The organism is Azospirillum sp. A29 (assembly GCF_042604625.1).
GTDB lineage: Bacteria > Pseudomonadota > Alphaproteobacteria > Azospirillales > Azospirillaceae > Azospirillum > Azospirillum palustre.
Genome location: NZ_CP170460.1, coordinates 1,225,910 through 1,413,403, shown reverse-complemented (window position 1 = coordinate 1,413,403; position 187,494 = coordinate 1,225,910). Strand labels below are relative to the sequence as shown.

Sequence of the window (187,494 nt, the reverse complement as noted above, 5' to 3'; positions counted from 1 at the left end):
TCGGCCTCGCGGCGACTTTTTGAGGAGCGCTGAAATCCGCAAGGCTTTACCGCCCAGCGGCACCGCAGTCTCGCCGGATGGCCACGATCACGGCTCAGCGTCGAATGATCGCCTTGAGCCAGGGCGAAATTGCAAAAACGTCGGTGAAATAGCCCTGCTGGATCACGGCACGCCCAGCCTTGTGAATGTTGGCGGGCAGCTTCCCCAGCTCTCCCTTGCGGGTCACCACATGGATGGAGCGGCGGAAGCCGGACGTCGGCAGCGGCAGCACGCGCATATGATTGAGATGCTGGCGGCTTTTCACCAGGGCCGTCGGCGGAAGCAGGCTCCATCCCATCTCCTCCGCCACCATGGCCATCACGGTGTCGGTCGCATCGAAGGCGAAGCTCCGCGGCACTTCCATACCCAGCCGGCGCAAATGCTGGTCCACCAGCCGGCCGAGCGCGCTGTCCGTCGTGCTGCGGATCAGCGGCAAGGTTTGGGACAGCGTCCGCAGGGCGGCTTCATCGACCACCTCGGGACAGCTGCGCGGCAGCAGCAGCACGAAGGGCTCGGTGAGCAGACACAGGCTGTCCACCTGATCCATGTCGTCGAAGCTGTCGTTGGTGAACAGGACATCCAGCCGGCGGGCGAGGAACTGCTCGCGCAATTGCCCACACAGGCCCGACGCGATGCTGAAGGACGGCACATGGTCGCGCAGCCGTTGCAGCAGCCGCGGAATGAACGGTGCCGCCAGTGTGTCGATGCAGCCGATGCGCAGTTCCGGCATGAATGCGCTGTCCGTTCCGCCGATTGCCGCCGGCAATTGCCGCGCGTCGGTCAGGATGCGGTTGCTCCAATGCCAGAGCCGCTGTCCTGCCGCCGTCAGCGCCATCGGCCTGATGCTGCGGTCGAGCAGCTGGGTGGCGAAAGCAGTTTCCAGTTGACGCACGACATGGGAGACAGCCGATTGGGTCAGCCCAAGCCGGCCGGCGGCGCGGGTCATGCTGCCCAGTTCGGCGACGGCAACGAACACTTCCAGGGATCCCAGGTCAAAATCTCGGTGATGCATGGGGCTCCGATCTGCGGCGGTTCGGGACAACTGCAAACTGCATACTAGCTTATGTCGACGCTGGTCATGAATGCAGCTCATCCCGACCATGAAAGAATTTTCTCCAACTGACCGGAGCCGCGGTTTCCGCGGCAGCCTCATCGCCTGCCTGCAATCACGCCGAGGTTCCTGCCATGACGCCTCTCTTCGACGAACCCACCCCGTCGACGGCCGCAGCCCGGCGGATCGGCGATTGGGTGGCCGGGTTGCGACGACGCGATGTTCCTGACGCGGTCGCCGCGGTCGCACTGGACTGCATCGTCGACACGCTCGGGGTCGCGCTCGCCGGCACCGGCGAAGAGTCCGCCCGGTTGGCGACCGACGAGGCATTCGCGAGCTATGCCGCCGGGCCATCGCAAGTGCTCACCGGGGGTCGTCTGTGCGCGGAGGGCGCCACCTTCGCCAATGTCGCAGCCGCCCATGCGCTGGATTTCGACGACAACAGCTATGCCGGCTTCGTCCACGGCTCCGCCGTCGTGGTGCCGACGGCGCTGGCGATGGTCGAGGAGGCCGGAGGTACGGGACGCGATCTGCTCACCGCCGTTATCGCCGGCGCGGAAGCGCAATATGCGCTGGCGGAGGCGGTCGGCAACGGCGTGTACCATGACGGCTGGTGGACCACGGCCCTGTTCGGCACCGTCGGCGCGGCAGCCGCCGGCGCCAAGGCGCTTGGACTGGACGGCCGGACGGCAACGGACGCCATCGCCTTCGCGCTCTGCGGAACCGGTGGCCTGCGTGCGTGCTTCGGCACCGGGGCCAAGCCACTGCTGGCGGCGCAGGCCGCAGCGAACGGGGTGCGCGCCGCCCGGCTGGCCGTGCGGGGCCTGACCGTGCCCCATGGGGTGGTGGAGGACCCACGCGGTTTCGCAACGCTGATGGCGGCGGGCCGCTTCGACCCGGCCGCCCTGGATAGTCTCGGCCGGCGCTGGCGCCTGCTCGATCCCGGCATCGACACCAAGCTCTATCCGGTCTGCCTGTCCGCCCATGCCGCCATCGACGCGGTGCGCGACCTGATGGCGGAGCATGGCTTGAAGCCGCAGGACATCCGAACCGTTCATTGCCGCGTCCCGCCGGTGGTGGCGGCCAACCTGACCTATCGGTATCCGGCGACGGCGGGAGAAGCCCGCTTCAGCCTGCCCTTCGCCGTCGCCTGCGCGATGCTGTACGGAACGCTCGGGCTGGAGCAGTTGGACGATGCAACGCTCACCGACCCGGACCTGCGCCACGCCATCGGATGCGTCTCCATGGAGGCCGATCCGGACTGGAGCGCCGATCCCGACCGCGCCCGCGCCGCCCCCGAGGGCACGGAGGTGAACGTCGAGACACAGGCGGGAGAGCGCCATACACGCTTCTGCGCCTCGGCACGCGGCACGGTCGCCTATCCGCTGTCAGCGACGGAGCGCGCGGCCAAATTCCGCGACTGCGCCGCCCGCGCCGTCGGGGTCGAAACGGCGGAGCGCCTCCATCGAAAATTGTACCGGCTCGAGGCCGAAGGCAGCCTGTCGCGCCTGTTCGACCCGGCACACCATGGCGGCTGCTCATGATGTCGATGAATATCGATCATGCTGCATAGCGGCTCCGCTGGGAGCGGCCCGTATTTTGACCATGTTGCCTCTGCCAACCATCCTGGGAAAAACATAAGGAAACCAGGGATCTCTCCGGGAGTGCACTGCACAATTTTTGCCCGCTTCAGCCCTTTGCCCAAATCTTAATCCGTTTGCTGCCCGGTTCGTCGTCCCGCCGGCGTGCTTTCCTCCGGCCGCGGCCTTGTGAGACCGTTTCGGTCAAGCAGGAACCAAGGTCCGCCGCAAGGGCCGGCAAACAGAGGGGCTTTCATGATGATGCGACGTTTGGTGGCACGCGCCGTGCTCTCGGCGATCCTCCTGTCCGGGACGGCAATGTCGGTCCAGGCCGCAGGCACGCTCAAGGTTTCGGTGGATTCAAACCTGAACACGCTGGATCCGGCCAAGATGAAGGGCGGCCAGGAGTATGTTGCCGCCTACCTGATCTTCAACGGCCTGACGATCATCGGCCATGACATGACGGTGAAGCCCGATCTGGCCGAACGCTGGGAGCGCAGCGACGACCTGAAGACCTGGACCTTCCATCTGCGCAAGGGCGTGAAATTCCACAACGGCCGCGAGCTGGAGGCCGAGGACGTCGTCGCCACCATCTCCCGCATCCAGGACAAGGCGACCGGCTCCACCGCCCGCGTCAATTTCGAGATCGTGGAATCGATGAAGGCGCTGGACCCGCTGACCGTCCAGTTCCAGCTGAAAAGCCCCTATGCCGGTTTCGCCGAGCTGTTCGGCGAACGTCAGGCCCGCATCGTTCCGCGCGACGCCGTCGACACGCTGGCCTCCAAGCCGGTCGGCACCGGCCCGTTCGAGTTCGTGTCCTTCGCCCCCGGCGACCGCATCGTCCTGAAGCGCAACGCGGCCTATTTCGAGCCCGGCCTGCCGAAGCTGGACGAGGTGATCGTGCGCATCCTGCCGGAATCGGCGGCCCAAGTGGCGGCGCTGACCACCGGCGAGCTGGATCTGGTGTGGAACCTGCCGTTGGAGGCCATCGACAAGGTCAAGGGCGACCCGAAGCTGAAGATCGATTCCGTCCCGACCTCGACCTGGGACGGCGTCATCATGAACAACACCGTGAAGCCCTTCGACGATCCGCGCGTACGCAAGGCGGTGGCGATGGCGCTCGACAAGCAGGCCATCACCCAGATTGCGCTGTTCGGCAACGGCACGCCGACCCACTCGCCGATCCCGCCGAGCCATCCCTACTACAACAAGGATCTGAAGATCGCCAAGGGCGACCCGGCCGGCGCCAAGAAGCTGCTGGCCGAGGCCGGCTATCCCAACGGCTTCGAGGTCACGCTGCACACGCCGGCCGGCCGCGCCACCCGCGAACGTCTGGGTCTCGCCGTGCGCGAGCTGCTGAAGCCGGCCGGCATCACCGTCAACGTTCAGCGCGTGCCCTTCGACGTCTTCCTGAAGGACATCGAGGGCAAGGCCGGCTTCTACATCGACGGCTTCTTCAGCCGCCCGACCATCGATACCTCGGTCTATCCCTGGTACCACTCGCGCGGGTCGTGGAACACCGCGCTGTGGAGCTATTCCAACCCGAAGATGGACACGCTGCTGGACGGCGCCCGCCAGGCCAAGAGCGAGGATGAGGCGAAGGCGCTCTACACCCAGGTCCAGGCGCTGGCGGTGGAGGATTCGCCGGGCGTCATCCCCTACGTCATCAACCACATCAACGGTCTGAGCGCCAAGGTCCACGGGTTCCACTCGCACCCGATGATGTTCCTCGACCTGCGCGACGTATCGGTCGACTGAGGTCGTTCGGGGACCGGCCGCCCGACGCCGGTCCCCTCATCTTCCCGCAGGGGATGCTGCCATGTTCGCCTACACACTGACCCGTCTCGTCTATCTGGCGCTGGTCCTTGCCGTGATGTCGGTCCTGATCTTCCTGGTGACGCAGGCGATGCCGGGCGATGTCGCCTCGATGATCGCCGGACAGTTCGCCTCCAAGGAGGTGGTGGACGCCATCGCGGTCAAGCTCGGCCTCGACCAGCCGCTGATCGTCCAGTACGGGCATTGGGCAGCCGGCATCCTGCGGGGCGACCTCGGCCGCTCGCTGGTGCTGGAACAGCCCATCGGCCCGATCCTGATGGAGGCGCTGGCCCGCTCGCTGGTGCTGGCCGTGGTGGCGCTGTTCGTGGTCGCGGTGGTCGGCATCGGGCTCGGCGTCCTGGCGGCGGTGCGGCGCGGCAAGCTGACCGATCAGCTGGTTTCCGGCGTCTCCTACCTCGGCATCGCGGTGCCGGACTTCTTCTGGGCCATCGTGCTGGTGCTGGTCTTCGGCAGCTACATGAAGCTGCTGCCCACCGGCGGCTATGCGCCGATCACCGACGGTTTCCTGCCCTGGGCCTCGCATCTGGTGCTGCCGGTGGTGACGCTGGTGCTGATGCTGCTGGCCCGCATCGCCCGGCTGACCCGCTCCAGCATGATCGACGTGCTGCAGACCAACTACGTCAAGTTCGCCCGCGCCAAGGGCATGCCTGAATCGGTGGTGATCCTGCGCCACGCGCTGAAGAACGCGCTGCTGCCGACCATCACCGTGCTGGCCATCGATTTCGGCCTGATCCTGGGCGGCGTCGTGGTGATCGAGACGATCTTCTCCTATCCGGGCATGGGCCGGCTGCTGCTGTTCGCCATTCAGCGCCACGACCTGCCGCTGATCCAGGCGACGATCCTGATCGTGTCGGCCGCCTACTGCCTCGCCAACCTGACCGCCGACCTGCTCTACGCCTTCGTGAACCCGAAGATCCGCCACGGCATGAGGGCCTCCTGAGATGACCGACGCGACCCCCGCCCGGCAGGCCCCGAACACCCTTCTGGCACGCCTGCCGTCCCTGCCCGTCTCGTTCCTCGTCGGCATCGTCCTGCTGGCCCCGCTGGTGGTGGCCGCCGTCGCCGGCTCCTGGATCGCCCCCTACCCTTATGATGAGATGAACATCATGAGCCGGTTGCAGCCGCCGGGGGCCGAGTTCTGGTTCGGCACCGACGAGTTCGGCCGCGACGTGTTCAGCCGCACCCTGGTCGGCACCGGCAGCTCGCTGGTGATGGGCGTCGCCGCCACGGCGCTGAGCCTGCTGGCCGGCGTGCCGCTGGGGCTGATCGCCGGCTACAAGGGCGGGCGCGTCGGCGAGGCGATCATGCGGGCCATGGACGTGCTGATGTCCTTCCCGCCGATCCTGCTGGGCATCCTGGTGCTGGCCGTCACCCCGCCGGCGCAGTGGAAGGCCATCGTCGCCATCGGCATCGTCTATGTACCGCAGGTGGTCCGCCTGACCCGCGCCATCACGCTGGAGCTGATGCAGGAGGAGTTCATCACCGCCGCCCGCCTGCGCGGGGAGAGCGCCGCCTACATCCTGTTCCACGAGATCCTGCCGAACATCTGGCCGCCTCTGGTGGTGGAGGCCAGCCTGCGCGTGGTCTTCGCCATCCTGCTCGGCGCCTCGCTCAGCTTCATCGGCATGGGGGCGCAGCCGCCCTCCTCCGACTGGGGCCTGATGATCAGCGAGGCGCGCCCCTTCGTGGAACAGGCGCCGTGGATCGCGCTCTGCCCCGGCTTCGCGCTGGCGACCGCGGTGATCGGCATCAACCTGCTGGGCGACGGGCTGCGTGCCCTGCTCGACCCCCGCAACACGGGAGCGCACTGAGATGATGACCGCTCCGCAAGCCCGTCCGGCGGTTCCGCCGGTGGTCAGCCCGGCGATCGCGCCCGAACCGGCGCCGCTGCTGGATGTCCGCGGCCTGACCATCAGCTACGGCAATGCCCGCGGCACGCTGCGCGCCGCCAGCGACGTCAGCTTCGCCATCCGTCCCGGCGAGGTGATGGGTCTGGTCGGCGAGTCCGGATCGGGCAAGAGCACCGTCGCCATGGCGATCCTCGACCTGCTGGGCGGCGGCGGCCGGGTGGACTCCGGCGAGATCCTGTTCGACGGCGTCGATTTGCGCCGCCTGCCGCCGTCCGAACGCCAGGCGCTGCGCGGCGACCGCATCGCCGCCGTCTTCCAGGACCCCTTCACCTCGCTGAACCCGGCGCTGACCGTAGGCCACCAGATCGCCGAGCCGCTGATCCAGCACAAGGGCCTCTCCCCCCGGCAGGCCGCCGCACGGGTGCAGGATCTGCTGGCCGAGGTCGGCATCCGCGATCCCCGCCGGGTCGCCGCCGCCTACCCGCACGAGCTGTCGGGCGGCATGCAGCAGCGGGCGCTGATCGCCACCGCGCTCGGCTGCGAACCGAAGCTGCTGATCCTCGACGAGCCGACCACGGCGCTGGACGTGACGGTCGAGGCCCGCATCATCGAACTGCTGGCGAAGCTGTGCGAAAGCCACCGGCTGAGCGCGCTGTTCGTCTCCCACAATCTCGGCATCGTCAACCGTATCTGTCAGACCGTCACCGTCCTCTATGGCGGCGTGGTGGTGGAGACGGGGGCGACCGGCCGCGTGCTGTCCCGCCCGGCCCATCCCTATGCCAAGGGTCTGGTCGCCGCCCTGCCGCGCATCACCGCGGAGCGCCGCCACCGCCTGCCGTCGATCCCCGGCACCGTCGCCAAGCTGGCTGGGCCGCCCGCCGCCTGTGTCTTCGCCCCGCGCTGCCCCTTCGCCGAGGAGACCTGCCGCAGCCAGCCCCAGGCGATGCTGACGGATGGAGACGGGGCCGGAGACGGGGATGGCGTGCGCTGCTGGAAGGCCGACGCGCTGGCCGGCACGCCCTGGCCGGACGAGGATTACGCCACCAAGCGCCGCCCCAGGGCAACGCAGCCTCGCTCCGCCCCGCTGGTGGAGGTCGACCATCTGCGCAAGATCTACGGCGCCAGCCGGTCCATCCTGCCCTGGCTGCGCCGGGCCGGCACCGTGGCGGTGGAGGACGTGTCCTTCACCGTCGGCCGGGGCGAAGTTGTCGGCGTGGTCGGCGAAAGCGGCAGCGGCAAGAGCACCATCGGCCGCGCCCTGCTGGCGCTGACAGAACCCAGCGCCGGCACGGTGACGTTCGACGGCGCCGACCTGACCGAGGCGGTGAGGCGCGGCGACCAGACCCTGCGCCGCCGCGCCCAGCTGGTCTTCCAGAACTCCGCCGCGTCGCTGAACCCGCGCAAGACGGTGGGGGCGGCGATGGACCGGCCGCTGGTTCTGGCCGGCCGGGCGGATGCGGAGGAGCGGCGCAAAACCGTCGCCAGCCTGCTGACCCGCGTCGGGCTGCCGGCCGCCTACGCCGACCGCTATCCGCACGAGCTGAGCGGCGGCGAGCGCCAGCGCGTCAACATCGCCCGCGCTCTCGCCACCGACCCGGATTTCGTCGTCTGCGACGAGGCGGTGTCGGCGCTCGACGTCTCGGTCCAGGCCAACATCCTGAACCTGCTGGCCGAACTGCGCGACGAGATGGGCCTGTCCTATCTCTTCATCACCCACGACATCGCCGTGGTGTCGCACATCGCCGACCGCGTGCTGGTCGTCTATGGCGGCACCATCTGCGAGGAAGGGCCCATCGGCCGCGTGCTCCGCCCGCCCTACCACCCCTACACCGAGGCGCTGCTGTCCGCCGTGCCGCGGCTGGCGGAGGACGGGCAGGAGGCGCCGCGCATCCTGCTGGAGGATGCGGCCCCCGCCCCCGGCGGGCGAGGCTGTGTCTTCGCCGGACGCTGTCCGCGCAAGCTGGGTTCGGTCTGCGACGAGCAGGCTCCCCCCGTCCACGAGACGGCCGACGGCCACCGCATCGCCTGCCACATCCCGCTGGCGACGCTTGCCGAACGCGCCTCGGTCTTTCCCGAACTGGCCGACGGCGACACCCGGCACTGACCGGGCATGTCCCCAACACCTTTTCAACGGCGCTTTCGAAGCGAGGCGCCGGACGCCGCCCCCTTGCCCTTTGATCACCCACCCTCAACCGAGCCGGGACTTTCCGCCATGACCGTCCACACCCGCATCCGTCAGTTCAACACCAAGAAGACCTATCCCGAGCAATCGATCGACAACGACCTGTGCCAGACCGTCGTCGCCCGCGGCACCATGGTCTTCGTCCGCGGCCAGATCGGCCAGAATCTCGACACCAGCGAGAGCGTCGCCATCGGCGATGCCGCCGGCCAGACCGAACAGGCGATGGCCAACATCAAGATGCTGCTGGAAGAGGCCGGCTCGCAGCTGGAGCACATCTGCAAGATCACCGTCTACATCACCGACCCGCGCTACCGCGAGCCGGTCTACCGCACCATCGGCAAGTGGCTGAAGGGCGTCCACCCGGTGTCGACCGGCCTCGTGATCAGCGCGCTCGCCCGCCCGGAATGGGTGGTCGAGGTCGATGCGATCGCGGTGATCCCGGACGCCTGAGGCTCCGCACCCGCCGCCAACCGTCAAGCCAACCGACAAGAAGAACCGCCACCATGAGCACCAGCCTGACCAACCCGCCGCGCCGCGAGCTGCAAAGCTTCCTGGACTTCCCGATCTGCACCGACCTCGACCAGCTCGACGGCCATATCGGCATTCTCGGCATCCCCTACGGCGATCCCTACTCCATCGACGAGGTGACCAACGACCAGACCAACGCCCCGACCTGGGTGCGCCGCTACACCGAGCGGGCGCTGCGCAAGCTGGAGCGGTGGGACTTCGACATCGGCGGCCCGCTGCTGGGCGGCAAGGACATCAAGGTGGTGGATTGCGGCGACGTGAAGGCCGATCCCCGCAACCTCGACCTGCATTACGCCAACGCCGAGGCGGTGGTGCGCCGGATGCTCGCCAAGGGCATGCTGCCCATCGTCATCGGCGGCGACCATGGCATCCCGATCCCGGTGCTGCGCGCCTACGACGACCAGGGGCCGATCACGCTCGTCCACATCGACGCCCATCTCGACTGGCGCGACGACGTGAACGGCGCCCGCAACGGCTATTCCAGCCCGATCCGCCGCGCCGCCGAGATGGACCACATCGGCCAGATCTTCCAGATCGGCCTGCGCTCCGCCGGCAGTGCCCGGCCGGAAGAGGTCGAGGCGGCGATTGCCTACGGCGCAGTGCTCGTGCCGGACGTGGAGTTGCAGGACATCGGGATGAAGGCGGTGCTCGACCGCATTCCCGACGGCGGCCGCTACTACCTGACCATCGACGCCGACGGCATGGACCCGACCATCATGCCGGCGGTCAACGGCCCGGCGCCGGGCGGCGTCACCTACCCGCAGATCCGCACTCTGATCCACGGGCTGGTGGCCAAGGGCCGCGTCGTCGGCATGGACATCGTCGAGATCACGCCGAAGAAGGACCTCAACGGCATCACCGCGATCACTGCCGGCCGCATCATCTGCAACCTGATCGGCAAGACCATCCAGGCCGGCTACTTCGACGCCAAGTGAAAACAATCGAGTGACGGGGATGGGGAGCATGGAGCGATGACCGCCGCCCGCCGGCTCGACCGGCTTTTCTGCGACCGGGCGCTGCTGGCCGGCGGCTGGGCGTCGGGGGTGCTGCTGCGCTTCGACGCGCAGGGGCTGATCGCCGCCATCGAAACCGGGGTGGACACGCCGCCCGTCGGGGTGGAGCGGGCAGCCGGGCCGGTCATCCCCGGCATGCCCAACCTGCACAGCCACGCCTTCCAGCGGGCGATGGCCGGGCTGACCGAGCGGGCCGGCCCGGCCGAGGACAGCTTCTGGACTTGGCGGGAGGTGATGTACGGCTTCGTCCGCCGCATCGATCCCGACAGTCTCCAGGCGGTGGCGGCGATGGCCTATGCCGAGATGCTGGAGCGCGGTTACACGTCGGTGGCGGAGTTCCACTATCTCCACCACGATGCCGACGGCCGGCCCTATGCCGATCCCGCCGAGATGTCGATGCGCATCCTGGCGGCGGCTGACTCCACCGGGATCGGGCTGACCCATCTGCCGGTGCTCTATGCCCAGGGCGGTTTCGGCGGACAGCCGGCGGGCGAAGGCCAGCGGCGCTTCCTCAACGATCCGGACCGCCTGCTCGCCATCGTCGAGGCCTGCCGTGCCGCGCCCGGCGGACATCGCGTCGGTTTGGCCCTGCATTCCCTGCGCGCGGTGTCGCCCGAGGCGATGGCGGCGGCGCTGGATGGCATGGCGGCGCTCGATCCCACGGCGGCGATCCACATCCATGTCGCCGAGCAGACGGCGGAGGTGGAGTCCTGTCTCGCCTGGTCGGGACGGCGGCCGGTGGAATGGCTGCTCGACCGCGGCTGGCCGGGGCCGTCCTGGTGCCTTGTCCATGCGACCCATGTCACCGCCGGCGAGGTGGCGGGCATCGCAGCCTCGAAGGCGGTGGCAGGGCTTTGCCCGACGACCGAGGCCGATCTCGGCGACGGGCTGTTCCCAGCGCGCGATTTCCTGGCGCAGGGTGGCCGGTTCGGCATCGGGTCCGACAGCCAGATCGTCATCGATGCCGCGGAGGAGCTGCGCCTGCTGGAATTCGGACAGCGGCTGGCCGCAAGGCGGCGCAACCTGCTGGCGCCGCAGCCGGACAGTTCGACCGGTGCGGCCCTCTACCGGGCGGCGGTGGCCGGCGGCGCACAGGCGCTCGGCCAGCCGGAGCCGGCAGGCGGCCTCAAAGCCGGACAGCGCGCCGATCTGGTCGTGCTCGATCCGGACGATCCGCGTCTTTACGGCCGCAGCGACGACACGCTGCTCGACTCCTATGTCTTTGCCAGCGCGCGCAATCCCGTGCGCGATGTGGTGGCGGCCGGGCGGCTGGTGGTAAGGGGCGGCCGGCATGTCGATGCCGATGCGATCCGCACCGGCTGGCGCCGTGCCGTCGACCGGCTGCACACCGCCTGAAGCAATGCCCCGAACGAAGCCCAAAAGGAACAGGGACATCCCGATGACGGCGACTATCGACATTCTGGAACGGCTGGTGGCCTTCAACACCGTCAGCCGCGAAAGCAACCTCGATCTGATCCGCTGGGTGCAGGAGAGGCTGGAAGCCGCCGGCGTCGCGACCTGGCTGGCGCCGAGCGACGACGGCCGCAAGGCCAACCTGTTCGCGACGCTGGGGCCGGCCGACCGTCCGGGCGTCCTGCTGTCCGGTCACAGCGACGTGGTTCCGGTCGAAGGTCAGGCATGGACCAGCGACCCGTTCCGGCTGACCCGCAGGGACGGCAAGCTGTTCGGCCGCGGCACCGCCGACATGAAGGGGTTCATCGCCGCCGCGCTTGCCCTGTTCGACCGCGCCGCCAGCCAGCAGGCCGCCGGCAAACCCCTGTCGCAGCCGCTGCATCTGGCCTTGTCCTATGACGAGGAGGTCGGCTGCCTCGGCGTCCGCCGGCTGATCGAGAGGATGGCGGCATTGCCCGTCCGCCCGCGCTTCTGCATCGTCGGCGAGCCGACCGGCATGCAGGTGGTCACCGCCCACAAGGGCAAGACCGCCCTGCGTGCCGAATGCCACGGCGTCGAATGCCATTCCAGTTTGGCGCCGCAGGGCTTGAACGCCATCCACATGGCGAGCGACCTGCTGACCGGGCTGCGCCGCATCCAGAACCGGCTGAGAGAGAACGGGGCGCAGGACGATGCCTATGACGTGCCCTGGACCACCATCCATGCCGGTGTCATCCAGGGCGGGGAGGCGCTGAACATCGTGCCGAACCGCTGCCGCCTCGATTTCGAAATCCGCCACCTGCCGCAGGATCCGGTCGGGCCGCTGCTGGACAGCATCCAGGCGGAGGCCGATGCCATCGTCCGGCGCCTGCGTCCCGATTTCCCGGCGGCCGGGCTGACCGTCGCCGAGCTGTCGAGCTATCCGGCGCTCGACACCGACAGCACCTCCGAGGTAGTGGCCTTCGTCAAGGCGCTGACCGGCGGCAACAGCACTGGCAAGATCTCCTTCGGCACGGAGGGCGGGCTGTTCCAGCAGCGGCTGTCGATGCCCACGGTGGTGTGCGGTCCCGGCAGCATCGGCGAAGCCCACAAGCCCGACGAGTTCATCGCCGAGGACCAGCTTGCGGCCTGCGACCGCATGCTGGATGCCCTGCTCGCCCGCCTGGCCTGACAGCCTTCCGCCGGTGGAGGTGGGACCGCCCGATCAGACGGCAACCATCTCCATCAGCCGGGCACGGTCGGCGGGCGAGGCCGCTTCGCCGTGCAGCGTGATGCGGCCCCGCTCCACCGCATAGAAGCGGTCGGCGACGTCGAGCGCGCGGTGGATGTTCTGTTCCACCAGCAGGATGGTCAGGCCGGCCCGCTTCAGCTCCGTGATAATCGCAAAGATCTCGTCGACGATCATCGGTGCCAGCCCTTCCGTCGGCTCGTCGATCAGCAGCAGTTTGGCGGTGCCCACCATCACGCGGGCCATCGCCAGCATCTGCTGCTCGCCGCCGGACAGGGTGGTGCCGAGCTGCCGCCGCCGCTCGGCCAGCCGGGGGAAGCGGGCGAAGGCCTGTCCGATTGCCTGCTCGTTCTCCCTGCGCGCCCGGCCGGGGCATTGGCGCAGGCCCAGCCGCAGATTCTCCTCGACGCTGAGGCCAGGGAAGATGCGGCGGTCCTCCGGCACCAGACCGAGCCCGAGGCGGGCGATGGCGTCGGGCGTCTGGCCGGCCAGATCGACGCCGCCGAAACGGATTGCGCCGGAACTGGCCGGCACCCAGCCGGCGATGGATTTCAGGATGGTGGTCTTGCCGACGCCGTTGCGGCCGAACAGCCCGACCACCTCGCCCGGACCGGCCTGCAGGGACACACCCTGCAAGACATGGCTGAGGCCGTAATGCGCGTGCAGGTTCTCGATGGAAAGCATGGCTGTCACCCGTGTCCGAAATAGGCGGCCTGCACCGCGGGATCGGCGCGCACCGCCGCGGGCGCCCCCTCGGCGATCTTGCGGCCCTGGGCCATCACGACGACATGGTCGGACAGGCTCATCACCAGCCCGATGTCATGTTCGATCAGCAGCACGGTCAGCTCACCAGCCAGCGAGCGGATCAGCGCGCCGGTGTCGGCGGTGTCGCCATGGCTCATGCCCTGGGTCGGCTCGTCCAGCAGGAGCACACGCGGTTCGGCGGCCAGCGCGACCGCGATCTCCAGCCGCCGTTGTTCGCCGTGCGACAGGTTGCCGGCAAGCTCGCGCGCCTTGCCCGATAGGCCGAAGCGGTCCAGCAGCGCCTCGGCCTTGGCGAGCGCCCGGCGGCTGTGGCCGACCGGACGCAGCGCGTGCCAGGGCCGCTCCAGCACCTGTGCGGCGATCCGCAGGTTCTCCAGGACCGGCAGTTCGAAGAACAGGTTGGTGATCTGGAAGGACCGGGCCAGCCCGGCGGCGAGCAGCCGGTCGGGCGAGCGTCCGGTGACGTCGGCACCGTCCAGGGTCACCCGTCCACCGGTCGGGCGGATGGCGCCGCTGATCAGGTTGAACAGCGTGCTTTTGCCAGCCCCGTTGGGACCGATGACCGAGGTGATCCGCCCGGCGGCTGCCTCGAAGCCGACGCCCGCGACCGCCTGGAGCCCGCCGAAATTCACCGACAGGTCGCGGACACCGAGCGCACAGGCACCGCCCGCCACCGTCTTGAGGGGAGATGCCATCATGGCGCCGTCCTCCCTTGTCCAGTGCGGCGGCCCAGCCGCGCCAGCAGGGCGCCGACCAGCCCCTTGCGCAGGAAGATGACGGACAGCATGAAGATGACCCCCACGACGATCAGGTGATGCTCGGTCCAGGACCCGACGACCGAGCGCAGGGCTGTCAGCAGCAGGCTCCCCACCACCGGCCCGACCAGCGTGCCGACGCCGCCGACGATGACGGTGATGACGGCGTTGCCAGAGGTCTCGAAGAACATCAGCTCGGGCGAGACGAAGCCGCGCAGCATCGGGTAGAGCGCCCCCGCCAGCGCCGCGACGCAGGCGGCCAGGACGTAGGCCGCCAGCTTGTAGCGCCAGGCGTTGAAACCGAGGAACGGCACCCGCTTCTCGTTGGCGCGGATGGCGGCCAGCGTCCGGCCGAACGGTGCATCCATCAGATAGGCCAGCCCGGCATAGGCGACCACGGTCAGGCCGAGCACCAACAGGAAGAAGGACAGCGGATCGGCGGTGTCGAGGCTGAACGGCCCGAAGCCGATGCTGATCTGCGGGATGCCGATCAACCCGTCCGAGGCACCGAGCGCACGGGTGTTGTAGACGGACTTGGCGGCGACCTGGGCCAGCCCGAAGGTGATCAGCGCGAAATAGACGCCCTTCACCCGGTTGGCGATGACGCCGCCGATCAGGCCCGCCACGCCGCCGGCCAGCAGGGCCGCCGCCATCGCCAGCCAGAAGCTGGGTGCCACGTCGCGCAGGACGAGCGCCGAGACATAGGCGCCCAGCCCGAAATACAGCGCCTGCCCGAGCGACAGGAGGCCGGTGTAGCCGAGCAGCAGGTCGACGCTCATCGCCAGCCCGGCGAAGATCAGCGCCTCGGTCGCCAGACGCAGGTAGAAGCCGTTGCCGGTCGCCCAGGCGACGGCGGCGAATCCTAGCGCCGCCGCCAGGAAGGCCAGCGCCAGCCAATGGACCGGGGCCAGACGGGAAAGCCGGGATGCCGGGCCGGTGCGGCCGGGGTCGGAGAGGGTGCGCAGCGTTGCTTCAGGCATGTCCCAGCCTCCCGAACAGGCCCTGCGGCCGGACCATCAGCACCAGCACCATGATCCCGAACACCAGCGGGTCGGACCAGACCGGCGAGATGTAGAGGCTGGAGAGCGCCTGCACCTGGGTCAGCAGCAGGCCGGCGATCACCGCGCCCTGGATCGACCCCATGCCGCCGACGATCACCACGGTGAAGGCCATCAGGATGAAGTCGCGCCCCATGGTCGGGAACACCGAATAGATCGGCGCCAGCAGCACGCCGGACAGGCCGGCCAGCGCCACCCCGAAGGCGAAGGTGCCGGCATAGACCCGGCGCACCGGCACCCCCAGCGACGAGGCCATGTCCTTGTCGAAGGCCGCCGCCCGCACCATGGCGCCGAGCCCGGTGCGGAAGACCACAACCCAGACCGCGGCGATCAGCGCGAGGCCGAAGCCGATCAGGAACAGCCGGTAGTTGGGCAGGAACATGCCGAGGATCTCGCTGCCGCCCTCGATGGGGTTCTCGGGCCGCTGGGTGTTGGGGCCGTAGACCAGCTTCAGCAGGTCTTCCATGATCATGCCCAGCCCGAAGGTCAGCAGCAGGGTCAGGATGTGGCGGTCGCGGCTGTGGAAGACCCGCGCGATCAGCCAGCGCTCGGCCAGCCAGCCGATGGGCAGCATCAGCAGCGGCACGAGAACCAGCAGCGCCCAGAAGCCGACCCCCAGCCCGGCCAGGGTAAGGGCCAGGAAGGCGCCCATGGCGTAGAACTCGCCATGGGCCATGTTGATGACGTCCAGCAGCCCGAAGATGATGGTCAGGCCCAGCGCCATCAGGACGACGGCGACCCCGAGCGACAGACCGTTCAGCGCCTGCGGCGCCAGGACGAATTGCAGATAATCGATGAGATCGGCCATGGGCGTCGGCTCCCTGGAAGCGGTCCTCAGAAGCGGGTGCACTGGTCGGGGCCGATGGCGGCGTCGCCCGGCACGGTGCCAACCACGTCGAAGCGGTTGCTGCCACCGTCCGCCGCGATGCGCACGGCATACATGTCCTGGATCGCCTGATGGTCGCCGGCCCGCATGGTCTTGGTGCCCTGCGGGGTCGACCAGCTCAGCCCTTCCATCGCCTTGCGCAGCGTGTCGGTGTCGGTGTTTCCAGCCTTCTCGACAGCGGCCTTGAAAAATCCGATCAGGCCGTAGCTGTCGGCGCCGTAAAGGTCGGGCGCGGTGTCGTAGGCCTTGCGGAAGGCGGCGACGAACGCCTTGTTCTCCGGCGTGGCGAGTTCGGCGGAATAGCCGACACCGGTGACGAAGCCGTCGGCCGCCTTGCCGATGGCGCCGATGTTCTGGGCGGTGACGGTGCCCGACGCGCCGACGATGGTCAGGTTGCGCAGCAGCCCGTATTCGCTCATCTGCGTCAGCAGGCGGACGGTGTCGTTGCCGGCGGTGGAGGTGTAGAGCACGCTGGGCCGCGCGGCACGGAGCTGGCCGAAATACTGCGAGTAGTCCTTGCTGCCGAGCGGTGCGAACACCTCGCCGGTCGATTGCGCCCCGGTCTTCTCCGCCGCTTCCTTGAAGGCCGCGACGGTGGAGCGGCCCATCTCGTAATCGGGCCCCAGATAATAGACCTTGGCCTTCGGCTTGTCCTTGGCCAGCCATTCGGCCAGCGCCGCCGACTGCTGCCCCGCCCGCGCATTCACCCGGAAAACGTTGGGCGAGCATTTGTCGGTGGTGATGGCGTCGGAGAAGGAGACGGTGGTGGCGATCAGCCGGCCGTTGCGCTCGGCGAGCTGCCCGACCGCCAGGGTGGAGCCGGAATTGACGGTGCCGGTCAGGAAATCGACCTTGTTGACCTGGAACAGCTTCTCCGCCTTCTGGGTGGCGACGGCGGGATTGGCCTCCTCGTCCTCGAACAGCAGTTCGACCTGACGGCCGAGGATGCCGCCGGCGGCGTTGACCTCCTTCGTCGCCAGTTCCAGGCCCCAGCGGACCTGCTGTCCGATCGGCGCGTAGGTGCCCGACAGCGGGGTCACCACCCCGATGCGGATCGGATCGGCGGCGGACGCGACCCCGCCGAGCCCGAGCAGGACGAGCGCGGCGGTGCCGAGAAGCGTGGTCTTGGTCATGATTTTTGGTTCCTCCCTGTTTTGCCCATGCTTGGAGGCGTCGGTCAGACGCCCGTGAAGACCGGCTTGCGCTTTTCATGGAAGGAAGCGACGCCTTCCTTGAAATCCTCGGAGCCGCGCAGGCGGCCGTAGGCCTGCCCCTCGATCTCGATGGCGCCGTTGACCGAGACGTTGTTGCCGCTGTTCAGCACGCCCTTGATGGTGCGCTGGGCGAGAGGCGAGAAGCCGCGCAGTTCGTCCACCAGAGCGGCGACAGTGGCTTCCAGTTCGGCGTCGGCGACGCACTCGGTGACGAAGCCCCAGTCGGCGGCCTGCCGGCCGGAAATGCGCCTGGCCCGCATCACCATGTCCTTGGTCCGGCAGATGCCGATCATGTGCAGCAGGCGGGCGGAACCGCCGGAACCGGGGATCATGCCGATGCGCATCTCCGGCAGGGCGAATTGCGCGGTCTCCGACGCGATGCGGAAATCGCAGGCGAGCGACAGCTCGAAACCGACGCCGAAGCAATAGCCGCGGACCTGGGCGATCACCGGCTTGCGGCAGCGCTCCGGGGCGGCGATGTTGACCGCCAGTTCCGACACATGTTCGGCCGACTTTTCCATGAAGCCGGCGATGTTGCCGCCGGACGAGAAGTTCTCGCCCTCGGCGCGCAGCACGATCACCCGCACCATGGGATCGCGGTCCAGCACCTTGAACACGGCGGCGAACTGGTCGCGCTGGAGCATGCTGACGATGTTGAAGGGCGGGCGGTGCAGCACGATGTCGGCGCGCTCCTTGGCCTCGTCGAGTTCCACGCGGAAGCCGTCGAGGTCGGCGAGCAGGCGGTCGGTGCTGTCGAAACGGTAGGGGGTCACGGTCGAAACTCCATGAATGAGGCTGAATTCAGGACAGGGTCGGGCTGCGTTCGGCAGGGCCGTTCTCAAGGGCGAACTCGCCGGCCTGCAGCTTGCGGCGCAGGATCTTGCCGACCGGCGATTTCGGAATTTCGTCGAGAAAGACGTACTCGCGCGGGCGCTTGAAGTTGGCGAGGCCGGAGGTGCGGCAATGGTCGTCGAGATCCTTCGCCTCGACGCCGCGGGTGCGCTTGACGAAGGCGACGACCCGCTGGCCCCAGCGTTCGTCGGGCAGGCCGGCGACCGCCACCTCCAGAACGCCGTCATGCAGCGACAGCACGCTTTCGATCTCGACCGGCGAGACGTTCTCGCCGCCGGTGATGATCATGTCGTCGACCCGGCCGGTGACGAAGAGGTCGCCGTCGCCGTCGAGGAAGCCGATGTCGCCGGTGAAGTACCAGCCGGCATGCAGCGCCTTGGCGTCGGCGTCCGGCCGCTTCCAGTAGCCTTCGAAGGACTCGTCGCCCGACAGGTCGGCGGCGATCTGGCCCTCCTCCCCGGCGGCGGCACGCTCGCCGGGATCGAAGCTGCCGAGGCGGACGATGCGGATGCGCTGGTTCAGCGCCGCCTTGCCGGCCGATCCCGGCTTGGCCGGGGCGTTCTGGTCGATGGTGAAGGTGTAGATCTCGGACGAGCCGTAATGGTTGACGAACAGCTCGGGCCGGAAGGCGGCGTCCAGCCGCTTCAGCAGGCCATCCGTCATCGACGCCCCGGCGAAGCCCAGCTTGCGCACCGACGACACGTCGGTGTGCGCGAATTTCGGGTCGGCCAGCAGGTCGTGATAGAGCGTCGGCACCAGATAGAGGCAGCTCAGCCGCTCCGCCGCGATCAGGTCGAGCGCCCGAGCCGTGTCGAAGCGGGGCAGGCAGACGAAGCAGCCGTCCACCAGCGCCATCGCCAGCAGCGAGCGCACCCCCATCGTGTGGTAGAGCGGCATGACGCCCAGCGTCCGTTCGCCCCGGCGGTAGCAGTTCTGGGCGACATGGGCGACGGCGGCGGCACGCTCCGTCCGGTGGCGGCGCGGCACGCCCTTGGGCTTGCCGGTGGTGCCGGAGGTGTAGAGGAACAGCGAGACATGCTCAGTCGTGGCGCGCGGCTGCATCGAAACCGGATCGCTTTCCAGCAGATCGGCGAAGCGGCGGTCGCCGGGATCGACCGGATCGCCGACCGCGATGCGGGGCAGCGCCCGTGCCGCAGCCGAGGTCCGGACGGCGTCGGCCGACACGTCCTGATAGAACAGGGCGAGCACCTCGGCATCGGGCAGGCAGTAATCCAGCTCGTCGGGCTTCACCCGCCAGTTCAGCGGCACCACGGCGATGCCGGCCAGCTGGCAGGCCCAATGGATGGTCGCCATCTCCCAGTTGTTCTGCAAGGCGGTGGCGATGCGGTCGCCGGGGCGCAGGGCCAGCCGGTCGAAGGCGCCGACCAGCCGGCGGATGCGCTCCAGCCACTGCGCGTAGGTCAGCCGCAGGTCGCCGTCGACGATGGCGAGCGCGTCCGGGCTGCGCTCCGCGCTGGCCAGGATGCTGCGGCCGAGGTCAAACATGGGCGACCTCCCTCACCGTCCGGCCGGTGACGTCCATCACGGCGCGGACGATGCCGGCATAGCCGGTGCAGCGGCAAAGATGGCCGCTCAGCATGTCGCGTAGCTCCTCTTCGGTTGGCTTGGGATTGCGGTCCAGGTAATCGGTCAGCGACATCAGGATGCCGGCGGTGCAGAAGCCGCATTGCAGGGCGTGATGCCGCCGGAACGCCTCCTGGAGCGCGGTCATGCGCCCCTCGTTGGCCTGGGACAGACCTTCGACGGTGTCGATGCGCCGGCCATCGGCCTGCACCGCCAGGGTCAGGCAGGCGCGGACCGCCACGCCGTCGATGCGGACGGTGCAGGCGCCGCAGACGCCGTGCTCGCAGCCGACGCGGGTGCCGTGGGCGCCCAGCTCGTGGCGCAAAAAATCGCTCAGCAACAGGCGCGGATGGGCATGGCCGGTGCGCGGCGTGCCGTTCAGGACGATGGAGACGGCGTGGCGCGCCTCCGCCGTCAGCGCGGATGTGGATTTCAGCGGCGGCATGACAGGGCCTCTTCAAGGACGGTGCGGCCGATCCGGCGGACGAGGTCGCGGCGGTAGCGGGCGGTGGCGTGCTGGTCGTCATCGCCGCCGAGATCCCAGGCGAAGGCGTTCAGCGCATCGTCGAGGTCCGGCGGCAACCCGCCGTCGATGAGCGGCCAGGAGCGCATCGTCGGCCGGTCCGCCACTCCGCCGACGGCGAGGCTGGCGCGGTCGCCGTCCACCGTTGCGGCACAGGCGGCGATGGCGAAATCGCCGTGCCGCATCGACTGCTCGCGGAAAGCATGGCCGCTGCCGGGGCGGGCGAGCGGAAAGCGGATGCATTCGACGATCTCGTCCGCCGCCTTCATCGTGGTCAGCGGCCCCAGGAAGAAGTCGGCCGCGGCGACGGTGCGGCGGCGGCGCAGGTTTCGCAGCACCACCTCGCCGCCGGTGGCAATCAGACAGAGCGGCGTCTCGGCGCTGGGATCGGCATGGGCGACCGATCCGCAGAGCGTGCCACGGTTGCGGGTCTGGAAATGGCCGACCCACGGCAGGGCGGCGGCCAGCAGCGGCACCTCCTGTGCCAGCGTCGGGCGGGCCAGCACCTCGGCCTGGGTGACGGCGGCGCCGACGGTCAGCCAGCCATCCCCGGTCCGCAACGTGCGCAGCTCCTCCAGCCGGCCGAGGTCGATCAGCAGGCGCGGCTGGACCAGCCGCATGTTCAGCATCGGCATCAGCGACTGGCCGCCGGCAATCACGCGGGCGTCGTCGCCCCCGTCCGCCAGCGCCGCCAGTGCCTCGGCCACCGTCGCCGGCCGCAGATAGTCGAAGGGTGCGGGCTTCATCGGTCGAGTCCCAGAAGACGCAGCAGGCGCGTCAGAAGCGATGGAGTTCCGGCGGGCACCTCGGCGCCACCGGCGCGGGCGACCAGCTTTTCGAAGAACTGGCCGATCAGCAGGCGCGACGCGCTGTCGAGCATCCGGCCGCCGACCGCGGCGACCTTGCCACCGACCGACGCGCTGTAGCGGTAGGTAACGCGCGTGCCGGTGGCGGTGCGCTCCAGCGTCACATGCCCGGTGCCGCTGCCCGAACCGAGCGCGCTGGTGCCGCTGCCGGTCAGGGTCAGTGCCTTGGGCGGATCGAGGTCGGACAGCGCCACCTGCGCGGTGTAGCGTCCCCTCACCGGTCCGATTCCGACCACCACCTCCGCCCGGTAGGCGTTGGGTCCAGCAAGGTCCAGCGCCTCGCAGCCGGGCAGCAGCGCCGCCAGCTCCCTGGGGTCGAGCAGGATGGCCCAGACCTGTTCCGGCGTCGCCGGCACCTCGCGGCTGCCCTCCCCGGTCAGGCCGCGCCCACCCTTGACGGCGGCTTTGTCGGCGGCCGGCGGCGGAGTCTCCCCGGCACCGTCGGCGGAGGCCGGGCGCGGCGGCTCCGGCGGATGGATCAGCGCCGCCAGCTTGGCCGGGGTGATCGGCAGGGAGGGGGGCTCTGCCACGGACAATCCGGACAGCGCATCCGCCACCGCGTTGGCGAGGCAGACCGGGGTGCTCATGCAGTTCCCCTCCCCCACCCCCTTGGCGCCGAGCGGCGTCACCGGCGACGGGCTTTCGCGATGGAGGATGACGGGAACCGGAACCTCGCAGGCGGTCGGCACCAGATAGTCGGCGAAGGTGCCGGACAGGAAGCGGCCATCGTCGCCATAGGCATATTCCTCGTACAGCGCGGTACCGACGGCATGGGCGAAGCCGCCGAGGATCTGGCCTTCCACCAGCAGCGGGTTCAGCAGCCGGCCGGCGTCGTGCATGGTGACGTAGCGGTCGATCCGCAGCGCCCCCGTCGTCCGGTCGATCTCGACCCCGCAGAAGTCGAAGATGAAGCCGTAGCAGGCGGAACTGTTGATGTGGTCGGCATCGGTCGGCGCCTTCAGCGGCTCCGGCGTCCAGAAGGCGGTCTCGCGCAGCGCGGCCTCCTGCCCGTCGGGCAGCGTACCGGGCGACCAATGGCCGGCGGCGGCGACGCGGGAGAAGGACAGGCCGTTGTCCGGGTTGGCGTCGGAAAAGACCCGGCCGCCGGCGAAGCGCACATCCTCCGCCCGGCAATTCAGTTGTCCGGCGACCAGCACCGCCATCCGGTCGCGCAGCCGGGTCGCCGCCACCTGGGCCGCGCCCGCCACCGCCCCGGCGAAGCGGCTGGAATAGTTGCCCGACGCGATCGACCAGGCATCCTTGCCGGTGTCGAGGTCGGTGTTGACCCGGATGTCCTCGAAACGCAGGCCAAAGGCGTCGGCCACCACCTGGGCCAGCACGGTGCGGTGCCCCTGCCCCTGGGGAGCCGAAGCCACCGTGACGGAGACGCCGCCGGTGGGATCGACGGCGACGCTGGCGGTCGCCTGCGCGCCGTTCTTCGGCCCGGCCTTGCGCCGTTCCTCGGCGGTCAGGACGGTGGTGATGTAGCCCATGTTGGAGATCGACGGCTCGACCACCGCGGCATAGCCGATGCCGTAGAGCCGCCCCTCCGCCCTTAGAGCCTCGCGCCGGGCCTTCAGCGCGTCGAGCGCCCCCTCGCGCACCGCCTGCTCCAGCGTCGCGCGGTAGTCGCCGCTGTCGAGCGTCCCGCCCGACGCGGTGCGGTAGGGCATTGCCTCGGCCGCCACCAGATTGCGGCGGATGACGTCGAGCGGATCGAGCCCAAGCTCCGCCGCCACCCGGTTCATCAGCCGCTCCAGCCCGTAATAGAGCTGCCCGCCGCCGAAGCCGCGGTTGAGGCCGGTCGGCGTCTTGTTGGTGACGACGATGCGGTTGGTCACCGCCAGGTTCGGGATGTCGTAGGCGCCGGTCAGGTTGCCGTGGTTGCGGTAGAGCGAGGCCGGTTCCGGCGCCCGCAGATAGGCGCCGCAATCCTCCGTCTGCTCCATCCGCAGCGCCAGCACCCGGCCGTCCGGCTCCACCGCCGCGTCAAGGCGCATGCGGCGCGCGGTGGCCGAGGTGGCGGCCATCAGATGCTCCAGCCGGTCCTCCACCCACTTCACCGGCCGGCCGGCGACGCGGGCGCACAACCCCATCAGCACGACATAGGGGAACACCGCCTGCTTGTTGCCGAAGCTGCCGCCGGAATGGGGCGGCGTCTTCAGCCGCAGCCGCGATCCCGGCACGTTCAGCGCGCGCGCCATCACCGGATGGACGGCGAAGGGGCCGGAGAAGTTCGACAGCACTTCGTACGCGTCTTCGGCCGCGTCGTAGTCGGCGAGGACGACGAAGCACTCCATCGGGGTGCAGGAGTTGCGGGGATACTCGACCTCGACCGACACGCTGCGGGCGGCGCCGGCGAAGGCCGCCTCGGGGTCGCCGTAGCGGAAGCTGCGGCTGTTGACGAGGTTGGACCCCACCGCCGGATGCAGCAGTTCCGACTCTTTCTCCAGCGCCTGGGCAATCGAGGTGACCGGCGGCAGCGGGCGATAGCGCACCTCGATGCGGTCGAGCGCGTCCTCCGCGACATAGCGGCTGTCGGCCAGCACCACCGCCACCGGTTCGCCGACATGGCGCACGCGGTCGATGGCGAGGCACCAATGCTCCATCGGTGCGCGGATGCCGACCAGGAAGGCGCTGGCGTGGCGCTTGGCATCGGCCCCGGTCACCACGGCGGCGACGCCGGGAACCGCCAGCGCGGCGGCAAAGTCGATGTCCAGCAGGTCGGCGTGGGCGTGCGGCGAGCGCAGGATCGCGGCGTGCAGGGTGCCGGGCTTCACCGGCAGGTCGTCGGCATAGCGGGCGACGCCGGTCAGCAGTGCTGCGTCCTCCACCCGCGGCATCGCGCGGCCGACGAACGGCGCCACGGCCGGCTGCGGCTGCGGCGAAACGCCTTCGATGTCAATGGTCTGGGCGGCGGTCTGCGTGGCCGTCATCGTCATCCTCCCGTTACCGGAGGAGACTAGACCGTTTGCCAAGCAAAGCTTTTACCGTGGAGTGTCGCGATTTACCCTAGCGTCTCATTTTTATGGGCGTCTCATTTTTCTGCGCGTCTCATTGTCATGCATGCCCGGCTTCCGGCCGCCCTCCGCCGGGCCGGTCCACCAGATTGACGACCCGGCGGTATTCGGTGGGCGTCACGCCCTGGTGGTTGCGGAAGAAGCGGCTGAAATGGCTGGGGGCGGAAAAACCGAGCCGGCCGGACACCTCGGTGGCGCTCTCCAGCCCGGCGGCCATGGCGTCGATGGCCGCCTCCATCCGCAGCACGTTGAAGTAAAGCGCCGGGGTGATCGCCATCGTCTGCTGGAACAGCCGGAACATGTGGGCGCGCGACAGGCCGGCGGCGGCGGCGACACGGGCGGCGTCGAACTCCTCGCCCAGCGTTCCCCGCATGAACAGGATGGCCTGACGAATGCGGAAATCGCCGGCTGCCGGGGCGGCGTAGCGTGTCCCGCCGAGCGTCCGCCATTCGGAAAAGCGGTCGATGATGGCGATCATCAGGTCGAACAGCGCCTCTTCCATCCGCTCGCCCGACGGGTCGTCATAGAGCAGTTCCGCCGCCATGCGGTCGGCCAGCCGGCGGATGTATGGCGTCAGCTCGCCACAGGACTGCGCGAAGAAGCCGGGGTTGCCGCTGGCGTTGAGTTCCCGCTGCATCGCACCGAGCCAGCGCGGCTCGATGTACAGAGCCAGGATCACGGTGCGCGGAGCGCCCGGCTGATGGGCATAGGAATGGGCCTCCCAGCTGTTGACCAGCACCGCGGTGTCGTCGCGCAGCGGATAGAGCTGCTCCCCGACGGCAAAGCGCGTGTCGGCGCCGGATGCCTTGAACAGAACATGGCAATGGGGATGCGCGTGATGGATCAGCGCATTATCCATGTCCAGCAGGGCGACGCGGCCGAAGCTTCCCTGATGGATGCGCATCGCTTTCGACATGGCTTTAGATCCCTTCCTGCCCGACGGCGGCAAATGGCCGCCGGAATGCTCGTCGATGATTTGCTTTACAAGCTAATCGTCGGGGGGCCCCTTTACCAGACCCATGCGGACAGAAGTCGGCGTCCGTCGCCGGAGCGGACGGTCACCGCGGCATGCGGCTTTGCGGGGTCTGGTAAACCTCGCTGAAATGCGTGCGGAACAGGCGCATGGCCGGCGTCAGCTCGACCCCCTGACGCCAGGCGAGGCCGACGTCCATCGCCGGAACCCGCTCGCGCATGATGATCGTTTCGATGCGACGCCCCTCCAGCGACCATGGCCGGTAGACCATGTCGGACAGGATCGTCACCCCCTGGCCGTTGGCCACGGTGGAGCGCACCGCCTCGATCGACGAGGTCCGCAGCCGGACATTGGGACGGAAGGGCGAGGCGCTCCAGTAGCGCGTCGTCCAATGGGCGGCCTCGTCCACGGTCAGCATGATGTAGGGGTGCTCAGCGACATCCTGCAACCCGACGGAATCGAGGTCGAGCAGCCGGTGCCCGGCCGGCACCCAAAGGCGCCGCTGGCTTCCGATCAGCGTTTCGGTCGTCAGTTCCGGATTGCTGATGTTGGAGGTCAGGACCACCGCCATGTCGAGCCGGCCGGTGATCAGATTGTCCTCGATCATCTCGCGCGTCAGCTCGTGGATGTGGATGCGCAGGTTGGGGTAGCGCCGCTCCAGCCGCTCCAGATGCTGCGGCAGGAAATATCCCAGCACCGTATAGCTGGCGCCGATGGTCAGGCTGCCGGCCACCTCCTCCGCCGTGTCGGCGGGGTGCAGCGCCTCCTCCACGCTCGCCATTATGCGGTGGCTGGCGGCCAGGAAGCGGCGGCCGGTGTCGGTCAGTTCCATGCCCTGCGCGGTGCGGACGAACAGCCGCCCACCGATCTCGGCCTCCAGTTCCTTGATGGCGGAGGTGATCGCCGATTGGGAAATGGACAGCTCGCGCGCCGCCCGCGACACCTGCCCAAGATTGGCGGTGGCGACGAAATATTTCACATGGCGGAAATTCAACATGCCGAACCCCGGAATTTGACGAGAATGGATATCGAGAAATCAGAACATGCCTAAATCCTGCACAGGCTCCGCCAGTCCGAATTTGGCGGAAGCTTGCCGTAATGCCTGATTTACGGGCGGACTTTGTCATCTAAAAAACAGATAAAGCAATCTCAAAAATTAGAAATTGCAAATGGTCGGATACAACATACGCTCATATGGCAAGGCAGCCATTCCGCGGACTCATCCCTGGGGCTCGACGTCCCCGGTACCGCGAAGCAAGGGAGTAAGGCGTTGGCTCGTACAATGGTCGATCTCAACTGTGACCTCGGCGAGGGGTACGGCCAGTGGACGCTCGGCGAGGCCTCCGACGATGCGCTGATGGACCTCATCAGCTCGGCCAATGTCGCCACCGGCTTCCATGCCGGCGATCCCAACCTGATGGACCGTGTGGTCCGGCTGGGCGTCGAGCGTGGCGTGGCGCTGGGCGCCCATCCCGGCTACCGCGATCTCCAGGGCTTCGGCCGCCGCGTCATCCAGGCCAAGCCCGAGGAGTTGGTGAACGACATCCTCTATCAGGTCGGCGCGCTGCGCGAATTCGCCCGCCGGCACGGCACCCGTCTGCAACACGTCAAGCCGCACGGCGCCCTTTATATGGAAGCGGCGAAGGACGAGACGCTGTCGCGCCTGATGGTCGAGGCGCTGCTGAAGTCGAGCCCCGACACGCTGCTGTTCTGCATGGACGTGTCGAAGACCTGTGCCGTCGCCGAGGCGGCCGGCCTGCCGGTCATCCGCGAATTCTACGCCGACCGGGATTATGACCGCAGCGGCTCCATCGTCTTCGCCCGGCGCATGCGGCCGCTCGATCCGGCGGAGGTCGCCGACAAATGCGTCCGCGCCTGCCGCGACGGCAAGGTCCGGACGGTGGAGGGCGACGACATCGACATCGCCTTCGACTCCATCTGCTTCCACTCCGACACGCCGGGCGCGCTCGCCATCGGAACCGCGGTGCGCGACGCCCTGCTGAAGGACGGGTTGCGCATCGTCGCCGCCGCCGACCTGCACCCCCAAACCCGCTGATCCACTCCCCCCGCTTACCACCGCTCGCTGACATCTCCTGATTTCTCCCCTCCCGCCCCAGGCGGCCCGTTGAAGAAGGATTGATTCGATGCCCGAGATCCGTTCCCCCCTGCCCGGCTCCTTCTACCGGCGCCCCGCCCCCGGCCAGCCGCCCTTCAAGGAAATCGGCGACCGGGTGGAACCGGGCGACGTCATCGGTCTCGTCGAGGTCATGAAGAGCTTCAACGAGATCCGGGCCGACGTCGGCGGAACCATCCTGAGCTTCGCGGTGGAGGACGAGGAACCGGTGATGGCCGGCGCCGTCCTCGTCGAGCTGGAAGGCTGATCCCGATGACGATCCGCCGCCTGTTCGTCGCCAACCGCGGCGAGATCGCGGTGCGGATCATCCGCGCCGCCAAGAGCCTGGGGATCGAGACGGTCCAGGCCTATTCCGAGGCCGACCGCGAGATGCTGGCGGTCAAGCTCGCCGACCAAGCGGTTTGCGTCGGCCGTCCTGCGGCCCGACACTCGTACCTCGATGCGGCAGGGCTGGTGGCCGCGGCGCGGACCGCAGGCTGCGACGCCGTCCATCCCGGTTACGGTTTCCTGGCCGAGAATGCCGAGTTCGCCGACATGGTGGAAAGCTTCGGCATGGTCTTCGTCGGGCCGAAGGGTGAAACCATCCGCCGCATGGGCGACAAGGCCGCCGCCCGCGAGGCCGCCATCGCCGCTGGGGTGCCGGTGGTGCCGGGGTCGCAGGGCCGCGTCGCCGACATCGACGCCGCACTCGCCGCCGCCGGGACCATCGGCTATCCGGTGATGATCAAGGCGGCGGCGGGTGGTGGCGGGCGCGGCATCCGCATCGCCGAGACACCGGACGAGCTTCGCCGCCTCGCACCGCAGGCGCAGTCGGAGGCCCAGGCCGCCTTCGGCGACGGCGGTCTCTATCTGGAGCGGGTCATCGAGAACGCCCGCCACATCGAGGTGCAGATCCTCGGCGACGGCGACCGGGCGATCCATTGCTTCGAGCGCGAATGCTCGCTTCAGCGTCGCCGCCAGAAGGTGTGGGAGGAGGCGCCGGCCACCTGCCTCGACGAGGCCACCCGCGCACAGCTCTGCGCGTCGGCGGTGGCGCTGGCCGAAAGCGTCGGCTACCGCGGCGCCGGCACGCTGGAATATCTCTACGACGAGCCGTCGGGCGCCTTCTACTTCATCGAGATGAACACCCGCATCCAGGTCGAGCATCCGGTGACCGAGATGATCACCGGCATCGATCTGGTGGCGGCAATGATCCGGATCGCCGGGGGCGAGCCGCTGCCGGTGACCCAGGATCGGGTGACGCGGACCGGCCACGCCATCGAGGTGCGCATCAATGCCGAGGATCCGGCCGCCGGTTTCCTGCCCTGCCCCGGCACCGTCGAACGGCTGTCCGTGCCGACCGACCCGGCCGTCCGCTTCGATGGGATGATCTACGAGGGCTACACGGTCCCGCCCTTCTACGACTCCCTGCTCGGCAAGCTGATCGTGCACGGCGCCACCAGGGACGAGGCCATCGACCGCCTCGCCGCGGCTCTGGACGGCTTCACCGTCACCGGGCTGAAGACCACCGTCCCGCTGCACAAGGCGCTGGCCGCCGATCCGGATGTCCGGGCGGGCAAGGCGCACACCCGGTTCCTGGAAGGCTGGCTGGCCGGGAACCCCGCTTTCAATTCCCAGAAGGCCGCGCAATAGGAGCACCGGATGCAGACCCGCTATTCCTACGGTGGCGACGAGCACATCTTCGTCGAGATGGACGAGGAGATGTCGCTCGAAGCTTTCTTCAAGAGCATGTCGATCACCAACGCGCTCCGCTCCGCCTATATCGAGGGCGTCACGGAGATCTGCCCTGCCAACGGCAGCTTCCAGGTCAAGTTCGATCCCGACCGCATCGCTCCCGATGACCTGATGGGCCGGCTGCGGACACTGGAGCAGGCGGCGGACCGGGCGGAGAAGCGGCTGGAGACCCGGATCGTCGAGGTGCCGGTCTACTACCGCGATCCCTGGACCACCGAAACGCTGATGCGCTTCCGCGAGCGGCACCAGGATCCGCAGAGCACCGATCTGGACTATGCGGCACGCGTGAACGGCTACGACACGGTGGAACAGTTCATCCACGCCCACCACGCCTCGCCCTGGTTCGTGTCGATGGTGGGATTCGTCGCCGGCCTGCCCTTCCTCTACCAGCTGGTCGAGCGGTCGCGGCAAATCCAGGTGCCGAAATACCTGCGCCCGCGCACCGACACGCCGAAGCACACCATCGGCCATGGCGGCTGCTTCGGCTGCGTCTATTCGGTTCGCGGCGCCGGCGGCTACCAGATGTTCGGCATCACGCCGATGCCGATCTACGACCCGACCCAGAAGGTCTCCTACCTGCGCGACTTCATGGTGTTCTTCCGCCCCGGCGACATCGTGAAATGGAAGCCGATCGACCGCGAGGAATACGACGCCATCACCGCCGACGTCGCGGCCAACCGCTATGAGCCGCGCATCCGCAAGGTCACCTTCGACCTCGACGGCTTCAACGCGGACATCGACGGCACCAACCAGCGGCTGATGGAGACCCTCCATGGCGTTTAAGGTTCTCAACCCCGGCCTGCTGACCACCGTCCAGGATCTCGGCCGGCCCGGCTATTTCCATCTCGGCATCCCGATGTCGGGCGCCATGGACCGCTACGCCCTGCGCGCCGCCAACCTGCTGGTCGGCAACCCGGAAGGAGCCGCCGCCCTGGAAGCGGTCTTCATGGGGCCGCAGCTGGAGTTCGAGGTGGACGCCACCGTCGCCGTCACCGGCGCCGACCTGCCCGCCCGCGTCGATGGCGAGCCGCATCCGGCCTGGACCGCCTTCCCGGTGCGCGCCGGACAGGTGCTGTCCTTCGACTATCTGAGGGGCGGCGCCCGCGCCTACATCGCGATCTCCGGCGGCATCGACACGCCGCCGGCGCTGGGCAGCCGCTCCACCTACATCATCGGCGCGCTCGGCGGCTATCACGGCCGGGCGCTCGCGACGGGCGACATGGTTCCGCTGGGCAAGCCGGGGGCGTTCCGCCACGGCACCGAGGTTCCCGAAGCGCTACGCCGCACGGTGGGCAAGAGCGCCGAACTGCGCGTTCTGCCCGGCCTCTACTGGCGTCTCATCACCGAGGAGGCCGGGCGCAACTTCTTCGAGGACAGCTGGAAGGTGGCGCCGGAGGCCGACCGCATGGGCTACCGGTTCCGCGGCGGCCGCCCCTTCACCTTCGAACCGCGCGAACAGCCCTTCGGCGCCGGCTCCAACCCGTCGAACATCGTCGATGCCTGCTACCCCTACGGCTCGATCCAGGTGCCGGGCGGCACGGAGCCCATCGTCCTGCACCGCGACGCCGTGTCGGGCGGCGGCTATTTCACGCTGGGCGCGGTGATCTCCGCCGACATGGACCTGATCGGCCAGATGCAGCCCCACACCGGCGTGCGCTTCGTCAAAATCGACATGGAACAGGCGCTGGCCGCCCGCGCCGACGAGGCCCGGCGGCTGGACCTGCTACGCGAAGCCCTCGCGTGACCGGCCGGGAGGCGGCAGCGGCCCGCCGCCTCCCCCCAACTCTTTTATAGCTCTTTTAAAAACATCCCCCGTCCGTCCCATCCCATGCCGTGGAGACCCCTCGCATGAACGCCCTCGCTCGCGCTCTTGTCGCCGCCACAGTCCTTGGAAGCAGCTTTGCCGCCCTGCCGGCATCAGCCGCCGAGTGGTTCCCCTATCCGGCGGTGGAGGTGACGCCCGCCTTCTCCGCCGACGGCCGGCCGAAGGACATCTCCTACAGCCCGTTGCCGAAGGCCGCGAAGAAGTGGGACATCTGCGTGTCCTTCCCACACATGAAAGACGCCTATTGGCTGGGCGTCGATTATGGCGTGGTCGAGGAGGCCAAGCGGCTGGGGGTGAAGGTCAATGTGGTGGAGGCCGGCGGCTACACCGAGCTGAACAAGCAGATCAGCCAGATCGAGGACTGTGTCGCCCGCGGCGCCAACGCCGTGGTGATCGGCGCCATCAGCTTCGACGGGCTGAACAATCTGGTCGCGGAGCTGGCGAAGAAGAACATCCCGGTCATCGACGTCATCAACGGCATCTCGTCCCCGGCGCTCACCGCCAAGTCGCTGGTCTCCTTCCACACCATGGGGGCCGAGGCCGGCCGCTATCTTGCGGCCAAGCATCCGGCGGGCAGCCCGCCGGTGAAGGTCGGCTGGTTCCCCGGCCCGGCCGGCGCCGGCTGGGTCGAGGCCGCCAACAAGGGCTTCATGGAGGCGGTGGCCGGCTCCGCCGTGCAGGTGCTGGAACCACGCTATGGCGACACCGGCAAGGAGGCGCAGCTGCGGCTGGTGGAGGACGTGCTGCAGGCGACGCCGGACATCAAATATGTCGCCGGCACCGCGGTGACCGCCGAGGCGGCGCAGGGGCTGCTGCGCGAACGCGGCCTGAGCGACAAGGTCGGGCTGATCGCCTTCTACATGACGCCCGGCGTCTATCAGGGCATCAAGCGCGGCTTCATCCAGGCGGCACCGGCCGATTCCATGGTCATCCAGGGCCGGATCGCCATCGATCAGGCGGTGCGCGCGCTGGAGAAGACCGATCTGGTCCGCCATGTCGGCCCAAAGATCTTCGTCGTCGACAAGAGCAATGTCGGCACGGTGTCCCGCGACACCATCCTGCCGCCGGACAATTTTGCCCCCGTTTTCAGCGTGAAGTGACCTCCCAGCCCCCATGCGGACGGGCCCGACGGTCCGCATGGGCGGCATTCCACCCGGAGCACGCGCATGTCCCCTCCCGTCCTGATCCGGACCGTTGCCCTGACCAAGCGCTATCCAGGCGTCACCGCGCTGGATCGCGTCGATTTCGATCTGCGCGCCGGCGAGGTGCATGTGCTGTTCGGGGAGAACGGCGCCGGCAAATCGACCCTCATCTCGCTGCTGGCCGGCGTATCCGCCCCCAGCGAGGGCGAGATTCTGGTGCGCGGCCATCATGCCCGCTTCACCGGCGTCGCCGACGCCCGAGCCGCCGGCATCTCCGCCGTCTTTCAGGAATTCTCGCTGGTCCCGACCCTGACGGTGGCGGAAAACCTGTTCCTGGGCGACGAGCCACGCAAAGGCCCGTTTCTCGACCGCCGGGCGATGCGGCGCAAGGCCACCGCCCTGTTCGCCGACCTCGATTTCGCCATCGACCCCAGGCGGCTGGTCGCCACGCTGAGCCGCGCCGAGCAGCAGATGGTCGAGATCGCCAAGGCGCTGCACGGCGAGGTCGGCATCCTGATTCTGGACGAGCCGACGGCCTCGCTGACCGACCGCGAGGTCGATCACCTCTTCGCGGTGATCGCCCGCATGAAGGCCCGCGGCGTCGGCATCGTCTACATCTCGCACCGAATGCAGGAATTCGCCCGCATCGCCGACCGTGTCACCGTGCTGCGCGACGGCCGGCGGATCGGCACCGTGGCGATGGCCGACACCAGCGAAGCGGCCCTGCTGGAGATGATGGCCGGCCGCGCCATCGCCGAGATCTACCCGTCCATCGCCCACAATCCCGGCGAGGTCCTGCTGCGGACGCAGGGGTTGCACGCCTGGGGTGTCCATGGCGTCGATCTGGAGGTCCGCGCCGGCGAAGTGCTGGGGGTGGCCGGCCTCGTCGGTTCCGGCAAATCGCGCAGCTTCCGGGCATTGATGGGCCTGCTGCCGGTCCAGGCCGGCCGGGTGACGGTGCGGGGACGCGACGTCACCGGTGCCTCGACCCGCGACCTGATGCGGGCCGGCCTCTGCTATGTACCGCCTGACCGCAAGACCGAGGGGTTGCAGTTGGCCTTCAGCACGCGGGACAATCTGGCGCAAGGGGAGCTGGCCGGTACGCCGAGCCGCTTCGGCCTGCTGCCCTGGCAGCGCATCCGCAGGCGGTGCGAGGCGACCGCCGAACGGGTCGAGCTTCCGGTCGCCTATCGCGGCCGGGCGGCCGGCCAGCTGTCCGGCGGCAATCAGCAGAAGGCGTTGTTCGGCCGCGCGCTCGGCCGCGACTACGACCTCTACATCTTCGACGAGCCGACCGTCGGCGTCGACATGGGCGCCCGCGCCGCCATCTACCGCCTGATCCGCGAACTGGCGGAGGCCGGCAAGGCGGTGGTGGTGATCTCCTCCGACCTGCCGGAGGCGATGAACCTCGCCCACCGCCTGCTGGTCTTCGCCCATGGCCGCATCGCCGCCGAACTGGAGGGCGACGCCATCGGCGAGGCGGCCATCCTCTCCCATTTCTTCGACCCCCTTCCATCGGCTTCCGCCCCATCGGTTTCCGTCCTCGATCAAGAAGCGAGACTGCCCGCATGAGCGCCACCTCTGCCGCCTCCCCGCCGTCCGGCGCTGCTCCGGTCCCCGCTCCAGCCACCGTCCGGTTGCGCTTGGCCGGACGGGCGCTGTTCATCCGGCTGGGCGTGCTGCCCTTCTTCCTGGCTGCCGCGCTGATCGTCTTCGCGCTGGCATCCGACCGCTTTCTGACCACGGACAACCTCGTCAACGTGATGCGCCAGTCGGTCTATCTGGTCCTGGTGTCGCTGGGGCAGATGATGGTGCTGATCACCGGAGGCTTCGATCTGGCGGTCGGGGCGACGGTCGCCCTCACCTCCGTCGTGTCGGCGCTGGCGATGGCGGCGCTCGGCCAGATGTTCCCGGATGCCCCTATTCTGGTGATCGCGCTCGGCGCGCTGGCCGGATTCGCGGTGGCGGCGCTGGTCGGTCTGGCGAACGGGGCCGGCGTCGCCCTGTTCGGCGTCTCGCCTTTCATCATGACGCTGGGCGTCAGTTCGGTGGCGGCCGGCGGGTCGCTGTTCCTGACCGGCGGCGTCCCGGTGTCGGGACTGCCGGCCGAGTTCGCCGACCTGTTCGGCTTCGGCCGCTGGCTGGGCATCCCGGTGCCGGTGCTGGTCGCCGCCGTGGCCGTCGCCATCGCCTGGGTGGTCATGACGCGCACCCGGACCGGCGCCCACCTCTATGCCGTGGGCGGCAATATCAAGGCGGCGAAGCTGTCGGCCATCCACACGGGCCGGACGCTGGTCGTGGCCTATGTCCTGTGCGCCCTGATCGCGGCGCTGACCGGCCTGCTGCTGACCGCAAGGGTGGAATCGGGCGAGGCCAATCTCGGCGGGACGCTGGCGCTGGAGTCCATCGCCGCCTGCGTGATCGCCGGCGTGTCGCTGCGCGGCGGCATCGGCCGGGTCGAGACCGTGGTGCTGGGCGCCTTCTTCATCGTGCTGGTGCAGAACGGCATGAACCTCGCCCAGATCGGATCCTACCTGCAGATGGTGCTTCTCGGCGGGCTGCTGATCCTGGCGGTGATCTTCGACCAGATCCGCTATCGCATGATGATGACCGCCTGAGCCACGTTGCCCGGCACGTCGCCTGCCGATTCCGTAGAAAAACCACTTCAGCATCCAAACTGTTACCGGGGCGTTTAGATTTTCTTCAGTGAATCGCTGTGTTATTGCAGTTGCCACAAGCAAATGCAGCGCCGGCGAAAGGTCCCAGATGCCTGACACCCTGAAGGCCGACGCCCCGTCCGCCCCGCTCCTGACCATTCCCGACGCACTCGCTTCGGAAGCCGCGGCGGTGATGCTGAGCGGCGACCCGGGCGCGTTGAAGGCCGTTCAGGGGAAAATGGCGGCGGCCCTGGCCGGACAGGGCCTGCCGGAGTCGTCGGCGGGCACGCTGGTCGATGGCTGGATGCATGACTTCACCGCCGGGCTCGGCGCGCAGGCGACGCCGGATGCCGCCATTGCCCAGGCGAACCGGATCGCCGCCGGTGCCGCCGCGCGGATGGCGCAGGCGACGCAGGAAGCGGCCTCGCTGACCGGCGAGCAGCGCATCGCCAGCGCCTTGGCGCAAGGCCAGGGACACGGAACGGAAGCACTGACCGCAAAGGGCACGGCATCCGACCTGTCCGCTGCCCTGTTCAACGGGGTGATGGACCCGCTCGCCCGGCCGGCGGGTGCGGCGGACCCGATTGCCGCCCTGTCGCAGGCCCTCAATTCGCCGCCGTCCCCTACGGTCACACCAGTGGCGGCACCGCTTTCCCCGGCCGAGCAGCTGACCGCCGCCCTGGCCTCGGGCTCCGGCGTTCAGGAGGCGGTGAAGGCGGTGGGGGCCGGGCAGAACGGCCACTTCGCCGACACGCTGGAACGCGCGCTGTCCAGCGGCGCCGACTCCACCGCCGCCGTGACCGCAGCGAAGGAAACGAGTGCCAACAGCGAGGCCCTGACCCATTCCACCACGGTCGGACAGTCCGAAGGCGCCCGCATGCTCGCCGCCCTGTCCTCCGGCGGTGCGGAGCCCCACGCCGCCGCGAACGGTGCCGCCTTCGCCAGCGTCCTCAATGACGCCCTGACGCAGGGGGGATCGCCGGATGCCGCCCTCGCCGCGTCGGTCAGGGCGCAGACGGAGATGACCGCCAGCCAGAACGCCGCCGCCGTGCCGCCCAAGCCGACCGACGCGCTGGTGGCGTCGCTCGCCTCCGGCCGCAATGTCGGTGAAACCGTCAAGTCCTTCGCCTCGGCCGCCGGCATCGACCCGACCGCAGCCGGCGGATTCGGGCAGGCCCTGGGCAGCGCCCTGTCCAGCGGGCACGAGCCGTCCGGCGCCCTGGGCACGGCACGCCAGGACGTCGCCGCGGCATCGTCCCTGTCGGCCGAGACGGCGAAGGGGGTGAAGGCCGATCCGCTCGTCACGGCTCTCGCCAGCGGGCAGAATGTCCAGCAGGCCGTTCAGGCCCTCGGCGGCTCCGGCGCCGCCTTCAGCGCGGCGCTCGGGCAGGCCCTGGCGGAGGGACGGCCCGCCGGGCAGGCGCTGGCGGCAGCCCGTCAGGCCGCCGACACCGTCCAGCAGAACACCCAGGCCAGCGAAGTCCCGGTGTCGGCGCAGGACAAGGCGATTGCCGACCTCGCCAACCCCGACAAGGCGGCAGCCCCCAAGGAGGCCGGCGAAGCCAAACAAGCTGCCAAGGATGCTGCCAAGGACGGGGCCCAGCACAGCGACAGCGCCGACGGTAAGGCCGCCGAACAGGTGGCCGATGCGCAGGCGAAGGACGACGGCGGAAAGGAAAAGGACGGGAAGGACGCCAAGGCGGACGATAAGGCGGGCGACAAGGGCGATGCGAAGGCCGACGCCAAGGAAAGCACCGGCGACAAGCCAGCGCCCGATGCATCCGCCGATGGAAAGCCGGCGGCACCGGACGCCTCCCCGCAGGCGGCAAAGCAGGCGGCGTTGAGCGATGCCGCGCCCAAGGCCATCAGCTTCGATCTGCCCGGCACGACGGACAAGGGCACCGCCACGAGCGACGCCGCCGCCCACTCCGCCACATCGACGGACGCACGGCCGGCCGTCTCCGCCCCCTCGGTGACGAAGGCGCTGAGCACCAGCGATGCCTTCGCCGTCGCGGCGCAGAGCCAGCAGCGGGCGGTGCAGTCGGTGGTCCGTGCCGTCGAAAACGCGTCGTCCGACACCTCGGGCACCACCACGCCGACCGTAACGCCGACGCTGCCCGCCACCCCCACCGTCCCGGCCGAGCACCACGCCGCGGCACCGACCCTGTCGGCATCCTTCGACGCGGCGGCCCTGGCGAAGGCTCTGGCAATCGCCGAGGGAAGCGCCGCTCCGGCCGGCTTCACCGTCTTCCACCTGATCGAAGCGATGTTCCGGCCCGGCGAGACCGGCAGCAGCGTGGTCGGCGTCGCGGTGGTGGCGAACCAGGGGTCGCAACTCGGCATCTGGCAGTACAGCGTCGACGGCACCAGCTGGAGCGCGGTCGGATCGGTTGCCGAAACGGCGGCACTGGTGCTGCCGGGCAATGCCCTGCTGCGCTTCCTGCCAGCGGCCGGGGCCTCGGGACAGGCGCCCGCCCTTGAACTGCGGGCCGTCGGGAACGAGTGGACCGGCGGCTTCAGCGGCGCCGAGCACCGGCTGTTCACGCTCGACGGAACCGGAGGCACCACGCCCCTGTCCTCCGATGTGGCAAAGCTGTCCATCGACGTCACCTCCGTCAACGGCGCCCCGGTGGCGACCGGCGTGCAGGCCGTCCTGGACGCCGTGGCGGAGGACAGCGGCAACCCGGCCGGCGCCTCCGTCTCGACCGTGTTCGGCAAGCTGTTCTCGGACCCGAGCGATGCGGTGTTCAGCGCCACCGGCGACGGTTTCGCCGGCATCGCCGTGGTCGCCAATCCCGGCAACTCCGCCCAGGGCGAATGGCAGTACTGGAACGGAAGCAGTTGGGTCGCGGTCGGCGCGGCGTCGGACGGCAATGCCCTGCTGCTGTCCGCCGAGACCATGCTGCGCTTCCTTCCCGTCGCGAACTGGAACGGGCAGCCCCCCAGCCTGACGGTGCGACTGGTCGACGATTCGGCAGGCGCCCTCGTCAGCGGCGACCGCGTCGACCTGAAGAGCCTCGGCGTCGGCGGCATCACCCCCTACAGCGTGTCGGCCATCCAGCTCGACACCCGCGTGACCGCCGTCAACGACGCCCCGATCGCCACCGGAACGACGGCGACGCTGGCGCACATCGCGGAGGACGCCGCCAACCCCACCGGGGCGACCGTTTCCACCCTGTTCGGCAGCCTGTTCTCCGACCCCACCGATGCCGTCGCCGGCGGATCGACGGCGAATGCCTTCGCCGGGGTGCTGGTGGTCGGCAACGCCGCCACGGCGACGCAGGGGTTGTGGCAGTACTGGACCGGAAGCAGCTGGGCCGACATCGGCGCGGCAAGCGCCGGCAACGGCCTGCTGCTGGCCGCCGGCACCGCCCTGCGCTTCCTGCCCGCCGCCGACTGGAACGGCACCACCCCGGCCCTGACCGTGCGGCTGGTGGACAATTCGCTGGGAGCGATCACCAGCGGCGAGCATGTCACCGCGACCGCGGGCGGCGGAACCAGCCGCTTCAGCGCCGGCACCATCACGCTGAGCGGCAGCGTCGATGCCGTCAACGACGCACCGGTCGCCACCGGCACCGCGGCAACCCTGCCGGCCATCGCCGAGGACACCGCCGATCCGGCCGGGGCCACCGTCACCAGCCTGTTCGGCAGCCTGTTCTCCGACGCGGCCGACGCAGTGGTTGGAGGATCGTCGGCCAACGGCTTTGCCGGGATCGCCATCGTCGGCAATGCGGCGACCGCGACGGAAGGCGTCTGGCAATATTGGACCGGCACCGCCTGGGCGGCCGTGGGCACGGTGTCGGAAGGGTCGGCCCTGGTGGTCGCCGCCGCAGACCTGCTGCGCTTCGTACCTGCGGCCGACTGGAACGGCACCACCCCGGCCCTGACCGTCCGGCTGATCGAACAGGGCGCCGGCACCACCGCCACCGGCGGCCATGTCGACCTGACGCACGGCGTCGGCGGCAGCACGGTCTACAGTGCCGAGACCATCGCGCTGACCGGCAGCGTCACGCCGGTCAACGATGCCCCGCAGGTCACCGCCGACACCACGGCGCTGTCGACGGTGAAGGGCGTGGCGGTCGCGGTCACCGGCCTGTCGGTGTCGGACATCGACGCCGGTTCGACTCCGCTGCTGGTGACCCTCTCCGCCGGACACGGGACGCTGACGCTCGCCGATGGCGGGACGGACGCCGTCATCACCGGAAACGGCACGGACACCGTTACCATCCGGGCGACGCTCGCCACCATCAACAGCCTGCTGGGCGCCACCAACGGGCTTCTCTATACCGCGACTTCCTACACCGGCGCCGACAGCATCCATGTCCTGGTCGACGACCAGGGCGGTGGCGGCGCCGGCGGACCGCTGACCGCCAGCACGTCCGTCGCCGTGACGGTGGCGCCGCCGAACGCCTCCCCGGTCCTGGCCGACACCGACCTCTCCCTTTCCGTTGCAGGCGAGGCCCTCGCCGCGCCCACGGCGGGAACCGCGGGCATCGCCGTGTCGACGCTGGTCGGCCTGAACGGCAGCGGCCCGGCGAACGTCACCGACGGCGACACCGGTGCGGTCACCGGCATCGCCCTGGTCGGGACCAACGAAGCCTACGGGCATTGGTGGTTCTCGACCGACGGCGGTTCGAGCTGGAGCCTCGTCGGCGCCGTCAACGACAGTGATTCCGCCCTGCTGCTGCGCTCGACCGACCGGCTCTATTTCCAGCCCAACGCCTCGGTTCCCGGCACCATCAGCGGTGCCCTGACCATCCATGCCTGGGACCAGACCAGCGGGACCGCCGGCACCAAGGTGACGATGGACACCGGCGCCGGCAGCGCCTTCTCCACCGCGACCGACAGCGTGACCCTGCACCCCGGCGTGCTGGTTCCGAACGGCTCCTTCGACAACGGGCTGACCGGCTGGACCTACACCGGCGGCGCAACAGTCGGTTCGACCGGCGACGGCCATGAGGCAACGCTCACCTCGGCGAGCGGCCAGACGCCGACCCAGCTGGAGGATTTCCTCGGCCTCAGCCATGGTTCCATCGCCAGCGCGACCGGGACGGTGCCGTCCGCCGGCCATGCGATGAAGCTCGGCACGACCGTGACGGTGACGCAGGACACGACGCTGACCTTCGACTGGTCCTTCACCTTCTCCGACAACGCCTCGTACCACGACTTCGCCTTCGTCAGCGTCAATGGCGTGGTGACGCTGCTGGCCAAGGAGGCGAGCGCCAGCGGCAGCTTCAGCGTGGTCGTTTCGGCCAACAGCACCCTGTCGCTCGGCTTCGGCACATCCGACACCGGCGACAACAGCGTCAACCCGATCCTGCGCGTCGACAACATCAAGCTGACGACGGTCGCCAGCGATCCCATCGTGCTGGATATGACCGGCCACGGGCTGGCCCTGCGGCCGCTGTCCGACGGCGTCCATTTCGATGTGACCGGCGACGGCGTCGCCGACAGCACCGGCTGGATCGGGGCCGGCAATGCCCTCCTCGTGCAGGACAGCAACGGGAACGGGCGGATCGACGATGCGCACGAACTGGTCTCGGAACAGTTCGGCAGCGGCTTCAACAGCAGCCTGGAGGCGCTCGCCTCCCTCGACCGCAACCATGACGGCCGCCTGGATGCGACCGACGAGACCTTCGCCACCCTGAAGGTCTGGCAGGATGCGAACGGCGACGGCGTGAGTCAGGCGACCGAGTTGCGCGGACTTGCGGAGGCCGGCATCCGCTCCATCGCCACCACCGCGAGCCCGAGCGACGCCAGCCTGGCCGGCAGCCGCATCCTCGGCACCACCAGCATGACGATGGCTGACGGCAGCAGCCATGCGGTGGCCGGCGTGGCCTTCGATGTGAAGGCCGCCTCCGCCGCTCAGGTTCAGGTCCAGCCGCAGGCGATAGCATCGGGTACCAATTTCACGGCTCTGCTGACATCAGGCCTGGGCCTGCCTGCGGAAGGTACGGTTGTACCGCAAGATTCTTTCTCTCATTTGTCGGATTCGACTGCGGCATCTCACGTCTTCGATCAGCACCATTCACAAAACGCCGATACACAAAGCGTGCATCATATCACAACACCCTAATGCTACTGACAGATTTAGAGGATTTATTAGGAATTTGAACACTGTTTTGTCTTAAAGCCCTATAAGGGTTGTCGGCTATGTTCGCCATTGTCGCAAGCCCGTAAGCTTTGGTCGATGGCGAGCCCCAGGACCCCCATGCGTAAATCCTTCATTTCTATTGCGGTCTTGCTTCCGCTGATCGCCTGGGGGGCGCAGCCTGTGCTTGCGTCTCCGCGCGAGGACGTGATCTCCCTGATCGGCAAGGCGACGGAAACCCATGACCGGCTGAGGGGGGCGGAGGCTGCAGCCGAGTCCGCCCGCAACGCTCTGCGGATCAGCCATGGCGGCTGGTACCCGACGCTCAGCCTGTCGGCCAATGGCGGGCGGGAGACCACCAACAAGCCGGCCGGCCTTCCCAATACCGACCTGAACGCCAAGCAGCTTTCTGTGCGCGCGACCCAGCTGATCTGGGATTTCGACGCGACCAACGCCGACATCCGGCGGGCGCAAGTCTCCGTGGTCCGCGCCGACATCGCCGTGGAGCGCACCCGCCAGGAATTGCTGGTGGAGGGATTGAGCGCCTACGCCACTCTTGTCCGCGCCCACCGGCTGCTCGTCTTCTCCCGCCAGTCGGAAGACAACATCCGCCGGCAGACCGGCCTGGAAGAGGTCCGCCTTCAGGAAGGCTATGGCTTCTCCACCGACGTTCTCCAGGCCAAGAGCCAGCTTGCCGGCGCCCAGGCCCGCCGTGTCGCGGCGGAAGAGGCGATGCAGACCGCCCTCAGCCGCTTCCAGGCCTATTTCGGCCATGTGCCCTTCCAGTTGGACGGCGCCGAAGTGCTGGCGATGACCAAGGCCGCGCTGCCGCTGTCGATGGACGCGGCGGTCGATGAGGCGCGCCGCCACAACCCGCGCCTCCAGGAACTGGCGCTGACCACGGCCGCCGCCCAGGAGGCGGTGGCTTCGGTGCGCGGCCGCACCCTCTATCCGCGGGTGGAAGGCTATGTCGAGCGAAACATCAAGAGCGACGTCGCCGGCCAGCCGGGGCGGCAGGACGAGCTGCTGTTCAAGCTGCAGGTCACCTTCTCGCTGAACACCGGCCTGACCGCGATCAACAGTGTCCGCCTCGCCGAAGCCGACCTGCGCGCCGCCGACGCCAACTGGGCCGACCAGGAACGCACGGTGCTGGAAACCGTCCGCAACAGCTGGAACCGGCTGGAGAGCGCGAGGTCGCAGGTGAAGCTGCTGAACGATCAGGCCAGCCTCGCCGCCGGCTTCCTCGACGTGGCGCGGGCGGAACGCGAATTGGGTTCGCGGTCGCTCATCGACATCCTGTCGGGCGAGACGACGCTGATCAATGCGCGCAGCGATGCCGCCGCGGCGGAGACGGAACTCGTTCTCGCCGGATACCGTCTGCTGGCCGCCATGGGACGTCTGACTGCCGCCGACATCCAGACCAAGCCGATGCCGAAGCTGGCGGCGATGGGGCGCGGCCTGTTCGACGGCTCCGGCAAGACCGAGCCGTCACCTCCTGCCAACCGAGACACCAAGCGCAAGCGCGGGAAGGGAGACCAGCAATGACCGGCGGCGCCATCGGACTGCTGCTCCTGCGGCTGCGCTCCAACCTGCAGCTGACGACCCGCGTCTTCGCGGCCTCGCTCGCGGCCAACCTGCTCGGCCTCGCCTCGTCCTTCTACACCATGCTGGTGCTGAACCGGTACGTGACGCACGGCGTCGATTCGACACTGGCGGCGCTGACCGTCGGGGTCGTGCTGTCCATCGCCTTCGAACATCTGTTCCGCCACGTCCGCCTCGGCATCGCCGGCCGCATCGGCCGCGCCGAGCATGACCGTCTGGCGATCGGCGCCTTCGGCATCCTGCTGACCGCGCGCAGCGGCGCCGGCTCGGCGGAGGGCGACGCCGCCCGGCGCGAGGCGATGCGGGCGCCTGAGCAGATCGACGCGGCGCTCGGCTCCGCCAATCTGGCGACGCTGTTCGACCTGCCGTTCGCGCTGGGCTTCATCCTCGTGGTGGCGCTGGTCTCCTGGCCGCTGGCGGCGATCTGCGTGCTGTTCACCCTGCTGTCGATTGCCGCCGGCCTGCTGGCCCAGGCCGACATGCGGGCGGTCGGCCGCGATCTGGCCCAGGCCGGTGCCGATGCGCAGGGTCTCGTCACCTCCGCCATCGTCGGCCGCGATGCTGTGGCGCTGTTCGGCGGCGCCAAGCCGCTGCTCGGCGACTGGCAGCGCGCGGCGAAAACTCTCCGGGCCCTGCGCGAACGCATGTCGATGCGCCAGGGCCGTGCCCAGTCGATGGCGCAGAGCCTCCAGGCGCTCCAGGGCGTGGCGGTCATCGCGACCGGGGCCGTACTGGTGGTGCGTGGCGAGCTGGATGTCGGTTCGCTGATCGGCGTCAACCTGCTGGTCGGCCGGGCGCTGGCCCCCTTCACCCGGCTGGCGCAGATCGGGGAATCGCTGGCGATGGCCCGGCAGGCGCAGAGCCGGCTGGAGCAGTTCGCCCGCACGGCGGTGGAGCCGCCGACCGGCACCAGCCTGCCCCGCTATGGCGGCACGCTGGAGCTGCGCGACCTGACCTACACCCCGGCCGGTGCGGTCACCCCGCTGCTGCGCCGCCTGTCGCTGTCGGTTCCCGCCGGCAACATCCTGGTGCTGAAGGGGCGGAACGGCTCGGGCAAATCGACGCTGATCCGCCTGATCGCCGGGCTTGCCGATCCGCAGGAGGGCGCCGTCCTGGCCGACGGCGTCGACATCCGCAAATTCGCCCCCCTCTGGTGGCGCCAGCAGACCGGCTATCTGCCGCAGGAGCCCGTCTTTCTCAACCGGACCATCCGGGAGAACCTGCTGCTCGCCAATCCGCGTCTGTCGGAGACGGACTTGCAGGCCGTCCTGCACCGCGCCGGCGCCGAACGTGCGGTGGCCGACTGCGCCCAGGGGCTCGACACGCCGCTGCGCAATTTCGGCCAGGAGCTGCCGGTCGGGCACCGGCGCCGGCTGGCGCTCGCCCGTGCGCTGGCGGTCGGCGGTCGGCTGATCCTGCTGGACGAGCCGACCGACGGTCTGGACGCCGAAGGCACCGCCGTCGTCTACCGCACGCTGATCGAGTTGGCGCGCGCCGGCCACACGGTGGTCATCGCCTCGCACGATCCGCGCATCCTCCAGGGCGCCTCCCTGGTGCTCGACCTCGATCAGTCGCAGGATTTGGCCATGAGCCGTGACCCGGCCGGACTGGTGGCATCATGAAGCCGCTTCCCCTGCTGACCCGCAAGCGGGCCGCCAGCCCCACCCTGCCCCCCGGTCTTTCCCCCAGCCTTAACCTGGGCGCAGCAGCAGCGGCACCGGCACTGCCCTTCGCCACCGCCACGGCGCCGGAGAGCGAAAGCCGTTTCGGCGACGGTCTGTTCGCCGTCAGCATCGCCGCCTTCCTCGCCGCGCTGGGCTGGGCCTCCATCGCCGAACTGAACGTCTCCAGCAGCGCGCCCGGCGACGTGGTGCCGCTGGCCTACAACCAGTCGGTCCAGCATTTCGAAGGCGGCATCATCCGCGACATCCTGGTGCAGGAAGGCGATTCGGTGAAGGCCGGTCAGGTGCTGGTCGAACTGGACCAGACCAAGACCCGCGCCGACCTGGAAGAACTGCGCCTGCGCCTCGGCTCGCTCTCCGCCGACATCGCCCGGCTGGAGGCCGAGGTCACGCGGCGCGACAGCATCGACTTTCCCGAGACGCTGACCCGCGAGCGGCCGGATCTGGTGGCGCAGACCCGCGACCTGTTCCGCGCCCGGCGCGACCGGCTGGCCTCCGACCTCGACATCCAGCGCCAGGACATCGTCCAGCGCGAGCAACAGGCGGCTGCGGTCCGGGCGCGCATCGCGAGCTCCCAGGTGGCGCAGGGCCTGATCCGCGAACAGCTGTCGATCAGCGAAAGCCTGCTGAAGCGGGAAATCACCAACCGCATGAAGCATCTGGAGCTTCTGCGCGACGACGCCCGCATCACCGGCTCCATCGCCGAGGACCGCGCCACCCTGGCCCAGGCCGAAGCGGCCCTGGCGGAGGCGCGCAGCAAGCTGGTGTGGATCGGCCGCAAGTATGAGGAAGAGGGCCGCAACGCGCTGGACGAGGCGCGGCGCAACCACAACGAGTTGTCGCAGCGTCTGACCCGCTACCAGGACAGCCTGGACCGCTCCAGCATGCGGGCGCCGATGGACGGCATCGTCAAGACGCTGGCCGTCTCGACCAAGGGCGCCGTCGTCAAAGCCGGCGAGACGGTGGTGGAGCTGGTGCCGCGCGACGGCAATCTGGTGGTGGACGCCCGCCTGCCGGTGCAGGACATCGGCTATGTCCGCGCCGACCAGCCGGTGGTGGTGACGCTGGCCGGCAGCGACGCCTCGCGCTTCGGCCATATCGAGGGGCGGGTGCGGACGATCAGCCCCGACACGCTGCTCGATGCCAACAAGCAGTCCTACTACAAGGTCCGCGTCGAACTGCCGGTGACGCGCTTCGACTATGGCGGCAAGACCTACGAGCTGTTCCCCGGCGTGCGGGTGACCTGCAGCATCCTGACCGGGCGCCGCACGATCCTCGACTACGTCTTCTCGCCGGTCCTCAACGGCCTCCAGCACGCGATGCAGGAGCGGTGAGGATGGCTGCGATCACGAGACTTATCCCTCCCCCGAGGATCCCCCGATGCTGAGTTCGCTCCAGCCCCGTTCCCGGCAGCCGCTGCGCTGGTCACACATGACCAAGAAGGCGCGCTTCGCCCTGATCCTGGCGGCGGCGATGCTGGTCACCGTTCTGGTGTCGCTGGTGGTGCGCGCCGGCTTCCTCGGCGAGCGCGCCGGGGAGCCGCTGGCGCTCGCCGTGGTGGGACCGCTGAGCGGACCGGACGCGGCGCTCGGGCTGGCGCTGCGCAAGGGTGCCGCCCTGCGGGCCGACACCATCAACGCGGCCGGCGGCATCGGCGGACGCCCGGTGGAGGTCAGGCCCTTCGACGACGAGGGCGACAAGGGCAAGTCGCTGGAGATCGCCCGGCGCATCGCCAACGACCCGGCAATCGTCGCGGTGGTCGGTCATACGCCGGACGCCACCGACAGCGCCGCCGCCATCTATGCGCAGAAGAAAATCCCACTGATCGCGCCACGCCCGCTGGTCCGCCCGGCGGACGGCACGCCCAGCCCGTGGCTGTTCAGCATCGGCTTCGACCGCACCCACGAAATCCGCTTCCTCGCCAACTATGTCCGCAACGTTGTGGGCGAACCGACGGTCGCCATCATCCGCGAGGACAGTGAGCAGGCGGCGTCGCTTGCCGGCCAGTTCGACACCATCCTCCAGCGCTTCGGCACCAAGCTGGTCAACCAGTGGACCTACGCCCCCGGACGCGGCGGGGCCGGCGCCCTGCCGGCGCTCGCCCAGGCGGTGAAGGAACGGATGCCGACCGGCGCTATCGTCGTCATCGGCTCGGCGGTGGACAGCGCGCGCGTGGTGGTCGCCTTGCGCGACGTCGGCGTGCGCAACCTGATCGCCGGCAGTTCGGAGATGGCGACCGCCGCCTTCCGCACCGAGATCGTCGCCCAGACCCAGGCGAACCCCAAGGCATTGACGCCAGAGGCCTACGGCCATGGCCTGCTGGTCGCCTCGCCTGTGCTGTTCGACACGGCGAACGAGCGGGCGCAGCGTTTCTATGGCCAATATGTCAAGCGCTTCAACGCCGTGCCCGACTGGGCGGCGGCGCTGGGCGCCGACGGCGTCGATCTGATCGCCGGCGCCATCGCCGCAGCGCCCGCCAGCACCGGCAAGCCCGACGGCGACGCGGTCCGTCTCGCCATCGCCAGCCATGACCGTGCCGAGACCGCGGTCCAGTCGAATGCCGGAACCTGGACCTTCGACGCCCGCGGGCAGGCGACCCTGCCGGTGATGATGGCGACCTACAACGGCTTGAACCCGGTGGCGGCGCTGACCCAGCTGCAGCCGATCCGCGAGGCCGGCGTCTCCAACTTCCTGGAGGAGGTGCAGCGCGGTCGGGCGCTCTACGTCAACGACCGCTTCATGTACAAGACGGACGTCATCTACACCGGCGTCCAGCTGCACGAGATCCGCGACCTCAACCCGGACGCCAACGAAGCAACGCTGAATCTGACCATCTGGTTCCGCTACCGCGGCGCCTTCAACCCGGCCGACGTCGCCTTCACCAACGCGGTCAAGCCGGTGGAACTCGGCAAGCCCTACCGCGAGGAGCGCGGCGAGGTCACCACCTACGTCGCCTACCGGATCGAGGGGCGCTTCTCGCTGAACTTCTCCGACCAGCGGCCGCCCTACGGCAGCCATTCCGTCGGCGTCAGCTTCCGCCACCGCACACAGAACCGCAACACGGTGATGTTCGTCACCGACGTGCTCGGCATGTCGCTGGTGAACACCAACGACTTCGTGGAGAAGCTGAAGGCGATGGCCGCGGCGGAAACCGCGTCGGCCGCCGACCTCAGCCTCGCCGACCGCTTCCGCCGGGCGCTGGAAGGCGAAAGCGAAAGCTCCACCCTGCTCGACCAGCTGCGCGCCAAGCGGGTGCTGGCCCCGTCGCCGGGCTGGCGGCTGTCGCGCGCCTGGATTTCCCAGGACGTCACCAGCGTCAGCAGCGAAGGCGATCCCAACTATGTCGGCTTCGGCCGGCCGCAGCCGGACTTCTCCCGCGTCGATTTCGGCGTGGTGGCGACGCCGGATGCGCCCGCGGCGCGCGATTTCATCCACCGCGACTTCTTCGTCTACATCGCCATCTTCAGCGCGGTGCTGGCGGTCTTCGCCGCCTTCATGGACCGGCGCGACCGCGGCCAGTTCTGGAAGATCCAGACGCTGTTCATGCGCATCCTGTCCTGGCCGCTCCTGCTGATGTCGGCCGGCAACATCGTGCTGGACCAGGCGGTGGCGACGCTGCCGGCGAGCGGCATCGCCATGGTGGTGAACGGCATCAACGTGCTGTGGTGGATCGTGCCGGCCATCCTGGTCGACCGCACGATGGAACGCTTCGTCTGGACCCCGCTGGAGATCCGCACCCAGCGCCGCATCCCGGCCATCGTCCGCCGCTTCTCCACCCTGATCGTCTTCGGCTTCGCCGGCTGCGGCATCATGGCCTTTGTGCTGAAGCAGCCGATCACCAGCCTGCTGGCGGCCTCCGGCCTCGTCGGCATGGTCATCGGCCTCGCCATCCAGGCCAACATCGCCAACGTCTTCTCCGGCATCATCCTCAACATCGAACGGCCGTTCCAGATCGGCGACAGCATCCAGATCACCGACGTCGTCCGCGGCGTCGTGGTCGACATGACATGGCGGACGGTGCGGGTGCGCAACGTCGCCGGCTTCATCGTCGCGATGCCGAACGCCAAGGTGTCGGAAGCGACCGTGGTCAATTTCAGCTCGGTCGAGCGCGTTTCGATGAAGCTGGAATATTTCGCCGACGCCAGCATCGACCCCGGCCACATGGGCGGGCTGCTGACCACGGCATTGCGCGCCACCGACCGGGTGATGCCGAGCGACACCGGCGGGCTGCCCTTCGTCCGCTATGACGGCTTCCGCGCCGTCAACGGCCAGTGGCTGTGCAAGTACAACCTGTTCTTCTGCGTCAAGGACCACGAGGCCAGCTTCGCCGTGCCCGAACTGGTCTGGCGCTCGGTCTACCGGACGCTGGCCGACGCCGGCATCGACCCGACCCCGCCTGACCTGTTGGAGGCGGGCGCCGCCGCCGCGGTCGTCACCGCAGCCATCCCGCACGCGACCGTTCCGGCATGAGCAGGAGCATCCCGATGACACGCCCCCTCCGCCGCTGCCTCGCCGCGGCGACGCTGCTGCCGGTCCTGCTCGCCGGGTCGGCCTGCGCCCCCTTCGGCAGCGAAAAGTCCGCCGCGATCCTGGAGCGGGTGGGCGACGGCGATTACGACGTCGGCATCCGCTACCCGTCCAAGCGTACCCGCTATGTGATGATCGTCGAGGAGGACGAGGAGTCCTTCGCCCTCGCCAACCGCCCCGTGACGGGCCGGGCTGCCGACGGCACCGCGCCGGCTCCGGCAGCGGAACCGGCCGCCCCGCAGCAGAACGACCGGGTGCTGACCCCCTGCACCGGGGCGGCAGGCAACTGGTACCGCCACACGCCGGCCGGCTATGTCTGCGCCGGTGGGGCGGGCGGCTGACCATGAAGCGCACGGCTCTGACAATCGCCCTGCTGCTCGCCGGCTGCGCCGCCGACGGGTCGATGCGGCGCGTCACGGATGGCGGGACGGATCCGGCCCCGATGCTCCGCATCGTCGCAGATGCCGAGGCCAACGGCCGGCGTCCGGTGGCCGTCGACGTGGTCCGGGTGGCCGACGGCGCCCTGGCGCGCCGGGTCGGCTCGCTCGACGCCGCAGGCTGGTTCCGCGAGCGGGCGGCCCTGAACGGCGAGGCTGCCGGGCGGATCGCCATCGCGTCCTGGGAGCTGGTTCCCGGCCAGAGCGTGATCCTGCACAGCCTTCCCCCCTTTGCCGCCGTACCCACCGCAACCATCGTCTTCGCGCGCTACGGCATGCCGGGGGTCCACCGCCAGTCGCTGGACGGCATGAGCGCGCTCGACATCCGGCTGGGACGCGACGGCTTCACCGTGGCTCCGCTGCCGAAGGACACCGCACCGTGACCGTACGGCCCGCCCCCTCGCCCTCCGCACCTCCGGCCGCGCCCGCCGCTGCCACCGTCGTTGCTGCCGCCGACGCGGCGCGCGCCGCCGGTCCGGGTGTCCTGGCGCTTTTCCGCGCCTTCCATGCCGACCTGCTGGCCGCCTGCGCGCAGGACCAAGCCCCGGCCGGGTCGGTGGCCGAGCGGCTGGTCGCAATGCTCCACGGCATGAGCGCCTCGGCGACCGCCCAGGGTCCCGCCGCCCATGGCACCGTGGTGAAGGCGGCCTTCGCGATGGCGATGCTGGCGGACCGGGCGCTTGCCCAGGTGAAGCCGGCCGACGCAGTCGTCGCCGGCCGCCTGTTCGGTGCGAACGCCACCCTGCAGACCCTGTTTGTCCAGGCCGACGACCTGATCCGCCAGGGCGCCAAGGCCGACCGCGGGCTTGCCGCGGTTTATCTCGCGGCCCTGGCCCTCGGTTTCCCCGACGATGCCCAGGCGGCGGTGCGGCGGTCCCCGCTGCACCGGATCGTCACCGGCAGGGAGGGCGGAACCGAGCAGCCGCAGGCCGGCCTCGCCAGCCGGCGCGCCTACGATCCGCCGATGGGTGCGGTGGTCGGCGGCTTCCGCCCGTCGGCGCGGCGCTGGTGGGTGGCGGTCGGCGGCGTGGCGGCGCTGTTCCTGCTGGTGTCCCATCTGCTGTGGTCCACCGCCGTCAACGATCTCCAGCGTGACCTGCGCGGCGCCCGGTCCGCGGTCGAGGATATGGGGCAGTCATGGTCCTACTGATCCTGACGATTGAACTTGTGATCTCCAGCATCGGTTCGGCCATCGGCTGGATCCTGTCCTTCGTCTTCGCCTATCTGCCCTTCCTGCTGGCGGCCCTGCCGCTCTATATCCTCTATCGGGTGGCCCGGTCGGTCTGGCCGACGCTGCGCGCCCGGCTCCGCCGCCGGCGCAAGCCCGCCAAGGCCGCGGCCCGTGCCAAGGCGCCGGCGCGCAAGCCCATGCCGTCCTCGGCGCTCCATGTTCGGGCGGAGGCGCCGCCACCGTCGAAGGCAGCCCCCGGCAAGCCGCCGCTGGCCCGCACCTACAATGAAGGGCTGGAAATCCTGGCCCGGCAGATGCGCGGTCCCCTGCGGCGCGGCGACATTCCCTGGTTCCTCGCCTTCGGCGTCGGCGGCCCGGCGCTGCTCGCCACCGACCCGACCCATGTGCGCTGGCCGGAAGACGGCAACACCGAGAACGGCTGCTGGTGGTTCTGCGAAGGGGCGGCGATCCTGCATGCCGGCGCCGATTCCGCCGATGGCACGAAACTGGACGCCTCCTGGCCGTCGCTGGTCGCGGCGATCCGCAAACGGCCGATGCGCCGACCGCTGGACGGCATTCTGCTGTTGGTCGGCGCCGACGAGCTGCGCGCCGCGGCGGAGCGCGAGGCACCGCGCCGGGCATTGGCCAAGCGGGCGGAGTCCCTGCGCGCACGGCTGCGCTCGATCCGCGACGAGCTGGGCATGGTCTGCCCGGTGCATGTGGCGGTGGTGCGTGCGGAGTCCCTCGACGGCTTCGGAGACCTCTGCGCGACGATTCCCGCGGCCATGCTGGACAGCGTTCTGGGATGGACCAGCCCGCATGACTGGCTGGCGCCTTTCGAGCCCGCCCGTGTGGCGGAAGCCTTCGACGCCATCCAATCCGACCTCGCCCTGCTGGAGGCCGACGCGCTCGCCGGTGTGACCGCCGCCGGGACCGCCTGCGTGCGCCTGCCGCTTCTCCCGGCATCGCTGGAGACGCTGCGCCATCCGCTGGCACTGTTCCTGGATGGTGCGCTGGGCGGAGACGAGGCTTCCGAGCCCTTCCCGCTACGCGGCATCGCCCTGACCGGCGCCTGTGCGACCGCGACGGGGGGACGCCGCCCGGCCTTCGCCCGCGACCTGCTGCCCGGCCGTGCCTTCGCCGAGCCCGGCTATGGACGCCCGTCGGAAGCCGCCTTTCTACAAGGCCGCCGGCATCGCCGGATCGCGCAGGCCGCGCTGGCCGCCTCCGTGGCGGTCCTGTCGGTCGCCGCCTGGCAGGGCTTCGCCGGCGTATCGGCCGGAAGCGCTGCGGTGGCTGCACCGGTTGCCGACCTGCGGCGGGCGCTGCTGTCACGCGACGCCCTGGTAGATGGTCCGATGATCGGCCCCATGGTCGGCCGCGTGATCGCCGCCACTGCCGTGATGGAACGCGACCGGCTGGCAACGCCGCTGCTGCCGACCTCGCTGTTCAGCGGAGTCGACGAGGACAAGCGGCGGCTCGCCTCGGTCACCCTGCGCCGGGCGGTGCTGCGGCCGATCCGCGACGCCCTGCTGCCCAGCTCCGCCCTGACCGACCTGCCGCCGGTCACCAATCCCCGGCGCGTCGAAGATCTGCCGGCCTTCCGCCGGCTGGCCGCCCAGCTGGACCGCATCGGCGGCCGGCGCGGTGCGCTGGAGCGCTATGACCGCTTCCGCCGCAACAGCGGGTTCGACGAGTTGCTGGCGCTGGCTGAAAGCGTCTATGACGCCGTGCCGCGCCCGCCCATCGTGGCGACCGACGGCTTCATCACGCGCATTGCCGCCGGGGCCGACCTTCCCAACCTGGATGCCAGGACCATCGCGGTCGCCCTGCGGGCTGAGTCGGTGCAACTCGCCGCTCCGCTGGCCGAGGAACTCTACACCCGCAATCCCCTGCGTCTGCGGGCACAGGCCTTGGCCGACAGGCTGCGCGACCTGCCGCAATCGCCGAATGAAGAGGATGTCGCGGACCTCGGCCGACTGGTCGATGCCGTCACCGAAGCCGCCGGCTGGCCGATTGCCGCCGCCTTGCAGGATCCCGCGCGCGGCTTGCCCGATGCCGTCAAGTTGGCGCTTCAGAAGGCGGCGATGGCCGACCTTCCCGGCCGCGATACCACCGACCGCGTCACCGAGGCGCTGTCCACCGCGGCCACCGCGGCCCGTGCCGCCGTCCTGGCGCTCGACACCCCGTCGGCCGGACGCCTGCTGACCAGCGGCGAAGGCGGCGCACTGTCCCTGAACCCTGCGGTCGCCGCCCTGCCGTCGCAACTGGTCGCTGCCGTGGCGGTAAAGCCCAAGGACGAACCGCCGCCGGCCAAAGCCGCCGCTTCCGAAAGCAAGCCCGCGGCCCCCGCTCCGGCGGCACCGGCCGTCGAGCAGCGCCCCACGCCGCCTGCCCCTGCCCCTGTGCCTGCTGCCGTGCTGGCTCCCGAGCCCGTTCCCGCGCCGCCCAAACAGGTGGCGATCGCCAGCCCGCCGCCTGCGCCCTACGAGGCTCCCCCGCCAGCCCGGCTGCCCCCGCTGCCGCCATTGCCGGCCCTTCCAATCCTTCCCGCGGAGCCTGCGGCGCCTGCGCTGCCTGCGCCCGACGCGGCGGCGGCAAAGCTCGATGCAGTGTTCTCCCAATCGCTGGCCGGACGTTTCCCCTTCGTCCGCCCGGATCTCGCCCGCGGTGCGCCGGATGCCGATCCCAAGGACGTGCGCCGCTTCTACGAGCAGCTCGACGAGAACCGGGCCGCCGTCATGAAGACGGCGACGCCTGAAATCGCGGCCTTCCTCGAAAAAATGGAGGCGGTGCGTCCCCTGTTCGACGCGATCTCCCGTTCGGCACCGGTCAGTGTCCGTTTCGGCTACGGCACCAACCGGGCGCAGGAACTGGGGGCGGAGCACATCATCGACTGGTCGGTGCGGTCGGGGACCAGCGCGGTCGGCGCCTCCGCCGGTTCCGACGCGCTGGTCTGGAAGGCGGGGCAACCGCTGCTCCTCAGCTTCCGCTGGGCCGCCGGTTCTCCCTATCGCCCGAAGAACGCCATGGCGAGCGAAGCGGAGGCGGCGGCCGGCGATACGCTGACGCTGGTCGAGCGCGGCCCCTGGGCATTGCTGCGGCTGTTGAAAGGACGGTCGTCCTCCACAAGCGGCGACGGCGCCCTGCTGCGGATCGTCCTGCCGACCCAGACCATCGGCGGCGAGCCGGTGCGCGATACGGTTCTGTTCATGACGGCGTCCATCGCCGCCGGATCGCGATCCGCCCTGCCGGCGAAGGCCTTGGACCTGCCGTCCCGTTTCCCTTCAAGGTAGAGCGAGTTGCTAATCGCAAGAAAAGCTAATGTTGGCTTTGGTTACATTTCGCGACAAGCCGATCCATGTCCCTGCAAAAATTCCTAGCAACCCTGATAGTGACTTAACATGTTTTTAATCAATAAAATTGTATCAATAGACTACATTATATAGGTGAGCAGGTGGGCATTTCCTGCCAAGCTTTCCGTTTAATTATCATTAACCAATTTCTTCGCTGCCTTGTGCAGCCAACGCCTTTCGTTTGTCAATTGCTGTGACTGCAATTGACGATTGGCTGACGCCTTCCACTGGAAGGCTCGGCCCAGCGGCGCCGACCAAGCGGAAACGTGCGGTTTGCGTCGAAGCATCCACCGCAGATCAACTCTTCCCGACCCGAGAAAGGTTTCGGATCATGGTAGACCGTAAGAAGCGCGCCCAGGACCTGATCAAGTATCACAGCTACGCCTCGGGTGCCTTCGGGCTGATCCCCGTTCCGGGCGCCGACGTCGCCGCCGTCAGCGCGGCGCAGCTGAACCTCGTCCACAAGCTCGCCAAGCTTTATGGAGTCGAGTTCGCGCAGGAGCGGACCCGTGCCATCGTCGGCGCCCTGCTGGGCGGCGTCATGCCGGGGGCTCTCAGCTCCAGCGTCCTGGGCTCCGCCGTCAAGGCCGTCCCCTTCATCGGCACCGCCCTCGGCGTGGCGGTGATGCCGGCGCTGTCGCTGGCGGCGACCCGGGCTCTGGGGCAGGTGTTCGCCCAGCATTTCGAGACCGGCGGCACGCTGCTGGATTTCGACATCGATGCGATGCGCGACTATTTCCGCAAGGAGTTCGAGGCCGCCAAGGGTGAGACCACCGATGCTCCGGCCGCCGCACCGCAGATGGACGAGCAGCCGGTCCAGAAGGCCGTCTGACGCCTGAACGCCGGGCAAAGAAGGAAGCATCGCCGTGTTCGAGCTGATCTATATCGGTCTCTGCCTGCTGGTCGGGTTTCTGGGGATCGGCCGCCGCGGCGGCTTCCTGCTTTACGCCTTCCTGGCGGTGGTTCTGACGCCGCCCGGCGCCCTCCTCGTCATGATCCTGCTCACCGGCCGCCGCAAGAAGCTGGCCAAGGCGTGACCGCAGCCATGACCATGCTCCCTCCCAACGCGCCTCGGCGACTGCCGGCACTGCTGCTGGCCCTGCTGGCGCTGCTCGTGCTGTGCACTCCGGCCCGCGCCGAATATTGGACCGTCGCGTCGGAGGACCATTTCCCGCCCTACAACTATTCCTTCAACGGCAACCGCACCGGCATCGACACAGAGATCGTCAACGCGCTGCTGAAGGAACTCAACGTCACCCCGGTCCATCGCCCGCTGTCCTGGACCGAGGTGGTCCAGTCGATGGACGAGAACACCGCAGACATCGGCTTCCAGTTCATCGCGTCGCCGACCCGCTTCGCGCAGTACAACATGATCGGCCCGTTCCGCACCGGAACGACCGTGTTCATGGTGCGCAAGGACTCCAACATCACCTTCGACCGGCTGGAGGATCTGACCTCCTACCGCATCGGCGTGGTCGACGGCTTCTCCTACGCCGCCGACTTCGATGCGGCCACATATCTGGAGAAGGTTGCGTCGAGCAGCAACGTGGTCAATTTCCGCCGCCTGATCCTCGGCCGGGTGGACGTGATCGTCGGCGACCTGCATGTGCTGAACTACATGGCCAAGCAGGACGGCCGGCTGAAGGACGTGCGCGTGCTGCCCAAGCCGGTCGGGCTGATCCCCCGCTACATCGCCCTGCCCAAGACGCGCAAGGAGAAGGCGGAACGGCTGCAGGCCGCCTTCGTCAAGCTGCGCGACAACGGGACCATCGCCCGCATTGTCGACGGCTGGCTGGCGGAGTGACCGGACGATGGCCAAGCACATGCCCCCTCCCAGCCGACCGCCGTCCTCGCTGCTGCCGTTGATCGGCCTTGCCGACCGCAGCATCCTGACCCGGCTGGTCATCACCGGCTGCGTCGCCGCCACCGCCAACCTCATCAGCCTGATGAGCCTCAGCGCGGAGCTGAGCGGCTGGATGCGCGGCGAGGTGCTGGACACCCCCTTCCTGATCTTCTGTCTGTCGCTGCTGGTCTCCTACGCGTTTGCCAAGCGTTTCGTCTCCCTGACGCTGACGACCGCCTTCAGCGCGCTGGCCGGGGTGCGGCGGCGCTTCCTCCGCCACGTCACGCTGGGCGGCCACGCCGACATCCTGGATTTGCAGGCCAAGCGGTCCTTCGATCTCGGCAATCACCATCTGGAGCGCATCGCAGCATTGCTGCCCAACCTGTCCATCGCCGCCAACATGATGCTGGTGGCGGCGGTCGCCTACCTCTACCTGTGGACCCTGTCCACCGTCGGCGCCACGCTGCTGCTGGTGGCGGCGCTGCTGGTCGGCGGCTGGTACGTGCGCGAGGCGCAGCGGACCCGCTCGCTGCTCGGCGATGCCAAGGAGTCCGAGCTTCGGATGCTCCAGGGCTTCTCCGAGCTGGTCGGCGGCAATGCCGAGGTCAAGCTGGGCAAGGCGCGCCGCGACGAGCTGTCCCAGGCGGTGGAGGCCGATGTCGCCCGCTGGGAAGAGCTGAAGCGCCGCCACGGCCGCAATCTGGGCGAGCTGTTCTCCTGGATCGCGACGATCATCATCGGCTTCTCGGCGGTCTTCGTCTTCATCTTCCCGCGCATGGGCGCGATGTCGGTGTCCGAACTTCCGCTGGTCACCTCGGTCATCCTGTTCCTGGCCCGTCCGCTGTCGAAGTTCCTCAACGCCGTTCCCGACTATGTCGCGGCGGAGGATGCGGCGGCACAGCTGACGGCCCTGCTCGGCACCATGCCGGCGCTGGAATACGAGCCGTCGCGCACCGCCCGCGCCCCGCGCCGCTTCTCCAGTATCGAGCTGCGCGGCGTCAGCTTCGCCTACCGCGCCGGGCTGCGGCCGGAACCCTTCGTGATCGGTCCCATCGACCTGACCATCCCGGCGGGCAGCGTGGTCGGCATCGTCGGTTCCAACGGGTCGGGCAAGTCCACCCTGCTGCGCGTCATTCCGCTGCTTTTCCATCCCGACGAGGGGCAGGTGCTGCTCGACGGGCAGCCGGTGGAGACCGACCGGCTGGAGGCCTACCGCGACCTGTTCTGCGCCGTGTTCCAGGACCATCACCTGTTCACCCGGCTGCCGCAGGGGCCCGGCTTCGACGCCGAGCTGTTCCGCGAGATGCTGGCCTATCTGAAGATCGACCATCTGGTTCCCGACACCGGCAACGGACTGCTGAACCGCGACCTGTCGAAGGGGCAGCGCCGGCGCGTCGCCCTGGCGGTGGCGGTGGCGGAAGGCCGGCCGGTCGTCATCCTCGACGAATGGACATCCGACCAGGATGCCGAATTCCGCACCCGCTTCACCAACGAGATCATCGGCAAGCTGCGGGCCATCGGCCGCACCGTGATCTTCGTGTCGCACGACGGCGACGTGTCGTCGGTCTGCGACGTCACCATCCGAATGACCAACGGGCGCATGGACATGCCGGCCGCGACGGCCACGTCCCGACCCGACATGGGTTCCGCTTCGGACCCCGCCATGGCTTGCTTGCAGGAGACCGCGTGATATGGCTGACCAGGCCTTCACCATCGACGACGCCGATGCGCTGCCGAAGCCGAAGTCGCGCCTGCGTGCGCTGCTGGCCCACTGGTACGACGAACACCGCCGCTCCCTGCTGTGCACGCTGCTGGTCGGCATCCTGATCTTCCTCTATTTCGCACCGTCCATCGTCGTCTTCATCCCGGCGGGCCATGGCGGTGTGCTGTGGAAGCGGTTCCACGAGGGCACCCAGATGGGGCCGGCGCTCGCCGAAGGCGTGCATGTCATCTTCCCCTGGGACAAGATCGAGGTCTACGACCTGCGCCTGCAGGAGGACACCCGCTCCTATTCGGCCATCGCCAACGACGGCCTGAACGTCAGCATCGAGATCACGGTGCGCTACCGCCCCTATGCGGAGATGCTGGCCGCCCTGCACAAGAATGTCGGCCCGCGGTATCTGGAAGTCCTGCTGGTGCCGGAGGTCGGGTCCGTGTCGCGAGAGATCGTGTCGCGCTTCAAGGCGGACGAACTCTACGCCCACCGCCGCCTGCGGGTGCAGACGGAGACCTACGAGCAGGTCGCCGACCGCGTGATGTACGCCCAGCTGATCGGCGCCGAGAATGTGCCGAAGCCCGACGGGCGGACCAAGACCGGCTATCTGCTGATCCAGGACATCCTGATCCGCAACGTCGCCCTGCCCGAAGCGATCATGGCGTCGATCGAACGCAAGATTCAGCAGGACCAGGCGGCGCAGGAATACCAGTTCCGCCTCCAGCGCGAGCTGTTCGAAAGCCAGCGTAAGCAGCTGGAAGGCCAGGGCATCCGCGCCTTCCAGGAAACCGTGCAAGCCAACCTGACCGAGAACTACCTGCGTTGGCGCGGCATCGAGGCGACGCTGGAGCTGGCCCATTCGCCCAACGCCAAGATCGTCGTCATCGGCAACGCCGCCAGCGGCGGGCTTCCGCTGATCCTCGACGCCGCCTCCAACCAGAACCCCCTGCCGGCCCCGGGGGCCACCGCCGCCGCGCCGGGCGCACCGCCGGCTTCGCCGAACGCCAAGCTGACCTCGGTGCCCACCAGTGCCGCCGTGCCGCCGGTCTCGCAGCTGCCGTCGTTGAGCGGAGAGGGAACGCCGGGCCAGACCCCCATCGGTCAGATGCCGAGCCTGAACACCGGCGGCGGCGAATCGGCCCCCGCGGCCGGACATCCGGCGGCCCCTGCCCCGACTCCGGCCGCCAAGCCGGAACCCGCGAAGGACGGCTCCAAGACCGCGGCCTCGGCGCCGATCCTGTCGAAGGTGTCGCCGTCCAAGCTCCTCGACATGATCCAGTCCAAGTGAGGCGGCGATGGATCTCTGGCGCATTCTAAGACGCGAGGCACTGCGCAACATGCAGCCGCTGCTGCTGCTGGCAGTGCTGGCCGCGGCGCTCAACCTCGCCCTGCTGACCTCGCTGAACGACGCCCTGCTGGTGCTCGACGATCCCGAGGGCCTGCAACGTCTGCTGATCGTCTTCCTGCTGTCGGCCTTCCTGTGGCGGATCGCCCAGGGCTGGATGATGAACGCGGCGTCCAAGCGCATGCAGGCCGCGCTCGCCATCCTGCGCGTCGACCTGCTGCGCCGGGCCGTGGCCGCCGACCTGCCGGACGCGATGGCGGTCGGCTCCTCCCGCCTCGCCCAGGTGGCGGGAGGGGAGTTGCAGATGCTGGCCCAGGCGGTTCCGACCCTGGTCATCAGCTTCCAGTCGGTCGCCGCCATCCTGCTGTGCCTGCTGTATCTCTCCACCCTGTCGGGTGCGGCGGTGCTGATCGTGCTCTGCTTCCTGGTGGTCGGCGGCATTCTGATCGGACGCTCCGTCATCCGGCTGGAACTGATGTCGGAGACGATCCACGAGGCCGAAGGCGCCCTGTCGGAACGGTCCGAGCACATCCTGCAGACCTTGCGCGAATGCAAGCTGAACCGCCGCCGCGCCGCCAACGCGCTGGCCGACGCGACGTCCTGCGCCGAAGCCCTGCGCAAGGAACGCCACCGCTTCGGTGCGGAGTACAGCCATTACTTCACCATCAGCGAGCTAACCTATTACGCCGCACTGGCCGGGATCATCTTCCTGCTGCCGGCGGTCACCAACACCGACATCGCCACGGTCATCCTGGCCGGTCATGCCGCCGCCTTCATCGCCTATCCGGTCATCACCATCGTCGCCTCCTACCCCTCCTACATCAGCGCCGAGACCGCCGCCCGCTCCTATCTGGCGGTGGAAGCGGAGCTGAAGGCGGGGCCGCAGGCAGTCACTCCGGGCCGCAGCAACGGCATGGACGATCCCTTCTCCACCATCGCCCTGGAAGGAGCCACCTTCCGCCATATGGGGCGTGACGGCACGGGGTCCTTCACCGTCGGCCCGGTGGACATGACGGTCGAGCGCGGCAGCGTCGTCTTCATCACCGGCCACAACGGTGCCGGCAAGAGCACGCTGGTCCACATGCTGCTGGGTCTCTATCCGATCCAGCGCGGCAGCCTCTCGGTCGACGGCGTGACGGTCGGGCCGGACGGCCTCGCCGCCCACCGCGACCGCTTCGCGGTGGTCTTCTCCGACAGCCATGTGACCCGCCAGCTCTATGGTGCGGCGACGCTCGACGACGGCTTCGCCGAAGAGCTTCTCGACCTGCTGGAGATGTCCGACAAGGTCGCCATCGACGGCCGTGCCTTCACCACCGTCGATCTGTCGCAGGGCCAGAAGAAGCGCCTTACCCTGATCGCCGCTCTGCTGGAGCGCAAGCCGGTGCTGGTGCTGGACGAGTGGGCGGCCGACCAGTCGCCCTATTTCCGGCGCAAGTTCTACCGCGAAATCATTCCCTGGATGAAGGCGCGCGGCATCACCGTGATCGCGGTGACCCACGACGACGCCTATTTCGACGCGGCCGACGTGCAGTTGCAGGTCGACCGCGGCGGCATCCGCCAGCTCATCGCCACGGTTCCCGCGGGCGGCATTCCTGCCCCCGACCTTCTTCCCGTCTCTTCCTGAGACGGGTCCACCCCTCCCCTGCCCCCATCACCCAGACGCGAGACAGAGGCACACCATGATCCTTCTCACCGGCGGCACAGGCTTTCTCGGCGGTTCCTTCTACCTCGACGCCGTCAAGAACGGGACCGCAGCCGACTATCTGCTGCTGATCCGCGGCGCCGACGAGGCCGCATGCCGCGCCCGTCTCGCCACCAACCTGAACCGCCACAGCGACCGCGCCACGGCAGAGGCCGCCGCCCGCCTGTGCCAGATCCTCCCGGGCGATCTCCAGTCGGTGGCGACCAGCACCGATCCGCGGCTGGATCAGGTGACCAAGATCGTCCACATCGCCGCCGACACCTCCTTCGACAGCCGCCAGTCGGTGTGGGAGATCAACGTCGACGGCACGCTGGCACTGGCCGGCCGCGCGCGCAAGATGCGCCACCTCCAGCGCTTCCTGCACATCGGTACCGCCTTCTGCTGCGGCGAGACCCCGCATATGGAAGTGGTGAAGGAGGCTCCTGCCGCCAGCCACACCGCCCCCCATATCGCTGAATACACCCGCAGCAAGGCAGCGGCGGAGCACGCGCTGGCCGCCGGCTTTCAGGACCTGCCGATCGTCGTCGTCCGTCCGTCCATCGTGGTCGGCCACACCACGCTCGGCGTCCGGCCCAGCGCCAGCATCTTCTGGTACTACCGCCTGATCGACCGGACCGGCCTGCTGCCCTGCAAGCCGGACGGCTTCATCGACATCATTCCGGTGGACTGGGCAACGGCCCGCCTGCACGACCTGCTGAACAAGCCCGACCTGAAGCACAAACTCTACCACGTCTCCGCCGGCGAGGGTTCGCGCACGATGTGGACCGACTTCGAGGAGGGCTTCGCTGCCCATGGGCATCAGGGCGGCCCGCGCCCCTACGCCCGCTTCGACCACAAGGGGCCGGAGGGTTGGAAGCCGTTTGACGCGGCCTTCAAGGCGGCGTTCCCGCAGCGCGACCTCCTGAACCGGACGATGGCCGTCGGTGCCCGCAAATACCATCGCTTCATTGCGCAGGACATTGCTTTCGACAACAGCCGCCTGCTGGCCGAAGGCTTCGCCCCGCCGCCGCGCTTCAAGGATTATCTGGGCGTGTGCCTGTCCAGCAGCGACGCCACCATCGGCGAGCAGTTCGTGGACGACGCCAGCAGCTTCGAGTTCGATGAGGCGCTGATGGCCACGTCGGTCGCCGCCTGACGCGGGTCGTCTTTTGAAGGGACTGAAGCCATGCCGCTCCTCATCCCCACCCGCCTCGCATCCAGCCCGATCCACGGGCTGGGTCTCTTCGCCGAGGAGCCGGTCGCGGCCGGCGTGCCGGTGTGGCGGTTCGATGCCCGCATCGACCGCCTCTTCGCCCCCGACGACGCGCTGCTGGACGAGTTCTCCCAGCTTTCCCGGCTGGTGGATTTCCATGGCTGCGTGATCGACGGGGTCGGCGTCCTGCTGCCCGGCGACGACGCCCGCTTCCTCAACCATGACGACGAGCCGTCCATCGGCCGGGCCGACCCCGGCGACTGGCGGCTCTTCGTCACCCGCCGCGCCATCGCAGCCGGCGAGGAGATCACCTGCAACTACGAGGACATTTGCGCCGATGTCCGCGAAGCGGGTGCGGCCAGCTATCTGTCCGCCAGTGATCTGCACGGAACGCCGGCATGACGCCGCGCGCGTCGCATCACCCCCTGCGGACCAGCATCGTCGAACCCGCCGCCCTGACGCCCGAGCGGCGGGCGATGATGTTCGCCCTGCTCAGCGTCTGGTTCGAGGGGTACGGCGAGGAGTATTTCAACGAGGAGCTGGGCGACCTCGACCACTGCGTCCTGCAGGAGGATCCGGAGACCGGCGAGTTGGTCGGCTTCGCCACGATCTACCGCCAGGAGGCGGAGATCGCCGGCACCGCCGTCGGCGCCTTCCACACCGCCCACTGCATTCTGGAACGGCGCTTCTGGGGGTCGAACGGGCTGGTGCGCGCCATGGTCGCCGAAATGGTCGGGCGGGCGCGCGCCGACCGGTCGGGGCGGCTGTGGTACTGGAGCTACAGCGCCGTCGGCTACCGCTCCTACCGCTACATGCCGATGCTGTTCACCCGCCACACGCCCAGCGCGGACCGGACGCTCGACGACCTCGACCGGGCCTTGCGCGACCATATCGGCCGCGAGTGCTTCGCGCACTACTACGACCCGGACACCGGCACCGTGGACTGGAAATGGCAAGGCTACGGCCTGACGGAGGAGGCCCGCGCCATCAGCGAGGCCAAGCTCGACAGCCCGGCGGTTGCCCAGTTCCGCCACCTCAACCCGCGCTGGGCCGACAGCGTCGAAATCCTCTGCCTTGCCCGCCTGACCGACGACAACCTCACCCCGTTCGGCCGCCGCTGGTTCCCCGTCGCCCAGACGGCCTGACGCCCGCCGCCCTTTCCCGGAATGACCATCCCGATGCGCCCGATGTCCTCTCTCTCCATTCTCCGCACCGCAGCCCTGGCCGGCACCGCCGCCGGCGCCATTGTCGTCGCGCTTCAGGCCGCCCCGGCCCTTGCAGAGGCCGAGTTCAGCCTGACCATCGGCGGCGACGCCTATTTCCAGGGCGCCTATGTCAGCCAGAAGCAGGACAGCGGGCTGCGCTCGACTGAGTTCTCCAACCGCCTGCGCCTGACCGTCACCCCGTCGGCCACCACCGACAACGGGCTGACCTACGGCGCCCGGCTGCGTCTGGTCTCCGGCAACGGCGACCCCTCGGTGTCGAGCCGGACGGTGGAGAACGACCGCGCCTTCCTCTTCGCCAACGGGTCCTTCGGCACCATCCAGGCCGGCGTCATCAACGGGCTGTCCGACGAATACGGCATGATCGGCCCCAACACGGAGGGCATCGCCGGCAGCCCGGACAGCAACGGCATTCTGTTCCTCCACGGCTCGTCCACCTACGCCGCCCTGCCGCTGGCGGCGACCAGCCTCCGCACGCTGGTGTCCTACGACACCGGGACCAAGTTCATCTACATCAGCCCCAGCTTCGGCGGTTTGCAGGCCGCGGTGTCCTACACCCCGCGCACCGGCGATTCGAACACGTCGATCAACCGCCGCAAGGTGGATGCGCTCGGCGATGCGCTCGCCTTCCGCGACGTGGTCGAAGCGGGTGCCGCCTTCCAGAACAGCTTCGGCGACGTGACGGTGGAGGCCAGCGCCTTCTACCAGACCGGCAAGGCGGTGCGGCAGAGCGACGGCATCGCCAGCCAGTCCTTCGAAGATCTGAACTCGTTCCATGTCGGCGCCAATGTCGGCTACGGGCCGGCGAAGGTCGGCGTCAGCTACGCCTACAGCGGCGACAGCGGCTATGCCAAGGGGACCGCGCAGTCACGCGACCAGCAGAACCTGATCGTCGGCGCCCAATACACCAGCGGCCCGCTGCTGTTCGCCGCCAACTATATGCGCGCGCTGGGCAACGACATGGCGACCATGACGACGCCGGCCAAGGCCGATGTCTGGCAGGGCGGCGTGACCTGGACCGTCGCCCCCGGCCTGACCACCGGGCTGGAGTATGATTATGTCCGCTCGACCCTGTCGGGCGCTGCTGCCAGCGGCGGCGACCTGACCGACCGCGCGCACATCCTGATGCTGGACACCCGTCTGGCATTCTAAGGGTCCGGACAAGCGCACCCTGACGGGCCGGCCCGAATGCCGGCCCGCCGGAACCCCGGAGCTTTTACGGCACTGCACGCCACGCACCGAATTCCGTTCCGCTCATACGTTCGCGACCCGTTTTCGCGGCACTATATCTGTGGTAGAATCCAACCGCTGTTTATAAGAAAAAAATAATCAGGGGTTGGTGTGGATATGACCTGTCTGGAGCCGGCAATGCCATCAGTGGTGTCGCCGACGGCAAGCTTCGATCCGTCACAGCTCCTGGAATTGACTCAAAAGGCGCGGGCATCGCTTTACATCTTGCGGAACCGGGACGGCCGGCTGGGAGCTTCGAGCCTTCCCCCGGATCTTGCCGGCGGCGAGCTTATCCCTGTCGCCACCCTGCCACCGCTTTATCCGGAGTGGCTGGGCGACCGCGCCTTTCAGGAAACCCATGGTTGCCGCTTCGCCTATGTGGCCGGCGAGATGGCACGCGGCATCGCCACGCCGGCCATGGCGGTGGCCGCCGCCCGTGCCGGCCTGCTGGGATTCTACGGCAGCGCCGGCCTGTCGCCACAGCGCGTGCAGGAGGGTATTGCCGAAATCCACGCGGCGCTGGGCACCCAGGTGCCGAACTGGGGCGCCAACCTGATCCACAGCCCCAACGACCCGGAGCTGGAAACCGCCGTCTGCCGCCTGTTCCAACAACAGGGTGTGCGCCGCGTCTCGGCCTCCGCCTTCATGGCACTGACCCCGTCGGTGGTCGAGCTGGCCGCCAGGGGGTTGAGCCGCGATCCGGCCACCGGTGCGGTCCGGCGCCTGACCCACATCTTCGCCAAGGTCTCGCGCGCCGAGGTCGCCCGCCAGTTCATGGCTCCGGCCCCGCGGCGCATGCTGGCCGATCTGGTCGCCCAAGGCCTCGTCACCGCCGAGGAGGCCGAACTGGCCTCCACCGTCCCGGTTGCCGAGGACATCACGGTGGAGGCCGATTCCGGCGGTCACACCGACAACCGCCCGCTCTCAGTCCTTTTCCCGATCGTCCAGCGCCTGCGGGACGAGCTGGTGGCCGCCCACAATTATGACCGCAACATCCGCGTCGGCGCCGCCGGCGGTCTCGGCACCCCCGCCGCCGTCGCCGCCGCCTTCGCCATGGGGGCCGCCTATGTCGTCGTCGGCTCGGTGAACCAGTCGGCCACGGAGTCCGGGCAACCGCTGTCGGTTCGCCGCATGCTGGCCGACCTGTCCAGCACCGACGTGACGATGGCGCCGGCCGCCGACATGTTCGAAATGGGGGTGAAGGTGCAGGTGATGAAGCGGGGCACCCTGTTCCCCTTCCGCGCCCAGCGCCTGTACGAGCTGTATTGTCGCCATTCCGGCCTGGAGGATCTGCCGGCGGCCGAGCGCGCGACCCTGGAACGCGACATCTTCCAGGCCCCGCTGGAGGAGATCTGGCGCCAGACCCGCGAGCATTTCGCCGTCCGCGACCCGGCGGAACTGGCCCGGGCCGAGGCCGATCCCCGCCACCGCATGGCGCTGGTTTTCCGCTGGTACCTGTTCAACGCCGCCCGCTGGCCGATGCTGGACGATGCCGCCCGGCGCCACGACTTCCAGATCTGGTGCGGCCCGGCCATGGGCGCCTTCAACGACTGGGTGAAGGGCAGCTTCCTGGAAGCCGCGGAGAACCGCAGCGTCGAACAGATCGCCCGCAACCTGCTGGAGGGCGCCGCCGTGGTGACCCGCGCCCAGCAGATGCGCACGGCGGGCCTGCCGGTCCCGGCCGCCGCCTTCACCTGGGTGCCGCGCCGGCTCGCCTGACCCGCCGACGCGCCGGTTTCGCCCCCCTGATCCTCCTTCCAAACCTCCGAGACGGCCTTGAAGAACCGCCATCCCATCGCAATCGTCGGCATCGGCGCCATGTTCCCCGGTTCCGGCACCACGCACGGTTTCTGGCGCGACATTCTCGCCGGACGGGATTGCATCGGCGACGTACCGGCCACCCATTGGCTGGTGGAGGATTATTACGACCCCGATCCGACGGCGCGGGACAAGACCTATTGCCGGCGCGGTGCCTTCCTGCCGCCCGCCACGCTGGACCCGCTGGAGTTCGGCATCCCGCCCCAGGCGCTGGCCGCCACCGACACCGCACAGCTTCTGGCGCTGATTGTCGCCAAGGAGGTGCTGGACGAGGCCTGCCGCTCCCAATTCCGCGACATCGACCGCAGCCGGACCAGCATCGTGCTGGGCGTGGCTTCCGCCACCGAACTGGTCGGCACCATGGGGGCACGGCTGCAACGGCCGGTCTGGGTCAAGGCCCTGCGCGAAGCCGGCCTGCCGGAAGCCGAGGTGACCGCCGTCTGCGACCGCATCGCCTCGCACTATGTGGAATGGCAGGAAAGCACCTTCCCCGGCGTGCTCGGCAATGTGGTGGCGGGGCGCATCGCCAACCGCCTCGACCTTGGCGGCACCAACTGCGTGGTGGACGCCGCCTGCGCCAGTTCGCTGTCGGCCCTGCTGATGGCGATGAACGAGCTGGAGCTGGGCCATTCCGACATGGTCATCAGCGGCGGCGTCGACGCGCTGAACGACATCTTCATGTACATGTGTTTCAGCAAGACGCCGGCCCTGTCCAAGAGCGGCGATTGCCGGCCATTCTCCGACGCTTCCGACGGCACCATCGTCGGCGAGGGGCTGGGAATGCTTGCCCTGCGGCGGCTTGAGGATGCCGAGCGCGACGGGAACCGCATCTATGCCGTCATCCGCGGCATCGGCTCGTCGTCGGACGGGCGCGCCACCAGCGTCTATGCTCCTCGCCCCGAAGGTCAGGCGGTCGCCCTGCGCCGCGCCTATGCCGACGCCGGCTATGGTCCGCGTAGCATCGAGCTGGTGGAGGCCCACGGCACCGGAACCCGTGCCGGCGATCTGGCGGAGTTCACCGCCCTGACCCAGGTTTTCCGCGAAGCGGATGCGGAAACGGAGTCCTGGTGCGCCATCGGCTCGATCAAATCGCAGATCGGCCACACCAAGGCCGCCGCCGGCTCCGCCGGTCTGCTGAAGGCGGCGCTGTCGCTGCACCAGAAGGTTCTGCCGCCCACCATCAAGGTCGAGCGGCCCGACAGCCGCCTCAATCTGGAAACCAGCCCCTTCTACCTCAACACCCGCGCGCGTCCCTGGGTGAAGGGTGGAGGCCCCCGCCGCGCCTCCGTCAGCTCCTTCGGCTTCGGCGGCAGCAACTATCACGTGGCGCTGGAGGAATATACCGGGCCCCACACCGCCTCCCGCCTGTGGTCGGGCGGTGCGTTGGTGCTGGCCGGCGCTGCCGACGCACGATCCCTTGCCGACGCGGCCCGTACCCTCGGCGAGCGCGTGAAATCGGAAGGGCTGGAAGCGGTCGCCCACGACAGCCGGATCGCCTTCGATCCTGCCGCACGCCATCGCCTCGCCATCGTCGCCGCCGATGCCGCGCAGTTCGAGGCGCGCTTGGCGACGGCGTTGAACCAGTCCGGCCCCTTCTCCGCCCCCGGCATTTATCTTGCTGTGGGCGAAGCCACCGGCGGCAAGGTCGCCTTCCTGTTTCCCGGCCAGGGCAGCCAGTATGTCGGCATGGGTGCCGATCTGGCCGTCGCCTTCGACGAGGCGCGGGCCGTCTGGGACGCCGAGGCAGCGCTGCCCGGCGCCCCCGGCCAGCCGCCCTTGCACCGCGTGGTCTTCCCGCCGCCCGCCTTCACCCGCGAGGAGGCCGACGCCCAGGATGCCCTCCTGACCCGGATGCTGCACGCACAGCCCGCCATCGGGACGGCGAGCCTCGCCCTGCTGGCGGTGCTGGAACGCGCCGGCCTCAGCGCCGATGCCGTCGCTGGCCATTCCTTCGGCGAGATCACCGCACTCTGCGCCGCCGGAGCCATCGACCGGCACACCGCCCTGACCCTGGCCGGCGAGCGTGCCCGCTGCATGGAAGCCGCGGCGGCCGGCAGCGACGGCACCATGATCGCGGTGGCCGCCGGACGGGAGCGTGTCGCCCCTCTTCTGCACGGGCTGGACGTGGTTCTGGCCAACGACAACGGCCCTGAACAGGTGGTCCTGTCCGGTGCCCGCGCGGCGGTCGAGAGCGCCATCGCCCGGCTGGAGGCCGAGGGGCTGCGGGTCGTCCGCCTGAAGGTCGCCAGCGCCTTCCATTCTCCGGTGGTGGCGGAGGCGTCCAAGAGTTTCCGCACCGTCCTCGAGAACACACGGTTCGGCACCGCCGCCATCCCGGTCTATGCCAATCTCACCGCCGCCCCCTACGGCGACAGCGAAACCCGCGACCTGCTGGCCGGGCAGATCGCCGGGACGGTCCGCTTCCGCGAAACCATCGAGGCGCTGTATGGCGACGGCGTCCGCACCTTCGTGGAGGTCGGCCCCGGTGCCGTCCTGACCGGTCTGGTGGCGAAATGCCTGGACGGCCGCCCGCATCTGACGGTGCCGCTGGACCGGCGTGGAGCCAACGGCGTCCTCAGCCTGCTGGACGGGTTGGGCGCACTGGCGGTGCATGGGGTGCGCCTGGATTTCGAGGCGCTGTGGGCCGGCTTCGCCGAGGAGCGCAAACCCAAAAAGCCGTCGCCGGCCGCAGTCCAGATCTCCGGCGCCAATTTCGGCAAGATTTATCCGCCCCAGGGCGGCGCTTCCGCATTGCCCAAGCCCAACCCGCCGCGGCCCGTCCCCCCGGCACCGGCCCAATCCGCCGCCTTCCAGTCCCAGCCCATCGAAGAAGCCCCGATCATGGTCACGAACTCCCCCGCTCCGCAGCCGGCGCCCACCCCCGTCGCCACGGCGTCGGTGGAGACGATCTATCACCATGTCGCCGATGCCCACGCCGCCTTCCAGCGCGCCATCGCCGAGAGCCATCAGGCCTTCCTCGCCGTCGCCGGTCAGGCGATCCAGAGCCTCAGCGGCGTTCCGGCGCAGCAGCTTGCTTTCACCGCCCCGCCTGCGCCGGTCATGCCGGGCGCGCCGGCCATCGCCGCTCCGCCGCCGATGCCGGTCCCCGCTCCCGCCCCCGTGGCGGCACCCACTCCGCCGGTACACCGGCCGGCGCCGGCTCCGCAGCCCATCGCCGCGCCCAGGCCGCAACCGGCGGCAGTCCCTCCCGCTCCCCGGCCGATCCTTGCTGCCGTCCCGCCCGCGGCCGCCACCCGCGACGTCGTTCTGGCGGTGATCGCCGAAAAGACAGGTTACCCGGTCGAGATGCTGAGCGCGGAGATGGAGCTTGAGGCCGGGCTCGGCATCGATTCCATCAAGCAGGTGGAGATTTTCTCGACTTTGCAGGAGCGCATCCCGGCACTGGGCACTGCCGACATGCGCGAGTTGAACGCGCTGAAGACCATCGGCCAGATCCTCGCCATGGCCGACAGCCGCGGCGGCGCTCCGGCCCCGGCGCCCGTCACGGCAGCGCCCGCAGCCGTGCCGCCAGTGACCGAACCGGCCGCGCCCTCCGTCGATGTCGGCGCGCTGTTCATGGGCCTGGTCGCCGAAAAGACCGGCTACCCCGTCGAGATGCTCAGCCCGGAGATGGAGCTGGAAGCCGGCCTCGGCATCGATTCCATCAAGCAGGTGGAAATCTTCTCGGCTCTGGTCGAACGGCTGCCGGACCTCGCCTCGGTCGAAATGCGCGAGCTGACCGCGCTGAAGACCGTCGGCGCCGTGATCGCGCGCATCAGGGGCGACGCTCCCGCCGCCCCGCAGACGCCGCAGTCGCAGGCCCTGCCCGCGTTATCGGCCGGCACCCTCCGCACCTGTTCGGTGCTGGAGGACCGGCAAGCCCCCGGAGCCGACATGCTGCGCGGCCTGACAAGCATCGCCGTCATTCCGGATTCAGCGGGCGTCGCTGCCGAGCTGGTGACGCTGCTGTCGGCCAGGGGGATCGCCGCCCGCCTCACCGAAGAGCCGGGCGCGCAGGACGACGGCGTGCTGTTCCTGGGCGGTCTCGACGGCGCCGATGCCGCATCGAGCGCCGACCTGCACTGGCGCGCCCTTGCCGCCGCCAAGGCTGCCGCCCCCCGCCTGGGCGAGGCCGGCGGCGCCTTCATCACCGTCCAGAACGGCTGGGATGCCTGGCTCGGGCTCGGTGGGCTCGTCCTGACCGCCGCGCATGAATGGCCGGCGGCGCGGGTCAAGGCCATCGATCTGGAGGCCGGAAACCGCTCCACCGCCGAGCTGGCGCAAATCCTGGCGGCCGAACTCACCACCGGCGGCGGCGACGCCGAGGTGCGGCTGACCGCCGACGGCCGACGCCTCGTCCGCACTCTTCGTCAGGAGGACGCGGCCGACGGCCCGCTGCCGCTTCCCGAGGGTGCCGTGATCGTCGTCTCCGGCGGCGCCCGCGGCGTGACCGCGGTGGCGCTGGAACAGCTGTCCCGCCACATCCGCCCGACCCTGGTCATCCTCGGCCGCAGCGACCCCGGCGCCGCCCCGCTCCTGCCCGGCCTCGCCGAAAATGCCGCAAAGGATACAGACGAGACGGCCGTGCGCCGGGCGGTGATCGCCGGCCCCGGCGCCGGCAAGCCGCCGCGCGAGATCGAGGCGATGGTCAAAGCCATCCTCGCCGCCAACGAGGCCCGCGCCACGCTCCGCCGGCTGGAGGCGGCCGGCGCCCGCGTCCGCTACTGCCGCGCCGACGTGCGCGACGCCGCCTCCGTCGCCCGGGCGCTGGCGACGGTCCGGGCGGAGGCCGGCCCGATCTCCGGCATCGTCCATGGCGCCGGGGTGCTGGCCGACAAGCGCATCGGCGACAAGACCCGCGAGCAGTTCGACGCCGTCTTCGGCACCAAGGTCGACGGGATCGCCAACCTGCTGGAAGCCACCCGCCAGGACCCCGTGCGCGTCATCTGCCTGTTCTCCTCCATCGCGTCGCTGCACGGCAATGCCGGCCAGTGCGACTACGCCATGGCCAACGCCGTCCTGAACGCCGTGGCGCGTGCGGAGGCGGCGCGCCGCCCCGATTGCACGGTCAAGGCCATCGCCTGGGGGCCGTGGGACGGCGGCATGGTCGGACCGGCGCTGAAGCAGCATTTCCACCGTATGTCCGTCGGCCTGATCGCCCCGGACGACGGCGCCGCCTTCATGCTGCGCGAACTGGCCCAGCCCCCCGCCAGAAACCCGGTCGTTTCCTGCATCGGCCACTCGGCATGAGCCGCGTCCCGCCCATCGCCATCGTCGGTCACGGCTGCGTGCTGCCGGGCGCCCTCAGCCCGGCGGAGCTGTGGCGGGCCGTGGTCGAGGGGCGGGATTTGCTGCGCCCTGTGCCGCCCGGCGTCTGGCGTGTCGACACCGCACAGGCCCTGTCGCCGCAGGCGCTGGAACGCTCGGCCACCGACCGCGGCGGCTATGTCCAGGGCTTCGATGCCGTCTTCGATCCCAGCGGCTTCGCCTGCCCGGCCGGGGATCTGGCCGGCCTCGACCCGCTGGTGCTCTGGCTGGTCCATTGCGGGCGCGAGGCGTTGCGCGAGGCCGGGCTGACCGTCGCGCCGCAGGGACGGTGCGGCCTGATCGCCGGCAACCTGTCCTACCCCACCGCCAGCCTCAGCGCCTATGCCGAGGCGGTGTGGCTCGACCGTGAGCGGCCCAACCCGGCGAACCGCTTCTCTTCCGGCCTGCCGGCGCAGCTGGCGGCCCGCGCGCTCGGCCTCGACGGCCCGGCCGTCTGCCTGGACGCCGCCTGCGCCTCCTCGCTCTACGCCGTCAAGCTCGCCTGCGACCAACTGCGCGACGGCCATGCCGACCTGATGATCGCGGCGGGCGTCAACCGCGGCGACGACCTGTTCCTTCATATGGGCTTCACCGCCCTCAATGCCCTCAGCCCGACCGGACGCAGCCGCCCTTTCCACCGCGAGGCCGACGGGCTGATCCCCGCCGAGGGAGCGGCCTGCGTGGTGCTGAAGCGGCTGGACGACGCGGTGTGCGACGGCAACCGCATCCTCGGCATCATCCGCGGCATCGGCCTGTCCAACGACGGGCGCAGCCGCGGCTTCCTGGTCCCCGATGCCGGCGGGCAGGAACGCGCCATGGCCGCTGCCTATGCCCAGGCCGGACTCAGTCCGGAGGCGGTGTCGCTGGTCGAATGCCACGCCACCGGAACTGCGCTGGGCGACGCCACCGAGATCGCCAGCATGGGCAGGATCTTCCATGGGTTGGACGGTGTCCCCATCGGCTCGCTGAAATCCAACCTGGGCCACCTGATCGCCGCCGCCGGTCTGGCCGGCATGGTCAAGGTGATCCAGGCGATGGCGGCAGGCGTCCGCCCACCCACCCTGCATGCGAACTCCGCCCCGCTGGACGGCATCGCCGCCTCGCCCTTCCGCCTGCTGAACCAGGCGGAGCCATGGGAGGTGGACGGTCCCCGCCGCGCCGCCGTCAGCGCCTTCGGCTTCGGCGGCAACAACGCGCATCTGATCCTAGAGGAATGGCAGCCCGCCACCCCGTCCGTGCAAGTGGCCGCCGTCCCGCCGCCCCTGCGCGTTGCCGTCGTCGGGCTCGCCGTCGTCACCGCCACGGACGATTTCGCCGCCGCCCTGGCGGCAGCCCCACCGGCCGGGGAGGGCCAGCGCACCCTGGACAGCATCACGCTGGACCTCGCCACCGCCCGCGTCCCTCCCGCCGACCTGCACCATGCCCTGCCCCAGCAGTTGCTGGCGATGAAGGCAGTGGCGCAGGCGGTTGTCGACGCTCCCCCACTGGCGGCGGCAACCACCGGCGTGCTGATGGGCATGGGCTGCGATGCCGAGGTGGCGCGGCGCGGACTGGGCGTGCGGCTTGCCAGCCTCTGCGGCCAGGAGGCCAGCGTCGAGCTCGGCCCGCCGCTGAACGCGGCCGGCGTCATCGGCACCATGCCGAACATCGTTGCCAACCGATTCAACGCACAGTTCGACTGGCGCGGTCCAAGCTACTCGGTGTCGGCGGAGGAACTCTCGGGGCTGGCCGGGCTGCGCATCGCCGCCCGCGCCCTGGTTACGGGAGAACTGGACGCCGCGGTTGTCGGCGCGGTCGACCTGTCCTGCGAACCGGTCCATCGCAGCGCGCTCGCCGCGCTGCGCCCTGACCTTGCGACGGCCGGCGACGCCGCCGTCACCCTGGTGCTGCGCCGGGTGAAGTGCGCCGAGGCGGCAGGGGAGCCGATCCACGCCATCCTCGACCTGTCTGAGGGCGGTGGCGCCGATGGCGCCGAATTCATCCTCGCAGGCCCGCAGGGCGCCAGCCCGGTCACCCGCCGCTTCGGCCATGCCCATGCCGCGTCCGGCCTGCTGCATGTCGCCGCCGCCATCGTCGCCGTCCGCGGGCGGATACAGCCCGCGGACGGCCCCGCCCGCCCCTGGCCGGGCGCCGGACTGTTGCGCACCCGCGTCACCGTCGAGGCGCTGGGCGGAGCCGCCGACAACCTGCTGATCGAAAGCGGCGGCATCGTCCGGCCGGCCCTACCTCCGCCCGCCGTCCGCCTGCGCTGGTTTGCCGCCGGCAGCCGGGCCGAGCTGTGCGGGCGCATCCGGCGCGGCGCAGATGGCGGACAAGGCCCCGTCCGCCTGTCCTTCGCCTGCCCATCCGGCCGGGAAGCCGACACCCTGTCCCGCGCGCTCGCTCTGGCCGAAGGCCGCGCGGCGGTCGCCGACGGCATCCATTTCGGGGAACAGCCGCTGGGCGGCACGCTCGCCTTCGCCTTCACCGGTGCCGCCGCGGCCTACGAGGGCATGGGCCGCGATCTGTTCCTGTCGATGCCCGACGTCGGCCGGGCCGTCACCGCGCGTTTCCCCGTCCTGGCCCACGCGGCGGAGCGGCTCTATGGTTCCGCCGCCCCGCTCGACGCCATGGCGCAGTTGCAGAGCTGTGCGCTGCTCTGCCAGACCCATGCGGAGGTCAGCCGCAGCATCCTCGGCCTGCGGCCCCAGGCGATGCTCGGGCTGTCCTCCGGCGAGACCAACGCGCTGTTCGCCACCGGTGTCTGGACCGACATGGACGCCATGTTCGCGGAGATCGACGCGTCGGGCCTCTATGGCCGCCATCTGACCGGCGACTGCCTCGCCGCCTCCCAAAGCTGGGGACGGACGGGCGCCGTGGACTGGCGCAACTGGCGCCTGCTCGCCCCCGTCGAGGAGGTCGAAGCGGCACTGGCAGGCCTGCCCCGCGTCTCGATCACCATCATCAACGCGCCACAGGATTGCGTGATCGGCGGCGATGCCGAATCCTGCCGGCAGGCCATCGCCCGCCTCGGCGCCCACCGTGCGCTGCCGCTCGGCCAGGACATGGTGGTGCATTGCGCCGAGTTGGAGCCCTGCGCCCCGGTCTGGCGCCGCATCCACCGGCGCGCAACCACCCCGCCCGAGGGCGTCGCCCTCTACGCGAACGCTTTCGCCCAATCCTATCCGCCGTCCATCGACTTCTGCGCCGAGGCCCTAACCCGTCAGGCGGTGGAGCGGGTCGACTTCCCCCGCACCGTCCGCCGAGCCCATGACGACGGTGTGCGCATCTTCGTCGAGCATGGCCCGCGCAACGCCCTGACCCGCTCCATCGCCGCGATCCTGTCCGGCCGCGACCATCTGGCGGTCAGCCTCGACCATCCCGGCCGCGCGCCGCTGGAGCAGTTGGCCCATGTCGCGGCCGAACTGTTCGCCGCCGGACTTGCCCCCGCCATGGCCGAGGTCGCCCGCCGCCTGGAGCGCCCGGTTGCCGCACCGCCGGCCCAGCCCCTGACCTTCCCCGCCCATGCCGTCCCCGTGGTGGTGACGCTCGGACAACCGATGCCCCCCGCACCGACCCTGCCGCCGGTCGCCGGCCTTCCGCCCCCCGATCTGGCCGCCCGCCGCCCCCTGGACGAGGTGCCGGAGCCGGTCGCGTCCACAACGGTGCCCGCGCAGCTCCCGTCGGCCGACAGCCCGATTGCGCGCATCCTCGCCCGCACGGCGGAGCTTCACACCGGTTACCTGACCATTGCGTCGGACCTGCACCGGACCTACCTGCACGGCTTCGGCGTGCCGACGCCGCAGTCAACCACCAGTGCCCTCTCCCGCCCCGGGAGAGGGAGGGGACCCACCGAAGGTGGGGAGGGTGAGGGGCAGGGCGAGAATCAAGGACCGCATGGTTCCTTGGATCACCCCTCACCCTTCCCACCGCTGCGCGGCGGGCCCCTTCCCTCTCCCGGGACGGGAGAGGGAGTGCTTCCTCCCCTCTGGAACCGCGCCCAATTGGAAATCCTCGCCTCCGGCAAGGTCTCCGACATCTTCGGCCCGCTGTTCGCACAGCAGGACGGCTACGCGCGTCAGGTCCGCATGCCGGAACCGCCGCTGCTGCTGGTCGACCGCGTCGTCTCCATCGCCGGCGAGCCGGGCAGCATGGGCCAGGGCTCCATCGTCACCGAGACGGACGTCACGCCCGACGCCTGGTATCTGCACAACGGCCGCATGCCAGTGGGCATCGCCATCGAATCCGGGCAGGCGGACCTGTTGCTGGTCTCCTGGCTGGGCGCCGATTTCCGCAACAGGGGCGAGCGCGTCTACCGCCTGCTCGGCTGCGAGATGACCTACCATGAGGGCGGCCTGCCCAGGGTCGGCGACACCCTGCGCTACGACATCCACATCGACGGCCATGCCCGTATGGCCGAGGTCGGGCTGTTCTTCTTCCATTACGACTGCCGCATCGGCGACCGGCTCGTGCTGTCGGTCCGCAACGGTCAGGCCGGCTTCTTCACCGACCGGGAACTCGCCAACTCCGGCGGCGTGCTGTGGAGCGCCGAGGAGGATCGGCCGAGGGACGGCGCCCGCCTCGACCCGCTGCCCTGTCCGTCGCGTCACCGCGCCTTCACGGCCGAACAGCTCGATTTCTGGACCGCCGGCCGCGCCTTCGCCTGCTTCGGCGCGGGGTTCGAGCTGGCCGGCAGCCACCAGCGCACACCGGCCATCCCGCAAGGCCGCATGCGCCTGATCGACCGCGTGACCGTTTTCGAGCCGCAGGGCGGTCCCTGGAGCCGCGGCTATCTGCGCGCCGAAAGCCATGTGCCGGCCGATGCGTGGTTCTATGCCGGCCATTTCAAGAACGACCCCTGCATGCCCGGCACCCTGATGGCCGAGGGCGCGGTGCAGGCGGTGGCGACCTTCATGGCGGCGGGCGGCTTCACCATCGGCCGTGATTCCTGGCGGTTCGAGCCGGTGCCGGACGAGCCCGCCCGCTTCGTCTGCCGCGGGCAAGTGATCCCCGACGCCGGCCATCGTCTGGTCTACGAGGTCTTCGTCGAGGAGATCGAGGATGGTCCGACCCCCATCGTCCGCGCCGCCCTGCTGTGCAGCGCCGACGGCTTCAAGGTCTTCCATTGCCGCGCCTTCGCGGTGCGGCTGGTGCCCGACTGGCCGCTGGGCCAGGGCCGCCACGCCCTGCCGGCACGGCTGGAGGCGCCGCGCATCGTCGGCACCCGCGGCGATGTGCGCGGCGATCACGAGGCGCTGCTGGCCTGCGCCTGGGGGGCGCCGTCCGCCGCCTTTGGCAGCATGTATGCCCGCTTCGACGCCGGCCGCGTGCCGCGCCTGCCGGGTCCGCCCTATCACTTCATGACCAGCGTGGTGTCGGTGAACTGCCCGGCCGGGGAGCCGACAGTCGGCGGCACCATCCTCGTCGATTATGCGGTGGAGCCGGACGCCTGGTACTTCGCCGAGAATGCCGCCCCGGTGATGCCTTTTTGCGTGCTGATGGAGGTGCTGCTCCAGCCTTGCGGCTGGCTGGCATCCTACATGGGCTTCGCGCTCGCCTCCACCGAGGATCTGGCGATCCGCAACCTCGACGGCGACGCCGCCCGCCTGTTCGCCGAGGTGACGCCCGCCGACGCCTGCGTCCGGACCGAAGCGACGCTGACCCGCTTCTCCCGTGCCGGCGGCATCACCCTGATCGCCTTCAAAGTCCGCGCCTGGGTGGACGACCGGCCGCTGATGGAGCTGGAAACCGCCTTCGGCTTCTTCGCCGCTGCGGCCCTGGCGAAGCAGAACGGCCTGCCGCCCCTGCCCGACGACACCGCCCGCGGCATTCCGCCCACGACGCCGCCCACCGAACCCCGCCGCACCAGACTGGCGGAGGGCAGGCTGCGCATGGTGGACGAGGTCACCGGCTGGTGGCCGCAAGGCGGAGCCGCCGGCCTGGGGCTCGTCCGCGGCCGGCAGGCGGTCGATCCGGAATCCTGGTACTTCAAGGCCCACTTCTTCCAGGACCCGGTGCAGCCCGGATCGCTGGGTGTCGAGGCGCTGCTGCAATTGCTGGAACGCGCCATGCTGCTGGCCGGGCTCGACAGCGAAATGCCCTCGCCCCGTTTCGAGGGTGCTGCACTGGACGAACCGCTCCGCTGGAAATACCGCGGTCAGGTCGTGCCGACCAACCGCACCGTCTCCACGGAAATCGAGATTGTGCGGATCGAGCGTGACGAGCGCAGCATCCTCGCCGTTGCCCGCGGCAGCCTGTGGGCGGACGATCTGCGCATCTACGAGGTGGACGGCCTCGCCGCCCGCCTCGTGCCCGGCGGCGATGGGCCCCGCAACGGCGATGGGCCCAGCGACGACGAGCCGGCCGACCTCCGCCTGGATCTGGACAGCGCCCCCTGGCTCGGCGACCACCGCCCCACCCACACCGTTCCGGCGGTCCCGCTGACCTGCCTTGCCGATGCCATGGCTGCCGCCGTGCCGGGCGGGCGGATCGTGGCCCTTGAGGATGTGCGGGTCCAGCGCTGGGTGACGGTGCCGGTGACGCTGCGCCCCGACGTGGAGCCCGATGGCCGCGTCACCCTGCGGGACGGCGGCGCGGCCGTGGCGACCGGGCGGGTGATCCGGGCGGCGGACTGGCCGGTTCCGCCGCAACCCTTCGCCCCGCTGGACGACGCCCGCCCCTCCCCCTGCCCCTACAGCGCCGGCGAGCTGTTCCACGCACCCGCCTTCCAGATCGTGAGCGACCTGCGCACCGGCCCGAGCGGCGCGTCCGCCACGCTCGATGCGGCCAAGGCAGCGCGGGTGCCGGGACCGATTGGCCCGGCGCTGCTCGATGCCGGACTGCATGCCATGCCCCGCCATGCGCCCGAACTCTGGTGGGGCGACAGGGCGGCCGGGATGCTGGCCTATCCCAGCGCCATCGAACGGCTGAGCCTGTTCGGCCCGACGCCGCGCGACGGCCTGATCCGCATCGAGGTGCGCGCGCTGCCGCTCGACGGGCAGGGCCGCGCCCGCTCCCGCCTGCAATGGCTGGCCGACGGCCGGGTTTGGGCCGAGATGGAACTGGCCGACGTGCTGTTCCCCAAGGGCGCGCTCGGCAAGGCTCCCGCCCTGGCTCGCCAGACCTTCCTGCGTGACCGCCAAGCCGCCCCCGGTGTGCAGCTGTCGCGGTCGGAGGACGGCGTCACCCGCCTGAACGCCCGTGAGGTGGCGGCCAGCAACTGGCTGCCGGGGACGCTGGAAGCCATTTACGGCGTGTCCGGCAGCGCCGTCGAGATGGCCCGCGCCATTGCCGCCAAGGAGCATGCCGCCGCCCATCTCGGCGTCCACCCCGGCACCGTGACGGTCGAGGACGGCATCGCCCGCTGCCCTGCCGCGCCGCTCACCCCGGTCCCGCTGTCGATCACGCAGGAGGGTGCCGACTGGCTCGTGACCGGCACGGCCTCCGCCGCTCCCGACCTCGCCCCGCTGCAACGGTTCTGGCGCTCGCATCTGGGAACCAGCGACTGGCCGGTGGAGGATCTGTTCCTGGCGCTGGCGGGCGAGTTCGTCGGACAGGTCCGCTTGGCGGATGCCGACCAGCTCGCGCGCATCGGCGAGCGCGGCGCGCTGTTCCTCGGCAACCATCAGGTGGCGGTGGAGTCCCTCACCTTCGCGCTGGTCGGCGCAGCCCTTACCGGCCGGCCGATCCTGACCGTCGCCAAGGCAGAACACCGCGACACCTGGCTCGGCCGCCTGCTGGAGCTGAGCGGCAGCGCTCCGGAGCTTCGCCTGCCGGCCATGATGATGCTGTTCGACCGCGAGGATCCCGCCGCCATGCTGGGGCTGATGGAACAGGCGCGCACCGCAGTGACGCGGGACGGGCTGTCCATCATGGTCCATGCCGAGGGCACGCGCTCGCTCTCCTGCCGCACGCCGGTCAGCCGCCTGTCGGGGGTCTTCCTCGATCTGGCGGCGCGGCTGGAGATCCCCATCGTTCCCGTCCGCTTCGTCGGCGCCCTGCCGGTCGAACCGGCAGCCGAACGGCTGGACTTCCCCGTCGGCTTCGCCCGCCAGGACATCCACATCGGCCGGCCGCTGTGGCCGGAGGACCTGGCGAGCCTACCGCTGGCGGAGCGCAAGAGGACGGTGCTCGACGCCATCAACAGGGCCGGCCCCGCCTTGGCCGACGAGATGCCCAACCAGCCGCGCCCGGAATTCGAAGCAAGGGCGAAGGCGCTTGCCGCGGCCTATGGGCTGACCCCGCCCCTGGGGGCGGCAATGCAGGCCGTGTTGAACGCAATCCCGGCCGACCGACCTCTGGGCCGCCTCGCCCGCCGGATCGCGGCGGGCGAGGCCGGCGACGAAAACGACCCGTGGCTGTCGGCGCTCTCCCGCTGGTTCCGGGCCGGATGATTTGGCCTCAGAAAACCGGAATGCCGACGATCATCAGGCCGAAAACGCCCAGGAGGGCGTGGGACACGCTGCTGCCGACCAGCGATCCCTGGCGCGCGAAGATCCAGCCCCAATAGAGGCCGAAGGGAAACACCGCCAGCGCCAACAGGATCGACACATGCAGATGGGTGGCGCTGAACAGCATGTTGGACAGGAGGATGGCCTCCAGCGTCTTGTATTTGCTGGTCAGGAACAGCTGGAACGACGCCTGGGTGCCGCGGGCGATGGTTTCCTGGATCGGCGTGAAGGCGCAATAGGCGCTGCCATAGAGCAGAACCTCTCCCACCGACAGGCCGGTGGAGCGGGCGAAGTCGAACACCGCCTGCCCCTGAAGGGCCGGGATGAAGGTCACGCCGATCCATTTCAGCAGCACGATCAGCACCGCGACGGGAATGGACAGCACGATGCCTTCCAGCGCGTTGCCCCGCCAGTTTTTCAGCGTGAAGCCATATGTGCTGGGCGGCCATGGGCTGGTCTTGACCGTGCGGTAGACGCCGAAGGCGAAGCCGGTCAGGATCGGCAGGCTGATCAGGGAGGTGTCGGGAACCACCTTGCTCAACGCCGTGGTGACGCCCAGCGCGAACATGTAGAAACACAGCCCGACCAGCAGGCGGAAGATGAACTTGCTCATCTCCACCCGGCTTTCCGCCTCGCTCAACCGGCTGCGCAGGGTCTCCACCGTCACTTCGTTGGTGCGGCGCAGGCGGGCGGCCAATTCATAGGCCATGTTGATCTTCAGACGACTGTCGACGTCGAGCGGCGAATCGGGCTGCTCGCGCAGGCGGGCGATGGAAACCGCCATGACCTCGCTGTCCTCGACCGCACGCACCGCACCGGAGCGCGGACCGCTGTCCAGCAGCGACACCTCGCCGATGGACTGCCCCGCCGTCAGCAGGGCAAGCCGGTGGAGGGCGGCGCCGCCGGCATCCCGCTTCAGAACCTCGAAACTGCCGGACAGGATGAAATAGAGGGCATCGCCGGGTGCGCCTTCCTCAAACAGAGTTTTGCCCTGCGGGACGCTGATGGGTCCGTCCATGATGGAGGCCAGTTGCCGGATGTTCTCATCCGAGAAGCCCGTCAACAGAGGCACCTTGTTCAAGCGCTCGTCTATCGTCAGATGCCGCGCAACCGCTGGCGCGCCACCAAGCTCCACCATTTCATGCCCCTTCAGGAATACAGACGGAGGCACTATAGGGCGACTCACCCTCCGACAAAAGCCGTGCACCACGAATGATGGCAACGGCCATTCGATCGGTTGCATGGATGCGCGGCGCAACGGCGCCTCATCCGAACGAAGCGTTCGCCCGCAGGGTGTCGGAGGGCTTTTCCCCGAACATCTCGCTGTAATAGGCAGAAAAGCGTCCGAGATGCCAGAATCCGTGGTCCATCGCGATTTCGGCGACAGTCGCCGTCCGCGGATCGGCAATGCGCAGGGCCCGGCGCGCCGCGTTCAGCCGCACCATCTTCAGGTAATCCTTGGGCGAGACGCCCATGACGTCGGCGAAGCTGTATTCCAGCATCCGCGTCGTCACCCCGATGGCCTGGGCCACCTGCGCCACCGACAGCCGGTCGTCCGGATGGGCCTCCACATGGTCGCGAAACTGGCGGACAAACTTCTGGCGCTGCGAATGACCGACGGTGGGGGGACGGACCGCCTGCATGATGCCGGCCTCCACCACCGACACGCACTGGTCCAGCAGGGGAAGAAGGACTTCGCTCTGCTCCAGCAGGGCGGGCGACGCGGCGAGCACGCATTGCAGCACCGCCCGCAGTTCGCCGGCACGCGCGTATGAAAAGGAACTGGCCGGCACCTCGGCGGCATCCGGCACCGTCACCCGCAGCTGCTCCGCCCGCCGGCGGTCGATGGCGAGCGCCAGCACCGACATCGGGCCGTTGCACAGGAACTCCGACAGGGTGCCGCCGCGCAGGAGCAGAACCTCGTTCTCGCCGACCGGCCGGCCGTCCAGCCGGGCCGGGGCCGAACCCGGCAGCGGGACGGCGACCACCAGCGTGTCGGGCGGCGGGGCCGTGTGCTGATGCAGGCGAAGGTTGGTGTCCTCCCGGAAAACGCTGATGCCCGGAGCCACGACCTCCTTCAGCCGGCCGAGGAAACGGCCGGGCTGCAGTTGGCGGTAATGCTGGGTCCAGCCGACGAGAGCCTTTTCCTGCTCCCACACATCTTCCGCGACGTCGGTGTCCAGCCGGAGGGTCTTGGGTTCTACCATCCGCTGTTGCTCCAGGCACGGCATGATTGGGCCGGTTCGTGTGGCTATTGCGGCAATGTCCAGGCAGCGGTTTTGCCTGAACGCCCATGATCAGCGCTTTCAAGAATATGTCAAACACAGAGAAGAATGATCTCTTCCATTTCGCAAAACGGATAGGACTATTTTTTGAACAGTTCGCTGCCTTGTGAAAATATATCCTGCCAAAGCCATGGGCAGAATGGCGAATACATGCATCCTTGCTGACTAACGATTGATCGTCACAAAAATGTCGGCGGAGTTAAAAATTTTTAAGGCTTCCGCCCATTTTGCCGACCCTGCAAACGCATGTGCGATTTTCAAACGGCCAAGAGCGGTTTCAGGAGAGAGTTATTGCCGGACTTTTAAAACAATACGGTAAGCAAACAAATCATCGCCATGGCCCATAGTCTTCATAAGAACATCGAAAAAACATAGAACAACAGAAATAAAATATTGAACCCACTTGCATCGAGAAATCTGCGGACGAGATAATCATCGGTTCTTTCAATATATCAGCGAAGATTGCCCTCAGGATATTGCCCAGAAATTATCATTTTCACTGAGGTTATTCAGAAAAATCCGTCGAGCGTCCGAAGATTTTCGCAAAGCGGATAGATCACCCCCCGGTCGCCATTGCACGATCCCGGTCGACCACGGCACTGCCGAAACAGACGGCAGGCCGGGGCGACCCCATGGGACATTGGAAGCGGCAGGGAGGGCACGGCATGACGGATGTGCTGATCCTCGGCGGCGGGCCGGCGGGAGCGGTGCTCGCCCGTCGCCTGACGGGCCTGGGGCATGGCGTGACTCTGGTGACCTGCGCCCGGCGCCCGGCGGTGGAAGGACTGTCCCTGCGGGCCGTCGAAGGGCTGCGGCGCGCCGGCTGCCTGGAAGCGGTCGCGGCGGCCGGCATGCCGGCGGCGCGCCGGGTCGATTGGAACGGGCTGCACACCGCTTTGAACGGCGAACATCTGGTCGACCGCAGCCGCCTCGACGCCGCCCTGCTGCGCGATGCCAGTGCCGGAGCCGTTGCCCTGTCCCATGGTACGGCGGCAGCGGTCAGGCGTGGAAAGGACGGCTGGCTGGCGGTCGATGCGGCGGGCACAATGCTGGGTTCCGGCCGATTTCTGGTGGAGGCCCGCGGCCGCAGGGCGCCAAACGCCCCGGCGCGGGAGTCCGGCCCCCGCACGCTGGCGGTCGGCCGGCTCTACCTCGGCCCCACCGGAAATATGGGCGGAGAAATGGGCAGCGCCGCCTTCTCCTTCGCCGACGGCTGGGCATGGCTGGCTGCCCTGCCCGATGGACGGCGGATCGTGCAGCTCGTCATCGACGGCGCCGAAAGCCCGGCCCGCGCCGACCTGACCGCCTGGCACGCGGCGACGGTCGCATCGCTGCCGCAGGCGGCCGGATGGATCGCCGGCTGCGCCCCGATGGGCGAGGCGGAGGTGCGCGACGCCACAGCGATCCGGCGGTCGCCCGGCGTGGAAGCCGACCGGCTGCGGATCGGCGATGCCGCCTTCGCTGTCGATCCGCTGTCCGGCCACGGCGTCTATGCCGCGGTGGCCTGGGCTTTCGCCGCCGCTGCCGCCGTCAACACGCTGGCCGCCGATCCCACGGCCCTGCCGGCGGTCGAACGCTTCGTCGAGGATCGCTGTGCCGGGCTGTTCGCCCATGCCGCCGACGCCGGCAAGCAGTTTTACCGCACCGAGGAACGCTGGTCCGGCCGCCCTTTCTGGCGACGCCGCGCCGCCTGGCCGCCGGCCCCGCTGCCCACCGCCGACCGCGGCATCCGCCGCCGCGCCGTGGTGGTGAACGACCGGATCGAGGAACGCCCGGTCCTGGTCACGCCCGCCCTGCCGCGCGGCGTACTGGCGATCGACGGGGTCGAGTTGGGCCCGCTGCTGGACAGCGTGGCGAGCGACCGACGCCTCGACGGCGATCTGGCCCAGCGCTGCGGCCGGCAGCTCGGCCAACCGCCGGGACGGGTGGCGGTCGCCCTCGCCTGGCTGGCGAACAACGGGTTCCTGCCGGGCGGGGCAAAGCCGCCTTCGGCAATGACGACAACGACGAAGAACGTCAACTCGTAGGAACGGGGAGTACCGATGGGACAGAAACCGAGAGGGCCCGGCCGCTGGCCCGGTCTTTTGCTGGGTGCGGTTGCTGGCGGCGTGGTTTTCGGCGGTGCGCTGACGGCTGCCCAGGATGCGCTGGCCGACGATGGCCGCATGCAGGGCCGCGCGCTGATCGAGGAACGCTGCTCCGCCTGTCATCAGAAGGAGGCCGACGGGTCGTTGCACCGCATCGATCATGTGCGCAAGACGCCCGAAGGCTGGACGATGACGCTGTTCCGCATGCGCCAGTTCCACGGCGTCGCCCTGTCGGACGAGGAACAGCGCACGCTGGTGCGCTATTTCGCCGACCGCCAGGGTCTGGCGCCAGAGGAGGCCGCCCCCTACCGCTATGTCCTCGAACGCCGTCCGTCGGTGGTGGAGGAGCCGGTGACCGACGGCGACCTGTCGGTGATGTGCGCCCGCTGCCACAGCGTCGCCCGCGTCGGGCTTCAGCGCCGCGATGAGGACGAATGGCGCCGTCTGGTCAACTTCCATCTCGGCCAGTGGCCGACCATCGAATATTCCGCCCAGGGCCGCGACCGCAAATGGTGGGAGATCGCCTCCACCGAAATCCCGCAGACGCTGGGCGGCAAGTTCCCCTTCAGGACCGACGCCTGGACCAGCTGGCAGGCGGCACCAAAGCCCGATTTGTCCGGCCGCTGGGCGGTCGCCGGGCACCGGGCCGGCATCGGTTCCTATGGCGGCACCGCGACCGTCACCAAAGATGGGGACGGCTATCGCATCGCCTACGACCTGACCGATTCCGCCGGCAAGCCGCTGACCGGCGACGGCAGATCGACGGTGTTCACCGGCTATGAATGGCGCGGCACCGGCACGCTGGACGGCAAGCCGGTGCGCGAGGTGTTCGCCGCGTCGCGCGACGGCAGCCGCCTCGACGGCCGCTGGTTCCTCACCCAACAGGACGAGGTCGGCGGCAGCCTGCATGCGGTGCGGGCCGGCGGTGCCGACAGCACGATCCTCGGCACCAGCCAGAGCTTCCTGAAGACGGGGAGCACCGCCCGCATCACCCTGTGGGGCAGCGGGCTCGACCGCGGCGAGGTCGGCTTCGGCCCCGGCGTGTCGACGAAGCTCCTGTCGCGCAGCCCGACCTCCGTAACGGTTGAGGCGACGGCCGCCGCGGACGCCGCCCCCGGTGCGCGCAGCCTGACGGTGGGCAGTGCCAAGGCCGGCGGCTTCGCGGTCTATGCCACGCTCGACAGCATCCGGGTGGAGCCGGACTTCACCATCGCCCGCGTCGGCGGCAATGGCGGGCCGGTGCCGCCGATGACCGCGCAGTTCGAGGCGGTCGGCTATCTGAACGGCCCGGACGGCAAGCCCGGCACCGACGACGACGTGCGCGTCGGTCCGATGCCGGCACGCTGGAGCGTCGAGCCCTTCAACGACGCCGCGGCGCAGATGGAGGACGTGAAGTTCGCCGGCGCCATGGCCGCCAACGGCCTGTTCACCCCCGCCGGCGCCGGCCCCAACCCGCAGCGCCAGTTCGGCACCAACAACATCGGCGACCTGAAGGTGGTCGGCACGGTGATCGACGGTTCCGCGACGCTGACCGGCACCGGCCGCCTGATCAGCACGGTCCAGCGCTGGAACGACCCGCCCATCCATTGAGGAGCAGAGCCATGGCAACCCTTCATCTGGTTCGCGACGACCTGCGCGACGTGACGGTCGGCGACCGGCGTGTCCTGTTCCACGTCCCCACCAGCGGCCTGTTCGAGCTGGACCGGGTCGGCGGCGCCCTGATCGACCTGTTCACCGAGCTGGGCGAGGTCAGCGAGGAGGATGTCCGCCGCCGCTTCAACGGCGTCGCCGATCCGGCCGAGGTGATCGACAGCCTGCGCGAGCTGATCACGCTGCGCGTCGTCGAAAGCGGCCCGGCCGTCAAGCGGACGAAGCCGCCGGTGACCATCAGCGAATTCCCGCTCAGCACCGTCGTGCTGAACGTCAACACCGGCTGCAACCTCAGCTGCACCTACTGCTACAAGGAGGATCTGACCACCCCCGCCAAGGGCGAGCGGATGGAGTTCGACACCGCCGCGCGCAGCGTCGATCTGCTGTTGCAGGAGGCCAGGGGCCGCGACAGCGTCAATGTCGTCTTCTTCGGCGGGGAGCCGCTGACCAACCTGCCGCTGATCCGGCAGGTGGTCGATTACGCCGAGAAGCGCGGGCGCGAGGCCGGGGTCCGCATGGACTTCTCGCTGACCACCAACGGCGTGCTGCTGACCGAGGAGACCGTCGACTGGCTCGACACCCACCGCTTCGGCATCACCATCAGCATGGACGGGCCGAAGCCGCTGCACGACCGCAACCGCCGCACCGTCGGCGGCAAGGGCTCCTACGACGTCGTGGCGGCGAAAGCGCGGATGCTGTTGTCGCGCTACCGCTCCCGCCCGGTGGGGGCGCGGGTGACGCTGACCGCCGGGGTCACCGACGTGGTGGCGATCCACGACCATCTGAAGACCGATCTGGGCTTCTTCGAGGTGGGGTTCTCCCCCGTCACCTCCGGTGCGATGTCGGCCTTCAACCTGACCGGCGACGAGCTGGCGACCGTCTTCGACAACATGAAGACGCTCGGGCTGGCCTATGTCGAGGCGGCGAAGCGCGGCGTCAACACCGGCTTTTCCAACATGCACCAGCTGATGACCGATCTGACGGAGGGAACGACCAAGTCGCTGCCCTGCGGTGCCGGGCTCGGCATGCTGGCGGTGGACAAGGAAGGCGACCTGCATCTCTGCCACCGCTTCACCGGATCGTCGCAGCCGACCTACGGCAATGTCGACGGCGGCATCGCCAAGGACAGCCTGGGCAGCTTCTTGGAAGGGATGGCGAACCGGACCGGCACCGATTGCGAGACCTGCTGGATCCGCAAGCTGTGCGCCGGCGGCTGCTATCACGAATCCTACGCCCGCTACGCCGATCCGGCGCACCCGACCTATCACTACTGCAACCTGATGCGCGACTGGATCGACTTCGGCATCCGCGCCTATGCCGAGATCATGGTCGCCAACCCGCAGTTCATCGAACGCCACGTCGCGCCGCGCAGGGGGATGAAATGAAACATCTGACGCCCATCAACAAGAAGGCCCGTCTGGTCGATCAGGCCGTCGAGAACGGCCATCTGGACGAGGTGGTGGCGATGCAGGTGGTGGTCGGCTGCGCCTCCACCATGGACCCCGGCTGGGAGGTCGATCCGTTCGGCAGCGTCGCCGCGCTGTGCGCACCGATGGAGGCCGACCTCTACGGCTGCTCCGACCCCTGCTGGTGGCCGGCGCAGGTGCCCGACACCATCAACAGCTACCCGGACTGGAACGCCAAGGCGGCCTCGGCCCAGAACGACTGGCGCGCCCTCCAGTCGGTGTTCCCGAAGGACTGACCGCCATGAAGACCCATGCAAACGGAGTCCGTCCAATGAGAAGCCGCCGCACCCAATACCGCCTGAGCGGCTTGCTCGCCGCCCTGCTGCTCTCCGCCTCTCCCGCCGCGGCGAAGGATTATCTGCTGACCGGCGCCAAGCCCGACAAGCTGGTGCTGGTCGATGCCGCCGCCCGCAAGGTGGAGCGGGTGCTGACCATCCCCGGCGGCGGGGTGGCGCCCGGCACCATCGTGCCCTCGCCGGACGGCCGCATCGCCTATGTCGTCAGCAACCACATGGGCAGCGTGTCCGGCATCGAGCTGGACAGCGGCAAGCAGGTCTTCCGCGCCGATTTCTCTACGACAGGTGAACCGGGCGGCGACCTGCGCGTCCGCAGCCTGTTCGGCATGGACGTCAGCCCCGACGGCAAGGAGCTGTACGTCTTCCAGGCGCCGGTGCGCATGCTGCCCGGCGAGTACCGGGTGGAGGACACCCGCATCGCCGTCTACCGCACCGCCGACGGCGTTGGCGCCAAGCCGGTGCGCCTGCTGCCGGCGCCGCGCCGGGTCGCCGTGCTCGCCTTTTCCAAGGATGGCGGCACGCTGTGGGCGCTCGGTTGGGATCTCTACGGCCTCGATCCGAAGACGGGGGCGGTGAAGGAGACGCACAAGGTGCTGAACTGGACCCGCGCCAACCACAGCCCGCCCGACGTGCTCGACATCTGGCCGCAGTTCGAACAGGCGGCGACGCTTTCCACCCCCTACTTCACCACCCGCACCGATCTGGCGGCGACCGATCCCGGCGCCTTCCGCACCGGCCTGATGACGCTCGACCTCGCCACCGGCCGGATGGACATGCGGGATTTCGAGGACACCAGCGCCGTCATCTTCTCGTCCGTCGTCAGCCCGGTGAAACGGACAGAAGCCTATTCCGTCTACACCCAGCTGACCAAGATCGATACCGACGGCGGCAAGCTGGTGAAGCGGGTGGACCTGCCGCACACCTATTACTCGATCAACGTCTCCAGCGACGGCAAGGAGGTCTATGTCGGCGGCACCGCCTGCGACATCGGCGTCTACAGCACCGATACGCTCGACCGCGTCGGACAGGTGGAGATCGCAGGCTGCCCCGACCAAGGCATCGCCTCCCTGCGGGTGATCCGGCGCTGAGTAAGCGCCCTCTCCCGCCCCGGGAGAGGGCGCCTTATCCCCTCCCCAACAGGCTCTCCCATGCCCCATTCCCTGCGCTGGGCCGGCGGCTTCGTCCGGCCGCACCGGAGCCGTCTGGCGGTCTGCGTCGCCCTGTCGCTGGCAGGCACCGGCATCGGGCTGGCGCAGCCATGGCTGACCAAGCGCATCGTCGATGACGGGCTGACCGGCGGCGACGCCCGGCTGCTGGTTCTGCTGACGCTGGGCATGCTGGCGGCGGGGCTGGTCTCCACCCTGCTGTCGGGGGCGAACCGGCTGGTCTACACCCGTGCATCGGCCAGCGTGCTGTTCGCGATGCGGGAGCATGTCTACGGCCATCTCCAGACGCTGCCGCCGCGCTTTTACGCCCGCTGGTCGGCCGGCGACGTGCTGGGCCGGCTCGACGGCGATCTGGCGGAGGTGCAGCGCTTCGCCGTCGATGCGCCGCTGTCGGCGCTGAACGCGTTGCTGACGCTGGCCGGGGCGGTGGCGCTGCTGCTGCTGATCGACCCGGCGCTGACCGTGATCGCCTTCCTGCTGCTGCCGGCGCAGGCGCTGTTCCTGCGCGGCACCCGGCCCTGGGTGGAGCGCAGCGCCCGCGCACTCCGCGACTCCATGGCGGCGCTGACCGGCTTCTTCGTGCAGCGCCTGTCCGCCATGAAGCTGATCCAGTCGCTGGGCGCCGAGGGCCAGGAGGCCGACCGCCTCGCCGCCCTCGACCGCGATTGCCTGGGCCAGCTTCTGCGCCAGCAGATGGTCGGCATCGTCACCGGCGGCGTGCCGGGCCTGCTGGGATCCGCCGGAACGGCGGCGGTGTTCCTGTGGGGCGGCCTGCGGGTGATCGACGGCGAGCTGTCGCTGGGCGCGCTGATCGCCTTCTCCGCCTATCTCGGCCGCGCCACCGGTCCGGTCCAGGGGCTTCTCGGCCTGATGGTCGGGGCGCAGCGCGCCCGCGTGTCGCTGGACCGGTTGAGCGAACTGCTGTCCGAAGCCCCTGCCGTAAGCCGCCCGGCCCGGACGGTCATCCCGGCCGACCGGGGCGGTGCGCTGTCGGTCGAAGGCGTTGTCTTCGGCCATGGCCCCGGCCGGCCGGTGCTCGACGGGCTGTCCCTCGCCATTCCGGCGGGGTCCAAGGTCGGGCTGCTCGGCCCCTCCGGCGCAGGCAAATCGACGCTGACCGACCTGTTGCACCGCCATTACGACCCGGAGTGGGGCCGCATCGCGCTCGACGGTATCGACCTGCGCGACCTCGACCCTGCCCTGCTGCGCCGCCGCGTGGCGGTGCTGGGCCAGGACGCGCCGCTGCTGCCGGGCAGCATCGCCGACAATCTGCGCTTCGGCCTGCCCGCAGCGGAGAGCGCGGCGCTCGACCGGGACACGCTGGCCGAGGCGGTGGCCGCTGCCCAGCTCAGCGGCTGGATCGCCAGCCTGCCACGCGGGCTGGATACGCCGGTCGGCGCCTGGGCCTCCGCCCTCTCCGGCGGGCAGCGGCAACGGATCGCGCTGGCCCGCTGCCTGCTGCGCAAGCCGGACCTGCTGATCCTCGACGAGCCGGTCTCATCCCTCGACCCGACCGCCGCCGAGCGGCTGATCGCCGACGTGGACCGCCTGTTTGCCGGCCGCACCCGTCTGGTCATCAGCCACCGCGGCGAGGCGCTGGCCGGCTGCGACGCGGTGTATCGCCTGGAGCATGGCCGCCTGGAGCCGGTTACCCAAACCCTGGAGGCCGCATGCGCATCGCAGTGATCGACAGCGGCATCTCGTTGCCCAACGCACAGGCGACCGAGCGCGCGGCCTTCCGACTGCGTGAAGACACTCTCGGCATCGAACAAATCCCGGCCCACCCTGACCGCATCGGCCATGGCAGCGCCGTCGCCGCAGCGATCCTGGTGCAGGCCCCCGCAGCGACGCTGATCGACGCCCAGATCTTCCATGACCGCATCACCGCCTCGCCTGCGGCGGTGGCGGCGGCTCTGCGCTGGGCCGTCGGCTGCGGCGCCCGGCTGGCGACCCTCAGCCTCGGCCTGTCCGCCGACCGCCCGGTGCTGCGCGCCGCGGTGGAAGAGGCGCTGTCGCACGGCCTGCTGCTGGTCGCCGCCAGCCCGGCGCGCGGCGGTCCGGTGTGGCCCGCCGCCTATCCCGGCGTCATCGCCGCCACCGGCGACGCCCGTTGCGCCCCCGGCGAGGTGTCCATCCTGCCCGCCGCCTTCGGCACTTGCCCGCGCCGGCTGGATGGCGCCCCGCATGTGGGCGGCGCCAGCCTCGCCGTCGGTCATCTCGCCGGCCTGCTGGCCGCCGTCGCCCCGCCGTCGCGCGAGGCCGCTCTCGCCCGTCTGCACAGCGCCGCCCGCTGGCACGGGCCGGAGCGGCGTCTGGTCTGACGCCCCGGCAGCCGCGGCGGCAGGGAAAAGCATCCGCTCTATAATCAGTTCGCAAGGCGGATAGATTGAGCACCCCGCGACGGCGATACTTCCGCCGCTTCCCACCGGGCATCGTCTGCCCCTCCACAATTCCGGAACACCCCGATGTCTGATTACAAACTGCTGATCGGCGGCCGACTGGTCGCCGGCGACACCACCATGCCCGTCGTCAACCCGGCGACGGAGGCGGTGATCGCCGACTGTCCGCGCGGGTCGGCGGCGCAGATGGACGAGGCGGTCGCCGCCGCCAAGGCCGCCTTCCCCGGCTGGGCCGCACTGCCCATCGCGGACCGCCGCGCGGCGATCCTGCGGCTTGCCGACGCGCTGAACCGCCGCGCCGAAGAATTCGCCCGGCTGCTGACCCGTGAACAGGGCAAGCCCCTGTCGGAATCCACCGCCGAGCTTGCCTATACCGAGGCCTTCCTGCGCAGCCTCGCCACGCTCGACCTGCCGGTTCGGGTGGTGGAGGACGGCGAGCGGCGTCGGGTCGAGCTGCACCGCCGGCCGCTGGGCGTGGTCGCGGCGATCATTCCCTGGAACTTCCCGCTGCTGATCGTCGCCTTCAAGCTGCCGCTGGCGCTGCTGGCCGGCAACAGCATGGTCATCAAGCCGGCGCCGACCACGCCGCTGACCACCCTGCGCTTCGGCGAGCTGTGCGCCGAGACCCTGCCGCCCGGCGTCGTCAACATCGTGACCGATGCCAACGACCTGGGTGCCCGCCTTTCCAGCCACCCCGACGTGCGCAAGGTGACCTTCACCGGCTCGACCGAGACCGGGCGGCGGGTGATGTCCTCGGCCGCGGCGACGATCAAGCGGATCACGCTGGAACTGGGCGGCAACGACGCCGCCATCGTGCTGGACGACGCCGACCCCAAGGCCGTGGCGCCGAAGCTGTTCGCCGGCGCCTTCATGAATGCCGGGCAGGTCTGTCTGGCGATCAAGCGGCTCTATGTGCATGAGCGCATTTACGACGCCCTCTGCGCCGAGCTGGCCGCCCTGGCTGAGGCGGCGGTGGTCGGCGACGGGCTGCTGCCGGACGTGCGGATCGGCCCGCTCCAGAACCGTGCGCAGTACGACAAGGTTCTCGGTTTCCTGGAGGATGCCGGCCGCGACGGCCGGATCATCGCTGGCGGTGCTGTCACCGGCGGACCCGGCTGGTTCATCCGCCCGACCATCGTCCGCGACATCGCCGACGGCGCCCGGCTGGTGGACGAGGAGCAGTTCGGCCCGATCCTGCCGGTGATCAGGGTCACCGGCATCGACGATGCGGTGCGGCGCGCCAACGCCTCTCCCTACGGGCTCGGCGCGTCGGTCTGGTCGTCCAACCCCGACCGGGCCTATGGGGTGGCATGCCGGCTGGAGGCGGGGACGGTCTGGATCAACACCCATCTCGATTTCGGCCCCACCATCCCCTTCGGCGGCGCCAAGCAATCCGGCCTGGGCGTCGAGTTCGCCGAGGAGGGGCTGGCCGAATTCACCCAGCTGACGGTCATCAACCGGGCCATCAACCGGGCCAACTAGCCGAACGGGGGATCGACAGGCCGTCTCCGCGCGGGTTCAGTAGGGGAACCGCACCGCTCCCACCGGGGGGCGGTGCCCATAAAGGACCGCCGGTCCATAAATTATCCGGGGAAGGAAAGCAGCCTTGAGTACCGACACCACGTCGCTGACCCAGAGCTATGTTCACGGAGCGGGCAACACCCCGTTGCTGGGCGAGACCATCGGCGCCCATCTCGACCGCATGGCGGCGCTGTCCCCCGACCGGCCTGCCCTGATCGTCCGTCACCAGAGCGTCCGCTGGACCTACGCGGAGTTCAAGCGCACCGTCGACCGGGTGGCGGCGGGTCTGGTGGCGCTGGGGCTGAAGCCGGGCGAGCGCATCGGCATCTGGTCGCAGAACAACGCCGAATGGGTGGTGACCCAGTTCGCCACCGCCAAGGCCGGCCTGATCCTGGTCAACATCAACCCGGCCTACCGCCTGCACGAGCTGGAATACGCCATCAACAAGGTCGGCTGCGCCGCCCTGATCCTGTCGCCGTCCTTCAAGTCCAGCGACTATCTCGGCATGATGGCCAAGCTGGCGCCGGAGCTGGCGCAGGCAGCCGCCGACAAGCCCCTGTCGCTGCAACGGCTGCCCAGCCTGCGCCACCTGATCCGCCTCGGGTCGGAGAAGACGCCGGGCATGCTGAATTTCGACGGGCTGCCGGCACTGGCCCGCCCGGCCGACGTGGCGGAGCTGGGACGGCTGGCCGGCACCCTGCAATTCGACGATCCCGTGAACATCCAGTTCACCAGCGGCACCACCGGCAGCCCAAAGGGTGCCACGCTGACCCATCACAACATCCTGAACAACGGCTTTTCCGTCGGCGAGGCGATGCGCCTGACCGAACAGGACCGGCTGTGCATCCCGGTCCCCTTCTATCATTGCTTCGGCATGGTGCTGGGCAACCTCGCCTGCGTCACCCACCGCGCCTGCATGGTGATCCCGGGCGAGGGTTTCGACTCCGTCGCCGTGCTGACCGCGGTGCAGGAGGAGCGCTGCACCGGGCTGCACGGCGTGCCGACCATGTTCATCGCCCTGCTCGACCATCCCGACTTCGCAACCTTCGACCTGTCGAGCCTGCGCACCGGCATCATGGCCGGCTCGCCCTGCCCGATCGAGGTGATGAAGCGCGTGGTCTCCGAGATGAACCAGCGCGAGATCACCATCGCCTACGGCATGACCGAAACCAGTCCGGTCAGCTTCCAAAGCTCCACCGACGACCCGCTCGAACGGCGCGTCTCCACCGTCGGGCGCATCCAGCCGCATCTGGAGGTGAAGATCGTCGACGCGGAAGGCCGCATCGTCCCGCCGGGCACGCCAGGGGAACTGCTGACCCGCGGCTATTCGGTGATGCGCGGCTATTGGGGCGACGCCGAGCAGACCGCCAAGGCCATCGACGAAGCCGGCTGGATGCACACCGGCGATCTAGCCACCATCGACAGGGAGGGCTACTGCAACATCGTCGGACGGCTGAAGGATCTGGTGATCCGCGGCGGCGAGAACATCTATCCCCGCGAGGTGGAGGAATTCCTCTACACCCACCCCGACATCGCCGACGTGCAGGTGTTCGGCGTTCCCGACCAGCAGTATGGCGAACAGCTCTGCGCCTGGATCCGGCCGAAGCCGGGGACGGCGCTCACCGAACAGCAGGTGACCGCCTTCTGCCAGGGCGCCATCGCCCATTACAAGATCCCGAAATACATCCGCTTCGTCGAAGACTTCCCGATGACCGTCACCGGCAAGATCCAGAAATTCGTCATGCGCCAGACGATGATCGAAGAGCTGAACCTGTCCCAGGACCGCACCGCCTGACGCACCCTGTCCCCGGCCGGCGGACTGCCGGCCGGGGGAGTCCCGGCTTCATGCGTCTGCCGGCAATGCCGGGACGACAGGGGTCAGGACGCCCGCCCACCCCATGGGAGCCAGGCGCCGATCCAGCCATACACGGCCCCGGTGGTTGTCGAGAACCATCCCTTCGCCTCCTCCGCCAGCGGCGGGGCCTTGTCCTTCCACTGCTTGATCCACTCGACGGCCGGCTGCATGTCCTCCTCGACCGACTTCAGCCGGTCGCTGACTTTGCCGAATTCCTCACGCTGCTCGTTCAGCCGGGTCGATGCCTGTTCCTGCAACGCGGACAGGGTCTCCATCATTCCCTTCGCCATCTCGATGGTGGCGTTCACCGTTTCCATCCGTGACGCATCCCCGGCACCGCGATCCGCGAGGGCCTGGAGGTCGGGCATCGCCGCCAGCTTCCGCTCGATCTCGTCCAGCCGGGCCTGGAGTTTGTCCAGCCGCTCCAGCAGGACCGGATCAGCGGGCACCGGCGCGGGAGTGGACGCCGCGGCAGCGGCAACCGGCGTGGAGACCGGAACCGGTGCGTTTGCCGGGCCGGAGGCGCCGCCGGTTGCCGGAGCAGCCGCGCGCAGCAGGTCGGCCGACACGAAACCGGTCCGGCCGCTCTGCGTCACCACGCTGTACCAGGGGGCGTCGGGCACCTTGCCGGTCACCCGCAGGCGGCTTCCGCCATCGACCAGCTCGATGCGCGCCGCCCGCGCCGAGGGCTGCTCGCGCACATTGATCCGCGCGGTCGCCACGAAGTCTCCGTCCAGCGGCGTGACCTGCGCCGGCGGCGCGTCGCGCGCGCTCTGCGCCCCGGCCGTCAGCGGCGAGGCCAGGAGGAACAGGGTCAAGGCGGCCAGGGCCAAGGCGTCCTGGGGAAGCGGACGAAGGGCCGGACGGGTCGAATTCATGGTTTCGCGCTTTCCTCGTTCACAAAGTCACTGGCCCTGATCAGCCGGTCGATTTCCGCTTCTTCGCGGGCGAGCTGGGCCTCCAGCTCCGGACTGACCTTCCGGCTGCTCCAGAATGCGTCCTGATAAAAGGTGTCGTACCAGTTCTGGAGCGTGTTCATGCCCACGTCCATGGCGATGCCGCCGAGCAGCGACGCGGTGACGACCAGGACGGTCAGAGAGGTCAGCTCCATGATGCTGTCTCCTCGTGGGTCAGAAGGTCTCGCTGGCGAGGTCGCCCTCGGCCACCACGCGCAACCGCTCCAGCGCGTCCTGGCCGAAGCACTGGAACAGCACCGGGGTGGCGGCGGGCACCGGCGCCAGCTTGCAGACCATCGTCATCGCGGAGTCGGTCGAGGTGGTAGCCGACATCACGGCGACCCGGCAATTCGACATCGAAGCGAAGAACATCCGCCTGCCGGACTATGATGCCACCCGCACGGCCTACCTGAAGCAGCGGCGGGAACGCTGCGCCCAGCCGATCGAGACACCGCCCGCCAAGGGGCCGGTTTCCGCTCCCCCGTCGCTCGACCGGACGCCGCCGGGCCGGGGGCGCTCTTCGCCCGAGATGGCCTTCCCGGAAGACGACCGCCCAGGCCCGCGCAAGGGACTTTCCGTACAGCGGGCGTACACGGTCGCAACCCGATAACCGGCTGCGCGCATCGAAGAGCAACCGCCCCACCGCTCTTTCGCTTCCCTCCCGACGAGTTGCTCCGGTTATCAAGGCCGCAAGGTCGATCAAGTCCTGAAAGACCTTTTCACAAGCCCTGGTAATTTTACTCAAATCCTTACATAATTATATTGGGCGACCACTGCCGTCGTCGCCCAATATCCACAACTCTATTTGAAAAACTGGCAGTTCTTCACTTTATTAAATTTTCAATTCTGAAATTGAGTTTTATTGATAGATCAAACTTAATATTGGAAGTCCGATAGGGGTTATCCGAATTGACCCAGGCTCTCTTATATAAAAAATCTCTCCAGCAGTCGTTTAAACACTTAATCTATCTTCACGCAGACAAACGAGTAATCCGCAGGATCTTCATTTCTATTGAAGATCATCTCTTTCAGCTCGCAATTTGCTATCGGCGGTCTCACGCAAAGATTTTTCGCACGCCTACACAATCCTGGCCGCCGGGGATCTGCTGCGGGCCGGCGCCTTCATGGCAACGGGCCGCTACGATCAGGCGATCACGGCGCTCGACGATGCCGAATATTGGGATCCGACCAGCGCCCTGGTGCCGTCGCTGCGTGCCGAAATGTGCACGGAGCGGGGGGACGTGGTGTGCGCCCAGCGCAACCAGACGAAGGCCCGCGCGAACCTCGACAATTTCGAAACCTACCCGGAGGTCGCGAGCTTTACTACCGCATCTCCTGGCGCAAGGGTGAACCGCTGAAGCCCAACGATCTGCGCCAGGATCTGGCCAAGCCTTCGGCAGCACAGCCGACACCGGTCAAGGTCTCGAACACGACCGCCGCCAAATAGGGGCACGGGGTGCGCTGATTATGCAAGGCGGGAGCCTCGGTTCGCCGAGGCTCCCGTTGCTTTGAGAGAGCGGCGGTGATGCGCAAGTCCTCCATTGTTTTTCCAGTGAAGTGGGAGAATCATAGGTAAAACGAAGCCGCACCGGCAAAAGAGGGAACGCCGCCATGACCGGAACCGACGCCGACCCACCCGACATGTCCGCCGATCTGCCGGACACACCGGACCGCGAGCGGCGGTACTCCGCCCCGGCGCTGGAAAAGGGGTTGGACATCTTGGAATTCCTGTCCGAGTGCCGCGATCCCCAGTCGTTGCAGCAGATCGGCGACGGCGTGGGACGGACCAAGGGCGAAATCTTCCGCATGGTCTCGGTGCTGGCGCAGCGCGGCTATATCGAGCGGCTGGAGGGCGACGACCGCTTCCGCGTCACCGACCGGCTGTTCCGCCTGGGAATGAACCGGCCGGTCAACCGCTCGCTGATCGAGATCGCCCTGCCCTTCATGAACGCCTTCGCCGAGAAGACCGGCTATTCCTGCCATCTCGCCGTGATGTCGGGCACGCAGATCGCAGTGGTGGCGCGGGTGGAAAGCACCAGCCACATCGGCTTCACCGTCCGCATCGGCTACCGCCAGCCCCTGGTGCTGACCGGGTCCGGCCATTGCCTGATGGCCTTCATCGGTGCCCGCCGCCGCCACGGCCTGTATGAGGAGCTGCGGCGGGAGGATCCGTGGATCGACCTGGATGCGCTGGACCGCAACCTGGATGCTGTCCGCGCCGCCGGCCATGTCGCCCGCCCCAGCGGCATCACCGAAGCGGTGGTCGATCTCTCCTGTCCCGTGATCGACCGGCGGGAGGGCGGCGCCGTCGCCGCCCTGACCTGCCCCTATCTGCGCACCCGGCAGGTTCCGAAGGAACCGGCGGAGATCCTGGCCGCCCTGGACGAAGCCAGTCGGCGTATATCGGAAATCTTTTCGTTGGACTGACGGATCGATTTACAGGCGCAATGACGATGTGTATATAAAACATGCGATCCGCGCTGCGGATTGTGGCAACAGCGATGCGACCCGGCGGCTCTGCAACCGCACCCGACATCGCGCCTTAGGGAATAGCGCCTGGGGAGAACACACCGCCATGACCGCCAGATTGCAGGGCAAGACCGCCATCGTCACCGCCGCGGCACAGGGAATGGGCCGCGCCGCCGCACTCGCCTTCGCGGAGGAAGGCGCCAGCGTGATCGCGACGGACATCAATGACGGGCTGCTGGCGGAGCTGTCGGGCATTCCCGGCATCGTCACCCGCCGCCTGGACGTCTGCGATCCGGCGGCAATCCGCGCCTTCGCCGCAGAGGTGCCGGCTCCGTCGGTTCTGTTCAACTGCGCCGGCTTCGTTCATGCCGGCACGGTGCTGGAGTGCGACGAAGACGCCTTCGATTTCGCCGTCACGCTGAATGTCCGGTCGATGTACCGGATGATCCGCGCCTTCCTGCCGGGAATGCTGGAGGCCGGCGGCGGATCGATCGTCAACATGTCGTCCGTCGCCTCGTCGATCATCGGGGCGCCCAACCGCTTCATCTACGGCACCACCAAGGCCGCGGTGATCGGCCTGACCAAGTCGGTCGCCGCCGACTACGTCACCCGCGGAATCCGCGTCAACGCCATCTGCCCCGGCACGGTGGACAGCCCGTCGCTGCACGACCGCATGCGGGCGCTCGGCGATTACGACACCGCGCGCGCCGCCTTCATCGCGCGCCAACCGATGGGCCGTCTGGGCACGGCGGAGGAGGTGGCGAAGCTCGCCGTCTACCTCGCCTCCGACGAATCCTCCTTCATGACCGGACAGGCCATCGCCATCGACGGCGGCTGGACAAATACCTGACCGCCGGGAATCCGACCGGCAGCCACCAGACCAGCGGCCGGCCAGCGAAAACGACAAGAAACTCCTGAACGAGAAATCTGGGGAAACGCTCGATGAAGCTTCTGCGCCATGGCCCGCGGGGGGCCGAGAAGCCGGGATTGCTGGATGCCCAGGGGCGTATCCGCGACCTGTCCGCCCATGTCGGCGACATCGCCGGCCGCTGGCTGCTGCCCGAGGGGCTGGCGGAGATCGCGGCATTGCCGGTGGACAGCCTGCCGCTGGTCGATGCCTCGACCCGGCTGGGTCCTTGCGTGGCCGGCACCGGCAAGTTCGTCTGCATCGGCCTCAACTATTCCGACCACGCGGCGGAAACCGGGGCGACCGTCCCGTCGGAGCCGGTGATCTTCATGAAGGCGACCTCCACCATCCAGGGTCCGGACGACCCGGTCGAGATCCCGCGCGGTTCGACCAAGACCGACTGGGAGGTCGAACTCGGCGTCGTCATCGGCAAGACGGCCAAGTATGTGTCGGAGGCCGAGGCTCTGGACCATGTCGCCGGCTATTGCGTCGTCAACGACCTGTCGGAACGCGAATTCCAGATCGAACGCCAGGGCCAGTGGACCAAGGGCAAGAGCTGCGACACCTTCGGCCCCATCGGCCCCTGGCTGGTGACCAAGGACGAGGTTCCCGACCCGCAGGCGCTCGACATGTGGCTGGAGGTCAACGGCCACCGCTACCAGAACGGCTCGACCCGGACGATGGTCTATGGCGTCGCCCACATCGTCTCCTACCTGTCGCAGTTCATGAGCCTGCATCCGGGCGACGTCATCTCCACCGGCACCCCACCGGGCGTCGGGCTGGGGCTGAAGCCGCCGACCTATCTGAAGCCCGGCGACCGGATCGAGCTTGAGATCCAGGGTCTCGGCCGCCAGCGCCAGCAGGTGTACGCGGCGGAGTGACGCCAGACCGGCCGCATCCGAACGGGTGGTGCGGCCAGCGGCATAAGCGGTTTGCTCGACAAAGCAGCCAGACGGCGCGGTCCAAACGACCGGACACGCCGGATGGGGAGGTGCCATGCAGCAAGCGTCGCTCGACACGGCCCCCGGCCGGTTCCCCGCAGCAATGGCGGGGACCGAGCTGCTGCGGCTGGACAGCATCACCAAGCGGTTTCCCGGCGTGCTGGCGCTGGACGGCGTCGGCTTCGACCTGCGGCGCGGCGAGGTCCATGCGCTGTGCGGCGAGAACGGGGCCGGCAAATCGACGCTGATGAAGATCATCAGCGGCCAGTACCAGCCCGACGAGGGCAGCATCGCCTACAAAGGCGAGGTGCGGCGCTTCGCTTCCTCGCTCGATGCCGAGCGGGCCGGCATCGCCATCATTCACCAGGAACTGAACCTCGTCCCGCATCTGAGCGTGGCCGAGAACATCTTCCTGGCGCGGGAGCCGAAACGCGGCTGGTTCATCGACCGCGCGGCGCTGCGCCGGCAGGCCCAGGCCTGCCTCGACCGGCTCGGCGTCGACATCCACCCCGACTCCCCGGTGAAGTCGCTGTCGGTCGCCCAGTGCCAGATGGTGGAGATCGCCAAGGCGCTGTCGCTGAACGCCGAGATCGTCATCATGGACGAGCCGACCTCGTCCCTCACCGAATCCGAAACCGCCCTGCTGTTCCAGGTGATCCGGGAGCTGAAGGAGCAGGGAGTCGGGATCGTCTACATCTCTCACCGGCTGGACGAGATGGCGCTGATCGTCGACCGGGTGACGGTGCTGCGCGACGGCCGCTTCGTCGACACCCGCGCCTTCGCCGACACCTGCGTCGATGAGATCGTCGCACTGATGGTCGGCCGCTCGCTGGACGACAAATTTCCGGAGCGCACCTCGGTTCCCACCGAAGCGGTATTGATGGAGGTGCGCGGCCTGACCCGCCGCGGCGTCTTCCACGATGTCGGCTTCGACCTCAGGCGCGGCGAGATTCTCGGCTTCGCCGGTTTGATGGGTGCGGGCCGCACCGAGGTGGCGCGGGCGATCTTCGGCGCCGACCCGCTGGATGCCGGAACCATCCGGCTCGGTGATGGCGAGATCGCGGTGAAGACCCCGCGCGACGCCATCGCCCACGGCATCGCCTATCTGTCGGAGGACCGCAAGAGCCACGGGCTGGCGGTCAAGATGTCGGTCACCCAGAACCTGACGCTCGCCAACATGGCGGCGGTGTCCAACGCGCTGGGCTTCATCGACCGCAAGGCGGAAGAGCAGGCGGCCTGGCGCTACATCCAGATGCTGTCGATCCGCACGCCGTCGCCGCATCAGGTGGCGCGCCTGCTGTCGGGCGGCAACCAGCAGAAGATCGTCATCGCTAAGTGGCTGTTCCGCCAGTCGCGCATCCTGTTCTTCGATGAACCGACGCGCGGCATCGATGTCGGCGCCAAGTTCGCCATCTACCAGCTTCTCGACCGGCTGGCCGCCGAGGGGATCGGCGTGGTGCTGATCAGCTCCGAACTGCCGGAGATCCTCGGCCTGACCGACCGCGTCGCCGTCTTTCACGAAGGCCGGATCACCGCCGTTCTGAACACGCGCGCGACCAGCCAGGAAGAGATCATGCATTTCGCCTCGGGCCATGGCTGTCCGGCGGCGCCGGGAGCCGAAACGCCATGAGCAATCCCACCACCAAGACCCTCGACGCCGCGCCGTCCGCTGCCGCCATACCGCGCCAGCCGGTGAGCGACGCTCCCCAAACCACAGGCAGCCGGGTGATGAATGACCGGCGCAAAGACCTGATCCAGAAATTCGCGGCGCTGGCCGGACTGCTGGTGCTGGTCGCCGTCTTCTCCGCGACCAGCGACGCCTTCCTCAGCGTCGGCAACGGCATGACCATCGCCTTGCAGGTGACCTCCATCGCCTATCTCGGCATCGCCGCGACCTGCGTCATCATCACCGGCGGCATTGATCTGTCGGTCGGCTCCGTCCTGGCGCTGTCTGGCGTGGTGGCGGCGCTGGCGGTCAAGGCGGGCGCGCCGGTGCCGCTCGGCATGGGGCTGGGCATTCTGGTCGGCGCCTTCTGCGGACTGCTGAACGGGCTGTGCGTCACCCGGCTGAAGCTGCCGCCCTTCATCGCCACGCTGGGCATGATGATGGTGGCGCGCGGCGTCGCCCTGCAGATCACCGGTGCGCGTGCCGTGTCGGGCCTCGGCGACTCCTTCGGCGAGCTTGGCAACGGCGCCATGTTCCGCATCGTCCGCATCGGCGAGGACGGCTTTCCCGACGTGGTCTTCCCCGGCATCCCCTATCCGGTGGTGCTGATGGTGGTGATCGCCATCGCGGTGGCGATCATGCTGAGCCGTACCACGCTGGGCCGCCACATCTACGCCGTGGGCTCGAACGCGGAGGCCGCACGGCTGTCCGGCGTCAATGTCGCCGGCGTCACCCTGTTCACCTATGTGCTGTCCGGCACGCTGGCCGGGCTGACCGGCTGCGTCCTGATGTCCCGCCTCGTCACCGCCCAGCCCAACGAAGGCGTGATGTACGAGCTGGACGCCATCGCCAGTGCCGTCATCGGCGGCACCTCGCTGATCGGCGGGGTGGGGACGATCTCCGGCACCGCCATCGGCGCCTTCGTGATCGGCATCCTGCGCAACGGGCTGAACATGAACGGCGTGTCGGCCTTCACCCAGCAGATCATCATCGGTCTGGTCATCCTGCTGACCGTCTGGATCGACCAGATCCGCAACCGGCGCTGACCGGCGTTCTCGACGACTACATGCCTGCCCAAAACAAACCAACAGGGAGTGAAACCATGAAGCGCTTTGTTTCGGCCTGTCTGGCGTCCGCCATCGCTCTCGCCGCCGGCAGTGCCCTTGCCGCCGACAAGGAGATCGCCGTGGTGGTGAAGACGGTGAACTCCACCTTCTGGCAGAATGTGCAGAAGGGTGCCGCCACCGCCCAGAAGGAGGCGGACGGCTACACCATGACCTTCCAGGGTCCGGCGGCGGAATCGGCCATCGCCGATCAGGTCAACATGGTGGAGAACGCGGTGAACCGGAAGGTCGCCGGCATCGTGCTCGCCCCCTCCGACCCCGACGCGCTGGTCCCGGTGCTGAAGAAGGCATGGGAAGCCAAGATCCCGGTGGTGCTGATCGACTCCCCCGTGTCGGACGCCGGCAAACAGTATTATCAGGCCATGCTATCGACCGACAACGTCAAGGCGGGCGAGCTGTGCGCCAAGGCGTTGATCGACAAGGTCGGCACCAGCGGCAAGATCGCCGTCATGTCTTATGTCGCCGGTGCGGGATCGGAGATCGGCCGGGTCGGCGGCTTCACCAAATACATCAAGGACCATTCCAAGCTGGAGATCGTCGGTCCCTTCTATTCCCAGTCGCAGATGGCGACCGCGCTGAACCAGACCACCGACGTGCTGGCCGCCAACCCCGACCTGAAGGGAATCTTCGGCGCCAACGAGCCGACCGCCATCGGCATGGGCCGCGCGCTGGCCCAGAGCGGCAAGGCCGGCCACATCGCCGCGGTCGGATTCGACGGCAACCAGGATCTCCAGGGCTTCGTCAAGGACGGCACGCTGGAGGCCATCGCCGTCCAGGGCTCCTACCAGATGGGCTATCTGGGGGTGCAGACGGCGGTCAAGCTGACCAAGCGCGAGAAGGTCGAAAAGGCACTCGACACCGGCGTGGTGCTGGTGACCAAGGCCAATCTGGCGACGCCGGAAGCGCAGAACGTTCTCTACTGAGCGGTTGCATAGCATCTTCTCCTGGGCCGCTTCTCCTGGCCTTGGGCGTGCGCGGCGCCCGGTCCCTCGCCGCGCACGCCATTTTCTTCGCCATCACGTTTCCGCAGTTGGTTTCCGCAGTCGAGGCGTCCCGCATGAACCTGACCGACCGCCACACCCTGCCACGCTCCGGCCTGTCGCTCCCGGTGATCGGTCTGGGCTGCGCGCAGCTCGGCGGGCTCTACCGCCCGACCGATCCGGCCGAGGCCGACAGTCTGGTCGCCGCGGCCTGGGAGGCCGGCATCCGCTATTTCGACACCGCCCCCTATTACGGCTATGGCCGGTCGGAGCGGCGGCTGGGCGCCGCCCTGTGCGACAGGCCGCGCGACGGGTTCGTGCTGTCGACCAAGGTCGGCCGGCTGATCCGCCCGAATGCCGGCGGCGCGCGGACATCGGGCGTCGATGCCAATGGCTGGGCCGAACCCCTGCCCTTCCACCCGGTCTACGATTACTCCCGCGACGGCATCCTGCGCTCGGTGGAGGATTCGCTCCAGCGTCTCGGCCTTGCCCGCATCGACATCCTCTATGTCCACGACATCGGCCGGGTCACCCATGGCGACGCCCATGCCCATCACTGGGACGCGCTGACCCGCGGCGGCGGTTTCCGCGCGTTGGAGGAGTTGCGGCGCGATGGCGCGGTGTCGGCCATCGGCCTCGGCGTCAATGAATGGGAGGTGGCGCTGGACGCGATGGACGAGGTCGATCTCGACTGCACCATGCTGGCTGGCCGCTACACCCTGCTGGAACAGACCAGCCTGTCGCCCTTCCTAGAGCGCTGCCTCGCCACCGGCATGCGGGTCGTCGCCGCCGGGGTGTTCAATTCAGGCATCCTCGCCGGCAACGGCAAGTTCAACTATGCCGACGCCCCGCCGGAAACCGTCGCGCGGGTGGAGGCGCTCGCCACCGCCTGCCGCGAGTTCGCTGTCGAGCTTCCCGCCGCAGCCTTGCAATTCCCGCTGGCCCATCCGGCGGTGGCCTCCTGCGTCACCGGGGTGCGCAACGCCGGCCAACTGGCGACCAACCTCGCCTGGGCGCAGGCGTCGATCCCCGCCGCCCTCTGGCAGGCCTTGAAGTCACGCGGCCTGCTGGACGAGGCGGCACCAATCCCGGCCGCAATCGTGGCGGAGGCCTGACCCCATGCGCATCGACGCCCACCAGCATTTCTGGCTCATGGCCGCTCGCCAGGGCGAATGGCCGACACCGGAGCTTGGCCCGATTTACCGCGATTTCCTGCCGCCCGACCTGCTGCCGCTGCTGCTGGAGAACGGCATCGACGGCACCGTCCTGGTGCAGACCCTGTCCAGCGACGCGGACACCGCCTTCATGCTCGACCTCGCCGCAAGGCACAGCTTCATCCGCGGCGTGGTCGGCTGGACCGACCTGAAGGCGCCGGACGCCCCGCAGCGGGTTCAGGCGCTGGCATCCCATCCCAAGCTGAAGGGGCTGCGTCCGATGGTACAGGCCGAAGCCACCGACTGGCTGGACGATCCGGCCATCGATCCGGCCGCCGCCGCGATGGCCGAATGGGGCCTGAGCTTCGACGCCCTGGTCCTGCCGCCTCACCTGCCGTCGCTGCTGCGCTTCGCCCGTCGGCATCCGTCGCTGCCCATCGTCATCGATCACGCCGCCAAGCCGGACATCGCCGGCGGCGGCACTCCCGGCTGGGCGGAGGACATGGCCGCCCTCGCCGCCTTGCCGAATGTCCGGTGCAAGCTCTCCGGCCTGCTGACCGAAGCGGGCGAGCGCACTGGGATCGACGACATCCGCCCCTATGTGGAGCGCCTGATCGCCCTGTTCGACACCGAACGGCTGATCTGGGGCAGCGACTGGCCGGTCCTGCGGCTGGCCGGCGACTATCCCGGCTGGCTGGAGATGTGCCGCCAGCTGGTCCCCGCAGCGGCGCATGACGCGGTGTTCGGCGGCAATGCCGCAACCTTCTACCGGCTGGGCTGACCACGTCCGCCTTTCCATTCTTTCGCAAGGACCAGACCGATGCCGTCTTCCGTTCCCGAACTTCTCCTGCTGAACCCATCGGACAGCGTCGCGGTCGCCACCCGTGAGATCCCGGCGGGAAGCGCCGTCTCCGTCGGCGGCTTCGCCGGCACCGCCGCCGCCACCATCCCCAGCGGCCACAAGATCGCCATCCGCGCCGTAGCGGCGGGCGAGCCGGTGGTCAAGTACGGGCAGGTGATCGGCACCGCCACCCAGCCGATCGAACCCGGCCAGCATGTCCACGTCCACAATCTCGGCATGGGTGAAGCCCGTCTCGACCACGGCTCCACCCGCATTGTCGAGGCCGAGCGCGGCGCGGAGGAAGCGACCTTCCTCGGCATCCGCCGTCCGTCCGGGCAGGTCGCAACCCGCAACTATATCGGCGTCATCGCCAGCGTGAACTGCTCCGCCACCGTCTGCAAACGCATCGCCGACGCTTTCAATGGCGCTGCGCTGGCCGATTATCCGAACGTCGACGGGGTGGTCGCCATCGTCCATGGCAGCGGATGCGGCATGAACGGCACCGGCGAGGGCATGGCGATCCTGCGCCGCACTTTGCGCGGCTATGCCGACCACGCCAACTTCGCCGGGCTTCTGCTGATCGGGCTGGGCTGCGAGATGAACCAGATCGCACCCTTGGCCCAGATGCTGGCGCCCCGTCCGGACGGGCTGATCGCCACCCTGACCATTCAGGAGGAAGGCGGCACGCGCGAGACCATCGAGCGCGGCGTCGCCCTGGTCCGCGCCATGCTGCCCATCGCCAACGACGTCCGGCGCGAGCCGGTGCCGGCGAGCCACCTGACGGTCGGGCTGCAATGCGGCGGCTCCGACGGCTATTCCGGCATTACCGCCAACCCGGTGCTGGGCGCCGCGGTCGATCTGCTGGTCGCCCATGGCGGCACCGCCATCCTGTCCGAGACGCCGGAGATCTATGGCGCCGAGCATCTGCTCACCGCCCGTGCCGCCTCCCCCGCCGTCGCCGACAGGCTGATGGACCGCATCCGCTGGTGGGAGGATTACACCCGCATGCACAAGGGCGACATGAACAACAACCCGTCGCCCGGCAACAAGGCCGGCGGCATCACCACCATCCTGGAGAAATCGCTGGGCGCGGTCGCCAAGGGCGGCGGCACCCGCCTGAACGCGGTGGTCGATTATGCCGAGCCGGTCACCGACCACGGCCTCGTCTTCATGGACACGCCCGGCTACGACCCGGTGTCGGCGACCGGGCAGGTGGCGGGCGGCGCCAACCTGATCGCCTTCACCACCGGCCGCGGATCGACCTACGGCTGCAAGCCGACGCCGTCGCTGAAGATCGCCACCAACAGCGCGCTCTATGCCCGCATGGGCGACGACATGGACTTCAACGGCGGCGCGGTGCTGGACGGCGGCACCAGCGTGGCGGAGGCCGGTGCCGCCCTGTTCCGCCTGATGCTGGACACCGCGTCAGGCCACCGCACCCGCAGCGAGGAGAACGGCATCGGCGACAACGAGTTCGTGCCCTGGCAGATCGGCGCCGTCATGTGACGGGTCGCGATCCGCAAAATCCCCTCTCCTCCCTGGGAGAGGGGAAAGCGCTCCTCACCCCCTCAGCGCCCCCCGCCGGACCAGAGAGCGCATCAGCTCGGCGATGCCGACGCTCCAGGGCTCGCAGGCGTCGCTCGGCCGCATGCGGTTGACCAGCGCGCCCAGCTTGGGCGCCGCGATGGTGACGATGTCGCCCTCCTTGTGGGTGAAGCCGCCGCCGGGGTTGTCACGATCCTGAGTCGGCGCGAACATGGTGCCGAGGAACAGGGCGAAGCCGTCGGGATACTGGTGAACCGGGCCGACCGTCTGGGCGACGAGATCCTCCGGATCGCGGCTGATCCGCGAGATGGAGGACAGGCCGGCCAGCTGGAAGCCCTCCGGCCCCTCGACTGTCAGGGCGACGTCGGTCGTCCGCACATCGTCCAACGTAAAGGTCTTGTCGAAGAAGCGGATGAAGGGACCGATGGCGCAGGATGCATTGTTGTCCTTCGCCTTCGACAGCAGAAGGGCCGACCGGCCTTCGAAATCGCGCAGATTGACGTCGTTGCCCAGCGTCGCCCCGGTGATGCGGCCATCGGGGGCGACGATCAGCACCACCTCCGGCTCCGGGTTGTTCCAGGTCGATTTCGGGTGCAGACCGGCGTCCATCAGCGTGCCGACCGACGACAGGACGGGCGCCTTGGTGAAGACCTCCGCGTCCGGGCCGATGCCGACCTCCAGATACTGGCTCCAGGCGCCCTGGGCGATCAGCACCTCCTTCAGGCTCATCGCTGCCTCGGAGCCGGGCTTCAGCGCCGCCAGATCGTCGCCGACCAGCCGCTGCACCTCGGCGCGGATCGCCTCGGCGGCGTCGGGATTGCCGCGGGCGCGTTCCTCGATCACCCGCTCCAGCATCGACACGGCGAAGGTGACGCCGGCCGCCTTCAGCACCTGAAGGTCGGTCGGCGCCAGCAGCCAGGGGGCGTTCGTGTTACGGCTTTCCGGCGGCGTGTTGGCGAGGATGTCGGCCAATGCGCCGATGCGCTCCCCCGCCGCAGCGGCAAGGTCCGCCGCCGGATCGGGCCGGGCGGCCAGTTCGCTCATCGTTGGGAAGGTCGCGGTCACGTCGTACACGCCATCGGCGCGCACGGCCACCACCGACGGGCCGATGCCGGGCCGCCAGACGCGCCCGGCCAGGGTGCCGGCATAGCCGTCGTTGGGAAGGGTGCGGGTCGCATCCACGGGGAACTGGGTCATGTCGGAGTCCGAATCTTGAAATTGGGTCGGGTTACGGCTCGTCGCCGGCGATGACGCCCTTGCGCAGCAGGAAACAGCCATAGGGCCGCGGATCGCCGACCTGCACGACGGCGAAGGCGCGGCGGGCGGCGTCGTAGAAGGCGAAACGCTCGATCCCCTGCAAGGGCAACGGTCGGCCCTCGGCGCGGTCGATCTCCGCCTGCACCTCGCCCTGGACGGTGGGAAGTGCTGCGGGGTCGCCCACCACCTCCATCCGGCGCACCGGGTCGGGCACGAAGCCGTCGAGCGGGAAGACGCCGAGGATGCCCCGGGCGGCGCGCGCCATCGTCACCCCCGGCAGCACGATCAGACGGCCGGAAGTGGTGGCGCGGGCGATGGTCTCCGCCGGATGATTGGCATCGACCAACGCCAGATCGTCGCCATGACCCATGGCGGCCAGCACCCACAGCAGGTCGGGAGACAGAAGCGGGTCCAGTCCTTTCAGCATGACATTCTATCCCTGTTCGTTCAGGCCGGCACCGGCACGTCCGCCGCCAGCAGCCCTTCGCCTTTCAGATCGGACCACAGCGCGCCCGGCACCGTTGCCGCCATGGCGGCGAGGTTGCGGTTCACCTCCCCGGCCGTCACCGCCCCCAGCACCACCGACGACACCGCCGGATGGCCGAGCGCGAAGCGCAGCGCCGCGGTGGCGAGCGGCACGCCATGGGCCCGGCAGACCGCCTCGATCCGCCCCACCCGCTCCAGGATGTGGGCCGGGGCCGGAGCGTAATTATACTTGGCGCCGGGAACGGCACCGCTGGCGAGGATGCCGGAATTGAAGACGCCGCCCAGCATCACGCCGATGCCCTTGGCCTGGGCCAGCGGCAGGAATTCCTCCAGCGCCGGCTGTTCCAGCAGCGAATAGCGCCCGGCCAGCAGCATGGCGTCGAAGTCGCCAGCCTTGGCGAAGCGGACGCACATCTCCGCCTCGTTGACGCCGACACCGATGGCCTTGACCGTGCCGTCGGCGCGCAGCCGGTCGAGCGCGCGATAGGCGCCGTCCATCGCCTCCGCGAAGCGGGCTTCGATGCGGTCGGCACCATGGGTCCAGACATCGACGTCATGGATCAGCAGCACGTCGATGCGGTCGGTGCCCAGCCGCAGCAGCGACTGCTCCACCGACCGCATCGTCCCCTCATAGGAATAGTCGATCACCGCCCGGTGCGGGAAACCGCCGGCATAGCCCGACCCGTCTCCCCGTCCCTGCGTCGGGTCCATCCAGCGCCCGACCTTGGTGCACAGCACGACGCCGTCGCGCCCGGCCTGACGCAAAGCGACACCGCAGCGCGCCTCCGCCAGCCCATGGCCGTAGAGCGGCGAGGTGTCGAGCAGCGTGACGCCCGCCGACAGGGCAGCGACCGCGGCACCGACCGCGGCGGCCTCGTCGAGATGGCCGTACAGGTCGCCCAGCGGCGCGGCACCGAAGCCGATCTCCGAGACGGCGATGCCGGTGCGGCCCAAGCTTCTCGTCGGCAGCGTCATCACAGACGCAGCCCGGTGTCGGGGTTGAACAGATGGGCCAGCGCCGGGTCTGGAGCGATCCGCACCACCTCGCCGGGCTTGGCGCCGGTCCGCTCGCGCAGCACCCAGGTCAGCTCGCGCTTGCGATCCTCGCGGCCTGCTTTGCTGCCGAGCGGACGCAGCACCATCTGGGTTTCCGACCCGGTCGGCTCGACCACCACCACCTCGGCGGCCATCCCTTCGTCGGCGAGGCGGAAATGCTCCGGCCGCACGCCATAGACGGCCGGGCGCCCGTCGGACGCCGCCGGCACGCGCCCACCCAGCGGCAGGCGGGATCCGTCCTCGGTGGTGAAGCCGTCGCCGCCGATGCTGCCGGGGATGAAGTTCATCGCCGGCGAGCCGATGAAGCCGGCAACGAACATGTTCGCCGGATTGTCGTAGAGGTCGAGCGGTGCGCCGATCTGCTCGATGATGCCGTCATGCATCACCACGATCTTGTCGGCCATGGTCATGGCTTCGATCTGGTCGTGGGTGACATAGACGGTGGTGGTCTTCAGCCGCTGGTGCATCTCCTTGATCTCGGTGCGCATCTGCACCCGCAGCTTGGCGTCGAGGTTGGACAGCGGCTCGTCGAACAGGAAGACCTTGGGGTCGCGGACGATTGCGCGGCCCATCGCCACGCGCTGGCGCTGGCCGCCGGACAGCTGGCGCGGGAAGCGGCCCAGCAGCGGCCCGAGCCCGAGAATGCCGGCCGCCCGCTCCACCTTGGCCGTGATCTCGCTCTTGGCCGTATTCTTCAGCCGCAGCGCGAAGCTCATGTTGTCGGCGATGGTCATGTGCGGGTAGAGCGCGTAGTTCTGGAACACCATCGCGATGTCGCGGTCCTTCGGCGGCACGTCGTTGACGACGCGGTCGTCGATGGCGACGGTGCCGCCGCTGATTTCCTCCAGCCCGGCGATCATGCGCAGCAGGGTGGATTTGCCGCAGCCCGACGGGCCGACCAGAATGACGAACTCGCCGTCCTGGATGTCGATGGACACGCCCTTGATGATCTCGACCGTGCCGTAGGATTTGCGGACGTTCCGAATGCTGACGGAGGCCATGGGGTCGTCTCTTTCTTGGGATGGATCAGCCGCCCTTGACGGCGCCGGCGGTCAGGCCCGCCACGATCTGGCGCTGGGCGGCCACGGTGAGGATCAGCACCGGCAGCGTCACCACCAATGCGGCGGCGGCCAGCGGCCCCCAGCTCACCTGCTCGAAGGACAGCATGTTGTAGACGGCGACCGGCAGGGTCCGCGTCTCGCGGCTGGCCAGCACGATGCCGAAGACGAAGTTGTTCCAAGAGAAGATCACCGACAGGATGAAGGCGACGACGATGCCGGGCTTGGCGATCGGCAGCGCCACCTTGGCGAAGATCTGCCAGCGCGTCGCGCCGTCGACCATCGCCGCCTCCTCAAGCTCCATCGGCGTCGTCTCGAAATAGCCGATCATGATCCAGATCACGATGGGCACGGTGACGACCAGATGGATGATGATCTGCGGCCACAGCGTGCCGAGCAGCCCCAGCCACTGGAACAGCAGGAACAGCGGGATCAGGAAGGACAGGCCCGGCGTCATGCGGGCGATCATGATGACCACCGCCGACTTGTGCGCCCGCATCCGGGCGATGCCGTAGCCGGCCGGCACGCCCACCACCAGCGCGAACAGGGTGGCCGCCCCGGTGACGATCAGGCTGTTCCAGAAATAGAGCAGGAAGCTGTTGCCCTCGAAGATCGTCGTGTAGTTCTTCCAGGCGAAGCGGTCCGGGATCAGGATCGGCGGATAGGCGCCGTTGTCGATCTCGAACTTCAGCGACAGCGACAGCATCCAGATGAAGAACAACAACGCCGGCGACACCAGCAGCAGGACGCAGACGGCCATGCCAGCCTTGTCCAGAAGCTTCCTCAGCGGCCGGCTCATTGCCCGTCTCCCGTATTCCAGGCGCTGCGCTGGCGCAGGTACAGCAGGATCAGCGATAGCAGGATGATCAGCACGAAGAACACCACCGCGATGGCCGAGCCGTAGCCGATGTCGTAATAGGTGAAGGCGACGCTGTAGAGATACAGGTTGATCGTCTCCGACGCCGTGCCCGGCCCGCCCTGGGTGATGGTGTAGAGGATGTCGAAGCTCTTCAGCGCGTCGATGCTGCGGATGATCACCGCCACCATCAGGAAGGGCTTGATCATCGGCAGCGTCAGGTAGCGGAAGCGCTGCCAGGCGGTGGCGCCGTCGATCTGCGCGCTCTCGTACGGCTCGGTCGGCAGCGCCGCCAGACCGCCCAGCACGATCAGCATCACCAGCGGCGTCCACTGCCAGGTCTCCACCAGCACCAGCGACAGGATCACCGTGCTGGGGTGATAGACCCATTGCAGCGGCCCGATGCCGATCTGCGACAGCAGGTAGTTCAGCACGCCAAGCTGCGGGTGGAACATCATCGTCCACACCAGCGCGATGGCGACCGGGGTCGCCATCATCGGCATGACGAAGATGCCGCGCAGCAGGCCTCTCGCCGGCAGCTTGGTGTTGAAGGCCAGCGCCGCCGCGGTGCCGAGCACCAGCGGGGCCAAGACCGACAGCGCGGTGTAGACCAGCGTGTGGACCATCGCTTCCAGGAAGCGCACGTCGGTGAACAGCCGGGCATAGTTCTGCAAACCGACGAAACGCTGTTCCTCGCCGATGCGCCATTCCATGGCGCTCATCCACAGGGTGAAGACCCAGGGAAAGACGATGACCCCGATGACGACGATCAGCGCCGGCACCACGAAGGGCCAGTAGGAGGGCCGGAGCCGCTTCGTCCTGCCGACGGAAGCGGCGCCGACCACGCGGTCAGACGAGGTCAGGATGCTCACGTCTTCTCGCTGCGCTCGAGGATCGGCTTGAAGTCGGCGGTGGCGCGCTTCAGCTCGGCCGCCGGATCGCTGCCGGAGATCATGTTGGTCAGCGCTCCGCCCAGCACGTCGCGGAACTCGGTAACCGGGATGATGACCGGCAGGGTGAGGCGGCTGATCTTCGCCGATTCGACCACCGCATCGACCCAGGCCGCCGGCATCTTGACGCCCTTGCGCACTTCGGCGTCCGCCAGGACCGAGTTGCGGAACGGCACGCCGGCCCCGGCCTGCAACAGGCGGGCGCCCATCAGCTTGCCGGTCGCCCACTGGCAGTAGAGATAGGCGGCCTCCTTGTTCTTCGACGCCGCAGTGACGCCGACGCCGTCGCCGGTGGTGGCCGCGGCATGCGCCTTCGGGCCCTTCGGCATCAGGCCGTAGCCGACCTTGCCGACGACGCGCGACTTCTCCGGATCCTCCAGCGGCGGGGCGAAGCCGACGCCGTCGAACCACATGCCGACGCGGCCCTGGAGGAAGGCCGACTGGCATTCCGCCCAGTTGAAGCCGGTGACGCCCGGCGGCGCCGACTTGGTCATCAGCGTCTGGTAGAGCTTCGCCGCCTCGATAGCCTCGGGCGTGTCGGTCAGCAGGTTGCGGTTGGCGTCGACGCTGTACTGGTCGTAACCGAGCAGCAGGCTGGTCCACACTGGCGTGTTGGCGTTCTTCATGCCGCGGGCGACGAAGCCGTAGGTCTGGCTCGACGGGTCGGTCAACGCGGCGGCGGCCGCCACCATCTCGTCGAAGGTCTTGGGGAAGGACAGGTTCTTCTTCGCGAACAGGTCCTTGTTCCAATAGACGATCCAGTAATCGACCGAGAAGGGCAAGGCGCCGATCCCGCCCTCGGGATTGCGGGCGAAGGTCACGCCGGCTTCGGAGAAATCGTCGAGGAAGCCGGCGTCGGTCAGCGCCGGGTCCTTGATGAAGGGCGTCAGGTCGGCCAGCCACTTGCCCTTCTCGAACTGGCGCTTCTGGACGTGATAGCTGATGTGCACGACATCGAAGCTCGGCCGGCCGGAGGTCAGCTCGATCACCGCCTTCTGGCGCTGCTGCTGCTCCGGGGTCTGTTCCGACACCACGGTGATGCCGGTCAGCTCCTCGAATTCCTTCTGATACTTGGTCAGCGTGTCGCCACGCGGGCTCTTGATCAGGTTCACCTCGATCTTGGTGCCGGCATATTTGCGCCAGTTGACCCCACTGGTCTGGGCGAAGGCGGGCAGGCCGATACCGCTCAGGCCCAGCGCACCGGCCGCGGCGCCCGACGCCAGAAGCCGGCGGCGCGACAAAGACATTCCGTTCGACATCGACATGCACTCCTCCCCGTTATCGCCTGGGCCTTTGATGCCCGGCCTTGTCCTGACCGGCGAACACTGTGAGCGACACGGATCCGCGCCGCCACCGATTTGATTGCTTGGTCAACGTATAAATCCAGCGCAGCCCCCTTGCAAACGAAAAACATCCTAGTAACATGTTAGTCGTAACGCGGTGGCCGTTCGGCCGGCCGTCCAGCCGCCCCTGGGAGAAATGCAAAGTGAATCAATCCACTGGCCGCTTCGGCCTGTCCTGCGCGCTGACCACGCCCTACCATGAGGACGGCAGCGTGGATCTGGCCCGCCTGACCCGGCATGTCGCTTGGTGCCTCGCCAGCGGCTGCGACTCGGTCACCCTGTTCGGCACCACGGGAGAGGGTCCGCTGCTCGGCCATGTGGCGCGCGAGCAGATGATCGGCGCGCTGAAGGGCGCCGGCATCGATTTCCGCAGCCATGTGGTCGGCGGCGTCATCGCCGCGTCGCTGCACGACGCGCTGGCGCAGGCCAACCAGCTGCTCGATGCGGACGCGCGGGCGCTGCTGGTCGCCCCGCCCTTCTACTTCAAGGGCGTGTCGGACGACGGGCTGTTCGCGTGGTTCTCCAGCTTCATCGCCAAGCTGGGCGACCGGGCGCGCGACATCATCCTGTACCACATCCCGTCGGTCACCGCGGTTCCGCTGTCGATTGAGCTGATCGGCCGGCTGAAGGCCGCCTTCCCGCAGGCGATCACCGGAGTCAAGGATTCGGCCGGCGACTGGGGCTACAGCCAGCAGCTTCTCGCCGCCCACCGCGACGATCTCGCCGTGCTGATCGGCGACGAGCGGGTGCTGGCCCAGGCGGTGCGCGACGGGGGCCAGGGCGCCATTTCCGGCATGGCCAATCTGGTGCCGGGCCGGCTGCGGACGGTGGTCCATCAGGGCTGCGACGACGCCGCATTGGTTGAGCTGGTGGACGCCGTGCTGCGCTACCCGGTCACCCCGGCGGTGAAGGCGCTGGTGTCGCACGCCACCGGCGACAGCGCATGGTTGACGGTGAGGGCGCCTTTGCTGCCTATGTCGGTGGCGGACACCGCGACGCTGGGCCATCTCTTCGACCGGGTGTTCGCGGATGGGGCCGCCTGATGGGGCCCTCCTGACGGGACAGCACACGGATGACGACCTCCGCCAAACGCGACCCGGCCAAGCGAGACCGGGACACGGTCAACCTGCGCAGCCGGGCTTACGAGAGCTTCACGCAGCGGCTGCTGGCGGACGAGATCCGCCCCGGACAGTTCATCTCGCAGCGCGAGCTGGTCGAGCTGACCGAACTGCCGCTGGGGGCGATCCGCGAACTGATCCCCCGGCTGGAGGCCGAAGGGCTGGTGAAGACCGTGCCGCAGCGGGGGATGCAGGTCGCGCATGTCGATCTCAACCTCATCCGTGACGCCTTCCAGTTCCGCCTGTTCCTGGAACGGGAAGCGGTGGCGGTCTTCGCCCGGGAGGCGCCGGAGGCGACGGTCCGCGCGCTGCTGGACGATCACGAGCGCATCGTCGCCGCCTGCGCCGAAGCGGAAGCCGACACCGGCACGGGCGGCGGCATCCAGCCCGCCCTGTTGCAGGAGGCGCAGGACATCGACTGGGCGCTGCACCTGACGATCATCGACGCGCTCGGCAACGCCATCATTTCCGACGCCTACCGGGTCAACCAGATCAAGATCCGGCTGATCAAGCAGTCGAAGACAAAACTGAATACTGCCGTGCTGGTGCCGACGATGCGCGAGCATCTCGCCATCATCCACGCCATCCAGGCCCGCGACCCGGAGCGGGCCAAGGATGCCATCGGCACCCACATCCTCAGCGCCCGCGACCGTGCCATCGGCCTGCGCTGAAGCCATACCTGTTACGGCACGCCGCCGGCCGGCTGCGTCAGGCCGCGCAGCGCCTCCACCGCCGCCGCGGGTGTGGTCAGCACCGGGACGGACAGCAGAGGCTGAAGCCTCGGCTGCGCCCGCGCCATCGAGAACTGGCCGAGAATGACGACATCGCAGCCGCGCAGCTGCTCCGCGGTCCCTGCGACGCGCTCGTCATGCCCCTCGCCGTCACCGCTCTTGAGCGCCGCCAGCGCGCCGTCGGCAACCGCGACGGTGACCTCGATCCGGCGGCCGGCAGCGGCAGCCATCGCCAGCAGCTCGGTGCGCAGGGACAAGGCGGACGGGCCGAAGCTGACGACGATGCCGATCCGGTCGCCGACCGCCATCGCCGCCTCGAAGGCGGATTCGTTCGGCCGCAGCACCGGGATCGGCAGGTGCTGCTTGACCGCGTCGATGGCTGGGGCGAAGGCGGAACAGGTGAACAGGATGCCCGCCGTGCGCCCGCCCGCGCCCACCGTGCCGGCGGCATAATCGGCCAGCGTCCGGAACCGCCCCATCATCGCCTCGTCGAGCCCGCCGGCTTCCGCCAGATCGACGGCCAGCGAGGTGTCGAGCAGGTCGTAAATCCGCGCTTCCGGCCAATGCGCCCGGAAAGCGGCCCGGGCCGGCGCCACCGACTCCTCCAGCGCATGAATGAGCGCGATGCGCGGCCCCGGCTTGGCGACACCCGTTTCGGCGGTCATGCGCCTTCTCCCTTCTTTGCAGTCTGTCGGGCGGCCAAGGCCAGCATCAGCCCGCGGTCGCGTTCGGTCTCCAGCGCGGCGATGGAGCGGCCGGCGGCTTCCTCTGCGATTCCATCGACCAGCAGTTTGCGAACCTCCGGCGTCAGGCTGGGGCTGCCCAGCGTCGCCCAGCGCCGTTCCTGGCTCGGGCCGAGATGGTCGAGGTAATGAGCGATGCCGCCGGGGCCGCCGCCCAGATGATAGGCCATGTGGGCGCCGATCACCGACCAGCGCAGTCCCGGACCGTGCACCAGCGCCGCATCGACGTCGGCGACATCGGCAATGCCCTCCGCCACGATGTTGACCGCCTCGCGCCACAAGGCGGACGCCAGCCGGTTGGCGATGTGGCCGACCGCATCCTTCTTCAGCGCCACCGTCTCGCGGCCGAGACCGCGGTAGAAGGTCTCGGCCCGCGCCAGTGTCTGCGCATCGGCGGCGAACAGCTCGACCAGCGGCATCAGGTGCGGCGGATTGAAGGGGTGGGCGGTGATGAGTCGTTCGCGCCGCACCACGCCCGCCGCCAGATCGCTCCAGGTCAGCGAGGAGGTGCTGCTGGCGATCACCGCATCTGGCCTTGCCGCCGCCTCCACCTCGGCATAGAGGCTGTGCTTGACCGCGGTCTTTTCCGGCGCGTTCTCCTGAATCCAGCCGGCATCGCTGACGGCCGCCGCAACCGACCGCGCGATGGACAGGCGGCCGGTTTGGGCGGCGACGGTCCCGAGCGCCTGCAACTGGCCGAGCAACCGCTCCACGCGCTGCGGCAAGGCGGCCAGCACGGCGCCGTCGGGGTCCCAGGCAACCACGTCCAGCCCGTGGGCGAGGAACAGGGCCGACCAGCTTTCGCCGATCAACCCGCAGCCAAGCACAGCAACGGGCGCGGTGGACGGCGGAGGTGGCGGCATTGTGGAAGCACTCCTGCACAGAGGGGTCGAAAAGAGGACCGGGCACGGAGGTGCGCGGCAGGGACAGCTTGACCTTCATCGGCGACCGGGTCAATATGATGCATCATACAGCAATGCAAGATGGCCGGGTGACGGGCAGACAATGAGCGGGTTCGACCTCAGCCTTCTTGAACACGACAATCTCGGCAGCACGATTTACCAGAAATTGTGCGAGGCGCTGATGCGGGGCGTGTTCAAGCCGAATGACCGGCTCAAGATTCGCGATCTGGCCGAACGGCTGGGGACCAGCGTCACCCCGGTGCGCGACGCCATCCTGCGTCTGGTGCAGGATCAGGCGCTGGTGCTGCGCTCGCCGCGCGATATCCGCGTCCCGATGCTGACCCGCGCCGCCTATCTGGAAATCCGGGACATCCGCGTCAATCTGGAGGGCCTGGCCGCCGCCCGCGCCGCCGAACGAGCCACACCCGCCCAGATCGACCAGTTGGAAGCCCTGCTGACGCACAACGAGGAGGCGATGGCCGCCGGCAACACCGCGCTGGCGACCGAACTCAACCAGATCTTCCACTTCAGGCTGGCCGAAATCGCGGACATGCCGGTGCTCGGCGACATTCTGCGGCGGCTCTGGCTCCAGATGGGGCCGTTGATCGCCGACGTCTATGGCGGAGCCGGCCGCACGATGATCGACCATCACTACCCGCTGATGGATGCCATCCGCTGCCATGACGGCCCGGCCGCCGCCCGCGCCATCCAGGATGACATCCAGCTGGCCAGCGGCCCGATCCTGGAGCGGATCGACGCCGAGTGCATCGAAGCACAACTGCAAACCCAACCGGAAACCCTGGTTTCCTGACCTCTTTCGCCGGTGCCCGAAGCCGGACTGTGCATGACGATGATGCATCAAACATTAAAGTTTCGAATGACGAGGAGAGTGCGGCCATGACACAGCGTGATGTACTGACCACCGTCGCGCCGCCGATCTCCGGGGACGAGGCCGGCGCCATGATGCTGCGGCATTTCGGGCTGACCGGCGGCGTCCGTGAACTGAGCAGCGAGCGCGACCGCAACTTCCACATCACCACGCCCAATGGGCAGGGCTATGTGCTGAAGTTCACCAACCCGGCCGAACCGCAGCCGGTCACCGCCTTCCAGACCGGAGCCATGCAGCATGTGGCATCCCGCGACCCGGCCCTGCCGGTGCCGCGCGTCGTGCCGACCCGGGAAGGCGAGGCGCAGACGACGGTCCTGATCGACGGCCATCCGATGATCCTGCGGCTGCTGACCTATCTCGACGGCACGCCGCTCCATGCGGCACCGGCATCAAAAGGACTGATGCGGGCGCTGGGAACGACGCTGGCCCGGCTCGACCTCGCGCTGGCCGACTACGAGCATCCGGGCTCGCAGCGCGACCTGCTGTGGGACATCACGCGCACCGCCAGCGTCGCCGACAAGCTGCATTATCTGACCGACGGTCCGCGCCGCCGGATGGTGGAGCGCTTCATCGCCCGTTTCGCCGACCGGGTCGCCCCGCGCCTGCCCGCCCTGCGCCATCAGGTGATCCACAACGACCTCAACCCGCACAATGCGGTGGTCGATCCGGCCGGGCATCAGGCGGTCACCGGCATCATCGATTTCGGTGACGCGCTGAAGGCGCCGCTGATCAACGATCTGGCGACGGCGCTCGCCTACCACGTCACCAGCGGCGAGACGCCCTTCGGCTCCATCGTCGAAATGACCCGCGCCTACAACGCCGTGCTGCCGCTGACGGCGGATGAGACGGATTTGCTGCCCGACCTGATCGCGGCCCGCCTTGCCCTGACCATCTCGATCACCGGCTGGCGGGCGGCCGAATATCCCGAGAACGCCGCCTACATCCTGCGGAATGCCGAACGCGCCTTCGCCGGGCTGGAAAAGCTGACCGGCGACGAGGCCGCCACCGCACGCACTCTGCTCCACCTCGCCTGCCAGGAAGTGTGACCCGCCATGACCATGATCAACGCCTACGCCCCCGACGCCGCCGGTTCCCTGCCGGAGCGCGAGCGCGCCCTGATCGCCCGCCGCGAAAAGCTGCTCGGCCCGGCCTACCGACTGTTCTACGCCGATCCGATCCATGTCGTCCGCGGCGAGGGCTCATCCCTCTATGACGCCGACGGCAACCGCTATCTCGACGCCTACAACAACGTCGCCTCGGTCGGCCACTCGCGGCCCGAGGTGGTGGAGGCGATGGCGAAGCAGGCGGCGGTGCTGAACACCCACACGCGCTATCTGACCGACGGCATCCTCGATTTCGCCGAAGCCTTCCTTGCGGAATTCCCGAAGGAACTGTCGCACCTGATGCTGACCTGCACCGGCAGCGAGGCGAACGATCTGGCGCTGCGCGTCGCCCGCGTCCACACCGGCGGCACCGGCGTCGTCATCGCCCACAACGCCTATCACGGCGTCACCTCGGCGCTGGCGGAGATGTCGCCCTCGCTGGGCGCCGCGGTGAAGCTGGGCGACCATGTCCGCGTCGTGCCGTCGCCCGACAGCTACCGCATTCCGGACGCAGAGGTCGGTGCCGCCTTCGCCCGGTCCGTCGATGAGGCCATCGCCGACCTGCGCGAGAAGGCCATCGCTCCGGCGGCGCTGCTGGTCGACACCATCTTCTCCAGCAGCGGCGTCTTCACCGATCCGGCCGGCTTCCTGGCCCCGGCGGTCGAGGTCATGCGCAAGGCCGGCGGCATCTTCATCGCCGACGAGGTACAGCCCGGCTTCGGCCGGCTCGGCACCCACATGTGGGGCTTCGCGCGCCACGGGCTGGTGCCCGACATCGTGACGGTCGGCAAGCCGATGGGCAACGGCCATCCGGTGGCCGGCGCCATCTTCCGCCCGGAGGTGATCGAGGCGTTCGGCCGCAGCCAGCGCTATTTCAACACCTTCGGCGGCAACCCGGTGTCCTGCGCCGTGGCGCACGCCGTGCTGCGCGTCATCAAGACGGAGCGCCTGCAGGAGAACGCCCTGACCGTCGGCACGCAGATGATCGACGGCATCCGCGCGCTCGCCGCCAAGCATGACCTGATCGGCGACGTGCGCGGCAGCGGCCTGTTCATCGGCGTCGAGATGGTGCGCGACCGCAAGGCGAAGACCCCGGCGCCGGAGGAAACCGCCCGCGTGGTCAACGACATGCGCCGCCGCCGGGTGCTGATCAGCGCCACCGGCCAGGAAGGGCACATCCTGAAGATCCGCCCGCCGCTGGTTTTCTCGGCCGCTGACGCCACCCTGTTCCTGGGCACCCTCGACGAGGTGCTGGCGGCGCTGTGACGGATGCGGCCGGAACGTTGTCGTTCCGGCCGCATCCCATCCGTCAGGCGCGGCGGGAGAGCTTCACCCCGGGAAAGTCGACCGGCACATCGAGGGCGACGTTCACGTAGTTCGTAAACAGGTTCAGGGCGACATGCGCCAGGATTTCGACGATGGCCTCATCGTCGAATCCGGCTTCGCGCAGGGCGGCGACATCGGCGGCATCGACCGCCGCGCGGTTCTCCACCAGCTTCACCGCGAAGGCGAGCACCGCCGCCGTCCGGGGATCGGCCGAGCGGCCATGCTGCGCCTCAGCCATCTCTGCTCCGCTCGCCCCGGCCTTCTGGCCGAGCAGGGTGTGGGCGGCTAGGCAATAGTTGCAGTCGTTGCGGTCAGCGACCGCCACCGCGATCTGCTCGCCCAGCTTGGCCCCGAGCTTGCCCTGGCCGAGCGCCCCGAACGATCCCCACATGCTGGCGAGTGCCGCCGGTGAATTCGCAACGGCCTTGAACATGTTGGGGACGACGCCGAAGGCGCCCTTGATCCGGTCGAGCGTCGGCTTGACCGTCGCGGCAGACGAGGCTGGATCGACAAGATTGACGTGTGCCATGATGTTTTATCCTTCTCTGATGCTTGGAGGGGGGTATTCGGGCGGTCCGGCGATGGCAGTCGCCGGGCCGCCTTCACTTTTGCACGCTAATTAGCCAGCGTTACTTGGCCGGAACGACCTTGCCCGGCAGCGACAGGGCGCCGGAGGCGACCTTGTGGATGTTGGTGACGCACAGCAGTGGCGCATGCAGGTTGGCATTGACCCGCAGCCCGGCGGTCACTCCGTCGAAGGACGCGGTGGCGATCGCTCCGATCTTCTCGAGCGGGATGTGGACCTCGACCAGATCGGCCTTGAGATCGGTTCGGTAGTCCGGGCTGTCGATCAGGATCGGCGCGCCGGGCCAAGTTTCCGGCAGCCTGGGCTTCGTGCCCTCTGGAATGTCCTTGACCTTCAGTCCGCCGGGACAGGCCTTGTCCTCGTTGAGGACGACCCAGTGGGAATGCCAGCGGTCGCGGTTCTTCCCGCCATAGGCGGCATCGTCGAAATCGGGGTGGAAGGTCACCGCGAGCGCGACGATGCCCTGATCCTTCTCGAAGCCGACATCGGCGGAGTTGAGGGAGGTCGGCCAGACATAGGCGTAGACCTCCGAGCCTTCGAATTTGCCGGTGGCGGACGGCGTCGCCTTGCCGGCATCGGCGCGGACGCGGGTGCTGAAGACGGCATGGCCGTGATCGGTGACGATGCGCGTCTCGACGATGTCGAACGAGGCCATCACCGCCTGATCGGGGGCGGTCTCGATCCCATGCGCGGCGGCCACCGAGAGCCCGGACACAAGGCCGGATGTGAGGCAACAGAGCGCCGTTGCCACGAGGCCGATGCCCCGTGGAGTTCTGAAAGTCATGATGATTTTTCCCTTTCTGAAGGCTTGCTTGGAGGGGTGGCTATCCTTCGGCGAAGGCCGTCCAGGTGGCAGCCTGGACGGCAGGATCAGCCTCTTCGTGTTCGCCGCAATCGAGCCGGAGATCCCGGTCGCCGATGGCGGCGTTCACAAAAGCGCAGTGATGGGGGGCGGCCTCGCCCGGATGGGCGTTCGGCCGGAAATGGCGGCAACTGACGCACAGGCGCTGGACCGGAATGGCCCCTGCCTGTTGCAGCGACCGGATGATCTTGATCTGCGCCCGCAGCAGCCCGGCCTGCTCGGCGGCGGTCAGCTGCGCAAGCGCCGCCGCGATCTGGGAGGCGGAGGAGGCAAGGCTGCGGCCCAACTCCAGCCCCTCGTCCGTCAGGCGGGCGATCTGCGCCCGCGCATCGCTGGGATCGGGCGTGCGCCGCAGCAGCGACTTGCGCTCCAGCGCCGCCAGCGTGTCGGCCATGCTGGCGGCGGAAACCGCGAGATGCGCGGCGATCTCCTTGGGACGAAGGCCGGCGGGCCGGGCCGCCAGCAGGGCCAGCACCTGCGCCTGGGTGGGGTTGAGCCCTGCCGTGCCGGCAGCCGACCAGAGATCGGCGCGCAGCACCAGCGCGATGCGCTCGAAGCCTTCCCGAAGGCGGTGCGGAACAGGGTCGGGGTGCGATGCGTGGTCCATGGATTTAACTTAGGAGTCCTATTTAAATCTGTCAAGCGATTGATCTCCGACCGCGCCATGGGCGTTCTCCTTCGTCCCAAGGAGACTGGAGGCCTTCATGAGAATTCAGTCAATTAGACTTCACGAGCGAAGAGAGTCCCCACATTCGGACTATCGGACGGAGGGGGACATGTCCAAATTTGCAGTACTTCTGCAAAGGAAGATGTGAGCGAGCCTGATCAACCCCTGTGCATTTGCTGATATTTTCCGTGATGGTTCTTTAATACCTAGGGATAGCTTTGAAAGACGCTTAATTCCTGTACTCAATGCAGGCATCGGCGTTCCGCGGCGCCAGGCGGCCGGATCCGGGCCGGCCGACCGCCAACGCAACTGACAGCCAACACACTGACAGGGGACATCACGATGCCATCCGAAGAAGTCCTGGCGCCGGGCGCCACCCGCCGCAGCCTGCTCGTCGGCGCGGCCGCTGCCGGTGCTGCGGTCGCCGGCGCAACCGTGATCGGGGCCGCCGAAGCCACCGCGGCCGAACGTCGCCATGCCGGAGACGCTGCGGCCCACAAGAGCGAAGGGAAACGGACGATGACCAACGGCAAGACCGAAGACGGGTTCGTCACCGCCAAGGACGGCGCCTCGATCTACTACAAGGATTGGGGACCGCGCGATGCCCAGACCGTCATGTTCCACCATGGCTGGCCGCTCAGCGCCGACGACTGGGACGCCCAGATGCTGTTCTTCCTGAACCACGGCTACCGCGTCGTCGCCCATGACCGGCGCGGCCATGGCCGCTCGACCCAGACGGCGACCGGCAACGAGATGAACACCTACGCCGACGACGTGCTGGCCGTGGTTACCGGGCTGGGGCTGAAGAACGTCTTCCATGTCGGCCACTCGACCGGCGGCGGCGAGGTCGCGCGCTATCTGGGCCGTCACGGCACCTCGCGCGCCGGCAAGGCGGCTCTGCTGGGAGCCGTTCCCCCGATCATGGTCAAGACGGAGGCCAATCCCGGCGGCCTGCCGCTGGAGGTGTTCGACGGCTTCCGCGCAGCGCTCGCCGCCAACCGCGCCCAGTTCTTCCGCGACATCCCCTCCGGCCCCTTCTACGGCTTCAACCGGGACGGCGCCAAGGTCTCGCAGGGCGTCATCGACAACTGGTGGCGACAGGGCATGATGGGCGGGACCAAGGCCCACTACGACTGCATCAAGGCGTTCTCCGAGACCGACTTCACCGAGGATCTGAAGAAGATCGACATTCCGGTCCTGGTGATGCACGGCGACGACGACCAGATCGTGCCGATCGCCGATTCCGCGCTGCTGTCGTCCAAGCTGCTGCCGAAGGGCACCCTGAAGGTCTACAAGGGCTTCCCGCACGGCATGGCGACCACCCATGCGGAAACGATCAACGCCGACCTGCTGGCCTTCTTCAAAGCCTGACCCCGCGCTTACCCCCCGCAGGGCCGGGACGGCGCTGCGGGGGCAACCTCGTGCGCAGCTATGAAGGCGCATCCTGCTCCGATGCCGGCCGAGCCGTCGTTCGGGTCAATGACCGACCGGCAGCGCGATGGCGTCGGCCGGTCCCCACTCCACCCCATAGCGGCCGCCCGGACGGACATGTTGGTGGTCGGCGTTGTTGGGAATTTTCACGACCAGCCCGGCGGCCGGACCGTCCGCCAGATGCACGCGGATGTGATCGCCCAGATAGATCAGCTCGGAGACATGGCCGAACAGGCCCCGCCCCTCCCCCTCCCCGGCCCCGGCCCCGCCGGCCACCTCCGCCGGCACCAGCCGGACCTGCTCGGGCCGCAGGGACACGGTGACCGCCGCCCCCGCCTCCAGCCCGGCGGCGACACGGGTCCGCACCACCGGGCCGCCCTCCAGCCGGACGGTGCCACTGTCGCCCTGCCGGTCCGCCAGCACGCCGGACAGCCGGTTGTTCTCGCCGATGAATCCGGCGACGAAGACGGTTGCCGGCTGCTCGTACAGTTCAGCCGGCGTCGCCAGCTGTTCCACCCGGCCGCGGTTGAAGACGGCGATGCGGTCGGACATGGTCAGCGCCTCCGCCTGATCGTGGGTGACATAGACCATGGTCACGCCGAGGCGCTCATGCAGATGCTTGATCTCGAACTGCATGTGTTCCCGCAGATTCTTGTCCAGCGCCCCCAGCGGTTCGTCCATCAGGACCAGATCCGGTTCGAACACCAGCGCCCGCGCCAGCGCCGCCCGCTGCTGCTGTCCGCCCGAAAGCTGGGAGGGGCGGCGCTGCGCCAGCGCGCCCATCTGCACCATGTCGAGCGCGCGGGCCACCCGCCCCTCCGTCTCCGCCCGCCCCATCCGGCGCACCTTCAGCGGATAGGCCAGATTTTCGGCAATGGTCATGTGGGGGAACAGCGCGTAGTTCTGGAACACCATGCCGATGTTGCGGCGGTGCGGCGGCACATTTTGGATTGGCTTGCCAGCCACGCGGATTTCGCCGCGCGACGGCGCTTCGAACCCGGCCAGCATCATCAGGCTGGTGGTCTTGCCGGAACCGGACGGCCCCAGCATCGTCAGGAACTCCCCCTTCGGGATCGACAGGTCCAGCCCCTCGATCACCAGAGTGCGCCCGTCATAGCTTTTCTGGACGCCGGAAAACTCCACAAAGCCCTGTTGTTCCATGATCTTAACCCTCCGGGATCAGGCGGCGTGGACGGGCGGGCGGCGATGCCGCCACGGACGGGCGGCCTCCAGCTGGCCGGCGAGACGGAACAGCGTCGCCTCGTCCCCCACGCGCCCGGTGAACTGCGAGCCGACCGGCAGCCCTTCGGCCGTCCAGGACAGCGGAACGCTCATCGCCGGCAGGCCGGCCATGTTGGCAAAGGTGGTGAAGGCCAGGAACTGCATGAAGCGGTCCATCACCGCCTCGCCGCCATGCAGCCCGGCATCGAAATGGCCGAGCTTCGGAGGCGGCGAGCCCAGCGTCGGCGTCAGCCAGACGTCGTAGCGCTCCAAAAAGCGCCCGAGGATGCGGGAGAAGCCGTGGAACCAGCCGAGATCCGTCACGTAATCCGCCGCCAGGATGCGGCTGCCGCGTTCGAACAGATGGCGGTTGAAGGGCTCGACCTCGCCGGCCAGCTCCGCGGGGGAACAGTTGGTCGCGCGGCCGATGCTCCACAGGCTGCGCGTCGCCGTCATCGACCAGAAACGGCGATAGGCCGACTGGTACTGTTCCGCATCGAACACCGGCTCCGCGACTTCGACCTCATGCCCCAGCTCGGCGCAGAGACGCGCGGTGTCCCGCACCGCCGCCACGCATTCCGGATCGACATCGGTGCCCAGCAGCGACCGGTCGGTGACCGCGATGCGCAGCCGGCCCGGCTCACGCCCGACCTGCGACAGGAAGCTCTCCGCAGGCGGCGCTGCGCTGTAGGGATCGCCGGCCATCGGCCCATGGGTGGCGTCGAGCAGGGCCGCGCTGTCGCGCACGGTCATCGTCACCACATGCTCGTTGACGATGCCGCCCAGGCTGTCGCCGAGGTCCGGGCCCATGGTGATGCGTCCCCGCGTCGGCTTCAGCCCGAACAGGCCGCAGCAGGAGGCCGGGATGCGGATGGAGCCGGCGCCGTCGCCGCCATGGGCCGCCGGCACCATGCCGCCTGCCACCGCCGCCGCGGCGCCGCCGCTCGACCCGCCGCTGGAGCGGGTGATGTCCCACGGGTTGCGGGTCGGGCCGAACAGTGCCGGCTCTGTCGTGCCGAGCGTGCCGAATTCGCACAGGTTGGTCTTGCCGACCGTCAGCAGTCCGGCCCGGCGGTAGCGCACCATCAGCTCGCTGTCATGGTCGACAACGGCCCCGGCCATCAGGCGGGAGGCGCCGGTGGTCGGCGTGCCGCTGACATGGCAGTAGAGATCCTTGATCAGGAACGGCACGCCGGCGAAGGGTCCGGACGATGCCTCCCCCGCCTCCAGGGCGGCGCGCGCCCGGTCGTAAAGCGGCAGGATCACCGCGTTCAGCACCGGGTTCACCGCCTCGATGCGGGCGATGGTGGCGTCGAGCAGGTCGGCGGCGGAGATTTCGCCGTCGCGGATCAGGCGGGCCTGATCGAGAAGATCAAGATAGGTCATGACGCGTCCCTCCTCAGGCGGCGAGGCTGTCGCGGGACAGCGCGTCGGCGACATCGTCCAGCGCGGCGCGCAGCCGCTCCACCAGCGCGTCGATCTGGTCCGGTTCGATGACGTAGGGCGGGCAAAGCGCGATGTTGTCACCCATGTTGCGGATGATCGCGCCATGGGCGAGACAGCGCCGCTCCACCTGCGCTCCCACCCGCAGGGCGGGGTCGAAGTCGCGGCCGGTGGCCGGATCGGCGGTCAGGCCGATGCCGGCGAGCAGGCCGACGCTGCGGATTTCGCCGACCAGCGGATGCCCGGCCAGCGCCTCGTCCAGCGCGGCGCGCAGGTGGGCGCCCAGCCGGCGGGCGCGGCCGACCACGTCGATCTCGTGATAGATGCGGATCGCCTCCGCCGCGACCGCCGCCGACACCGGGTGGCCGGAATAGGTGAAGCCATGGCCGAAGACGCCGACCTCCGCGCTCTGGTCGGCGACAGCCTGATAGATGCGGTCGCTCAGCGCCACCGCGGCGATGGGGATGGCTCCCGACGACAGCCCCTTCGCCATCGACATCATGTCCGGCATGAAGCCGAAGGTCTGGCTGCCGAACCAGTTGCCGGTGCGGCCGAACCCGCAGATCACCTCGTCGGCCAGCAGCAGGATGTCGTGGCGCGCCAGCACTGCCTGGATTTTGGGGAAATAGGTTTCCGGCGGCAGGATCACCCCGCCCGCTCCCATCACCGGTTCGGCGATCATCGCCGCGATGCGGTCGGCGCCCTCCGCCTGGATCAGGGCCTCCAACTCGGCGGAGAGCCGCGTCGCATAGTCCTCCTGGCTTTCGCCCGGCCCCGCATGGCGGGCATGGTTGGGGCAGGCGGTGAAGACCACGCCCTGGTCCGGCAGGTTGAAGGCGCGGTGCATGTGCGGCAGGCCGCTGAGCGCCGCCCCCATCACCGTGCTGCCATGGAAGGCGCCGGTGCGGCTGATGATCTTGCGCTTCTCGGGACGGCCGCGCGCGGCGTTGTAGTACCAGGCCAGCTTCACCATGGTGTCGTTGGCCTCCGACCCGGAATTGGCGAAGAAGATCCTGCCGCCTCTGATCGGCGAGATGGCCGAAATCGCTTCCGCCAGCGCCACGCAGGCGTCGTTCGTGCGGTGGTTGAAGGTGTGGTAGGTCGCCAGCGTCCGCATCTGGCGGGCGGCGGCATCAGCCAGCCGCGCCTCGTCGAAGCCGAGCGACGCGCACCACAGCCCGGCCATCCCCTCGATGTAGCGGCGGCCGGAGTCGTCCACAACATGGACGCCTTCGCCCCGCACCAGGGCGAGCGGCCCGCGCTCCTCATGGGCGCGGGCGTTGGTTTGCGAATGCAGATGCAGGTCGATGTCCAAGGCACGAAGGGCGTTGGTCATGGGATCGGCTCTTCCTGATTGCGGGAATTGGATGGGCGCGCCGACGGCGCTGCGGCCGCGGACCCGGCTGGAGACCGGGTCGGAAGGAGCGGCAACGTCGCGCTTGCCATTCCCGTCTTGTATCTTATAAGTTATAAGTTGTCGAGGGCAATTCGGCGCGCCTTCGCACCCTGCCGCTCACGTTCCAGTGCCGATCCGCTGACAGGAAGACCATGCCAACGACCGCCACCGCCGCACCGGCGCCCGATCCCATGGGCGCCGACCGGACCCTCACACCTGAAATCTTGGGGCCTGCCCCTCTGACACCCGAAACCATCGCCCATCTGGAGGAGCGTGCCCGCCATGTCCGGCTGGAGACGATCCGGCTGATCGCCATCGCCAAAGTCGGCCACTATTCCTCGACCTTCTCCTGCGCGGAGCTGTTCGCGACGCTCTATTACGACGCCATGCGCCTGCGGCACGGCGAGCCGCGCTGGCCCGACCGCGACCGCTTCCTGATGGGCAAGGGCCATGCCGCGGTCGGGCTCTATCCGCTGCTGGCCGACTGGGGCTTCTTCCCGAAGGAGCTGCTGGACGGCTACACCCGGCTCGGCAACCCGCTGGGCGACCATCCGGACATGACCAAGGTGCCGGGGGTGGATTTCAGTTCCGGCTCCATCGGGCATGCCCTGTCCGCCGGGCTCGGCATGGTGATGGGCGGCCGGGTGACGGGCCGGCGCTTCGACGTCTATGTCATGCTCGGCGACGGCGAGATGCAGGAGGGGCAGGTGTGGGAAGCGGCGATGGCCGCCGCCCACCAGAAGGCCGGCAACCTGATCGCCATCGTCGACCGCAACGGCTACCAGCTCGACGGCCAGGTGGACGAGGTGATGGGGATCGAGCCGCTGGCCGGCAAATGGCGCGCCTTCGGCTGGGAGGTGCATGAGGTGGACGGCCACGACGTCGCCGCCCTCGCCACCCTGTTCCGCCGGCTGAAGCAGGACAGCGCGCGCGACAAGCCCGTCTGCATCATCGCCAAGACATTGAAGGGCAAGGGCGTCGGCTACATGGAGCGGGAGGCCGGCTGGCACCTCGGATATCTGGCGCCGGAGGACGAGGCCGCCGCCATCGCCGAGATCATGGGCCAGCCCGCCAGCCCCCGCGAAGCCGCCGCCCAGGGAGACGCCCGATGACCGCCCCGATGACCGACGCCATGACCACAGCCGACATCCTCACCGGACCGGTGGATCCCGGCAGCTGGCAGTATCGGCAGCTCAACTCCCGCGCCCCCGGACTGTCCTACCTGTCGGACGCGCTTTCGGCGCTGGTGGCGGAAGGCCATCCGGTGATGGCCGGGACCGCCGACCTGCAATATTCCAACGGCCTCGCCCGCTTCGCCGCCCGCCATCCCGACCGCTTCGTCCAGTTCGGCATTTCGGAACAGAACATGGTGTCGGCGGCGGCCGGCATCGCCACCACCGGGGTGATGCCCTTCGTGGCGACCTTCGCCTCCTTCCTCGGGCTGTTGTGCTGCGAGCAGATCCGCATGGACATCGCATATTCCGCCCTGCCGGTGCGGCTGATCGGCCATCACGCCGGCATCGCGCTCGGCTTCTACGGCACCTCGCACCATGCGACCGAGGATCTGGCGATCATGCGCTCCATCGCCGGACTGACCGTGGTCAATCCGGCCGACGGGCCGCAGCTGGCCGCCGCGATCAGGGCATCGGCCGACCACCCGGAGCCGATCTATTTCCGCATCGGCCGCGGCCAGGAACCGAACGTTTATGACGACCTCCCGGACTTCCGCTTCGGAAAGGCCATCGAGCACGAAACGGGCAGCGACCTGACCGTCATCGCCTGCGGCACCATGGTTCATCCCTGTCTTGAAGCGGTCCGCGCCCTGCGGGCTTCCGGCCTGTCGGTCGGGCTGATCGACATGCACACGATCAAGCCGCTCGACCGCGACGCCGTGCTGGCGGCGGCCGAACGCTCCCGCATCATCCTGACGGTGGAGGAGCACAACATCCTCGGCGGCCTCGGCGGCGCCGTGGCGGAGGTGATGGCGGAGGCCGGCACGAAGGCGCTGCTGATCCGCCACGGCATCCGCGACGAGTACAGCCTGATCGCCCCGCCGACCCATCTCTACCGCCACTACCAGCTCGACGCCGCCGGCATCGAGACGGTCGTCCGCGACATCCTGACCTGACACCGCCGGCCGGGACGGGCGATTCCGGCTTCGTCCCGGCGGTACCACAAGGACCGACCATGCCCAACAAGACCGACAACGCCGCGCTCACCGCGCGGGCGCGGGCCGTCATGCCCGGCGGGCTGCTCAGCCCCAGCCGCCAGCTGGCCCACCCCTATGTCTTCGTCCGCGCCGCCGGGCCGTACCTGTACGATGCCGACGGCAACGAGCATGTCGACTATCACTGCGGCTTCGGCGCCAACATGCTGGGCCACTGCGCCGCCGCCGTGCGCGACCGCGTGACCGCGGTGTCCGAGCGCATCGACCTGATCGGCGCCGCGGCGCTGGACCTGGAGATCGAGGCGGCGGAAACACTGGTCCGCCTGATCCCCTGCGCCGACCGGGTGGCCTTCTGCAGCAGCGGGTCGGAGGCGACCTACCATGCCCTGCGGCTGGCCCGCGCCGCCACCAGGCGGCGCACCGTCATCAAGTTCCAGGGCGGCTATCACGGCTGGCACGATTACGTCGCCATGAACGTGCAATCGCCGGCCGACCGCATCGGTCGATACGACCCGGTGTGCGACGGCATCCTGCTCGACGCCGCGCGGCACACCATGGTCCTGCCCTACAACGACGCCCAGGCGTTCGAGGATTACCTGACCGCCCATCCGGGCGAGGTCGCCGCGGTGATCGTCGAGCCTATCGCCCACAACATGGGATCGGTGATCGCCCATGACGCCTTCCTGCGCGACCTGCGCCGGCTGACCGCCGACCATGGCACCGTGCTGATCTTCGACGAGGTCATCACCGGCTTCCGCCACGCGCTGGGCGGCTACCAGTCCATCGCCGGGGTGACGCCCGACCTCGCCACCTTCGGCAAGGCGGTGGCCTCCGGCCATCCGGTCGGAATCCTGGCCGGCCGCGCCGATCTGATGGAGCGGCTGGCACGGACCGGCGAAGGGGCGGTCTTCATGGGCGGCACCTTCAACGGCACGCCGCCGTCGCTGGCGGCCCTGCTGGCGACCATCGGCGAATTGGAGCGGCCGGGCACCTACGAGCGGCTGTTCGCGCTCGGCGACCGCATGCGGAACGGCCTGTCCGCCATCGTGGAACGGCTGGGGATCCCGGCGCAGCCGGCCGGCTACGGTTCGGTCTGGCTGCTCTATTTCTTCCAGGGCGTCTTCCAGCGCTACGAGGATCTGCTGCGCAACGACAATGCCGCCGACCTTGCCTTCCGCCGGAGTCTGGTGAAGCAGCGCTTCATCTTCCAGCCCCTGCCGCTGAAGCGCCTCTACCTGTCGACCGCCCATGACGAGGCGTTGATCGACCGCACGCTGGACGCCATCGCCGAAACGCTGCAAGCGCTGCATCCGGCGATGCGGGTCGGCGCCTGACTTTCTGTGTTATAGCTTATAGGACGGCAGGAGGCGACGCCGCGGCGCAGCCCCTGCCGTTCGTCCGTGTGTGAGGAGATGACGTCGTGCGAATGCAGCCGATCGAACCGGGAAACCTGTCGGCGCGGTCCTATGTGGCGGTGCGCGAAGCACTGATCGCGGGAAGTTTCAAGCCGGGCCAGCGGCTGGTCATGCAGGATCTGGCGGACGAGTTGGGCACCAGCATCACGCCGGTGCGCGAAGCCTGTCTGCGGCTGGTCAGCGAACAGGGGCTGGAACTGCGGTCGGGGCGCTTCGTCTGCGTGCCGGGGCTCAGCCTGTCGCGCTATCTGGAAATCCGCACCATCCGCATCGCGCTGGAAGGTCTCGCGGCGGAGATCGGCGCCGCCCATGCGACGGCGGCGGACATCGCCCGGCTGACCGAGGCGCATGCGCGATTCGACGCGGCGGAGCGCGCCCGCGATGTCGCGGCGGCGCTACAGTACAACCGCGACTTCCATTTCACCGTCTACCGGCTGTCGGGAATGGAGATGCTGGTCGGCCAGATCGAAAGCCTGTGGGTGTCGATGGGACCGATCCTGAACGTGTTCTACAACGAGGTCGAACACGACGATTACGCCGGTGCCGACGAGCATCTGGCCCTGATCGCCGCCCTCCGCGCCCATGACGGCCCCGCGGCGCGTGCCGCTATCGGACGCGACATCGTCCGCGGCGGCGAGAGCCTGATCCCGTATCTGGAAAAGGTCGGCCAATCCCTGACGCCGGCCTGACCCTGACGCCGGCCCGACCGGCGCCAGGGAGCCGTTTCTTCAGTCTTCGTCCAGACCGCGCGGCGTGCGCATGCCGGCGGTCTCGCCGCCGTCGATGGTGAGCACGGTGCCGTTGACGTAGCTCGACCGCTCCGACAGCAGCCAGGCGACCGCGTCGGCGACCTCCTCCGGGGCACCGAAGCGGCCGGCGGGAATGCGCTGCTCCAGGCGGCGGCGCTTGACCTCCTGAGTCTTGATGCCCTGCATCATGCGGGTGTCGATCTGGCCGGGGCAGACGGCGTTGAAACGGACCTCGTCGCCGAACTCCAGCGCCAGCGCCTGGGTCATGCCGATCACCGCCGCCTTCGATGCGCAGTAGATCGCCAGCCCCTCCTCCCCGATCTTGCCGGCGACCGAGGCGACATTGACCACCGCCCCGCCCGCCGCCCGCAGCCCCGGCAGGGCGAGGCGGGTGAACAGGAAGGCGCTGCGGGCGTTCACCGCCATCACCCGGTCCCAATCCTCCACCTGCGCCTCGGCGAAGGCGACGCGGCGCGACATGCCGGCATTATTGACCAGCCCGTCGATGCGGCCGCCGCCAAGCTCCATCGCGCGCCCGACCGCCAGCGCGCAGTCGTCGGGCGAGGCGACGTCGCCCGGCTGGAAGACCGCCCCCGGGCAACGGCCGGCGAGGTCGGCGCCGGCCGCCTCGTCCCGGCCGGTGAAGAGGACGGTTTGCCCCTCGCCAGTCAGGCGCTCCACACAGGCACGGCCGATGCCGTGCGTGCCGCCGGTAACGATGATCATGCGTTGCTCCCAGGCTTTGAACCGGTCCCCCGCCCCAGCCGGGTGAGGAGAACCATGAAGACGACGGTGACGCCGACCAGCAGGGTCGACATCGCCAGGATGGACGGGTCGATGGTGTCGCGGATGCCGTCGAACATCTGGCGCGGCAGGGTCCGCTGCTCCGGCCCGCCGATGAACAGCGCCACCACCACCTCGTCAAAGGAAAAGATGAAGGCGAACAGGCCGCCGGACAGCACGCCCGGCAGGATCAGCGGCAGCGTTACCGTGAAGAAGGCGCGCACCGGCGAGGCGCCCAGGCTGTAGGCCGCCCGCACCAGGGTGGTGTCGAAGTTGCGCAGGGTCGCCGTCACCGTGATGACGACGAAGGGCGCGCCCAGCACCGCATGCGCCAGGATCAGCCCGGCATAGGAAGCGGTCAGGCCGATCCGCGCGAACAGGAAATACATGGCGACGCCGCTGATCACCACCGGCACCACCATCGGCGCGATCAGCAGGCCGAGCAGGAAGGAGCGTCCCGGCAGGTCGTTGCGCGACAGCCCCAGCGCCGCCAGCGTGCCCAGAACCGTGGCGAGCGCCATGGCGCCGGTGCCGACGATCAGGCTGTTGCGCAACGCCGGCAGCCAGGGGCCGGAGGCCGCCAGCACCTTGTTGTACCATTGCAGCGACAGGCCGGGGATCGGATAGGACAGGAAGCCGGCCGAGCTGAAGGAAATCGGGATGACGGCCAGGATCGGCCCCACCAGGAAGACCATCATCGCGCAGCAGAAGGCATAGTGGAGGACACGGGTCGGACTGGGCATCGGACTGGATATTGGGCTGGACATGGGGGTTCGGCCTCTCGGAAGCGGGGACCTCATTGGATGCCGGCGATGCGGCCGACGCCGATCAGGCGTCCGACCGTCGCGTAGAGCAGCATGATGCAGAGGAGCAGGATCGCTCCCAGCGCCGACGACAGGCCCCAGTTGATGGTGGTGTTCGCGTAGTAGGCGATGAAATAGCTGGTCATCTGGTCGCGGGCGCCGCCGACCAGGCTGGGCGTGATGTAATAGCCGACACCGATGATGAAGGTCATCAGGCAGCCCGCCCCGACGCCCGGCAGCGTCATCGGCAGATAAACCTTGAGGAAGCCGACCGCTGGACGGGCGCCCAGCGAGGCCGAGGCCCGCATGTAGGAGGGAGAAATGCCCTTCATCACGCTGAGGATCGGCAGGATCATGAAGGGCAGCAGGATGTGCACCATCGCGACATAGAGGCCGAAGCGGTTGAACACCAGCTCCAGCGGCGCATCGGCGATGCCGAGCCGGGCGAGCAGTCCGTTCAGCACGCCCTCCTTCTGCAACACCACGATCCAGGCGCTGGTCCGCACCAGCAGCGAGGTCCAGAAGGGCAGCAGCACGCAGACCATCAGGACCGATGCGAAGCCGCGCGGCAGGCTGACCAGCGCATGGGCGAGCGGGAAGCCCAGCACAAGGCACAGGAGCGTGGTCACGAAGCCGATCCACAGGGTGCGGCCCAGCGTGTCGATGTAGATGCGCTCCTCCGCCGGAGCCCGCACAATGGCCCCGCCGTCGTCCATCCGCAGGTCGAGCGCCGTCAGCAGGTAATAGGGCGTCAGCGGCGGGCTGGCCCGGCGCAACGCCGCCCAGGTGGCAGCTTCGCCCCAGCGCGCGTCGATGCCGGTCAGTTCCGCGGTCCAGTCCGCCTGCGGCCGGTCGACGGCCCGGACGGCGCGCGCGGTCTTGGCCAGCAGCGCGCGGTAGCCGGCGCGCTCGTAATTCAGGCGCCGGCTCGCCTCGCCCAGGCGGGGCTCGCCATAGGCGGCCTTCAGGTCGCGGGCCAGCGCGGCATAGGCGCTCTCGGGCGGCAGGCCCTCGCCGGTCCAGCCGCGCATTTCCGCGGCGACGCCGGGCAGCGCCTCGCCCACTTCGCCATTCTCCACCGCGTGGACCAGCATGCCGCCCAGCGGCAGCACGAAGACCAGGGTTAGGAACAGGACCAGCGGTGCGATCAGCAGCGCCGAGACCATCCGGGCCTTCGCGCGCGACGACAGGGACGGCGGCGCCAGCGCCGAAGTCCCATCCAGAGTTTCCGTGGTGCTTGCCATGCGCGTCATCGCTCCGTCCCGCCGGTCATCGGGATCGCCAGTTGGCGAAGCGCGCTTCCAGCGCCTCGCCATGGTCGGCCCAGAAGGCGGTGTCGAGCGGGACCGCCAGCTGGAAATTCGCAGGGTTCGTCGGCAGGTCGGCGGCCAGCGCCGGGTCGATGCCGAGGTTGGCCTTGCGGTTGGTCACGCCATAGGCGATGTGGCTGGGAAAGCGCGCCTGCACCTCCGGCCGGCTGGCGAAGGCGATGAAGCGTTCCGCCGTGGCGCGGTTCTTCGCCCCCTTCGGGATCGCCCAGTAATCGACGCCCAGCACCTGCCCGCTCCAGGCAAGCGCGAAGGTCCGTCCGCTCCGGTTGGCGGCCGTCACCCGCCCGTTGAAGGCGGCGGACATCGCCACGTCGCCCGAAGCCAGCCGCTCGATCGGTTCGGCACCGGAGGTCCACCAGAGGATGTCCGGCTTGAGCCTGTCGAGCGATGCGAAGGCGCGGTCGACCCCGGCCGGCGTCGCCAGCAGCTTATACACCTCGCCGCGCGGCACGCCATCGGCCAGCAGAGCGATCTCCAGCGTCATCTTGGCAGTCTGGCGCAGGCCGCGTTTGCCCGGCCAGCGCTGCACGTTCCAGAAATCGGCCCAGCTTTTCGGGCCGTCGGCAATGCGGGAGCGGTCGTAGGTCATCACCATCGACCAGACGAAGGCGCCGACACCGCACTCGCTGTAGGCCTCGTCGATGAAGTCCCGGCGGTCGCCGACCGCGGTCCAGTCGATCTTCTCGAACAGACCCTCCTCGCACCCGCTCAGCAGGCTGTTCTGTTCGACCTGCAACACGTCCCAGCTGACGCTGCCGGTGTCGACCATGGCGCGGACCTTCGCCATCTGGCCGGAATAGGAATCCTCGGTCAGCTGCACCTTGGCGGCATCGGCGAAGGGGCGGAAGAACACCGCGCGTTGGGCGTCCTGCAACACGCCGCCGGCGCCGACGATGGTCAATTGTCCGGTTTGTGCGGGAGATTGCGCCAGGGCCGGCGCGGACCAAAGTCCGGCCGCCAGCGCGCATCCGACGATGCGCGTTGCGTAAAGTGTCATGACTCTCACCTGTTCAGGAAATCGTTTGCGGCGGGCTCTGTACCCGGTCCGCCCTGCACCCGGTCCGGTGAACCCGGATCTATTGGGCGACCCAGCGCTCGAAGCGCTGCTGCAATTCGTCTTCGTTGTTCACCCAGAAAGGCGTGTCGATCATCAGCGCGCCGGCCATGTTCTGCGGAGCGGTCGGCAGGTCGGGCTGGATTTTCGCGTCGATCAGGGCGGAGGCGCGGGCGTTGGTAACGCCGTAGGGGATCGTTTCGGCGAAGCGCTTCTGCGCGTCCGGGCTGGTCATGTAGGCGACCAGTTCCCTGGCCGCCGCCAGCTTGTCGGTGCCCTTGGGGATCGTCCAGTAATCGGCCGAGTAGAGCTGCTGGGACCACAGCATGGTGAAGGCCCGCCCGTCCTTGTTGGCGGCGGCGACCCGCCCGTTGTAGGCGGAGGTCATGACGACATTGCCGGCAGCCAGCCATTCCACCGGCTGCGCGCCGCTGACCCACCAGCGGATGTGCGGCTTGATCAGGTCCAGCTTGGCGAAGGCACGGTCCACCCCAGCCTTGGTGCCCAGCGTCTCATACAGCTTGTCGGGAGCGACGCCGTCGGCCAGCAGGGCGATCTCCAGCGTCATCCGCGCCTGCTTGCGCAAGCCACGCTCGCCCGGCCAGCGCTTGAGGTCCCAGAAATCGGCCCAGGATGTCACGCCGGGGGTCTTGGCCGGATCGAAGGCCAGCACCTTCGACCAGACGAAGGCGCCGACGCCGCAAGGCGCCTTGACCTGGGGCAGGATGTCGGCGGCACCGGGCTGGCTTTTCCAGTCGAAGGGTTCGAGAAGCCCCTCGTCGCAGGCCAGCGTCATCTCGTTCTCGTCCATTTGCAGGACATCCCAGCTGACCGTCCGCGACTGGTTCATCGCCTTCAGCTTGGCAATGCCGCCGGTATAGGATTCCTCGATCAGCGGCGCGCCCGATCGTTTGGCAAAGGGCTCGAAATAGGCGGTGCGCATCGCGTCCTGCAACGATCCGCCGAAGCCTACGACGGTCAGGTCGCGCGCTTGCGACGACCCGGACGCAATCAGCATGGCGAACAGAATGGGCGCGCAAAGGCGCCCTGCCCGTCTCGTCGTCATCCGACCCTCCTTACTTGGATCCCGGAAATTGTATGGAACCCGGAAGGCCGGCGGCATCGCGCCGCAACGGACCATCCGATGCGGAAATCTTATAAGTTATAAATTACCTGTCAAGGCGGGCAATTCGGTCAGTGCGTCGTTTGGTGAAATGCGGCGCCGACCGCCAGCAGGCCGGCGATCAGCAGGAACTCCACTCCCTTGACCGACCCGACCATCTCCGCCGGCAGTTGCAGGATCAGGCCATAGGCGGCGACCGGCATGAGGACCGCCAGCGCCACGGCACTCCCAAACCTGCGCAGCGCCACCAGCACCGCACAGGCGAAGGCGGCCAGAAGGGAACCGGCGGCCATCGGATGAGCCGGGATCAGGTCCGGCGCGCTGTTGCCGAGCTGCCCGGCAATCGACAGCAGATGATTGCCCAGCCAGCCGAGAAGGCGCTGGTTGCCCGAAGGCATCATCAGCAGGTCCAGCACCCCGCGGACGACGGAGCAGCCGGCGCTGTGCAGCTTGCAGGACAGGGTCGACAGGGTGTCGCCGGCGGTGGTGCAGAGGGAAGTGGACTGGCTCATGACCCGCGTCCTTGGATCCATGTGAGAGATCGGGATCAGGCCGGACGCGAACGGAATGCCGTGCCGGTCAATGCAAGGACGCTAACCGTTCTGCTGAACGCGATAAATAAACGAAACAGAAGAAGACTGTTGCACGTGTCGGAACGACGGCAAGGGCCACTCGCTCTTCCACCGCCATCTAATGGCCGGCACCGTCCCCGAGATCGATGCGTGTCGCCAGGAAATCCAAGAAGGACCGCACCTTCGGCGGCTGAATCCGCCCACCGGGAAAAACCGCGTGCAGATCGACATCCGACCCCTTCCAGCCGTCGAGCACCCGCTGCACCTGCCCGGCCGACCGGTAGGATCGCATGGCGAAGTCGGTGGCGAGAACCAGCCCGCCGCCGGCCAGCAGCGTCGAGACCAGCATCTCCGGATCGTCGGCCGACATCACCGGGTCGATGACCGCATCCACCCCATCGCCGGGCTGGCCTCCATTGGTGCGGAACAGCCGCCAGCCGAAGCCCGAAGGACGGCGGGCGGTCATGTTCGCCAGCGTCAGATGACGGATCAGCTCGTCGGGATGGACCGGCAGCCCATGGGCGGCACAATAGGACGGTGCGGCATAGACGTGGCGGTGCAGGACGCCCAGCTTGCGGGCGGCCATGCTGGAGTCCTGCAACGCCCCCATCCGGATCGCCAGATCGATGTCCCGCGCCACCAGATCGAGGTTCTCGTGGCTCAGCACCAGATCGATGCGGACATCGGGATAGCGGCTGCGGAAGTCGGGCAGCAGCGGTGCGATGACCTTCATTCCGAAGGATGGCGGGGTGGTGATCCGCAGCCAGCCGCGCGGCGCATCGCGAAGCTGGGCAACGGCGCTTTCCGCCTGCTCCAGCTCTTCGGCGATCCGGCGGCAGCGCTCGAAATACACCGTCCCCGCCTCCGTCAGCCCGATGCGGCGGGTGGTCCGGTGCAGAAGCTGGATGCCGAGCCGCTGTTCGAGATCGCGCACCTTGCGGCTCAGCGTCGTCTTGGGCAGCCGCAGCCGCCGGGCGGCCTTCGTGAAGCTGCCCTCCTCCACGACCTTGACGAAGGCGATGGTGTCGTTCAGGTCCTGCATCGGCAACCCGGCGATTGGATCGGTTTCCGGCACAATGTTGCCCGGGTTGGACGGGTAATCAAGCCCGCCGCCCGGTGCTAACTGGTGGGCATGCGCGGCAGCGGAAGCGACCGCCGCCGCGGCACCCGATATCCGGACCGATCCTAAGGACAGGCAGAATGAAACCGCACACGCTCCTGCTGGCCGCCGGCCTGCTGTTCGCAGCCATCCCGACCGGCCATGCCGCTGATCATAAGGCCACCGGCCCCGATACCGCACAGTCCAGCCCCCAACCGGCGGCCCAACGGTCGGAAGCCGGACTCTACCGCTTCACCGTCGGCGACCTCCGCATCATGGCGCTCAGCGACGGCACCTTGCCGCTCGGCATCAAGCCGCTGGTCAAGGGACTGCCGCCGGACCGGATCGACGCGCTGCTGGCCGAGCGGTTCGAGCGCGATCCGCTGGAGACCTCCATCAACGCCTTCCTGATCGACACCGGGTCACGCGTGCTGCTGGTCGATACCGGCGCCGGCCAGCTGTTCGGACCCTATGGCGGCAAGCTTCCGTTCAGCCTCGCCGCCGCCGGCTATCGGCCCGATCAGGTGACCGACATCCTTCTCACCCACATCCACACCGATCATTCCGGCGGGCTGGCGCTGGACGGACGGATGGTGTTTGCAAACGCCACCGTCCATGTCGGTCAGCCCGACATCGACTTCTTCCTCAACCGCGACAACATCGCCAGGGGATTGCAGCCCCGGCTCCATGACGAGGCGGTCGCCACGGTCGGCCCCTACCTCAAGGCCGGCAAGGTGAAGCCCTTCACCGAAAAGTCGGAAATCCTGCCGGGAGTCACGGCGATCCCCACCCCCGGCCACACCCCCGGACATGCCTTCTACCGGGTGACGAGCCGGGGCGAGACCATCGAGTTCTGGGGCGACATCATCCATGTCGGGCCGGTGCAGTTCCCGCATCCGGAAGCCACCGTCGCCTTCGACATCGACCAGGATGCCGCCCGCGCCCAGCGCCGGGAGCGCTTCGCCGAGGAGGCCGACAGCGGTCAGTTGACCGCCGCCGCCCATCTCAGCTTCCCGGGGCTCGGCCGGCTGCGGCGCGACGGCGACGGCTACCGCTGGGTGCCGGTGGAATACCGCAACCGGCAGTAACCACAAACACTCCAGCCCCGGCGAAGCAAACGTTCAAGCCTCCAGCGTCAGCCCGGCACCCTCGACCGTGCCGGGCCGCGGCTGCGGCCCGCCCACGCTGCGCAGGCGCAGGCTGCGCCATGCCGGCTGGTAGCCGCCGGTCGCCTTGGCGGAGACCACAACGGCCTCTCCCTCGCGCACCGCGGTAAGGCGGGTCACCAGCCCGGCACCATCGCGCCAGCCGGTGGTGTCGCCGTTGTCGTCATAGAGCAGGGCCGTGGCGCCCTCCACATCGCCATAAGCGACCAGTTCGCGCTCCGTGTCCGTCGCCGGATCGACGCGCAGTCCGGCGGCCCCCAGCGGCAGCAGGGCACCCGCCCGCACGAACAGCGGCACCTGGCCGAGCGGGGCCGCCACCGTCGCAACGGCTCCGCCCGGATGGTGCGTGCCGTCGTGGAAGACATACCAGCCGCCGGGATTCTCCGGCAGCCGGACCGACCGGCTGTCCGCCCCCGGCTCCAGCACCGGCGCCACCAGCAGGTCGGGGCCGAGCATGAAGGCGTCCTCGGTCGCCGCTGCGCCGGGATCTTCGGGGAAATCGTAGAACAGCGGACGCACCACCGGCTCGTCCGCCTCCGCCGCCCGCCACATCCGCGTGTAGAGATAGGGCATCAGGCGATAGCGCAGGCGGATCGCCTCGCGGATCGGGTCGATGACCTCCGGATGCATCCAGGGCAGCGTCGTGATGCCGTCACTGTTCCAGCTGTTCATCATGAAGCGCGGCCAGAAGGAACAGAACTCGACGAAGCGGCAGAGCAATTCCGGCCCAGGGCTCGGCCCATGGAAGCCGCCGGTGTCATGCCCGATGTCGAACATGCCGGACAGGCTCATGTTGAGCCCCTGGGTCAGGTTGAAACGCAGCGTCTTCCAGGCGGTGGCGTTGTCGCCCGACCAGGTCTGGCCGTAACGCCACAGGCCGGCCGGGCCGCCGCGGGTGATGGTGTAGGGCCGCTTGTCCGGCGCCCAGGCGGCCTGCGTGTCGTAGGCCAGCTTGGTCATCAGCAGCGCCTGCGCCGGCCGCGCCAGCGTCTGAGGGAAAGGACGGCCGTCGCCGGCCGCCACGGCATCCTCGTCCCAGATCTCGTACTCGTTGTTGTCGTTCCACACCGACACCATGCCGGGGGTCAGCAGCGCCGTCTCGATCCCGTTGCGCCACCAGTCGCGGGCCTTCGCATTGGTGAAGTCGAGATGGTAGCCGAGCCCGTCCCAGAACTGCGCCACCGCCGGCTTGCCGGTCTCGCCGTCGGTCACCAGCCCGCCGACCCCGGTCACCTCCGACAGGCGGGGATGGTCGTCGAGCAGGCAGGGCTTCAGATTGGCGACCGGATGCAGCCCGGCGGCGTTCAGCTTGCCCAGCGTCGCCGCCGGATCGGGGAATTTGTCGTGGTTCCAGTGGAAGGCATAGCGCCGGCCGCCGATCATGGTGTAGCCGGAGCCGAAATGGAAACTGTCGCAGGGAATGGCGTGCTCGGCGCAGCGGTCGACGAAATCGGCGATGCGGGCGTCGGCATCGGCGGCGTCGGCGATGGCCATCGAGGTGGTGGCGAAGCCCAGCGTCCATTTCGGCCCGAAGGCATGGCCGCCGGTCAGGCGCGCGAAGGCGCGCACCACATCCGGAACGCCGGGACCGGCGAAGACATAGGCGTCGAGGTCGCCGTCGTCGGCACGGTAGGAGCGGAACAGCCCGTGGTAATTGTCGATGGTGGCGCCGACGTCGATCTCGGCGGTGGCGAGGTTGTCGTAATAGACCCCGTGCGCCCCCGTCGGCCCGGCGACCAGCAGGAACGGAATCATCTTGTAGAGCGGGTCGCTCAGCTCGGCATCGAAGCCGCAGGGATCGACCGCATCGACGCGGAAGCGGCGGCCGGTGCGGTCCAGCGGGCCGGCCTTGTCGCCCAGCCCGTAATGCCGCTCGTCCCCGCCGCGCTCGACGTAATGCGAGAAGGCATGGGTCCTGCGCGAGACGAAATAGGCCTGGGTGCGGCGGTCCTGCAGGAAGGGCACCTCCTCCCCCGCCCGGTACCAGGCGACGCCGAAGGGCTCCAGCGTCACGACGGCGCGCAGCGTCGCCCCCCGCAACGTGACCGTGCCCTCGCCCTCCTCGATGTCGGCTGCCGGACAGGCGAAGCCGCTCAGATCGTCGCGGTCCCGCCCGGCATAGGACGGATCGGACCCGCCGGGCGCCACCGACCAGCCGCGGTCGAGGCGGTAGCTCCCGTCGCGCCGCATCAGGATGCGGCCGACATCTTCCTCGACGAAACCGATGCGCAGATCGACGCCATGGTCGAGTTCGAACACGGCATAGATGCCGTCGCGCCCAATGAAACGGGCTCGGGTCAGGGCCTTCATGAAGGACTCCGGGCGAGAAGAGGTTCGGAACGGCAGGCAAGGCCCGCAGCGTCGAAGCGGTGGAGATGGTCGCGGCTGAACCGCACCGGCAGCAGGTCGCCGCGGGCAAGGCGGCTCTGGCCGTCGCAGCGGATGGTCAGCGGAATGTCGTTGGGACCGGTGGCGTACAGGAAGGTCTCGCCGCCGAGCTGTTCGACGAGGTCGACGCGGACGGTCAGGTCGGCGTCGGCCTCGGCGCAGGGCTCGACATGTTCGGGCCGGATACCGAGCGTCGTCGCCGGCCCGGCCACTTCCCCCCGCACCAGCTCCGTCGGCAGCAGGTTCATCCGCGGCGAGCCGATGAAGCCGGCGACGAAGAGGTTGGCCGGGCGGTTGTAAAGCTCTAGCGGCGTGCCGATCTGCTCGATCCGCCCGCCGTTCAGCACGACGATGCGGTCGGCCAGCGTCATCGCCTCGACCTGATCGTGGGTGACATAGATCATCGTCCCACCGATCTCGGCATGGAGCGCGGCCAGTTCCTTGCGCGTCGCCACCCGCAGTTCGGCGTCGAGATTGGACAGCGGCTCGTCGAACAGAAAGATCTTGGGATCGCGCACGATGGCCCGGCCGATGGCGACGCGCTGGCGCTGGCCGCCCGACAGGGCGGCGGGCCGGCGCTGGAGATAGTCGGTCAGGCGCAGCATGCGTGCGGCGCGGTCGACCCGTGCTGCGATCTCCGCCTTGGCGATCCCCATATTCTCCAGCGCGAAGCTCATGTTCTGGTGGACGGTCATGTGCGGGTAGAGCGCGTAGGACTGGAACACCATCGCCAGCCCGCGGTCCGATGCCGCGGTCCGCGTCACCTCCGCCCCGTCGATGCGGATGTCGCCCGCCGTGACCGTCTCCAGCCCGGCGATGACGCGCAGCAAGGTCGATTTCCCACAGCCCGACGGGCCGACGAAGACCACGAACTCGCCGTCGGCGATGCTGAGGTCGATGCCCTTCAGGACGGCGGTGCTGCCATAGTCCTTGCGGATGCCGCGAAGCTCCAGTCCGGCCATTTAATTCATCCCCCTCATTTCATGCCGGTATTCGCGATGCCGCTGGTGATGAAGCGCTGCAGGAAGGCGAAGACGAGCGCCACCGGCAGCAGGGTCACCACGGTCATGGCGAGCAGATAATGCCACTGCGTCTGCAACTCGCCCTGGAAGGCGTTCAGCGCGATGGGCAGCGTGTGGACCTCGGTCTTGGTCAGGACGGCCAGCGGCCACAGGAACTCGTTCCAGCGCCACATGACCGAGAAGATCGCCAGGACCGCCAGCGCCGGCATCGACAGCGGCATGACGATGCGGGCGTAGATGCGCCATTCCGACGCCTTGTCCATCCGCGCCGCCTCGATCAGGTCGCGCGGGATGGTCAGCATGTACTGGCGCAGCAGGAAGACGCCGGTCGGGGTGGCGGCACCGGGTAGGATCACCGCCCACAGCGAGTCGACGAAACCCAGCTTGGTGACCACCAGATAGACCGGCGCAAGGATGATGGTGATGGGGATCATCAGCGTGCCGATCACCCCCAGCATCGCCACCGACTTGCCGCGGAACTCGTAGACGGAGAGCGCGTAGGCGGCCATCGAGTTGATGATCAGCGTGATGATGGTCGCCACCACCGTCACCACCAGCGAGTTGCGCAGGAAGCGCAGGAAATCGAACTGGGTCAGCGGGTCGGTGTAGTTCTCGACCGCCAGCGCCATGTGGCGCACCGGCGTCCGGCGGTCGGCCGGAACCCGGATGGTCTGGCCGGGCGCTGCCGGATCGACCATCTGGGCGACGATGCCGACGCGGCGGACCTGCGCCAGCTCGCGGACCGAACCGTCCTCCATCGTCGCCTGGAACAGCGGCAGCGGCTGCGGATAGCCCGGAACCGACACCTCGCTCTGCGCCATCGGCAGCAGCGACGGCGGGAATTCCAGCAGGGCCGCCGGCGTCTTGAAGGACGACAGCGCCAGCCAGAGCACCGGGCCGAACATCAGCAGCACGCCCAGCGCCAGATAGGCATAGCTGGCGACATCGGTCCAATGCCAGGAGGCGCCGCCACGCCGCGCCAGCAGCAGGCGACGGAGTTTTCCGGTCATGATGCCCTCCGCCGGGTCAGGAAAAGCTGGATCAGGGTCAGGACGAACAGCACGGCCCCCAGCAGCACCGACGCCGCGCCGGCCAGACCGAAATTCTGCACCTGGTTGGCGAAGGCGGTGGTGTAGATGTACTGGACGACCATCATCGTCGCCGTGCCGGGACCGCCGCCGGTCAGCACGAACACCTCGTCGAACACCTGCACCGAGCGGATCAGCACCAGCACCAGCACGACCAGAAGGTTGGGCCAGAGCAGCGGCAGCGTGATGCGGTGGAAGACGCGCCAGGGGCGGGTGCCGTCCATCTCGGCGGCCTCATAGACATCGCGCGGGATGGCCTGGAGGCCGGCCAGCAGGATCAGCGTGTAGAAGCCCATATGGGCCCACACCGAGACGAAGACCGACCAGAACATCGCCCAGCCGGGATCGACGAAGAACAGGATCTTCTCGCCGCCCGCCGTGGTCAGCACCGCGTTCAGCAGGCCGTCACGCTGCAAGATCCATTTCCAGATCAGGGCGACGACAACCGGCGACAGCAGGACGGGGAAGAAATAGACCGCCCGGAAAAAGCCGCGGCCGCGGATCGGACGGTTCAGCACCAGCGCGGTGACCAGCGAGAACAGCACCATCGCCACCATCTGGAAGACGGTGAAGGTCAGCGTGTTCCCCACACCGCGCCAGAACAGATCCTCCCGGCAGCTCCCGGCTTCCAGATAGGATCCGCAGTCGAGCAGGCGGGCGTAATGCTCCGCCCCGACATAGGGCCGCTCCGACGGGAACAGCCCCGTCCCGCCCGTCACCGAGAAGACGATGTTGATCCCGATGGGCAGAAAGACGAACAACCCGAAGAAGAGAAGGTTCGGCAGCAGGAAGACATAGGGCATGCGCGCCGCGCCGACCAGGCGCTGCACCGCCCGCATCGGCGGGTCGGTCAGCCGCATCAGGGCGTTGGCGCTGCCCGTGGTGACGGCAGCCGCGGCGGCGGACGGACCGCGCGCGGGGGCGCCGTGCGATCTCATGGTATCGGTCATGTTCCACCGCCCAAGGTTGGGGGCCCGGATCGGAAGCCAAGGGTTGGGAAAGGAAGGCCGGGCGTTACTGCTTCTTCTTGCGCTCGGCGATCTGCTGGGCGACGTCGGCGGAGATCCGCTGATAGGCGTCGTCCAGGCTGGTTTCGCCGACCACCACCTGTCCCAGGCGGCTGATGGCGGCGTTGAAGACGATGCGGCTGCTGGGGTCGCCCTGGATGCGGTAGGCCACCGGATCGAGCTTGCCGACCGCATCGCCGAACACCTTCAGCGCGGCCGCGGCCTGCGGCGAGGCCGACTTGTAGGCGATGCCCTTCTTGGCGAGGCCGATATGGCCCGGCACGAACAGCGTGCGCGCATAGAACTCGCCGGCGACCTCCTCGCTGGCGAGATAGTCGAGCAGGCGCCCGACCTCGGCCGGATGGCTGCTGGTCTTCAGCGCGACCAGCGCGGCACCGCCGGGCATGCCGGAGCAGTTGGCCGGGCCGCAGGGCGTCGGCACCGCGATCCAGTCGAAGGCGTCGCCGATGGTCTTGTCGAACTGCGCGGTCTGCCAGGATCCCGATTCATAGAAGACGACCTGGGCGTTCTTGAATTCCTCGTTGGCGCCGCGATAGGCGGTGCCGGATACCGCCCCCCACAGCTCCTTCGACATCACGCCGGCCTTGTGCCAGTCGACGACCAGCTTGGCGGCGCGCTTGAACCCGTCATCGACCGGCTTCAGCTCGCCGCCGGTCTCGGCCATCTGCGCCCCTTGCGAGACGGCAAGGCCGAAGAAGCGGTGGCCGGAGCGGTCGAAGGCGACCGGGAACGGCGCCTGCACCTTGTCGGCGACCGCCTTGGCGGCCTTGGCCCAGTCTTCCCAGGTCGCGTTGGCGCCCGGCATGGCGACGCCCGCCTGTTCGAACAGCGTCTTGTTGACGAAGGGGCCGGTCACCGTCAGCTGCGTCATGTAGCCGGGGATCGCGGTGGTGTTGCCGGGCACCCGCATCCACTGCAGGAACGGCCCGTAATTCTGTTCCCAATAGGCGACGTCCTTCACATGGGCGCGGACGTCCAGCAGGTAGGGGGCCAGCCCGCCCATGTCGGTGATGCGGGCCAGATCCGGACCCTGGCCGGAGGCCAGCTGCACCGGCAGCGTCTCGTTGATCGCCTTGAAGGGCACTTGGTCGAGGACGACCTTGACGTCCTTGTTCTTCTCCTCGAACCGGCGGAGCAGGTCGTTCATGACCTCGCCCTCGTTGCCGTCCGAGTACCACATGATGCGGAGCGTGGTCTCGGCCTGGGCGCCAGCGGCCCCGAGGATCGACAACGCCAGCGCACAGCCGGCCATCCATGCTGCCTTCTTCATTGCGTTTCCTCCTGTGGGGTCGCTTGCGGACCCTCGGTCGGTCCCTGTCCGGACCTGTTTCCTGCCGAAACCGGCAGCTCGGCGCAGGCCGGAATTCACCGGCTCCGCTCTTCTTCCTTGAACATGGCAAACGTTTGCCTAAACTGTCAACGGCAATGTTCGATGCACAAATGGAGGGGGCCATGAACGATCGGCGACGAGAACCGGGGCAGGCCTCCGGGCAGATGTCCGGACAGACGTCCCTGGCCGACATCGCGGCCGAGGCAGGGGTGTCCGTCTCCACCGTTTCGCGCATCGCCAACGGCGATCTGGGGCGGGCATCGGCGGCGACGGTGGCGAAGGTGCAGCGTCTGATCGCGGAGCGTGGCTATCGCCCGAACCCCGTCGGCCGCAGTCTGCGCGGGGGCGACAGCCGTCTGGTCGCCATGCTGGCGCCCAATCTCGACAACCCGGCCATGGCCGCCATCGCCGCGTCGACGGAGGCGGCGCTCCGCGCTGCCGGCTATGTGATGATCCTGTGCGACACCCACGACCGTCCCGACCTGCAGGACGAATATCTGCGCGCGATGCGGTCACGCTTCGCCGAAGGGTTCATCGTGGTGAGCGCGGTCGCCAGCCCCGAACTGGAGGCATCGCTGGACCGGCGCGAGCCGATCGTCTTCGTGAACCGGCGCAATCCCTATGGCGGCGGTCCCTTCATCGGGATCGACAACAGGCAGGCGGGCGCTGACGCCGCCGACCATCTGCTGGCCTGCGGCGTGCGCGCCCCGGCGGTCATCCACCCGGCGGATTTGTCCTCGACCATCCGGGAACGGGTGGAAGGATTTCTCGACCGGCTGGAGGAGCGGCGGCCCGGCTTGGCGGTCCGCCGCTGCGACGGGCCGGGCGGCAACCATCTCGATTGCGGCTATGCCGCCGCGAAGCGGCTGACCGCCGACGGCGGCTGGCCCGACGGCATCCTCTGCCCCAGCGACCTGATGGCCTACGGCCTGTTCCGCGCCGCCGGCGAGCAGGGCGTGCGCATCCCGGACGACTGCCGCCCGGTCGGCATCGACGACAACGATCTCAACGACTGGATCGCCCCCTGGCTCAGCTCGGTCAAGATCCCCTACCAGCGCTTCGGCGACGCCGTCGTTGCCAGCCTGCGCGATCTGCGGGCGGGAAACAGCGTCGGGGAGGTGCTGCTTCCCCACCGGCTGGTCCGCCGCCAGAGCGGACCGGCGATGGCCGGAGACCCGGCATAACCGGCCCGCCCAGCGCCGTCACTGGGTGTAGTCCGGCTTCCCCACCGCGGTCGGGTCCAGCCGCTGGCTGACCAGCGCGGTGAACTGTGACAGTTCGCAGGTGCCGGGTCCGAGCCTGTCGGTGCAGCCGGGAAGCTCCAGCGCCGCCACCCTCGGCCCGGCATCGCCGGTCAGCGGCGTCAGGCCGCGGACCTGATCGGCGGTGGGGGCGGCGAAGGACAGCCGGACATAACGCTTGCCGCTGGCCCCATCCTTCAGGCGCTCGAACAGCATCGCTCCGGTCGGCGAGGAGTCGTTGGGCTGCGATCCCTCCAGCGCCCAGCCCACCTGCATGACCGCGCGCATATGGCCGATGTTGGTGTCATGCCCCACCAGCAGGGTCAGCTTGGCCGGCGGGGGGCCGGCGCTCTCCGCTCCAGAGCTTTGCGAACCGGCGCCTTCGTTCATCGCCGCGACGATCTGCTGCAACAGGAAGGAGGCGCCGCGGCGGGCGATGTAGGGCACATGTTCGATCACGTCGTATTTCGCCATGCGCAAGGCCATCAGGTCGCGAACCTCGTCCGCCCCGACCCTGCCCCAGCCGACCTGATCGGCGGCCATGCCCTCCATATATTCCAGCCGGAAGGTCTCGGCGATGGTGGAGGCGAGATCGAGCGGGCCGTCCAGCCCGATGTTGCGCCCCTTGTCCTTCCCCTGGTCGATGGCCCAGGGCAGGTCGATCAGGTGACAGCCCTCGGACAGCCCCGCCTTCCGGCAGGTTTCCGGACGCGGCCCCGGCAGCACGGGGTCGAGCCTCGCGAACAGCGGCGCCAGCTTTGCCTTGTAGGCGTCGACGCTGCCGCCCATCGCCTCCAGCACGCCGGCCCTGGCGCTGGCGGGGTCGAGCGGCGACAGTCCCTGCGCAATCGGCGCGAACAGCACATCGCGTCCGCCCTGCGGCGGCTTCGACGCCGCCTTCAGGCCGCAGCCGGGAAACAGCCCCTCCAGAATGCCGTTGCCGGTCTCGCGGGTGCGCTGGTCGGTGTTGGCCCAGGCGAAGACGTCGCCGGCAGCCGGACAGCCGCCGGCCGGCAGCAGCCCGTTTCCGACGAAGCGCGACCGGTAGAACTGGCCCATCAGCACCGCTCCCTCGCGGCCATGCGGCGTCAGATGCCCGTCCGGCACCGGCCAGGACGGCCAGTCCCTGGTGGAGAGCGGAACGATCTTGTGGGTTTCGGTCGGAGGCCGAACGCCGTGACGGCTGAAGATCAACGCCTTCTCGACGGTCTCGCGGGTTTCCGCAGCCCTTGCCGGCGCCGGTGCCGACAGCAGTCCACCCACGACGAGAGCGGCACCCAGCAGGGCGGATGTCCGGACCCTGGCTCGCTTCATTGTTTCCTCCACCCGTTTTTTCGATGTTCGAAGTCCCGCAACGCGTCAGGCGACGCCCCGCAGCGGTCCCAGCGCCTGCAACCGTCCGGTCAATTCGGCCGTGCAGGCGACGACGACGTTGCCCAGCCGCAGCCCGTCGCCGGCAAGGAAGTCGTTGGTCCAGCCGCCCGCCTCGCGCACCAGCAGCAGGCCGGCCAGAGCGTCCCAGGCATTGATGTGCAGCTCGACATAGCCGTCGCTGATGCCGGCCGCGACATTGGCGAGGCCCATCGCGCCCGATCCGCAGCGGCGGAATTCGATGTCGTCGGCGATCATCTGGGTGATCAGGTCGAGGCTGAGCGCCAGCGGGCGCCGCGCCGACCAGCCGACTTCGACCACCGCCCCGCCTCCATGGCGCAGGCCGCTGGTGCGCAGCGGGCGGCCGTTCAGGGTCGCTCCCTGGCCGCGGCGGGCGACGAACAGCTGATCGAGGTCGGGGGCATAGATCACGCCGATCTCGACGGCACCCCGATGGACCAGGGCCAGCGAGATGCACCAGTTGGCCGTGCCGTGGATGTAGTTGGTCGTGCCGTCGATGGGGTCGACCACCCAGACCAGTTCGGCCGGGTCGCCGCCGGCCTCCTCGCCGATTACCGGGTCGCCGAAAGCCTCGTCGAGGCGCCGGCGCACCAGCGCTTCCACCGCAAGATCGGCCGCGGTGCAGAAATCGATGCTGCTCTTGGTCTCAACCGCGCCCAGCCCTTGGCGCATGGACCGCGCCAGGGCTCCCGCCTCGGTGGCGAGGTCGATGGCGAAACGCAGGCGGTCGTCGAAATCGGTCATGACAGGAAAGCTCCGCCGGCAGCCGGCAGCGCCGGCCCGGGATGTCGTGGGGAAAAGGGATCGGGGCGGAAAGATCAGGGCGGAACGATGGTGACGCCCCGCGGCACGAAGCCGACGCTGACGGCATCGCCGACGGACAGCGGCGCATCGACATCCGGGGTGCGTGCGAACAGCATGACCTCGCGTCCGCCCAGCGCCACGGCCACCTCATATTCCATGTGGTCGCCGAGATAGGCCGCGAAATGCACACGGCCCGGCAGGCCGCCCGCTGCATCGCCGGCCGCCGCCTCGGCGTCCGCATCCTGGCCCGGCGTGAGGCGGATCGCGTTGGGGCGCACCGCCAGTTCGACCGGCCCGTCGGCCAGATCGCGGTGCGGCAATGTCAGTGTCGCCATCCCCACTCTCACCCGGCCCTGCGCACCGTCTCGCCCCTCCAGCAGGGCCGGAACGATGTTGGCGTCGCCGATGAAATCGGCGATGAACCGGCTGGCCGGCCGCTGGTAGAGGTCGCGCGGCGTGCCGTCCTGGGCGATCTTCCCGCCGGCCATCACGATGATGCGGTCGGACACCGCCAGCGCCTCCTCCTGGTCGTGCGTGACATAGACCACGGTCAGCTTCAGCGTCTGCTGGAGTTGCCGGATGTCCTCCCGCACCTGCCGGCGCATCTTGGCGTCCAGGTTCGACAGCGGCTCGTCGAAGAGCAGGACCCGCGGCTCCAGCACAATGGCGCGGGCCACGGCAACGCGCTGCTGCTGCCCGCCCGACAATTCGCTGGGCAGGCGGCCCTCCAGCCCGGCGAGACCGACCAGGGCCAGCTTGTCGCGTGCCGCCTCCAGCGCCGCGCGCTTGGCCATGCCGCCGACCGTCAGCCCATAGGCCACATTGTCGAGGATGGTCATGTGCGGAAACAGGGCGTAGCTCTGGAACACCATGCTGACGTCGCGTTCCGCCGCGGAGCGGGCGGTGACGTTCTCGCCGCCGATCAGGATGGAGCCGGACGACGCCTGCTCCAACCCGGCGATCATGCGCAGGGTGGTGGTCTTGCCGCAGCCAGAGGGCCCGAGCAGCGTGACCAGGGTCCCGGCTTCGATGGAGAAATTCAGTTCGTGCACGGCGGTGAAGGCGCCATAGCGCTTGACGACGGAGCGGAATTCCACCGCCGGCCGGGCTCTGACAGCGGCCGGGGCAACGGCCAGCGCCGGCTCAAGGGTCGTCGTCCCGGAGGACGGGGTCCGGATATGGGTCATGCGTTGACCTTCGAGGCTGAAGTGCTGACGGGCAAGGCGGCGGTGCGGCGGCCCAGGCGGCGTTCGCCGACCAGCAGCTGGATCGCCAGCAGCGCCACCACCATGATCGCGATGAGGACGGAGGAGTAGGCAATGGCGAGGCCGTATTCGCCGACCTCGGCCCGGCCGACGATGTAGGCGGTGGCGAGGTTGTATTTGGCCGTCACCAGGAAGATGACCGCGCTGACGCTGGTGATGGCGCGGACGAAGCTGTAGACCATGGCGGTGACGATGGCCGGGCGCAGCAGCGGCAGGATGACCCGGCGCAGCGTGGTGAAGGACCGCGCCCCCAGCGTCAGCGACGCCTCGTCCAGGCTCTTGTCGATCTGGCTCAGCGTGGCGATGCCGGCGCGGATGCCGACGGGCATGTTGCGGAAGACGAAGGCGATGATCAGGATCAGCCCGGTCCCCGTCAGTTCCAGCGGCGGCGTGTTGAAGGCGAGGATGTAGCTGACGCCGATCACCGTGCCGGGGATGGCGAAGCTCAGCATCGTCAGGAATTCGAACGCCCCGCGGCCGAGGAAGGACTGGCGCACCAGCAGATAGGCGGTCAGCAGCCCGAGCGCCGCCGTCAGCGGCATGGCGACCAGCGACACGCCCAGCGTCGTGAACAGCGAATCCCAGGCCGACCCGCTGAACCACCAGCCGTTTGGCCCGGTTTCGATGCCGAAGGCGGTCTGGTAATGGATCAGCGTCAGCGTGTTGTCGCGCCCCAGGCTCTTCAGGAAGCCACCGACCAGGATGGTGCCGTAGACCAGCACGGTCAGCGCCGTCCACAGTGCCGCAACGGCCGATGCGGCGATCCGCACCCCCGACGGCAGCGGGCTGGGCAGGCCGGCATCGCCCTTGCCGGACACGGTGGCGTAGGACCGGCGGCCGAGCCACAGGCGCTGCGCCAGGAAGGCCGACAAGGTGAAGGACAGCAGGATGATCGCCAGCACGGCGGCCCGTCCCTGGTCATGGGCGGCACCGACCACCGCATAGAAGATCTTGGTCGACAGCACGTCGAAATTGCCGCCGAGCACCAGCGGGTTGCCGAAGTCCGCCAGGCTTTCGATGAAGGAGATCAGGAAGGCGTTGGCAAGGCCGGGACGGATCAGCGGCAGCGTCACCGTGCGGAAGGTGATCCAGGGGGTGGCACGCAGGGTCTGCGATGCCTCCTCCAGCGTCGGGCTCACCCCTTGCAGAACGCCGACCAGCACCAGGAAGGAAATCGGCGTGAAGGCAAGGACCTGTGCCATCGCCACCCCCGGCATGCCGTAAATCCAGCGCGAGCGGGGAATGTCGAACAGGGTGGACAGCAGATCGGTCACCACACCGGCACGGCCGAACAGCAGGATGATGGCAAGCCCGATGACGAAGGGCGGCGTGATCACCGGCAGGATCGAGGCCAGCCGCAAGGCCGACTTGAAGCGGAAGCCGGTGCGCACCGCGATCAGCGCGAAGGCCAGCCCCGTGCCGGTGGTCAGCACCCCGACCACGCCCGCCAGGGCCAGCGTGTTCCACGCCACCCCGCATGTGCTGCCGGTGCCCAGCACGCAGCCGAGGCCCCAGATGCCGCTGTCGGTCAGCTTGTCGAACAGGCCCACGACCGTCAGCCGGCCATCGTTGTCCTGGACCGCCGACAGCAGGATGGTGACGACCGGGAAACCGACGAAGACCAGGATCGAGCCCAGCACCAACCCGATGGAGGCGACGATGAAGACATCGCCTTTGCACCAGCCGCGCAGCGCCAGCCCATGGGCGCCCAGCACGAGGCAGACCACCGCATAGGCGGCGGCGCCCAGCCCCAGGCCCGGCTGGGTGACGGCGATGCTTTCCACCAGCAGCCAGCCGAGCCCGCCGGCACCGGCGGCGGTCAGCCACGCCGACCGCGCCCGTCCGTCCGCCCCGCGGGTCACCCCGCTGGTCGCCCGCAAGCCGGCCAGCGCCGCCAGCAGCGGCAGCACCGACGCCAGCAGCCACGGCCGTCCCAGCAGCAGCCCCTGGATCAGCGCCGGCATGCCGTCACCGGCGGAGGGGCCGTTCTGCGGACCGGCCGGCCAAAAGACCGGCCAGACGCCGCCGATGTGCCAGGGCAGGACAAGCACCGCCGCCCAGCCGACGGCCAGCCAGAAACCGAGATGTCGTTTCATGATCGCGGGACCTATCTGGACAGGGACTTGACCTCGTGATCCCACTTGGCGAGCAGGCGGGTGCGTTCCGCGCTCGAGCCGTAGCGCGCGAAGTCGTAGGAAATCAGCTTCATCTTGTCGACGCGCGGCGATTCCGGTGGGATCTGGGCGCCGCTGTTGCTGGGAATCTGGAAATTCCTGGCCTTGGCGCCCAGCGCCTGCACCTCGGGCGTCAGCGCCCAATCGTAGAAGATCTTGGCGGTGTCGGGGTTGCGCGCCCCCTTGACGAGGCTCATCGAGCCGATCTCGTAGCCTGTGCCCTCGCAGGGGGCGACGATGGCGACCGGGGCGCCGGCAATCGCCTCCACCAGCAGGTCGTGCTGGAACGCGATGCCCAGCATGGTTTCGCCCTGCGCCGCCGACTTCGCCGGAGCCGCGCCGGATTTGGTGTACTGGTTGACGTTGCGGTGCAGCTTCTTCAGGTAATCGAAGGCAGCATCCTCGCCCATCAACTGCACCATCGTCGCCAGCATGGTGTATGCGGTGCCGGACGAATTGGGATCGGCGATCTGGATTTCGTCCCGGAAATCGGGCTTGACCAAGTCGGACCAGCAGGCGGGGGCCGCGATCTTGCGCTTGGCCAGCAGGTCCTTGTTATAGCCGAAGCCGAGCGCGCCCATGTAAATGCCGACCGTCCGGTAACCGGAGATTTCCGCCTGGCGGATCGCCCAGCCATACAGCCCGTCGAGTTCCGGTGACTTGTACGGTTCCGTCAGCCCCTCTTCCGCCGCCTGCAGGTGGGGATCGCCCGAGCCGCCGAACCAGATGTCGGCCTTCGGATTGGATTTCTCGGCCCGAAGCTGTGCATAGACCTCGCCCGCGCTCTTGCGGGTCATCAGCGCCTTGATGCCGGTCTTGCGCTCGAAGGAGGTCACCACCTCGCGGCACCAGTCCTCGTTGACCGAGCAATAGACGACCACCTCCGCCGCGGCGGCCGGCGACGGCCCGGCCAGGACGGCCAGCCCCGCCGCCGCGGTCACCGCCAGCAACATCGAGCGCAGGCGTTTCCGGCCGGCGGCCGTGGCCGGGCGTCGTGTTTTGCAATGCATGGAGTTCCTCCCTTCAAGGAAACGGACGGCTTCTTTCGGCGATGTCGGCATGGCCCGCCGCATTGAATTGCTTATGCACGCGCGTTCATTCGTAGGTCACGCTATTTGAGATGCGAACAACTGTCAATCCCCAGACAGGCGCACCCCTCCGGAATCATGCCGAAGATTGGAGATATGCACATCAGCCCGGAAACGGCAAAAAATGGCGATCATGGCGCCCTCCACACAGCGGGGCCGATCAAACCGCGCCCGCCAAAAGGTCAAAACCCCACCCCAGTCGCCATCGTCGCGGAGGTTTCTAGCTCTGCACGCGCGTGCATTATAGTGCCGCATTCAGTGAAATTTCCGGGCGACGCATAGCGCTTGCGATCCTCCGGGTTCGCCCTCAGTATCCCTTGGCAACGATCCGGATGCGGACAAGGGACAGGACCCCAGTGTCGTCAATGAAGTCGCGGGTGACCGCCCAGCAGGTGGCCGACATGGCGGGCGTTTCACGCTCGGCGGTTTCACGCTGTTTCGGCGATGGGCTGGTGTCGGAGGAGACGCGCAAGCGCATCATGGCGGCCTCGGAAGCGCTGGGATACCGCCCCAACGTCATCGCCCGCTCGCTGACCGGCCAGAACACCGGCCTCGTCGCCCTGCTGCTGGCCGAACTGGAGAATCCGCACACCGATCTGGTGCTGAAGAAACTGCTGGTGGCCATCGCGGAGGCCGACAGGCGCGCCCTGGTCATCCCGGAGACGCGGCAGCACGATCTGACCAGCTCGACCATGCATGCGCTCGATTATCAGGTGGATGCCATCGTGGTGATGGGCGGAACCGTGTCGGACCATGTCGTCGACCGGCTCCGTGCGCTCGACACCCCGGTCTTCCAGTTCGGCCGGCAGATCGAGGGGCTTGGCGGGGTGGCCTGCGACAACCGGCTCGGCGGGCTGATGGGTGGGCGTTTCCTGGTACAGTCCGGCCGGCGCCGCATCGCCTACGTCACCAAGACGGCACAGACCGACGCCAACCGGCGGCGACGGGCCGGGCTTTCCGCCGCGCTGGAGGATGCCGGCCTGCCCTTCATGGAGGAGGAGTCCGAGGACAACAGTTTCGAAGGCGGCTACAACGCGGCAACGCGGCTGTTCGCCCGCTCGGACCGCCCCGACGCGCTGTTCTGCTTCAACGACATCATCGCGCTGGGCGCCCTCCAGGCTGCCGCCACCTTCCGTCTGCGGGTGCCGGAGGATGTGGCGATCCTCGGTTTCGACGACATCCCCATGGCCTCCTGGCCGGCCTTCGGCCTGAGCAGCCTGCGCCCGAACCTCGACAGCCAGGTCGGCCGGCTGATGGCGATGATCGAGCGCGTCGGCAAGGGGAGCTCGCCGAACCGCGAGGTCGATCTCGTCCTGCCCGAACTCGTGGTCCGCCGAACCGCGGTTTGACGGCGGCGGGCGCCGACCCGCTCGGCGGGTCTCTGATGCACAAAACCCAGACACTCGACGCCCCGGCTCTTTCGAACCGGGGCGTCGAGTATCGGTGGTTGCGGGGGCGGGATTTGGCCTCTCCCGAACCTGCGCTCCGCGCTGTAAAGTTGATAAGCGATCAACCGGCGACCGGCGTCACAGTCCTCACCGGATCTGAAACCCCTGAGCCAACGGATCCCGATCATCCACGAATATCGTGTTGTGCCCAGTGATCCGCGCCCAGCCGCCGATGCTCGGCAGAATGCCGTCATAGGGACCGACCTTGCAGGACGCCTCGATCCGCCCGTCGAAGACCGTGCCGATCAGGCTTCCATTGCGGTAGCGGTCGCCGACGTCAAGCCGCCCTTTCCCAAAAAGCTGGGCCAGTCTGGCCGAGGTTCCCGTCCCGCCGGGCGAGCGGTCGATGGCCTTGTCGCCATAGAAGACGGCACCGCAGCCGTCGGCATCCCCGCTCTCGGACCGGTCGCACCAGATCACATGATGCACGCCCGAGATCGACGGATCCTCCGGGTGAACCGGGTTGCTGACGGTGGAAAGCGCCGCGCGCAGCCGCTGGCTCAGAGCGACGATCTCCCCGGCGCCCATGTCGTGCAGGCCGGCCCAGTTCTCCTGCGGCTCGACGACGGCATAATAATTACCGCCATAGGAGATATCGACGGTCAGCCGCCCGACGCCGGGAACATCGACCTCCACATCGGCGCTGTGCAGATAGCTGGGAACATTGAACAGGCGGACGCTGTCCACAAGGCCGTCCTTCCGCTCATAGTCGACGACGACCCTGCCGGCCGGCGTCTCCAGCGACAGCTTCCCCGGAACCTGGGGCGTGACCAGCCCTTCCTCCAGCAGGACCGTGCACAGGCCGATGGTTCCGGCACCGCACATGGGAAGACAGCCGCTGACCTCGATGAACAGCACCGCGGCGTCGCAATCCTGCCGGTATGGCGGATAGATGATCGCGCCGGACATGATGTCGTGACCGCGCGGCTCGAACATCAGCGCCTTGCGGATCCAGTCATGGTCCCGCAGGAAAATCTCCCGGCGCTCGGAAATCGGCAGATGCGGAAGAATCGGCCCGCCACCGGCGACGACGCGGACCGGATTCCCGCATGCATGGGAATCGATGCAGAAGAACGTGTGTTTCATGCCTGTGCTCCAGGGAAAGAATTCGCCCGACCGCAACCGGCCGTCGGCAATGCCTGGACCATGCCCCGATCCCTCACCGAAGCGAGGATGGCGGAATGCCGAAAACGGTGCGGAACTGCCGGGACAGATGGGCGCAGTCGGAAAAGCCCGCCTCCAGCGCGATCTGGGTGATGGACTCGTCGCTGTGCGTCAGCATCCATCGCGCATAGTTCAGCCGCAGCTGGCGGTAATAGCTGAGCGGCGAGGCGCCGGTGTGCATGCGGAACAGGCGGATGAACTGACGCGTGCTCACCTGCACCCGTTGGGCAAGCTCATCGAGCGACAGCGGAACGCTGAGATTCTGCTCCATCAGCAGCGTCGCGCGCCGGATGCGCTCATCGGCGACCGCCGAAGGATCCGCCGCCGCGGGGCCGAGCGGCTGAGGTTGGGGCTGTGCCTGGTCGGGCGGCCGGGCCCTGTCGTTCTGGAGGATATGCAGCGCCTTGCGCGCCGCGGCGGCACCGATGTGCCGCTCGATCAGATAGGCGGCGACATCGGCAGCCGCCGTTCCGCCGGCGCAGGTGATGCGGTCGCGCCCGACAACGAACAGTTCGTCGGCGGTGAAGGGATGATTGGGAAACTTCGCCGCGAAATCACGGTGATGGTACCAGCTGACACAGCAGCGGCGTCCCTCCATCAGGCCGGCCTCGACCAGCGCGAACACGCCGGTGCAGACGCCGATCAGCCTGACGTCCTTCCGGACGGCTTCGCGCAGATAGGCCTGCGTCGTCGGGTCCAACTGCGGACCGTCGTCGAGAAGCCCGCCGACGACGACCAGATAGTCGAACTCCCGCACGTCGCGCAAATCGTCCCATGGCGCAATGTCCAGCCCGCAGCTCGACCGGACAGGCTCGCGGCCGAGCCCCATGACGGTCCAGCGGCAATGCCGCTGCCGGCTGCTGTCGCCGTCGTCCGCGGCCAGCCGCAGCATGTCTATGAAGCTCGACAGCGCCGTCAGGGTGAAATTGCGGGTCAGCAGGAAGCCGACCGACAGGCGGGGACGCGGCGCCTTCCATGTGCGGTCGCACTGCCGGCGGACGACGAACTGGCCGCTGGACACCGGCCGATGCAGCGTTTCGGCAGTCATGGTTCGGCATCCTTGCGTGAGATGGGCCCGCTCAGCCGGCCTTCGCCGTGCGATGCCGCAGGATGGCGCCGCGCGACAGCCGGTCGAGCACGATGGCGACGGCGACGATGGCCAGACCGGCCCGCAAGCCGACCCCCATCTCCATCCGCGTCAACCCCCGCGTCACCTCCGCACCCAGGCCGCCGGAACCGACCAGCCCGGCGAGCACCACCATCGCCAGCGACAGCAGGATGCATTGGTTGAGCCCGACCAGAAGCGTCGGCATGGCGGCCGGCAGCTCGATCTTGAACAGGATGGCCTGCCGCGTCGCACCGATGGCCTGCCCAAGCTCCAGCAGATCCTTCGGGACCTGCTTGAAGGCCAGGGTGGTCAGCCGCAGCATCGGCGGAACGCCGTAGATGACCGTCGCGATGATCGCCGGCACGCTGCCCAGGCTGAAGACGATGACGGCGGGGATCAGATAGACCCAGGGCGGCACCGTCTGCATCACGTCCAGCAGCGGGCGCAATCCCGCCTCCACCATCCTGACCCGCGAGGCGACGACACCCAGGGGAAAGGCGATGGCGACCGAGATGACGACGGAGATGGTGACCAGCGTCACCGTCTGGACGGTCGCCTGCCACAGCCCGGCGACGTAGCAGAAGCCCATGGCGGCGGCGACCAGCACCGCGATCCTGCGGTTGGCGAGCAGCAGCGCGAAGACCACCGACAGGGCGACCAGCGCATAGGGCGGCAGGGACAGCAGCAGCGCGTTGATGCCGCCCAGCGTGGATTCGATGACAAGGCCGATGAAGGCGAAGAGCGGCCGGAAATTCATGTTCAGCCAGTCGACCGCCGGTGCCAGCCAAGCGCCCGGTGAAATGATGACGTTGCCGTTCATTTTCCGCCTCCATATCCCGGCTGGGACACCAACCGGGCCGCACCTTGGGTCAGTCGATCCAGAACGATGGTCAGGATGACGATGGCGATGGCGCCATCGATCGACTTGGCGATGTCGAGCGTGCGGACCGCCTTGTAGATGGTCTCGCCCAGTCCGCCCGACCCGACGATGCCGGCGATCACCACCATGCCGAAGGCCATCATCAGGCTCTGGTTGATGCCGGCCATGATGCTGGGCACCGCGAAGGGCAGGCGGATCTTGGCGAACATCTGCCAGTTCGTCATGCCGGTCGACTGGCCGAGTTCGAGGAACTCGCTCGGCGTCAGGCGGATCCCAAGCGTCGTCAGCCGGAAGGCCGGCGGAACCGCGACGACGAAGGTCGCCGCCAGCGCTGTGGCCGGGCCGTAGCCGAGCAGCGCGATCCCCGGCAGCAGATAGATGTAGGGCGGCAGCGTCTGCACCAGATCGAGCACCGGCTCCAGCGAGCGGTCGACCTTCGGCGCGAAGCCGGTCAGCACCCCCGCCGGAATGGCGACAAGCAGGGCGAGGATGGTCGACGAAATGACCAGCGCCAGCGTGCTCATCGTCTCCGGCCACAGCCCCATCAGGGCGCAGCCGACCAGCGCCGCCCCCGCCAGCACGCCGAAGCGCAGGCCGACGACGCGCCAGCCGATCAGCGCAAAGGCGACCGCGATCACATAGAAAGGCGGGATGCTCAAAACCCAGAACACCGCGCCGTAGAACCCTTCGAGCACCGCCCGCACGAAATCGAACAGCGCACCCGCATTGTCGCCGAGCCAGCCGGGTCCGGAATCGACGATGTTGTCGAATGCCCCGGCGAACGCTCCGGCGAAACCAAGCCCCTCCATCGCAGGAACTCCCCTACCAGATGGTTGAGATCACGCCGCCTCAGGCCGGAGCCAGCTCGGCCGTGTGGCCGTCCGACACGCTGCGCAGCAGGCCGCGTGTCGTCACGATGCCGACGATGGCGTCGTCGTCGACCACGGCCACGGCATCGCGGTCCGACATCATGGTGAGCGTGATCAGCTCGTCGATGTCCGCTTCCGGATTGGTGCGCAGAAGCGAGAGGATGTCGATGTTCGGGCTGATCCGCTGGAACTCCGCGACCGGGATCATCACCGAATGGGCCTTGACCAGATGCAGGCGCGAGATGCCGGCGACGAACTGCGCGACATAGGGATCGGCCGGCTTGAGGATAATCTCCTCCGCCGTGCCGACCTGGATGATCAGCCCGTCCTTCATGATGGCGATCCGGTCGCCGATGCGGATGGCCTCGTCGAGGTCATGGGTGATGAACACCGCCGACTTGCCAAGATCCTTGGTCAGCTGGCGGAACTCGTCCTGCAACTGCCTGCGGATCAGCGGATCGAGCGCGCTGAACGGCTCGTCCATCAGAATGATCTCGGGGTCGGAGGCGATGGCGCGGGCCAGACCGACGCGCTGCTGCATGCCGCCGGACAGCTCGCCGGGATAGCGCTTCAGCCAGTCGGACAGGCCGACCTTGGCCAGCGCCTTCTCCGCCGTGCGGTTCCGCTCCGCCGCCGGGATGCCCTGCACCTCCAGCCCGAAGGCCGCATTCTCCAGCACCGTGCGGTGCGGCAGCAGGGCGACGCTCTGGAACACCATGCCGATGTGGCGGGCGCGCATCTGGCGGAGCTCCGCCGCGTTCAGGGTCGCGATGTCGCGGCCCTTGACGATCACCTTGCCCAGGCTCGGCATGATCAGCCGGTTGAGAAGGCGGATCAGGGTCGACTTGCCGCTTCCCGAAAGGCCCATGATGCAGAAGATTTCGCCGCGCCTGACCTGGAGGCTGGCCTCGGAAACACCGACGACGCAATTGAATTCCTGAAGAACCGCCGTCTTGGTCAGGCCGCGTTCGGAAATCGCCTTGATGGCGGCGGGAGCATTGTCGCCGAAAACCTTCCAGACAGACTGACAGTCGATCAGGACCTCGCCGCTGCTGACGGTCGTCATCTCGCCCTACCCTCCTCAACAGATGCCGCGCTGACGCCCGCATCCGGCATAACGTTCAGGCCCGCGGCACCCGCCGGCCGAACCGGCGGGCGCCGCGGATTTCGAAGATCAGTACTTCTTGATGTTCCCCCAGCGTTTGATCAGGTCGCCATGGCTGTCGGTCCACTCCTTGACGGCCTGGTCCATCGTCTTGCCGTCCTTCACGGCGCCGTTGATGGCGGTGATGTCGGCGAGCGGGACATAGACGCTGGCCATCACTTCACGGGCCTGCGGGTTCTGTTCGGAGAAACCCTTGCGGCCGATCCAGTAATAGCCCTGCGGCGGCGGGAACACAGCCTTCGGGTCGGCGAGATACTTCATGTCGAACTTCTGGGCCATCCAGGACGGCTCCCAGATCGTCACGGCGATCGGCTCCTTGCGGTCGAACGCCGACTTCAGCGCGGCGGTCATCGCCGAGGTGCTGCCTTCGACCAGCTGCAGCTTGAGACCGTAGGCCTTCACCGCATTGGAGGCGTCGCGCATCAGGCCCGAACCGGGTTCGATGCCGATGATCTTGTTGCCGAACTTGTCGGCGTTGGCGTTCAGCTGGTCCAGGCTGTCGACGGCGACATATTTGGGAACGGCGATGCCCTGATAGAGACCGTGCGAGACGGGCGAGATCTTCTCCAGGCGGTTCTTGTTCTTGTCCCAGTAATCCTGGGCGACATAGTCGGTCTGCGAAGCCAGCACCTCGATGTCGCCCTTGGTCAGCGCGGCATAGGCGATGCCCCATTCCGAGAATTCGGTCACCTTCACGCTGAAGCCGGCATCCTCCAGCACCTTCTTGGTGATGCCGGTGATCGGGGTCAGATCCTCCCGCCGAGGGTCCCCATCTTGATCGCCTTGTCGGCCGCCTGGGCCGGCATGATCGATATGCCGACCATCGCCGCAGCGCACAGGGTTTTCCAGATCGCTTTCATGATGACCTCCTGTTCGAGTTTTGATTTTGCTTCGGATTGGACTTTTGGAGCGCGGGGGAGCGGTCCCGTCGCCGTCACAAGCTTTTCTTCACGCTTCCCGCCCGGCGCGCATTTCCTGCCACCGGATGACGGAGTTGATCCCGATCCACGACAAGGGTTCGGGCGGTATCAGGCTCGGTTTCGGGTGGTTCCGATACGTCGCCAGGGTGTCGCTGCCGGTGCCGGTCGCCAGTTCGGCAACCATCATTCCCGCCAGCGTGCTCTTGACGGTGCCGAGACCGTTTTCGCAGCAGGCGGAATAGAGGCCGGGCTCGATCTCGCCGAAGGCCGGCGCGTGGTTGCGGCTGAGGCACAGCGCGCCGGCCCAACTGTACTCCATCGGCACGCCGGAGAGTTCGGGGAAGCGGGCGTCGAACGACCGCCGCTGTTGCGCGGCGATGCCGGCGACCCGCGCCTCGGACACCGTCAGGCCGGGGTCGTAGGTGAAGCGGGTGCGGATGACGACGCGCGACAGGCCATGGGCGCTGATCTTGCGCACCGTCGCCCCCATCGGATCGGCCGGAAGCAGCGCCCAGCGCTCCGCCCCGCTCATCTGGCGGCTGTATTCGTTCTGCGAGAAGGCCGCCGTCATCGACGCATAGGTGAAGATGTGCATCAGGCGGCCGCTGAAATGGCCGAAGCTCTGGATATGTCCATTGACCGCCAGGATCGCCCGCGGCGCCGTCACCGTCCCGCGGTTGGAGGTGGCGACCCAGTCGCCGCCCCGCCGCTTCAGTTCGCGCACCGGCGAGTTCTCGTAGATCTCCGTGGTCGGCCGCAGCCCGGTGGCCAGCGCCCGGATATACTCCGCCGGTTGGATCAGCACCGCACCGGGGGTGTAGACGCCACCCAGATAGTAGCGGGACCCGGTGATGTCCCGCATCTGGTCGGCGTCCAGCTCCTCGTACCGCTCGCTGATGCGCCGGAGCGAATCCCGGAAGTTTCGGTTGGCCTTCAGCCCGCGTTCGCTGGCGGCGGCGTTGATCTTGCCGCAGGGGTCGAAGGTTGTCGGCTCCATGCCGTATTCGGCGGCCGCCTCAGCGGCGAAAGCGATGGCAAGGCGGTTCTGCCCGATCTCCAGGGTCGTGGAGGCCGCGTCGCCGACCGAATAGTCGCCGGAGGACAGGTTGTGCGGCACGTCGATCATGAAGCCGGAATTGCGCCCGGCCGCACCTTTCGCCACCTCCTGCGCATCGAGGACAATCACCCGCTCTCCCGGCCGAAGCTGGGCCAGCCGGCGCGCCGCCGACAGTCCGGCGAAGCCGGCGCCGACGATCAGCCAGTCGGCGCGGAGATCGCCGTCGAGTTCCCGCACCGGAAAGCCGCGGCTGCTGATCGCCTCCCATCCCGAAACGCCGGTTTCGGCGGGCAGGCGCCGGACGATGTGTCCAGCCGTTGCAGGCCCGCTCATTGCTGGATCGTGTCCGGAGACCGGTCGGTCAGATCGATCCAGATGGTCTTCAGTTCGGTATACTGGTCGTGCGCCCACATCGACTTGTCGCGCCCGCCGAAACCGGACTCCTTGTAGCCGCCGAACGGGGGGGAGGCGTCGCCCTCGCCGAAGCAGTTCACCGTGACCACCCCCGCCCGGATTTCGCGTGCCAGCAGGAAGGCATGGCGCAGGTTGCCGGTGTAGACCGACGCCGCCAGCCCATAGGGCGTGTCGTTGGCCAGCGAGATCGCCTCGGACAGCGTGTTGAAGCCGGTCACCGACAGCACCGGCCCGAAGATCTCCTCCTGGAACAGGCGGCTTTCGGCGGAGACGTTGTCGACCACGGTCGGCTCGACGAAGACGCCATCCTGCGTCGTCCCGCCGACCAGGACGGCCTCGCGGCCGGCGCCGACCTGATCGATGTAGGATTTGACCTTCTTGAAATGCTCCGGGCTGACCAGCGCGCCGACGCGGTTGGCCGGGTCGAGCGGATCGCCCATCCGCCATTCGCCGATGCAGGAGGCGATCCGCTTCAGCAACGCGTCCTTGACCGACGCATGGACGATCAGGCGCGAGGTTGCCGAGCAGTTCTCGCCCATGTTCCAGAAGGCGCCGTTGACCACCTGTTCGGCCACCGTGTCGAGATTTTCGACGTCGCCGAGCACGACGGCCGGGTTCTTGCCGCCGCATTCCAGCACGATGCGCTTCAGGTTGGAGTCGGCGGCATAGCGCAGGAAGCGCCGGCCGGTGGCGGTCGAGCCGGTGAAGCTGACCATCGCCACGTCCATGTGCATGCCGATGGGCTCGCCGACCTCCTTGCCGGTGCCGGTGACGACGTTCAGCACGCCGGCCGGGATCCCGGCTTCATGCGCCAGTTCGGCGACCCGCAGCGCCGTCAGCGAGGTCTGCTCGGCCGGCTTGACCACCAGCGAGCAGCCGGCGGCCAGCGCCGGGCCGATCTTCCAAGCCAGCATCAGCAGCGGGAAGTTCCACGGCAGCACCAGACCGACGACGCCGATCGGTTCGCGGACGACCAGCGCCACCGCGTTCGATGTGACCGGTGCGGTGTTGTCGTAAATCTTGTCGATCAGCTCGGCATGCCAGCGGATCGTGTGGATGGTGTCCGGGACATCGACGGTGTGGCATTCGCTGACCGGCTTGCCGCTGTCGAGGCTTTCCATCACCGCCAGCTCGGCGCTGTTGCGCTCCAGCAGCTTGGCGAATTTCAGCAGGATGGCCTTGCGCTCGCCGGGCGACAGCTGGCGCCAGCGCCCGTCGTCGAAGGCCTCCTTGGCCTTGGCGACGGCATAATCCACGTCCGCCGCATCGCAGGCAGCCACTTCGGTCAGCAGCTTGCCGGTGGCGGGATTGAAGGTCTTGAAGGTCTTACCGGAGGCCGCCGAACGGAAACGGCCATCGACGAAGGCGTTCTGCGGAAAGGACAGGGTTTCGGCAATCGCCGCGTAATCGGCCGCAGACAGCAGATCAGACATACTCGGCCTCCAGGGCAACTTGCGCGATGCTGCGTTTCAGGGTGTTGACGACCGTGCGCAGCCCGCGCTTGTCTTCGGCGTTCAGCGGACGCAGCGGGGACCTGACCGAGCCGACCTCGAACCCGTTGAGTTCGCAGCCATATTTGATCGACTGGACGAACTTGCCGCCGTCGAGGAAATTCATCAGCGGCATCATCGCCGACATGATCCGGCGGCCCTTGTCGAAATTCTTCTCGACGACGCACGCCTCATAGAGCGCCACATGTTCGCGGGGGAGGAAGTTCGATCCGGCGCACACCCAGCTCCGCGCGCCCCAGGCGAAGAATTCGAGCGCCTGATCGTCCCAGCCGCAGGACAGCTGGATCTGGGGGAACTGCCGCGTCAGCAGATGGACACGCCCCATCTCGCCGGAGCTTTCCTTGATCGCCACGACGTTCTTCAGCCGCGAGACACGGGCGAGATACTCCTCGCCCATCGAAACGCCCATGCGGCCGGGATAATTGTACAGCATGATCGGCAGCCCGGCGGCACGGTCGATGGCGATTGCGTGCAGCGCGTTTTCCTGCTCGGTCGGCAAGGCGTAAGGGGGCGTCGTCACCAGAATGGCGTCGGCGGCGATGGCCTTGGCGGCTTTGGCGTATTCGATGGCGTCTTCGGTCCGCGTCGCCCCGGTGCCGACGATCAGCGGCAACCGCCCGCCGATCACCTGCTTGGCATAAGCCGCCAGATCGAAACGCTCCTGCGGCGTGTGCGCGTAATACTCACCGGTCGATCCGCCGATGATGATGCCGTGAACGCCGGATTCGATCAGGTATTCCAGGATGGCGGCGAAGGCCTCCTTGTCGATCTGGCCATCGGGGGCCAGAGGCGTCACGGCAGGTGTGTAAATACCTTCGAATCTCACAGCTATTTTTCCATTGCGAGCGCAGAAGTATTTTCAAAAGGCGTGTCCGCTTTCATTCCTTCCGGCGCAATAAACATTTCCATGGTCTCACGGGACAATTCCCAATGCTCGAAGACCAAATTGACAACACCAATCTCATTGCGGGCAGAAATTTCTTGAATGAACCTGTCGTGCTGATTTACGGCCAGATCGATCTTGCTCTTCATATCGTCGTTCCGCGGATTGAAGAATGTCTGGCCAATCCGGGCGTGATCTATCAGAAGTCTGTTCAGGCTGGGCTGGAGATAAACATTCCCCGACATCTCGCCCATGATCTCGTGGAACCTGTTGTTTTCGATCACCATCGACATCGTGTCGCCCTGCTGGCTGGCGGTCCGGAAACGCTCCTGCGTCGCTTCCAAATCCGACAGTTGCCTGGACTTGTGGTTCTGGACCGCCAGCCGGCCGATGGCGGCATAGATCATCGGCGCGGCCAGAAAGAAATTCCTCAAGGTCGAGTAGTTCATCGGGGCGACCCGCGCCCCTCTGTTTTCCCGGATGTCGATGTATCCCTCGCCGGCAAGCCGGCGGAAAATCTCCCGGATCGGTGTCCGGGAAAGCCCATAGCTTTCACTCAGGACCACTTCATCCAAATCCTCGTCCGGCTCCAATTCCATTGTCAGGATTTGGCGCTTCAGATCGTCATAGAGGCTGGTTTTCGCGTTCTTCAACTGCCACTCCTGGTTTGCTTGATAAGCCGGAGCCGGACTTTAAAAAGTTGATGAACGGAATGTTAGCCCTTTGACCGATCCACAGCAAGCGATTTTGTATTTTCTGTGTACACATTTTGAATTCCGCTGAGATACAAAACCGGAAAGGTCAGCGCACTCAACCGCCCCGCCATGGGCGTCGAAAGAAATTTTCCGTTTCATGACAAAGACTTGCTCCCTCGCATCCAGACCGCACCCCGACCCGGACCGGCTGGCCAAGCCGGCCGTCATCCCGTCGCCGGTCTCCCACACCGCTTTTCCGGGCGTGTCATGGCCCGTGCTCCAGGGCGCGCCATCTCGACACGCACGCTGGGCACGGCCCGGCCGTCGAAGATGTCCGGCTTCCGGACGCCGACCGCCACCCGCTGCACGCGGAAATCGGCAAAGCACAATTCCGCGATCTCAAGCGCCAGCGTTTCGAGAAGACAGATGTGGCGCCCGCGGGTGGCCTCCCCGATGCGGTCCAGAAGGCCGTCGTAGGACACCACCTCGGTCAGGCGGTCTCCCGTCACCGTCAAATCCTGATGGACCGTCATCTCCAGATCGATCTGCACGCGCTGCTGCCGGTTCCTTTCATGCTTATAGGCACCGATGCTCAGGACGAGGGAAAACCCGTCCAGCCGGATGCGGTAACCGGGCATGGCCGGTTCGTCATGGTCATCGCCGGCCACCAGAAACTGCATACCGTGCGACATCGGCGATCACCCCTCGACGCTGACACGAAGTCCCGATGGGCGGGCTTTCCCATCGACCGGCAGGATCGTCGATCGATGCCCGGCGCAGTTTTTTAGTAGGCACCCCGGATCATCGTCTTGAACGGTCCGGCCACGCGATTTGCAGGAATCCGCCATGGTCTGGTTTTAGCGGTGCCCGGTTTGAACCGTGGCCGGCCCTGTGCGATAGTCGAGGCCGCCGGGCGTCCCGTATCATCGTTACTCCGCAGGGTTGGGAACGGCTTCAGATGACGTCACGATTCTACCGGTTGCCCTCCCTGACGGCGCTTGCGACCTTCGAAGCGGCAGCCCGCCACCGCAGCATCAAGCGTGCGGCGGAGGAGCTGAACGTCACCCCCGGCGCGGTCAGCCGCCAGATCAAGGGGCTGGAGGAGGAACTCGGCATCCCGCTGTTCGGCCGCAACCAATCCGGCCTGGCGCTCACCGGCGAAGGCGAGACGCTCTACGCCACCCTCGCGGACTCATTCCGGCGGACGGCCGACACCCTCGACGCGATCCGTGCCGGGCGACCGCAGCGGCCGGTGACGCTCGCCTGCACCGATGCGTTCGCCAAATGCTGGCTGATGCCGCGGATGAGCGATTTCTGGCAGCGCTTTCCCGACATCTGCGTCAACCACCTCGTCACCGACGACGCCCACGGCTTCCGCCGGGCGGAGGTCGATCTGCGGATCCGGTACGGCCAGGGCGCCTGGCCGGACGAAATCTCGGTCCAGCTCTTCGAAGAGACCATCTATCCGGTGGCATCTCCGACATTTGCCGAGCGTCATCGGGACATCGCCCCCGCCGACCTGCCGTCGCTGCCCCTCCTTCATGTCGACTGGGTCGATCCCGACTGGACCGGGTGGGACGAGGTCCTGCGGCGCGGCAACATCCCCCATGCCCCGCTGCCGGGACGGCGCTTCAGCAGCTTCGCCGTCGCCCTCCAGGCCTGTCAGGCCGGACAGGGGATCGCCATCGGCTGGCACCGGCTGGTCCGCGACCATGTAGCGGCCGGCACGCTCGTCCCACTGACCGGCCTGACGCTGCACGCACCCGGCGCCTATCACCTCACCTGGAACCGCAACCTCGCCATGGGCGACGCCGTCTGCACGCTGCGGGACTGGATCGTCGGACAAGCCGCCACCGAAGCCATCGACACAACCCCGGCGGCTTGAGTTTTTCTCGAAGGGCCGGCGATTTTTTTTCAGTCAGTCCGGTCCGCGATCATCCGTTAAGCTGCACGCGAATGACGGAACGGCCGGTTCCGTCACCGCCCCCACTCCCGCAAGGCCGCAAACCGCCCTTCGATGCCCGGCATCGACGCCGGCAAAGGCCGTGCTCGGCCAAAATCAACCGGCCCGAAATCACCCGATCCAAAATCACCTGACAGGCCCCGTCCCTCCCGGAGCATCGACCATGTTGCATGATGCGGACATCCTCGCCCTCCTGACCGCCCGCCGCCCCGGCTATTCCCTCCCGCGGGACCTCTACACCGACCCCGCCGCCTTCCGGATGGATGTGGACCGCATCTGGTACAGGCGCTGGCTCTTCGCCATCCCGGCCTGCGAGATCCCGAAGGCCGGAAACCATGTCGTCCACACCGTCGTCGATCACACGGTCATCATCGTGCGCGGCGACGATGGCGCGATCCGCGCCTTCCACAACAGCTGCCGCCACCGCGGCTCGGTGCTGTGCAAGGGCGAGAAGGGCTCCCGGCCGAAGATCGTCTGCCCGTACCACCAATGGACCTACGGCCTCGACGGCTCGCTCGTCTGGGCGCGCGACATGGGGCTGGAGTTCGACCGCAGGCAGCATGGGCTGAAGCCGGTCCACTGCCGCGAGGTCGCCGGGCTGGTCTACATCTGCCTCGCCGAAACCGCCCCGCCCTTCGAGGAGTTCGCGGTCGAGGCCGCCCGCTATCTGGCGCCGCACGACCTCGTGAACTCCAAGGTCGCCCACCAGAGCACCATCGTCGAGAAGGGCAACTGGAAGCTGGTCTGGGAGAACAACCGCGAGTGCTACCACTGTGCCGGCAACCACCCCGCCCTGTGCCGGACCTTCCCGGAGGACGCGCGCCTGATCGGCAACGGCGGCAACGGCCTCGCCAGCGAGCTCGACGCCCATCGCGAGCGCTGCGAGGCGGTCGGTGCCCCCTCCGAATTCCGCATGGCGCCGGACGGCTTCTGGCGCTTCGTCCGCATGCCGCTGCTCGGCTTTGCCGAGAGCTACACCATGGACGGCAAGGCTGCGGTCGCCAGGCCCAATTCCAGCTTCCCGTTCAGGAATGCCGGGGCTCTGCTGAAATTCCTCTACCCGTCCAGCTGGAACCATTTCCTCGGCGACCACGCGATTGTCTTCCGGGTCACGCCGCTCGGCCCGACCGAGACGGAGGTGACGACCAAATGGCTCGTCCACAAGGACGCGGTCGAAGGGCGGGACTACGACCTTACCCGCCTGACCGAGGTGTGGATCGCCACCAATGCCGAGGACAGGACGGTGGTCGAGGACAACCAGCGCGGCATCCTGTCCCCCAGCTACGAGCCCGGTCCGCTGTCGAACGACCATGAGGCCGGCATCGTCCAGTTCCAGGACTGGTATGCCGCCACCCTGACCGGCGTGCCCACCCTGCGCGAAGCCGTCGCCGCGGAGTAAGCCCCCATGACCCTGCTTTCAGACATCCGCATGGCGGCAGATGCCGGGCTGTGGACGGACGACGAACCGCTCGAATGCTGTTCGGTCGTGCCGGAGGCGCCGGACACCGCGACCATCAGCTTCGTGGCGCCCAGCGGTGCCCGGTTCGGCTATCGGCCCGGCCAGTTCCTGACGCTGGAGCTGCCGGTCCCCGGCGGCCCGGTGTGGCGGACCTACACCATCTCGTCCTCGCCGTCGCGTCCCATGGGGGTTTCGCTGACGGTGAAGGCGCAGGCCGGCAGCGTCGGCACCCGCTGGATGCTCGATACCCTGCGGCCCGGCATGCGGCTCCGCGCCAAGGGGCCGGCCGGCAGCTTCACGCTGCTGCCCGACGCGCAAGAGAAATACCTGTTCATCTCGGCAGGCTCCGGCGTCACCCCGTCGGTGTCGATGACCACCTATCTGTTCGACCGCGGCACCGGGATCGACGTCGTCCTCGTCACCTGCGCGAAACGCCCAGCCGAGCTGGTCTGCCGCCGGACGCTGGAGCTGATGGCCTCCCGCGTGCCGTCGATCAAGCTGCACTTCATCGTCGAACAGGACGACCCGTTCGATGTCTGGACCGGCTATCGCGGCCGGCTGAACCAGGTCATGCTCGGCGCCATCGCCCCGGACTATCTCGACCGGCACGTCTACTGCTGCGGGCCGGAACCCTTCATGAAGGGCATGCGCGACATGCTGATCGCGCTCGGCTTCGACATGTCCCGCTATTTCCAGGAAAGCTTCAGCGCGCCGGTCCTCGACACCGACGAAGCCCCGGCGACCGGCGACTTCGTTCCTGACCCCTCGCATGCGGCGGAGGTGGTGTTCAGCGCCTCCGGCGTGACGGCCGGCTGCGACGAAACCGACACCATCCTGCATGTCGCCAAAAATGCCGGCCTGAACATCCCGTCCGGCTGCACCTTCGGCGTCTGCGGCACCTGCAAGGTGCGGAAGCTGTCCGGCGAGGTCCACATGGTCCACAGCGGCGGCATTTCCGACGAGGACATCGCCGAAGGCTACATCCTCGCCTGCTGCTCCCGCCCGATCGGAAACGTCAGCCTCGACATCTGACGGATTGCATTCCTATTGGCATTCTTGGCGATCGATGAAGCGACAGCGCCGACGAAGAGCGGCAGCGGACGCGGCACCGGGCCGTCGTTCAGGACAACGGGTCGATTCGCTTCATCGTCTTGCGGCAATGGATCAGCGCGTCGCGAATCATAAAGTTGACCAGCGTCGGCGACACACCGAGGGTGGCCGCGATGTCCTTCTGGCTGTGGCCGTGAATCCGGTGCATCTCGAAGGCATAGCGGGTCCGCTCCGGCAGATCGGCCAAGGCGGAGTCAAGCGTCTGCAGAAGCTGACGGTTCACGTTTACGCTTTCCGGCGACGCCGCCTCCGGCGTGCTTACCGCCTGCCCTTCCTCCTCTGCCACGAGCAAGCGTGACTCCATGCCCTTCCGGCGGTAATGATCGATTGCCAGGTTACGGACGACCATCATCAGGTAGCCCGCCTTGGCCCGGATGGAACTGGTCGATTCCGCACCCAGAAGCTTCAGAAAGGCATCCTGGACAACATCTTCGGCATGGTGGCGACAGCCGGTGATCCGCTCGGCTACCCCGATCAACGAGCGCCGGTGCGTGGTGAAGACGTCGCACAGGGTCTGGCTTTCGACGGATCCGACCTGTCGCATGGAGAGTTCCTTGTGCAGAGTGAAGCCACGGTGGGGTTGCAATCCCTCTGGCTTGACAAGCTGCCGCAGGCTAATGCAACTGACAATCATTTGCAAACAGGGAAACCGCAGAATTTCTCCGTGCGGTTTCCAGCGTGCGTTGTAGGGGCTTTGGATGACCGATCGTCTCGCGGGGCTCCGCCCAACCGCCCGAAGCCGAGGTGCCGGCCACCGGCCTCCTGCGCTCGGCTGGCTGGCGGCCTGCCGGGTCGCGGCCGGTTGGACGACGGTCTGGACGGCGGTCTGGACGGCGTCGCTGGGCTTGCCCGCCCCTGCCCTTTCGACCTCCATCGACCCGGCTCCCGCTCCGTCCGACATCGGACAGCCGGCAGTAAAGAAGATGCTGCTGGAGATCCCTGCCCTGCCCCTTCGGGAGGCACTGACCAGATTGGGCCGCCAGACCGGCTTGCAGATTCTCTACAACCCCGACCTTTTGGCCGAACGCCGTTCGCGTGCGCTGTCGGGGCGGATGGCCCCGGCGGACGCCCTTTCCATCCTGCTGAGCGGAACCGACCTCGCCTTCGAGATGCGGGAGCGGATGGTGACGATCGGCCGGCTTCAGGAGAATCCCGGATTCCTTCCGGCCCTGACGGTGGAAGGCCGCCAGCCGTCCGCAGGGCTGGCAGTGCGGCTCCCCAGCCATGGCGGCAGTGCCGGCAAGACCGCAACGCCCATCGAGGAATCGCCGCAAGGACTTTCCATCGTCACGCGGGAAGATCTGGACCGGCGCGACGTCCAGGACATCAATGCCGCCCTCTCCTACAGCGCCGGGGTCCGCCCCATCGACTACCCCGGCGGCCAGGGTGCCATCGACGTCTTCGTTCGCGGTTTCCGCCAGAGTTCGGAATCCGTCATGATCGACGGGCTGCGCAGCGGCTACAACCCTTACGGGCTGGAGTACGAGCCTTTCGGCGTGGAACGGGTGGAGGTGCTGAAAGGCCCGGCTTCCACACTCTATGGAGCCATGCCACCCGGCGGAGCCATCGCCCTGACCAGCAAGCGCCCGACCGGCACCCCGCTCCATCGGCTCCAGCTGCAGGGCGGAAGCCATGACCGGAGGCAGGTCACGGCCGACCTCAGCGACCGGATCGACGCCGAGGGGACGCTTCGCTATCGCCTGACCATGCTGTCACGACGAAGCGGCACACAAATCGAACGCACCCCGGACGACCGCCTCTATGTCGCGCCCGCCCTGTCCTGGTCCGCTGGCGAGAAAACCGACATCACGCTGCTCGCAAGCTATCTCGATTTCCGAAAGATGGGGGCGGAGCAGAGCTTCCCGGCAGCGGGGACGGTGCTGGACAATCCCTACGGCCGCCTGGACTCGAGCCTGTTCCTCGGCTATCCGGGGCTGAGCTCCTACCGTTCGCGCAGCCTGTCGGCCGGCTACGACATCCGGCATGCCCTGACCGGGGACTGGATGCTGAACCAGACCCTGCGCTACAGCCGCAGCCGCGTCGGCTATCTGTCGAGCTGGGCGTCGTCGGGCCTGCTGGAGGCGGACCGCTACTACCGCTTCGGGTTGCAGGACCGGCCCAAGACCAGTTCGACGCTGCTGGTGGATACCAATCTGCAGGGCAACGCCGCCACCGGCCCGCTGCGCCACAGCCTGCTGGCGGGAATCGACCATGGCCGCTACCGGGCACACGAGACGCGGCGGAACGGCACGGTGGCCGATGCGCTCGACGTCTTCGATCCGGTCTATGGCGGCTCCTATGGCTGGGACGCGACGCTTGCCCGCAACCTGACCGACCGCATCCGCCAGACCGGCCTCTATGCCCAGGACGAAATCGCCGCCGGCAACTGGCGGCTGACACTCGGTGGCCGGCTGGACTGGAGCCGTACCGGGACTGTCGGCCGCCTGTCCGATGGTCCACTGGTGGAGACGACGCAGGTCGACCGGGCCTTCACCAAACGTATCGGGCTGGCCTACCGGTTTGAAAGCGGCCTGACGCCCTATGCCGGCCACTCGACCTCCTTCCAGCCGAACAGCGACAGCGACGTGCAGGGCCGCCCCTTCTCGCCGAGCCGGGGAACACAGCTGGAAGCCGGGCTGCGCTACCGGCCGAAGGGCTTCGACGGTCTCTTCACCCTGTCCCTGTTCCGTGCCGTTCAGCGCAACCTCACTGCCGCCGATCCAGACAATCCCGGCTATTCCATCCAAACCGGAGAGGTGCGATCGCGCGGCGTCGAACTGGAGGCGAAGGCGGCTCTCGATGCCACGACCGACCTGACGGCGGCCTACGGCTACACCGACGCGCGGGTCACCCGCGACACGCCCTACCCTGGCGGAACCGACAGGACGGGAAAGCGGGTGGCCTCGGTACCGCGTCATGCCGCCGCGGTCTGGCTGCGGCGGCATATCGACGATGGAGCGGCCGGCGGTCTGACCGCCGGCATCGGGATGCGCTATGTCGGTGCGACCTACAATGCCGCGAACAGCATGCGCGTCCCCTCCTACATGCTGGCCGATGTCAGCCTCGGCTACGATCTGGGACGGCTCCGCCCGGCACTCGACGGCGCCGGTCTCACCGTGACCGCGACCAACCTGTTCGACCGACGCTATTTCTCGCCGGGATTCTACGAGAACTCCGTTTTCTACGGCAACCGCCGGGCAGTTCTGGCCACCCTGTCCTACAGCTGGTGACGACCGTCAGCCAGCCTCGGCCAAATGCCGGCGCAGCACATCGGCGATCAGATCCTGCGCCTCCTCCGCCTCGTCCACCAGGGCCCCCATCCGCAGGAAATCGTGGGTCATCCCGGCATAGATCCGCACATCGACAGGAGCGCCGGCCGCCGCCAGCTTGTGCCCGTAGGCGATCCCTTCATCGACCAGCGGATCGCATTCGGCCAGCACGAGCAGAGCCGGCGCCAGCGAGGCCGCGACATCGGGTGAAAGCTCCGCCAACAGCGGCGAGAAGCGGCCGTCCCGCCTGTCGGCCTCCTCACCGGCATAATGACGATAGAACCACTCCAACGTCGCCCGCTCCAGCAGATGCCCTTCCCCGTACCGGCATAGGGAATCGGTTTCGGCCGTGGCATCGGCTACCGGATAGATCAGCACCTGCAGACGCGGGCGCGGCAGGCCGGGATCCGCGGCGGCCCGCAGGCTGATCGCCGTTGCGAGACTGCCGCCGACGCTGTCGCCTCCCACCGCCAGACGGCCGCCGTCGAGCCCCAGTGCCGCGCCAGCCCTGCCGAGCCAGTCCAGCGCGTCCAGCGCATCGTCGAAAGCCGTGGGAAAGCGATACTCCGGAGCCAGCCGATAACCCACCGACAGAACCGCAATCCCGCTCTTCGACGCAATCGCCCGGCACAGCCCGTCATGGGAATCGAGGCTGCCGACGACATAGCCCCCGCCGTGGAAGAAGAGCAGCACCGGAGCCGGCATCGCCGTCCGGTCGGCGGAATAGAGACGGGCCGCCAGCACGGCACCGTCGCGGGCCGGGATGGACAACTCCTCCACCCGCTCCACCGGCTCGCCGCCGGGGTCCATCATGCGGGAGGTGTGCTCGAAGGCGAGCCGGGCCTCCGCCGGCGACAGGGCGTGCATCGGCTTCATCCTGCCGTCCTCGCGTCCACCCGCTGCGAGCGCGAGGAAGGCGGCAATATCGGGGTTCACAGGCATCGGTCATTACTCCCGGTCGGGATGGGCGCGCTCACTCCGCAGCATCCGCTAGGTCGGCGGCAGGGGCGTCGATAGGGGCGTCGGGCCGTTCCGCCGCCGGCCCGGCCAGATGTTCGGCGATGTCCGCCAGGAAGCCTTCGTCGCGCGGCACTTCGAAATGACCGCAGCCGAGTGTGCGCCAGGACTGCGGGCGCCCGCCGAGCTGCGTCTCCAGGCGCAGCCGGTCGGTGTCGCGGCCGGTGACCCACCAGCCCTGCACAGCGGCATCGACCGACAGGCAGGCAGGCAGGGCTACGGACAGCCGCTTCAGATGGCGGGCGGTCAGGAAGGCCTGGGTCAGTTCCTCCGCCCCCATCGCGGTCCCCAGCCCTTCGGCCCCGCCGGTCCGGGGAGCATCGAGCGCCTGGGAGATGACGCTTCTGATCGCGTCGGCGTCTTCGGATTCGGCCGCAGGAGGGCCTACAACCACCCCCAGCAACATCACCGCAAGGAAGCCGGCGAGATCGTCGCGCCAGTCATCCAGCCCAAGCTCGCCGCCAAACTCGCCAATCTCCGGCAATGGCACGAAGGGGTCGAGCAGGGCAAGGCGGCGCACACGCTGCCCCCGGCGCTCCAGCTCGGCCGCCATCAGCGCGGCAATCGTTCCTCCCAGCGACCAGCCGAGCAGCTCGTAGGGTCCCTGCGGCTGCCGCGCCCGCAGCAGGTCGACATAGTCTCGCGCCATCTCCTCCAGCGAACGGTCCCGCCATGCCGGATCGAGCAGCATGCGCGACTGGATCGCCAGCACGCTCCGCCGCCCGTCGAGGCGACGGGCCAGCGGTTCATAATCGAAGACCGTGCCGAAGCCGGCATGGATGCAGACCAGCGGCGGCTGTCCGGCAAGCTGCCGGTTCAGGGCCATGATCGGCGACGGTCCGCCCTTCGCCGCCCCCTTCGCCGCCGTTGTCTCCGCGGCCGTACCGAGCAGTTCGGCGATGGTCGGCTTGCGGATCAGGTCACGAAGCTTGAAGGACACCCCAAGCGGCTTCAGCGCCCGTGCACGGGTCACCAGCTGGATGGAGAGGATGGAGTCTCCGCCCAGCTCGAAGAAGTTGTCGGTGACGCCGACGCTCTCCAGCCGCAGCAGCTCGCACCACAGCGCCGCCAGGGCCCGTTCGGCCGCGCTGCGCGGCGGCACCCGGGCCGACGACGACGCCAGCTCCGGCTCGGGCAGGGCCTTGCGGTCCAGCTTGCCGTTGGGCGTCAGCGGCAACCGCTCCAGCACCACGAGGTGAGCCGGAATCATGTAGTCCGGCAGCGCCGCCTTCAGCCCGCCGCGCAGCCGCTCGACGAAATCGTCCGCCTCCGCACCGACCGGCACGACGTAGCCGACCAGACGCTTGCCGGAGTTGCCGTCGCGGGCGACCACCGCCGCCTCGCGCACGCCCTCCTGCGCCCGCAGCCGTGCCTCCACCTCGCCAAGCTCGATGCGGAAGCCGCGGATCTTCACCTGATGGTCGATCCGCCCGACATACTCGATCACCCCGTCCCCGCGCTGGCGCACGAGGTCGCCCGTCCGGTAGAGCCGCCCGCCGCCGCTGGAGAACGGGTCGGCGACGAAGCGCTCCGCCGTCAGGCCGGGACGGTTCAGGTAGCCCCGCGCCAACCCCGCGCCGCCAAGATAAAGCTCCCCGACCACGCCAAGCGGTACCGGGTTCAGGTCGCCGTCCAGCACATGGGTGGTGCGGTCGCCCACCCGCAGGCCGATCGGTGCATAGGCGGCACCGCAGCGGTCCTGCCGGCCCGCCTTCCAGATCAGCGGTGTCACCACCGTCTCGGTCGGGCCGTAGCCGTTGATGATGTGCTCCGGTTGCAGCGCCTCCCTGGCAAGCTCGAAGGCCGCCTCCCCCACCGCGTCGCCGCCGAAGCAGTAGACCCGCACCGGCGGCGGAGCGGTCCCCCGCTCCGTCCGCTCGCGCCCGGCATGCTCGGCCAGCTGCTGCAGATAGACCGGCGGGAACGCCGCCACCGTCACGCCATGGCGCTGCATCGCCGCGTAGGTCTGCTCCGGCGTCCACAGGCTGTCGTCGCGGACCAGCAGGCGGCTGCCGTGGGTCAGCGCGGTCAGCCAGCGTTCATGCGCGCCGTCGAAGGCGAAGGACATGAAATGCAGCTCGCAGTCCTGCGGGGTCATGGCATAGAGCGCGCCGATGGCCCGGCAATGCATGGCGAGCGGGCCGTGCGCCACCGCGACCCCCTTGGGCAGGCCGGTGGAGCCGGAGGTGTAGATGACATAGGCGAGGCTGCCGGGCAGCACCGCCACCGCCGGCGCGGCCTCGGCCTCCTCGGCCGGCAGGCCGTCGAGCAGCAGGCTCGGCAGGCCGTCCGGCAGCGGCAGCCGGTCTGCCAGGCTGCCATCGGTCAGCAGCAGGGCGATGCCGGCATCGCCGATCAGGTAGGCGAGACGCTCGCGCGGATAGGCGGCATCCAGCGGGACATAGGCGCCGCCGGCCTTGAGCACCGCCAGCAGGGCGACGATCATGCCGGGTCCGCGCGGCAGGGCGACGCCGACGCGGACCTCCGGCCCGACGCCGGCCGCCGCCAGCCGGCAGGCCAGGGCGTTGGCCCGGCGGTCGAGCGCGGCGAAGCTGAGAGTGCTGCCCGCGGGGCCGCTATTAAGACCGCCGTCCACCACCGCCGGCCGGTCGCCGAGAGCGGCGGCCATGGCGGCGATGCGGACATGCACCGGCTCGAAGGCCTCGGCGGCGACCGGTGCGTTCCAGGCGGCGAAGCGGGCCCGCTCCTGCCCGGTCAGCAGCGGCACCTCTCCGACACGACGCCCGGCATCCGCCACAAGACCACACAGCAGCGTCTCGAAATGGCCTTGGATACGGTTGCACAGGTCGCCGTCGATCAGATCGCGGCGGTGTATGAACTTGACCTCCAGCTCTTCACCGACCGACACCTCCAAATCCATGGCGAATCCGGTCACGTCGACCCGGTCCGTCGCTCCGAATCCGATGGTATGGTCGTTGTGGTTTTTGATGGCCTCGTCGACGGGATAGTTCTCGAAGACGAGGATGCTGTCGAACAGCGCCCGCGCGCCGCCGCTGGTGCCGAGGCTGGAGCCGGCCCAGCGCTGCACCTCGTGCAGCGGCGTGTGCTCGTGCTCGCGCATCTCCAGGTTCCGCCGCTGCAATCCGCGCAGCCACTCCCCCACCCGCTCGCCAGACGGCGGACGCTCCACCACCGGCAGCGTGTTGATGAACAGCCCCAGCGTCTCCTCGACGCCGGCAAGCTCCGCCGGACGGCCCGACACCGTCGCGCCGAACGCCACCGTCTCCTGACCGCTGTAGCGTTGCAGAAGAAGCGCCCATGCCCCCTGCACCAGCGTGTTCAGCGTCACCCGCTGCGCCTGCGCGAACGCCTGCAACCGCCGCGTCGCACCGCCATCCAGCCGCAGCCGCACCACGCCGTGCCCCGCCTGCGGAGCCCGGCAGGGCAGGCTGGCCGCCAGCAGCGTCGGTGCCTCCAGCCCCGACAGACGCCCGCGCCAGAAGCGCTCCGACGCCGCCCCATCCTGCCGCCCCAACCACGCGATGTAGTCGCGGTAACGGCCCGCCGCGCCGCCCACCTCCGCTCCCCGGTAGCGGCCCAGCACCTCCGCCACCAGACGCGCGCTGCTCCAGCCGTCCAGCAGCAGGTGATGGCTGGTCCAGATCAGGCGATGGCGCCCCCGGCCCTGTCGCCCCGGCCCCAGCCGCACCAGAACCACCCGCTGCAACGGCGGACGGCCAAGCTCGAAGCCGCGGGCACGCTCCGCCCGCGCCAAGGCCCCCAACGCCTCCTCCAGCCCGGTGCCGGCAAGGCCGCGGTCGCGCCAGTCCAGCACCGACACCGCATCGGCCACCCGCTCCCACACCGCCTGCAACGGGGCGGCAAGCGCGCCGCCCCACAGGAAACCGGTGCGCAGCACGGCATGGCGCGCCGTCACCCAGGCCCAGGCGGCGGCGAAGCGCTCCTCCTCCAGCCCCTCCACCTCGACGGCGAGCTGCGTCACATAAGGGCTTTCGCCCTCCGCGGCCCCTTCCAGCGCATGGAACAGCATGCCCTGCTGCATCGGGCTCAGCGGGTAGAGATCCTCCAGTTCGCGCGCCGGCAGCGACAGCGCGTCCAGCTGCCCCTGCGTCAGGCCGGCCAGCGGAACGTCCGACGGCGTCAGCCCGCCGGCCGAGGTCTCGCAATGCGCGACCAGCGCCCGCAGCTCCTCCCCATAGGCCGAGGCCAACCCCTCCACAACCGGCGGCGCCAGCACCGCCCGGCTGTAGCTCCAGTCGAACACCAGCTCCCCGTCATAGACCTGACCGTTCAGCGTCAGCCAGTTGCCCAGAGGCGCATCGGCATCCTGGCTGCTGCCCGCCGGCTCGTCGGCCGGCACGAAGCGGGCGGTGTCGTCGAAGCTGCCGTCGAACTGGCCCAGATAGTTGAAGGTCACCCGCGCCTCGGGCAGCGCCCGCAGCGTTGCCTGCGCCTCACCATCGCCCAGATGGCGCAGCACGCCAAAGCCCAGCCCGTTCGACGGAACCGCCCGCAGCTGCTCCTTCACCGCCCTGATCGACGCGCCGACCTCCCCGCCGGCTCCCCCGCCGGGGCGCAGATGCACCGGATAGACGGTGGTGAACCAGCCGACGCTGCGGCTGAGGTCCAGGCCGCCCACCAGCTCCTCGCGGCCATGCCCCTCCAGCTGCACCAGTGCCGAGGCTGCGCCGCTCCACCGGCACAGCACCCGCGACAGCGCCGTCAGCAGCAGGTCGTTCACCCGCGTCCGGTAGGCCGCAGGCGCCGACGACAGCAGGCGCTTGGTCCAGCCGGCATCCAGCCGCGTCCGCGCCACGGCGGATGTCGCCACCCTCAGCGCCGCGGGGGAGACCGGCTCCGCCACCCCCGGCAGCCCGGCCGGAGCATCCCTCAGGCTGTCGCGCCACCAGGACAGTTCATCCTTCAGCGCCCCGCTCGCGGCGTGGCGGCGCAGCGCCTCGCCCCAGGACTGGAAGGACGCGGTCTTGGCCGGCAGCACCACCGCTTCGCCCCGCTCCAGCTGCGTGCAGGCCAGTTGCAGATCCTCCAGCAGCACGCGCCAGGACACGCCGTCCACCACCAGATGGTGGATCGCCAGCAGCAGGCGCTGCTCACCGCCCCGATCTCCGTCCTCATCGCCACGCTCGACCAGCAGGGCGCGCAGCAGCGGGCCATGCGCGAGGTCGAGGCTGCGCTGGGCCTCCTCGCACAGCCGCTCCTGCGCCCCGGCATCGGCGGCAACGCGGTGCCACAGCACCGGCGGCACCGCCTCGGGCGGCAGGTGCTCGGCACGCCCGTCTCCAGCGAAGACCAGCCGCAGGGCGTCGTGATGGGCCAGCAGGGCCGAGAGCGCCCGTTCCAGCAGCGCCGGATCGACCGGCCGGCGCAGCCGCAGCAGCACCGACTGGTTCCAGTGGCTGCGGCTGGGGATCGGCTCCTCGAAGAACCAGCGCTGGATCGGCGTCAGCGACAGCGCCCCGTTGACAGCACCCTGCTCGGCAGCAGGAGCGTCGGCGTCGCTGCGGGCGGCGCGGGCGAGCGCCTCCAGGGTCTGGTGCTCGAAGACGTCGCGCGGGGTGAAGGCGAGGCCGTGGCGGCGGGCGCGGCTGACCAGCTGGATGGAGAGGATGGAGTCTCCGCCCAGCTCGAAGAAGTTGTCGGTGACGCCGACGCTCTCCAGCCGTAGCAGCTCGCACCACAACGCCGCCAGGGCCCGTTCGGCCGCGCTGCGCGGCGGTACCCGGGCCGACGACGACGCCAGCTCCGGCTCGGGCAGGGCCTTGCGGTCGAGCTTGCCGTTGGGCGTCAGCGGCAACCGCTCCAGCACCACGAGATGGGATGGAACCATGTAGTCCGGCAGAGCGCGGCCAAGCTGATCCCTCAGCCGCCGCGGCAGCTCCGCGTCCGCATCGGCGGCGACATAGCCGACCAGACGCTTGCCGCCCGCGCCGTCGCGGGCGACCACCACCGCATCCCGCACCGCCGGATGGCCGCGCAGCACGGCCTCGATCTCGCCAAGCTCGATCCGCAGGCCGCGGATCTTCACCTGATGGTCGATCCGCCCGACATACTCGATCACCCCGTCCCCGCGCCGGCGCGCCAGGTCGCCCGTCCGGTACATCCGGCCGCCGTCGGGGCAGAACGGGTCGGCGACGAACCGCTCCGCCGTCAGCCCGGCCCGCCGGTGATAGCCGCGCGCCAGACCCGCACCGGCGATGTAAAGCTCGCCGACCGCGCCGGCCGGAAGCGGGTTCAGGCACTCGTCCAGCACATGCAGCCGCAGATTGTCGATGGCCACGCCGATCGGCACACCGCCGCCCGCACCGCCCTCCCCGGCCCGGCAGGTCCAATGGCTGACGTCGATCGCCGCCTCCGTCGGGCCGTAAAGGTTGTACAGGCCGACCTGCGGCAGACGGGCGAACAGCCGGTCCTGCAACGCCTCCGGCAGGGCCTCGCCGCTGCACACCACCCGGCGCAGGCTGGTGCAATGCTCCACCCCCGGCTCCTCCAGGAAGGCCTGCAACATGGAGGGCACGAAGTGCAGCGTGTCGATGCCCTCCCCGCGGATCAGCGCCACCAGCCGGGCCGCGTCGCGGTGCTCGCCGGGCGCCGCCACCACCAGATGCGCCCCCACCATCAGCGGCCAGAAAAACTCCCAGACCGAGACGTCGAAGCCGAAGGGCGTCTTCTGCAACACCCGCTCGCCCGGAGACAGCCGGTAGGCCTTCTGCATCCAGGCCAAGCGGTTCAGCAGGGCGCCATGGCTGTTGCCGGCCCCCTTGGGCGTGCCGGTGGAGCCGGAGGTATAGATCAGGTAGGCGAGGTTCTCCGGCCGCAACCCGGCCGCGGGCGGCGTGTCCGGCAGTCCCGCGGTGTTCTCGGCGTCGGTGTTCTCGGCGTCGGTGTCCGCGGCGTCGAGCAGCAGCAGGCGGACAGCCTCGGGCAACGCCTCGCCGCCCAGCCTGCCGGCAAGATGGGACTGGGTGAGCAGCAGGGCGATGCCGCCGTCCGCGGCCAGGGCGGCAAGGCGGGCGGGTGGCAGCTCCGGGTCGAGGGGCAGATAGGCGCCGCCCGCCTTCATCACCGCCAGCAGGCCGACGACCAGCTCCAGCGAGCGTTCGGCAGCGACGCCGACCGTCACCTCCGGACCGACGCCCAGCGCCCGCAGCCGGTGGGCCAGACGGTTCGCCTGCGCCTCCAGCTCGGCATAGCTCAGCGTCCGGCCGCCGAAGCTCACCGCAGGACACCCGCCATGCAGACCGGCCTGCTCCGAGATAAGCTCCGGCACCAGGGGACCGGCGGTCAGCGTCCCGTCGCGGGTCGCGTTCCAGCCGTCAAAGCTCCGCCATCCCTCCTCGTCGAGCAACCCGATCTCACCCAACCGGCGCCCGGCATCCTCGGCCAGGGCCAGCAGAAGCCGTCGGGTCTGTGCGGCCAAACGGCGGACCTCCTCGTCGCCGATACGATCGCGCCAATGGCTGAAGGTCAACGTCAGTTGCTTTCCGGCACCCATCAGCAGGGTCAACGGGACGGAGGTAAGCTCATGATTCTGCGGAACACCGAAGCGCAGGCCGCCGGTTTCTCCGCGGCCAAGCGCGTCGGACAGCGGATAGTTCTCGAACACCAGCAGACTGTCGAACAGCATCTCGCCGCCATGGCCGGACCAGCGCTGGATGTCGGCCAGCGGCGTGTGTTCGTGCTCCCGCATTTCGAGATTGCTGGCCTGGAGATCGGTCAGCCACTCCGACACGGTCCGGGCCGGATGCGGCGTGCCGACCAGCGGCAGCGTGTTGATGAACAGGCCGATCTGCTTTTCGATGCCCGGCAGTTCGGCCGGCCGGCCGGAGACCGTCACGCCGGCCGCCACCGCCTTCTGTCCGGTCCGCCGGTGCAGAAGCAGCAGCCAGGCGGCCTGAACCAACGTGTTGAGCGTCACGTGGCTCTGACGGGCGAAGCGGACGAGAAGCGCGGTTTCCCGTTCGTCGAAGGCAAGTTCGAGGGCTCCATGCCCTTGGCCGATATCCGGTTGCCCGCCGGCCGTCGCGATCCTGGTCGGCTGTTCGAGTTCGGCGGTGCGATTGCGCCAGAAGGCCTCGGACGCCGCCCTGTCGCGCCCTTGCAGCCAGGCGACATGGTCGCGGAAGCGGCCGCCGTCCGCCGCCGGCACGACGCCGGCATAGCGTTGCAGCACCTCTCCCAGAAGCTGCGAGCTGCTCCAGCCGTCCAGCAGGATGTGGTGGCTGGTCAGGATCACATGATGGCGCTCCCCACCCGTGCGTACCACCGCCAGCCGCAGCAGAGGCGGTGCCGCAAGGTCGAAGCCGGCCTGCCGCTCCGCCGCCGCAAGCTCCTCCAGCCGCACCATCGGGTCCGCATCGCCGCACCAGTCCTCCAGCCGCAGCGGCACCGCAACCTTGCGCCGGATCGCCTGCAACGGCTGCTCCAGGCCGTCCCACAGGAAGCCCGCCCGCAGGCTGTCATGCGCATCGACCGCCCCCTGCCATGCCGCGTGGAAGCGCGCCACGTCCAGCCCGTCCACATCCACCCGCATCTGGTTGATGTAGGCGTCGCCACCCGGCTCGTAGAGCGCATGGAACAGCATGCCCTGCTGCATCGGCGTCAGCGGGTAGAGATCCTCCAGTTCGCGCGCCGGCAGCGGCAGCGCGTCCAGCTGGCCCTGCGTCAGGCCGGCCAACGGAACGTCCGACGGCGTCAGACCGCCGGCCGAGGTCTCGCAATGCGCGACCAGCGCCCGAAGCTCCTCCCCATAGGCCAAGGCCAACCCCTCCACAACCGATGGCGCCAGCACCGCCCGGCTGTAGCTCCAGTCGAACACCAGCTCCCCGTCATAGACCTGACCGTTCAGCGTCAGCCAGTTGCCCAGAGGCGCATCGGCATCCTGGCTGCTGCCCGCCGGCTCGTCGGCCGGCACGAAGCGGGCGGTGTCGTCGAAGCTGCCGTCGAACTGGCCCAGATAGTTGAAGGTCACCCGCGCCTCGGGCAGCGCCCGCAGCGTTGCCTGCGCCTCCCCATCGCCCAGATGGCACAGCACGCCAAAGCCCAGCCCATTCGACGGAACCGCCCGCAGCTGCTCCTTCACCGCCCTGATCGATGCGCCCGCCTCTCCCCCGCCAGGGCGCAGATGCACCGGATAGGCGGTGGTGAACCAGCCGACGCTGCGGCTGAGGTCCAGGCCGCCCACCAGCTCCTCGCGGCCATGTCCCTCCAGCTGCACCAGTGCCGAGGCTGCGCCGCTCCACCGGCACAGCACCCGCGACAGCGCCGTCAGCAGAAGGTCGTTCACCCGCGTCCGGTAGGCCGCGGGCGCCGACGACAGCAGGCGCTTGGTCCAGCCGGCATCCAGTCGCGTCCGCGCCACGGCGGATGTCGCCACCCTCAGCGCCGCGGGGGAGACCGGCTCCGCCACCCCCGGCAGCCCGGCCGGAGCATCCCTCAGGCTGTCGCGCCACCAGGACAGTTCATCCTTCAGCGCCCCGCTCGCGGCGTGGCGGCGCAGCGCCTCGCCCCAGGACTGGAAGGACGCGGTCTTGGCCGGCAACACCACCGCTTCGCCCCGCTCCAGCTGCGTGCAGGCCAGTTGCAGATCCTCCAGCAGCACGCGCCAGGACACGCCGTCCACCACCAGATGGTGGATCGCCAGCAGCAGGCGCTGCTCCCCGTTATCTCCCCGCTCGACCAGCAGGGCGCGCAGCAGCGGGCCGTGCCCGAGGTCGAGGCTGCGCTGGGCCTCCTCGCACAGCCGCTCCTGCGCTTCGGCATCGGCGGCGGCGCGGTGCCACAGCACCGGCGGCACCGCCTCGGGCGGCAGGTGCCGGGCGCTGCCATCCATCGCGAAGACCAGCCGCAGGGCGTCGTGATGGGCCAGCAGAGCCGAGAGCGCCCGTTCCAGCAGCGCCGGATCGACCGGCCGGCGCAGCCGCAGCAGCACCGACTGGTTCCAGTGGCTGCGGCTGGGGATCGGCTCCTCGAAGAACCAGCGCTGGATCGGCGTCAGCGACAGTGCCCCGCCGACAGCACCCTGCCCGGCGGCCGAAGCGGCCGGAGCGCCGGCGTCGCTGCGGGCGGCGCGGGCGAGCGCCTCCAGGGTCTGATGCTCGAAGACGTCGCGCGGGGTGAAGGCGAGGCCGTGGCGGCGGGCGCGGCTGACCAGCTGGATGGAGAGGATGGAGTCTCCGCCCAGCTCGAAGAAGTTGTCGGTGACGCCGACGCTCTCCAGCCGCAGCAGTTCGCACCACAACGCCGCCAGGGCCCGTTCGGCTGCGCTGCGCGGCGGAACCTGGGCCGACGACGACGCCAGCTCCGGCTCGGGCAGGGCCTTACGGTCCAGCTTGCCGTTGGGCGTCAGCGGCAGCCGCTCCAGCACCACGAGGTGGGACGGAACCATGTAGTCCGGCAGCGCCGCCTTCAGCCCGGAGCGCAGCCGCTCGACGAAATCGTCCGCCTCCGCACCGACCGGCACGACGTAGCCGACCAGACGCTTGCCGGAGTTGCCGTCGCGGGCGACCACCGCCGCCTCGCGCACGCCCTCCTGCGCCCGCAGCCGTGCCTCCACCTCGCCAAGCTCGATGCGGAAGCCGCGGATCTTCACCTGATGGTCGATCCGCCCGACATACTCGATCACCCCGTCCCCGCGCTGGCGCACGAGGTCGCCCGTCCGGTAGAGCCGCCCGCCGCCGCTGGAGAACGGGTCGGCGACGAAGCGCTCCGCCGTCAGCCCGGGACGGTTCAGGTAGCCGCGCGCCAACCCCGCGCCGCCAAGATAAAGCTCCCCGACCACGCCAAGCGGTACCGGATTCAGATCCCCGTCCAGAACATAGCCACAGGTCCCATCGATGGGACGGCCGATGTTGGCGCGACCCCCCGCCTCGCGACGGGTCACGGTCGAATAGGTCGTGTCCTCCGACGGGCCGTAGAGGTCGTAGACGTCGGCGATACCGGCGGCATAGAGGTCATCCACCAGCGATTGAACCAACGGCTCGCCCGCCAGATTGACGGTCCGCACACCGGCCGGAATACCGCCGGAGCGCAGGAGGCCGGCAATAGCCGACGGCACCGTGTTGATCAGGCACACGCGGTCGCGGGCCGGCAGATCGGGCAAGGCCAGGGCGTTGTCGGCCATCACCACATGGCCGCCGGCACTCAGCGTGACGAAGAATTCCCAGACCGAAAGGTCGAAACAGACGGAGGTCGAGGCCAGGACCCCCTGCAACTGCTCCGGCCGGTAAAGCCGAAATGCCCAGTCGATGAGGGCCGAGGCGTTGCGATGCTCGATCACCACACCCTTCGGCCGTCCGGTCGAACCGGAGGTGTAGATGACATAGGCGGCATCCTCCGCCCTGTTGACCGGCAGCGGATCGTCCGCCGGGCCGTTCTCCAGACCGAGCGCCGG

General features: G+C 68.7%; 140 protein-coding genes (1 of these 140 running past the window's edge). 76 read left to right on the top strand and 64 right to left on the bottom strand.

Annotated elements, in window-relative coordinates:
* Positions 1 to 94: 94 nt before the first annotated feature.
* Positions 95 to 1,141 (bottom strand): LysR family transcriptional regulator, encoded by a 1,047-nt coding sequence (locus ABNQ38_RS05985; protein ID WP_377806205.1) that lies wholly within the window; start codon positions 1,139 to 1,141, stop codon positions 95 to 97.
* A gap of 83 nt (positions 1,142 to 1,224) precedes the next feature.
* Between ABNQ38_RS05985 and ABNQ38_RS05980 the strand changes: the two genes are divergently transcribed.
* The 9 genes from ABNQ38_RS05980 to argE all read left to right on the top strand — a co-directional run bounded on the left by ABNQ38_RS05980 (position 1,225) and on the right by argE (position 12,642).
* On the top strand, positions 1,225 to 2,634 hold the full coding sequence (locus ABNQ38_RS05980; RefSeq protein ID WP_377806204.1) for an MmgE/PrpD family protein: 1,410 nt from the start codon (positions 1,225 to 1,227) through the stop codon (positions 2,632 to 2,634).
* Positions 2,635 to 2,925: 291 nt separating this feature from the next.
* The gene (locus tag ABNQ38_RS05975) at positions 2,926 to 4,428 is read left to right on the top strand and encodes an ABC transporter substrate-binding protein (RefSeq protein WP_377806203.1); all 1,503 of its coding nucleotides are present in this window, start codon (positions 2,926 to 2,928) and stop codon (positions 4,426 to 4,428) included.
* 61 nt (positions 4,429 to 4,489) lie between these two features.
* The gene (locus tag ABNQ38_RS05970; RefSeq protein ID WP_109049872.1) at positions 4,490 to 5,446 is read left to right on the top strand and encodes an ABC transporter permease; all 957 of its coding nucleotides are present in this window, start codon (positions 4,490 to 4,492) and stop codon (positions 5,444 to 5,446) included.
* A gap of 1 nt (position 5,447) precedes the next feature.
* The gene (locus tag ABNQ38_RS05965) at positions 5,448 to 6,317 is read left to right on the top strand and encodes an ABC transporter permease (RefSeq protein WP_377806202.1); all 870 of its coding nucleotides are present in this window, start codon (positions 5,448 to 5,450) and stop codon (positions 6,315 to 6,317) included.
* Between the two features lies 1 nt (position 6,318).
* Positions 6,319 to 8,460, top strand: a complete 2,142-nt coding sequence (locus tag ABNQ38_RS05960) for a dipeptide ABC transporter ATP-binding protein (RefSeq protein ID WP_377806200.1) — start codon at positions 6,319 to 6,321, stop codon at positions 8,458 to 8,460.
* A gap of 108 nt (positions 8,461 to 8,568) precedes the next feature.
* Positions 8,569 to 8,988, top strand: a complete 420-nt coding sequence (locus tag ABNQ38_RS05955; protein ID WP_174473849.1) for a RidA family protein — start codon at positions 8,569 to 8,571, stop codon at positions 8,986 to 8,988.
* 53 nt (positions 8,989 to 9,041) lie between these two features.
* The gene (locus ABNQ38_RS05950; protein WP_098738319.1) at positions 9,042 to 10,001 is read left to right on the top strand and encodes an agmatinase; all 960 of its coding nucleotides are present in this window, start codon (positions 9,042 to 9,044) and stop codon (positions 9,999 to 10,001) included.
* Positions 10,002 to 10,037: 36 nt separating this feature from the next.
* Positions 10,038 to 11,435 (top strand): formimidoylglutamate deiminase, encoded by a 1,398-nt coding sequence (locus ABNQ38_RS05945; protein WP_377806198.1) that lies wholly within the window; start codon positions 10,038 to 10,040, stop codon positions 11,433 to 11,435.
* 43 nt (positions 11,436 to 11,478) lie between these two features.
* Positions 11,479 to 12,642: an acetylornithine deacetylase gene (argE, locus tag ABNQ38_RS05940; RefSeq protein WP_377806196.1), complete on the top strand. Its 1,164-nt coding sequence runs from the start codon at positions 11,479 to 11,481 to the stop codon at positions 12,640 to 12,642.
* Positions 12,643 to 12,675: 33 nt separating this feature from the next.
* On the opposite strand, the gene ABNQ38_RS05935 is transcribed toward argE, so the two are convergent.
* The 12 genes from ABNQ38_RS05935 to ABNQ38_RS05880 all read right to left on the bottom strand — a co-directional run bounded on the left by ABNQ38_RS05935 (position 12,676) and on the right by ABNQ38_RS05880 (position 26,192).
* Entirely contained in the window at positions 12,676 to 13,383 is a 708-nt protein-coding gene (locus ABNQ38_RS05935; RefSeq protein ID WP_377806194.1) for an ABC transporter ATP-binding protein, read from the bottom strand.
* A 5-nt stretch (positions 13,384 to 13,388) separates the two neighbouring features.
* Complete coding sequence (locus ABNQ38_RS05930; RefSeq protein WP_377806192.1) at positions 13,389 to 14,162, bottom strand: ABC transporter ATP-binding protein; 774 nt, start codon at positions 14,160 to 14,162, stop codon at positions 13,389 to 13,391.
* Positions 14,159 to 15,199: a branched-chain amino acid ABC transporter permease gene (locus ABNQ38_RS05925; protein WP_377806190.1), complete on the bottom strand. Its 1,041-nt coding sequence runs from the start codon at positions 15,197 to 15,199 to the stop codon at positions 14,159 to 14,161. Before ABNQ38_RS05925 ends, ABNQ38_RS05930 begins: the two co-directional genes overlap by 4 nt.
* A complete protein-coding gene (locus ABNQ38_RS05920; protein ID WP_377806188.1) occupies positions 15,192 to 16,085 on the bottom strand; it encodes a branched-chain amino acid ABC transporter permease in 894 nt (297 codons plus the stop codon). The genes ABNQ38_RS05925 and ABNQ38_RS05920 overlap by 8 nt, the downstream gene beginning before the upstream one ends.
* Positions 16,086 to 16,111: 26 nt before the next feature.
* Positions 16,112 to 17,296 (bottom strand): ABC transporter substrate-binding protein, encoded by a 1,185-nt coding sequence (locus tag ABNQ38_RS05915; RefSeq protein ID WP_377806186.1) that lies wholly within the window; start codon positions 17,294 to 17,296, stop codon positions 16,112 to 16,114.
* Positions 17,297 to 17,340: 44 nt separating this feature from the next.
* Entirely contained in the window at positions 17,341 to 18,150 is an 810-nt protein-coding gene (locus ABNQ38_RS05910) for an enoyl-CoA hydratase/isomerase family protein (RefSeq protein WP_377806184.1), read from the bottom strand.
* Between the two features lie 28 nt (positions 18,151 to 18,178).
* Positions 18,179 to 19,735, bottom strand: a complete 1,557-nt coding sequence (locus tag ABNQ38_RS05905; protein ID WP_377806183.1) for an AMP-binding protein — start codon at positions 19,733 to 19,735, stop codon at positions 18,179 to 18,181.
* A complete protein-coding gene (locus ABNQ38_RS05900; protein ID WP_377806181.1) occupies positions 19,728 to 20,258 on the bottom strand; it encodes a (2Fe-2S)-binding protein in 531 nt (176 codons plus the stop codon). Before ABNQ38_RS05900 ends, ABNQ38_RS05905 begins: the two co-directional genes overlap by 8 nt.
* A complete protein-coding gene (locus ABNQ38_RS05895) occupies positions 20,246 to 21,082 on the bottom strand; it encodes an FAD binding domain-containing protein (RefSeq protein ID WP_377806180.1) in 837 nt (278 codons plus the stop codon). The genes ABNQ38_RS05900 and ABNQ38_RS05895 overlap by 13 nt, the downstream gene beginning before the upstream one ends.
* Positions 21,079 to 24,138, bottom strand: a complete 3,060-nt coding sequence (locus ABNQ38_RS05890) for a molybdopterin cofactor-binding domain-containing protein (protein WP_377806178.1) — start codon at positions 24,136 to 24,138, stop codon at positions 21,079 to 21,081. The genes ABNQ38_RS05895 and ABNQ38_RS05890 overlap by 4 nt, the downstream gene beginning before the upstream one ends.
* 124 nt (positions 24,139 to 24,262) lie before the next feature.
* Positions 24,263 to 25,138 carry an AraC family transcriptional regulator gene (locus tag ABNQ38_RS05885; RefSeq protein ID WP_377806177.1) on the bottom strand — a complete coding sequence of 292 codons (876 nt, stop codon included), beginning with the start codon at positions 25,136 to 25,138 and terminating at the stop codon, positions 24,263 to 24,265.
* 142 nt (positions 25,139 to 25,280) lie between these two features.
* Positions 25,281 to 26,192 carry a LysR family transcriptional regulator gene (locus tag ABNQ38_RS05880; RefSeq protein ID WP_377806176.1) on the bottom strand — a complete coding sequence of 304 codons (912 nt, stop codon included), beginning with the start codon at positions 26,190 to 26,192 and terminating at the stop codon, positions 25,281 to 25,283.
* Between the two features lie 273 nt (positions 26,193 to 26,465).
* Between ABNQ38_RS05880 and ABNQ38_RS05875 the strand changes: the two genes are divergently transcribed.
* From ABNQ38_RS05875 to ABNQ38_RS05730, 30 genes are all read left to right on the top strand, one after another.
* Positions 26,466 to 27,251 (top strand): 5-oxoprolinase subunit PxpA, encoded by a 786-nt coding sequence (locus ABNQ38_RS05875; RefSeq protein ID WP_377806175.1) that lies wholly within the window; start codon positions 26,466 to 26,468, stop codon positions 27,249 to 27,251.
* 88 nt (positions 27,252 to 27,339) lie between these two features.
* Complete coding sequence (locus ABNQ38_RS05870) at positions 27,340 to 27,576, top strand: acetyl-CoA carboxylase (protein ID WP_098738303.1); 237 nt, start codon at positions 27,340 to 27,342, stop codon at positions 27,574 to 27,576.
* 5 nt (positions 27,577 to 27,581) lie between these two features.
* Positions 27,582 to 28,961, top strand: coding sequence for an acetyl-CoA carboxylase biotin carboxylase subunit (locus tag ABNQ38_RS05865; protein ID WP_377806174.1), 1,380 nt, complete (start codon positions 27,582 to 27,584; stop codon positions 28,959 to 28,961).
* A gap of 9 nt (positions 28,962 to 28,970) precedes the next feature.
* The gene (locus ABNQ38_RS05860; RefSeq protein ID WP_377806173.1) at positions 28,971 to 29,846 is read left to right on the top strand and encodes an allophanate hydrolase subunit 1; all 876 of its coding nucleotides are present in this window, start codon (positions 28,971 to 28,973) and stop codon (positions 29,844 to 29,846) included.
* On the top strand, positions 29,836 to 30,807 hold the full coding sequence (locus ABNQ38_RS05855) for a biotin-dependent carboxyltransferase family protein (protein ID WP_377806171.1): 972 nt from the start codon (positions 29,836 to 29,838) through the stop codon (positions 30,805 to 30,807). The genes ABNQ38_RS05860 and ABNQ38_RS05855 overlap by 11 nt, the downstream gene beginning before the upstream one ends.
* Before the next feature lie 104 nt (positions 30,808 to 30,911).
* On the top strand, positions 30,912 to 31,988 hold the full coding sequence (gene torT / locus ABNQ38_RS05850; RefSeq protein ID WP_377806170.1) for a TMAO reductase system periplasmic protein TorT: 1,077 nt from the start codon (positions 30,912 to 30,914) through the stop codon (positions 31,986 to 31,988).
* 66 nt (positions 31,989 to 32,054) lie between these two features.
* Positions 32,055 to 33,602 carry a sugar ABC transporter ATP-binding protein gene (locus ABNQ38_RS05845; protein WP_377806169.1) on the top strand — a complete coding sequence of 516 codons (1,548 nt, stop codon included), beginning with the start codon at positions 32,055 to 32,057 and terminating at the stop codon, positions 33,600 to 33,602.
* Entirely contained in the window at positions 33,599 to 34,648 is a 1,050-nt protein-coding gene (locus tag ABNQ38_RS05840; RefSeq protein WP_377806168.1) for an ABC transporter permease, read from the top strand. The genes ABNQ38_RS05845 and ABNQ38_RS05840 overlap by 4 nt, the downstream gene beginning before the upstream one ends.
* A 148-nt stretch (positions 34,649 to 34,796) precedes the next feature.
* Positions 34,797 to 40,763, top strand: a complete 5,967-nt coding sequence (locus ABNQ38_RS05835) for a hypothetical protein (protein ID WP_377806167.1) — start codon at positions 34,797 to 34,799, stop codon at positions 40,761 to 40,763.
* A 198-nt stretch (positions 40,764 to 40,961) separates the two neighbouring features.
* Positions 40,962 to 42,323 carry a TolC family protein gene (locus ABNQ38_RS05830; protein WP_377806166.1) on the top strand — a complete coding sequence of 454 codons (1,362 nt, stop codon included), beginning with the start codon at positions 40,962 to 40,964 and terminating at the stop codon, positions 42,321 to 42,323.
* Entirely contained in the window at positions 42,320 to 44,002 is a 1,683-nt protein-coding gene (locus tag ABNQ38_RS05825) for an ATP-binding cassette domain-containing protein (protein ID WP_377806164.1), read from the top strand. The genes ABNQ38_RS05830 and ABNQ38_RS05825 overlap by 4 nt, the downstream gene beginning before the upstream one ends.
* Positions 43,999 to 45,396: an HlyD family type I secretion periplasmic adaptor subunit gene (locus tag ABNQ38_RS05820; RefSeq protein ID WP_377806163.1), complete on the top strand. Its 1,398-nt coding sequence runs from the start codon at positions 43,999 to 44,001 to the stop codon at positions 45,394 to 45,396. The genes ABNQ38_RS05825 and ABNQ38_RS05820 overlap by 4 nt, the downstream gene beginning before the upstream one ends.
* A gap of 46 nt (positions 45,397 to 45,442) precedes the next feature.
* Positions 45,443 to 48,532, top strand: coding sequence for an ABC transporter substrate-binding protein (locus ABNQ38_RS05815; RefSeq protein ID WP_377806162.1), 3,090 nt, complete (start codon positions 45,443 to 45,445; stop codon positions 48,530 to 48,532).
* Positions 48,533 to 48,546: 14 nt separating this feature from the next.
* Positions 48,547 to 48,930 (top strand): hypothetical protein, encoded by a 384-nt coding sequence (locus ABNQ38_RS05810; RefSeq protein WP_377806160.1) that lies wholly within the window; start codon positions 48,547 to 48,549, stop codon positions 48,928 to 48,930.
* 2 nt (positions 48,931 to 48,932) lie between these two features.
* Entirely contained in the window at positions 48,933 to 49,409 is a 477-nt protein-coding gene (locus ABNQ38_RS05805) for a hypothetical protein (protein WP_377806159.1), read from the top strand.
* On the top strand, positions 49,406 to 50,176 hold the full coding sequence (locus ABNQ38_RS05800) for a hypothetical protein (RefSeq protein ID WP_377806158.1): 771 nt from the start codon (positions 49,406 to 49,408) through the stop codon (positions 50,174 to 50,176). The genes ABNQ38_RS05805 and ABNQ38_RS05800 overlap by 4 nt, the downstream gene beginning before the upstream one ends.
* The gene (locus tag ABNQ38_RS05795) at positions 50,164 to 53,493 is read left to right on the top strand and encodes a type VI secretion protein IcmF/TssM N-terminal domain-containing protein (protein ID WP_377806157.1); all 3,330 of its coding nucleotides are present in this window, start codon (positions 50,164 to 50,166) and stop codon (positions 53,491 to 53,493) included. The genes ABNQ38_RS05800 and ABNQ38_RS05795 overlap by 13 nt, the downstream gene beginning before the upstream one ends.
* A 391-nt stretch (positions 53,494 to 53,884) precedes the next feature.
* Positions 53,885 to 54,385, top strand: a complete 501-nt coding sequence (locus tag ABNQ38_RS05790) for a YcjF family protein (protein ID WP_377806156.1) — start codon at positions 53,885 to 53,887, stop codon at positions 54,383 to 54,385.
* Positions 54,386 to 54,419: 34 nt separating this feature from the next.
* Entirely contained in the window at positions 54,420 to 54,590 is a 171-nt protein-coding gene (locus tag ABNQ38_RS05785; RefSeq protein WP_376962733.1) for a hypothetical protein, read from the top strand.
* Positions 54,591 to 54,598: 8 nt separating this feature from the next.
* Positions 54,599 to 55,357: a substrate-binding periplasmic protein gene (locus ABNQ38_RS05780; protein ID WP_377806155.1), complete on the top strand. Its 759-nt coding sequence runs from the start codon at positions 54,599 to 54,601 to the stop codon at positions 55,355 to 55,357.
* Between the two features lie 7 nt (positions 55,358 to 55,364).
* Complete coding sequence (locus tag ABNQ38_RS05775; RefSeq protein WP_377806154.1) at positions 55,365 to 57,086, top strand: ATP-binding cassette domain-containing protein; 1,722 nt, start codon at positions 55,365 to 55,367, stop codon at positions 57,084 to 57,086.
* A 1-nt stretch (position 57,087) separates the two neighbouring features.
* A complete protein-coding gene (locus ABNQ38_RS05770) occupies positions 57,088 to 58,398 on the top strand; it encodes a prohibitin family protein (protein WP_377806153.1) in 1,311 nt (436 codons plus the stop codon).
* A 7-nt stretch (positions 58,399 to 58,405) separates the two neighbouring features.
* Complete coding sequence (locus ABNQ38_RS05765) at positions 58,406 to 60,079, top strand: ATP-binding cassette domain-containing protein (protein ID WP_377806152.1); 1,674 nt, start codon at positions 58,406 to 58,408, stop codon at positions 60,077 to 60,079.
* 55 nt (positions 60,080 to 60,134) lie between these two features.
* Positions 60,135 to 61,292, top strand: a complete 1,158-nt coding sequence (locus tag ABNQ38_RS05760; RefSeq protein ID WP_377806151.1) for an SDR family oxidoreductase — start codon at positions 60,135 to 60,137, stop codon at positions 61,290 to 61,292.
* A gap of 30 nt (positions 61,293 to 61,322) precedes the next feature.
* Positions 61,323 to 61,751, top strand: coding sequence for an SET domain-containing protein (locus ABNQ38_RS05755; protein WP_377806150.1), 429 nt, complete (start codon positions 61,323 to 61,325; stop codon positions 61,749 to 61,751).
* Complete coding sequence (locus ABNQ38_RS05750) at positions 61,748 to 62,494, top strand: hypothetical protein (RefSeq protein WP_377806149.1); 747 nt, start codon at positions 61,748 to 61,750, stop codon at positions 62,492 to 62,494. The genes ABNQ38_RS05755 and ABNQ38_RS05750 overlap by 4 nt, the downstream gene beginning before the upstream one ends.
* A 42-nt stretch (positions 62,495 to 62,536) precedes the next feature.
* The gene (locus ABNQ38_RS05745) at positions 62,537 to 63,724 is read left to right on the top strand and encodes a porin (RefSeq protein WP_377806148.1); all 1,188 of its coding nucleotides are present in this window, start codon (positions 62,537 to 62,539) and stop codon (positions 63,722 to 63,724) included.
* A 303-nt stretch (positions 63,725 to 64,027) separates the two neighbouring features.
* Complete coding sequence (locus tag ABNQ38_RS05740) at positions 64,028 to 65,521, top strand: PfaD family polyunsaturated fatty acid/polyketide biosynthesis protein (RefSeq protein ID WP_377806147.1); 1,494 nt, start codon at positions 64,028 to 64,030, stop codon at positions 65,519 to 65,521.
* Positions 65,522 to 65,578: 57 nt separating this feature from the next.
* The gene (locus ABNQ38_RS05735) at positions 65,579 to 70,870 is read left to right on the top strand and encodes an SDR family oxidoreductase (RefSeq protein ID WP_377806145.1); all 5,292 of its coding nucleotides are present in this window, start codon (positions 65,579 to 65,581) and stop codon (positions 70,868 to 70,870) included.
* The gene (locus tag ABNQ38_RS05730; protein WP_377806143.1) at positions 70,867 to 79,299 is read left to right on the top strand and encodes a beta-ketoacyl synthase N-terminal-like domain-containing protein; all 8,433 of its coding nucleotides are present in this window, start codon (positions 70,867 to 70,869) and stop codon (positions 79,297 to 79,299) included. Before ABNQ38_RS05735 ends, ABNQ38_RS05730 begins: the two co-directional genes overlap by 4 nt.
* 7 nt (positions 79,300 to 79,306) lie before the next feature.
* Here ABNQ38_RS05730 and ABNQ38_RS05725 read toward each other — a convergent pair whose 3' ends face one another.
* Positions 79,307 to 80,428 (bottom strand): cyclic nucleotide-binding domain-containing protein, encoded by a 1,122-nt coding sequence (locus tag ABNQ38_RS05725; RefSeq protein ID WP_377806229.1) that lies wholly within the window; start codon positions 80,426 to 80,428, stop codon positions 79,307 to 79,309.
* 193 nt (positions 80,429 to 80,621) lie between these two features.
* Positions 80,622 to 81,563, bottom strand: a complete 942-nt coding sequence (locus tag ABNQ38_RS05720) for a helix-turn-helix domain-containing protein (RefSeq protein ID WP_377806142.1) — start codon at positions 81,561 to 81,563, stop codon at positions 80,622 to 80,624.
* A gap of 743 nt (positions 81,564 to 82,306) precedes the next feature.
* On the opposite strand from ABNQ38_RS05720, the gene ABNQ38_RS05715 reads away from it, so the two are divergent.
* The 9 genes from ABNQ38_RS05715 (at position 82,307) to ABNQ38_RS05675 (ending at position 94,021) form a co-directional block, all read left to right on the top strand.
* The gene (locus ABNQ38_RS05715; protein ID WP_377806141.1) at positions 82,307 to 83,668 is read left to right on the top strand and encodes an NAD(P)/FAD-dependent oxidoreductase; all 1,362 of its coding nucleotides are present in this window, start codon (positions 82,307 to 82,309) and stop codon (positions 83,666 to 83,668) included.
* 15 nt (positions 83,669 to 83,683) lie between these two features.
* Complete coding sequence (gene peaA / locus ABNQ38_RS05710) at positions 83,684 to 85,318, top strand: quinohemoprotein amine dehydrogenase subunit alpha (protein ID WP_377806140.1); 1,635 nt, start codon at positions 83,684 to 83,686, stop codon at positions 85,316 to 85,318.
* Positions 85,319 to 85,329: 11 nt separating this feature from the next.
* On the top strand, positions 85,330 to 86,763 hold the full coding sequence (gene peaB, locus ABNQ38_RS05705; RefSeq protein WP_377806139.1) for a quinohemoprotein amine dehydrogenase maturation protein: 1,434 nt from the start codon (positions 85,330 to 85,332) through the stop codon (positions 86,761 to 86,763).
* The gene (gene qhpC / locus ABNQ38_RS05700; protein ID WP_109050738.1) at positions 86,760 to 87,080 is read left to right on the top strand and encodes a quinohemoprotein amine dehydrogenase subunit gamma; all 321 of its coding nucleotides are present in this window, start codon (positions 86,760 to 86,762) and stop codon (positions 87,078 to 87,080) included. Before peaB ends, qhpC begins: the two co-directional genes overlap by 4 nt.
* Positions 87,081 to 87,115: 35 nt before the next feature.
* Entirely contained in the window at positions 87,116 to 88,228 is a 1,113-nt protein-coding gene (peaD, locus tag ABNQ38_RS05695) for a quinohemoprotein amine dehydrogenase subunit beta (protein ID WP_377806138.1), read from the top strand.
* A gap of 60 nt (positions 88,229 to 88,288) precedes the next feature.
* The gene (locus tag ABNQ38_RS05690; protein WP_377806137.1) at positions 88,289 to 89,992 is read left to right on the top strand and encodes an ABC transporter ATP-binding protein; all 1,704 of its coding nucleotides are present in this window, start codon (positions 88,289 to 88,291) and stop codon (positions 89,990 to 89,992) included.
* Positions 89,977 to 90,627 (top strand): hypothetical protein, encoded by a 651-nt coding sequence (locus ABNQ38_RS05685; RefSeq protein WP_377806136.1) that lies wholly within the window; start codon positions 89,977 to 89,979, stop codon positions 90,625 to 90,627. Before ABNQ38_RS05690 ends, ABNQ38_RS05685 begins: the two co-directional genes overlap by 16 nt.
* A 144-nt stretch (positions 90,628 to 90,771) precedes the next feature.
* Positions 90,772 to 92,187, top strand: a complete 1,416-nt coding sequence (locus ABNQ38_RS05680) for an aldehyde dehydrogenase family protein (RefSeq protein ID WP_377806135.1) — start codon at positions 90,772 to 90,774, stop codon at positions 92,185 to 92,187.
* A gap of 124 nt (positions 92,188 to 92,311) precedes the next feature.
* Positions 92,312 to 94,021 carry an AMP-binding protein gene (locus ABNQ38_RS05675; RefSeq protein WP_377806134.1) on the top strand — a complete coding sequence of 570 codons (1,710 nt, stop codon included), beginning with the start codon at positions 92,312 to 92,314 and terminating at the stop codon, positions 94,019 to 94,021.
* Between the two features lie 83 nt (positions 94,022 to 94,104).
* Here ABNQ38_RS05675 and ABNQ38_RS05670 read toward each other — a convergent pair whose 3' ends face one another.
* From ABNQ38_RS05670 to ABNQ38_RS05660, 3 genes are read right to left on the bottom strand one after another with little or no spacing between them, the layout of a single operon-like run.
* On the bottom strand, positions 94,105 to 94,959 hold the full coding sequence (locus tag ABNQ38_RS05670; protein WP_377806133.1) for an SH3 domain-containing protein: 855 nt from the start codon (positions 94,957 to 94,959) through the stop codon (positions 94,105 to 94,107).
* On the bottom strand, positions 94,956 to 95,192 hold the full coding sequence (locus ABNQ38_RS05665; protein ID WP_377806132.1) for a hypothetical protein: 237 nt from the start codon (positions 95,190 to 95,192) through the stop codon (positions 94,956 to 94,958). The genes ABNQ38_RS05670 and ABNQ38_RS05665 overlap by 4 nt, the downstream gene beginning before the upstream one ends.
* A 19-nt stretch (positions 95,193 to 95,211) precedes the next feature.
* Positions 95,212 to 95,370: a hypothetical protein gene (locus tag ABNQ38_RS05660; protein ID WP_377806131.1), complete on the bottom strand. Its 159-nt coding sequence runs from the start codon at positions 95,368 to 95,370 to the stop codon at positions 95,212 to 95,214.
* Between ABNQ38_RS05660 and ABNQ38_RS05655 the strand changes: the two genes are divergently transcribed.
* The 11 genes from ABNQ38_RS05655 to ABNQ38_RS05605 all read left to right on the top strand — a co-directional run bounded on the left by ABNQ38_RS05655 (position 95,357) and on the right by ABNQ38_RS05605 (position 106,625).
* Complete coding sequence (locus tag ABNQ38_RS05655) at positions 95,357 to 95,647, top strand: hypothetical protein (protein WP_377806130.1); 291 nt, start codon at positions 95,357 to 95,359, stop codon at positions 95,645 to 95,647. The genes ABNQ38_RS05660 and ABNQ38_RS05655 overlap by 14 nt on opposite strands.
* A gap of 514 nt (positions 95,648 to 96,161) precedes the next feature.
* Positions 96,162 to 96,395 carry a hypothetical protein gene (locus tag ABNQ38_RS05650; RefSeq protein WP_377806129.1) on the top strand — a complete coding sequence of 78 codons (234 nt, stop codon included), beginning with the start codon at positions 96,162 to 96,164 and terminating at the stop codon, positions 96,393 to 96,395.
* Between the two features lie 253 nt (positions 96,396 to 96,648).
* A complete protein-coding gene (locus ABNQ38_RS05645) occupies positions 96,649 to 97,464 on the top strand; it encodes an IclR family transcriptional regulator (RefSeq protein WP_377806128.1) in 816 nt (271 codons plus the stop codon).
* Positions 97,465 to 97,612: 148 nt separating this feature from the next.
* Complete coding sequence (locus tag ABNQ38_RS05640) at positions 97,613 to 98,356, top strand: SDR family oxidoreductase (protein WP_377806127.1); 744 nt, start codon at positions 97,613 to 97,615, stop codon at positions 98,354 to 98,356.
* 92 nt (positions 98,357 to 98,448) lie between these two features.
* Positions 98,449 to 99,294 carry a fumarylacetoacetate hydrolase family protein gene (locus ABNQ38_RS05635; protein ID WP_377806126.1) on the top strand — a complete coding sequence of 282 codons (846 nt, stop codon included), beginning with the start codon at positions 98,449 to 98,451 and terminating at the stop codon, positions 99,292 to 99,294.
* A gap of 115 nt (positions 99,295 to 99,409) precedes the next feature.
* The gene (locus tag ABNQ38_RS05630) at positions 99,410 to 100,984 is read left to right on the top strand and encodes a sugar ABC transporter ATP-binding protein (protein ID WP_377806125.1); all 1,575 of its coding nucleotides are present in this window, start codon (positions 99,410 to 99,412) and stop codon (positions 100,982 to 100,984) included.
* Complete coding sequence (locus tag ABNQ38_RS05625) at positions 100,981 to 102,066, top strand: ABC transporter permease (RefSeq protein WP_377806124.1); 1,086 nt, start codon at positions 100,981 to 100,983, stop codon at positions 102,064 to 102,066. Before ABNQ38_RS05630 ends, ABNQ38_RS05625 begins: the two co-directional genes overlap by 4 nt.
* Before the next feature lie 56 nt (positions 102,067 to 102,122).
* The gene (locus tag ABNQ38_RS05620) at positions 102,123 to 103,067 is read left to right on the top strand and encodes an ABC transporter substrate-binding protein (protein WP_098738257.1); all 945 of its coding nucleotides are present in this window, start codon (positions 102,123 to 102,125) and stop codon (positions 103,065 to 103,067) included.
* 134 nt (positions 103,068 to 103,201) lie between these two features.
* Complete coding sequence (locus tag ABNQ38_RS05615; RefSeq protein ID WP_377806123.1) at positions 103,202 to 104,239, top strand: aldo/keto reductase; 1,038 nt, start codon at positions 103,202 to 103,204, stop codon at positions 104,237 to 104,239.
* 4 nt (positions 104,240 to 104,243) lie between these two features.
* On the top strand, positions 104,244 to 105,059 hold the full coding sequence (locus ABNQ38_RS05610) for an amidohydrolase family protein (RefSeq protein ID WP_377806122.1): 816 nt from the start codon (positions 104,244 to 104,246) through the stop codon (positions 105,057 to 105,059).
* A gap of 39 nt (positions 105,060 to 105,098) precedes the next feature.
* A complete protein-coding gene (locus ABNQ38_RS05605) occupies positions 105,099 to 106,625 on the top strand; it encodes a UxaA family hydrolase (RefSeq protein ID WP_377806121.1) in 1,527 nt (508 codons plus the stop codon).
* A 54-nt stretch (positions 106,626 to 106,679) separates the two neighbouring features.
* Here ABNQ38_RS05605 and ABNQ38_RS05600 read toward each other — a convergent pair whose 3' ends face one another.
* From ABNQ38_RS05600 to ABNQ38_RS05570, 7 genes are read right to left on the bottom strand one after another with little or no spacing between them, the layout of a single operon-like run.
* Positions 106,680 to 107,861, bottom strand: coding sequence for a fumarylacetoacetate hydrolase family protein (locus ABNQ38_RS05600; RefSeq protein WP_377806120.1), 1,182 nt, complete (start codon positions 107,859 to 107,861; stop codon positions 106,680 to 106,682).
* Positions 107,862 to 107,892: 31 nt separating this feature from the next.
* The gene (locus tag ABNQ38_RS05595) at positions 107,893 to 108,348 is read right to left on the bottom strand and encodes an RbsD/FucU family protein (RefSeq protein WP_377806119.1); all 456 of its coding nucleotides are present in this window, start codon (positions 108,346 to 108,348) and stop codon (positions 107,893 to 107,895) included.
* Positions 108,349 to 108,368: 20 nt separating this feature from the next.
* The gene (locus ABNQ38_RS05590; RefSeq protein WP_377806118.1) at positions 108,369 to 109,382 is read right to left on the bottom strand and encodes an aldo/keto reductase; all 1,014 of its coding nucleotides are present in this window, start codon (positions 109,380 to 109,382) and stop codon (positions 108,369 to 108,371) included.
* Complete coding sequence (locus tag ABNQ38_RS05585; protein ID WP_377806117.1) at positions 109,382 to 110,464, bottom strand: ABC transporter ATP-binding protein; 1,083 nt, start codon at positions 110,462 to 110,464, stop codon at positions 109,382 to 109,384. Before ABNQ38_RS05585 ends, ABNQ38_RS05590 begins: the two co-directional genes overlap by 1 nt.
* A 25-nt stretch (positions 110,465 to 110,489) precedes the next feature.
* Positions 110,490 to 111,320, bottom strand: coding sequence for a carbohydrate ABC transporter permease (locus ABNQ38_RS05580; RefSeq protein ID WP_098738250.1), 831 nt, complete (start codon positions 111,318 to 111,320; stop codon positions 110,490 to 110,492).
* Positions 111,317 to 112,249: a carbohydrate ABC transporter permease gene (locus ABNQ38_RS05575; RefSeq protein WP_247879901.1), complete on the bottom strand. Its 933-nt coding sequence runs from the start codon at positions 112,247 to 112,249 to the stop codon at positions 111,317 to 111,319. Before ABNQ38_RS05575 ends, ABNQ38_RS05580 begins: the two co-directional genes overlap by 4 nt.
* The gene (locus tag ABNQ38_RS05570; RefSeq protein WP_377806116.1) at positions 112,246 to 113,586 is read right to left on the bottom strand and encodes an ABC transporter substrate-binding protein; all 1,341 of its coding nucleotides are present in this window, start codon (positions 113,584 to 113,586) and stop codon (positions 112,246 to 112,248) included. Before ABNQ38_RS05570 ends, ABNQ38_RS05575 begins: the two co-directional genes overlap by 4 nt.
* Before the next feature lie 227 nt (positions 113,587 to 113,813).
* Between ABNQ38_RS05570 and ABNQ38_RS05565 the strand changes: the two genes are divergently transcribed.
* Positions 113,814 to 114,713 (top strand): dihydrodipicolinate synthase family protein, encoded by a 900-nt coding sequence (locus tag ABNQ38_RS05565; RefSeq protein ID WP_377806115.1) that lies wholly within the window; start codon positions 113,814 to 113,816, stop codon positions 114,711 to 114,713.
* A gap of 29 nt (positions 114,714 to 114,742) precedes the next feature.
* On the top strand, positions 114,743 to 115,459 hold the full coding sequence (locus ABNQ38_RS05560) for a GntR family transcriptional regulator (RefSeq protein ID WP_377806114.1): 717 nt from the start codon (positions 114,743 to 114,745) through the stop codon (positions 115,457 to 115,459).
* An 11-nt stretch (positions 115,460 to 115,470) separates the two neighbouring features.
* Here ABNQ38_RS05560 and ABNQ38_RS05555 read toward each other — a convergent pair whose 3' ends face one another.
* Positions 115,471 to 116,184: an aspartate/glutamate racemase family protein gene (locus ABNQ38_RS05555; RefSeq protein ID WP_377806112.1), complete on the bottom strand. Its 714-nt coding sequence runs from the start codon at positions 116,182 to 116,184 to the stop codon at positions 115,471 to 115,473.
* Positions 116,181 to 117,125 (bottom strand): 3-hydroxyacyl-CoA dehydrogenase NAD-binding domain-containing protein, encoded by a 945-nt coding sequence (locus ABNQ38_RS05550; protein WP_377806110.1) that lies wholly within the window; start codon positions 117,123 to 117,125, stop codon positions 116,181 to 116,183. Before ABNQ38_RS05550 ends, ABNQ38_RS05555 begins: the two co-directional genes overlap by 4 nt.
* Positions 117,126 to 117,267: 142 nt before the next feature.
* On the opposite strand from ABNQ38_RS05550, the gene ABNQ38_RS05545 reads away from it, so the two are divergent.
* The 3 genes from ABNQ38_RS05545 (at position 117,268) to ABNQ38_RS05535 (ending at position 120,422) form a co-directional block, all read left to right on the top strand.
* Positions 117,268 to 117,975, top strand: a complete 708-nt coding sequence (locus tag ABNQ38_RS05545; RefSeq protein ID WP_377806109.1) for a GntR family transcriptional regulator — start codon at positions 117,268 to 117,270, stop codon at positions 117,973 to 117,975.
* A gap of 86 nt (positions 117,976 to 118,061) precedes the next feature.
* Positions 118,062 to 119,099, top strand: a complete 1,038-nt coding sequence (locus ABNQ38_RS05540) for a phosphotransferase (protein WP_377806108.1) — start codon at positions 118,062 to 118,064, stop codon at positions 119,097 to 119,099.
* A 6-nt stretch (positions 119,100 to 119,105) separates the two neighbouring features.
* Positions 119,106 to 120,422 (top strand): aspartate aminotransferase family protein, encoded by a 1,317-nt coding sequence (locus tag ABNQ38_RS05535; RefSeq protein WP_377806107.1) that lies wholly within the window; start codon positions 119,106 to 119,108, stop codon positions 120,420 to 120,422.
* A gap of 43 nt (positions 120,423 to 120,465) precedes the next feature.
* Here the strand turns inward: ABNQ38_RS05535 and ABNQ38_RS05530 are convergent, their stop codons facing one another.
* From ABNQ38_RS05530 to ABNQ38_RS05520, 3 genes are all read right to left on the bottom strand, one after another.
* Complete coding sequence (locus ABNQ38_RS05530) at positions 120,466 to 121,011, bottom strand: carboxymuconolactone decarboxylase family protein (protein WP_377806106.1); 546 nt, start codon at positions 121,009 to 121,011, stop codon at positions 120,466 to 120,468.
* Between the two features lie 100 nt (positions 121,012 to 121,111).
* Positions 121,112 to 121,852 carry a hypothetical protein gene (locus ABNQ38_RS05525; protein ID WP_377806105.1) on the bottom strand — a complete coding sequence of 247 codons (741 nt, stop codon included), beginning with the start codon at positions 121,850 to 121,852 and terminating at the stop codon, positions 121,112 to 121,114.
* 40 nt (positions 121,853 to 121,892) lie between these two features.
* Positions 121,893 to 122,537 (bottom strand): MarR family winged helix-turn-helix transcriptional regulator, encoded by a 645-nt coding sequence (locus tag ABNQ38_RS05520; protein ID WP_377806104.1) that lies wholly within the window; start codon positions 122,535 to 122,537, stop codon positions 121,893 to 121,895.
* A gap of 579 nt (positions 122,538 to 123,116) precedes the next feature.
* Between ABNQ38_RS05520 and ABNQ38_RS05515 the strand changes: the two genes are divergently transcribed.
* Positions 123,117 to 123,968 (top strand): alpha/beta fold hydrolase, encoded by an 852-nt coding sequence (locus tag ABNQ38_RS05515; protein WP_377806228.1) that lies wholly within the window; start codon positions 123,117 to 123,119, stop codon positions 123,966 to 123,968.
* A 105-nt stretch (positions 123,969 to 124,073) separates the two neighbouring features.
* On the opposite strand, the gene ABNQ38_RS05510 is transcribed toward ABNQ38_RS05515, so the two are convergent.
* The 3 genes from ABNQ38_RS05510 to ABNQ38_RS05500 are packed head-to-tail and all read right to left on the bottom strand — an operon-like array spanning position 124,074 to position 128,028.
* Positions 124,074 to 125,189 (bottom strand): ABC transporter ATP-binding protein, encoded by a 1,116-nt coding sequence (locus tag ABNQ38_RS05510; RefSeq protein WP_377806103.1) that lies wholly within the window; start codon positions 125,187 to 125,189, stop codon positions 124,074 to 124,076.
* A gap of 18 nt (positions 125,190 to 125,207) precedes the next feature.
* A complete protein-coding gene (locus tag ABNQ38_RS05505; protein WP_377806102.1) occupies positions 125,208 to 126,635 on the bottom strand; it encodes an amidase in 1,428 nt (475 codons plus the stop codon).
* 13 nt (positions 126,636 to 126,648) lie between these two features.
* Positions 126,649 to 128,028 carry an aminotransferase gene (locus ABNQ38_RS05500; protein WP_377806101.1) on the bottom strand — a complete coding sequence of 460 codons (1,380 nt, stop codon included), beginning with the start codon at positions 128,026 to 128,028 and terminating at the stop codon, positions 126,649 to 126,651.
* 212 nt (positions 128,029 to 128,240) lie between these two features.
* Between ABNQ38_RS05500 and ABNQ38_RS05495 the strand changes: the two genes are divergently transcribed.
* The 4 genes from ABNQ38_RS05495 (at position 128,241) to ABNQ38_RS05480 (ending at position 132,359) form a co-directional block, all read left to right on the top strand.
* Positions 128,241 to 129,200, top strand: coding sequence for a transketolase (locus tag ABNQ38_RS05495; RefSeq protein ID WP_377806100.1), 960 nt, complete (start codon positions 128,241 to 128,243; stop codon positions 129,198 to 129,200).
* Complete coding sequence (locus ABNQ38_RS05490; protein WP_377806099.1) at positions 129,197 to 130,216, top strand: transketolase family protein; 1,020 nt, start codon at positions 129,197 to 129,199, stop codon at positions 130,214 to 130,216. Before ABNQ38_RS05495 ends, ABNQ38_RS05490 begins: the two co-directional genes overlap by 4 nt.
* Before the next feature lie 59 nt (positions 130,217 to 130,275).
* The gene (locus ABNQ38_RS05485) at positions 130,276 to 131,589 is read left to right on the top strand and encodes an aspartate aminotransferase family protein (RefSeq protein ID WP_377806098.1); all 1,314 of its coding nucleotides are present in this window, start codon (positions 130,276 to 130,278) and stop codon (positions 131,587 to 131,589) included.
* A 92-nt stretch (positions 131,590 to 131,681) separates the two neighbouring features.
* Complete coding sequence (locus ABNQ38_RS05480) at positions 131,682 to 132,359, top strand: GntR family transcriptional regulator (RefSeq protein WP_377806097.1); 678 nt, start codon at positions 131,682 to 131,684, stop codon at positions 132,357 to 132,359.
* A gap of 39 nt (positions 132,360 to 132,398) precedes the next feature.
* On the opposite strand, the gene ABNQ38_RS05475 is transcribed toward ABNQ38_RS05480, so the two are convergent.
* From ABNQ38_RS05475 to ABNQ38_RS05445, 7 genes are all read right to left on the bottom strand, one after another.
* Positions 132,399 to 133,145 carry an SDR family NAD(P)-dependent oxidoreductase gene (locus ABNQ38_RS05475; protein ID WP_377806096.1) on the bottom strand — a complete coding sequence of 249 codons (747 nt, stop codon included), beginning with the start codon at positions 133,143 to 133,145 and terminating at the stop codon, positions 132,399 to 132,401.
* The gene (locus ABNQ38_RS05470) at positions 133,142 to 133,945 is read right to left on the bottom strand and encodes an ABC transporter permease (RefSeq protein WP_377806095.1); all 804 of its coding nucleotides are present in this window, start codon (positions 133,943 to 133,945) and stop codon (positions 133,142 to 133,144) included. The genes ABNQ38_RS05475 and ABNQ38_RS05470 overlap by 4 nt, the downstream gene beginning before the upstream one ends.
* Positions 133,946 to 133,998: 53 nt before the next feature.
* Entirely contained in the window at positions 133,999 to 135,249 is a 1,251-nt protein-coding gene (locus ABNQ38_RS05465) for an ABC transporter permease (RefSeq protein WP_377806094.1), read from the bottom strand.
* Between the two features lie 25 nt (positions 135,250 to 135,274).
* Entirely contained in the window at positions 135,275 to 136,333 is a 1,059-nt protein-coding gene (locus ABNQ38_RS05460) for an ABC transporter substrate-binding protein (protein ID WP_377806093.1), read from the bottom strand.
* Between the two features lie 79 nt (positions 136,334 to 136,412).
* A complete protein-coding gene (locus ABNQ38_RS05455; RefSeq protein ID WP_377806092.1) occupies positions 136,413 to 137,456 on the bottom strand; it encodes a polyamine ABC transporter substrate-binding protein in 1,044 nt (347 codons plus the stop codon).
* A gap of 128 nt (positions 137,457 to 137,584) precedes the next feature.
* Complete coding sequence (locus ABNQ38_RS05450; protein ID WP_377806091.1) at positions 137,585 to 138,025, bottom strand: hypothetical protein; 441 nt, start codon at positions 138,023 to 138,025, stop codon at positions 137,585 to 137,587.
* 178 nt (positions 138,026 to 138,203) lie between these two features.
* Complete coding sequence (locus tag ABNQ38_RS05445; RefSeq protein WP_377806090.1) at positions 138,204 to 139,127, bottom strand: LysR substrate-binding domain-containing protein; 924 nt, start codon at positions 139,125 to 139,127, stop codon at positions 138,204 to 138,206.
* Between the two features lie 158 nt (positions 139,128 to 139,285).
* On the opposite strand from ABNQ38_RS05445, the gene ABNQ38_RS05440 reads away from it, so the two are divergent.
* Entirely contained in the window at positions 139,286 to 140,272 is a 987-nt protein-coding gene (locus ABNQ38_RS05440; protein WP_377806089.1) for an MBL fold metallo-hydrolase, read from the top strand.
* 33 nt (positions 140,273 to 140,305) lie between these two features.
* On the opposite strand, the gene ABNQ38_RS05435 is transcribed toward ABNQ38_RS05440, so the two are convergent.
* The 5 genes from ABNQ38_RS05435 to ABNQ38_RS05415 all read right to left on the bottom strand — a co-directional run bounded on the left by ABNQ38_RS05435 (position 140,306) and on the right by ABNQ38_RS05415 (position 147,146).
* On the bottom strand, positions 140,306 to 142,660 hold the full coding sequence (locus ABNQ38_RS05435) for a TIM-barrel domain-containing protein (RefSeq protein WP_377806088.1): 2,355 nt from the start codon (positions 142,658 to 142,660) through the stop codon (positions 140,306 to 140,308).
* Complete coding sequence (locus ABNQ38_RS05430; protein WP_377806087.1) at positions 142,657 to 143,700, bottom strand: ABC transporter ATP-binding protein; 1,044 nt, start codon at positions 143,698 to 143,700, stop codon at positions 142,657 to 142,659. The genes ABNQ38_RS05435 and ABNQ38_RS05430 overlap by 4 nt, the downstream gene beginning before the upstream one ends.
* A 14-nt stretch (positions 143,701 to 143,714) precedes the next feature.
* A complete protein-coding gene (locus ABNQ38_RS05425; protein ID WP_377806086.1) occupies positions 143,715 to 144,770 on the bottom strand; it encodes a carbohydrate ABC transporter permease in 1,056 nt (351 codons plus the stop codon).
* Entirely contained in the window at positions 144,767 to 145,798 is a 1,032-nt protein-coding gene (locus tag ABNQ38_RS05420; RefSeq protein ID WP_377806085.1) for a carbohydrate ABC transporter permease, read from the bottom strand. The genes ABNQ38_RS05425 and ABNQ38_RS05420 overlap by 4 nt, the downstream gene beginning before the upstream one ends.
* A gap of 64 nt (positions 145,799 to 145,862) precedes the next feature.
* The gene (locus ABNQ38_RS05415) at positions 145,863 to 147,146 is read right to left on the bottom strand and encodes an ABC transporter substrate-binding protein (RefSeq protein ID WP_377806084.1); all 1,284 of its coding nucleotides are present in this window, start codon (positions 147,144 to 147,146) and stop codon (positions 145,863 to 145,865) included.
* Positions 147,147 to 147,370: 224 nt separating this feature from the next.
* Between ABNQ38_RS05415 and ABNQ38_RS05410 the strand changes: the two genes are divergently transcribed.
* Positions 147,371 to 148,390, top strand: coding sequence for a LacI family DNA-binding transcriptional regulator (locus tag ABNQ38_RS05410; protein ID WP_377806083.1), 1,020 nt, complete (start codon positions 147,371 to 147,373; stop codon positions 148,388 to 148,390).
* Between the two features lie 18 nt (positions 148,391 to 148,408).
* Here ABNQ38_RS05410 and ABNQ38_RS05405 read toward each other — a convergent pair whose 3' ends face one another.
* The 5 genes from ABNQ38_RS05405 to ABNQ38_RS05385 all read right to left on the bottom strand — a co-directional run bounded on the left by ABNQ38_RS05405 (position 148,409) and on the right by ABNQ38_RS05385 (position 155,092).
* Positions 148,409 to 149,761: a histidine-type phosphatase gene (locus ABNQ38_RS05405; RefSeq protein ID WP_377806082.1), complete on the bottom strand. Its 1,353-nt coding sequence runs from the start codon at positions 149,759 to 149,761 to the stop codon at positions 148,409 to 148,411.
* A gap of 45 nt (positions 149,762 to 149,806) precedes the next feature.
* On the bottom strand, positions 149,807 to 150,583 hold the full coding sequence (locus ABNQ38_RS05400) for an inositol monophosphatase family protein (protein WP_377806081.1): 777 nt from the start codon (positions 150,581 to 150,583) through the stop codon (positions 149,807 to 149,809).
* A 74-nt stretch (positions 150,584 to 150,657) separates the two neighbouring features.
* Positions 150,658 to 151,830 carry an ABC transporter ATP-binding protein gene (locus ABNQ38_RS05395; protein WP_377806080.1) on the bottom strand — a complete coding sequence of 391 codons (1,173 nt, stop codon included), beginning with the start codon at positions 151,828 to 151,830 and terminating at the stop codon, positions 150,658 to 150,660.
* Complete coding sequence (locus ABNQ38_RS05390) at positions 151,827 to 154,004, bottom strand: ABC transporter permease (RefSeq protein ID WP_377806078.1); 2,178 nt, start codon at positions 154,002 to 154,004, stop codon at positions 151,827 to 151,829. The genes ABNQ38_RS05395 and ABNQ38_RS05390 overlap by 4 nt, the downstream gene beginning before the upstream one ends.
* Positions 154,005 to 154,015: 11 nt before the next feature.
* A complete protein-coding gene (locus tag ABNQ38_RS05385; RefSeq protein WP_377806076.1) occupies positions 154,016 to 155,092 on the bottom strand; it encodes an ABC transporter substrate-binding protein in 1,077 nt (358 codons plus the stop codon).
* A gap of 443 nt (positions 155,093 to 155,535) precedes the next feature.
* Between ABNQ38_RS05385 and ABNQ38_RS05380 the strand changes: the two genes are divergently transcribed.
* Positions 155,536 to 156,519, top strand: coding sequence for a substrate-binding domain-containing protein (locus tag ABNQ38_RS05380; protein WP_377806227.1), 984 nt, complete (start codon positions 155,536 to 155,538; stop codon positions 156,517 to 156,519).
* A gap of 186 nt (positions 156,520 to 156,705) precedes the next feature.
* Here ABNQ38_RS05380 and ABNQ38_RS05375 read toward each other — a convergent pair whose 3' ends face one another.
* The 11 genes from ABNQ38_RS05375 to ABNQ38_RS05325 all read right to left on the bottom strand — a co-directional run bounded on the left by ABNQ38_RS05375 (position 156,706) and on the right by ABNQ38_RS05325 (position 167,976).
* The gene (locus ABNQ38_RS05375) at positions 156,706 to 157,704 is read right to left on the bottom strand and encodes a 4-hydroxyproline epimerase (RefSeq protein WP_377806075.1); all 999 of its coding nucleotides are present in this window, start codon (positions 157,702 to 157,704) and stop codon (positions 156,706 to 156,708) included.
* A 73-nt stretch (positions 157,705 to 157,777) separates the two neighbouring features.
* Positions 157,778 to 158,830, bottom strand: a complete 1,053-nt coding sequence (locus ABNQ38_RS05370; protein WP_377806073.1) for a GlxA family transcriptional regulator — start codon at positions 158,828 to 158,830, stop codon at positions 157,778 to 157,780.
* A gap of 31 nt (positions 158,831 to 158,861) precedes the next feature.
* Complete coding sequence (locus ABNQ38_RS05365; protein WP_377806072.1) at positions 158,862 to 159,710, bottom strand: ABC transporter permease; 849 nt, start codon at positions 159,708 to 159,710, stop codon at positions 158,862 to 158,864.
* Positions 159,707 to 160,579 (bottom strand): ABC transporter permease, encoded by an 873-nt coding sequence (locus tag ABNQ38_RS05360; protein WP_377806071.1) that lies wholly within the window; start codon positions 160,577 to 160,579, stop codon positions 159,707 to 159,709. The genes ABNQ38_RS05365 and ABNQ38_RS05360 overlap by 4 nt, the downstream gene beginning before the upstream one ends.
* 40 nt (positions 160,580 to 160,619) lie before the next feature.
* Positions 160,620 to 161,705: a glycine betaine/L-proline ABC transporter ATP-binding protein gene (locus ABNQ38_RS05355; protein ID WP_377806070.1), complete on the bottom strand. Its 1,086-nt coding sequence runs from the start codon at positions 161,703 to 161,705 to the stop codon at positions 160,620 to 160,622.
* Positions 161,706 to 161,813: 108 nt separating this feature from the next.
* Positions 161,814 to 162,536, bottom strand: a complete 723-nt coding sequence (locus ABNQ38_RS05350; protein ID WP_377806226.1) for a glycine betaine ABC transporter substrate-binding protein — start codon at positions 162,534 to 162,536, stop codon at positions 161,814 to 161,816.
* A gap of 216 nt (positions 162,537 to 162,752) precedes the next feature.
* Entirely contained in the window at positions 162,753 to 164,114 is a 1,362-nt protein-coding gene (locus ABNQ38_RS05345) for an NAD(P)/FAD-dependent oxidoreductase (RefSeq protein ID WP_377806069.1), read from the bottom strand.
* Positions 164,111 to 165,628: an aldehyde dehydrogenase gene (locus ABNQ38_RS05340; protein ID WP_377806068.1), complete on the bottom strand. Its 1,518-nt coding sequence runs from the start codon at positions 165,626 to 165,628 to the stop codon at positions 164,111 to 164,113. Before ABNQ38_RS05340 ends, ABNQ38_RS05345 begins: the two co-directional genes overlap by 4 nt.
* Positions 165,621 to 166,532, bottom strand: a complete 912-nt coding sequence (locus ABNQ38_RS05335; RefSeq protein ID WP_377806067.1) for a dihydrodipicolinate synthase family protein — start codon at positions 166,530 to 166,532, stop codon at positions 165,621 to 165,623. The genes ABNQ38_RS05340 and ABNQ38_RS05335 overlap by 8 nt, the downstream gene beginning before the upstream one ends.
* Before the next feature lie 2 nt (positions 166,533 to 166,534).
* Complete coding sequence (locus ABNQ38_RS05330; RefSeq protein ID WP_377806066.1) at positions 166,535 to 167,242, bottom strand: GntR family transcriptional regulator; 708 nt, start codon at positions 167,240 to 167,242, stop codon at positions 166,535 to 166,537.
* Positions 167,243 to 167,508: 266 nt separating this feature from the next.
* Complete coding sequence (locus ABNQ38_RS05325) at positions 167,509 to 167,976, bottom strand: dihydroneopterin aldolase (protein ID WP_377806065.1); 468 nt, start codon at positions 167,974 to 167,976, stop codon at positions 167,509 to 167,511.
* A 266-nt stretch (positions 167,977 to 168,242) separates the two neighbouring features.
* Between ABNQ38_RS05325 and ABNQ38_RS05320 the strand changes: the two genes are divergently transcribed.
* From ABNQ38_RS05320 to ABNQ38_RS05310, 3 genes are all read left to right on the top strand, one after another.
* A complete protein-coding gene (locus ABNQ38_RS05320) occupies positions 168,243 to 169,169 on the top strand; it encodes a LysR substrate-binding domain-containing protein (RefSeq protein WP_377806063.1) in 927 nt (308 codons plus the stop codon).
* Positions 169,170 to 169,410: 241 nt separating this feature from the next.
* Positions 169,411 to 170,646 (top strand): aromatic ring-hydroxylating dioxygenase subunit alpha, encoded by a 1,236-nt coding sequence (locus tag ABNQ38_RS05315; protein ID WP_377806062.1) that lies wholly within the window; start codon positions 169,411 to 169,413, stop codon positions 170,644 to 170,646.
* A 6-nt stretch (positions 170,647 to 170,652) separates the two neighbouring features.
* Entirely contained in the window at positions 170,653 to 171,738 is a 1,086-nt protein-coding gene (locus ABNQ38_RS05310; RefSeq protein WP_377806061.1) for a 2Fe-2S iron-sulfur cluster-binding protein, read from the top strand.
* A gap of 88 nt (positions 171,739 to 171,826) precedes the next feature.
* On the opposite strand, the gene ABNQ38_RS05305 is transcribed toward ABNQ38_RS05310, so the two are convergent.
* The gene (locus tag ABNQ38_RS05305) at positions 171,827 to 172,360 is read right to left on the bottom strand and encodes an RNA polymerase factor sigma-70 (RefSeq protein WP_377806060.1); all 534 of its coding nucleotides are present in this window, start codon (positions 172,358 to 172,360) and stop codon (positions 171,827 to 171,829) included.
* Positions 172,361 to 172,514: 154 nt separating this feature from the next.
* Between ABNQ38_RS05305 and ABNQ38_RS05300 the strand changes: the two genes are divergently transcribed.
* On the top strand, positions 172,515 to 175,046 hold the full coding sequence (locus ABNQ38_RS05300) for a TonB-dependent siderophore receptor (protein ID WP_377806059.1): 2,532 nt from the start codon (positions 172,515 to 172,517) through the stop codon (positions 175,044 to 175,046).
* A 6-nt stretch (positions 175,047 to 175,052) separates the two neighbouring features.
* On the opposite strand, the gene ABNQ38_RS05295 is transcribed toward ABNQ38_RS05300, so the two are convergent.
* Positions 175,053 to 176,027, bottom strand: a complete 975-nt coding sequence (locus ABNQ38_RS05295; RefSeq protein WP_377806058.1) for an alpha/beta hydrolase fold domain-containing protein — start codon at positions 176,025 to 176,027, stop codon at positions 175,053 to 175,055.
* A gap of 31 nt (positions 176,028 to 176,058) precedes the next feature.
* Positions 176,059 to 187,494, bottom strand: partial view of a non-ribosomal peptide synthase/polyketide synthase gene (locus ABNQ38_RS05290; RefSeq protein WP_377806057.1) — the 3' portion only. 6,477 nt of this gene lie beyond the right edge of the window; only the last 11,436 of its 17,913 coding nucleotides appear in the window; its start codon lies off the right edge, out of view — the gene reads right to left on this strand; it ends in the stop codon at positions 176,059 to 176,061.

Bases quoted from the DNA above. Each gene is read 5' to 3' on its own strand.
- ABNQ38_RS05985 (WP_377806205.1), bottom strand. From the start codon at position 1,141: ATGGTCGGGATGAGCTGCATTCATGACCAGCGTCGACATAAGCTAGTA.
- ABNQ38_RS05980 (WP_377806204.1), top strand. From the start codon at position 1,225: ATGACGCCTCTCTTCGACGAACCCACCCCGTCGACGGCCGCAGCCCGG.
- ABNQ38_RS05975 (WP_377806203.1), top strand. From the start codon at position 2,926: ATGATGATGCGACGTTTGGTGGCACGCGCCGTGCTCTCGGCGATCCTC.
- ABNQ38_RS05970 (WP_109049872.1), top strand. From the start codon at position 4,490: ATGTTCGCCTACACACTGACCCGTCTCGTCTATCTGGCGCTGGTCCTT.
- ABNQ38_RS05965 (WP_377806202.1), top strand. From the start codon at position 5,448: ATGACCGACGCGACCCCCGCCCGGCAGGCCCCGAACACCCTTCTGGCA.
- ABNQ38_RS05960 (WP_377806200.1), top strand. From the start codon at position 6,319: ATGATGACCGCTCCGCAAGCCCGTCCGGCGGTTCCGCCGGTGGTCAGC.
- ABNQ38_RS05955 (WP_174473849.1), top strand. From the start codon at position 8,569: ATGACCGTCCACACCCGCATCCGTCAGTTCAACACCAAGAAGACCTAT.
- ABNQ38_RS05950 (WP_098738319.1), top strand. From the start codon at position 9,042: ATGAGCACCAGCCTGACCAACCCGCCGCGCCGCGAGCTGCAAAGCTTC.
- ABNQ38_RS05945 (WP_377806198.1), top strand. From the start codon at position 10,038: ATGACCGCCGCCCGCCGGCTCGACCGGCTTTTCTGCGACCGGGCGCTG.
- argE (WP_377806196.1), top strand. From the start codon at position 11,479: ATGACGGCGACTATCGACATTCTGGAACGGCTGGTGGCCTTCAACACC.
- ABNQ38_RS05935 (WP_377806194.1), bottom strand. From the start codon at position 13,383: ATGCTTTCCATCGAGAACCTGCACGCGCATTACGGCCTCAGCCATGTC.
- ABNQ38_RS05930 (WP_377806192.1), bottom strand. From the start codon at position 14,162: ATGATGGCATCTCCCCTCAAGACGGTGGCGGGCGGTGCCTGTGCGCTC.
- ABNQ38_RS05925 (WP_377806190.1), bottom strand. From the start codon at position 15,199: ATGCCTGAAGCAACGCTGCGCACCCTCTCCGACCCCGGCCGCACCGGC.
- ABNQ38_RS05920 (WP_377806188.1), bottom strand. From the start codon at position 16,085: ATGGCCGATCTCATCGATTATCTGCAATTCGTCCTGGCGCCGCAGGCG.
- ABNQ38_RS05915 (WP_377806186.1), bottom strand. From the start codon at position 17,296: ATGACCAAGACCACGCTTCTCGGCACCGCCGCGCTCGTCCTGCTCGGG.
- ABNQ38_RS05905 (WP_377806183.1), bottom strand. From the start codon at position 19,735: ATGTTTGACCTCGGCCGCAGCATCCTGGCCAGCGCGGAGCGCAGCCCG.
- ABNQ38_RS05900 (WP_377806181.1), bottom strand. From the start codon at position 20,258: ATGCCGCCGCTGAAATCCACATCCGCGCTGACGGCGGAGGCGCGCCAC.
- ABNQ38_RS05895 (WP_377806180.1), bottom strand. From the start codon at position 21,082: ATGAAGCCCGCACCCTTCGACTATCTGCGGCCGGCGACGGTGGCCGAG.
- ABNQ38_RS05890 (WP_377806178.1), bottom strand. From the start codon at position 24,138: ATGACGGCCACGCAGACCGCCGCCCAGACCATTGACATCGAAGGCGTT.
- ABNQ38_RS05885 (WP_377806177.1), bottom strand. From the start codon at position 25,138: ATGTCGAAAGCGATGCGCATCCATCAGGGAAGCTTCGGCCGCGTCGCC.
- ABNQ38_RS05880 (WP_377806176.1), bottom strand. From the start codon at position 26,192: ATGTTGAATTTCCGCCATGTGAAATATTTCGTCGCCACCGCCAATCTT.
- ABNQ38_RS05870 (WP_098738303.1), top strand. From the start codon at position 27,340: ATGCCCGAGATCCGTTCCCCCCTGCCCGGCTCCTTCTACCGGCGCCCC.
- ABNQ38_RS05865 (WP_377806174.1), top strand. From the start codon at position 27,582: ATGACGATCCGCCGCCTGTTCGTCGCCAACCGCGGCGAGATCGCGGTG.
- ABNQ38_RS05860 (WP_377806173.1), top strand. From the start codon at position 28,971: ATGCAGACCCGCTATTCCTACGGTGGCGACGAGCACATCTTCGTCGAG.
- ABNQ38_RS05855 (WP_377806171.1), top strand. From the start codon at position 29,836: ATGGCGTTTAAGGTTCTCAACCCCGGCCTGCTGACCACCGTCCAGGAT.
- torT (WP_377806170.1), top strand. From the start codon at position 30,912: ATGAACGCCCTCGCTCGCGCTCTTGTCGCCGCCACAGTCCTTGGAAGC.
- ABNQ38_RS05845 (WP_377806169.1), top strand. From the start codon at position 32,055: ATGTCCCCTCCCGTCCTGATCCGGACCGTTGCCCTGACCAAGCGCTAT.
- ABNQ38_RS05840 (WP_377806168.1), top strand. From the start codon at position 33,599: ATGAGCGCCACCTCTGCCGCCTCCCCGCCGTCCGGCGCTGCTCCGGTC.
- ABNQ38_RS05835 (WP_377806167.1), top strand. From the start codon at position 34,797: ATGCCTGACACCCTGAAGGCCGACGCCCCGTCCGCCCCGCTCCTGACC.
- ABNQ38_RS05825 (WP_377806164.1), top strand. From the start codon at position 42,320: ATGACCGGCGGCGCCATCGGACTGCTGCTCCTGCGGCTGCGCTCCAAC.
- ABNQ38_RS05820 (WP_377806163.1), top strand. From the start codon at position 43,999: ATGAAGCCGCTTCCCCTGCTGACCCGCAAGCGGGCCGCCAGCCCCACC.
- ABNQ38_RS05815 (WP_377806162.1), top strand. From the start codon at position 45,443: ATGCTGAGTTCGCTCCAGCCCCGTTCCCGGCAGCCGCTGCGCTGGTCA.
- ABNQ38_RS05810 (WP_377806160.1), top strand. From the start codon at position 48,547: ATGACACGCCCCCTCCGCCGCTGCCTCGCCGCGGCGACGCTGCTGCCG.
- ABNQ38_RS05805 (WP_377806159.1), top strand. From the start codon at position 48,933: ATGAAGCGCACGGCTCTGACAATCGCCCTGCTGCTCGCCGGCTGCGCC.
- ABNQ38_RS05795 (WP_377806157.1), top strand. From the start codon at position 50,164: ATGGTCCTACTGATCCTGACGATTGAACTTGTGATCTCCAGCATCGGT.
- ABNQ38_RS05790 (WP_377806156.1), top strand. From the start codon at position 53,885: ATGGTAGACCGTAAGAAGCGCGCCCAGGACCTGATCAAGTATCACAGC.
- ABNQ38_RS05780 (WP_377806155.1), top strand. From the start codon at position 54,599: ATGACCATGCTCCCTCCCAACGCGCCTCGGCGACTGCCGGCACTGCTG.
- ABNQ38_RS05775 (WP_377806154.1), top strand. From the start codon at position 55,365: ATGGCCAAGCACATGCCCCCTCCCAGCCGACCGCCGTCCTCGCTGCTG.
- ABNQ38_RS05770 (WP_377806153.1), top strand. From the start codon at position 57,088: ATGGCTGACCAGGCCTTCACCATCGACGACGCCGATGCGCTGCCGAAG.
- ABNQ38_RS05765 (WP_377806152.1), top strand. From the start codon at position 58,406: ATGGATCTCTGGCGCATTCTAAGACGCGAGGCACTGCGCAACATGCAG.
- ABNQ38_RS05760 (WP_377806151.1), top strand. From the start codon at position 60,135: ATGATCCTTCTCACCGGCGGCACAGGCTTTCTCGGCGGTTCCTTCTAC.
- ABNQ38_RS05755 (WP_377806150.1), top strand. From the start codon at position 61,323: ATGCCGCTCCTCATCCCCACCCGCCTCGCATCCAGCCCGATCCACGGG.
- ABNQ38_RS05750 (WP_377806149.1), top strand. From the start codon at position 61,748: ATGACGCCGCGCGCGTCGCATCACCCCCTGCGGACCAGCATCGTCGAA.
- ABNQ38_RS05745 (WP_377806148.1), top strand. From the start codon at position 62,537: ATGTCCTCTCTCTCCATTCTCCGCACCGCAGCCCTGGCCGGCACCGCC.
- ABNQ38_RS05730 (WP_377806143.1), top strand. From the start codon at position 70,867: ATGAGCCGCGTCCCGCCCATCGCCATCGTCGGTCACGGCTGCGTGCTG.
- ABNQ38_RS05720 (WP_377806142.1), bottom strand. From the start codon at position 81,563: ATGGTAGAACCCAAGACCCTCCGGCTGGACACCGACGTCGCGGAAGAT.
- ABNQ38_RS05715 (WP_377806141.1), top strand. From the start codon at position 82,307: ATGACGGATGTGCTGATCCTCGGCGGCGGGCCGGCGGGAGCGGTGCTC.
- peaA (WP_377806140.1), top strand. From the start codon at position 83,684: ATGGGACAGAAACCGAGAGGGCCCGGCCGCTGGCCCGGTCTTTTGCTG.
- peaB (WP_377806139.1), top strand. From the start codon at position 85,330: ATGGCAACCCTTCATCTGGTTCGCGACGACCTGCGCGACGTGACGGTC.
- qhpC (WP_109050738.1), top strand. From the start codon at position 86,760: ATGAAACATCTGACGCCCATCAACAAGAAGGCCCGTCTGGTCGATCAG.
- peaD (WP_377806138.1), top strand. From the start codon at position 87,116: ATGAGAAGCCGCCGCACCCAATACCGCCTGAGCGGCTTGCTCGCCGCC.
- ABNQ38_RS05690 (WP_377806137.1), top strand. From the start codon at position 88,289: ATGCCCCATTCCCTGCGCTGGGCCGGCGGCTTCGTCCGGCCGCACCGG.
- ABNQ38_RS05685 (WP_377806136.1), top strand. From the start codon at position 89,977: ATGCGCATCGCAGTGATCGACAGCGGCATCTCGTTGCCCAACGCACAG.
- ABNQ38_RS05680 (WP_377806135.1), top strand. From the start codon at position 90,772: ATGTCTGATTACAAACTGCTGATCGGCGGCCGACTGGTCGCCGGCGAC.
- ABNQ38_RS05670 (WP_377806133.1), bottom strand. From the start codon at position 94,959: ATGAATTCGACCCGTCCGGCCCTTCGTCCGCTTCCCCAGGACGCCTTG.
- ABNQ38_RS05665 (WP_377806132.1), bottom strand. From the start codon at position 95,192: ATGGAGCTGACCTCTCTGACCGTCCTGGTCGTCACCGCGTCGCTGCTC.
- ABNQ38_RS05660 (WP_377806131.1), bottom strand. From the start codon at position 95,370: ATGTCGGCTACCACCTCGACCGACTCCGCGATGACGATGGTCTGCAAG.
- ABNQ38_RS05650 (WP_377806129.1), top strand. From the start codon at position 96,162: ATGGCAACGGGCCGCTACGATCAGGCGATCACGGCGCTCGACGATGCC.
- ABNQ38_RS05645 (WP_377806128.1), top strand. From the start codon at position 96,649: ATGACCGGAACCGACGCCGACCCACCCGACATGTCCGCCGATCTGCCG.
- ABNQ38_RS05640 (WP_377806127.1), top strand. From the start codon at position 97,613: ATGACCGCCAGATTGCAGGGCAAGACCGCCATCGTCACCGCCGCGGCA.
- ABNQ38_RS05635 (WP_377806126.1), top strand. From the start codon at position 98,449: ATGAAGCTTCTGCGCCATGGCCCGCGGGGGGCCGAGAAGCCGGGATTG.
- ABNQ38_RS05630 (WP_377806125.1), top strand. From the start codon at position 99,410: ATGCAGCAAGCGTCGCTCGACACGGCCCCCGGCCGGTTCCCCGCAGCA.
- ABNQ38_RS05625 (WP_377806124.1), top strand. From the start codon at position 100,981: ATGAGCAATCCCACCACCAAGACCCTCGACGCCGCGCCGTCCGCTGCC.
- ABNQ38_RS05620 (WP_098738257.1), top strand. From the start codon at position 102,123: ATGAAGCGCTTTGTTTCGGCCTGTCTGGCGTCCGCCATCGCTCTCGCC.
- ABNQ38_RS05615 (WP_377806123.1), top strand. From the start codon at position 103,202: ATGAACCTGACCGACCGCCACACCCTGCCACGCTCCGGCCTGTCGCTC.
- ABNQ38_RS05610 (WP_377806122.1), top strand. From the start codon at position 104,244: ATGCGCATCGACGCCCACCAGCATTTCTGGCTCATGGCCGCTCGCCAG.
- ABNQ38_RS05605 (WP_377806121.1), top strand. From the start codon at position 105,099: ATGCCGTCTTCCGTTCCCGAACTTCTCCTGCTGAACCCATCGGACAGC.
- ABNQ38_RS05600 (WP_377806120.1), bottom strand. From the start codon at position 107,861: ATGACCCAGTTCCCCGTGGATGCGACCCGCACCCTTCCCAACGACGGC.
- ABNQ38_RS05595 (WP_377806119.1), bottom strand. From the start codon at position 108,348: ATGCTGAAAGGACTGGACCCGCTTCTGTCTCCCGACCTGCTGTGGGTG.
- ABNQ38_RS05590 (WP_377806118.1), bottom strand. From the start codon at position 109,382: ATGACGCTGCCGACGAGAAGCTTGGGCCGCACCGGCATCGCCGTCTCG.
- ABNQ38_RS05585 (WP_377806117.1), bottom strand. From the start codon at position 110,464: ATGGCCTCCGTCAGCATTCGGAACGTCCGCAAATCCTACGGCACGGTC.
- ABNQ38_RS05580 (WP_098738250.1), bottom strand. From the start codon at position 111,320: ATGAGCCGGCCGCTGAGGAAGCTTCTGGACAAGGCTGGCATGGCCGTC.
- ABNQ38_RS05570 (WP_377806116.1), bottom strand. From the start codon at position 113,586: ATGTCGAACGGAATGTCTTTGTCGCGCCGCCGGCTTCTGGCGTCGGGC.
- ABNQ38_RS05560 (WP_377806114.1), top strand. From the start codon at position 114,743: ATGACGACCTCCGCCAAACGCGACCCGGCCAAGCGAGACCGGGACACG.
- ABNQ38_RS05555 (WP_377806112.1), bottom strand. From the start codon at position 116,184: ATGACCGCCGAAACGGGTGTCGCCAAGCCGGGGCCGCGCATCGCGCTC.
- ABNQ38_RS05550 (WP_377806110.1), bottom strand. From the start codon at position 117,125: ATGCCGCCACCTCCGCCGTCCACCGCGCCCGTTGCTGTGCTTGGCTGC.
- ABNQ38_RS05545 (WP_377806109.1), top strand. From the start codon at position 117,268: ATGAGCGGGTTCGACCTCAGCCTTCTTGAACACGACAATCTCGGCAGC.
- ABNQ38_RS05540 (WP_377806108.1), top strand. From the start codon at position 118,062: ATGACACAGCGTGATGTACTGACCACCGTCGCGCCGCCGATCTCCGGG.
- ABNQ38_RS05535 (WP_377806107.1), top strand. From the start codon at position 119,106: ATGACCATGATCAACGCCTACGCCCCCGACGCCGCCGGTTCCCTGCCG.
- ABNQ38_RS05530 (WP_377806106.1), bottom strand. From the start codon at position 121,011: ATGGCACACGTCAATCTTGTCGATCCAGCCTCGTCTGCCGCGACGGTC.
- ABNQ38_RS05525 (WP_377806105.1), bottom strand. From the start codon at position 121,852: ATGACTTTCAGAACTCCACGGGGCATCGGCCTCGTGGCAACGGCGCTC.
- ABNQ38_RS05520 (WP_377806104.1), bottom strand. From the start codon at position 122,537: ATGGACCACGCATCGCACCCCGACCCTGTTCCGCACCGCCTTCGGGAA.
- ABNQ38_RS05515 (WP_377806228.1), top strand. From the start codon at position 123,117: ATGACCAACGGCAAGACCGAAGACGGGTTCGTCACCGCCAAGGACGGC.
- ABNQ38_RS05510 (WP_377806103.1), bottom strand. From the start codon at position 125,189: ATGGAACAACAGGGCTTTGTGGAGTTTTCCGGCGTCCAGAAAAGCTAT.
- ABNQ38_RS05505 (WP_377806102.1), bottom strand. From the start codon at position 126,635: ATGACCTATCTTGATCTTCTCGATCAGGCCCGCCTGATCCGCGACGGC.
- ABNQ38_RS05500 (WP_377806101.1), bottom strand. From the start codon at position 128,028: ATGACCAACGCCCTTCGTGCCTTGGACATCGACCTGCATCTGCATTCG.
- ABNQ38_RS05495 (WP_377806100.1), top strand. From the start codon at position 128,241: ATGCCAACGACCGCCACCGCCGCACCGGCGCCCGATCCCATGGGCGCC.
- ABNQ38_RS05490 (WP_377806099.1), top strand. From the start codon at position 129,197: ATGACCGCCCCGATGACCGACGCCATGACCACAGCCGACATCCTCACC.
- ABNQ38_RS05485 (WP_377806098.1), top strand. From the start codon at position 130,276: ATGCCCAACAAGACCGACAACGCCGCGCTCACCGCGCGGGCGCGGGCC.
- ABNQ38_RS05480 (WP_377806097.1), top strand. From the start codon at position 131,682: ATGCAGCCGATCGAACCGGGAAACCTGTCGGCGCGGTCCTATGTGGCG.
- ABNQ38_RS05475 (WP_377806096.1), bottom strand. From the start codon at position 133,145: ATGATCATCGTTACCGGCGGCACGCACGGCATCGGCCGTGCCTGTGTG.
- ABNQ38_RS05470 (WP_377806095.1), bottom strand. From the start codon at position 133,945: ATGCCCAGTCCGACCCGTGTCCTCCACTATGCCTTCTGCTGCGCGATG.
- ABNQ38_RS05465 (WP_377806094.1), bottom strand. From the start codon at position 135,249: ATGGCAAGCACCACGGAAACTCTGGATGGGACTTCGGCGCTGGCGCCG.
- ABNQ38_RS05460 (WP_377806093.1), bottom strand. From the start codon at position 136,333: ATGACACTTTACGCAACGCGCATCGTCGGATGCGCGCTGGCGGCCGGA.
- ABNQ38_RS05455 (WP_377806092.1), bottom strand. From the start codon at position 137,456: ATGACGACGAGACGGGCAGGGCGCCTTTGCGCGCCCATTCTGTTCGCC.
- ABNQ38_RS05450 (WP_377806091.1), bottom strand. From the start codon at position 138,025: ATGAGCCAGTCCACTTCCCTCTGCACCACCGCCGGCGACACCCTGTCG.
- ABNQ38_RS05445 (WP_377806090.1), bottom strand. From the start codon at position 139,127: ATGCAGGACCTGAACGACACCATCGCCTTCGTCAAGGTCGTGGAGGAG.
- ABNQ38_RS05440 (WP_377806089.1), top strand. From the start codon at position 139,286: ATGAAACCGCACACGCTCCTGCTGGCCGCCGGCCTGCTGTTCGCAGCC.
- ABNQ38_RS05435 (WP_377806088.1), bottom strand. From the start codon at position 142,660: ATGAAGGCCCTGACCCGAGCCCGTTTCATTGGGCGCGACGGCATCTAT.
- ABNQ38_RS05430 (WP_377806087.1), bottom strand. From the start codon at position 143,700: ATGGCCGGACTGGAGCTTCGCGGCATCCGCAAGGACTATGGCAGCACC.
- ABNQ38_RS05425 (WP_377806086.1), bottom strand. From the start codon at position 144,770: ATGACCGGAAAACTCCGTCGCCTGCTGCTGGCGCGGCGTGGCGGCGCC.
- ABNQ38_RS05420 (WP_377806085.1), bottom strand. From the start codon at position 145,798: ATGACCGATACCATGAGATCGCACGGCGCCCCCGCGCGCGGTCCGTCC.
- ABNQ38_RS05415 (WP_377806084.1), bottom strand. From the start codon at position 147,146: ATGAAGAAGGCAGCATGGATGGCCGGCTGTGCGCTGGCGTTGTCGATC.
- ABNQ38_RS05410 (WP_377806083.1), top strand. From the start codon at position 147,371: ATGTCCGGACAGACGTCCCTGGCCGACATCGCGGCCGAGGCAGGGGTG.
- ABNQ38_RS05405 (WP_377806082.1), bottom strand. From the start codon at position 149,761: ATGAAGCGAGCCAGGGTCCGGACATCCGCCCTGCTGGGTGCCGCTCTC.
- ABNQ38_RS05400 (WP_377806081.1), bottom strand. From the start codon at position 150,583: ATGACCGATTTCGACGACCGCCTGCGTTTCGCCATCGACCTCGCCACC.
- ABNQ38_RS05395 (WP_377806080.1), bottom strand. From the start codon at position 151,830: ATGACCCATATCCGGACCCCGTCCTCCGGGACGACGACCCTTGAGCCG.
- ABNQ38_RS05390 (WP_377806078.1), bottom strand. From the start codon at position 154,004: ATGAAACGACATCTCGGTTTCTGGCTGGCCGTCGGCTGGGCGGCGGTG.
- ABNQ38_RS05385 (WP_377806076.1), bottom strand. From the start codon at position 155,092: ATGCATTGCAAAACACGACGCCCGGCCACGGCCGCCGGCCGGAAACGC.
- ABNQ38_RS05380 (WP_377806227.1), top strand. From the start codon at position 155,536: ATGAAGTCGCGGGTGACCGCCCAGCAGGTGGCCGACATGGCGGGCGTT.
- ABNQ38_RS05375 (WP_377806075.1), bottom strand. From the start codon at position 157,704: ATGAAACACACGTTCTTCTGCATCGATTCCCATGCATGCGGGAATCCG.
- ABNQ38_RS05370 (WP_377806073.1), bottom strand. From the start codon at position 158,830: ATGACTGCCGAAACGCTGCATCGGCCGGTGTCCAGCGGCCAGTTCGTC.
- ABNQ38_RS05365 (WP_377806072.1), bottom strand. From the start codon at position 159,710: ATGAACGGCAACGTCATCATTTCACCGGGCGCTTGGCTGGCACCGGCG.
- ABNQ38_RS05360 (WP_377806071.1), bottom strand. From the start codon at position 160,579: ATGGAGGGGCTTGGTTTCGCCGGAGCGTTCGCCGGGGCATTCGACAAC.
- ABNQ38_RS05355 (WP_377806070.1), bottom strand. From the start codon at position 161,705: ATGACGACCGTCAGCAGCGGCGAGGTCCTGATCGACTGTCAGTCTGTC.
- ABNQ38_RS05345 (WP_377806069.1), bottom strand. From the start codon at position 164,114: ATGAGCGGGCCTGCAACGGCTGGACACATCGTCCGGCGCCTGCCCGCC.
- ABNQ38_RS05340 (WP_377806068.1), bottom strand. From the start codon at position 165,628: ATGTCTGATCTGCTGTCTGCGGCCGATTACGCGGCGATTGCCGAAACC.
- ABNQ38_RS05325 (WP_377806065.1), bottom strand. From the start codon at position 167,976: ATGTCGCACGGTATGCAGTTTCTGGTGGCCGGCGATGACCATGACGAA.
- ABNQ38_RS05320 (WP_377806063.1), top strand. From the start codon at position 168,243: ATGACGTCACGATTCTACCGGTTGCCCTCCCTGACGGCGCTTGCGACC.
- ABNQ38_RS05315 (WP_377806062.1), top strand. From the start codon at position 169,411: ATGTTGCATGATGCGGACATCCTCGCCCTCCTGACCGCCCGCCGCCCC.
- ABNQ38_RS05310 (WP_377806061.1), top strand. From the start codon at position 170,653: ATGACCCTGCTTTCAGACATCCGCATGGCGGCAGATGCCGGGCTGTGG.
- ABNQ38_RS05305 (WP_377806060.1), bottom strand. From the start codon at position 172,360: ATGCGACAGGTCGGATCCGTCGAAAGCCAGACCCTGTGCGACGTCTTC.
- ABNQ38_RS05300 (WP_377806059.1), top strand. From the start codon at position 172,515: ATGACCGATCGTCTCGCGGGGCTCCGCCCAACCGCCCGAAGCCGAGGT.
- ABNQ38_RS05295 (WP_377806058.1), bottom strand. From the start codon at position 176,027: ATGCCTGTGAACCCCGATATTGCCGCCTTCCTCGCGCTCGCAGCGGGT.